Raw genomic sequence first — 226,373 nt, 5'->3', positions numbered from 1 at the left:
CGGCCGCCGGCACTACGACCTCGGCAACGACCTGTACCGCGCGATGCTCGGCAAGCGCCTGGTCTACAGCTGCGGCTACTGGCGCGAGGCAGACGACCTGGACGCCGCGCAGGAGGCCAAGCTCGACCTGGTCTGTCGCAAGCTGGGCCTGCGCCCGGGCATGCGCGTGCTCGACATCGGCTGCGGCTGGGGCGAAGCGCTGAAGTTCGCCTGCGAGCGCTACGGCGTCCGCGGCGTCGGCGTGACCATCTCCGCCGAACAGGCCGCGTTCGCCCGCGAGCTGTGCGCCGGACTGCCGGTGGAGATCCGTCTGCAGGACTACCGCGACGTCGACGAACGGTTCGACCGCATCTTCTCGATCGGCATGTTCGAGCACGTCGGCCACGCCAACTACGCCACCTTCATGGACGTCATGCGGCGCTGCCTGCCGGACGATGGACTGTGCCTGCTGCATACGATCGGTCGCAACGTGTCGCGGCGGATCACCGATCCGTGGATCGCGCGCTACATCTTCCCCAACTCGATGCTGCCCTCTGCCGTGCAGGTCAGCGAAGCCGTGGAAGGGCGCTTCGTCATCGAGGACTGGCACAACTTCGGCACCGACTACGACCGCACCCTGCAGGCGTGGCGGGACAACATCGAACAGGCCTGGGAGCGCCTGCCGGCGCTTTACGACGCCCGCTTCCGGCGCATGTGGCGCTTCTACCTGGCCGGCTCCATGGCGAGTTTCCGCACCCGCCGCGCGCAGCTGTGGCAATGGGTGCTCTCGCCCCATGGCGTGCCCGGCGGTTACGTCGCGCCCCGCTGAGCGACGACCGTCACGCGGTCACGCCGCCGTTGCGGCGCGGTAACGCGAGCGACATGCCGGCACCGGAAGCTGGCGGCGTCGGCGGAGGAGGGGCGCCGGCGCCACCCACGCCATTGGAGGCACCCATGACCCCGGACACCCCCGACGCCCCCCGCCGTCGCACGAACGCCCGCACGCGGCTTGCCTGCCTGTTGCTGGCAGGCTTCGGCATCCTGCACGCCCTGCCGGCGCCTGCCGCAAGCCCCCCGAAGGAGGGCTCCAGGGGGCCCGCGGCACCGTCGCACCTCCGCCCGCACGCCCCGCGCGACGGCCTCATCGTCATTGCCCACCGCGGGGCCAGCGGCTATCGTCCCGAGCACACCCTGGAGGCGTATCGGCTGGCGATACGACAGGGCGCGGACTTCATCGAGCCCGACCTGGTCGCCACGCGCGACGGCGTGCTCATCGCCCGCCACGAGAACGAGATTTCCGGCACCACCGACGTGGCCAGCCGTCCGGAGTTCGCCGATCGCCGCACGACCAAGCGCGTCGACGGCCGCCTGGTCACCGGCTGGTTCACCGAAGACTTCACGCTCGCCGAGATCCGCCGGTTGCGCGCCCGCGAGCGGATCCCCGGCGTGCGTCCGGACAATGCCCGCTTCGATGGCCTGTACACGATCCCCACGTTCGCCGAGATCCTGCGCCTGGCCGCGCGCGAGAGCCGCGGGCATCGACGCGTCGGGGTGTATCCGGAAACCAAGCACCCCACCTATTTCGCACGCGAGGGCCGCCGTCTGGACGGTACGCCGATCGGCATCTCGCTCGGGCGGGCCCTGGTCGAAACCCTCGTGGCGGAAGGCTTCACCGACCCGTCGCGGGTGTTCATCCAGAGCTTCGAGTTCGAGAACCTGATCGAGCTGCACCAGGCGATCATGCCGGCCGCCGGCGTCGACGTTCCGCTGGTCCAGCTCTACGACGACCTGGAGACCGCCGTGCCGTACGACGTGGCTTACAACGTCGCGCAAGGCCGCGACCTGGATGCCTTGTACGGCGGTCTCGCGGATCAGGTCGAGGGCGGCCTGCACGCCGGCACCCGGTACGGGGCGTTCGCGACCCCGGCGGTCCTGGGCTGGATGAAGGCGAACTATGCCCGTGGGGTCGGGCCGTGGAAAGGCAACCTGCTGCCGCGCGCGGCGCTGTCGCCGCCGGTCGATGGCGACGGCGACGGCGAGGCGGAGGTGGTCTCGCAAAGCACCGCGCGTGTCCATCCGATGCTCGGCGGCGCGCTTGCGCAGGGCCTGCTGGTGCATCCCTACACCTTGCGTGCCGAGGAGGGCTACCTGGCGCAGGCGCCGAACGGTACGGTCGCCACGGCGTTGGCTGAAGCGATCCAGTTGTATGGCCTGGGCGTCAACGGCTTTTTCATCGACCAGCCGGACGTGGGCGTCGCCGCCCGCGACATCTTCCGCGAGATCAACCGGCCCTTGCAGGGGCCGCGCTGACGTCCTTGGGTCCGGCGTCCGCGCGATCGTCCTGACCGGTCGACGCGGATGCCGGGCCCGCGGGGAGGCCCAGCGCCGCGGGCAGTACCTGCACGGCGTCGGCCGCCAGCTTCAGCGTCGCCAGCGCGTCGGCGCGGGTCACCCCGGCCGTGAGGATCGCCAGGGGCAGGCCCGCTTCGTGCGCGGCGCGCGCGAAACGGAAGCCCGAGTAGACCATCAGCGAGGAGCCGACCACGAGCATCGCATCGGCGCGGGCGAGGGCGGCCTGGGTCTCGGCGACGCGCGCGCGCGGCACGTTCTCGCCGAAGAACACCACGTCGGGCTTGAGCAGGCCGTCGCATGCGGGGCAGCAGGGCGGCTGGAACGTGCTGAAGTCCAGGCCCTCCAGGTCGGCGTCGCCGTCGGGTGCGGCGCCGGCATCCAGCCCCATCCAGCCGGGGTTGAGGCGATCGAGCATTGCCTGCACCTCCGCGCGCGGGACGCGGTGTCCGCAGTCCAGGCACACCGTCATGTCGATGCGGCCATGCAGGTCCACCACGCGATCGCTGCCCGCCCGCTGGTGCAGGCCATCGACGTTCTGGGTCACCAGGCATTCGACGCGCCCGCGGGCCTCCAGGGCTGCCAGGGCATGGTGTGCGGGGTTGGGCCGGGCCGCGGCAACGACCGGCCAGCCCACGTGGCTGCGCGCCCAGTAGCGGGCACGGGCGAGCGGGTCGCCGGTGAAGGCCTGCCAGGTGATCGGCTGCGACCGCTTCCAGGCGCCGCTGGCGTCGCGATAGTCGGGTATCCCCGAGCCGGTGCTGCAGCCGGCGCCCGTGAGGACCAGCACCCGTCGACGCGCATCCAGCCAGTCCGCCAGCGCGGCGGCTTCGCGGACGGGGGGCGGGGCATCGAGGTTCAGGCCTGGCATGCGCCGATCCTAGCAGCGGGTCATCGGCAGGATGGAAAAACGCCGCCCGGAATACTCCGGGCGGCGCTTCGGGGTTGCCTGCGGGCCTGTCTTACCGGGTCGCGGGCGGCTCGGCTTCCGTGCCCGGCGCCGCGCCGTCGTCGGCTTCCGGCTTCAGGCCGCGCTTGATCAGCAGGGGCTCGATCTGCGGGTCGTGGCCGGCGAAGTCGCGGAAGATCTTCATGGCGTCCTGGCTGCCGCCCTGAGAAAGCAGCGTGTCGCGGAAGTGGTCGCCGTTCGCGCGGGTCAGGCCCCCGTGCTGCTTGAACCACTGCACGCTGTTGGCGTCCAGCACCTCGGACCAGATGTAGGCGTAGTAGCCCGCCGAATAGCCGCCCATGATGTGGCTGAAGTAGGGCGTGCGGTAACGCGGCGGCACCGGCTTGTAGTCGATGCCGTCGGCGGCGAGCGCGTCGGCCTCGAACTTCATCACGCCCGACGCCGCGGGGACCTGGGCGGCGGTGACCTGGTGCCAGCGCTGGTCGAGCATGGCCGCGCCCAGGTACTCGGTCGTGGCGAAGCCCTGGTTGAACTTCGAGGAGGCCAGGACCTTGTCGAGCAGCGCCTGCGGCATGGCCTCGCCGGTCTGGTAGTGCTTGGCGTAATTGGCCAGGATTTCCGGCCAGTCGGCCCACATCTCGTTGACCTGCGAGGGATACTCGACGAAGTCGCGCGGCACGCTGGTGCCGCTGAAGTACGGGTACTTCACGTCCGAGAACATGCCGTGCAGCGCGTGGCCGAACTCATGGAAGGCGGTGGTGACCTCGTCCCAGGTCATCAGGGTCGGATCGCCTTCCCGCGGCTTCGGGATGTTGAGGTGGTTGGCGACCACCGGCTTGTCGCCGGTCAGGTCGGACTGCGACACGTAGGAGTTCATCCACGCGCCACCGCGCTTGGAATCGCGCGCGTAGGGGTCGAAGATGAAGATCGCCAGCTGGGTGCCGTCTTCGTTGAAGACGTCGTAGGTCCAGGTGTCGGGGTGGTACTTCGGCAGGTCGGTGCGCTCCTTGAAGTCCAGCCCGTAGAGCTTGTGGGCGGCGAAGAACACGCCGTTCTCCAGCACGTTCTTCATCTCGAAGTAGGGCTTGAGCTGCGACTCGTCGAAGTTGTACTTCTCCGCGCGCACCTTCTCGGTGTAGAACGCCCAGTCCCAGGGCTCGAGCTTGAAGCTGGGCTCGCCCTTGGCGGCCTGTTCCCGGTCGATCATCGCCTGCAGGTCCGCGCCTTCGCGCCGGGCGTTGGCGACCGCGGCGGGCGCGAGCTGGCCGAGCATCGCGTTCACCGCCTCCGGGGTCTTGGCGGTCTGGTCTTCCAGGCTGTAGGCGGCGTGGTTCGGGTAACCGAGCAGCTTGGCGCGCTCGGCGCGCAGCTTCATCACCCGGGAAATGATCTCGCGGTTGTCGTACTCGCCGCCGTGGCTGCCGCGGGCGATGGACGCCTCGTGGATGCGCTGGCGCAGGGCGCGGTTGGTCAGCTGCGATTCGGGCGGCTGGCCGGTGGTGTTGAGCAGGGTGATGACGTACTTGCCATCCTTGCCGCGCTCCTTGGCGATACGTGCCGCGGTGGCGATCTGCGCATCGGTCAGGCCATCGAGTTCGGCGACGTCGTCGACGACGACCGCGGACGCGTTGACGTCCTTGAGCACGTTGTCGCTGAACTTCGTGCCCAGTTCCGCCAGCTCGGCGTTCATCGCCTTGAGCTTGGCCTTGTCGGCGTCGTCGAGCTTGGCGCCCGAGCGCACGAAGCCGGTGTGGTAGCGCTCGATCAGGCGGATGGCCTCGGCATCCAGGCCCATGTCGTCGCGCTTGGCGTACAGCGTGTCGATGCGCTCGAACAGCTTGCCATTGAGGTTGATCGCGTCGCCGTGGGCGGCGAAGCGCGTCGCGTAGTCGCTGCGCAGCTTGTTGCGCGCGTCGTTGGTGTCGGTCCCGACGAGGTTGAAGAACACCGTGGTCGCGCGGTCCAGGACCTGGCCGCTCCTCTCCATCGCGATGATGGTGTTGTCGAAGGTCGGTGCCTCGGGATTGTTGGCGATCGCCTCGATTTCCTTCAGGTGCTGCGCCATGCCGTAGTCGAAGGCCGGGGCGAAGTCGCTGTCCTTGATCTTGTCGAACTGCGGGTAGTGCAGCGGCAAGGGACTTTCGGACATGAACGGGTTGGAGCTCTGGGGCGTCATCGCGGCACCGGTGTCGGCGGATTGGGCATGGGCGGGAATGGCGACGACGGCTACGGCCATCGCCAGGGCCAGCGCAAGGGGGTGCTTCATCGGGTGGAACCTCGTCATGAGTCAGCCCCCAGCCTAACGGATGAACACGAGACGATCCCATGACGAAAGCCATGCACGCACGGTGCGTAACCTGCCGGCATCCCGGCGCGAACCGGTCCACGGGACGATTGGTTCCCCGTTCGCGCGGGGAAGTGGCCCTTCATGAACGGGGCGAGGGCGCGCTTACATGGGCGTGTCCACGCCGGGAAGGCGGCGCAATGGGGCCTGTCGGATCAAGATCGGAGCATATGGCCGTGTTTTCGCAGGAATTGTCGACCCGATGAAGCATCCCAGCGCGACCGCCGTCGCGGTATTGACCGTCGCCTGCCTGCTCCAGGCCGGTACGTCGCCGGTCCGGGCGGCAACGGCCTGCGACGTCGCCAGCGGGCCGCCGGTCGTGCCCCTGGTGGAGCTCTACACCTCCGAAGGCTGCAACAGCTGCCCGCCCGCGGACGCCTGGCTTTCGCGGCTGGCCGCCCGCGAGGACGCCGCCGCGACCTCGATCCTGGCCTTCCACGTGGACTATTGGGACGACATCGGCTGGATCGACCGCTTCGGCGCGGCCGCGCACACGCGGCGCCAGCGCGCGCGGGTGAAGCTCGACAACGGGACGACGGTGTTCACGCCCCAGGTGATGATCGGCGCCGACACCCGGGTGGACTGGCGCGACGAAGGCGACGCCCGTCGCGCCCTGCGGACCGCGAAGGGGCAGCCGGCCCCGGTCTCGCTGGTGATGCGGGCGGTGCCGGCGGACGGCCGGGTCCGGGTCGGCATCAAGGCCGAGCCGGTGGCAGGGGTGCCTGCCGGTAGCGGGATGCTTTGGCTGGCGTTGTACCAGGATGGCCTCAGCACCGAGGTCCGGGCGGGCGAGAACCAGGGCCGCACCCTGCGCCATGACCGCGTGGTGCGCGTACTGGAAGGACCCTGGGCGGTGGGCAAGGCGCCCGTGGTCGGCGAGACCATGCTCGAATTCCCCAAGGGCGCAGACCCGGCGACGCTCGGCCTGGTCCTGTTCGCCGAGTCGATCGAGGACGGTCGCGGCTGGCAGTCGCTCAACCTGCCGCTGGCGGCCTGCGCGCCCCCGCCGCCGTAGCGTCGGACCGCTGGCCCGCCGCCGGGCCAGGTGCCATGCAGACGTGACCGGCAGCGGCGTGGCGGGGCAGGGGACCTGCCCGGCGCGCGGTCGCGCAGCGCCCCCCATGGCGCCCGGCACTCCCCCGAAGGGCCCTTGCCGGCGCCCCGGGCTTGTTGCATGTTGGGACGCACATGCCGCCCGGCCCCGCGGACCCTCCCGGGGACATCGAGATCGCCGCGAGCCCCGGGCCATCGCGGCGCACGTCGCCACAAGGAGATCCGCGATGCCGAGCCGTGCTGTTTCCACCTCCAGGGGGCTTTCCTCGATCGCGGCGGCGCTCTGCCTGGCCGCGCTCGCCACGCCGCTGCATGCCTCCGCCGCCGAGACGTTGCGCTATGTCGCCCTGGTCGATGGCGGCCGCCAGGCCGGCGAACAGGTCGTGACGCGTGCCGACGACGGCACCGTGGACGTCGACTTCGTGTTCAAGGACAACGGGCGCGGGCCCGAGCTCAAGGAACGTTTCACCCTGGCCGACGACGGCACTTTCGACAGCTACCGGGTCAAGGGGACCTCGACCTTCGGCGCGCCGGTGGACGAGCGCTTCACCCTGGCCGATGGCATCGCCCGCTGGAAATCGACCTCGGACGAGGGCCGGCAGACGGTCGAGGGCGCAGGGCAGTACTCGCCGCTTGCCGGCACACCGGCGACGCTGTCGGTGGCGATCCAGGCCCTGTCCCGGCGCCTGGACGGGCGCCTGCCGCTGATCCCCAGCGGGACGCTGACGATGCGGCCGGTCGAGACGGTCGATGTCGGGGCGGGCGCGAAACGGCGGAAGGTCCAGTTGCTGGCCCTGACCGGCGTCGGCCTGACGCCGACCTTCGCCTGGGCGACCACCGGCGAGTCGCCGCGACTGTTCGCTTTCATCGCGCCCGGCTGGGTCCAGCTCATCGAGGATGGCTGGCAGTCCAGTGCCGACGACCTCGAGGCCAGGCAGAAGAAGGCCGAGGGCACCGTGCTGGCGGAATTGCGCCGGCGCCTCGCGCACCCGGCCGGCGGCACCTTGCTGATCCGCAACGCGCGCGTGTTCGACAGCGAGCATGCGCGCCTGGGCGAAGCCAGCGACGTGCTGGTCCGGTCCGGGCGGATCGTCTCGGTCAGCGACGCGGGCAGCGAGCGCGCCCCTGCCGACCAGGTCGTCGACGCCGGCGGTCGCGTGCTGCTGCCCGGCCTGTTCGACAGCCACGCCCACGTCGGCCGCTGGGACGGCGGGCTCAACCTCGCGTCCGGCGTGACCAGCGTGCGTGACATGGGCAACGACAACGCCACCCTGCAGCAGGTCAAGCGCGACGCGGAGGCGGGCAGGCTGATCATGCCGCGCATCGTCGCCGCCGGCTTCCTCGAGGGCGAGAGCGACTTCTCCGCGCGCAACGGCTTCGTCGTCAGCGACCTGGCGGGGGCGCGCAAGGCCGTGGACTGGTACGCGGCCAACGGCTATCCGCAGATCAAGATCTACAACTCGTTCCCGAAGGCCATCCTCGCCGACACCGTCGCCTACGCACACGGCAAGGGCCTGCGGGTCAGCGGCCACGTACCGGCCTTCATGCGCGCGCAGGACGTCGTCGACGCCGGCTTCGACGAGATCCAGCACATCAACCAGCTGCTGCTGAACTTCTTCGTCACCGACACCACCGACACCCGCACGCTGGAGCGCTTCTACCTGGTCGCGGAAAAGACCGACGGCCTGGACCTGGACAGTGCGCCGGTGCGGGACTTCATCGCCAGCCTGGTCGAGCACGGGGTGGTGATCGACCCGACCCTGGCCACCTTCGAGTTCCTGCACCAGCGCGATGGCGAGATGTCGCCGATCGTCGCCGAGGTCGCCGACCACCTGCCGCCCGACATCCAGCGCAGTCGCCGCGCCGGCGAAATGAACATCCCCGACGACGCGACCGGGGCGCGCTACGACCGCAGCTTCGCCAAGCTGGTCGAGTTCGTCGGCCGCGCGCACGCGGCCGGTGTGCCGGTGGTCGCCGGCACCGACGAGATGGTCGGCTTCACCCTGCAGCGCGAGCTGGAGCTGTACGTGCAGGCCGGGATGACGCCGTCCGAAGCCTTGCAGACGGCGACCTGGAACGGTGCGCGCTACGCGCGCGTGCTCGACCAGCGCGGCTCGATCACGCCCGGCAAGCAGGCCGACCTGGTCCTGGTCGACGGCGATCCGACCCGCGACATCCGCGACATCCGCAAGCTGGCCTTCGTGCTGCAGGGCGACCGGGTCTACTACCCCGCGGAGATCCACGAGGCCATCGGCATCGAACCGTTCGCCCCGCCGGTCCGGTTCCAGCCCACGGCGCGCTGAGCCGTGGACCGGTCGCGGCGGGGCCGGCGGCCGGCCCCCCGGGCGGCCTGCATACGCCTTCGTACGCTTCCTTTAACGATGTTGTAACATCCGACTGCCACGCGACCTGCCGCGGCGCGCCGATGCGCGCCCGGGCCGTCAAGGGACGGTCCCCGAGAACCCGGTCCACCCGCGCCCATACGGGCATGCCCGCGCCGGACGCGGCGGACCGCAATGCCGACCCGCCCCGGCCCGGATTCCCGCGCCCGGGGCGCCCGCCCAGACAGTCCTCCCGACAAACCCTTGCCGAGACCCCTCATGACTGCCCATCGCACCCCGGTCCGCCCCGGACTTTCCCGCCATGCCCTGGCCGCCGCCGTCGCCGCCGCCCTCGTCCTGGCCCTGCCGACCGCCGCGCTGGCGCAGGACGCCGAGCCGGTCGATCCCGCGGCCGCGACCGATGCCAAGACCCTGGACACCCTGATGGTGACCGCCCAGCGCAAGATCGAGAACGCGCAGGACGTGCCGATCTCCATCACCACCGTCGACCCGCAGAAGCTCGACGTGCTCAACTCCGGCGGCGGCGACGTCCGCGTGCTGTCGGGCCGCGTGCCGAGCCTGAACGTCGAGTCGTCCTTCGGCCGTGCCTTCCCGCGCTTCTACATCCGCGGCTACGGCAACACCGATTTCCGTCTCAACACCTCGCAGCCGGTGTCGCTGGTCTACGACGACGTCGTTCAGGAAAACCCGATCCTCAAGGGCTTCCCGATGTTCGACCTCGAGCAGGTGGAGGTGCTGCGCGGCCCGCAGGGCTCGCTGTTCGGCCGCAACAGTCCGGCCGGCGTGGTGAAGTTCGACTCCGTGCGCCCCTCCCAGGACATGGACGGCTACGCCAAGCTCGGCGCCGGCAGCGACAACATGCTCAACTTCGAGGGCGCGGTCGGTGGCGGCGTCAGCGAACGCTGGTCCATGCGCGCCTCGGCGATGTTCCAGCGCCGCGACGACTGGGTGGAGAACACCTTCGACGGCCCCAACGACGGCTTCGAGGGCTACGACGAATCCGCCGCGCGCGTGCAGGCCCTGTACGAGGGCGACGACTTCCAGGCCCTGCTCAACGTGCACGCGCGCCATCTCAACGGCACCGCCCGCCTGTTCCGCGCCAATATCTTCAAGCCGGGCAGCAACGACCTGGTCGATGGCTTCGACGAGGACAAGGTGTCGCTGGACGGCTACAACCATTCCGAGCTCGACAGCGAAGGCGCCAGCGCGCGCGTGAGCTGGGACCTGGGCGGCTATACGCTGCATTCGATCACCGGCTACGAGTCGGTGGAGACGTACAGCCGCGGCGACGTCGACGGCGGCTACGGCGCCTCGTTCCTGCCCGACTCGGGTCCGGGCGTGATCCCCTTCGCCTCGGAAACCGCCGACGGCATCCCCGACCACTCGCAGTGGACGCAGGAAATCCGCCTGGAATCGGACAACGGCACCGCCTTCAACTGGCAGGCCGGCCTGTTCTATTTCGCCGAGGACTACGACGTCGAGAGCTTCAGCTACGACTCGCTCAACGGTGGCGCGCAGGACGGCTACCAGCGCGTGCGCCAGACCAACGACTCCTGGGCCCTGTTCGCCGCGGCGACGTGGGATGTCAGCCCCGCGTTCCAGTTGCGTGGCGGCCTGCGCTACACCTGGGACGAGAAGGAGCTGACGGTCGAGGAATACTGGAACACCGGCTTCGTGCCCTGCGTACTCGAGGGCAAGTGCACCCTGGACCAGCTGGCCGCGCTCGAGCCCGACGGCGACCTGTCGGCCTCGCCCGAGGACAAGAAGCTGAGCTGGGACCTGTCGGGTACCTACGCGCTGAGCGATGACGTCAAGCTCTACGGCCGCGTCGCCACGGGTTACCGCGGCAGCAGCATCCAGTCCGCGGGTGCGTTCAACGCCAAATCGGTGGCCGATCCGGAAACCTCCACCTCGTTCGAGGTCGGCGTCAAGGCCGACCTGTGGGAGCGCCGCGCGCGCCTCAACGCCGGCCTGTTCTACTACGAGGTCAAGGACCAGCAGCTGACCGCGGTGGGCGGCGCGTCGAATGCCAACATCCTGCTCAACGCCGAGCGCAGCACCGGCCAGGGCTTCGAGGTCGACTTCCAGGCCTACCTGACCGACGGTCTGCTGCTGACCGTGGGCAGCAGCTACAACGACACCGAGATCAAGGACGACGACCTCGCCGTGTCGGTATGCGCGGCCTGCACCGTGACCGACCCGCTCGACGGCACCGGCCGGGCCCTGATCGACGGCAACGCCCTCCCGCAGGCGCCCAAGTGGACGCACAACCTGACCCTGCGCTGGGGCGTGCCGATGGGCGAGACGGGCGAGTTCTACGCCTTCACCGACTGGTCGTACCGCAGCGAGGTGAACTACTTCCTGTACGACTCCAGGGAGTTCACCGGCAAGCCGCTGGTGGAAGGCGGCCTGCGCCTGGGCTACAACTGGGCCTACGGCAAGTACGACGTCGCCCTGTTCGGCCGCAACATCCTCGACGAAGTCCAGGCCGTCGGCGGCATCGACTTCAACAACCTCACCGGCTTCATCAACGAGCCGCGCGTGGTCGGCGTGGAGTTCAAGGCCGCGTTCTGACCGGGGGCACCCCGGACGGATGGTGCAGCGAACGCCGGGCACGTCCCGGCGTTCGCGTCCGCGGGGTCCGCGGGGTCCGCGAAGCCGGCCGGGGCGCTATGCTGTGGCCTTGTCCCGGACACAGGAAGCGCCCGCATGGCCACCGCCTTCGATTTCAATGCCGTCGACATCGACGGACAGGAGCAGTCGCTCGATGCCTACCGCGGCAAGGTGCTGCTGGTCGTCAACGTCGCGTCCAAGTGCGGTTTCACGCCCCAGTACGAGGGCCTGGAGAAGCTCTGGCGGGAGTTCGGGCCGCAGGGCCTGGTCGTCCTGGGCTTCCCGTGCGACCAGTTCGGCCACCAGGAACCGGGCAACGAGGCCGAGATCAAGGACTTCTGCTCGCTGACCTACGACGTGACGTTCCCGATGTACGCCAAGGTCGACGTCAATGGCGACGGCGCCCATCCGCTGTGGAAGTGGCTCAAGGACGAGAAGGGCGGCTTCCTCGGGATCGATGCGATCAAGTGGAACTTCAGCAAGTTCCTGGTCGGTCGCGACGGCCACGTCATCAAGCGCTACGCACCGACCGACAAGCCGGCCTCCCTGGCCGCCGACGTCCGCGCCGCGCTGGCCGCCTAGGGCGGCCGGCATGGGAGGCAGGGACTGCCCGTACACCATCGCCTACGACGCCGGGCGCGGGATGCTCCGCGCCCACGTCACCGGCACCAACGGCAGCTTCGAGACATCGCTCAGGTACTGGCTCGAGATCGCCGGCGAAGTGCGCCGGGTCGAGCCCGAAAGCCTGCTCGTCGTCGACGAGATGAGCGGCGAAGTGCCCCCGCCGGGGCAGCTCGCGCAACTGGTGGACGCGCTGATGCACCAGGGCTTCGAGGGCGTGCGGGTCGCCTACGTCGAATCCCATCCCGAGCAGATCCCCGAGGTCGAGGTGGCCGAGATCCACGCCCGCGAGCGCGGCTACGCGTTCCGCGTGTTCGGCGACGAAGCCGCCGCGCGCGTCTGGCTGCAGTACGGGGGCGCCTGAGCGCCGAACCCCGCGGCGGGCAGGCCTACTTCTCGACGAACGCGCGTTCGAACACGTACTGGCCGGGCGTGCCGATGCGGGGTGCGGCGCTGAAGCCGCGGCCGTCCAGCAGGGTGCGGAAGTCGGCCAGCATCTGCGGACTGCCGCAGACCATGGCGCGATCGTGTTCGGGGTCGAGCGCCTCGATGCCCAGGTGCTGCATCATCTGCCCACTGGCCATCAGGTCGGTCATGCGCCCGCGGTGGTCGTTGCCGCCGAAGACGAAGGGTTCGCGGGTGACGGCGGGGTAGTAGCGCAGCTGCCGGGCGATGGTCTCGCCGAGGAATTCGTGGTGCGGCAACTCGTTGACGATGTAGTCGCGATAGGCGAGGTCCTGCGCATTGCGCACGCCGTGGCATAGGATCACGCGCTCGAAGCGTTCGTAGGTGTCCGGGTCCTTGATGATCGACAGCCACGGTGCGAAACCGGTGCCGGTGCCCAGCAGGTACAGGTTGCGTCCCGGGTGCAGGTCGCTGATCAGCAAGGTACCGGTGGGCTTGCGGCCGATCAGGATGCCGTCGCCGGGCTTGACGTGCTGCAGGCGCGAGGTGAGCGGACCGTCGGGCACCTTGATGCTGAAGAACTCCAGCTGCTCTTCCCAGTTGGCGCTGGCGATCGAGTAGGCGCGCAGCAGGGGCTTGCTGCTGCCGTCGGCCTGCTCGACCGGCAGTCCGATCATCACGAACTGGCCGTTGTCGAAGCGGAAGCCGTCGTCGCGGGTGGTGGTGAAACTGAAGTAGTCGTCCGTCCAGTGACGGACGTCCAGCACGGTTTCAGTGCCGAAGGCTGAGGACATGTCGGGGTGGGGGCGTGGAGCGAAGCCGTTATTTTACGCGATTTGGGGATTCGTGATTGGTGATTCGTGGGGACCCACGCAACCCATTCCCCATTCCCCATTCCCCATTCCCCAATCCCCAATCCCCAATCCCCAATCCCCAATCCCCAATCCCCAATCCCCAATCCCCAATCCCCAATCCCCAATCCCCAATCCCCAATCCCCAATCACGAATCACCGATACCCCGCCGCTTGAAGCTCGAACAGCTCCGCGTAGCGGCCGCCGGCGGCCATCAGTTCGTCGTGGGTGCCGCTGGCCTCGAGTCGTCCCCCGGCCAGGACCAGGATGCGGTCGGCCATGCGCACGCTGCTGAAGCGGTGCGAGATCAGGACCGCGGTGCGGCGGTCCGACAGTTCCTTGAAACGCTGGAACACCTCGAACTCGGCGCGCGCGTCCAGCGCGGCGGTGGGTTCGTCGAGGATCATCACCTGCGCATCGCGCATGTAGGCGCGGGCGATGGCGATTTTCTGCCACTGCCCACCGGACAGGTCCACGCCGGTCTTGAAACGTCGGCCGATGACCTGGTCGTAGCCCTGGGGCAGGCCGGCGATCATCGCGTCGGCCATCGCGCGCGCGGCGGCGTCGCGGATGCGGCCCGCGTCGTCCATGGCTTCGATCCGGCCCACGCCGATGTTCTCGCCGGCGGTGAGGTGGTAGCGGACGAAATCCTGGAAGATCACGCCGATGTTGGCCCTCAACTGGTCCAGGTCGTATTCGCGCAGGTCGTGGCCGTCCAGCAGGATGCGGCCCTCGTCGGGGTCGTAGAGACGTGCCAGCAGCTTGACCAGGGTGGTCTTGCCCGCGCCGTTCTCGCCGACCAGCGCCAGCACCTCGCCGGCGCGAAGCTCGAAGTCGAGCCCGCGCAGCGCCCACGTGTCCGCGTCCGGGTAGCGGAAGCCGACGTTCTCGAACACGAAGCCTCGCCGGATGGGCTGCGGCACGTCGCGCGGCTGCGGCGGCGTGGCGATCTCCGGCCGGATCGCGAAGAACGAGAACAGGTCGTCCAGGTAGAGTGCCTGGCCGGCAACCTGCGAGAAGCCGACCAGCAGGCCTTCCAGCAGCTGCCGCAGGCGCAGGAAGCTGCCGGCCAGGAAGGTCAGGTCGCCGATGCTGAAGTCGCCGCTGACGGTGCGCCAGGCGATGTAGGCGTAGGCGACGTAGTAACCCAGCGTGCCGAGCGCGGCCAGCAGGGTGCCCCAGAACGCCCGGCGCCGCGCCAGCTTGCGGTTGGCGCGGAAGAAGCGACCGGCCAGCTCGCGGTAGCGTTCGATCAGGAAGGTATGGAGGTTGAAGATCTTCACCTCCTTCGCGGTCTCGACGCTGGCGCCCATCTGCCGGACGTACTCGAGCTGGCGGCGCTCGGGCGTCCAGGCGAAGTTGAGCGAATAGCCCAGTGCGTTGAAGTGCGACTCGCCGATGAACGCCGGGACGAGTGCCACCGCGAGAAGGGCGATCAGCCACGGCGCGTAGACGAGCAGGCCGGCGGCGAAGCTGGCCACGGTGATCATGTCCTGCACCTGGCCGAAGATCTGGCTCATCAGGTTGACCCGGCCCATGGTCTGGCGGCGGGCGCGGTCGAGTTTGTCCTGCAGGTCGGGGTCCTCGAAGTCCTCCAGGTCCAGCGTCGCGGCGTGTTCCATGAGGCGCACGCTGGTCGCGTTGGTGAACAGCTCCGAAAGCAGCGCATCGCCATAGCTGACCAGCCGGCCGATCAGGTCCGATGCGATCGCCAGGCCGAACTCGGCCGCCAGCAACGCGACCAGGGTGTCGAAGCGGTGGCTGGCGATCGCGTCGGCCAACGACCCGGTCGCGACGCCGCCACCGACCAGCGCGACCACCTCGTCGATGATCAGCTTTCCGACGTAAAGCATCAGCACCGGCAGGAAGGCGCGGACCAGGCGCAGGCCGAGGGTCATCAGGGTGAGCGAGGGACTGGTGGCCCAGATCATCCGCAGGAAGGGCGGCAGGTTGCGCAGCGCGTCGAAGCGCTCGCGCAGGCTGGGTTTGGAACCGCCTTGCGATGCGGGGGCGGGCATGGCGCCTTCCTGGACCGGGATGCCGGGAGTGTACGCGTTCGGCGGCGGCCGGCGACGGGCGCCGGCCGCGGTCCCGCCCGTGACGGGCCTCAGGCCGCCTCGGCGACGTAGGGCGTCTCCGGCAGTGGCCGGCGCAGGCCGACGTTGAGCATGTTCCAGGCCCGGATGGCCGCGACCGCGAAGCTCAGCTCACTGACCTCGCGCGCGTCGAACAGCGGCGATTCGCGCCACGCAGCCACGGTATCGAGCTTGCGTTGCGCGACGCCCGACCGGCGCAGCGCTTCGGCATGCATGTCCAGGCAGAAGACGCAGGCATTGAGCTGGGAGACCCGCAGCGAGACCAGTTCCAGCAGTTGCGGGCCCAGCGGCCCCTTGTGGAGCTGGGCGCTGAGCTGGGCCAGTTGCTGGAACGCGCGCGGAGCATGCGCGGCATAGTCGAGGGGGGCGGTATCCATGGGGTTGGTCCTCTTCGCGATGCGGCCGGAATGGCCGGTTCATGGCAAGGACGGGCGGCGGGGGGCGCGCGTGACAGGGGGCGCGGATCAGCCTGTTCGCCAGTGGCGCAGCTTGTCGGGATTGAGCACGGTCAGGATGCCGTCGATGCGGCCGTCGCGCAGGGTGATCGTGGTGACCGACTCCAGGCGGCCGTCGCGCGAGCGGATGATCGCCGGCTCGCCATTGACGGTGCCGATCGTCGCGTGGGCCCGGGGGGCGTCCCTGCGCGCGACGGCGGCATAGAGGCGGCCGATGCGCTCGGCCCCGCGCAGGGGCCGGATGGCCGCCGTGACCTTGCCGCCACCGTCGGATACCAAGCGCGCATTCGCGTCGAGCAGGCGCACGATCGCGGCCTCGTCGCCCGACTGGGAGGCCTGCATGAAGCGCTCGAGGAGCTGGCGATGGCGGTCGTGGTGGACTTCGAAACGCGGCCGTCCTTCCCGCAGGCGGCCCCGGGCCCGATGCACCATCTGCCGGCAATTGGCCACGCCATGGCCGAGCAGCTCGGCGATCCGTTCGTAGTCGTGGTCGAAGGCCTCCTTCAACAGGAAGGCCGCGCGCTCCTCCGGTCCCAGCCGTTCCAGCAGGGCCAGGAACGCCAGCGACACCTGGTCGGCGATCTCGGCGCCGGCCTCGGGCGTGGCGGAGGCGTCCACGTCCAGCGGCTCGGGCAACCAGGGGCCCGGGTAGGCCTCGCGTTCCTGCCGGACCCGGCGCAGGCGGTCGATGCCCAGCCGGGTGGTCGCGGTGACCAGCCAGGCCTCAGGGTCGCGGATCGCGTCCCACTCCGCCTGCGACCAGCGCAGCCAGGCATCCTGGACGACGTCCTCGGCGTCGCTGCGGCTGCCGAGCAGCCGGTAGGCCAGCGCGAACAGGCGCGGGCGGTGGTGCTGGAAAGTATCGAGCGTCATGTGGGGCAGGACGGGGCAGGGGGCTCGTGCGTGACAGCGCGGGACGGGATCAGGCGGCATCGTCCCCGGGCGGGGCCTGCAGGGCCTTGGGCAGGTGCCAGCCGTAGCGCAGGGCCGCCAGGCGCAGGAAGAAGCACAGCGCGGCGCCGGCCACGGTCACCGGCACGGGGGGCAGTTGCAGGACGCTTCCGATCGCCACCACGCTGGCCCCGGCCAGCGCGGCGATCGCATAGAGCTCGGCGTGCAGGACCAGGGGCACGCGGGCCAGCAGGACGTCGCGCAGCATGCCCCCGCCGATCCCGCTCAACATGCCCAGGCACGGCGCCATCAGCGGGCCGATCCCCGCGCCCAGCGCCTTGTCGGTACCGGCGACGGCGAACACCGCCAGGCCCAGGGCGTCGAACACGCGCACCGGCTGGTGCAGGCGTTCGATCCAGGGGCTCCAGGCGAATGCGATCAGGCCGGCGCTGATCCATATGGCCGGATAGCGCCAGTCGTGCAGGGCCGCGGGAGGGGTGGCGCCGATCAGCAGGTCGCGCAGGATGCCGCCGGCGCTCGCGGTCGCGAATGCCAGCACCAGCACGCCGAACAGGTCCAGGCGGTGGCGTACGCCGAGCATGGCGCCGCTGAGCGCGAACACGAAGGTGCCGATCAGGTCGAGATGGAGGATGAGGTTCTGCATTCGGGGGCGTCCGGGGCGACGGGGCCGTCCCGGTCCGGGCCGGGGGTGCACGGCGCACTATACCGGCCACCGCCGCTGCGCCTGCCCGGGCCGGGCAGTAGAATATGGCCCCCACCGCCAAGCCAGCCGATGCCGTGACCGCCAGCCAGCCCGCTTCCCGGACGCCTGTTTCGATCAGGCAGGACGACTTCATCCAGTCCGTCGCCGACGCCCTGCAGTACATCAGCTACTACCACCCGGTCGACTACATCCGCAACCTCGCCGCGGCCTACGAGCGCGAGGAATCGCCGGCGGCGAAGGACGCGATGGCGCAGATCCTGATCAACTCGCGCCTGTGCGCCGAGGGCCACCGGCCCATCTGCCAGGACACCGGCATCGTCACCGTCTTCCTCGAGATCGGCATGGACGTGCGCTGGGACGACGCCACCATGGGCGTGGAGGACATGGTCCACGAAGGCGTGCGCCGCGCCTACAACCATCCCGACAACAAGCTGCGCGCGAGCGTCCTGGCCGATCCGGCCGGCAAGCGCGCCAACACCCGCGACAACACGCCCGGCGTCGTCAACGTGAAGATCGTGCCCGGCAACACCGTCGACGTCATCGTCGCGGCCAAGGGCGGCGGCTCCGAGGCGAAGTCCAAGTTCGCCATGCTCAATCCCTCCGATTCGATCGTCGACTGGGTGCTGCGCACCGTGCCGACCATGGGGGCCGGCTGGTGCCCGCCGGGCATGCTCGGCATCGGCATCGGCGGCACCGCCGAGAAGGCGATGCTGCTGGCCAAGGAGTCGCTGATGGAGCCGATCGACATCACCGACCTGCAGGCGCGCGGCCCGTCCAACCGCGCCGAGGAACTTCGCCTTGAGCTCTACGAGAAGGTCAACGCCCTGGGCATCGGCGCGCAGGGCCTGGGGGGCCTGACCACGGTGCTCGACATCAAGGTCAAGGACTACCCGACGCATGCGGCGAACCTGCCGGTGGCGATGATCCCCAACTGCGCCGCCACCCGCCACGCCCATTTCACCCTCGACGGCAGCGGTCCGGTCATGCTCGATCCGCCGTCGCTGGAGGACTGGCCCGAGCTGACCTACGACGCCGGCAAGGGACGCCGGGTCGACCTCGACGCCATCACCCCGGAGGAGGTCGCCAGCTGGAAGCCCGGCGAGGTGCTGCTGCTCAACGGCAAGCTGTTGACCGGGCGCGACGCGGCGCACAAGCGCATCGTCTCGATGCTCGACAAGGGCGAGCCGCTGCCGGTCGACTTCAAGGGGCGCTTCATCTATTACGTGGGGCCCGTCGATCCCGTCCGCGACGAGGTCGTCGGTCCCGCCGGCCCGACCACCGCCACGCGCATGGACAAGTTCACCGAGCAGGTGCTCGACCAGACCGGCCTGCTGGGCATGGTCGGCAAGGCCGAGCGCGGCCCGGTCGCGATCGAGGCGATCCGCAAGCACCGGTCGGCCTACCTGATGGCCGTGGGCGGCGCCGCCTACCTGGTGTCGAAGGCGATCAAGGCCTCGCGCGTCGTCGCCTTCGAGGACCTGGGCATGGAGGCGATCTATGAATTCACCGTGCAGGACATGCCGGTGACGGTGGCGGTCGACAGCCAGGGCGAGTCGGTGCACCGCACCGGACCGCGCGAGTGGCAGGGGCGCATCGGCAAGATCCCGGTCGTGGTGGAGCCGGCATGAGCGTCGTCCTGTACGGCTCGCGCAGCACCGCTTCGCTGGTCGTCCACTGGCTGCTGCTCGAGCTGGGTGTCGAGCATGAACTGGTGCTGCTCGATTTCGACACGCGCGAGCACAAGACCGCCGAGTACCTCGCGCTCAATCCGCAGGGCCGCGTGCCCACCCTGGTCATCGACGGCCAGGTGCTGACCGAGTCGGTCGCCATCGCCATGCACCTGGCCGACCTGTATCCGGATGCCGGCCTGGCGCCGCGCCCGGGGACGCCCGGACGCGCGGACTACTACCGCTGGATGTGCTTCGCCGTCTACACCCTGATGCCGCCGTACCGGGCGTGGTTCTATGCCGACGAAGTGGCCGGGGCGGAGAACGCCGACGCGGCGCGCGAGCGCGCGCGGGCGGCGATCGAATCGGCGTGGGAACAGGTCGACGCGCACCTGCGTGCCCACGGCCCCTACCTGCTGGGCACGTCGATGAGCGCGGTCGATTTCGTGTTCACCATGTTGATGCGCTGGTCGCGCAACATGCCGCGACCGAGCGACGACTGGCCGGCACTGCATGCCCTGGCACGGCGGATGAAGGACCTGCCTTCCTTCCACGAGGTCTACCGGCGCGAAGGCCTGGACGACTGGACCTAGGGCCGGTCGCCCGGGTCGCGCTCAGAGTTGCTCGGCGATGCGTGCCAGCAGGCTGCGCGTCGCGGGTTGCAGCAGGTACTGCGTGGCCATCGCCTCGAGCGCGGCGATGTTGGTGTCGCTGACGTCGTCCAGGTCGTCCAGTCCCGGCGTCAGCTGCGACTGCAGGCGGAAATAGCCGTCGCCGACGATGTGGCGGGCGATGTAGTCGACCGAATCGGTGTTGCCGTCGAACAGCACGTCGATGATCGGTGTCGCCCACTCGAGCGCCCCCCATTCGCGCGCGGACTTCAGGTCGATCGGCCGGTTGCGCTCGCCCGTGCCGACCGAGACCACCCGCAGGTCGTGCGCGTCGTCCACGCGCTGGTCCTTGCGCAGGGCCTCGGCGATCGCGCAGGCGGTGGGGTTGTTGGCGACCACGCCACCGTCGATGAGCGCGCGCTTGCGGCCCTCGACCACCATGCCGTGGGCGGGAAAGTAGGTGGGCGCGGCACTGGAGGCGCGGCAGACTTCCCACATGGGCAATCCGGCATGCTCGGGCTTGAAGCTCTTGAAGACCACCGGCTTGCGCGAGATCGTGTCGTAGCTGGTGACCAGCAGCGGTACCTTCGCCTCGCCCAGCGTGGTGTTCCCGAATGCCTTTCGCAGCACTTTCTCCAGGCCCTTGGCGTCGTAGCGCGGTGCCGAGATGCCCTGGGTGAAGAGGCGCCCGGCCCGCGACCACAAGCGACCGGCCATGCCGGGGAAGATGACGTGCCGCTCCTTGCGGTACCAGTCCGCCAGTTGCGCCGGCGACAGGCCGATGGCCAGGCCGCAGGCCATCAGCGCGCCGGTGGAGCTGCCCGCGATCAGGTCGACGTGCCTGGCCAGGCCGGGCTTGCCGGCGCGGGCGAGGGCGTCCTCGATGCCCGAGAGCCAGATGCTGCCGACGAGGCCGCGGATTCCGCCTCCGTCGAGGGAAAGGATGCGTCGCATCTTCATGCCGGTTCCTCCTTGGTGGGCCAGGGGCGGTCGCATCCCCCCGTTTCCTGTCGCGCGGCCGGCCGTCCGGGCCGGGGCTGGCTCAGTACCACTCCAGCATGGACACGCCCAGTCCGATATAGGTCGCGCGATGGTTGTAGTCGATCATGCTTTCGCCGTAGCCGTCGAACACCTGCAGGTGCCCGCGCAGGTTGTTGTGGATGGGGAAGCCCCAGTCGAACTGCAACGAGCCATGCGAGCGGTCGCCGCTGCGCAGCGAGTGCCGCGCGGTCAGCGACAACTGGTGACCGCCGCGGACGTGGACCAGGGTCGCATCGCCGCGACCGATGTAATCCTCGATGTCGGCGTTGTTGTCGTCCGCCGCGTCCTCGTCCACGCGCCACCACGGTCGCAGGACCAGCGACCAGTTGTCGCGATCCAGCCCGACGGTGCCGATCACGCGGTTCCAGCTGCGCGAGATCGGATCGGCGCGCCCGTTGGACTGGTGGTTCAGGCTGATGCCCGCCATGCGCCCGTTCCAGCCCAGGAAGCTGTAGTTGTTGCGGAACATCAGCGTCACTTCGGGCTCGTAGTTGGTTTCCCGGAAGGGTCGCGAGATGTCGCTGTTGTAGACCTGCCAGCGCGAGCTCTGGGTGTAGCCCAGCCACAGGTCGCCGTTGTCGCCGAAGATGTTCTCCCAGGCCTTCATCTTGAAGCTCAGCTGGAACTTCGCTTCCAGCGCGTCCAGGCCTATCGGCTGGGTGACGGTGTTGTTGGGATTGGGCGAGCTGGGGGTGTCGTTGACGTCGCTGGTCCAGAATACCGGCAGCAGGTAGGTCGGCTTGTAGGCGCGGAAGTTGAAGATGCCCAGCTTGGAGTCGCGGGCCAGCTCCCAGCGGCTGTCGAGCAGGGACCCCTTCCCGGCGTTGGCGATCGCGCGATCGAGGGGGTCGTCGTTGGGATAGAGCTCGCCGCCCGCGCCCATGGCTGGCACGGCTTCGGGCGCGACGGCTTCGCTGACCTCGAGGTTGTCCTGGATGGCCCGCGCCTCGCGCGCGGCGATATCGGCATCCCGGGGCGCGCGTGCGCCCCGGCCCAGGCTGCGGTCGTAGCAGGCCAAGCGGTCCGCGTCCGCCTCGATCGACACGCAGGCTTCCGGCGACGCGGCACCCGACTGGGCCAGGGCCGGCAGCGGCAGGGCGAACACGATCAGGACGGGAGCAGCGGGCAGGGGCATGCGGGGCATGGGTATCTTCCGGATGGGGCGGGGAACGGGCGCGACGGTCGCCTCAGAAGAAGAGCGCGGCGACGAACAACCCGAGCATGGTAAAGGCGAGACCGAGCTTGAACACGGTGCCGACGATGATGCCGACCCAGGTGCCGATGCCCACGCGGGTGGACTGGCCCATCTTCCGGGTATGCAGGAATTCGCCGAGCACGGCACCCACGAAGGGCCCCACGAAGATGCCGATCAGCCCGAAGAACAGGCCCGCGAAGGTGCCGATCACCGCGCCCGCGATCGCGAGCCGGCTGGCGCCCACGCGCTTGGCGCCCATCGCGGTGGCGGCGAAGTCGACCACCAGCGACAGCACCGTCAGGATCGCCAGGCACAGCAGCGGCAGCCAGCCCACGTGGGCGAAGTCGCCCGCCCAGCCCGCCAGGAGCATGCCGGCGAATACCAGCGGAATGCCGGGGAGCGCCGGCAATACCGTGCCGGCGATGCCGACGAGGATCATGATCGCGGCGAGCGCGTAATACAGATTCTGGATATCCAAGGGCCGGCTGTCCTGTCGGGCGGGGTATTCGTGGGGCCGGGCGGGCCCGATTGCATTTTCACATTGTGCGGGGTAATTTGCCGATGCTGCGTTTGCTAGGGTCACCGTGAATCGTGGCCCGATGCGGTTGATCCAATGATCCGCTACATCGTTGCACCTCGCTTCCTCCTTGCAACCAGCACTTCGCAACCGCGATGTCCCCGTCAACGTTCCAAGGAGCAAGTCAAAATGTCCGACCGCGAAACCGGTACCGTCAAGTGGTTCAACGATGCCAAGGGCTTCGGCTTCATCAGCCGCGAGAACGGCGAAGACGTGTTCGTGCACTTCCGCGCCATCCAGACCCAGGGCTTCAAGAGCCTGCAGGAAGGCCAGAAGGTCTCTTTCACCGTCGTCCAGGGCCAGAAGGGCCTGCAGGCCGACGCCGTCGAGCCGCTGTAATCCATCTTGTCCGCTCGCGGCGGCGACGCCCGCGAAACAGGATGCAAGAGAAACCCGGCCATTGGCCGGGTTTCTTTTTGGGCCGGGAACCGGCCCGTTCAGGAAGTCGCCGCGATGGCTTTCCGCCCGTGCTGCATGGGGGCGTCGCGGCGACTCGCGTCAGCTGCCGATGATCCGGCCGTTGCTGACGCGGACCTGCTCGCCGACCTGCAGGCCGACCACGTTGTTCATCGTGATGCGGTTGGTGCGGCCGTCGCTCATGCGGACATAGACCTCGTACTTGGTCTGCACCGAGTTCTGCACGGCATTGCCGGCGACCGCGCCCGCGGCCGCACCGGCCACGGTGGCGGTGTTCTGGCGGCCCTTGCTTTCGTCGTCGGCCAGTTCGCGGCCGGCCACGGCGCCGACCAGGCCGCCGAGGATCGCGCCAGTGGCGTTGGGGGCGGTACCGGTCTTGATCGGATCGATCCGGGTGATCACGCCGCAGTCGGCGCAATTGGCCGGCTGCGCGCCGTAGCCGTAGCCCGGCGAGGTGCTGCCGTAGCCCGCGCCGGCCGAACCGTATCCGGATGTGGCGCAACCGGTCACGGCGAGCGCGCTCGCGGCCACCAGGCCGGCCATGCGAAGGTTCAATCGGTTCATCAGGGACTCTCCTGCGTGGGGTGGGGTGGTCGTCGTCGACCACGTGCAGCCCACGCTAGGAAAGCGATCATGAATGCGTCGTCAACGCCTCCGGGAAGCGTTCAGCGGGATGACGGCTCAGCGAAAATCCTGGTGGCAGGCCTTGCATGCGCCGCCCACGTCGGCGACCAGCTTCTCCACGCCCGGGCAGTTGAGGGGCGGGCTGCCGAGCGCGGTGTCCAGCGCGGCGCGCATGCCGCTGGCGGCCTTGACGAAGCGCTCGTCGTCGCGCAGGTCGGGGAAGGCCGGCTCCAGGTCGTTGGCCATCTCGCGCAGGGTCTTGATGTGCGGGATGGTGTCGGTCGCACTGCAACGGCTGTGCTCGACGTTGGAACGCAGCTGGGCCAGGTGCCACTGCTGCACCTGCATGACGCTGTCGGGGAAGTGGTCCTTGCGCGCCTGCAGCGCTCGCATCGCCATGACCGTCGCGATCGCGCCCAGCACCAGGCCGAGGATGAGCATGAAGAGGAATTTCTGCGCGTTGCCGGTCGGCTTCTTGGCCGCGGTGTCGTTGGGCTGGGGGTCGTTCATGGCCTGGCCTCCGGGGATGTCCTCGGCACGATATCACGCCGGCATGTGGTGGCCACGGGGACGCAATAGAATGATCCCCATGCCCAGCCACATGTCGACACCCGATCCCATCGCCACGCCACAAGCCGCCGCCACGAGTGCCGGGCTCGACACCGGCTGGCTCGAACGCTTCGCCGGCATCGACCGGCTGTACGGACAGGGCGCGGTCGCGCATTTCTCGCGTTGCCGGGTCGCCGTCATCGGCATGGGCGGCGTGGGTTCGTGGGTGGCCGAGGCGCTGGCGCGCACCGGTATCGGCCACCTCACGCTGGTGGACGCGGACGATGTATGCGTGTCCAACACCAACCGCCAGCTGCCGGCGCTCGCGGGCCAGTACGGCCGCAACAAGGTCGATGCCATGGCCGAGCGCTGCCGGGCGATCAATCCGTCGATCTTGGTGGATCCGGTGGCGCGCTTCCTGACCGCCGGCAACGTCGCCGAACTGCTGGAGCCGGGCTTCGACCTGGTGGTGGACGCCTGCGACAGCTTCCGGAGCAAGGTCGAACTGATCGCCTGGTGCCGGCGACGCAAGCTGCCCCTGGTGGTGGTGGGCTCGGCCGGCGGCCGGACCGACACGACGCTGGTGCGCGTGCGCGACCTGTCGCGCACCGAACACGATGCGATGCTGGCGCTGATCCGCAAGAAACTGCGCGCCGAGTTCAATTTCCCGCGCAGCCCCTCGCGGTACTTCAGCGTCGCCGCGGTGTACTCGCTCGAGAACGTCCAGTACCCCCAGCCCGACGGAAGCGTGTGCGGGGTGCGGCCGAAAGTGGACGGCGAGGCGGGTTTCAAGCTCGACTGCGGCGGCGGCCTGGGCGCGGCCACGCATGTCACCGGTGCGTTCGCGTTCGCGGCCGTGGGCAAGGCGATCGATCTGCTGCTCAGGTCGCGCCCGGTCGGCTGAACCCCGATCGCCGGGTCAGGCGGGCGGCAGGCCGAACAGGCGTTCGGCGTTGCGGGCGGTGGCGTCGGCCAGGGCCTCGGGCGCCATCCCGCGCAGGCGAGCGATCGCCTCGACCACGTAGGGCAGGCGCGCGGGTTCGTTGCGTTCGCCGCGGATGCCGGCATCGGGCTGGTCCGGTGCGTCGGTCTCGACCAGCAGGCTGTCGATGTCGACCTCGGCCGCGACTCGCCGGAGGCGCCGCGCGCGCTCGTGGGTGACCGGGCCGCCGAGGCCGATCAGGAAGCCCATGTCGTGCAGGCGCCGGGCCTGGTCCAGGCTCCCGGAAAAGCTGTGGACGACGCCGCGCAGCGGAGCGAAGCGGCGGATCGCCGCCATCGCCGCGTCCACCGCCTTGCGCGCGTGGATGATCAGCGGCAGATCCAGGTCGCGGGCCAGGCGCAACTGGCCGTCGAAGTAGAAGGACTGGGCGTCGGCGTCGAAGCCATCGACGAAGAAATCCAGGCCGCACTCGCCGACGGCGACCGCCTGCTCGGTCTGCAGCCATCGCGCGAGGCGTTCGAGATCGGCCGGCTCGTGGGCATCCATGAACATCGGATGCAGGCCGTAGGCCGGGTACAGGCCCGGCGCGCGCCGACAGGCGTCGCGCAGCCCGGACCAGGATGCGGCCGTCACCGCCGGCACCACCTGCCGCGTCACGCCGGCGGCGCGCGCCCGCGCGATCACCGCGTCGCGGTCGGCATCGAAACGCGGGGCATCGAGGTGACAGTGGCTGTCGACCAGCACCGCGTTGCCCTGCTCAGCCGCGGTCGGCGTCGAGGGTGACGCCGCGGTCCTTGCGCTTGCGCGACAGCAGCAGCGTGGCCAGGCCCAGCAGCAGTTCGTCGGCGAAGGGCACCATGTCGGGGACGAACAAGTCGACGACGAACACCGCCGCCGTCACCAGGAACAGCTTCGGGTAGCTGAGCTTCTCGACGAATCGGAAGAGCGGGGAGAGCAGGGAAGTCGCCATGGCCATGCCGGTGATATCGGATTCTGTGGACGCTATCACAAGGATTCGGGGGCAGCTTTTTGCCTGCGTTCACATTTGGCGCTCGTCGGGCAAAAAAATAGGTGCTTGTTCAGCTTGGAAGTGGTCGAATCACGGTCAAGACGAAGTGCGGGAATCATTCCCGTTCCTAATGGAGGCCCCTGATGAACAAGAGCATGTTGGCAGTTGCACTGGCGTCCCTGCTGGTAGGCGGCATCGCCGTCGCGGCGTACAACAGCTTCTCCGGCGACGACCGGGTGGAAGAGGTCTCGCTCGATGCCGAGGGCGCCGACACCGGCCTGTTCGGCGATCGTGAGGACAACGCCATCGGTGGCGTGGAGTACGCCGACGTGGTCGATGTCCAGCCCATCACCGAGAAGCAGCCGCTCTACGCCGCGGTCCTGAGCACGGACGCGGTCCGCGAGACCAGCTCCACCTCGACCCCGCGCGAAGTCTGCGAGGACGTCGTGGTCCAGGAGCGCATGCCCGAGCGCGACGGCAACGTCGGCGGGACCGTGGCCGGCGCCATCATCGGTGGCGTCATCGGCAACCAGGTCGGCGGCGGCAACGGCCGCAAGGTCGCCACCGCGGCGGGTGCCGCGGCCGGTGGCTACATCGGCAACCGCATCGACCGCAACCACGTCGGCGGGCAGGTGGTCGAGCGCACCGACCGGCAGTGCCGCACCGTGACCGACACGTCCAACACCAGCCGCGTGGTCGGCTATGACGTCACCTACAAGGCGCCCGATGGCAGCACCGGCACCAAGCGCCTGGGTAGCAAGCCGGGCGAGCGCATCCTGCTCGGCAACGAGGACACGGTCGTCGCCTACGACGTGACCTATCGCTACGACGGCCAGGAGAGCAAGATCCGCATGGACGAGCGCCCGGGCGACCGTCTTCCGGTCATCGATGGCAAGGTCGTGACCCAGACCGCCGACGCCAGCGATCCCGTCGCGCGCGGCTGATCCGTCGCCACTGCTGCAACTCGAGGGGCCGGCCCGTCCGGCCCCTTTTTCGTTGCGCCGGTCCCGGGCACGGGCGCGGCGCCACGTCCGGGCTGCGGCGCTCCGTACCGTGCCGTATCACCGCCCGTCCGGGGCATCGGCCCGGGGTGCCGCTCGCGCCGGGGCGCCGATACAATGCCGGTCCCTTTCCTTCGCGAGCGCACCATGGCCCTGCAGCCCTACGACCTGTTCGACGTCCGATCCCTGCTGACCGAGGAGGAGCGCGCGGTACAGGACACGGTGGCGCGCTTCACCGACGAACGGGTGCTGCCGATCATCGGCGACGCCTTCGACCAGGCGCGCTTTCCCCGGGAGCTCGTCGCCGAGATCGCCGAGCTGGGGCTGCTGGGCTCCTCGCTTCCGGAGGAATACGGTTGCGCCGGCCTCAATGCGGTCAGCTACGGCCTGATCTGCCAGGAGCTCGAGCGCGGCGACTCGGGCATCCGCAGCTTCGTCTCGGTGCAGTCCTCGCTGTGCATGTACCCCATCTACGCCTATGGCTCGGAGGAGCAGCGCAAGCGCTGGCTGCCCGACATGGCCGCGGGCAAGGTCATCGGCTGCTTCGGCCTGACCGAACCCCACGGCGGTTCCGACCCGGCCAACATGAAGACCCAGGCCCGGCGCGACGGCGACGACTGGATCCTCAACGGCTCCAAGATGTGGATCACGAACGGCAACCTGGCCGACATCGCCATCGTCTGGGCGCAGACGGAGGACGGCATCCAGGGCTTCATCGTCGAGAAGGGCATGGACGGCTTCGCCGCGCAGGAGATCAAGCACAAGATGAGCCTGCGCGCGTCGGTGACCAGCTCGCTGTTCTTCGACAACGTACGCGTGCCCGACGCCAACCGCCTGCCCAATGTCAAAGGCCTCAAGGGCCCGCTCGGCTGCCTGACGCAGGCGCGCTACGGCATCACCTGGGGCCCGATCGGCGCGGCCATCGCCTGCCTGGACGAGGCGCTCAACTACTCCAAGGAGCGGATCCTGTTCGACCGGCCGGTCGCGGCCACGCAGAGCGCGCAGATCAAGCTCGCCGAGATGGCGCGCCGCATCACCCTGGCGCAGTTGCTGGTGCTGCAGCTGGGACGGCTGAAGGACGCCGGCACCATGCAGCCGCAGCAGGTGTCGCTGGCGAAGTGGAACAACTGCCGCATGGCCATCGACATCGCGCGCGAATGCCGCGACCTGCTCGGCGGCGCCGGCATCACCACCGAGCATTCCGCGATCCGCCATGCCCTGAACCTGGAGTCGGTGATCACCTACGAGGGCACCGAAACCGTGCACCAGCTGGTCATCGGTCGCGAGCTCACCGGTATCAGCGCGTTCTGACGCAATGTCGACGGGCGGCACGTTTGGGATGGGAGGATTGAACGTGGCATTGGAGATTGGCGGCGCACCGGTCATCGAAACCGGGCGCCTGGTCCTGCGCTTGCCGCAGGCCGGGGATTTCGAGCGCTATGCGGAGCTGTTCGGGGACGAAAGCGCGCGCCACATCGGTGGACCCCTGTTGCGCGGCGACGCGTGGCGGCGCTTCCTGCAGATGCCCGGGGCGTGGATGCTCCAGGGGTTCGGGATGTTCTCGGTGGTCGAGAAGGCCAGCGGGCGCTGGGTGGGCCAGGCCGGGCCCTGGCAGCCCGATGGCTGGCCCGGCACCGAGGTCGGCTACGCCTTCCACCCCGACGCCCGGGGACGCGGCTACGCGACCGAAGCCTGCGAGGCGGCCATCGACTGGGCCTTCGACACGCTGGACTGGACCGAGGTGATCCACTGCATCGCCCCGGCGAACACCGCATCGCAGCAGGTCGCCGTGCGGCTGGGGTCGACCCGGCTGGGCAAGGCGGCGCTACCGCCGCCGCTGGACACGCACGAGGCCGACCTGTGGGGGCAGAGCCGCGAGGCCTGGCGCGAACGTCGCGCGAAGGCAGCGCCGTGATCACCGTCCACGGATTCTCGCCCTCCGGCAACTGCCACAAGCTGCGCCTGCTGCTCGCGCAGCTGGACCGTCCGTATCGATGGGTCGAGACCGACAGCGCGAACGGGGCAACCCGCACGCCCGCCTACCTGGTGAAGAACCCCAACGGCAAGGTGCCGATGCTCGAGCTCGAGGATGGCCGCGTCCTGGTCGAGTCCAACGCGATCCTGCACTGGCTGGCCGAGGGCAGCGTGTTCCTGCCCGACGACCCGTGGCAGCGCGCCCAGGCGCTGAGCTGGATGTTCTTCGAGCAGTACAGCCACGAGCCCTATGTCGCGGTGGCCCGCTTCATCTGCGGCTGGACCGAACTGGACTCGCCGCGGCGCGCCGAGCTTCCCGGCCTGCGCCGCCGCGCCCACGAGGCGCTGGCGGTGATGGAACGCCACCTGGGCGGGCAGGACTGGTTCACCGGTCCCGCGTACGGGATCGCCGACATCGCCTTGCATGCCTACACCCACGTGGCGGGCGAGGGCGGCATCGCGCTGTCGCCGTACCCGGCCATCGAAGCCTGGTGCGATCGCGTGCGCGCGACCCCCGGTTTCGTCCCGATGCCCGCGCCCGACGCGCGCGCCGCCGAGCGCATCGCACGCTCCCTGGCGGCCGGCTGACCCCTTCGAATCCAAGTGCCCCGCGACCGGCGGGGCGGAGCCCATCCATCCATGTTCGCCACCGTTCCCAACCCGATTCCCGCCCGCATGAAGGGCCTCAACCGCGCGGAGATCTGCGACGTCAACTTCAGCCAGTTCGTGAACGACTGGCAGGGCCGCCGCGATGCCGCCCCCGCACCGGGCGAGGCCATCCTGCCGGGCAGCGCACTCGATGCCCGCGGGTTTCGCGAACTGTTCGAGTCGCAGCTGGTCAGCCGCCACCTGGACCTGATGGCGCGCGTCCTGCGGGTGCAGAACAAGGTCTTCTACACCATCGGCTCGTCCGGGCACGAGGGCAACGCGATGGTCGCGCGGCTGACGCGACACACCGATCCGGCCTTCCTGCACTACCGCTCGGGCGGTTTCATGGCCGAGCGTTTCCGCAAGTTGCCGGGCATGGACCCGGTGATGGACTCGGCCCTGTCGTTCGCCGCAAGCAAGGACGACCCGGCCAGTGGCGGCCGCCACAAGGTCTGGGGCAGCAAGCCCCTGTGGGTATTGCCGCAGACCTCGACCATCGCCTCGCACCTGCCCAAGGCCCTGGGCACGGCGATCGCGATCGAGGCCGGCCGTCGCCTCGGCCACGCCCTCCCGGTGCCGGACGACAGCATCGCGATCTGCTCCTTCGGCGATGCCTCGGCCAACCATGCCACCGCGCAGACCGCGTTCAACGCCGCGGCGTGGACGGCTTACCAGAAGCTTCCGGCGCCGGTCCTGTTCGTCTGCGAGGACAACGGCATCGGTATCTCGGTCAAGACGCCGGGCGGCTGGATCGGCAACCGCTTCAACCGCATGGACGGCCTGGATTACTTCGCCGCCGATGGCCTCGACCTGGCTTCGGGCTACGGCGACGTCCAGCGCGCCGTCGATCATTGCCGGCAGACCCGCCGCCCGACGTTCCTGCACCTGCGCACCCAGCGCCTGATGGGCCACGCGGGCACCGACTTCGAGATCGAGTGGCGTTCGATCGACGAGCTGTGCCGGGTGGAGGCGGGCGACCCCCTGCTGCGCTCGGCCGCGATCGCGCTCGAGTCGGGCCTGATGTCGAAGGACGACGTGCTGGCCCTGTACGAAGCCACGCGCCGGCGTTGCTTCGCCGCGGCCGAAGAAGCCGACCGCCGGCCCAAGCTCGAGCGCCTGGACGAGGTGGTGGCCCCCCTGGCGCCGTATTCGCCCGGCGCGGTGATGGCCGAGGCGCGCCGGACCGGCGAGGCCGGACGCCGCGAGGCCGTGTTCGGGGGCGAGTCGCGCCTGCCCGAACGGCAGGCGCCACGCCACATGGCGATCCAGATCAACAACGCCCTGCACGACGTCTTCGCCAAGTATCCCGAGACCTTGCTGTTCGGCGAGGACGTGGCGCAGAAGGGCGGCGTCTACACCGTCACCAAGGGCCTGCAGAAGGCGTTCGGTCCCCGCCGGGTGTTCAACACGCTCCTCGACGAGACGATGATCCTGGGCATGGCGCAGGGCTTCGCCAACATGGGCATGCTGCCGATCCCGGAGATCCAGTACCTGGCGTACTTCCACAACGCCTGCGACCAGATCCGCGGCGAGGCCGCCAGCCTGCAGTTCTTCAGCAACAACCAGTACGCCAACCCGATGGTCGTGCGCGTGGCAGGCCTGGGCTACCAGCGCGGCTTCGGCGGCCATTTCCACAACGACAATTCGATCACCGCGCTGCGCGACATCCCCGGGCTGGTGGTCGGCTGCCCCTCGCGAGGCGACGACGCGGCGACCATGCTGCGCACCCTCGTGGCGCTGTCGAAGGTCGACGGGCGGGTGTCGATCTTCCTCGAGCCGATCGCGCTGTACATGACCAAGGACCTGCATGAGGCCGGCGATGGCGGTTGGCTGACCGCGTATCCGCCGCCCGGCGAGGCGATGGTGCTGGGCGAGGGCCGCGTGTACGGCGAAGGCCACGAGGACCTGGTGGTGTTCACCTACGGCAACGGCGTGCCGATGAGCCTGCGCGCGGCACGGGCGATCGAGGCCACGCACGGCTGGAAGTGCCGGGTCGTCGACCTGCGCTGGCTGGTGCCGCTGAACGTCGACTACATCCGCGAGCAGGCACGCAGCGCCAAACGCATACTGGTCGTCGACGAAGGGCGCCGCAGCGGCGGCGTCGGGGAGGGCATCGTCACCGCCATCATCGAGGGCGGCTTCGGCGGTCGTCCCTATGGGCGCGTGGCCGGTGCGGATACCTTCACCCCGCTCGCCGGCGCCGCCTTCGCTGTGATTCCTTCGGAAGAAGCGATCGTCGAAGCCGCCGCCGCGCTGGCCTGAGCCGGTCGCGGCGTCAGCGCCCGAGGCCGTCGCGCAGCGCGACCGGCTCGAGGTCGAGCGTGCCCGCGCGCAGGCGGGGCGCCGGGCCGCCCTCCAGCGGCACCACGGCAAGGCAGCCGTGGCCGTCGCTGGACACCGAGACCACGGTGCCGATCTCGCGTTCGCCATCGCCTATCGCGGCCCCCGTGGCCACCGCCGCGCCGGCGCGGTAGGCGGCGAGCCCCCGTTTGGCCTTGCCCAGGAAGTGGGTACGGGCGACGATCTCCTGGCCGGGGTAGCAGCCCTTCTTCACGCTGAAGGCGCGCAGGCGCTCGAGCGACAGCTGCTGCGGCGTCCACTGGCTCGCCTGCGAGGCGTCCAGGCGCGGCAGGCCATGGGCCAGGTCGGCGTCGCGCCAGGCCGCGGTGGCGTCTCCGGCCGACGCCGGGGCGGCGCCGATGCGCAGTGTCCTCGGCCCGCCATCGCCGCCCATGTCCAGCTCCAGGTCGCCGTCGGGCAGGCGGGCGGTGTGCGCGCCCCGTGCCGAGGCCGGTGCCTGGAAGCCGCCCGACACGCACAGCGCGTCCGCCATGTCCAGCGCCATCTTGGAACGGAAGACGAACCGGCGCAGCTGCTCGGAGAAGGCGTTCGGGTCCGCGTCGGGCAGCAGCAGCCACAGGGTCTGCGCATCCAGGCGCACGAGCGCGAACAGGGCGACGACGCGTCCCTTGGGCGTCAGCCAGCCGTTCCACTGCCACTGGCCGTCCGCGAGCGCGCCGACGTCGTTCATGAACTGGGCCTGGGCGAACGCCGTCGCGTCGGGCCCGGTGATGCGCAGGAGCCGGTGTCCGGGCAAAGCAAGAAACGCGCCAGAATGGGGTCGTGGGTTGTCAGACATGGGGCCGGGAATTAAGCTTGAAGGCTGTGATGATAGGCGAAACGACCCCCGAACCCCTCCCCGAAGCGCCCCAGGCGCCGGCCGGGGTGCCCGAAGAAGGGCACTCGCGGGCGACCGAGATCGGGGGGCGGGACGGTCCAGAGCCCACGCGCTACGGCGACTGGGAAAAGAACGGTCGCTGCATCGACTTCTGACCCGCCGCCGTACAGTCCTTACATCCGTCCGATGCTCCCTTCCGCCACGCGGCGCCGCCGCCCAGCCGAGATGCCATAACGCTCATGGCGAACCCCCAACGACCCTTGTCCCCCCATCTGCAGGTGTACCGCTGGCAGGTCCAGATGGTCTCCTCCATCCTGCACCGGGCCACCGGCATCATCCTCGCCGTCGGCGCACTGCTGTTCGCCTGGGCCCTGCTGGCCCTGGCCGCCGGTCCGGCACAATGGGCCTCGGTGGTCGCCTGCGCGACCTCGCCCCTGGGCTTCCTCGTGCTCTTCGGCTGGAGCTGGGCGTTCGCCTACCACCTGCTCAACGGCATTCGCCACCTGGTGCAGGACGCGGGCTATGGCTACCGGATCGCCAGCTTCGTGCGCAGCAGCTGGACCAGCGTGTTCGGCAGCCTGGCGCTGACCGCCCTGGTCTGGATCGTGGCCATGACCCTGCGGGGTGCGGCATGAACCGCCCCGACAACCTGCGCAACCCGCTCAAGACCGCCCGCGGCCTGGGCTCGGCGAAGGACGGCACGCACCACTTCATCGTCCAGCGCATCACCGCGGTGGCCCTGGTGCTGCTCGGCCTGTACGTGCTGGGCCTGCTGGTCGGCCTTGCCGGCCAGGGCGACTACGCCGCCGCGCGCGCCGCGGTCGCCAGCCCCTTCAACGCGGTCGTCCTGGTCGCTTTCCTGCTGGCGATGTTCTGGCATGCGCAGCTCGGCCTGCAGGTGGTGATCGAGGACTACGTGCACGGCGGCGTGGCCGTCGTCGCGCAACTCGCCGTCCGTTTCATCTGCGTTCTCGCGGCCATTGCCAGCGTGCTCGCCGTCATCCGCATCGCGCTGGGATAAGCACACATGCCTGCCTACAAGATCCATGAACACAGCTTCGACATGGTGGTCGTCGGCGCCGGCGGCGCCGGCCTGCGCGCCACCTTCGGCCTGGCCCAGAAGGGGCTGAAGACCGCCTGCATCACCAAAGTGTTCCCGACCCGCTCGCACACGGTCGCCGCCCAGGGTGGCGTCGCCGCGGCGCTGGCGAACATGGGCGAGGACGACTGGCGCTACCACTACTTCGACACCATCAAGGGCTCGGACTGGCTGGGCGACCAGGACGCCATCGAATACATGTGCAAGGAGGCGATCCCGGCGATCGTCGAGTTGGAGCACTACGGCGTGCCGTTCTCGCGCACCGACGACGGCCGCATCTACCAGCGACCGTTCGGCGGCATGACGACCCGCTACGGCGAGGGCCCGCCGGCGCAGCGCACCTGTGCCGCGGCCGACCGCACCGGCCATGCCATCCTGCACACCCTGTACCAGCAGTCGCTGGCGCACGACGCGCAGTTCTTCATCGAATACTTCGCGCTGGACCTGATCATGGACGCCGACGGCAGCTGCCGTGGCGTGCTCGCGCTCGACCTGTCCACCGGCGAGCTGCACCTGTTCAAGGCCCAGGGCACGGTGCTGGCGACCGGCGGCTACGGCCGCGCCTACTTCTCGGCGACCTCCGCCCACACCTGCACCGGCGATGGCGGCGGCATGGTGCTGCGCGCGGGCCTGTCGCTGCAGGACATGGAGTTCGTGCAGTTCCACCCGACCGGCATCTACGGTGCGGGCTGCCTGATCACCGAGGGCGTCCGTGGCGAAGGCGGCATCCTGCGCAACAGCAACGGCGAACGCTTCATGGAGCGCTACGCGCCCAGCGTCAAGGACCTGGCCCCGCGCGACATGGTCAGCCGCTCGATGACCATCGAGATCCGCGAGGGGCGCGGCGTCGGCGAGCACAAGGACCACATCCTGCTCGACCTCACCCACCTCGGGCCCGAGGTCATCCACGAGAAGCTGCCGGGCATCGCGGAATCCGCGCGCATCTTCGCCGGCGTCGACGTCGAGAAGGAGCCGATCCCGGTCATCCCGACGGTCCACTACAACATGGGCGGCATCCCGACCAACTACCACGGCGAAGTCGTTCAGTTGAAGAACGGCAACCCCGACGAAGTCGTGCCGGGCCTGTATGCGATCGGCGAGGCCGCCTGCGTCTCGGTCCACGGCGCCAACCGCCTGGGTTCCAACTCGCTGCTCGACCTGGTGGTCTTCGGCCGCGCGGTCGCCAATCGCGCCGCCGAGACGGTCAAGGCCGACGGCGCGCAGGCGCGCCTGGCCGGCGATGCCTGCGACGAGGCGATCGCACGCCTGGACAAGCTGCGCAACGCGAACGGCGACACGCCCACCGCGGTCATCCGCGACAAGATGCAGCGCACCATGCAGGCCGACGCCGCGGTGTTCCGCACCGGCGAGACCCTGGCCGATGGCGTTCGCAAGATCCGCGAGATCCATGCCTCGTTCGCCGACGTCAAGGTCAGCGACCGCTCGCTGGTCTGGAACTCCGACCTGGTGGAGACCTACGAACTGTCGAACCTGCTGGGGCAGGCGCTGGCGACCATCGTCTCGGCGGAGAACCGCACCGAGTCGCGCGGCGCCCACGCCCGCGAGGACTTCCCCGAGCGCGACGACGCCCAGTGGCAGAAGCACACCCTGTGCTCGGTGGCCGAGGACGGCACCACCCACATCGACTACCGCCCCGTGCACATGTACACGCTCACGGACGACGTGGAAGTGGTGCCGCCGAAGAAGCGCGTCTATTGATGCTTGTGAATAGAGAATCGAGAATCGGGAATCGCAAGCGCCGGAATGCCGGTTCGCGAGTGATGCCGGCTTCCTCCGATTCCCGATTCCCCTTTCCCTATTCCCGAACCTAGGCCATGGCTGAATTCACTCTCCCCAAGAACTCGCAGATCCAGAAGGGCCGGCATTTCGCGGCCGCGTCGGGCGCGGGCAACGTCCGCACGTTCAAGGTCTACCGCTGGAACCCCGACGACGGGATGAACCCACGGGTGGACACGTACGACGTGGACCTGTCGAGCTGCGGCCCGATGGTCCTGGACGCGTTGATCAAGATCAAGAACGAGATCGATCCGACGCTGACCTTCCGCCGCTCCTGCCGCGAGGGCATCTGCGGTTCGTGCGCGATGAACATCGACGGCACCAACACGCTGGCCTGCACGAAGGCCATCAGCGACTGCGGCAAGGCCGAGGTGCCGATCTACCCGCTGCCGCACATGGAAGTCGTCAAGGACCTGGTCCCGGACCTGACCCACTTCTACGCGCAATACGCGTCCATCAAGCCCTGGATCCGCACGCAGAGCCCGGCGCCGTCCGATCGCGAGCGCCTGCAGTCGCCGCAGGACCGCAAGAAGCTCGACGGCCTGTACGAGTGCATCCTGTGCGCCTGCTGCTCGACCAGTTGCCCGAGCTACTGGTGGAACGGCGACCGCTACCTGGGGCCGGCGATCCTGCTGCAGGCGTACCGCTGGATCGTCGACTCCCGCGACGAGGACACCGGCGCGCGCCTGGACGACCTGGAGGATCCGTTCAAGCTGTATCGCTGCCACACGATCATGAACTGCGCGCGTACCTGCCCCAAGGGCCTGAACCCGGCGCAGGCGATCGGCGAGATCAAGAAGCTGATGCTGGCCCGCCGCGTCTGACCGGCGTGGCATAACCGGGTGGGAGCGGGCGCAAACGCTCCCTGACCGCCCGCCGAGAGGGGAACGGGGATGGACGAGCGTTCGATCTGGCTGCCCGCGCTGGCGATGGCGGGACTCACCTTCCTGGTCTGGTGGCGCATGTTCTTCATGCGCGTCGGGCAGATGAAGCGCGAGCGCATCCACCCGCAGAAGGTCGCGACCTCCTCGCAGGCGCAGTCGCTGCTGACCGATAGCCGCGCCGCCGACAATTTCCGCAACCTGTTCGAGCTGCCGGTGCTGTTCTACCTGGCCCTGGTGGTGGCCGACCGCGTCGGGATGGTCGATGGCGTCGTGCTGGCACTGGCCTGGGCATTCGTCGCGCTGCGGGTCGCGCACAGCGCGATCCAGGTGAGCTACAACAAGGTCATGCACCGCTTCGCGGCCTACGTCGCCGGCGGCGCGGCGCTGTGGTTGCTGTGGGCCTACCTGGCCCTCGGCCTGCTGCGGGGCTGAAGCATGGCGGGTACCGGCGACGCGGCCGACGACGCCGAGCTGCGGCGGCTGCGCTGGCGCTGCCGGCGCGGCATGCGCGAACTCGACCGCCTGTTCGAGCGGTACCTGGACACGCAATGGCGCAAAAGTCCTACCGCCGAGCGCGCGGTTTTCCTGCGCCTGCTCGACACCGAGGACGATAAGCTCTGGCACTGGTTCATGGGCCACGAGACCGCTCCCGATGCCTCGCTCCAGGCGCTTGTCGACCGGATTCGCACCCTGCCGCCTTGAATGGCGGCCTTCGAGCTGGATGTGCGTTGCCCTGCTGGTGGCGACGACCCTGTCGGCACTGGCCTGCCTGGGATCGGGCCTGCCGCCGCGCGCGTCCTGGCCCATCGCCGTCGCCGCCCTGGCTTATGGGCTGCACCAGGCGCATCGCGAGTGGGGGCGACCGCCACTGGACATCGTCCTGGCCGCGGAGGGCGTACGCATCGACGGGGCGCCCGTGGACGGCTTCGAGGTCGTCTGGCGCGGCCCCCTGGTCGTGGCGAGCTGGCGCGGGGAGGGCGGACGTCCCCGGCGCCGCGCGTGGCTGCCCGACACCTTGCCCGCCGCCGACCGACGTGAACTCCGGCTGGCATTGATCCGGGTCGCACCTGCCCGGAATCCCGGATCGATGGCACCATAGGCCGCTATGTTCAAACCCATCCCCGTGGCCATTGGCCTGCGCTACCTTCGCGCGAAACGCCGGAACGGCTTCATCTCGTTCATCTCCTTCGCATCCCTGGCCGGCATCGCACTGGGCGTGATGACGCTGATCACCGCCCTGGCGGTCATGAGCGGCTTCCAGCGCGAGATCCGCGACCGCATGCTGCAGATGGTCGCCCACGCCACCGTCAGCGCCTATGGCGAGCCGCTCGAGGACTGGCCGCGCGCCGTCGACATGGCGCTCGCCGACCCGCGCGTGGCCGGCGCCGCGCCCTACGTCGAGAAAGAGGCGCTGGTCTCCGGCACGCGCAACCAGCCGGCGATGATCCGGGGCATCGTCCCCGAGCGCGAGGCGACCACGTCGGTGCTCGCCGAGAAGATGGTCATGGGAAGACTGGATTCGCTCGCGCCGGGCAAGTTCAACATCGTGCTGGGCAAGGAGCTCGCGCTCTGGCTGGGCGTGGGGGTGGGCGACAGCGTCATCGTGACCACTTCGAATTTCCGCAGCACGCCGATGGGCGCGGTGGCCCAGCAGAAGCGCTTCACCGTCAGCGGCCTGTTCGAGGCCGGATACCAGGAGTTCGACAAGGGCCTGGCGGTGGTGAACATGTCCGACCTGCAGCGGGTGCTGCGGATGGGCGATGGCGTCACCGGCGTGCGCCTGCGCCTGAACGACATGGACCAGTCCTGGGACGTCGCCCGCGACCTCGCGCTCGGCCTTGGCGGGCCATACCGGGTCAGCGACTGGGCGAGCGAGAACGCCAACATGTTCCATGCCCTGAAGATGGAGAAGACGCTGATCGGCATCCTGTTGTCGCTGATCATCGCGATGGGCGCCTTCAACCTGGTGTCCTCGCAGGTGATGCTGGTGACAGACAAGCAGGCCGACATCGCCATCCTGCGCACCCTGGGCCTGTCGCCGGGCGGCGTGATGCGGGTGTTCATGGTGCAGGGTTCGGTGATCGGCGTGGTCGGCACGGTCATCGGGGTCGTCGGCGGCATCGCGCTGACGCTGAGCCTGGAGCACATCCTGCGATTCATCGAGGAGGTCTTCGGGGTGAGCCTGCTGCCGTCCGCCGACGTGTACTACATCACCGGCCTGCCCACCGACCTGCAGGTGCACGACATCGTGATGATCGCCTGCACCGCGCTGGCGATGGCCTTCATCGCCACCCTGTACCCGGCCTGGCGCGCGTCGCGCACGGCGCCCGCGGAGGCCCTGCGCTATGAATGACATCCGGCCCACCCACGCCGCGGACGAGACACCGGTCATCGAGTGCCGGGCCCTGGGCAAGACCTATGCCGAGGGCGGCCTGCACACGCCGGTGTTCGACGGCCTCGACCTGACCGTGCGCCAGCGCGAGACGGTGGCGATCCTGGGCGCTTCGGGCGCGGGCAAGAGCACCTTGCTGCACCTGCTCGGCGGCCTGGACGTGCCCACGGCGGGCGAGGTGCTGGTCGCCGGCCACCGCATGAACGGCCTGTCGGATGCCGAGCGCGGCCGCCTGAGGAACCGGGCGCTGGGCTTCGTCTACCAGTTCCACCACCTGCTGCCGGAGTTCACCGCGCGCGAGAACGTGATGATGCCCGTCCTGCTGGGTGGCGCGGAGGTCGCCGAAGCCGACCGTCGGGCGACCGCGTTGCTGGAAGCGGTGGGCCTGGGCCACCGCCTGGGCCACAAGCCCGGTGAGCTGTCGGGCGGTGAACGCCAGCGCGCCGCGGTGGCGCGGGCGCTGGTCAACAACCCGGGTTGCGTGCTCGGCGACGAACCGACCGGCAACCTGGACGAAAAGACCGCCTCCACGGTGTTCGAGCTGATGCTGACGCTCAATCGCGAGCAGGGCACGAGCCTGGTGATGGTGACCCACGACCGGCGCCTCGCACGGCGCCTGGACCGCGTGCTGGAACTGCACGAAGGCAAGCTCAGGGAGCTTTCACCCGACGAGGTCTGAGGATGATCCCAGCGGCACGGACGCCGCCCGATGCGCCCACCCCATCCCATGCGGGGCCGCCCCTGGTCGGCCCGGCCGTCGCCACCTGCGTGCTCGCGGGGTGCCTGGCCGCGCTCTGGCTGCCGCGTTTCCCGCCCCTGTGGGTGGGCCTGCCGGCTTTGCTGGCTGGTGCGGGCCTACTGCTGGCGACGCCCCGCCTGCGGCTCCCCGCGGGCGTGTTGCTGGGCCTGGGCCTGGCCGCACTTCACGCCCAGCATGCCTTGTCACTGCAGTTGCCGCCGCGGCTCGAGAAGACGACGGCAAGCGTGACCGGACGCATCGCCGGGCTGCCGATCCACGAGGCCGGGCGGACCCGCTTCGAGTTCCGCGTCGACGATGCGCCGCCGGCGCCGGCGGTCCTGCGTGGGCGTCTGGTGCGCGCGAGCCTGCGCGATCCCGCGCTCGATGCGCGGATGCGCTACCGCGCCGGACAGCGCTGGCGGCTGGACCTGCGCCTGCGGGCGCCCCGCGGCCTGCGCAACCCCGGCGGCTTCGATGGCGAACGTTCGGCACTGGCCGCGCGCCTGGCCGCGCAGGGGCATGTCGTGGCACCGGCTGGCGCGCTCATGCTGTCGCCGGCGAGCGGCATCGATGCCTGGCGCGAGAGCATGTCCGCGCGGATCGGGGAGGGCGTGGAGGCGCCATCCTCGCGGTTCGTGCGCGCGCTTGCCCTGGGCGACACGCGGGGCCTGGACGACAGCGACTGGGCGCTGTTGCGCGCGGTCGGCCTGACCCACCTGGTCGCCATCTCCGGTTTTCATGTCGGCCTCGTGGCGGGCTTCGCCGCCCTGCTCGCGCAGGCCCTGTGGTGGTGCTTCCCGGGGCTCAGCCGGCGCCTGCCCAGGCCCCTGGCCGCCGCCCTGGCGGGCGTGATCGGGGCCGGCCTGTACGCCGCCGTCGCCGGGTTCGCCCTGCCGACGGTACGCACCGTACTGATGATCGCGGCGGTGGCCACGATGCGGCTGGGGCGGCGCCGGGTCGACATGCCGGGCGCCCTCGCGGTGGCCGCGCTGGTGATGCTGCTGCTCGATCCGCTGTCGGTCCTGTCGGCCGGCTTCTGGCTCAGTTTCATGGGAGTGGCCTGGCTGCTGTGGTGCCTGCCGGACCCCGAGCGACGCCCGCTGCGCGCCTTCCTGTCGGCGCAGGCGGTCGCCACCCTGGGCCTGCTCCCGCTCAGCGTGGCCCTGTTCGGCCAGGCCTCGCTGGCCGGTCCGGTCGCCAACCTGGTGGCCGTGCCCTGGTGGAGCCTGGTCGTGGTGCCGCTGGCGCTGGCCGGCACTGCGCTCGACAGCCTGTTCGCGGGCGCAGGGACCGGCCTGTGGCGGCTGTCGGCGCTCTGCTTCGACCTCGCCTGGCCGTTGTTCGAACGCCTGGGACATAGCCCGCTCGCCGTTCGCTGGATTCCCGAATCCGATGCCTGGGCGCTCCTGCTGGCCCTGTTGGGGGCCTTCTGGTTGCTGCTGCCGCGCGCCGTGCCGGGCCGGGCGCTTGCGCTGCTGCTGTGGCTGCCGCTGCTGTGGCCGGCACGGCAGCTGCCCGGCTACGGCGAGGCGGAGCTGCAGGTGCTCGACGTCGGCCAGGGCCTGGCGGTGCTGGTGCGGACCGCGCGCCACCAGATGCTCTACGACGCCGGGCCGGCCAGCCGGGACGGGGAGTACGACGCGGGCGCGCGCGTGGTGGTCCCGGCGCTGCGGGCGCTGGGGGTGGGGCGGCTCGACCGGATCATGCTCAGCCATGCCGACCGCGACCACGCCGGGGGCCTGGAGGCGGTCGTCGAGGCCTTCCCGGGCGCCGCGCTGGTCGCGCCGGACGGCGCGGGCGTCGGCGCGCAACGGCCGTGCGTCTCGGGAGACCGCTGGCAGTGGGACGGGGTCCGCTTCGAGGTCCTGCACCCGACGCCGTACTTTCCCTACCTGCGCAACGAATCCAGTTGCGTCCTGCGCATCGAGGCGGCAGGCGCCACGGCGCTGTTCACCGGGGACATCAGCGAGGTGGTCGAGACGCGCCTGCTGAACCTGCGCCGCACGGACCTCCGCGCCGACGTGGTGCTGGTGCCGCACCATGGCAGCGGTTCGTCGTCGAGCGCGTCGTTCATCGCCGCCACGGGCGCCCGCCACGCGCTGGTATCCAGCGGCCACGGCAACCGCTTCGGGCATCCCAGGCCGGCGGTGGTGTCGCGTTGGCGGGCGGCGGGCGCCGAGGTCCACGACACGGCCCGGGCCGGCAGCCTCGCGGTGCGCCTGGCACCGGGCGGCGCCACGGTGGAATCGAGACGCGTGGCACAGCCGCGGGGGTGGGATGCGGAGTCCCGCGGGCGCGCGGCTTCGGAGGCGCGGTGACTGGGCTATCCTATCGGCCGGATGTTCACGGCGCAGGCCGGAGGTTTCGCGTGCTCGAATTGGTCAAGGCCGGCGGTTGGCCGATGATCCCGCTGTTGTTGTTGTCGCTGGTGGCCCTGGCGATCATCGTCGAACGTGCCTGGACGCTGCGCCGCGCCGCGGTGCTCCCGCCCGGCCTGGGCAAGGAAGTGCGCGCCTGGGCCGGTCGCGGCAAGCTCGATCCGGCCCACATCGAATCGCTGCGCCGCACCTCGCCGCTGGGCGAATTGCTGGCCGCCGCGCTCGACGTGCGCAACCGCCCGCGCGACCAGGTCCGCGAACGCATCGAGGACGTCGGGCGCCACCTGGTGCACCGCATGGAGCGTTTCCTGAACACGCTGGGCACGATCGCCGCGGCGGGGCCCCTGCTGGGCCTGTTCGGCACCGTCGTGGGCATGATCCAGATGTTCCTGGTGATCGGCGACCAGGGCATCGGCGACGTCAACCAGCTCGCCGGCGGCATCGGCAAGGCCCTGGTCTGCACGGCGACGGGCATGATCGTGGCGATCCCCGCGCTGATGATGCACCGCTGGTTCCGCGGCCGGATCGGCGAATACATCGTGACCATGGAACACGAGGCGATCCAGTTGCTCGACACCCTGGAACCGGCCGGGCGCCCGGCGCCGGGCCCGGCGCCGGCCACGCGCAAGGCGCCGGCCAGGGCAGGGGCCTGACGCGCATGCGCATCCAGGACCATCGCGCCTTCGACGAGCCCGAGATCAACCTCGTGCCGTTGATCGACGTGATCCTCGTGCTGATCATCTTCTTCGTGGTCACCACGACCTTCGACGCGCGTTCGGTGCTCAAGCTGCAGTTGCCGCAGGCGACCGGCGAGGCCAACGATGCCAGCCAGTCGCTGAGCGTGCTGGTCAACGCCGATGGTCGTTACTTCGTCGACGACCGCGAGGTGCTGCGCGACGACCTCGAATCGTTGAAGTCGACGCTGGCCGAGGTCGCCGGCGACGATCGCGACCGTCCGGTGCTCCTGCGCGCCGACGCGCGCACGCCCCACCAGGCGGTCGTGACCGCCTACGACGCGCTGGGCCAGCTCGGCTTCAAACGGGTGATGATCGCCACCGCGCCGCAGGCCGCGACGCCGGCCACCGCCGCCGGGACGCCTCCATGACGAAGCCCGACAGGGCCTGGGACATCTACCGGCGGCTGCTCGCCTTCGCGAAGCCCTATCGGCCGCTCCTGCTGGTCGCCCTGGTCGGCATGGTGGTGGAAGCCGCCGCGGGCGGCGCCTTCACCAAGCTGATGGAACCAGTGGTCAACGAGACCTTCATTCGCGAGGACTCCGGCCTGCGCAGCTGGCTGCCGCTGATCATCGTCGGCCTGTTCGTGCTGCGCGGGATCGCCGGCTACGTCAGCGACATGGGCATGGCCCATGCCGGCCGCGGGATTTCCCGCGACCTGCGGGTGAAGGTGCTCGACAAATACCTGCGCCTGCCGGGGGCGCGCTTCGACAGCGAGCCGGTGCCCTCGATGCTCGTGCGCCTGGGCTCGGACAGCGACCAGGTCGCGCAGGCCGCGGTCGATGCCATGAAGGTCATGCTGCAGCAGTCCTTCCAGGTCATCGCCAGCCTGATCGTCATGCTGTGGACCAGCTGGCAGGTGACCATCGCCATCCTGATCATGGCGCCGCCGCTGGCCTGGGTGATGGACCGGGTCGGCAAGCGCTACCGCAAGATCAGCCATCGCATCCAGGAGAGCGGCAGCCAGCTGATGCAGTCCGCCGACCAGGCCCTGTCCAACCAGCAGGAAGTGAAGGTGTACGGTGCGCAGGAGGTCGAGATGCAGCGTTATGCCGCGCAGGCCGACCACCACCGCCGCCTCAGCGTCAAGGTCGAATCCACGCGCAGCCTCTCCTCGGCGATGGTGCAGCTGATGGGCTCGGTGGGGCTGGCCCTGCTGCTGTTCTTCGCCGGTCGCGAAGCCGCGGCAGGTCGCCTCAGTGCGGGTGGCTTCGTGGCCTTGATGATCGCGATGATGGCGATCATCCCGGCGCTGCGGCAGCTCACCAACGTGCAGAACATGCTGCAGCGCGGCGTCGCCTCGGCCGAGCGCCTGTTCAATGTGCTCGATGCCGAGGACGAGCCCGATTCCGGCACCCGGCCGCTCGACCGGGCCCGCGGCGTGATCGAGTTCGACGGCGTGACCGCCCGCTACCCCGGCCAGGAGACGCCGGCCCTGGCCGACGTCAGCTTCACCGCGAGACCCGGCACGGTCACCGCGATCGTCGGTCGCTCGGGCAGCGGCAAGACCAGCCTGATCAAGCTGATCCCCCGCTTCTACGAGCCCGAAGCCGGGCAGATCCGGCTCGATGGCCACCCGCTCGACGAGTACAGGCTGAGCGATCTGCGCCGCAACATCGCGCTGGTCGGCCAGCAGGTGATGCTGTTCGACGGCAGCGTCGCCGCCAACATCGCCTACGGCGAGCTGCGCGGACGCTCGCCGGAGGCCCTGGCGTCGGCGATCCGCGGCGCGAACGCGATGGAGTTCGTCGAGAAGCTGCCCGAGGGCGCGCAGACCGGCATCGGCAGCAAGGGCGGCAAGCTCTCCGGCGGCCAGCGGCAGCGCCTGGCGATCGCAAGGGCGATGCTCAAGGATGCGCCGATCCTGATCCTCGACGAGGCCACCGCGGCGCTGGATGCGGAATCCGAACGCCTGGTCCAGGACGCGCTCGAGCACCTGATGCCCAACCGCACGACCCTGGTGATCGCGCACCGCCTCGCCACCATCGAGCATGCCGACCAGGTATTGGTCATGGACGAAGGCCGCATCGTCGAGCGGGGCACTCACGCCGGGTTGATCGCCGCCGACGGACTGTATGCACACCTCCATCGAATGCAGTTCCGCGAGGCGACATGACCGGACGCACGCAGCGGGCGCGGGGACAGGCGCCGCGCTACTGGTACGACGGCGCGCCCGCGCCCCTGTTCGCCAAACTCGTCTCGGGCCTCTATGCCGGCGTCACCGGCGCGCGGCGCTGGCTGTACCGCAAGGGCTGGCTGCGTTCGCGCCATCCCGGCGTGCCGGTGGTGGTGGTCGGCAACATCACCGCGGGGGGATCGGGCAAGACCCCGCTGACGATCGCCATCGTCGAGCGCCTGCGCCAGCAGGGCTACACGCCGGGCGTCGCCAGTCGCGGCCATGGCCGCGAGGACGAGGCCACGCCGCTGTGGGTCGACGCGCGGACCGATCCGGCGCGCGCAGGCGACGAGCCGGTGCTGATCGCCGCCCACACCGGCGTGCGCCTTCGCGTCGACCGCGACCGCCATGCCGCCGCGCGGGCCCTGGCCGAGGCCGGCTGCGATGTCGTCGTCTGCGACGACGGACTCCAGCACTACGGCCTGGCCCGCGACATCGAGATCGAGGTCATCGACGGCCAGCGCCGCTACGGCAATGGTCGCCTGCTGCCGGCCGGCCCGCTGCGCGAGCCGGTCGAGCGCGGGCGCCGCTGCGATTTCCGCATCGCCAACGTGCCCGAGGGCAACGGCGAGGGCGCGCGTGCCGGCTTCGGCGAGTGGCCGATGCGCCTGATGGCCGACAAGGCGCTGCCCCTGGTCGGTGGCCGGCCCTGCGGCCTGGAGGCCTTCGCCGGTCACCGGGTCCACGCGGTCGCCGGCATCGGCAATCCCGAGCGCTTCTTCGCGATGCTGCGCCAGCGCGACATCGCCGTGGTCCCGCATGCCTTTCCGGACCACCACGACTACAGCGAAGCCGACCTGGAGTTCGGCAGTCCGTTGCCGGTCCTGATGACCGAGAAGGACGCGGTGAAATGCCGCGACTTCCTGGCGCCCAGCCATTTCAGCGTGCCGGTGCGCGCGGAACTGCCGGAGGCCTTCTGGGTCGCCTTCATCGCGCGCCTGCAGGCGCTGGGGAGCCCTGATGAGTCGAACTGAACCTGGTTTCGTCGTCGCCATACCCGCTCGCCACGATGCGTCCCGGCTGCCCGGCAAGCCCCTGCGCCTGCTCGGCGGGGAGCCGCTGGTGCTGCACGTGGCGCGCCGCGCGCTCGCCGCCGGCGCGCGCGAGGTCTGGGTCGCCGCCGACGATGAGCGCATCGCACGCGCGCTCGAGGGCGCCGGCGTGCGCGTGGCGATGACCTCGCGCGCGCATGCATCGGGCACCGACCGGCTGGCCGAATGCGCGGCCATCGCCGGCTGGGACGACGCCACGGTGGTGGTCAACCTGCAGGGCGACGAGCCCTTCGCGCCGGCGACGGGCATCCGCGCCGTCGCCGCCCTCGTCGGCGAGAGCGGGGCGGACATGGCGACCCTGGCCACCGCGGTGGAGGACGTCGACACGCTGTTCGACCCCAATGCGGTGAAGGTCGTGCGCGCCGCCAACGGCGATGCGCTGTACTTCAGCCGGGCGCCGATGCCCTGGCCCCGCGATGCGTTCCAGCGCGACCGCGACCGCTTGCCCGAAGGCGGCCACTGGCTCCGCCACATCGGCATCTACGGATACCGCGTCGGTTTCCTGAAGCGGTTCGCGGCGATGCCGCCCGGGCGCCTGGAGCAGATCGAGGCGCTGGAGCAGTTGCGCGTCCTGGAGGCGGGCTGCCGCATCGCCGTCGCCCTGGCGCCGGAGGCTTTCCCGCCCGGCGTCGACACCCCCGACGACCTCGCGCGCGCCGAGGCCCGGCTGGCCGCGTCGCATGGCTGAGCCGATCCGCCTGCTCGTCGTCTGCCTGGGCAACATCTGCCGCTCGCCGATGGCCGAGGGCGTGTTGCGTGCGCGCATCGAGGCCTCGCCGCTGGCGGGGCAGGTCGAGATCGACTCCGCCGGTACCGGCGACTGGCACGTCGGCCAGCCGCCCGATCGCCGCGCGGTGGCCAAGGCGCGCGAGCACGGCGTCGACATCGGCGACCTGCGGGCACGCCAGTTCGCCGTCGACGACCACCACGACTTCGACTGGTTGCTGTGCGCCGACCGCGCCAACCTGCGCGACGTGCGCCGGCTCGCGCCGGCCGACGGCGCGCGCGCCGGTAGCGGGCTGCTGCTGGAATGGGCGGGGCTGGCGGACGACCCCGAGATTCCCGATCCCTACACGGGCGGTGAAGCGCAGTTCGAGCATGTGTTCCGCCTGCTCGATGCCGCCGCCGCGGGCGTGCTGGCCCGCCTGCAGCGCGAATACCGCCGCTGAGGGCGTGACGTGGTGCCGGCGCCGCGCACGGGGGGCTTGCCCTTGGCGCTCGCGGACCCAATCCTTGGGCGGATGCCCGCCATGATCCGCCCCGTTCCACCTCGCACCGCGCCTGCGCCGATCGATGTCGGCGCGCGCGGGCAGGGGCATGGCCGATGAGCGCGCCGCCGCCCTTCGACGGCAAGGCCTTCGTCAGCGGCCTGAGTACCGCGCCCGGTGTCTACCGCATGATCGCCGCCGACGACAGCGTGCTGTACGTGGGCAAGGCCGGCGCCCTGCGCAAGCGGGTCGCCAGCTATTTCAACGCCTCGCCGAAGTCCGCGCGGATCATGTCCATGCTCTCGCAGGTCGCGCGCATGGAGGTCACGGTGACGCGCACCGAGGCCGAGGCGCTGATCCTCGAGAACCAGCTGATCAAGTCGCTCAAGCCGCGCTACAACGTGCTGCTGCGCGACGACAAGAGTTACCCCTACGTGCTGATGACCCAGGAGGCCTGGCCGCGCATCGCGATGCACCGGGGCCCGCGCACCCAGCCCGGCCGCTATTTCGGCCCGTACCCCAGCGTGGGCGCGGTGCGCGAGACGCTCAACCTGATGCACAAGCTGTTCCGCCTGCGCAGTTGCGAGGACAGCGTGTTCCGCAACCGTTCCCGGCCCTGTCTCCAGTACCAGATCGGTCGCTGCAGCGCCCCGTGCGTGGAGCGGGTGTCCGCCGGCGAATACCGGGAGAGCCTGCGCCGCGCGACGATGCTGCTGGAAGGGCGCAGCGACGAGCTGACCGGCGAGCTCGGGACGGCCATGGAGGCGGCCAGCGAGCGCCTGGACTTCGAGGAGGCCGCGCGCCTGCGCGACCTGATCGCGTCGATCCGCACCCTGCAGGCACGCCAGTACGTGGACGGCCGCGCCGCGGACCTCGACGTGTTGGCCGTGGCCATGCAGGGGGCCGCGGCCTGCGTGCTGCTGCTCGCCTTCCGCGACGGCCGCAACCTCGGTACGCGCGCGTTCTTCCCCCGCACCAACGGCAGCGAGAGCCCGGACGAGGTGTTGGCCGCGTTCGTGTCGCAGTACTACGGCGAGCAGCGGCCGCCGTCGGAGATCGTCCTCGACCGCGACATTCCCGACCGCGAGCTGATCGAGCAGGCGCTCTCCGCGGTGGATGCGCGCCGGGTGCAGATCCGCAGCCGCGTGCGCGGCGAGCGCGCGGGTTACCTCGACCTGGCGCGCCGCAACGCGGCCCTGGCGCTGGCGACCGAACGCACCAGCCACGCCGCCCAGAAGGCCCGGGCCGAGGCGCTGCAGGCGCTGCTCGGGCTTGAGGAGCCGGCATCGCGCATCGAGTGCTTCGACATCAGCCACACCATGGGCGAGGCCACGGTGGCCTCGTGCGTGGTCTTCGACGCGGAAGGCCCGGTGCGTGCCCAGTACCGGCGCTACAACATCGCCGGGATCGAGCCCGGCGACGATTACGCGGCCATGCACCAGGCCATCGAACGGCGCTTCCGCCGGGCCATGGACGAGGCGGGCGTGTTGCCCGAGGTGCTGCTGATCGATGGCGGCGCGGGGCAGGTGGCCCAGGCCCGCGAGGCCCTGGCCGAGCTCGGCGTCCAGGGCGTGCTGCTGGTCGGCGTGGCCAAGGGCCCGGCCCGGCGTCCCGGCGACGAGGAGCTGCTGCTGCCCGACGGCCGAAGCGTGCGCCCGGGCGCGGAGTCGCCGGCCCTGCAACTGGTCCAGCAGGTGCGCGACGAAGCACACCGCTTCGCGATCACCGGCCATCGCGGCAAGCGCCAGAAGGTGCGCAACACCAGTCGCCTGGAGGACATCCCCGGCATCGGACCGCGACGGCGCGCCAGCCTGCTCAGGCACTTCGGCGGCCTGGGCGGCCTGAAGGCCGCGGGGGTGGAGGAAATCGCCCGCGTGGAGGGCATCAATGTTTCACTCGCGGAGCGTATCTATGCCACCCTGCATGGGTTGGATGCCCCCGGCGCCCAGAACACCCCCACCTGACGCGGTCCACGCGGAGTAATCGATGAAGTTGACGGTGCCCACCATGCTCACCCTGCTGCGGATCCTGTTGATCCCGGTACTCGTGCTGGTGTTCTACCTGCCGTTCAAGTGGACCAATTTCGCCGCCGCGTTCATCTTTGCCATGGCCTCGATCACCGACTGGCTGGATGGCTGGATCGCGCGCGCCTACAACCAGCATTCAGCTTTCGGCGCCTTCCTGGACCCGGTGGCCGACAAGCTCATGGTGGCCATCGCGCTGATGCTCACCGTGCAGGCCCACCCGACGATCTGGATGACCTTGTGGGCGGCGGTGATCATCGGGCGCGAGATCGCGGTGTCCGCGCTGCGCGAGTGGATGGCCGAGGTCGGCGAGCGCTCCAAGGTCAAGGTCGCCACGGTCGGCAAGATCAAGACCATCGTGCAGATGGTCGCGCTGGTCTGCCTGCTGTACCAGGAGCCTTTCGTCGGGCTGCCGGTGTTCGTGATCGGCGAGTGGCTGTTGGCCGCGGCGGCCCTGCTGACGCTGTGGTCGGGCCTGGCGTACCTGCGTGCGGCATGGCCGACCCTGAGCGCGGATACGAAAATCTGAAAAAAGCAGTTGACACTTTCGTGGCGATGCCTAAAATGGCGGCTCCTCAGCGGGAATAGCTCAGTTGGTAGAGCACGACCTTGCCAAGGTCGGGGTCGCGAGTTCGAGTCTCGTTTCCCGCTCCAGTTTCAGGAAGGGGCAACCCTTTTGACAAAGCCCCCTCTGCGGGGTTTTGTTTTTTCCGGAAGACGAAAGCGCAATGCAGCGCGCAAACGCCCGCAAAGGCGTTAAGCTTCCGGACAGTCACCGGCCGGGTGGCAGAGTGGTTATGCAGCGGATTGCAAATCCGTGTACGCCGGTTCGATTCCGACCTCGGCCTCCAGACAGACGGGACGCTCCCATGGGCGTCCCGTTTTGTTTTCCGGCCCCGGCGCATCGCCACGGACATGTGGCGTAAGCTACGCGCCGACACGTCGTGCCGCCCGGATGGCGAAACAGGTAGACGCAGCGGACTTAAAATCCGCCGGGGGCAACCCCTTGCCGGTTCGAACCCGGCTCCGGGCACCAGGTCGGGCCTTCGCTTCCGGGCTGGCACCGCGCGCGGGTCGCGCGTTAGGCTGGTCGCATGCGCACTCCATCACGAAATTTCGCTGCAACCGCCTTCGCTGCCGCCCTCTCGTTCGGCGCGCCGGTCGCCGCCGCCGACTTCGACCGATGCGTCGACGGCCTGCGTGGCAAGGCCTTGTCCGAGGGCATCGATGCGAGCGTGTTCGACGCCAACGTCGCCACCGTGACGCCCGACCCAAGCCTGCTCGAACTGCTGGACCGGCAGCCGGAATTCAGCACGCCGATCTGGGACTACATGGCCGGCCTCGTCGACGAGGAGCGCGTGGAGGAGGGCAAGGCCATGCTCGCCACCCACGCCGCGACCCTGGCGCGCGTGGAGGACGTCTATGGCGTCGATCCGGCGACCGTGGTCGCGGTCTGGGGCGTGGAGAGCAACTACGGACAGGTGTTCGGCAAGCGCCCCTTGCTGACCTCGCTGACCACGCTGTCGTGCATGGGGCGTCGGCAGGCCTTCTTCCGCGGCGAACTGATCGAGACGCTGCGCATCGTGCAGTCCGGCGACGTCGCACCCGACAAGCTCGTCGGTTCCTGGGCCGGTGCGTTCGGCCACACCCAGTTCATGCCCTCGACGTACCGGCGCATCGCGGTGGACTTCGACGGCGACGGCCGTCGCGACCTGGTCGGCAGCGTGCCCGATGCACTGGCCTCGACGGCGAACTACCTCAAGCGTTCGGGCTGGCGCAGCGGCCAGCCGTGGGGGTTCGAGGTGCGCCTGCCGGAAGGCTTCGACGTCTCGGGCGCCGGGCGAAAGAACCGGCATCCGCTGGCATACTGGCAGGGACGCGGCGTGCGCCGTATCGACGGCGTGGAAATCGCCTTGCCGGCGCAGACACCGACCGCGCTGTTGCTCCCTGCGGGTGAGGCGGGACCGGCGTTCCTGGTGTTCAAGAACTTCGATGCGATCTATTCCTACAACGCGGCCGAAAGCTATGCGCTGGCGATCGCGCACCTGTCCGACCGCCTGCGCGGCCGGGGCGGGTTCACGACGCCCTGGCCGACGCCCGACCCGGGGCTTTCGCGCCGCGAGCGTCGCGAGCTGCAGGAACTGCTGCTCGCGAGGGGGCACGACATCGGCGAGGTCGACGGGATGATTGGTTCGGCCACCCGCGCGGCGATCAAGCTCGAGCAGGCGCGGTTGGGCCTGCCGGTCGACGGCCGTGGCGGCCTTCGCATCCTCGAGGCCCTGCGCGCCGACACCACGCCGACGCCTTCGCCGGCACAGTAGGCACACCCGCGATCCGATCCGCCCGCGCCCACCCGGAGCCCGCATGTCCCGCTATTCCGCCTATGCCCTCAGCCTGCTGTTGACCGCCCTGTCGATCGGCCTGCTCGCCGTGGACCCGAAGTGGGCCTGGGGCGTGGCGATCTTCGGCCTGGTCGCGGGCCTGGGCACCTGGGACCTGCTGCAGAAGACCAGCACGCTGCGCCGCAACTACCCGGTCCTCGCGCATTTCCGCTACGGGCTCGAATCGATCGGTCCGGAGATGCGCCAGTACTTCATCGAGGCCGACACCGCCGAGGTGCCATTCTCGCGCCAGCAGCGCGCGCTCGTGTACCAGCGCGCCAAGTCGGTCAGCGACGTGCGTCCCTTCGGCAGCCTGCAGGACATCTACGCGCTCGACTACGAATGGATCAACCATTCGATGAACCCGATCGAGCACGGCTCGCACGACTTCCGCGTGCTGGTGGGCGAGGGCACCGCGCACCCTTACTCGGCGAGTGTGTTCAACATCTCGGCGATGAGCTTCGGCTCGCTGTCGGCCAACGCCATCCGCGCCCTCAACGAGGGCGCGCGCTTGGGCGGCTTCTACCACGACACCGGCGAAGGCTCGATCTCACGCTACCACCGCGAACCGGGCGGCGACCTGGTGTGGGAAATCGGCTCGGGCTACTTCGGCTGCCGTAACCCGGACGGCAGCTTCAGCGAGGAGCGCTTCGTCGAGAACGCGCGCACCGACCAGGTCAAGATGATCGAGATCAAGCTGTCGCAGGGCGCCAAGCCCGGCCATGGCGGCATGCTGCCGGGCGCCAAGGTGACCGCCGAGATCGCCGCGGCACGGGGCGTGCAGGTCGGCGAGGACTGCATCTCGCCCGCCCGCCACAGTGCCTTCTCGACGCCCCGGGAGCTGCTGGACTTCGTCGCGCGCCTGCGCGAGCTGTCGGGCGGCAAGCCGACCGGGTTCAAGCTCGCGGTGGGCCATCCCTGGGAGTGGTTCGGCATCGCGAAGGCCATGCGCGAAACCGGGATCCTCCCGGACTTCATCGTGGTCGACGGCGCCGAGGGCGGCACCGGCGCGGCACCCGCCGAGTTCATCGATCATGTCGGCCTGCCGATGCACGAGGCCCTGATGCTGGTCCACAACACCCTGGTGGGCCTGGAGCTGCGCGACAAGGTCCGCGTCGCCGCCGCCGGGCGCATCACCAGTGCATTCGACCTGGCCAGGACCCTGGCCATGGGCGCGGACTGGTGCAACGCCGGGCGCGGCTTCATGTTCGCCCTGGGTTGCATCCAGGCGCAGAGCTGCCACAACGATCGCTGTCCCACCGGCGTCGCCACGCAGGATCCGTCGCGGTGGCGCCACCTGGACGTCGCCGACAAGGCGGTGCGCGTGGCGGGGTTCCAGCAGAACACGCTCAAGGCGCTGCGCGACCTGTTGTGCGCGGCGGGTCTTTCCGAACCCGGACAGGTCGGACCCGAACACATCCTGCGGCGCGTGTCGCCGACCGAAGTGCGCTCGCTCGCCGCGCTCCATCGTTTCCTGGCACCCGGCGAGCTCCTGCACGGCGTGCCCGACCATGCGGTGTTCCAGGATTTCTGGGCCGATGCCAGCAGCGAGGCCTTCACCGCGCCCGCCAAGGTCGAGGCGATGCGGCGCAGCAAGTCGCACTGAGGCCGGCGCGCCCGGCGCCCGCTCAGTCGAGCAGTTCGAGCACCCGCTCCGGCGGACGGCCGACCACGGCGCGCTGGCCACGCACGAAGATGGGCCGTTCGATCAGTTTCGGGTGCGAATGCATCGCCGCGAGCAGGCGCGCGTCGTCGACGCCAGGATCGTCCAGGCCGAGGGCCTTGTACGCCTCTTCGCCCGTGCGAAGCAGGTTGCGCGGCGCCATGCCGAGCGCCTGCAGCAGCGCCTGCAGTTCCTCGATGCTGGGCGGCGCATCGAGATAGGCGACGATCTCGGGTTCGATGCCGCGCGCCTGCAACAGGGCGAGCGCCGCGCGCGACTTCGAGCAGCGCGGGTTGTGGAAGTAGCGACACTCGTCCATGCAGGCTCCTGGGATGTGCGGGCCGATGCCAGGCCCTGGCCGGCGCAACAAAAAAGGCCGGCGATGGGCCGGCCTTTCGGGGTGTTGGTGGGCGGTGCAGGGATCGAACCTGCGACCCTTGCCGTGTGAAGGCAATGCTCTACCGCTGAGCTAACCGCCCGTGCCTGGCGCTATTGGAAGCCGCTGGCGTGGGCCGCGCAGTTTACTGGTCGCGCAAGCGGCAGGCAAGGGGTTTCGTGCGACGGATTCATGATCGGCGGGCCCGTGCGAAGCGCGGCCGGGTGCCGCTCAGCCCTGCTGCAGGCGCACGACCAGGTCGACGTAGCGCTGGCGGGCCTCGTTGCGCGGCGTGCCGGCCAGTTCGGCCCAGGCCTTGTATTTGGCGGTGCCGACGAAATCGAAGAAGCCCGGTTCGGGACCGCTGACGTCGCCTTCGCTGCCCTGTTTGTACAGCGCATAGAGCTGCAGCAGGGTGGAATTGTCGGGGCGAACGGGCAGCGCGTGGACATCGCGTGCCGCCTGCGCGAAAGCGCTTTCCAGATCCGTCATCGGGCGGGTGCCGCGGTTGGGTTCGGCCGAATCACACCACGCGGCCGGCGGGGGGTCAACACGCGCGTTGGGCGCGTTGGTGCCCCCTGGTCATGTCAGTACTGGTGGCACTGCATGAAGCGGACCGACTGCGTGCCGCCGTCCAGTGGCTGCAACTGCACCCGCGATGCCCGCAGGTCGGGATACTCGCCCAGGATGTCGCAGATGGGGCGGACGAACTCGGGACCGTCCACCGCGCCTTCGGCCATGCCGACGAGCAGGGTCGAGCGCGTGCTCCAAGCGGCCCGCTGGACATCGGGCAGGGCATTGATGCGCGAGACGATCTGCTCGCGCTGCGAGGCCTCGTCGCCCGCTGCCGGGCTCGCGGGCGGCGGTGGCGACGGCGAGGCCGCGTTGTCGGGTTCCGTTTGCTGCACAGGCGCGGGGGCGGGCGGCGTCTCCGCGTCGCCGCTCGCTGCAGTGGGAGCGGGCGGCGGCTGAACCGGCGCCTCGCCGGGCGCCAGCATGAACGCCGCGCCCACGCCCAGGAGCACGGCGAGCAGCCAGGCCAGGCCGATCTCCAGGAGTGTCCGGCGGCGTGCATGGTGGGCCACGGACTGGTGCAGGCCATTGGGCAGCAGGTGTTCGACCAGGGCCCAGACGGCCCTGCCGTCGAGCAGTTCCAGGCCATGGCTGTTGCGTCGTGCGTCGGCCTGGACGTGGCCCAGCGTGGCGATGATGCCGCCGCCGGCGCCATGGAAATTGACCGAGCCGGCCAGGCTGTCCACCTGCGCGGCGTCGATCCGGTATTTCACGCCCTGCTTGCACGACAGCAACCACGTCCTGCCGTCGCGGATCAGCCGCACGTCGGATTTCTGCCCGCTCTGCGGGCTGGTCTGCTGGGGATCGGTCTCGAATCCCTGCGCATGCAGCGCTTCGACCACGAAGTTGGAGAACTCGCGCCAGCGCATGCCCGCCAGCGTGACCAGGCCCTGGCGGGTTTCGTGCTGCTTGCGGCGGACATGCCAGCAATAGAGGGTCAGTGCAGCGCCAAGCGTGAGCGTCACGCCCAGTGTGATCATTAGCGATGAAGCCGTGAGCATCCTGTCCTCTAGCCTGCCGGAATCGTCTTGTGGTGCATGTGAGCGCGGCGACTATACGCGCTGGCGCAGGTGAAGTCAGTGCGCCGGTTCACGGGAGCTGAACGATCCGATCAGGTATGTGTACGAAGCCGAGTGCGGGCGCTCGCGGACGCGACGGAACGGGCGCGCCCGCGACTTCCGGATCAGGACGCGCGCGGTCGCTTGGCGACGCCGGCGCGGGGTGACTTGACCGCCTTGCGCACGGTCTTGCGCGGCGTGGCGGGTGGGGTGCGCTTGGCGGCGGCCGCCTTGACGGCGGGCGCGCGACGCGGGGCGGCCGGTGAACGCGCGGCCAGCGCGTCGAGCTTCGCGTTCAGTTCGGCGATATCGGCGCGGGTGGGCACGCCCAGGCGCCCCAGGGTCTCGGCGACGCGCGACTCGAACGCGGTCTCCAGGCGCTTCCATGTCTCGTTGGCGCGCTCGCGTGCCTGGCCGACCCTCGATTCCATTGCCTCGCGCATGGCTTCGGCCTGGTGGCCGGCCGCCTCGCGCGCGGTCTTCTCGAAGCCCATGCCCTCGCGCACCAGGCTCTCGAAGAGCTTGTTGCCTTCCGATTGCGCGCGGGCGAAGGCGCCGACGCCCGCCAACCAGATCTGTTGGGCCGATTCGCTCATGCCGCGGGCCATGGCCTCGGCCTGGGCCTGCGGATCGAGGGCGTCGTGGGTGTCCCGGCCCTTCTTGCCGGGCTTCTTCTGCTTGGCCATGCGCATGCTCCTCGTTGGGGAAAGTCGGCACGCCAAAAAGCGCACCTCACCCGGGAGGACACCACGGAGGGGGTGTATGCCACGTGTGCGCCGGGAGCGATCGCCCCGACGCGCGCCCCTCAAACGAAGCGTTCGGCCAGGACTCGACGGATCTCGGACTCGATCGGTCCCTTGAACGCCGACATCAGCAGGCCCAGCTGGGCGGTCACGTGCACCTGCCCGGGCTCCAGCGCGATCCGGCCCTGGACGCCCGATGTGTTGAAGTCCACGCGGTCGCCGCACCAGTCGCAGGCCACGCCGAAACGCTCGGAGAGCTTTCCGGCGACCTCCTCGACGGCCTGGCGGGCCTGGTCGGGGCTGAGCGAGTGGGCATGGCGGATGTCGATACTGGGCATGGGGCTCTCCTGCGGTTGGCCCCATTGTGCGGGCTGGCGCGGGCCGCCACCAGTCGTCCGCCGCGGGCGCGCGCGGGCCGCTGACCGCGACGGCAGGCGGCGTGCTAGATTGCGCTCGCGTGAATTCCATCAGACTGCAATTCTCCAATCGCGAACACGGTGACCTGGTGCTGTCCCCGGGTGTCCGGGGCGTGGGCCGCGACGAATCCGGCCGGCTGGTGCTGGTCGACGATCCGGCCCGGTCGCTGGTGCAGTTCAGCGTGGACCGGCGCGGTCTGTGGATGCAGGTGCGCGACGACGTCCGCGGCGTCCACATCAACGGCCGGCCCGTCCGCCACATGGCGATGCTGCGACTGGGCGACGCCATCCACGTCGATGGCCATCGGCTGACCCTCTGCGGCCCGCAACCGCCCGCCGCGCCGGCGGGCGACGAGGCCGAGGCGCCGCGGTCGGGCGCATCCATGGTCCTGCGCGGGGTGGGCGGACCGCACCACGGCCGCGCGTTGCCACTGGACAAGCCGAGGCTGGTGGGCGGCCTGCGCTCGTGCGACCTGCACATCGACGAGCCGGCCTTCGCCGAGCGCCACGCCCGGCTCGAACCCCATCCCGAAGGCGCGGTCCTGCGCGACCTCGGTTCGGAGCAGGGCAGCTGGGTCAATGGCTGGCCGGTACGCCACGCGCTGCTGCTGCCGGGCGCGCAGCTGATCTTCGGCAGCCAGCACCGCTTTGTCCTGGAAGCGCCCACGACGCCGCCGCTCGCGGCGCTTTCGGAGCCCTTCGGCGAGCCGGATCTCAACCCGGTGGATCGGAGGGCCGCGACGGCGCCGCCGCGCCGTCCGGCGCGACGGGTCCCGTGGTTGCTGTTGGCGGCCCTGTTGCTTTCCGGTGCCCTCAGCCTGCTGCTGCTCTACGGCGTGCGCTGAACACGCGCTTCCAGGCCCGCCAGCCCAGCAACAGGGCGAGGATGCCCGCGTAGAGGGCCGGCTCCCGGATATCGGACTTCACCAGCCACCAGAAATGCAGCACCGCCAGCACGGCGATCGCATAGACCAGTTTGTGCAGGCGGCCCCAGTTGCGTCCCAGCCAGCGGATCGCGGCCTGGGTGGACGTCGCCGCCAGCGGCACCAGCAGCAGCCAGGCGAGGAAGCCGACGGTGATGTAGGGCCGCTTTACGATCTCCTCGAAGATCTGGGTCCAGTAGCCGCGCAGGTCGAGCACGAGGTAGGCGAGAAGGTGCAGGGTCGCATAGGCGAACGCGTACAGCCCCAGCATGCGCCTGAAGCGCAGCAACACCGGCTTGCCGGTCAACTGGCGCAACGGCGTCACCGCCAGGGTGATCATCAGCAAGCGCAGGGCCCACAGGCCCAGGCGGTGCTCGATCTCGGCGACCGGGTCGGCGCCCAGGCCACCGCTGCCGGTGGCCCACTCCAGCCGGATCTGCCAGGCGAGGATCGCCGCCGGCGCCAGGGCCAGCAGGTGGACGAGCGCCTTGGCGACGATCACGCCGGCGGGCGTCCGCGGGGCCGCGCGGCGCCGTGCGGCGGCCGGCCGGGCCGCGTCGATGCTCGTCATCGGCTCAGAACCAGCGTTTGAGGTTCATGCCGGCGTACATCTCGCCCACCTGCTCGGCATAGCCGTTGAACAGGCGGGTGGGGATGCGCTCGGCGAACAGCTTGCTGCCCGATCCGGCGATCCGGCGCTCGGTCTTCTGGCTCCAGCGGGGGTGGTCGACGTCGGGGTTGACGTTGGAGAAGAAGCCGTACTCGCTGGGCTGCAGCTGGTTCCAGCTGCAATGCGGCGGATTGCGGGTGAAGGTGATCGCCACGATCGACTTGATGCTCTTGAACCCGTACTTCCAGGGCACGACCAGCCTCAGCGGCGCGCCGTTCTGCTGCGGCAGCGCCTTGCCGTACAGGCCGGTCGCCAGCAGGGTGAGCGGATTCATCGCCTCGTCGATGCGCAGGCCTTCCCGGTACGGCCAGTCGATCGAGCGATAGCGCAGGCCCGGCATCTGTTCGCGGTCGGCGAGGGTGGTGAAGGCAACATAGCGGGCGCGCGAATTCGGCGCGAAGCGCTTGAGCACGTCGGCCAGGGGCACGCCGAGCCACGGGATCACCATCGACCAGCCCTCCACGCAGCGCAGGCGGTAGATCCGCTCCTCGGGCGTGAGCCCCTTGAGCAGGTCGTCCAGCGAGAGGGTGCCGGGCTTGTCGCATTCGCCGCCCACCGCGACCGACCAGGGCGAGGTGCGCAGCGTGCGGGCCGCCTTGGACGGGTCGTCCTTGTTGGTGCCGAACTCGTAGAAGTTGTTGTACGAGGTCACGTCTTCGTAGCGGGTGAGCGGCTCGTCGGTCTTGAACCCGGCGCGGGCCTCGGCCTCGGTGACGGTGGCGCCCTCGGGCGGCGGCGGGACCGCGTCCGCGCAGCCGGGCAGGCCCAGGGCCGGCGCCACCGCGAGGGCGGCGACGAACTTCCGCCGTTGCAGGTAGACCGCCTCGTCGGTGACCTGGGAGGCGGGGATTCTCAAGGCATTACGCAAAGTCATGACCGGCTCCATCGCTTGGCATCACCATGGCATATACGGTACGAAGCCTCAAAAGGTTACGCCGGCAACGGACCGCGTCCACGGTGCTGCACTGCGGCATACTAGGTCTCCCGTGGCCCGACCCGCCGGGCGGGCCTTCCACCCCCTGATCGAAGATCGACGTCGAAGATCGCAACAGCCTTGGAGTCCCCGATGACGCGTGCGTACAACTTCAGTGCCGGCCCGGCCACCCTGCCCGAATCCGTGTTGCAGCAGGCCCAGGCGGAAATGCTCGAATGGCACGGAGCGGGCGCCTCGATCGTCGAACTCAGCCACCGCGGGCCCGAGTTCCTGCAGGTGGCCCAGGAGGCCGAGGCCGACCTGCGCCGGCTGATGTCGATCCCCGACGACTACGCCGTGCTGTTCCTGCAGGGCGGTGCGACCGGCCAGCAGGCCCTCATCCCGCTGAACATCACCAGCCCGGGGCAGAAGGCCGACTACGTGTTGACCGGCCATTGGGGCAAGACCGCAATCAAGCAGGCCAAGCCCTATGTCGACGTGAACATCGCCGCCAGCAGCGAAGCGGGCGGGTATCGCGACATCCCCGCGCGCGGCACGTGGCAACTGTCCGACGACGCGGCCTACGTGCACGTGACCGCCAACGAGACCATCCATGGCGTGGAGTTCCGCGACATCCCCGATGTCGGCGACGTGCCGCTGGTCGCGGACTTCAGTTCCAGCATCGTGTCCGAACCGCTGGACGTCTCCCGCTTCGGCGTGATCTACGCCGGCGCCCAGAAGAACCTGGGCCCGGTCGGCGTCAGCGTGGTGATCATCCGCCGCGACCTGCTCGAGCGCGCGGGCCAGCCCCGCGCCGACATCTTCACGTATGCCTCCCACGTGGCCAAGGAATCCATGCTCAATACTCCGCCCACCTGGAACTGGTACCTGGCGGGCCTGGTCTTCAAGTGGATGCTCGCCCAGGGCGGCGTGGAGGCCTTCGCCGAGCTCAACCGGCGCAAGTCGGGCCTGCTCTACGACGTGATCGACAACTCGGGCGGCTTCTACCGCAACGAGGTCGACCCCGCGGCGCGCTCGCGCATGAACGTACCGTTCTTCCTGAAGGACGAGTCGCTCGACAAGCCCTTCCTCGCCGAGGCCCGCGACGCCGGCCTGATCTCGCTCAAGGGCCATCGCGCCCTGGGCGGCATGCGCGCGTCGATCTACAACGCGATGCCGGAGGCGGGCGTCGAAGCGCTGGCGAACTTCATGCGCGACTTCCAGCAACGCAAGGGCTGAGCGGCTCGCGCCGCAGGTGCCCGGCCACGCGGCCACGCGGCCGGGCGGACCGGCCCGGGGTGCGCGTCCCGCCAGGGAGCGACGCGCCGGGCCCAGGAACGCAGTGGAATACCCATGACCAGGAAAACAACGAGCGCGGCGAAGGCCAAGAAGGCCGGCAAGGCCACGTCCGCCAGGACGGGGGGCGGCGACAAGGCCACCCGGAAGGGCGCGACGACCCGTAGCACCGCAGCGCCCAAGCCCGTTCGCGCGAAGGCCGCGCAGAAGCCGGCAGCCGGCAAACCCGACCTGGGCGAGCTGCGCGTGCGCATCGACGGCATCGACCGCAGCATCCAGGCGCTGATCGCCGAACGCGCGCAGTTCGCCGGCCAGGTCGGCCAGGCCAAGGGCAAGCTGGCGGCGGCCGTCGACTACTACCGGCCCGAACGCGAAGCCCAGGTGCTGCGCCGGGTGGTCGACCGCAACGACGGCCCGCTCAACGACGACGTCCTGGTGCGGGTGTTCCGCGAGATCATGTCGGCATGCCTTGCCCAGCAGGAGCCCCTGAAGATCGGCTTCCTCGGTCCGGAGGGCACGCATTCGCAGCAGGCGGTCTACAAGCACTTCGGCCACTCGATCCACGCGCTGCCGCTGGGAACGATCGAGGAGGTCTTCCAGGAGGTCGAATCCGGCGCGGCCGATTTCGGCGTGGTCCCGGTGGAGAACTCCACGCAGGGCACGATCCAGTCGACGCTGGACATGTTCCTGACCTCGGGGGTGAAGATATGCGGCGAGGTCGAGCTGCGCGTTCACCAGCACCTGCTCTCGCGGGTCGGCGCGATCGACGCCATCGAGCGCGTGTATTCCCACCCGCAGTCGTTCGCGCAGTGCAAGGCCTGGTTGCGCCAGTACCTGCCGCATGCCGAGAAGATCCCGGTCAGCAGCAACGCCGAGGCGGCGCGCCGCGCGCGCAACGCCGACGATGCCGCGGCGATCGCCGGCGTCAGCGCGGGCACCGTCTACGGGCTCAAGAGCATCGCCGGCCCGATCGAGGACCGGCCCGACAACACGACCCGCTTCCTGGTGCTGGGACGCGAACTGTTCCCGGCCTCGGGCAACGACCGCACCTCGCTGCTGGTGTTCATCAAGGACCAGCCGGGCGCGCTGTTCAACATCCTCGCGCCGCTTGCGCGGCACGGCCTGAGCATGAACCGCATCGAGTCGCGGCCGGGGCACACCGGCCTGTGGCAGTACGCGTTCTTCATCGACGTCGCCGGGCATGTCGAGGAGGAGAACATGCGCCTGTCGCTGGCGGAGATGGCGGACTTCGTGGAAGACGTGAAGATCCTCGGCTCGTATCCCGTCGCGATTTCATGAGCGCGCGCATCGACGGTGCGTCGCCTGCCGGCGAAGCCGCGCCGGGCCATGACGAAGCCTGGTTCGCCGCGCGCGCCAACCCGGGCATCCGGGGCCTGAAGGCGTACGACCCGGGGCACGACCTGGTCGCCTTCCGGCGCCGTTTCGGCGAAGGGACCCTGGTCGAACTGGGCTCGAACGAGAACCCCTACGGACCGTCGGCGGACGCCCGCGCGGCGATCCTCGACCAGTTGCATGCCCTGCATCGCTACCCGGACCCGCTGGGGGGCGACCTCAAGCGCGCGCTGGCCGCGGTCCATGGCGTCGCGGTCGAACGGCTGATGCTCGGCAACGGCTCCCACGAATTGCTGATGCAACTGGCGCAGGTGTTCGCGGGCCCGGGGCAGGAGGTGGTGTTCCCGCGCCACGGCTTCGCCGTGTTCGCGCTGGCGACCCAGGCCGCCGGGGCGACGATGCGGGTCGCCGCGCCGTTGCCGCGCGACGCGGCCATGCCCCTGGGGCACGACCTGGAGGCCGTGCTGGCGGCGATCACCCCGGCGACGCGACTGGTGTATCTCGCCAATCCGAACAATCCCACCGGCACCTGGTTCGGTCGGCAGGCGCTCGCGGGCTTCCTCGCGCGCGTGCCCGGCGAGGTGATCGTGGTGGTCGACGAAGCCTATGCGGAGATGGCCGACGCGCCCGACTACGCCAGCGCGCTGGACATGCTTGATGCGCACCCCAACGTGGTTGTCACCCGCACCTTCAGCAAGGCCTACGGGCTTGCCGGCCTGCGCGTGGGCTACCTGGTCGCGGCGCCGGGACTGGTCGCGGTGATGGAGCGTCTGCGCGAAAGCTTCAACGTCAATGGCCCGGCCCTGGCTGCCTGCGAAGCGGCGTTGGGCGACACCGCGCACCTGCGCTGGGCCTGCGAGCGCAATGCCGAACAGCGCGCGTCCCTGGCCGCGGCGCTGCAGGCGCGCGGACTGGAGGTGTTTCCTTCGCAGACCAATTTCCTCCTGGTCGGCTTCGGGCGCGATGCCGCGCAGTTCGAGGCCGCGCTGGCCGGGCGAGGCGTCGTGCTGCGACCGATGGGAGGCTATGGGCTGCCGGACTGCCTGCGCATCAGCGTCGGCAATGCCGACGAGAACCGGCGCCTGCTGGCAGTGCTCGACGAGGTGCTGGCATGAGCGGCGGCACCGCGTTCTGGACGGCCGGACCCGGCGACGCCCTTCGCGGCGCGCTGAAGGTGCCCGGCGACAAGTCGGTGTCGCATCGCGCGATCATGCTAGGCGCGCTCGCCGAAGGCACGACCCGGGTGACCGGCTTCCTGGAGGGCGAGGACACGCGCGCCACGGCGCGGGTGTTCGAGGCCCTCGGGGTGGCGATCGAGACCCCTTCGCCCAGCGAGCGCATCGTCCACGGCGTGGGCCTGCACGGGCTGCGCGCGCCCGCCGCGGCGCTCGATTGCGGCAATGCCGGCACCGGCATGCGCCTGCTCGCGGGCGTGCTGGCCGGGCAGGACTTCGACAGCGTCCTGGTCGGGGATGCTTCGCTCTCGCGCCGTCCGATGCGCCGGATCATCGAGCCGCTGGCGGCGATGGGCGCCCGGATCGATGCCGGCGAGGGGGGGCTGCCTCCCTTGAGAATTCACGGCAAAAAAACATTACAAGGCATTGATTATTCGACGCCTGTTGCCAGTGCACAGGTCAAGTCGGCCGTCCTGTTGGCGGGTCTGCATGCCCGTGGCGAGACGCTCGTGCGCGAGCCGCACCCGACCCGCGACTACACCGAACGCATGCTGGCCGCCTTCGGCTGGCCGATCGAGTTCTCGCCCGGGTTCGCGCGGCTGGCCGGCGGACACGCGCTGCGCGCAACCCGCGTCGAGGTCCCGGCCGACTTTTCCTCCGCGGCCTTTTTCCTGGTCGCGGCCACCATCGTGCCGGGCTCCGAAGTCCGCCTGCAGGCCGTCGGCATGAACCCGCGTCGCACCGGCCTGCTCGCCGCGCTGCGGCTGATGGGCGCCGACATCGTCGAGGATGCTCCGCGCGAACACGGCGGCGAAACGGTGGCCGACCTCGTCGTGCGCCATGCACCGCTGCACGGGATCGACGTGCCCGGGGCGCTGGTGCCGGACATGATCGATGAGTTCCCGGCGCTGTTCGTGGCCGCGGCGCTCGCCAAGGGCCGCACCCGCGTCACCGGTGCCGCCGAACTCCGGGTCAAGGAATCGGACCGCATCGCGACGATGGCGGCCGGCCTGCGTACCCTGGGCGTGGCGATCGAGGAGACCCCCGATGGCGCGGTGATCGAGGGCGGGCGGATCGGCGGCGGTAGCGTCGACAGCCATGGCGACCATCGCATCGCGATGAGTTTCGCGGTGGCCGCGCAACGTGCCGGGGACCGGGTCGAAATCAGGGACGTCGCCAACGTCGCGACCTCGTTCCCGGGCTTCGTCGAGCTCGCGCGCGGCATCGGCATGGGCGTGGACGGGACCTGAGCCGACCCCGCTACCTCAGCCGGCCGGTTCGAACTCCACCGGGATCTCGATGGTGTCGGCGACCGGCTTGCCGCCTTCCAGGGCGGGCTCGAACTGCCAGCGCTGGACCGCTTCCCGGGCCGCCTCGTCCAGCAGGGTCGAGGTGCTCGATTCCGCGATGCTGACCGCCGTGGCCTGGCCGCGCGGATCGACGACGACCGCCAGGACGACGCGACCGCTTTCGCCACGCTTGACCGCTTCGATCGGAAACGCGGGCGGGGTGGCCGTGCCCACGACGGGGCGGGCGCGCCGGTCGCCCGCGACGGCCTCGTGCGTCTCCGGGCCGGCGTCCCCGGCCTGCAGCGCCTGAGGCGATGCCGTCTCGCCGCCATCGGCGGTATCGGTACCATCGGCGCCCGCGCCGCCGCTGCGTGAAATCCAGACCAGCGCCACCACCATCACGAGCGAAGCGAGGGCGAGGCCTGTCAGCAGGCTGCGGGACGAGCGGGATTGGGCGTTCATGCGGGCGATCGTGTCCGGTCGAGGGAATGCCTGCGATCCTAGCGCAGGATCATCGCCCCGGTCGCGAGCCGGACCTGCATCGACGACCGCGCCATGCGCGGCTAGCGGGTGAACTCGATGGGGACGTTCACCGACGCTTCCACCGGCTGGCCATTGGCCTGCGCGGGCTGGAAGCGCCAGCGGCGCACCGCGTCCATCGCGGCCCGGTCCAGGCGCCGGTAACCGCTGCTGCGGGCGATATCGAGCTGGCGCGGTCGCCCGTCGACGCCGATCGTCGCGCGCACCAGCACCGTCCCGGTCTCCCCGCGACGCAGGGAGGTGGCCGGATAGCGCGGGGGTGGGGTCTGGCCCGGGATCGGCGTCGGTTCGCCGGTGGGCGAGACCGGTACGTCCACGGCGACCGGGTCGGGTAGCGGCATCTCCGGCTCGGCCGGTACCGGGGGCGGAGGCGGGGCTTCGACCAGGTGGGGACGCGAATCCTCGTCGCCGGCAAGGGCATCCGGGGCGTCGCCCATGCCACTGGCACCGTCGGCATCCGCCGGAAGGGGCGAGGGCAGGGCCGTATACGCCGGACCGTCGGCGGTCGGCGGCGCCGCGTCGGCGGGGTCGGGCACGCGCGCGTCGCGCCGGCCGGCGAGGAACACCAGCAGGAACAGGAGCAGGCCGATGGCGAATCCGCCCAGCAGCCAGATCCAGGTCCGTGGCATGGGGCGCCAGGCGCCGATGTCGAAGTCGAAGCCGCGTTGTCCATCAGCGCTGGAGGGGCGGACATGGGGGTGGCGGGAGGATCGGGCGTGCGAAGCAGGCATGGACCGGTGCGCGGATCGGGGCTTGCCCGCATTCTGGCACGTGCGGCGGTGAACCCGGCACGAACGCGGGCGACAGGCGCGCCCGGACCGGCGATAATCACCGGCCCGTTCCGCCAGCGACCCGATCCCATGCTCGATCCCAGCCTGTTGCGCCAGCAGCCCGCCGACCTTGCCGCCCGCCTGCGCGAAACGCGCGGCTATGCGCTCGACGCCGACGCGTTGGCCTCGCTGGAGGCCGAGCGCAAGCAGGTGCAGGTACGCACGCAGGAGCTGCAGAACCTGCGCAACACCCGTTCCAAGGCGATCGGCCAGGCCAAGGCGAAGGGCGAGGACGTCGCCCCGCTGCTGGCGGAAGTGGCCGGCTTGGGCGAGGAACTCAAGGCCTGCGAGGCCCGCCTGGACGCGATCAAGGCCCAGCTCGACGCGATCACCCTGGGCATCCCCAACCTGCCCGATGCCAGCGTGCCCCTGGGCGCCGACGAGTCGGGCAACGTCGAACTGCACCGCTGGGGCACGCCGCGCGGGTTCGATTTCGAGGCCAAGGACCACGTCGAGCTGGGTGCGCGCAACGGCTGGCTCGACGGCGATACCGCGGCCAAGCTGTCGGGCGCGCGCTTCACCGTGCTGCGCGGGCAGTTGGCCCGCCTGCACCGTGCGCTGGCGCAGTTCATGCTGGACCTGCATACCGGCGCGCACGGCTTCGAGGAAACCAACGTCCCGACGATCGTCAATGCCGAGAGCCTGTTCGGCACCGGCCAGTTGCCCAAGTTCGAGGAGGACATGTTCGCGACCGAACTGGGCGAGCAGAAGCGCTACCTGATCTCCACCTCCGAGATCTCGTTGACCAACATCGTCCGCGACGAAATCGTCGAGGCCGAGCGCCTGCCCATGCGCATGACCGCGCACTCGCTGTGCTTCCGTTCCGAGGCCGGCAGCCACGGCCGCGACACGCGCGGCATGATCCGCCAGCACCAGTTCGAGAAGGTCGAACTGGTCAGCATCGCCCGGCCCGCGGAGAGCGGGGCCGAGCACGAGTTCATGACCCGGGCCGCCGAGACGGTGCTCGAGAAGCTCGGCCTGCCCTACCGCCGGATGCTGCTGTGCAGTGGCGACATGGGCTTCTCGGCCAGCAAGACCTACGACCTGGAGGTCTGGCTGCCTTCGCAGGAGACCTATCGCGAGATCTCTTCGGTGTCCAACTGCGACGCGTTCCAGGCGCGGCGGATGCAGGCGCGCTGGCGCAACCCCGAGTCGGGCAAGCCCGAACCGGTGCATACCCTCAACGGGTCGGGCGTGGCGGTCGGCCGCTGCCTGATCGCGGTGATGGAGAACTACCAGAACGAGGACGGTTCGATCACCGTGCCCGAGGTCCTGCGCCCCTACATGGGAGGCGTCGACCGGATCGCATGATCCGCGCGTGCGCAAGCGGGCCGGCATCAGGTGCCGACCCGCCGTCGCCCATGTCCGCGACGGGCGATCCTCAGAACAGGTCGCCGGCCGGCCAGGCCGATACCCCCTCGACGATCTCCTTGAGCATCGCGTCGATGTCCGCCACGTCGCCGGCGCTTGAATTGGCGGTCGCCGCGTAGCCGAAACCATCGCTGCGGCGACGGTAGACCGCGTTGGTGCCGCTCATCGAACCGTAGTGCGCGTACGACGTGCTGAGCACGGTTTCGTGGCGCATGAAGCGCAGCAGGTCGGCGGGGGTGGCGATCCAGCCGCCATGCGAATCGAAGCGCCGGGGCTTGACGCTCGAGTAGGCGCCGCTGCCGTAGTACTTCACCTCGTTGGTCTTGCGGTCGGCTTCCTTGTCGCCGCCGATGACCATGCCCGACGCGCCGGCGGGCTTGAGGATCGTGTCGCGCACGTAGGCCTCGTAGGACTTGCCGCTGCGCGCCTCGATCACGCGGCCGAGCAGGCAGTAGCCGAAGTTGGAATACGTCTGGTCGCTCGGCAGCCCGGGGTTGGTGCCCGGGGCGTAGCCCAGGGGGTAGTTCGCCAGTGCCCAGTTGACCAGGCCCGCATGGGTGGTGCCGGTGTAGGCGAACATGGGGTCGCTGGCGTTGCCGTCCTTGTCGATGCGCCGGAAACCGGCGCGATGGCGGACCAGGTGGTCCACGGTGATGTCCTCGATGTCGGGGTTGTTGGACGGCGTGGCGAACTGGCCGCCGAGCACGCTGCGCGGTCCGAACACGCGCGAGCCCATGTCCAGCGAGGTGTCGTTGGCCAGGCGCGTGACCGCGACCACGGTGATCGGCTTGGACACGCTGGCGATGCGGAAGCGGTGGGCGGGCCCGACGGGCGTGCTGTCGTCGGCCTTGCCGAAGCCGGCCGCGTAGACCAGGCGCTTGTCCTTGCTGATCGCGATCGACATGCCCGGGATGCCGTTGGCCTGCATGTAGGCGCGTACCTTGTCGTCGATCAGCTTCAGGTCCTGCGCCTTGAAGGCCGTGTTCTCCCACAGCCCGTTGAAGCGCACCCCGCTGCCGCCGTTGAAGGCCTCGATGTACCGCGGTTCCCAGCTCTGGTAGCGATGGTTGTCGAAGACGTGCTGGTAGTGCGCCGCCGGGATGCCGTGGCGCGCGGCGGCGAGCGGTCCCCCGGTCTTGACCCAGATCGCGGCGTAGCGGTCGCCGTTGCCCTGGCGGTAGCCGCTGACGACCTTCAGGCGGTAGCCCTTGCCGGTGAACTCGTCGAAGGCCTGCTGGTAGGCGCTGCCGGTCAGGCCGTGGCGGGCGACCCAGGGCGGGCTGTCCTTCTCGAAGATCGCCGCGAAGCGCGGCGAGCCGCCCAGGCTGAACGCACTCAGGTGGGTGGGCGCGTAGCCCTGCCGGGCCATGTCGGTCACGGCCGCCTGGTACTGCTCGGCGGTCAGCCCGTGGCGTGCTTTCCACGCCGGGCCACCGCGCTTCTCCCAGATGGCCGCGTAATGGGGCTTGCCGCCGACCGCGTAGCCATTGACGTAGGTCAGGCGATAGCCCTTGCCGCTGAAGTCGTTGAAGGCGGCCTGGTACTGCTGCGGGTCGAGACCATGGCGCGCGGCCCAGGCCGGCCCGGACTGCTTTTTCCAGAGCCCGGCGTAGCGGGCGCCGCCGCCCTGTTCGTAGCCGGCGACCGATACCAGCCGGTAGCCCTGTCCACTGTAGGTCTGGAAGGCCTGCTGGTACTGGGCGCCGGTCAGGCCGTGGCGCGCGGCCCAGGGCGCGGCGACGGCGGCGTGGAGGCCGAGCACGAACAGCCCGGCGACTGCGATCGATCGCGCCAGGCCGCGCAGGCGGCGGCGCTGGATGGCGGGGGTGATGACACTGGGTTTCATCGTTCTCTCCTTGCTTGATGGGGATGGATCAGTGGTCGAGGCAGCCGCAGCTGACTTCGGCGGCATTGCAGCCCTTGTCGCCGCAGGCACAGACCTTCAGGCCGTTGCCGGACGTGCAGGTCGCCTTCAGCGCCGCCCCCGTCGCCGATAGTCCGCCGGGGCCCCGCTGCCCGGCCGGTTGCGCCGGCGGCGGGGGGACGCCGTAGCACGAACAACTGGTGGCCTTGGCCTGGCACTTGCCCCCCGGCGCGCTGCACGAGCAGGTGGCCTTGCCGTCGGTGCTGGTGCAGGTCGCGCCCTTACTGTCGGAGGGCAGGGCGAGGGCCTGGCGCGGCAGCGATGCGCGGGTCTGCGCCGAGGCCTGGAAGGCGGCCGGTTGCGCGGCAAGCAGCGCCACGACGGCGAGGGCCGCGAAGAGGCTTCCGAAGGGACGGCGGTGCGATGTCGCGGGGTCGATGGGGATGGACGGGGTGGTCATGGTGGGGTCCTCCGGTGGGCCCGGGACGCGGCGTCGTGCCGCGGCCCGGGCGGGCATGGCGCTACTTGCGCCATATCGCGGCGTAGCGGGCGCGGTTGCCGCTCGCGTAGCCGGTGACGTCGCGGGTGGCGTAGCCGGCCTGCGTCGTGGCCTGCCACTCGCTCTGGTACTGGCCGCTGTCCAGGCCGTGGCGCGCCTTGTACGGACCGGTCGCCTTCGAGCTCCAGATCGCGGAGAAATGCGCCTGCCCGGCGTGGACGTAGGCATTGAGGTAGACGAGCTGGCGACCCGCGCCCGCGTTGGCCTCGAAGGCCTGCTGGTACTGGTTCGCCGTCAGCTGCGACTTGGCCTGCCAGCTGCCGATGTCGGCCTTCTCGTAGAGCGCGGTGTAGCGGCGCTGCCCGCCCGCCGACACCACCGAGACGTTGCGCGGCCGGTAACCGGCCTGGGACAGCGCGTTCATCCGCGACTGGTGGGTCGCCGCGTCCAGTCCGTGGTAGGCCGAGTAGGCCGGGCCGCCCTGCTTGCGGAAGATCACCGCGTAACGGACGCCGCCACTGCCCGCGTAGCTCTCCACCTGCACCGGCCGGTAGCCCTGGCCGGTGTACTGGTCGAAGCGCTGCTGGTACTGCGCGGCCGACAGGCCATGGAAGGCGCTCCACGCACCGCTGCGTGGCCGGAACACCGCGTTGTAGTAGACCTTCCCGCCGACGTCGAAGCCGTCGATCCAGTCCAGTGCGTAGCCCGAGGCGACGGCCTGGTCGAACAGGCACTGGTAATCGCGCGCGGACACGCCATGACGCGCGACTTCCTTGGCCCCCGCCTGGATGGCGCCGGGCACCTTGCGCGCCTCGTAGGACTGGCCGCTGGCGAAGATGCCGCCATCGATCCCGCAGATGCGCGGGATGCGGTTGCGCTTGCTGCCGGCGTTGTCGGCCAGGAAGCCGCCGACGGTGGTGATGCCGTCGGTCGCGCGGGGCACGCCGACCTCGAAGTGCAGGTGGTCGCCGCTGGCGCAACCGACGTCGGATTCGTCGCCCAGGTAGGTCCCGGCCTTCACCGACTGGCCGACCTTCAGCCCGGCCTTGCCGGTCGAGGAGCCCTCCGCCATGTGCGTGTACTTGGTCCACTCGCCATTGGGGTGCTCGATCCAGACGTAGTTGTTCTTCTTCTCGCTGGCGGCCAGGTCGCCGCAGTCGTCGATGCGCTTGTCGAAGCCATCGACCACGCGGCGCACGATGCCATCGGCCGCGGCCACGATCCGGTAGGTGCCGCCGCCGCGCCCGCCCATGTCGATGCGTCCCGGCGGCGAATGCTTGAGGTGGTCGTTGGAGACGCGCACATCGGTGCCGTCGGCGTAGGGAATGCGGTAGACGCCCTTGGATTTCTCCAGGGCCAGGGCCTGGCCGGCCAGCAGCAGGGCGCAGGTGCCCAGGCAGAGGCCGGCGGCCGGGCGGCGGGAAGGGGTAAGGTGCATGTCGGGTCTCCGGTGCGGGTGGGGTGTTCGCACCGGGGGTTTCGATGCGCTCGACCGGGTAGTCGGCAACCGCGCACGGATCCCGCCACCCCGTCGCACGCAGTCGCCGCCGCTTGCACGGCGGGCGGGGCGACCGGAGCCGGGGCATGGCACCGGTGGCGGGTTTTTCCCGTGTTGTCCGATAGGACCCATGAAGCGCGGTGGAAGGCGCCGCGCATGGCCAAGACAGGAGAGGACACGATGTCCAGATCGACCCCGAACACGACGCGCCTGGCGCGCGCCGGCATGCTGGCGCTGGTGCTCTCGGGCCCGCTGGTGGCGCAGGAGCGCCCGCCCGAGACCCGCGAGCCCACCGTCGACCCGGTGGACGCGATGCCCGCGCAGGGCATGATCGCGGCGCCGAAGCCGGGTCCACAGCAGGACGGCGACCCGGGCGGGCCCGGCCAGGGCCGTCAGGCACAGTTCGCGCCGGTGGGCGCGGTCGACCTGCTGTTGGTGGATGCCTTCCAGCTCGGCAACAGCGCGATACCCTGGGGCACGGCCGCGACCGTGCCGGCAAGCGACGCGGTGCAGTTCAAGCGCGGTCGCTGCGTGTTCCGCTACAGGTTCACCGCCCGCAACGACGGCGCGGCCGGTGCCGGGGCGTTCACCAACCGGATCCATCGCGATGCCGTCGCCGGGCCGGTGCTGGCCACCGATCCGGTGACCGGCCTGGTGGCGGGCGCGATGGTCAACTCCGACGGGCACCTGCTGCTCGCGCCGGGCACCACCCTGCTGTACGTCGCGGTCGATGATGGCGCGACCGTGGCCGAGACCAACGAAGCCAACAACGTCCGGCGCGTCCGGGTGACCGTCAAGGGCGACTGTCGTCGAGCCCGCTGATCGCGCGTTGCGGCGCGTCGACCGTCAGCCGCGGATGAGGGCCCGTGCGCGACGCAGGGCCGCCGCGGCCTCGACGGTGCGCGCGTCCGTGTCGCCGAAGGCCGCCTGCCGCACCTGCCAGGCTTCTTCGAGCAGGGGCAGGGCCTCGCTCGCCTTGCCCTGGTCGAGCAACAACTCGCCCAGCGGGACGAGGACGAGGGCCAGGCGGGGCTGGCCCTCGGGCAGGCGCTTGCGGAAGATCGCCAGCGCCTGCCGCATGCGGGCTTCCGCTTCATCGAGTCGCCCCTGGCGGTGCAGCACGATGCCGATGCGGTTGAGGTCGATGCCGACGCGTTCGTGATCCTCGCCGTAGTCGGCGCGTTGTGCGGCCAGGGCCTCGCGGTAGAGCACCTCGGCGGCCGCGAACCGGTCGCGCTTTTCCTCCAGCATCCCCAGGTTGAACACCGTGGCCGCGCGCCAGGGGTGGTCGTCCGGATAGGCGGCCAGCGCCTGCCGGTAGTAGGTCGCGGCCGCATCGGGGTCGCCGCTCTCGGCCAGCGCCAGGCCGAGGTCGTTGAGGTTCATCGCGACCTCCGGGTGGCGCTCGCCCAGGGCCTCGCGTCGGATCGCCAGCGACTCGCGCAGCAGGCCCTCGGCCTCCTCGAAACGGCGTTGCGCCTGCATCAGCATGGCCAGGTTGTTCATGACCATCGCCACCGAGGGGTGGCGCTCGCCCCGCGCGCGCGCCATCGAGAGCCGGGCCTCGCGGTAGAGCGCCTCGGCCGAGTCGTACTCGCCGAGGTTGACGCGGGTCACCGCAAGGTTCGACAGGCTGCGCGCCAGATGCGGATGGGGCGCCGGCAACAGGCGGCGACGCAGCGCCAGGGCCTGGCTGAGCAGGGGCTCGGCGCCTGCGTAGTCCCCCTGGTGGCGAAGCACCGTGCCCAGGTGGTCCAGGCTGCTGGCGACGTCGACGTGCTCTTCGCCGAAAAGCCGCCGGCGCATGGCGAGCGCGTCGCGGTGGTGGCGCTCGGCGGCCGTCAGGTCGCTGGCCCGGAACCGCGCCTGGCCGAGGTCGGAGAGGGTGGTCGCGACCTCGGCACCGGTTTCGCCTTCCGCGGCGCGGTAGCGCGCCAGCGCGTCGTGCAGCGCGGCATCGGCCTGCTCGTAGTGCCCCTCATCGCTCAGCAGACGTCCCCGGCTGCGCAGCGCGCGGGCCAGCAGCAGCGGATGCGCGTCCGCCAGGGGGCGGGTGGCGGCGAGGCCATCGTCGAACAGCGGGCCGGCGCGCTCGTACAAGCCCAGCTGTCGATAGGCCTCGCCGACCGTGTCGAGCAGCTCGGCGCGAACGTCCGGTTGTGCGCCCAGTTCGCTCTCGATGCCCGCCCAGCCCCGGTCCAGGAGTTCGCGCGCGCTCATCTGCGCACCGCCGGAGCGCTCGGGATCGGCGCCTTCGAACAGTTGCAGCACCAGGGCCTGGACCTGCCGGGCCTTGGTCGCCTCGCTTTGCGCGCGGTCGCGCTCGCGCGCGATCACGCTCGCCTGGTGGGTCACCGTGACCGCGTAGGCGACGAGCATTGCCACCAGGGAGGCCGACGCGGCCACGCCCACGGGGTGGCGCCGGATGAACTTGCCACTGCGATACAGGATGCGTTCCGGGCGCGCATGGATGGGCTTGCGCTGGCGCCAGCGCGCGAGGTCCCGGACCAGGGCGTCCACCGATTCGTAGCGTCGGTCCGGCGACTTGCGCAGCGCCTTGAGCACGATCGTGTCGAGGTCGCCGCGCAATTGGCGGCGAAGCGCTGCCGGGGTACCGCGGCGGGCATCGGCGATGCCCGCATCGTCGCCGAGGGCTTGGCTGGGACGGAGCGGGGTGTCGTGGCAGATGCTGCGTTCCAGGGCCAGGGCCGAATCCAGGCGCGGCGCCTGCGCGCGACGGCCGCACAGGAGTTCGTACAGCAGCAGGCCAAGCTGGTAGACGTCGGTCGTGGTGGTCGCGGATTGCCCGGTGACCTGTTCCGGTGCGGCGTACTCGGGGGTGAACAGCCGGGCCATGGTGCGGGTGCGCGGCGCGCCCGGGGCATCGCCCGCGCCCAGGACCTTGGCGATGCCGAAGTCGAGCAGCTTCACCTCGCCATCCGCGGTCACGACGATGTTCGATGGCTTGATGTCGCGGTGGACGATGAGGTGCCGGTGGGCGTGGGCCACCGCATCGCAGACGTTCGCGAACAGCGCCAGTCGCCGCTCCACGTCGAGGCGGGCGCCGTCGCAATGACGGTCCAGCGCCTCGCCTTCGACATACTCCATCACCAGGAACGGGCCGCCTTCCGGGTCGCGGCCGCCGTCGAGCAGGCGCGCGATGCCCGGGTGGTTCAGCGAGGCGAGGATCTGCCGCTCCTGCGCGAAGCGGCGCAGGAACTCGTCCGAACCGGCGTCGAGCCGCAAGCGCTTGAGCGCGCCCAGCTGGCGGAACCCATCGCCGCTGCGTTCGGCCAGGTAGACCGTGCCCATCCCGCCGACGCCAAGGCGGCGCAGCAGCCGCCACGCGCCGATCTCGCGACCGCTGGCGTCCGCCTCCTCTTCGTGGACCGCGTCCTCGTCGCCCAGGGATGCATTGCGGCCCGCGGCCGACGCCGGCCCGGCGTGGAAGACGTGCCGCCAGGGCGCGCCGTCGTCCAGTAGCGGCGACTCGCTGGTGGCCAGCGCAAGCAGCAGGTCAAGCTCCTTGCGCAGGGCAGGCTCGCCCGCCGCGACCTCGTCCAGGAAGGCCGGGCGCGCGGACGCAGGCAGCTCGAGCGCCTGTTCGAACAGCGCGTCGATGCGTGCGCGGGGGTCGGGTCCGGCCATGCGCCCGTCACCCCTCGGCCAGGGCCTTGAGCAGCCAGGCCCGCGCACGCATCCAGTCGCGCTGGACCGTGCGCAGCGACGTATCCAGCGCCCGAGCGGTCTCTTCTTCGGTCATGCCGGCGAAGTAGCGGCATTCCACCACCCGCGCCAGGCGCGCGTTGAAGGCCTCCAGGCCGGTGAGGGCGTCGTTGATCGCCAGCACCTGGTCCGACGCGCTCTCGGCCGCCAGTACCTCGGCGTCCAGCGTCACCGGCACGGCGTCGCCCCCGCGCTTGGCGGCGTGGCGGCGGCGCGCGTCGTCGACCAGGATGCGGCGCATCGCCCGCGCGCAGATGGCGAAGAAATGGCCGCGGTCCTGCCAGTCGACGCCGTCGACCTCGACCAGTTGCAGGTAGGCCTCCTGCACCAGCGCGGTGGTGTCCAGGGTCGCCCCCCGGCGGCCGGCCCGGGCGATCTGGCCGCGCGCGATGCCGCGCATGCGCTCGTAGACCAGCGGCACCATGCGATCGAAGGCATCGCGATCGCCCTGGTGATGGCGTTGCAGGAGCCGGGTGATTTCCCGGGATGCGTCCATGTCCATGCCCCGTTTTGGGCGAGCATAGCGCGGACGCATCCGTACTGGGATGCGCGGCGACGCGGCGGCGCCGCGCGCCTGGCTCAGGCAGCCCTGCGCAGCAGCACCGGCTGGGCGATCGAACGGTGGGCCTGGGCGAGGGCTTCGCTGCGATGCTGGGGCGAATAGGCGACGCCTTCGGCCCGCACGAACTCGATGTCGTCGATCCCGAGGAAGCCCAGTACCTGGCGCAGGTAGGCCTCCTGGAAGTCGGTCGGGGCATCGGTGTGGATGCCGCCTCGACCGCTGGCGACGATCACCTTCTTGCCGCCGGCCAGGCCCTCGGGACCGTGCTCGGTGTAGCGGAAGGTCTTGCCGGCGACCGCGATGCGGTCGATCCAGGCCTTGAGCGTGGACGGCACGCTGAAGTTGTACATCGGCGCACCGATCACGATCACGTCGGCGGCCAGGAACTGGGCCATCGCCTTGTCGGCCTCGGCGTTGCCGGCGGCGTCGTCGCCCGACAGCGAGGCGCCGGTCAGGTGCGGCAGCGGCTGGGCGTCGAGGTCGCGGTACTCGACCTGCAGGGCCGGGAAGGCGTCGCGCCAGCGGGCGGTGACCGCGGCCGACAGTTCACGGGTGACGGACTGGGCGCCCAGGGCGCTGGAGTCGATATGGAGCAGTTTCATGGCGGGCCTCTCGTGGGGTGTCGGCGGCATGCCGGCGTGAGGCCAATCTAGGGTGTTGCGTATTCGGGATAAATATAGCTAAATGTCACGGATCGTTCTGAATATGGAAATGTCGCATGCACGACCTCAATGACCTCTACTACTTCGCGATGGTCGTGGAGCACTCGGGGTTCGCGGCCGCCGAGCGCGCCCTGGGCATTCCCAAGTCGCGCCTGAGCCGGCGCATCAGCCAGCTGGAGGCCGACATGGGCGTGCGCCTGTTGCAGCGCTCCACGCGACGCTTCGCGGTGACCGACGTCGGCACCAGTGTCTACCGCCACGCCCAGGCGATGCTGGCCGAGGCGCAGGCCGCGCGCGAGGCGGTCGACCGGCTCAGCGCCGAGCCACGCGGGCTGATCCGGGTCAGCGTGCCGGTGAGCATGGCCCAGCAACAGATGCCCAAGCTGTTGCCGGACTTCCTGGCGCTCTACCCGAAAGTGCGCGTGCAGCTGCACGTCAGCAATCGCCGGGTGGACATCATCAACGAAGGCATCGACGTCGCCCTGCGGGTGCGTGCCCGGCTGGACGACGACGGCAGCCTCATCATGCGCAGCTTCGGGCAGATCCAGGAGCTGCTGGTCGCCAGCCCGTCCTACCTGCGCAAGATGGGGCGGCCGGAGATCCCTGAATCGCTGTCCGAGCACGTCACCTTGAGCATGCACGAGGACGAATCGCGCCAGCGCTGGGAGCTCCATGGTCCCGACGGCGAAGTGCGGCGCGTCGACCTCAAGCCGCGCGTGGCCGGCTTCGATTTCCCGATGCTGATGGCGCTCGCCAAGCAGGGCGTGGGCATCACCATGCTGCCCGAGACGATCTGCGCCGAGGCGGTGCGCGCGGGGGAGCTGGAGGTCGTGCTCCCCGACTGGCGGCTCTCGCAGGGCATCTTCCATGCGGTGTTCGCATCGCGTCGCGGGCTGCTGCCGGCGGTTCGCGTCTTCATCGACTACCTGGCCGAGAAGGCCCCGTCCCTGGTCGAGACCGATCGCCTCCAGTGCGCCGACATCAAGGGCCGTCCCTGCGACGACGTCGAGCAGGCGCGCATGGCGGTCTGACCCGACCGGGAACGAAAACGCCGGCGGCACGCGCATCGCGGCCGCCGGCGCACGGCGCACGGTGTTACTGGCGGGGGGCGGCTTCGGCTTCCGCGGCCTCGTTCGCGGGCGACGCCGGATCGGCTCCGGCCACCGAGGTCTCGTCCATGCAGTCGTCGAAGTCGGAATCGTCCATGTCGGCGTAGGGCTCGAACTCCGGCATCGCGGCCACCAGCGCCTGCTGGGTCTCCATCAGCGCCGGCAACTGCGAGCACAGGCCGGCCACCGAACCGCGGATCTTCTTCTCGACGTCGGCTTCGATGCGGTCGCCCAGGTCCTCGGTGCTCTCGCCGCTGAAGATGCTGGCGATGGCCACGCCGACCGCCTGGGTCGCCACCGACGCGCTTTCCACGCCGATCTGCGCCCCGGAGGCGGCGATTTCGGTGATGTGCCTGCGGTACTTGACCAGCAGCGCGCGCTGTTCGGCGTTGACGGCGACCTGCTTGCCGTCGACCAGGAAGTCGCCCTCGGGCGTGATCTTGGCGTCGGGCACGCCGGCACGATCGCTGTCGATGCCGATGTCCTGGGTCGCCATCTTCTCGCGCACCTTGTCGCCGACTTCGTGGGACTTGCCTTCCAGTTCGGCACTGGCCTGCGCCGTGGCGCTCGATGCCTTGCCGGACGGGTTGTCGGTGCCGCCGCAGGCGCTGAGCCAGGGCAGGGTGCCCAGCAGCAGGACCAGGGTGGGCAGGGCCTTCCGGGAGGGGCGGTGGGAATGGAATGTCATGTCGAAACTCCTTGTTCGCGGCCCGCCGGGCCAGGGCCCGGCGGGCGGAGGGGTCAGCCTTCGTCGCGCCAGCGGCGCAGGCGGATGGCGGCGAAGATCATGGCGGCGCCGACGAGCGCACCGATCCACAGGTCGGGCATCTTCAGCGTCTCCACCAGGCCACCCATCGAGGCTTCGTGCAACAGCGCCTGCATGCCGCCATCGGTATCGAGTTCGCCGGCGCCGGCGCGGTAGAACATGTGGGCGCCCGGCATCGTGCCCAGCAGCAGTCGGCCGACGACATTGCTCCAGAACCACTCGCTCGACATGTCGAACAGCTTCATGACGTCGAACCAGGTGATGAAGACCCCCGCGAAGACCGGCACCATGATCGCCCAGAGGAATGGCTTGCTGCGGGCCCACACCGAGCAGAGCATCAGCCAGCCAACGGTCGGCAGCGCCCACAGCATGTACACCGGGATCCAGGTGAAGTGGCTCGAGATCAGGGTGAACATGTGCGCCGGACCCCACAGCAGGGTGAACGGGTTGCCGCCATGGACCAGGACCACGACGCTGATCATCAGCAGGAACCCGAACATCGTCGCCAATCCCACGATGCCGGCGATCAGCGGCGCCACGAACACCGCGCTGGCGACCTTGGACAACACCGTTTCGGCGTCAGAAAGCGGCAGCGACTTCCAGAACAGCACGCTGCGGTCCTTGCGTTCGTCGTACAGCGCGCCCAGGCAGTAGAAGAACACCACGAAGGCCAGCACCAGGTAGGGCCACATGCCGCTGAACAACAGCGAGATGTCGATGCCGTTGCTCAGTTTCTCCAGGTCTTCCGCGCTCAGCTTGCTGGTCAGCATGCCCAGGTCGAAGCCGTTGACGCTGACGCCGTCGAACTCCAGCTTGCCCGCGGCGGCGGCCCGGTAGCCGGCGGCGAGCGCCATGATGATGCCCATCAGCGTGAGCAGCAGGGAGATGCCGCCGGCGATCACCGGTGCCCACAGGAAGCCGCCGCGATGCTCCCAGTACTCGCGCTTGAGCAGCAGCTTGAACTTGTGGGTGGGGTGCGGTGGCGCGACCGGCGAGCGGGCCGGGGTGGCGCCTTCGTGTTCGGCAATGGCGTTCATGCGTAGGTCCCCTTCATGGTGGCGACGAACAGGTCGGCCAGGCCCGGCGTGCGTGTCTCGCCCAGCGACGCCAGGCGGCCGGCGTCGACGCCGTCGTAGAGCATCACCGTCTTGCCGAAGGGCAGGGCACGCTCGTCGATCGGCGCCAGGCCGCGCGCTTCCTCCGCGCGATCGGCGTTGACCAGCACTTCGACGAAGCGGTTACCGAGGGTATCCATTTCGCTTTCCAGTGCGATCTTGCCGTCGCGGATGAACATCACGTCGGTGAGGATGTGTTCGATCTCCTCGACCTGGTGGGTGGTGACGATGATCGTCTTGTCTTCGTCGAAGTAGTCTTCCAGCAGGCGCTGGTAGAACTGCTTGCGGTACAGGATGTCCAGGCCCAGGGTGGGCTCGTCGAGCACCAGCAGGCGCGCGTCGATCGCCATCACCAGGGCCAGGTGCAGCTGCACGATCATGCCCTTGGACATTTCGCGCACCCGCATGTCGGGCCGCAGCTGGGTGCCCTGGAGGAAGCGCTGGCAGCGTTCGCGGTCGAAGCGCGGGTGCACGCCGGAGACGAACTCGATCGCCTCCTTGACCTTCATCCAGCGAGGCAGCACCGCGACGTCGGCGATGAAGCACACGTCGCGCATGAGGTCGTCGCGACGGGTGCGCGGATCCATGCCCAGCACGTCGAGCTGCCCTTCGAAGGGAATCAGGCCGAGCATGGCCTTCAGCGCCGTGGTCTTGCCCGCGCCGTTGGGGCCGATCAGCCCGACGATGCGCCCGGCCGGGATCTCGAAGCGGGTGTCGTCGAGGGCAAGTTTGTTCTTGTAGGCCTTGCGCAGGCCACGGGCACTGACGATGTTGGCGGCGCTCACGAAGCACCTCCCTTGCCTTCGCCGGCAAGCAGGAGTTCCTGGGGGCTCAGGCCGAGACGGGTGATGCGCTCCAGCACCAGCGGCCATTCTTCGGTGAGGAAGCGCTCGCGCTCGTTGACGAGCAGTTTCCTTGCAGCCTCTTCGGTGACGTACATGCCTAGTCCCCTGCGCTTTTCAATGAGGGCCTCGTCCGCCAGTTCCTGGTAGGCGCGCGAGACGGTGATCGGATTGAGCTGATAGTCGGCCGCCACCTGGCGGACCGAGGGCAGGGCGTCGCCCGGCTTGAGCTCGCCGTCGAGCATCATGGCGATGACGCGCTCCTTCAGCTGGCGATAGATCGGAGCGCCGTCGCTCCATTGGATAGCGGTCATGTTCAACCCCGCGGTGCGAAAGAGAAGTAGGGCATCACCAGGGGCTGGCGACCGTTGCGCCGGACCTGCGATGCACCACGTGGCGCCGGTTCCCTGGCGGTGGATGGGGTACGGAGCGCGTTCGCCGAAACGGCGACGTCCTCGGCGATTCCGACTCCGGTGGCAACCATCTCCAGGGACGCGTCCATGTCCGCCTGTTCAGCCAGGGCGGACGGGACGTGCGTGGCCGGGAGCGAAGCGAAGCCCAACGCCAGGACAACGGCGCCGCCGGACAGGGCGAGGGCGGTGAGGCTGTTGTGGAGCTTGCGGTTCATGACGGCATCCTGCTCGGTTGGTTGATAGGTGTTGTATGTAACTATAACACCACAACACGGCCGTGCAAGTTTTTTCTGCCCAACTAACGGCAGGGGGGGGGCTCCGACCCTGTTCAGCTTGCCAGGCCAGGTAATGGCGTGCCCCGGCGGCCCTGTCTCGCCCCGGTGCCTGCCACCGGGGCGAACCGGCAGCGCAGTCGGTGCCGGACCGCGATTGCACTTTTCGTGCCGAGCACGGTCGATATTTGCCGGAATGCCGCGGCACCGCGACAATGGTCGCTTCGTGCGACGACTGGCGGCGCGCGCCGACCCCGCGGCATTCCTGCCGCCGGCCGGATGACCGTACATATATCGAGGAGCAGCTCTGCAATGAAGGCTTTGATTCGAGGCGCAGCCGCGCTGGTGGTGGCCGCCGTGGCCGTGGCCGGCATCGCGACGACCCACGTCGCGCGTGCCCAGGACGCCGCGGCGCTTTCGTCCGATCGCGACAAGGTCAGCTACATGATCGGCCAGGACGTCGGCGGTTCGATCGCGCCGATCGGCGAGGACCTCGACCTGGCCGCGTTCCAGCGTGCCCTGGAGAACGCGTTCAAGGGCGGCGAGCCGCTGATCACCGGCCCGGAGGCGTCCACGGTCGGGCAGGCGCTGATGTTGCGTTCGGCCTCGCGGGCCGGGCAGGCCCCGGCGGGCGTCGAGATCCCCGAGGTCGACAAGGAAAAGGTCGGCTATCTCGTCGGCAACGACGTCGGGCGCATGCTCAAGCCGATCCACGACGAGATCGAGTTGCCGGTCTTCCTGCAGTCCGTCCGCGACAAGACCAGCGGGGCGCCGTCGAAGCTCGATGAAGCGACGTTGGCAAGCATCCGCGAGTCGTTCTCCGCGCGCATGAAGACCAAGGCCGCCGAGCGGCTCGCGGCCACCAAGGCCGAAGGCGAGGCGTTCCTGGCCGCCAACAAGGGCCAGAAGGGCGTCATCACCACCGGGTCGGGCCTGCAGTACATGGTGCTGCGCCAGGGCTCGGGCCCGCGCCCGCGCTCGAGCGACACCGTGCGCGTGAACTACAAGGGCACCCTGCTCGACGGCACCGTGTTCGACAGCTCCTACGATCGTGGCGTACCGGCCGAGTTCGCGCTCGACCAGGTGATTGCCGGCTGGACCGAAGGCGTCGCCCTCATGCCGGTCGGCAGCAAGTACCGCTTCTGGGTGCCGAGCGCGCTGGCCTACGGCGCCCGCGGGATGCCGCAGGGCGGCATCGGCCCCGACACGATGCTGATCTTCGAAGTCGAGTTGCAGGCCATCCTCTGAAACCACGGGCCTGGACCGTCCCCCGGCGGTTCATCTCCCGGCGATACGCGCACCCGCATGATGGGGCGCATTCCCCATCCCCCTCCTGGAGTTCCATCCATGTCGACGTTCCTGCGCACCACCCGTACCGCCCTTGTCACGACCGCCCTGGCGATCGGCCTGGCCGCCTGCGACAAGCCGGCGACGGAGGGCGACGCCCCCGCCACGCCTGATGCGACCACCGATGCCGCGACCGCGAAGCCGGGCGAGGGCGGACTGGCGATACCCGGCCTGGAGGGCGAGAAGGCGCAGGCGGGCTACATGATCGGCCTGCAGATGGCGAAGTCGCTGGAGCCGGTCAAGGGTGAGATCGACCAGGACGCGCTGTTCGACGCGATCCGCACCACGCTGGCCGGCGACGAGCCGCTGATGACCGATGAGCAGGCCCAGGAGGTCGCGCAGGCCTTCGGCCAGCGCATGCAGGAGAAGATGGAAGCCGACCACGCCGCGCAGGCCACGGCCAATGCCGACGAGGGCAAGGCATTCCTGGAAGCCAACGCAAAGAAGGAGGGCGTCAAGACCACGGCCTCGGGACTCCAGTACCAGGTCATCACCGAGGGCAAGGGCGCCCAGCCCAAGGCCGAGGACACCGTACGCGTGCATTACACCGGCAAGCTGCTCGACGGCACCGTGTTCGACGATTCGACCGAGGCGGGCGAGCCGGTGGAGTTCCCCCTCAACCGCGTCGTGCCGGGTTGGAGCGAGGGCCTGCAGCTGATGACCGTCGGCAGCAAGTACCGCTTCTGGATCCCGGGCGAGCTCGGTTACGGCGAGATGGGCACCCCGGGCGGCCCCATCGGCCCGAACGCGACCCTCGTGTTCGAGGTCGAGCTGATCGAAATCGTCAAGGACCCGGGCACCCCCGCCGGCTGAACCCGGGGTCCGGCGACCGGCCGGATCCCTGCCACCTGGAGCAATACCCGCCTTATGCGCGTGACGATATTTGGAACCGGTTATGTTGGCCTGGTCACCGGCACCTGTCTGGCCGATGTCGGCCATGACGTGGTCTGCGTCGACATCGACGAGGTCAAGGTCGAGGGCCTGAACCGTGGCGTGGTGCCGATCTTCGAACCGGGCCTCGAGCCCATGGTCAAGGCCAACCACGCCGCGGGGCGGCTTCGCTTCACGACCGATGCCGAAGCCGCGATCGCCCATGGCGACATCCTCTTCATCGCCGTCGGCACGCCGCCGGACGAAGACGGCAGCGCCGACCTCCGCTACGTGCTGGAGGTCGCGCGTACCATCGGTCGCCACCTGTCGCGCCCGGCGGTCGTCGTCGACAAGTCCACCGTGCCGGTGGGGACGGCCGACAAGGTCCGCGCGACCATTGCCGCGGAACTTGAAGCGCGCGGCGTCGATGTCGACTTCTCGGTGGCATCCAACCCGGAGTTCCTCAAGGAGGGCGACGCGGTCAACGACTGCATGCGCCCCGACCGCATCGTCATCGGCGCGACCGACATGGCCGCGGTGGAGAAGCTCAAGCGCCTGTATGCGCCGTTCAACCGCAATCACGAGCGGATCGTGGTCATGGACGTACGCTCGGCTGAGCTGACCAAGTACGCGGCCAATGCGATGCTCGCGACCAAGATCAGCTTCATGAACGAGATCGCCAACATCGCCGAGCGCGTCGGCGCCGACGTGGAGATGGTCCGCCAGGGCATCGGCTCCGATCCCCGCATCGGCTGGCACTTCATCTATCCCGGCGCCGGTTATGGCGGTTCCTGCTTCCCCAAGGACGTCCAGGCGCTTGCGCGGACCGCCCAGCAGCATGGCATGGACCCGCGCCTGCTCAATGCAGTGGAGTCGGTCAACGAGCACCAGAAAAAGCACCTCTTCGAACTGATCGAACGGCACTACGGCGGCAAGCTGAAGGGCAAGACCTTTGCCGTGTGGGGCCTGGCCTTCAAGCCCAATACCGACGACATGCGCGAGGCCTCCAGCCGGCGCCTGCTGCAGCAGTTGTGGGACGCCGGTGCCCAGGTGCGCGCCTACGACCCGGAGGCCCGCCACGAAGCGCAGCGCATCTTCGGCGAGCGCGACGACCTGGTCCTGTGCGAATCGGCCAACGGCGCGCTGGTCGGGGCCGATGCGCTTGTCGTCGTCACCGAGTGGAAGCCGTTCCGCAGCCCGGACTTCCCCCGCATCCGGCAGGCCGTCGCCGATGCGGTGATCTTCGATGGTCGCAACCTGTACCATCCCGACGAAGTCGAGGCGGCCGGCATTGCGTACTACGGCATCGGGCGTGGCCGTTCGGTGGCACGTTGAAGCGGCACTCATGAACGAAGAGCTTGCAAGGCGCATGGTCGAACTGGAAACGCGGATGGCGTTCCAGGAGCACGCGCTCAACGAACTGAGCGACGCCCTGGCCGCCGCCCGGGACGAAGAGGCGCGCAACGCGCTGCTCCTGCACCGGGCGCTGGACGAGCTGAAGCAACTGCGCGCGACCCTGTCGACGGGGGGGCTTTCGGCCGACCCCTCGCAGGAACCGCCCCCGCCCCACTACTGATCCACGACAACGATGAGCGACACACTCCGCAACCAGCTGCTCGGCCTGGGCTTCAAGGCCCCGCCTGCCGAGAAGCCCAAACCGGCGCGCAAGCACGACGCGCACGGTGCGCGCGCTCGACCGGCGCCGGGCAAGGCGCCTGGCAAGGGCGGCCGAAAGGGCGCGCCCTCCGCGCGCAAGCCGCGCTCGCAGGAAGACATCGACCTGGCCAAGGCCTATGCGATCCGTGCCCAGCGCGAAAAGGACGAACGCATCGCCGCCGAAAAGGCCCGCCAGGAGGAAGCGCGCCTGCGTCGCGAGGCCCGTGCCCGCGTGGCCGAGCTGGTCAAGGGCCAGTCGCTCAACCGCGAGGACGCCGATATCGCCCGCCACTTCCCCTATGGCGGCAAGATCAAGCGCATCTACGTCAGCGCCGAGCAATTGAAGGCCCTCAATGCCGGCGAGCTGGGCGTGATCCAGCAGGATGGTCGCTACCTGCTCGTCACCGCCGAACTGCTCGCGCAGGCCGAGGCGATCTTCGCTCCCGCCATCGCGCTGAAGGTCGACCCCGATGCACCGGCCGCGGACGACCCCTACGCGGACCCGCAATACCAGGTGCCCGACGACCTGGTCTGGTGAACGCGCCGCGGCGCTCAGTCGCCGCGGTGGCCCGCGGTCACGCGACCGATGCCACGGGTTTCCAGCGCCTTGGCCACTCGCGCGAGGGTATCGGCGGGCAGGTCGTCGAGGCTGCGGCGGTCCAGTCCGATGCGGAAGTGGAGTTCTCCCTCGGGCGAGCGCGAGGAGTGGATGGATTCGATGTTCACCGCATGTTCTTCGAACACGTGCAGCAGCCGGCACAGCGACCCCGGCGCGTCCTCGGGCAGGAACACGCTGAGGAAATCGGGAGACTCCAGGTCGGCCAGCAGGTAACCCAGGCGATCGAAGTCGTGGCTGCCGGCGGCAAGCGCGGGTGCGCCGAAGAAGCTCGCCGACTCCTCCAGCAATCGCGTGCGCAATGCCTGCCTGGCCTCCGCATCACCGCGGCGCAACTGGTCGCGCAGGAATCCGACCGCTTCGGCCATCAGCTCCACGGCCGGCAGCACGTGCGGGTTGTCGAACTGGATGTCGGCGTAGATCCCCGGGTTGCCCGCCAGCATGCGGGCACTGACGATCCGGTCCAGTGCATGACCGACCGTGCGCAGCGGTCGCAGGGCTTCCAGGCCCCCGAGCGCGGGCGCCTGCCGCCGCAGGACGGCGGCCTGCGCCATGTGGCTGGCGTGGGTCAGGCCCTGGACCAGGGCCATCGCGCGGTCGTGGTGTCCGGGGGTCACCTCGATGCATTCGGCCCGGGTCGCGGCGAGGAAACCGTCGAGCCAGGTGCGCCAGCGATCGAGGCGGGCAGGGCATACCGCCATCACCCGCCCCTGCAGGGTCGGGATCAGGGGCGGCGCCGCCATCGGGTGCAGGCCCACGACCTCGGCCCGCGAGGCGAGCAGGGCCTCGACCGGACCTTGCTTGATGGAGGTGAGGTCCATCCACAGGCATCCCGCCTCGCGTCCGCGCGCGGCGCGGGCGTACTCGGCGATCAATGCCGGCGTGAGGCGGATCGGCGCGCTGAACACCAGCACGTCCGCCCGCGTGACCAGCTCTTCGATGGACAGGGCCTCGTCGCCGGCCGGGTCCCGGCCGATCACCCGCAGACCCATGCGCGTTTCGAGGAAGTGCTGCAGCCAGCGGCCATAGGCGCCGCGCCGGCCGACGATGCCGACCACCGGCGCCGTGCCCGAGGGACCGGGCAAGGGCGTCATTCGGGATCGTAGTCGAGGTTGGAGGCGAGCCAGCGCTCGGCCTGGGCCAATGTCGCGCCCTTGCGTCGCGCGTAGTCCTCCACCTGCTCCTTGCCGACGCGGCCGACGACGAAGTACTGGCTGCCGGGGTGGCTGAAGTAGTAGCCCGACACGGCGGCCGTGGGGTACATCGCGAAACTCTCGGTCAGGGTGATGCCGACCCGCTCCTGCGCGCCCAGCATCTCGAACAGGGTCTGCTTCTCGCTGTGCTCCGGACATGCGGGATAGCCGGGCGCGGGGCGGATGCCGACGTAGGCCTCGTCGATCAGCGCCTCGTTGTCGAGCGCTTCCCCGTGCGCATAGCCCCAGTAGTCGCGGCGCACGCGGGCATGCAGGCACTCGGCGAAGGCTTCGGCCAGGCGATCGGCCAGGGCCTTGAGCATGATCGCGTTGTAGTCGTCGTGGTCGGCCTCGAACCGCGCCACGTGCGCCTCGATCCCGATGCCGGCCGTGACCGCGAAGCAGCCGATCCAGTCCTGCCTGCCGCTGGAGGCAGGGGCGATGAAGTCGGCCAGGCAGAAGTCGGGGCGCTCGACCGGCTTGTCCACCTGCTGGCGCAGGAAGTGCAGGTCGAAGCGCTTGCCCTCGACATCGACGCGGACATCGTCGCCCTCGGCATTCGCCGGCCACAGGCCGAACACGCCGCGCGCGGTCAGCCATTTCCCGGCGACGATCCGGTCCAGCATCGCCCGCGCGTCGCGGTAAAGCTCGCTGGCCTGCTCGCCGACCACTTCGTCGGTCAGGATCGCAGGGTAGCGCCCGGCCAGTTCCCAGGCGTTGAAGAAGGGCGACCAGTCGAGGTATTCCAGCAGCTCCTCGAGCGGAAAGTCCTCCAGCACGTGCAGGCCCGGTTGTGCGGGCGCCGGCGGCACGTAGTCGTCCCAGCCGCCATCGAAGGCCTGCGCGCGCGCCTTCTCCAGCGACACCAGGCGCTTGCCGCTGCCGCGGTTGCGGTGGCGTTCGCGGATCTCGGCATAGTCGGCATCATTGGCGGCGACGAACGGCGCGCGCAGTTCCGGGCTGATCAGCGACTGCGCCACGCCGACCGCGCGCGAGGCGTCCTTCACCCACACCGTGGGCGAATCGTAGTGCGGGTGGATCTTCAACGCCGTGTGCGCGCGCGAAGTGGTCGCGCCACCGATCAGCAGCGGGGTCTGGAAGCCCTGCCGCGACATCTCGCGGGCGACGTGGCTCATTTCCTCCAGCGAGGGCGTGATCAGGCCCGAGAGACCGATCAGGTCGGCCTTCTCCTCTCGGGCGCGGTCGAGGATGGTCTGCGCCGGCACCATCACCCCCAGGTCGACGACCTCGAAGTTGTTGCAGGCCAGGACCACGCCGACGATGTTCTTGCCGATGTCGTGCACGTCGCCCTTGACGGTGGCCAGCACGATCTTGCCGTTGTTCCGGCCGACGTCGCCGGTACGCAGTTTCTCGGCCTCGATGTAGGGCAGCAGGTAGGCCACGGCCTTCTTCATCACCCGCGCGGACTTGACCACCTGGGGCAGGAACATCTTGCCTGCGCCGAACAGGTCGCCGACCACGTTCATGCCGTCCATCAACGGACCTTCGATCACGTCCAGCGGGCGCGCGGCCTGCGCACGCGCCTCCTCGGTGTCGAGCTCGATGTACTGGTCGATGCCGTGCACCAGCGAGTGCGACAGACGTTCGCGCACGGGCTTCTCGCGCCAGGCCTTGTCCTCGACCTTCTTCTCGCCCTTGCGGCCCTTGAACCGTTCGGCGATCTCCAGCAGGCGCTCGGTGCCGTCGGGCCGCCGGTTGAGCACGACGTCCTCGACGCGCTCGCGCAGCTCGGCGTCCAGCTCGTCGTACAGGGGCAGGGCGCCGGCATTGACGATGCCCATGTCCATGCCGGCGCGGATCGCGTGGTACAGGAACACCACGTGGATCGCCTGGCGCACGACCTCGTTGCCGCGGAACGAGAACGACACGTTCGACACGCCGCCGGAGACATGGCTGAGCGGGAAGCGGCGCTTCAGCTGGCGGGTGGCCTCGATGAAGTCGACCGCGTAGTTGTCGTGCTCCTCGATGCCGGTCGCGATCGCGAACACGTTGGGGTCGAAGATGATGTCCTCGGGCGGAAACCCCACGCGTCCGGTAAGCAGCGCGTGCGCACGCGAGCAGATCTCGACCTTGCGGTCGATCGTGTCGGCCTGGCCGACTTCGTCGAAGGCCATCACCACGACCGCCGCGCCGTAGCGCCGCACCAGTCGTGCCTGGCGCAGGAACTCCGCCTCGCCTTCCTTCATCGAGATGGAGTTGACGATCCCCTTGCCCTGCAGGCACTTGAGCCCGGCCTCGATCACGCTCCACTTGGAACTGTCGACCATCACCGGGATGCGCGCGATGTCGGGCTCGGCGGCGATCAGGTTGAGGTAGTCGACCATCGCCTTCTCGGAGTCGAGCAGGCCCTCGTCCATGTTGACGTCCAGGACCTGGGCGCCACTGTCCACCTGCTGGCGGGCGATCTCCACGGCCTCGTCGTAGCGGTCTTCCTTGATCAGCTTGCGGAACTTCGCGCTGCCGGTGACGTTGGTGCGCTCGCCGACGTTGACGAAGTTGGTAGACGGCGTGATCTGCAGCGGCTCCAGGCCGCTGAGCCGGGTATGACGGGGCAGGGTGCTCACGCGGCCTGCTCCAGGCGCGGGTGCACGCGCGGCGCATGGCCGCCGACGGCGGCGGCGATCGCGGCGATGTGCGCGGGCGTCGTGCCGCAGCAGCCGCCGACCAGGTTCAGCAACCCGGCGCGGGCGAAGTCGCCGAGCACCAGGGCCATGTCCTCCGGGGTCTCGTCGTAGCCGCCGAAGGCATTCGGCAGGCCGGCGTTGGGGTGCGTGCTGACATAGGCATCGGCGATCTGCGCCAGTACGTCGACATGCACGCGCAGGTCCCTGGCGCCCAGCGCACAGTTGAGCCCGATCGACAGCGGTTGCGCGTGGCGCAGCGAATACCAGAAGGCCTCGGCGGTCTGGCCCGAGAGGGTGCGGCCGGAAGCGTCGGTGATCGTGCCCGAGACCATCACCGGCAGTCGCGCCCCGCGCGCCTCGAAGGCCTCCTCGATCGCGAACAGCGCCGCCTTGGCATTGAGCGTGTCGAAGACCGTCTCGACCATGATCGCGTCGGCGCCGCCGTCGACCAGGCCGTCGGTGGCTTCGCGGTAGGCGACGCGCAGCTCGTCGAAGCTGATCGCCCGGAACCCGGGGCGGTTGACGTCAGGACTCAGCGAGGCGGTCCGGCTGGTCGGGCCGAGCACGCCGATCACGAAGCGCGGTCGAGCGGGGTGTTCGGACTCGGCGGCATCGCAGGCCTCGCGCGCCAGGCGCGCGCCGGTCTCGTTCAGCTCGCGCGCCAGGTGCTCGAGGCCGTAGTCGGCCAGCGAGATCGTCGTCGAGTTGAAGGTATTGGTCTCGACGAGATCGGCGCCCGCGGCGAGGTACTGGGCGTGGATGTCGCGGATGATGTCCGGCCGCGTGATGCTGAGCAGGTCGTTGTTGCCGCGCTGGTCGTGGGCGCAACCGCAGCCGGGACCGTGGGCGTGCCCGGCCTCCGGCAGGTACCCGGCGTCGAAGCCGCCGGCGAAACGCTCGCCGCGATAGTCGGCCTCCTCCAGCCCGTGCTGCTGGATCATCGTGCCCATCGCGCCGTCGATGACGAGGATGCGTTCGCGCAGGCAGCGTTCCAGCGACTCGGCACGTACGGGGTTCAGCCAGGGGAGGGTGTCCACGATCAGCTCTTCTTCTGGGCGGTCCGGGGCTCACGGACGCGGCCGGCGGGCTTGCGCGCGAGCAGGGCAATGACTTCGAAATGCGGGGGGCGGCGTTCGCGGGTCACGGTGTCGCAGCTCACGATGTCCAGCCCGGCCTTGTCGGCGAATCGCGAGAGCTCCTTCTCGGTGAATCCCAGGTTGACGTGGCCGAAGGCCTCGACCGTGCTCTGGTGTCCGTGCCGCGCCAGGCTGGTGAGCAGCAGGCGGCCCCCGGGGCGCAGCACGCGCGCCGCCTCGGCCACGGCCTGGGCGGGGTGCTCGGCATAGGTCAGCGCGTGCATGAGCACGACGAGGTCGAAGCTGGCCTCGGCGAAGGGGATGGCGTGCATGTCGCCCTCCTGCACCTCCACGTTGGCCAGGCGGCGCAGGCGCTCGGTGGCGGCGTTGACGACCTTGCTGCTGGCGTCCAGGCAGACGTAGCGGTTGGCATGCGGGGCCATGAGTTCGGCCAGCACGCCGTCGCCGGAGGCAATGTCGAGCACGTCGCCGGGTTCGAGCAGGGGCAGGGCGGAGCGCGCCATGGCCTCCCAGGTGCGTCCGGGCGAGTAGTGGCGCTCCATGTCGCCGGCGACCGAGTCGGCCCAGTTCTGGTCGGCGGCGCGCATGGCGAGCACGCCGGGGACGCGCTCGGCGTCCTGGCGCAGGAGGGGGTCGTCGCTGCCCGAGCGCAGGGTCTGCCAGAGCGCCCGCTGTGCCGGGTCCAGGGCCGAGTCCTCGAAGCGGTAGTAGGCCGAGACGCCCGAGCGGCGGTCGCGTACCAGGTTGGCCTCCTTGAGCTTGGCCAGGTGGGTCGAGACCCGGGGCTGGGCCAGCCGGGTGATTGCCGACAGCTCGGCGACGGTGAGCTCTTCGTGTTCGAGCAGGGCCAGCAGGCGGACCCGCGTCGCGTCGGCGAACACCTTCAGTCGGGATGACCAGCCTTCGAGGTCCATCGGGGGCTCCAGATCGGGGGTGGGGCGCCGTGTGGGTCGCGCTGGCGCCTGTTAATTCATCATATCATCGCGATATAGCGATAAGTTTGATTCGCGACGACGACGGGGTCAAGCCCGCACGGCCCGTGCACTGGGGTTCTCGGGCCGGGATCGCTACAATTCACGGATTGCCTGTCTAGAAGACAAAAGTCGAGGTGCAGACGTGGATTTCAGCTTTACCGAAGAACAGTTGATGATCCAGGACGTTGCCAAGCGCATCGCCCAGGAAAAGATCGCCCCCAGCGCGGAGCACCACGACCGGACGGGCGAGTTCCCCCTGGAGAACATCCGCACCCTCGGCGAGAACGGCCTGATGGGCATCGAGGTGCCGGCCGAGTACGGCGGCGCCGGCATGGACCCCATCAGCTACGTGCTGGCGATGGTCGAGATCGCCGCCGGCGACGCCGCGCACTCCACCATCGTGTCGGTGAACAACTCGCTGTTCTGCAACGGCATCCTGAAGTTCGGCACCGAGGAGCAGAAGCAGACCTACGTGCGCGCGATCGCCGAGGGCAAGGAGATCGGTGCGTTCGCGCTGACCGAGCCGCAGTCTGGTTCCGACGCCACCGCCATGCGCTGCAAGGCGGTGAAGCAGGCCGACGGCAGCTTCGTCATCAACGGCAAGAAGAGCTGGATCACCTCCGGTCCGGTGGCGCGCTACATCGTGCTGTTCGCGATGACCGACCCCGACAAGGGCGCCCGCGGCATCACCGCCTTCATGGTGGACACCCAGCGCGAGGGCTTCCACCGCGGCAAGACCGAACCCAAGCTCGGCATCCGGGCCTCGGCGACCTGCGAGATCGAATTCACCGATTACGTCGCCCGCGCCGAGGACGTGCTGGGCGACGAGGGCCACGGCTTCAAGATCGCCATGGGCGTGCTCGATGCCGGCCGCATCGGCATCGCCAGCCAGGCCATCGGCATCGCTCGCGCAGCCTACGAGGCCACCCTGGAGTACGTCCGCGAGCGCAAGGCCTTCGGCCAGCCGATCGGTGCCTTCCAGATGACCCAGGCCAAGATCGCCGACATGAAGTGCAAGCTGGACGCAGCGCTGCTCCTCACTCTGCGCGCGGCCTGGACCAAGGGCCAGACCGAGAAGAACGGTGGCCGCTTCAGCAACGAGGCCGCGATCGCCAAGCTCACCGCGTCCGAGGCGGCGATGTGGATCACCCACCAGGCCGTGCAGATCCATGGCGGCATGGGCTACTCCAAGGAAATGCCGCTGGAGCGTTACTTCCGCGACGCCAAGATCACCGAGATCTACGAGGGCACCAGCGAGATCCAGCGCCTGGTCATCGCCCGCAACGAGACCGGCCTGCGCTGAAGCCATGAACGCGTGCACGGGCATCGCCGCGTCGACAGCCGGGAACGGCCGTCGCGGCGAGTCCGTGCGCGTGCGTATTGATGTCGGCGGCGCCGGCATCAGTTCGTGTTCACGTCAGGTGGCGTGCAATAGCCACGCCCCCCACTCTAAACCCAATGGCCTGCGCGAAAGCGCGGGCCTCACTGCAATGGACACCCTGTTTCCATGAGCACCGCCGAAAAAGCGAAGAAGACCTCATCCCCCAAGGCGCCGGCCACCCCGCGCGCTGGCAAGCGCAACCCGTCCTCGACCGCGAAGGGGGCTGCCCGCGTCGCCGCGGGCGGCGAGCTGGTCGACAGCGTGTCGCTGGCACCGATCATCGCGCAGATGCGCAAGCGCCTGCCGAAGGCGCGCCACGACGAGGCCGAGGCCTTCGCGCGCGCCTTCTACCAGCGCATGGAGGACGACGAGCTGCCGATGCATTCGGCCGAGGGCTGGGCGGCGCTCGCCTGCGACTTCTTCGAGTTCGCCCGCTCGCGCAAGCCGCGCCAGGCCTCGATCCGCCTGTTCAACCCGACCCTGGCCAAGCAGGGCTGGGAGTCGCCGCACACGGTGCTGCAGATCGCCAACGACGACATGCCGTTCCTGGTCGACTCGGTGACCATGCGCCTGGCCGAGCTCGGCATCGGTGTCCACGTGCTCGGCCACCCGGTGGTCGAATTCAAGCGCGATCGCGGCGGCAAGCTGCTCGCGGTGGGCGAGGGTACCGGCGAATCGCTGATGCACCTGGAGATCGACCGCCAGGCGGCGGACGCGATCCCGATGGTCGAGCAGGCGATCGCCTCCGTGCTGGCCGACGTGCGCGCGATCGTCGACGACTGGCGCAAGATGCGCGACAAGATGGTCGAGATCGCCGACGGTTTCTCCGATCGCGTCGCGCCGATCGACGAGGCCGGCCGCCAGGAGGCCCAGGCCTTCCTGCACTGGGCCGCGAACAACCACTTCACCCTGCTCGGCTACCGCGAGTACGAGGTGGCCAAGCAGAAGGGCGTCGAGGTCCTGCGCGCGGTCAAGGAAAGCGGGATGGGCCTGCTGCGCGAGGCCGACGTCGGCAAGCCCCGCCTGCTGACCTCGCTCGCCGCGCACTACATGCCGCAGTCCGGCGCGGTCGATGCGCTGATCCTCACCAAGACCAACGCCCGCGCCACCGTCCACCGTCCCGGTTACATGGACTACATCGGCGTGCTGGGCTTCGATGGCGACGGCAAGCCGGTGAAGGAACAGCGCTTCCTCGGCCTGTACACCTCCAGCGCCTACACCAGCCGCCCCTGGGACATTCCCCTGGTGCGCGAGCGCCACGAGTACGTGATGGCGCACTCGGGCCTGGCGCCGGACAGCCACAACGGCAAGGCCCTGCGGCACATCCTGGAAACCCTGCCGCGCGACGAGCTGTTCCAGTCCAGCGGCCCCGAGCTGCTGCACACCGCCATGGCCATCCTGGGCCTGCAGGAGCGCGTGCGCAGCAAGCTGTTCCTGCGCCGCGACCGCTACGGGCGCTACTTCTCCGGCCTGGCCTACATCCCGCGCGACCGTTTCAACACCGAGGTGCGGCACCGGATCGAGGCCATGCTCAAGCGCATGCTGCACGGCGAGCACATCGACACCAATGTCATGCTCAGCGAATCGCCGCTGGCGCAGTTGCACATGATCGTGCGGCCCAAGTCCGGCGAGGCGATCCAGATCGACCACGCGGCGATCGAGGCGGAGCTCGCGCGCATCGTGCGCAACTGGCAGGACGACCTGCGCGACGCGCTCGTCCGCCGGCATGGCGAGAAGGAAGGCCTGCACCTGGGCAACAGCTACGGCCGCGCCCTGCCGGCGGGCTACATCGAGCATTCGGGCGTCGAGGCGGCGGTCAACGACGTCGAGCACCTGGCCGGGCTGCGCGGTCCCGAGGACCTGAGCCTGAGCCTGAGCCGCACGCACCCGGGGCAGGGGGGGCTGCGTTTCAAGTTCTATCGCCAGCTCGACGACATCCCGCTCTCCGATGCGCTGCCGATGATGGAGAACATGGGCCTGCGCGTGATCGCCGAGCACCCGTTCCGCATCGTTCCCGACGAGACCCCGCTGTACATCCAGGACTTCGAGGTCGAGACCACGGGTGGCGACATCGACGTCGGCCAGCTCGGTAGCGTCTTCGAAGAGGCCTTCGGGCAGATCTGGCGCGGCAACGCCGAGAACGACGGTTTCAATCGCCTCATCCTGGCCGCCGGCCTGTCCTGGCGCCAGGTCGCGATGCTCCGCGCCTACTGCAAGTACCTGCTGCAGGTCGGCGTGCCGTTCTCGCAGGCCTACGTCGAGCAGACGTTCGCCCGCTATCCGCTGCTCGCGCGCCTGATGGTGGAACTGTTCGAGGCCCGCTTCGACCCCAACACCGGCAACGAGAGCCGTGCCGAGATCAAGGCCGGCATGGCGCGCTTCAAGGCGCAGATCGAGGGCCTGGCCCAGGGCGACGCGTCGACCATCGCCGCGCTCGCGCCGGTGGTCGAGGCGCGCGAAGGCAAGCGCGACCGCCAGGTGGAGGCCACCCGCAAGGCGTTGCTCGCGCTGCTGGACCGCGTCTCCAGCCTCGACGAAGACCGCATCCTGCGCAGTTACATGGGCGTGATCGACGCGACCCTGCGCACCAGCTACTACCAGACCGGGGCCGGCGGCGCCGAGAAGGGCTACGTCAGCTACAAGTTCGACTCGGCCGAGGTTCCCGACCTGCCCAAGCCGCGGCCCTACCGCGAGATCTTCGTCTGCGGACCGCGCGTGGAGGGCATCCACCTGCGCTTCGGCCCGGTGGCGCGCGGCGGCCTGCGCTGGTCCGACCGTCGCGAGGACTTCCGCACCGAGGTACTGGGCCTGGTAAAGGCGCAGATGGTGAAGAACACGGTCATCGTCCCGGTGGGCTCCAAGGGCGGCTTCATCAGCAAGCGCCCGCCCGAGGGTGGCGACCGCGACGCGATCTGGGCCGAGGGCGTGGCGTGCTACCGCATGTTCATCAACGGCCTGCTCGACATTACCGACAACCTGGTCGAGGGCAAGGTCGTCCCGCCGGTCGACGTGGTCCGCCACGACCAGGACGACCCGTACCTGGTGGTCGCGGCCGACAAGGGCACCGCGACCTTCTCCGACATCGCCAACGGCATCGCCCGCGAGCATGGGTACTGGCTCGACGATGCCTTCGCCTCCGGCGGCTCGGTCGGTTACGACCACAAGGGCATGGGCATCACCGCCAAGGGCGCCTGGGAGTCGGTCAAGCGTCACTTCCGCGCCCTGGGCCGCAACAGCCAGAAGGAGGACTTCACCGCGGTCGGCATCGGTGACATGTCCGGCGACGTGTTCGGCAACGGCATGCTGCTGAGCCGTCACATCCGCCTCGTCGCCGCGTTCGACCACCGCCACATCTTCATCGACCCCAACCCCGACGCCGCGGCGACCTTCAAGGAGCGCAAGCGGATGTTCAAGCTGCCGCGCTCGAGCTGGGCGGACTACGACGCGTCGCTCATCAGCAAGGGCGGTGGCGTCTTCCCGCGCACGGCCAAGTCGATCGCCGTCTCCCGCGAGGCCCGGCAAGCGCTGGGCATCGACGAGTCGGTCGAGGCGATGAGCCCCAACGAGCTGATGAGCGCGATCCTGCGCGCGCCGGTCGACCTGCTGTGGAACGGCGGCATCGGCACCTACGTCAAGGCCGCAAGCGAGACCCATGCCGACGTCGGCGACCGTGCCAACAACGCGCTGCGGGTCAACGGCCGCGAACTGCGCTGCAAGGTGGTGGGCGAGGGCGGCAACCTGGGCCTGACCCAGCTGGGGCGCATCGAGGCGGCCCTGCACGGCGTGCTGCTCAACACCGACTTCATCGACAATTCGGCCGGCGTGGACACGTCCGACCACGAGGTCAACATCAAGATCCTGCTCAACGGCCAGGTCCAGGCCGGCAAGCTCACCGTGCCGGCGCGCAACAAGCTGCTGGCGGCGATGACCGACGAGGTCGAGGCGCTGGTACTGGTGGACAACTACCGCCAGAACCAGGCCATCAGCCTGATGGAGCGGATGAGCGTCCCGCGCCTGGGTTCCAAGCAGCACTTCATCCGCACGCTGGAATCGCAGGGCCTGCTGGACCGGCAGATCGAGTACCTGCCCAGCGACGCGGAGATCTCCGAGCGCAAGTCGCGCGGCCAGGGCCTCACCCGCCCCGAGCTCTCGGTGCTTCTGTCCTACGCCAAGCTGGTGATCTACCAGCAGTTGCTGGAGTCCGACATCCCCGAGGACCCGTACCTGTCCAAGGAGCTGGTGCGCTACTTCCCGCAGCCCTTGCAGGAGAAGTACGCCAAGGGCATGCAGCAGCACCGGCTGAAGCGCGAGATCATCGCCACGGCGGTCACCAACTCGATGGTCAACCGCATGGGCGCGACCTTTACCCTGCGCATGCAGGAGGACACCGGGCGCAGTGCCGCCGAGGTCGCCAAGGCCTACACCATCGCCCGCGAAGCGATCGACGCACGCGGTCTGTGGGCGCAGATCGACGCGGTCGACGGCAAGGTCGCCGAGTCGGTGCAGATCGACGCCCTCCAGGTGATCTGGCACCTGATGCGCAGCATGTCGCGCTGGCTGCTGTCGCGACCGGGCGCCATTCCCGAGATCACCGAGGCGATGGCCCGCTACGGCGATGGCCTGGAGGCGGTGCGCAAGGCGCTGCCGGAGTCGATGTCGGAGGTGCGCCGCGAAGGTTTCGAGCAGCGCCAGGCCGAATGGCGCCGCAAGGGCTTCCCGGCGGCGCTGGCCGAACAGCTGGCGGCCCTGCCGCTGCTCGAGTTCGCCTGCGACATCGTCGAGATCGCGCACGCGCGGCGCATGCCGCCGGCCGAGGTCGCGAGCGCCTACTTCAGCCTCGGCGCGGCGTTGCACATGCCCTGGCTGTACGAGCAGATCGACGCCCTGGAAGTCGACGGTCGCTGGCAGGCCCTGGCCCGCGGCGCCCTGCGCGACGAGCTGGGCATCCAGCAGCGCGCCCTGGTCGGGCAGATCCTGTCGACGGGCGGCAAGAAGCCGGCGCGCGACAAGGTCGAGGCCTGGCTCAAGCGCGACGATGCCTCCCTGCGTTTCACCCAGGCCATGCTCACGGAGCTGGTGAACCAGAAGTCGATCGACTACCCGACGGTGTCCGTCGCCGTGCGGCGCCTGGCCCAGGTCGCGGGGTCCGGCGCCTGACCGGCGCCGCGGTCACGGGGTCGCCGCGGGCGGACGGGACCGTTGTCCGTCCGCCGCCGCGCGCGGGCGGGGGCGGGGCTCGGGTTATGCTGGCGGCGCCCTCCAGGAGCCGACCATGACCGACTCGCCCCGCATCGCCTTCCTCGCCAGTCCGGCCGAGGATGCCCTCGAGGCACTGGAAGCGCTGACCGCGCGCCACGGCCAGCTCGACCCGGGCGAGGCCGACGTGCTGGTGGCGCTGGGCGGCGACGGCTTCATGCTGCAGACCCTCCACCGCTTCGGCTCGCTCGGCAAGCCGGTCTATGGCATGAAGCTCGGCTCGGTGGGGTTCATGATGAACCAGTACCGCGTCGACGGCCTGGTCGACCGCCTGCATGCGGCCGAGCCGTCCGTGCTGCGTCCGCTGGAGATGGTCGCCACGACCGAGTCGGGGGCAACGGTCGGTTCGCTGGCCTACAACGAGGTGTCGCTGCTGCGGCAGACGCGCCAGGCGGCCCACCTGGGCATCGAGCTCAACGGCCAGACGCGGCTGGAGGAGCTGATCAGCGACGGCGTCATGGTCGCGACCCCGGCCGGCAGCACCGCGTACAACTTCTCCGCGCATGGCCCCATCCTGCCCCTGGGCGGCAAGGTCATCGCGTTGACGCCGATCGCCCCGTTCCGGCCGCGCCGTTGGCGCGGCGCCGTGCTCAAGGCCGACACCGAGGTGCGTTTCCGCGTCCTCGACCCGTACAAGCGACCTGTCAGCGCCACGGCGGACTCGCACGAAGTCCGCGATGTACTCGAGGTGACGATCCGCGAGTCGCTCGACCGCACCGTCACCCTGTTGTTCGACCCCGAGCACAATCTCGAGGAGCGCATGCTCGCCGAGCAGTTCATCGGCGGCTGAACCCGCCCGCTCCGCGCACCCGCGGTCTCAACACCCGAGACCGCGGCAGGGCACAATAGCCCCATGCCTGACCGTGATGCCGACCCGCTGATCGTCGCGATTTCCTCGCGCACCCTGTTCAACCTCGAGGACAGCCACGCGCTGTTCGAGGCCCAGGGCATCGACGCCTATGCCGCGTTCCAGCGCGAGCACGAGGACGACCTCCTCGCGCCCGGCATCGCCTTCCCGCTGGTGCGGAAGCTGCTGGGCCTCAACGAAGGGGCGCCGCCCGAGGCACCGAGGGTGGAAGTGATCCTGATCTCGCGCAATTCCGCCGATACCGGCCTGCGCATCTTCAACTCGATCGCCCACCATGGCCTGTCGATCAAGCGCGCGGCCTTCAGCAACGGCGCGCCGCCGTTCCCCTACATCCGGCCGTTCGGCGCCGACCTGTTCCTGTCCACGCATGCCGAGGACGTGCGCAGCGCGCTGATGGCCGGAGTCGCGGCGGCGACCCTGCTGCCGGCACAGGCACCGCAGGACCGGCACGAGCACCAGTTGCGCATCGCCTTCGACGGCGACGCGGTGATCTTCGGCGACGAAAGCGAACGCGTGTCGCGCGAGGGCGGGCTGGCGGCCTTCACCGAACACGAGCGGGCGAAGGCCGGCGAGCCGCTCTCCGGCGGTCCGTTCCGCGGGTTCCTGGACGCGCTCCACCGCCTGCAGGCGGCGTTCCCGGTGGGCCAGGACTCGCCGATCCGCACCGCGCTGGTGACGGCGCGCTCGATCCCCGCGCACGAGCGGGTGATCCGGACCCTGAGGGAATGGGGCATCCGCCTCGACGAGGCGCTGTTCCTGGGCGGTCGCGCCAAGGGCCCGTTCCTGGAGGCGTTCGGCGCCGACATCTTCTTCGACGACTCCGCCCACAACATCGAGTCCGCGCGGGGCCTGGTCGCCGCCGGGCACGTGCCCCACGGCGTCGCCAACAGCGGTTGACGCCCGCCCGGTCGTGGCCGCCATGGCCGCCATGGCCGGCGGCGGGTGCGGGGCCGATCAGGGCGTGTCGTCGTCGCCCAGGCGCAGGTCGATGTCGCTGATCTTCCAGCGCAGCCCGTGCCGGGTCATGGTCACGTCGATCTCTTCGCCCTCGTCGTCCACCAGGGTCGCCTTGAAGCTCGAAAGCGACTCGAAGCGGTAACGTGCATCCTGGAAGGGATCGCGTGCCGGCACGTCCTTGTAGAGGTCGTTGCGGGCGACGCTGTCGCGACTGGTGCGATGCCACAGGCTGCGCCCCTGCAACAGCGCGCCCACGCCGACCGGCGTGGCCATGGTCTCGATGGCGGCGCCGCTGAGGTTGCTGGCGACCGACAGCGCGAACGCGCCCAGCATGCTTTCCCGGACTTTCTCGCCCGCGCGTCGGGCCATGTAGTCGTCGGCCTGGGCCTTGAGGCTGCTGCGCACCGCCGGGAAGTCGACATGGCGCGACAGCGCGGCGCTGTCGTTCTCCGCGATCGCCGTCCGGATGCCCCGGACCGCCCAGAAGGGGCCCGCGGCCCACAAGGCGGCCAGCAGGAGGACCAGGGCGATGCTTGCCGCGATGAGCTTCTTCATGTCGTTGCCGTCGTGGGTGCCTGGCCAGAGCTTACCCGCTGTCCCGCGCGGGTGGGCACGGGACAGCGGGGACCGTGACGGCGGCCCGCGAGGGGCCCCGGGCCGGCGTCAGAACTTCAACGCGTATTCGCGCGACTCGATCGGCGACATGCGGGTCTGGTCGTGGAGCTCCAGTTGGCGCAGCTCGAACGGCCGTCCGTAGCCCCTGGGCAGGTGCGAACGGTCGAAGGCGAGCGTCAGTTGCCGTTTGCCGGCTTCGAACCAGTTCGCGGCATGCGCCTGCGACACCGGGGCCATGGAGCCATCCGCGGCCGTGGCGTAGAGCGTGCCACGCACCTCGAACCGACCCGTCGAGGCCACCTCGACCGGCAGCGACACCCGCAGGCGGGCGGGATCGGCCTCGAACTCGCCGGCCAGGCGCGCCGTCGGCGCGGCCACCGCGAAGGCCGTGCGGGCATCGCGGGCGACCTCGCCGTCGTTGGCGAAGACCTGCAGTTCCCACAGGCCGCCGGCATTGCCGGTCGCCTCGGGCAGCCTGAAGCGGGCGACGTTGCGGCCATCGCGGCCGCCTCGCACGGCGACCGGCGTGCTGCTGCCGTCCGGCGCGACGAGCAGGGCCTGCGCCTTGCCCGGGACCGGGCGTCCAGCGCGCTCCATGTCGACCGCGACCTGCATGCGACCGCCGGCCAGCACCTGCTGGCGATCGGGACGGGCGCGCAGGACGACGTCGCTCTGCGGCTCGTATACGTGGACCACGTAGTCGCCGCGGGCATCCTGGGCCTGCAACCGGTAGCGACCGGCGCCGGCGTCGAGCTTGACGATGGACGTGCCCGCGCTGACGGGCATGCCGGCGGCCTGCAACTGCGTGGCGTCGGCAAGCGACTGCAGCTTCACGGCGCGGCCGCCCTGGCTGACGCGCAACTGCGCCGGCGCCATCGCGCGGGCGCCGCGCCCCGGGCTCACGCGGATCAGCGAGCCCGGCGCGGTCATGCTGACATCGACCCCCTGCTCGAGGGCGGCGCCATCGACCGTCATCCAGTACTCGCGGCTTTCCGCCTCGAAGGGCGTCGCGGCCTCGACGCGCGCGGTGGGATCCAGCTTCCAGGCGTAACTGACCGCCTGGTGTTCGTGGTCGCCGGACGGAGGTGGCAAGGCCACCAGTCGCCCGGGCACCTGGTCGTTGCCGGAGGCCGGCAGCAGCGGGGTCGCCGCGTAGGTCGCGGTCGTGGCCATCGCCAGCAGCAGGGGCAGGGTCGCGGCCGCGAGGGCACGGTGTTGGGTGCGCATGTTCATGTCGTGGTCCCTCACTGTTGCATGTCGCTGCGAAGAATGGTGTCGAGCCGGAAGCAGGCCCGGCGGCTCTGGTTGTGGCTCAGCGGCTCGCGGTCCCGCGTGCGGCTCTTGTCCACGAACCACACGCTGCCGGCGGCCGACTGGCTGCTGCATTCCAGGAAGCCGTCCGAACAGTCGTCGAGCCAGTTCTGCGTGGTCTCCAGGCCGACGTTCTCGGCGTAGCCGCCGCAATAGCTGTCGGAATCCCAGATCGCCGATTCGACGTCGCTGCCGACGACGCTGCGGAAGGTACGCGGCAGCCCCGGGCGGCCGGAGGTGCCGTACAGGTACTGGCCGTTGTAGACCGCCATCCAGCTTTCCTGCTGCATCCGCACGGCGTCCGACTTGTAGCCCAGCAGCCAACCCAGCGACTGCTCGAACACGTTGCCGTTCATGACCGCGTCGGCCAGCGGAGTGCCCGCCGAGGACGGGGCGAGGGCGTTGACGCGAACGACCTTGTCGATGATCGCCGGGTAGCGGCTGTCCCAGGTCGGGTTCGACATGATCCAGCGCATGACGTTGCCGCCATTGGAGTGGGTGACGACGATCAGGCGGGTGATCCCGCGCTGGTTGATGAAGCTGGTCAGCTGGCCGGCCAGGCAGCCAGCGGCGCGGCTGTCCCACATGTACTGCTCGAAATCGCAGTTGATGACGGTGTAGTTGGCCGGGTTGGAGAGGCCCTGGCGGACCGAGTCGACCATCTGCGGCTTCCAGTAGTCCTGATAGGCGTTGGTCTGTTGGCCGGTACCGTGGACGAAGGCGACGCCGGTGACGTCGGCGGCGTTCGCGGCTGGCGCGAGCATGGCCAGGAAGAGCGAGCCCAGGACGGGGCCGCAAGCGAGCTTGAGCATGTTCACATTCCCTTGTTCGATGCGGCCGACGCTGACGGCCGGGCCGCGGAGAGTCTGCTTTCCTGCGTTCCCCTCGACGCATCGCACTCGAAGATACCCGTACGTACGGGTATGTCATGCGGCGCTGCGACGATTCAGCGAACGTACATCACAGAAACGAGGCCGCGCAGCCCTGTCGCAACCGCCAGCTCAGAACTCCAGGTCGAGCGAGGCGCAGAGGTAGTCGACGAAGGGCGCCATGGCCTTGATGTCGGTTTCCAGGCGCTGGCGCAGGCGCGGCCCGGTCATGGTCGCGTCGGTGATGGCACGGCTGACCACGAAGTTCCTGCGTCGCAGGTCCTCTGCGTGCTCGAACTCAGGCGGGAATCCGCGCGGCATGCGCACCAGCATTTCGCTGTCGTCGAGCCGATAGCTGCGCTCGAAGGCCGGCGCATGCGCGGCGCGGCCCCAGCCGTCGGGGTTGTCGAGGATGAAGTGCCGGATGCGGCGCAGGCTGTCGGGCGACGGGTGCCAAAGCCCGGCGCCGACGAAGCAGCGGCCACGCTGCAGGTGGATGTAGAAGCCGGGGGCGTCGAGGTTCTTGCTGCGCTCGTGGAACAGCCGCGCGCCCTGCCATGACTTGTACGGCGACTTGTCCTTGCTGAAGCGGGTGTCGCGATGGATGCGGAACAGCGAGCCCGCGACGCCCTTGGGCACCGAGCGGTAGTGAAGGCTGACCTCGGCCAGGGCGGGCTGCAGGTCGGCCAGCAGGCGCCGGAACGGTTCGCGCACGTGTTCCTCGTAGCGGTCCTTGTGGGCCTGGAACCACTCGCGGCTGTTGTGACGCCCCAGCTGCTGGAGGAAGTCGAAGCTGGCGTCGCTGAAGTAACGGCTCATGGGGTCTCCGTGGAGGCGGGCATCAGGCCTTCGCCGATCCGCTGCCGCCAGGCATCGAGCTGGTCCAGCAGGGCGAGGCGATCGGCGTCGCCGGCGTGTTCGACGCGCAGCGCCGCGATCTCGGCGCATTGCCGGGCCACGCCGGTGACGGGATCGCCCCAGCGCGCCCGGCGGTAGTCGTCCCAGCGGGCCGACTCGCTCGCCGACAGGGTGTCGGGCCAGTTGCGCGCCCGGTAGCGGAACAGCAGTTCGGGGAGGCGGGCATCGCGGAACCCGAACGCCCGTTCCCCCAGCGCGGCCGGCGGCGTGCTGCGTACGTCGGCGAACAGGCGCTTGTCGCCGTCGGCGATGAAGCCGTCGTAGAGGGCACCATCGACGTCGGAGGGGGCGTGTTCGCGACCGTCGTCGAAGACGCGCCGGAGCTTGTCGGCCAGTGCCGGGCCCGCGTCGCGCAGGACCGCGGCGCGGCGCTCGACCCCGGCGCGATCGATGCGCAGGCGCTCGAAGTCGGCCGGGCGCAAGTGCTGCCACGCCACCAGCGCCGGGCAGCGGTTGAGGTGGATTTCCTTCAAGGCAATGCGCGCCTCGCCTTCGGGGAGGTCGGCGGCCGGCGTGTACAGGCGGTCGGCGATGTCGCCGGCGTCCAGTTCGAGCAGGCGCTCGGGCGGCTGGTCCAGGTCGAACACGATGATGCGGTTGTCGATGCGCGGATGGCGCGCGAGCGGGATCACCGGCGCCGCGCACAGGCGGCTGGCCGGGAAGCGCTGCGATACGTGCAGGACCGGCGCCATCGCGACCACGTCCAGCAGGCTGGCGGCGAAGCGCTTGTTGCGCAGCTGCAGCGCGTAGTCCCAAAGCCGCGGCTGCGCGGCACGGAACAGGCGTGCCAGTGCGATGAGCGCGCGCACGTCGGATAGCGCTTCGTGGGCGTCGCCCTCGCGGACCCCGTTGGCCTCGGCCAGGTGCTCGAGCTTGAACGAGGTCGCCCCGTCTTCGCGTCGCGGCCATTCCAGGCCCTCGGGGCGCAGCGCATGCCAGAGCCGGAACACGTCCAGCAGGTCCCAGCGCGAGTTGCCGCTGCGCCACTCGCGCTCGTAGGGGTCGTGGAAATTCCGGAACAGGCCGTGGCGGATGAATTCGTCGTCGAACTTGAGCGAGTTGTAGCCCAGCGAACATGTCTGGGGACGCGCCATCTCCTCGTGGATGCGCGAGAAGGCCTCGGCCTCGTCCACGCCCTCGCGCTCGGCCATTTGCGGCGTGATGCCGGTGACCAGGGTCGCGCCGGGCGAGGGCAGCAGGTCGTGCGCCGGCTTGACGAAGAAGCTGATCGGCGCCTCGACGGGGCGCAGCTCGAGGTCGGTGCGGATGGCCGCGAACTGCGCGATCCGGCTGGTGCGCGGGTCGGTACCGAAGGTTTCCAGGTCGTAGAACAGGAAACTGCCGGCCATCAGGCACCGCCCCGGTCGTGCGCGGGCAGGGGCGCGAGGCGCGCCAGCACGAGGGCGTCGGCCACGTCCCAGTCCAGGGTGTCGAGCGTGTCGTGGCCGCGGGTGAGTTCGACCAGCAGCTCGCGTTGCACCCGTCCGCGCTCGTAGGCCATCGCGTAGGGGAAACGATGGAAGCTGACCATCGAATAGCGCGGCATGAAACGGTCGGGATGGCGCAGCGCGAGGGCTTGCTCGAGCTCGCGCTGCAGCAGGTAGTCGTCGTCGTCGACGCGGTCGCGCATCTCCAGGTAGTTCTCCAGCGCCATGGCCTGGATGGCGCGCGCATTGGGCAGCCGCTCGGCCTGGAACGCGGCGAAGGCCGCGGCGCGATCGGCGGTGCCGTCGAGGTGTTCGGCCAGCGCGACGCAGTCCTCGAAGGCGCAGTTCATGCCCTGGCCGTGGAAGGGCACCATGGCGTGGGCGGCGTCGCCGAGCAGCACCGCGCGGTCGTCCAGTTGCCAGGTGTCGAGGTAGAGCGTGCCCAGCACGCCGGTGGGGTTGGCCTCGAAGTCGTGCTCCAGCGCGGGCACCAGCGGCAGCGCGTCGGGGAACTCGCGCGCGAACAGTTCGCGGGCCGCCGCGCCGTCGGCGACGCTGGCGAAGCTCGGTCCCCGCGGCGGGCCGCCGGCGACGTCGGCCACGTCATGGTTGGGCAGGAACAAGGTGACCGTGAACGTGCGCTCGTCGTTGGGCAGGGCGATGCACATGGAGCGGCCGCGCGGCCAGATGTGCAGCGCATTGGGCTCCATGCGGAAGCCCCCGTCCGCGTCCGGCGGGATCTCCAGCTCCTTGTAGGAATGGTCCAGGAACTCGCTGCGCTCGCCGAGCTCGATCTCGGCGGCCATCGCCGCGCGCAGGGACGAGCCGGCGCCGTCGGCACCGACGAGGGTCTCGAACTCCAGCTCGTGCAGCTCGCCGTTGCGCTCGTCGACGAAGCGCGCGCGCCGGCCTTCGAAGTCCACGCCCTGGAGGGTGCGGTGGAAATGGACGTTGACACCGGCGCGCTCGGCGATGTCGAGCAGCGATATGTTGAGTTCGCCGCGGTGCACCGACCAGATGACTTCGCTGTCGTCCTTGCCGTAGCGTTGCAGCGCGGCGTGGCCGTCGGCGAAATGGACCATGCGGCCGCGCATCATCACCGCGTGCGACATCACCGCCGGATCGGCGCCCGCCAGCCGCAGCGCATGGCGGCCGCGCTCGGCCAGCGCGAGGTTGATCGAACGCCCGCCCTCGTAGCCTTTCAGCCGCGGGTCGCCGCGCTTCTCATGGACGTCGACCTGCCAGCCGCGCCGCGCCAGCAGGGTCGCGAACAGCGCGCCCGCCAGGCCCGCGCCGACGACGGTGATGCGGCGCTCGACGTGGGCGAGGTCGTCAAGCGGCATCGCGCCAGGCCTCCACCGTGCGTGCGAACCGCAGCACGTCGGCATGGGTGTTGTAGAGTGGCGCGGGCGAGATGCGGATCACGTCGGGCTCGCGCCAGTCGCCGAGCACGCCGTGGGCGGCGAGGTAGTCGAACAGGGCGCGTCCCTGGTCGCGACCGCCGGCGACGCGCAGGGACAGCTGGCAGCCACGGCGTTCGGGCTCGGCCGGGGTCACCACCTGCAGCACGTCGTCCAGGCGCTCGCGTATCAGGGTTTCCAGGTAGCCGGTCAGGCGCAGCGACTTGGCCCGCAACGCCTCCATGCCGACCTCGTCGAACAGTTCGAGCGAGGCCCGCAGCGGCGCCAGCCCCAGGATCGGCGGATTGCTGAGCTGCCAGCCCTCGGCGCCGGGCGTGGGCCTGAATTCGGGCGCCATCAGGAAGCGCGTCGCCGGCTCGTGGCCCCACCATCCGGCGAAGCGCGGCAGGTCGGCGTCGGCATGCTTTTCGTGCACGAAGCAGCCGGCCACCGCGCCCGGGCCGCTGTTGAGGTACTTGTAGTGGCACCAGACGGCGAAGTCGACGCCGCTGTCGTGCAGGGCCAGTTCGCGGTTGCCGACGCCATGGGCGAGGTCGAAGCCGCAGCGGGCACCCTGGGCGTGTGCCAGCCGCACGATCGCCGGCAGGTCGAAGAACTGGCCGGTGCGGTACTGGATGCCCGGCCACAGAACGAGCGCGAGCCGGTGCCCATGCTCGCGGATGGCCGCTTCGATCGCCGCCATCGAGAGCGTGCCGTTGGGTTCGTCGGGCGCCACCTCGACCAGGTCGGTGGCCGGGTCGAAGCCATGGAAGCGGATCTGCGACTCGACCGCATGGCGGTCGGAGGGGAAGGCGCCGGCTTCGATCAGGATCGCCGGACGCTCCGCGGTGGGCCGGTAGAAGCTCACCATCATCAGGTGCAGGTTGGTGGTCAGGGTGTTCATCGCCACCACCTCCGAGGGTCGGGCGCCGACCAGGCGTCCCAGTTGCTCGCGTACCAGGGTGTGGTAGGTCATCCACTGCGCTTCGCCGGTGAAGTGGCCTTCCACCGCGAGGGTGGCCCAGGCATCGAGCACCTGTTCGACGTGCCCGCGCGCGCCGCGCGGCTGCAGGCCCAGCGAGTTGCCGACGAAGTACGCCTGCTCGCCGTCGCCGTGCCGCGGGATCAGGAACTGGTCGCGCCGGGTGGGCAGGGCATCGACCTCATCGAGGTGGGCGGCATGGCGGGGGTCGAACAGGTCGGTCATGGTGGGTCGTCTTCGGAAGGGGATCGGGGGCGCGGCGGTGGGCGCCCGGTGGATCAGCGGAAGCGGGCTTCGGGCAGGCCCAGCCACTCCAGCGCGGTGCCATGGTACAGGCGGGCCTGCTGGGCCTCGTCGAGATCGAGCGAGGCGATGCCGGCGCCCGGCGACTGTTCGCCAAGCGGGAACGGATAGTCGGTGCCGAGCATCACCTGCGACACGCCGCAGGTGTCGAGCAGGTACTGGAGGGCGCGCGCGTCGGCGACCCAGGAATCGAAGTAGAGCTGCGAGAGGTAGTCGCGAGGGTTGCGCGGATTGTCGGTGGCCACCAGGTCGGGGCGCATGTTGAAACCGTGTTCGATCCGACCGATGGTGTAGGGGAAGGCCCCACCACCATGCGCCAGGCAGACCTTGAGCGCCGGCAGGCGCTCGAGCACGCCGCCGAACACCAGGCAGCATGCCGCGCGCGACTGTTCGGCCGGCATGCCGACCAGCCAGGGCAGCCAGTACTTGGGCATGGAGGGCGTGCCCATCATGTCCCAGGGGTGGACCAGGATCGCCGCGCCGAGCTCGCTGGCGGCTTCGAAGAAGGGGAACAGCTCCGGCGCATCGAGGTTCCAGTCGCCGACGTGGCTGCCGATCTGCACGCCCTGGAGCCCGAGCTGGTCCATGCAGCGTTCGAGTTCCTGGATGGCCAGGCGGGGCGATTGCATCGGCACGGTGCCGATGCCTGCGTAGTGGCGCGGATGGTCGTGGCAGGTGCGCGCCATGTGGTCGTTGAGCGACTGGTGCAGTTCGAGCGCATGGTGGGGCTTGGCCCAGTAGCTGAACATCACCGGCACCGTGCTCAGGACCTGCACCTGCACGCCGAAGCGCGCGTAGTCGTCCATGCGTTCCTGCGCGTCCCAGGTCTTGGACCAGATCTCGCGGAAGAACTTGCCGTCCTTGTAGATCCGGTGCCGGCCGTCGTCGGTGTGGTGGATCACCGGGAAGCGGTTGTCGCCGTACTTGCGCACCAAGTCCGGCCAGTCGCGCGGCAGGTAGTGGGCATGGGTGTCGATCTTGAGCATGGCGATCAGGTGATGTCGGCCAGCGTGTCGGGCTCGTCGTAACGCGCCGGACGCGGGTTCACGTGGCCGCAGGCCTTGCAGCTGCGGTGCTCGAGCGAGCGGTAGAAGCGCTCGAACACCGGCGGGAAGTCCTGTTCGATGTCGCGCAGGTGGAAGTACTCCTCGAACAGCAGGTGGTTGCAGCGCTCGCAGTACCACAGCAGGCCGTCGTCCTCGTGCGGCAACCGGCGGCGCTCTACCACCAGGCCCACCGAGCCCGCCATGCGTTGCGGCGAATGCGGCACGCGCGGCGGCAGCAGGAAGATCTCGCCGGCGCGGATCGGGATGTCGCGCACCGCGCCGTCCTCCTGGATGCGCAGGACCATCTCGCCCTCCACCTGGTAGAACCACTCCGGGCCCTCGTCCCAGTGGTAGTCGGTGCGTTGGTTCGGGCCGCCGACGACCATGACGATGAACTCGCCGTCGTAGATGCACTTGTTGCCCACCGGGGGCTTGAGCAGCTCGCGGTTCGCCTCGATCCAGGCCTGGAAGTTGATCGGGTTGGGCAGCATCAGGCGTCTCCGTCGGCGGTGGCGCGGGCCACGCACTTGAGTTCGATGGCGATCGGCGTCGGCAATGCGTCGATGCCGAGCGTGGTGCGGCATGGCGCCGACGCCGGGTCGGGGAAATACTCCGCCCAGACGGCGTTGTAGGCCGTGAAGTCGCCGGCCATGTCGGTCAGGAAGACGGTGACGTCGACCAGGTCCTCCCAACGGGCCCCGGCGTCCTCGAGCACGGCGCGCACGTTCGCCATCACCGCATGCGTCTGCAGCACGATGTCATGGCCGACGAGGCGGCCGTCGGCATCGTGGCGGTTGCCCGGTACGCCATCGCTGGCCGGGTCGCGCGGACCGATCCCCGACAGGAACAGTAGCTCGCCGACACGGCGCGCATGCGGGTAGCGTCCGACGGGACGCGGTGCGCCGGGGGCCTGGATGCCCTCGCGGCTCATCGGGGCGAATCGCCGCCGGCGCGGTGCACGCGGTCGATCGCGGCGGCATGGGTATCGGCCAGGCCGTCGTAGGCATCAACGTCGACGCCGAGGTCGTTGACCCGGCCGTTCTTGAGGCTGTAGACCCAGCCGTGCACGGTCAGCGACTGGCCGCGCGACCAGGCGTCGCGGACGATGTTGGTCTGGCAGACGTTGCGCACCTGGTCGATGACGTTCAGCTCGCACAGGCGGTCGTGGCGCTCGTCCTCGGCGGCCCGGTGCAGGCAGTCGGCGTGCTTCTCGGCGACGTCGGCGACATGGCGGATCCAGTTGTCGGCCAGGCCGACCCGGTTGCCGTGCAGGGCGGCATGCACGCCACCGCAGCCGTAGTGGCCGACGACCAGCACGTGCCGGACCTTCAGCACGTCGACCGCGAACTGGATGACCGACAGGCAGTTGAGGTCGGTGTGGACGACCACGTTCGCGATGTTGCGGTGGACGAACACTTCGCCCGGCGCCAGGTCGACGATCTGGTTGGCCGGGACACGCGAATCCGAGCAACCGATCCAGAGGAACTGGGGCGCCTGCTGGGTGGACAGGCGCTCGAAGAAGCCGGGATCCTCGGCGTTGATGCGGTCGGACCATTCGCGGTTGCGATCGAGCAGGTCATGCAGGGTTTTCATGGGGCGTGGACTTCCAGTTGTAGGCCGATGTTGCGGGATTCGGTGAAGAAGCGCATGGCCTCGTGGCCGCCCTCGCGGCCGAGGCCGGAGGCGCCACTGCCGCCGAACGGCGTGCGCAGGTCGCGCATCATCCATGTGTTGATCCAGACCATGCCGGTCCGCAGGCCGGCGGCGAGGCGATGGGCACGGTCGAGGTCGCGGGTCCAGATCGAGGCCACCAGGCCGTACTCGCTGGCGTTGGCCAGCGCCAGAGCACCGGCTTCGTCGTCGAAGGGCTGGAGCGTGGCGACGGGACCGAAGATCTCCTCGCGGTTGGTGGCGCAGGCGGGACCGAGGCCATCGACGAGGGTGGGCGCGACGAACCAGCCGGGGCGGTCGAGCGGATGTCCGCCGCAAAGCACGCGGCCGCCTTCGTCCCTGGCGCGTTGCAGGGCCGCGACGACCTTGTCGAAATGGGCTTTCGACACCAGGGGGCCCATCTGCGTGTCGCGGTCGACCGGATCGCCGACCCGCAACGCCAGCGCGCGCTCGACCAGGGCGTCCCGGAAGCCGTGGTAGATGCTGCGTTCCACCAGTATCCGAGACCCGCACAGGCAGATCTGGCCGCTGTTCTGGAATACCGAGCGCGCCAGGGTATCGAGGTGGTCCTGCCAACGGCTGTCGGCGAACACAAGCGTGGGGTTCTTGCCGCCGAGCTCCAGCGACAGCTTCTTGAGCAGCGGGCCGGCGATACCGGCGATGCGGCGGCCGACCGCCGTGCTGCCGGTGAACGACACCGCACGCGTGCCGGCATGCGCGACCAGGGGTTCGCCGACCTCGCTGCCGGTGCCGTGGACGATGTTGAGCACGCCCGCGGGCAGGCCCACCTCGGCCGCCAGCTCGCCCAGCAGGGTGGCGGTGAGTGGGGTGACTTCGGAGGGCTTGGCGACCACGGTGTTGCCCGTCGCCAGGGCCGGCGCGATCTTCCAGGTCAACAGGTAGAGCGGCAGGTTCCACGGCGAGATCGTCGCCACCACGCCCAGCGGCGGGCGCAGGGTGTAGTTCAGGCCGGCCTCGCCGTGGTGCGATTCGCTGGCGAACTGGGTCGCGGCCTGCGCGAAGAAGCGCAGGTTCTGCACCGCGCGCGGGATCTCGACCTCGCGCGCCAGCCGGATGGGCTTGCCGGCATCTCGCGATTCCGCCCGGGCGAAGTCGTCGATCCGGGCCTCCAGGGCGGTGGCCAGGCGTTCGAGCCAGCGCGCACGTTCGCTGTTGGGCAGGCTGGACCAGTGCGGGTACGCAGCGCCGGCGGCCGCGACCGCGAGGTCGACGTCGCCCGGGCCGCCATCGGCGAGTTCGGCGAAGGCCTGCCCCGTGGCCGGGTCGAAGACCTCGCGCCAGCGGCCCGAGGCCGCCTCGCGGGGTTCGCCATTGATCCAGTGCTTCAGGCGCATGGACGGAGCTTACCGCGCCGGCACGGGGCGCGGTGCATCATGCGCGGCGCTTGGGCGGAACCGACTGCGGCTCGTGGTACTCGAAGCCGATGCGCGCATCGGTCACCCGTGCCACCCGCGCCGGGACGATCACCGCGGGCTTGTCCTCGGCCTCGTAGAAGAACAGCCGCACCACCTGCTCCTCCTCCAGCGCGCTGTCGGGCGGGACGGCGATGCCGCAACCGCCCTCGGACAGGTCCATCAGTTCGGCGTACCAGGCCTGTTCGGCCCGCACCACCATCACGCGGTCGTGGAAGGGCGTGCGGTCGCCGATCCTGCGCTCGTCGTCGTTGTGGGCGTCGTCCATCGGGGTCTCCACGGGTCAGAGCGATCGGGTGCGGCCGCCGTCCACCGGCAGGTTGACGCCGGTGATGTAGGCCGCGGCCGGCGAACACAGGAAGGCGACCGCGGCGGCCGTTTCCTCGGGCCGGGCGAAGCGGCGCATGGGGATCGCGGCGACCATGTCGGCATACACCTCGGCGCGGCTGCGGCCGGTCCTGGCGACGGTCGTATCGATGATCTGCTCGATGCGCGGCGTCTGCGTGGATCCGGGCAGCACGTTGTTGACGGTGATGCCCTTCGGCGCCAGTTCCGTGGCCAGGGTCTTGGCCCAGCTGGCGACCGCCCAGCGCGTCGCGTTGGACACGCCCAGTCCGGCAAGCGGCTCCTTCACCGACGTCGAGATGACGTTGACGATGCGTCCGTAGCCATCGCGCTCCATGCCCGGGATCACCGCTTCGGCCAGGACATGGTTGGCGATGAGGTGCTGGCGGTAGGCCGCTTCGAAGGCGGAGACGTCGGCGCCGTGCACCGGGCCGGGCGGCGGGCCACCGCTGTTGTTGACGAGGACGTGCACCGGACGGGCGGCGACGAGCGATCCGACCTTGTCGCGCAGGGTCGCGGTGTCGGCGGCGTCGACCGCGATCCAGGCGTGGGACTGCCCACCGGCGACGAGCGGGAGATCGTCGGCGAGTCCCTGCAGCACGTCCGCGCGCCGGGCGAGCAGGGTCACGTCCGCGCCCATCGCGGCCAGGGCCCGTGCGCTGGCCAGGCCGATGCCCTGGCTGGCGCCGCAGACCAGGGCGTGTTTGCCTGACAGTGCGTGATCCATGGTCAGTCTCCTTGCATCGGGGCGCTGCCCGAAGGCAGGGCGTGTTCGCGCATCAGGGCGGCGACCGCGCGTTCGCGCGGCCCGGGTCGCGCGTCCAGGTCGGCGACGACCGCGGCGATGTTGGCGACCGGGTGGTTCTGGCCGAGTTTGAGCTTGATCTCGATCGCGTCCACGTCGAGGTGGAAACCCACGATGCCGCGCAACTGGCGGCGATGGTCGTCGCGTTCGGGTTCGAACGTCCAGTCGCGGCCGATCCGCGTTTCCTGGGCCTGGCTGAGCGCCGCGACAAGCTCGCCCAGGCCGGCCTCGTCGTCGAAGGTACGCAGGCGGCCGCCCAGGTGGGCGACGGCATAGTTCCAGGTCGGCACCCGCGCCGCCGTCTCCTTGTCGGGATAGACGCCCGGGGACACATAGGCATGCGGCCCATGCACGATCGCCAATGCGCGTCCCTCGTGCCGGGCCTGCGGGTTCGCCCGTGCCCAGTGTCCGGACAGGCGGATCCGGTCGCCCTCGCGACGGTACAGCACCGGCAGGTGGCTGACGCACGGCGCGCCGTCGGCGACCGTCACCAGGGTGACGAAGGCATCCGCGTCGACCAGCCGGTCGAGGGCATCCAGGTCGTCGATCGCGAAGGCGCGCGGCGTGTACACGTGCAGGTCAGTGACGGGAGGGCAGCTGGCTGACCATCCGGGCGCGCAGGTGTTCGTCGTCCTCGGCCTGGGGCGGCTCCAGTTCATCGAGCAGGAAGCCTCGGGCTTGCGCATCGTCCTCGTTCAGCCCCTCGCGTTCGACGAACTCGGCGTCGAGCAGGGCGGCGCGGGCGCTGTCCTCGCTGTCGTAGGTGAGGGTATTGCCATCGCTGTCGAACACTTCCGCGGTACCGGCCTCGCGCACGCGCAGCCGCGCCCAGATCACGGTCCGGCCCAGGGTGGCCAGCCACCATTGCCCCTGGGTGGCGGGGGCGGGCACGCCACTCATGCGACCAGCTCCGAAAGCAGCCACAGCAGTCCGGCCATGGCCAGGCCGCCGAGGATGGTAAGCAGGGACCAGCGCGCGGGCGTCGCCAGTCCATCGAGGTTGCGGTCGCCGGCCGATGCGTAGCCGCGGCGCAGCAACCATCCCAGCGCCGCCGGCTTGAAGAAGGCGCCCGGCCCGAGCGTCTCCTGGAGCCGCGGATGGCGGTCGCGGATGTGCACCAGCGCCAGCGGCCAGAAGATCAGCAGCGCCGTGAAGCCGGCGATCGCGATGGCGACGAACAGCAGGGCGAGGAACAGGATCATCGTGTCGGGCGTGGCTGGGTGGGGTGGGGCATGTTCAGAACTCCGCCTGGCCGGGCGCGCGCGGGTAGGGGATGGCATCGCGGATGTTGGCCAGTCCGCAGACGTAGACCACCAGGCGCTCGAAACCGAGCCCGAAGCCCGCGTGCGGCACGCTGCCGTACCGCCGGAAATCGCGGTACCAGCCGTAGTGCTCGCCATCGAGGCCGAACTGAGCCATGCGCGCGTCGAGCACGTCCAGGCGTTCCTCGCGCTGGGCGCCGCCGATGATCTCGCCGATGCCCGGCGCCAGTACGTCCATCGCCGCGACGGTCTTGCCGTCGTCGTTCAGGCGCATGTAGAAGGCCTTGATGTGCTCGGGGTAATTGGTGACCACCACCGGGCGGCCGACGTGCTGCTCGGTCAGCCAGCGCTCGTGCTCGGTCTGCAGGTCCAGGCCCCATTCCACCGGGAACTCGAACTTGTGGCCCGACTTCTGCAGCAGGGCCACCGCGTCGGTGTAGTCGATGCGCTCGAACGGCGCGTTGACGAAGGCCTCAAGGCGGCTCACCGCGTCCTTCTGCACGCGTTCGGCGATGAAGGCCATGTCGTCGCCGCGCTCGTCGAGCACCGCACGGAACAGGTACTTCAGGAACTGCTCCGCGACGCGGGCGTTCTCCATCAGGTCGGCGAAGGCGATCTCCGGCTCGACCATCCAGAACTCGGCCAGGTGCCGGGTGGTGTGGCTGTTTTCGGCGCGGAAGGTCGGCCCGAAGGTGTAGACCTTGCTCAGGGCCAGGCAGTAGCCCTCGACGTTGAGCTGGCCGGAAACGGTGAGGAACGCTTCCTTGCCGAAGAAATCGCGGCTGAAGTCGACGTTGCCCGCCTTGTCGCGCGGCAGGTTAGCCATGTCCAGGGTGGAGACCCGGAACATCTGCCCGGCGCCTTCGGCGTCGGAGGTGGTCACGATCGGCGTGCTGATCCAGTAGTAGCCGTTCTCGTGGAAGAAACGGTGCACCGCCTGCGCCAGGCAGTGGCGGATGCGGGTGACCGCCCCGAAGAGGTTGGTGCGTGGGCGCAGGTGCGCGACTTCGCGCAGGAACTCCAGCGAGTGCGGCTTGGGCTGGATGGGGTAGGTTTCCGGGTCGTCGACCCAGCCAACCACTTCGATCGCGCTCGCCTGGATCTCGAAGCCCTGGCCCTTGCCCTGGGACTGCACGAGCTCGCCGGTGGCGATGACCGAGCAGCCCGCGGTGAGGTGCTTGACCTCGGATTCGTAGTTGTCGAGCGAGGCCGGCGCGACGACCTGGATCGGCGCGAAGCAGGAGCCGTCGCTGACGTTGACGAAGCTCAGGCCGGCCTTGGAATCGCGCCGGGTGCGCACCCAGCCGCGCACGGTGACTTCGCCGCCGACCGGCAGCTTGCCTGCGAGCGCGTGTTCAACGCTGATGATCGTCATGGGCTGAGCACCGCCATGCCTTGAATCCTTGCCGTTCCGGGCCGATATGTGAGCCGTCAAGTCTAACGGGTGTGCGGGCGTGCAGGCGAGGGTGCCGCGCCAGCCATCGCATGACTGCAACACAACGTGCGATCCCCGGTGCCCGACCCCGCGGCGCGCAGGGCCTATAATCGTCCCATCCCGATGGAGTCCCCCATGGCCGTCACGCTCGCCCCCGCCGCCCTTGCCCGAGTCCAGCGCTTCCTGGACGCCGATGCGTCGGCGCTGGGCCTGCGCTTCGGCGTGACCCGGACCGGCTGTTCGGGCTGGCAGCACGTCGCCGACCTGGCCCGCGAGGAAAAGCCCGGCGACACCGTCTTCGACCACGAGGGCGTGCGCATCTACGTCGACGCCACCAGCCTGCCGCTGGTCGATGGCACGCGCATCGACGTGGTCAACCAGCGCCTGGGCGAACAGTTCGTGTTCCACAACCCGAACGTGGCCGAGGCCTGCGGCTGCGGCGAGAGCTTCACCACCGAGGCCCTGCCCGAACTGGGCGCCTGACCGCGCCCGCCACGCGCCATCCGGCTAGACTCCGGGGAGGTTCGAACCCCGGAGGACCCACGTGTCCCGATCCCTGATCCTTGGGCTGGCGATCGCCGCCGGCCTGGCCGTCCCGTCGTTGCCCGTGCATGCCGCCGCGAGCGGTCAAGCCGCGACCGTTCGCGATGCGACCGTGGAAGCGCTGCACCAGCTTTATGAAGCCGAATGGGAACGCGGCCTGCGCGAGTCGCCCGAGTCGGCGAGCTACAACGGCGACGCGCGTTACAACGACCGCTGGACCGACGAGAGCCTGGAGGCCATCGCCGCGCGCGAAGCGCACGAGCGCGAGGTGCTCGCGCGCCTCCGTCGGGTCGACCGCGCGGCCCTGGACGAGGCCGAGCGGCTGAACTACGACGTCTTCCTGTGGCAGCAGGAGCGGGCGGTCGAACGCCAGGCGTTCCGGGAGTGGCAGCGACCGGTGAGCCAGCGCGGCGGCATCCAGAATGCCGAGGGCATCGCCGAGGTGCTGCCGTTCAAGAGCGAAAAGGACTACGAGGACTGGCTCGCGCGGCTGGCGGGCATCCCGACCCTGGTCGCACAGACCACGGCGCTCATGCGCGAAGGCCTGGCCGCCGGGAACACGCCGCCCCGGGTGCTGATGGAACGCGTGCCGTCGCAGATCGACGCGCAACTCGTCGACGACCCCGCCCGGAGCCCGTTCTACGGCCCGTTCGAGCGGATGCCCGATACCATTCCGGTCGCAACGCGAGCGGACCTCCAGGCCCGCGCGAGGCAGGTGATCGCGGACGCGGTGGTCCCGGCGTATCGGGCCTTCGACGCCTTCTTCAACGACGAATACCTCCCGGGTACCCGCAGCGGCATCGCCGCGGCCGACCTGCCCGACGGGCGCGCCTACTACGACTTCGTCGCCGGCTACTACACCACCACCGGCCTGTCGGCGGACGAGATCCATGGCATCGGCCTGCGCGAGGTGGCTCGGATCCGCGCCGAGATGGAACAGGTGCGCGAGGAGGTGGGTTTCAAGGGCAGCCTGGCCGACTTCTTCACCCTCCTGCGAACCGCGCCGGAGTTCTTCCACGACAGCCCGGAGGCCCTGCTGGCCGGGTATCGCGACGTCTCCAAGCGCATCGACCCGGAACTGGTGAAGGTGTTCCGGACCCTGCCGCGGCTACCCTACGGCGTTCGCCCCATCCCCGACAACGTCGCCCCCGACACCACCACGGCCTACTACCAGCCCGGCGCCGTCGACGGCAGCCGCGCGGGCTACTACTACGTCAACCTCTACCGCCCCGAGGTCCGACCGAAGTGGGAGATGATGGCCCTGAGCCTGCACGAGGCCGTGCCGGGGCATCATTTCCAGTTCGCCCTGGGCATGGAGATGCCCGACGTGCCGATGTTCCGCCGCGTCGCCTACTTCGTGGCCTACGGCGAGGGCTGGGGCCTGTACGCCGAGCGGCTGGGCTACGACATGGGCTTGTACGAGGACCCCTACGACCGCATGGGCCAGCTGGCCTACGACATGTGGCGCGCGGTCCGCCTGGTGGTCGACACCGGCATGCACAGCAAGGGCTGGAGCCGCCAACAGGCGATCGACTACTTCATGGCCAACTCGCCCAAGACCCTGCAGGACGTGACCAACGAGATCGACCGCTACATCGCCTGGCCGGGCCAGGCGCTGGCCTACAAGATCGGCCAGATGAAGATCTCGGCGCTGCGCGAGCGCGCCCGCGAGGCGCTGGGCGAGCGCTTCGACCTGCGCGACTTCAACGACGCCGTGCTGGAGACCGGCTCGGTGCCGCTGGATACCCTGGAACGCCACATCGACGCCTGGATCGACGCCCGGCGAACCACGGCCCCGCCCGCCTGAACGGGGCAGGGGCGCCCGTGGTTGCCCTCAAGTCATTGATGCTGCGATAATTGCCGGCTCCCTCGCCACCAAGGCGGGGGACCTTGCTCCACCGCGTCCATCCCGGGCGCCGGGGGGCTGATCCGGCCAGCCCCGCGCTGGCCATCATCCGAGAGGAAAAAACCGATGCGTCACTACGAAGTCGTGTTCCTGGTCCATCCCGACCAGAGCGAGCAGGTCCCGGCCATGATCGAGCGCTACAAGGGCCTGATCGAAGCCGGCGAAGGCAAGATCCACCGCCTGGAGGACTGGGGCCGCCGCCAGCTGGCCTATCCGATCCAGAACCTCGTCAAGGCCCACTACGTCCTGCTCAACATCGAGTGCGACCAGGCCGCGCTGAACGAGCTGGTCGACGGTTTCCGCTTCAACGACGCGGTGCTGCGCCACCTGGTCATGAAGCGCGACGAGGCCGACACCGAGCAGTCCCTGATCATGAAGTTCAAGGACGAGAAGAGCGACAAGCCGGAGCGTTCGGAGCGTCGTCGCCGTGACGACGACAACACCGACAGCAACGACAGCAACAACGACGGCGATTCCAACGACGCCGATTCCGACGACAACGCCGAAGCCGCCTGAGGATCGCCCACATGTCCAAGTTCTTCCGCCGCCGCAAGTTCTGCAAGTTCACCGCCGAGGGTGTCAAGGAGATCGACTACAAGGATCTCAACACCCTGCGCCAGTACCTCACCGAGACCGGCAAGATCGTGCCGAGCCGCGTGACCGGTACCAAGTCGAAGTACCAGCGCCAGCTGGCGACGGCCGTCAAGCGCGCCCGTTTCCTGGCCCTGATCCCGTACACCGACAACCACAACGCCTGATGCCGACCGCGGCGGCGCCCGAGGGCACCGCCACGCGTCCCACCATTCGGACAGCACCCGCTGCGGGGCCGCGCGCCCCGCTAACGAATACGGAGCAATACCATGCAACTGATCCTCCTGCAGAACGTGCAGAACCTCGGCAAGCTCGGCGACAAGGTCGACGTCAAGCCGGGCTACGGCCGCAACTTCCTGGTCCCGCAGGGCAAGGCCGTGCCGGCCACCGCCAGCAACCTGGAAGAGTTCGAGGCGCGCCGCGCCGAGTACGAAGCCAAGGCCCAGGCCATCCATGACGAGGCTGTGTCCCGCCAGGCCAAGCTGGAAGACGCCAGCGTCACCATCTACGCCAACGCCGCGACCGAAGGCAAGCTGTACGGTTCGGTGACCACGCGCGACATCGCCGAGGCCCTGACCAAGAACGGCCTGCCGGTCGAGAAGTCCGAGGTCATCATGGGCGAGGGCGCCATCCGCCACGTCGGCGAGTACGACGTCGTCGTGCACCTGCACGCCGACATCGACGTCACCGTCAAGGTCGTCGTGGAAGCCGAAGCCGCCTGATCCCGGCGCCAACGGCTCCACCCGGCGGGCGCCCCAGGGCGCCCGCCGTCGTTTCGGGCCCTCGCGGCGCAGTCCCGTCTCCCTTGGTGAGACGGGACTGCGCTAAAGCATGTCGAGCGTCCGCACGCACAGGCTGTCCACCGGTTGATACCGGCTTATCCACAGCTTGGTCACAGATCTGTCTGCAACCCTGCGCGTGCCCCCGGGGCTAGGATGCCCAACCCGCGTTCCGTCTTCGCCCCGGCGCCGCCGGGGCGGCATCCCGTCCAGGAGCTCCCAGCGTCCATGAATGCACGACCCGGCTTCCGTAACGAACCGCGCGGCGACAAACGTTTCGATACGCGGGCCGAACAGCGCCTGGACCAGTTGCGCCTGCCGCCGCAGTCCATCGAGGCCGAGCAGGCGGTGCTGGGCGGGCTGATGCTGGCCCCGGAGGCCTACGACCGCATCGTCGACCAGCTCAGCGAGTCCGACTTCTACCGCCGCGACCACCAGCTGATCTTCCGCGCGATCAACGAGCTCGCGCAGAAGGCCCGCCCCTACGACGCCGTGACCCTGGGCGAATGGTTCGAATCGATGGGCCTGGGCGAGCAGGTCGCCGGCGGTGCCTACCTGATCGAACTGGCCAGCACGACACCGTCGGCGGCGAATATCCGCGCCTACGCCGAGATCGTCCGCGACAAGGCCATCCTGCGCCAGCTGATCGACGTCGGCACCGACATCGTCAACGACGGCTACCAGCCCGACGGCCGCGACAGCAGCGAGATCCTGGACGAAGCCGAGCGACAGGTGCTGGCGATCGCCCAGGCCAGCAACAACGGCAAGAACGACTTCACCAGCGTCCACCAGGCCCTCACCACCGCATTCGACGAACTGCAGACGCGCTACGCCAATGGCGGCGCCATCACCGGACTGCCCACCGGCTACAACGAGTTCGACGAGCTGACCGCGGGCCTGCAGAAGACCGACCTGATCATCCTGGCCGCGCGCCCGGCCATGGGCAAGACCACGCTCGCGCTGAACATGGCCGAGTACGCCGCGTTCCGCAGCAAGCTGCCGGTGGCGGTGTTCTCGATGGAAATGTCGGCCAGCCAGCTGGCGATGCGACTGATCTCGTCGGTCGGGCGGGTCAATGCGCAGCGCCTGCGCACCGGCCAGCTCGAGGACGAGGACTGGAGCCGCGTCACCAGCGCCATCCGCCAGTTGCGCGAGGTCAAGATCTTCATCGACGACGAGCCCGGCCTGTCGCCGACCAAGCTCGCGGCCAAGGCGCGCCGCCTCAAGCGCGAACACGGCCTGGGCCTGATCGTCATCGATTACCTGCAGCTGATGTCGGTGCCGGGCAACAACGAGAACCGCGCGACCGAGATCTCGGAGATCTCGCGCTCGCTCAAGGGCCTGGCCAAGGAACTGGAGGTGCCGGTCATCGCGCTGTCGCAGCTCAACCGTTCGCTTGAAACCCGCACCGACAAGCGTCCGGTCATGGCCGACCTGCGCGAGTCGGGCGCCATCGAGCAGGACGCGGACATGATCGTCTTCATCTACCGCGACGACTACTACAACAAGGAAAACTCGCCCGACAAGGGCCTGGCCGAGGTCATCATCGGCAAGCAGCGAAGCGGTCCCACCGGCTCGGTGAAGCTGAAGTTCTTCGGCGAGTACACCCGCTTCGACAACCTCGCCCACGACTCGGCCGGCAGCTTCGAGTAACGCCGTCCACACGGCCCTGCATTAGCATGGGCGCCATGTCGACCCAGCCCCACGCCAGCCCCCGCCCGGACGACCGCGAGGCCGCCCGTCCCATCGACGAGCGGCCGACGCGGATCCGGGTCGACCTCGAACGCATCGCCGGCAACCTGCGCGCGATCCGCGCCCATGTCGGCGTGCCGGTGATGGGCATCGTCAAGGCCAATGCGTATGGCCATGGCCTGGTACCGGTCGCGCGCCACCTCCAGGCCGCCGGCGTCGAACAGTTGGGCGTCGCCTTCGTGGAGGAGGGCATCGCACTGCGCCGCGCCGGCATCCGCACCCCCATCCTGGTGCTGGGCGGGATCTTCGGGCACCAGGTCGGTCGCTTCATCGACCACGACCTCGAGATCACCGTCTCCTCGCTGGACAAGCTGCGCCAGGTCGAAGCCGCCGCCGAGGCCATGAGCCGGCGGGCAGTCGTGCACCTGAAGATCGACACCGGTATGGAGCGCATCGGCGTCCACAGCTATTCCGCCGGACCCTTCATCGAAGCCGCCGTGGCCTCGCGCTGGTGCCAGGTCAAGGGCGTCTACTCGCACCTGGCCTGCGCCGACGATCCGGCGTCGCCCGCGACCGCGGCCCAGGTCGCGCGCTTCGCCGAGGCCTGCGAACACTTCAAGCGCATCGGCGCGCCGATGCCGCTGCGCCACCTGGCCAACTCGGGCGGCGTGCTGCACTTCCCGGACACCTGGCTGGACATGGTGCGCCCCGGCATCCTCATGTACGGCGTCCTGCCCGACCCGGCGTCGCGACCGACGGTGTCGGTCCAGCCGGCGATGTCGCTGGTCTCCCAGGTGGTCTACTTCAAGGTGGTCAAGGCCGGGCATGCGGTCAGCTATGGCGGCACCTGGACGGCGACGCGCGACACGCGCGTGGTGACGGTGCCGATCGGCTACGGCGACGGTTATCCGCGGGCGCTCTCGTCGCGCGGCGAGGTCCTGGTGCGTGGTCGCCGCCACCCGATCGTGGGCCGCATCTGCATGGACCAGTTCATGGTCGACATCGGCGACGGCTCGGCCTGGAACGAAGACGAGGTGGTGCTGGTCGGTACCCAGGGCGGCGAGGCGATCGCCGTCGAATCCGTTGCGCAGCGGGCCGGCACGGTGCCCTACGAGATCCTCGTCGGCCTCAACGAGCGCATCCCCCGCGATTACCTCGGCGGGGCCTCGCTGGCCCCGGTTACCGCATGAGCGCCGCCCGCGCCTCCGGGGACGACGCGCCGGTCGCGATCCTGTGGTTCCGCAACGACCTTCGCCTGGACGACAACCCCGCGCTGGAGGCGGCGGTCGAAGGGGGTTACGCGATCCTGCCGGTCTACATCCATGCGCCGGGCGAGGGCGGTCGCTGGCATCCGGGCGCGGCCTCCGATGCCTGGCGCGCACGTTCGCTGCAGGCGCTCGCCCGTTCGCTGCAAGCGCGTGGCGCCGTCCTGCGCTGCTTCAAGGGCCCCAGCCTGGCCACCCTGCAGGCGATCGTCGCCGCGAGGGGGGCGCATGCCGTGTTCTGGAACCGCCGCTACGAGCCGGCGATCGAGAAACGCGACACCGGCATCAAGCAGGCGCTCAAGCGCGACGGCCTGCGTGCGGAAAGCTTCAACGGCGCCCTGATGGCCGAACCCTGGACGGTGGAGACCCGCGAAGGCGGCCCGTACCGGGTGTTCACGCCGTACTGGCGCACCGCGTTCGCGCAATGGCGCCGCCCGCCGACCTGGACGGCGCCCGAAGCGCTCAAGGGCACCGACGGCGGCCCCAGGGGCGTGGCGGTGGAGTCGCTCGGCCTGGCGCCGTCGCTGGACTGGGACGCCGGGTTCTGGGACGCCTGGACACCCGGCGAGGCCGGCGCGCGCGAGGCCCTGCAGGTCTTCGCCGACGGCGCCCTGCGCGGTTACGGCGACGGTCGCGACCGACCCGATCAGGTCGGCACTTCGCGGCTGTCGCCGCACCTGCATTTCGGCGAGATCGCGCCCTGGCGGATCGTCGAAACCCTGGAGACCGGCCGTACCGCGGCGCTTGGCGGCGACATCGACGCCTACGTCCGCGAACTGGGCTGGCGCGAGTTCGCCCACCACCTGCTGCACCACTTCCCGAAAAGCGTCGACGAGGACTTCAGCCCGAAGTTCGCCGGCTTCCAATGGGCCGATCCGTCCTCGCGCGAGCTCGACCGCGTCCGCGCCGGGCGCACCGGCGTGCCGATCGTCGATGCCGGCCTGCGCGAGCTGTGGCACACCGGCTGGATGCACAACCGCGTGCGGATGATCGTCGGCAGCTACCTGACCAAGCACCTTCGCTGGCACTGGCGCCACGGCGCGGAATGGTTCTGGGACACCCTGGTCGACGCCGACTTGGCCAACAACACCCTGGGCTGGCAATGGGTGGCCGGGACCGGTGCGGACGCCGCGCCTTACTTCCGCGTGTTCAATCCGGTGACCCAGGCCAAGCGCTTCGACCCCGACGGTCGTTACATCGCCCGCTGGGTGCCGGAGCTGTCCAGGCTTCCGTTGCCCGCGCGCTTCGCGCCCTGGGAGGCGAAGGGGCGAAGCGGCGCGCATGCGGGCGACTATCCGGCGCAGCCCATGGTCGGCATCGCCGAGGGCCGTCAGGCCGCACTCGACGCCTACGCGGCGCTCAAGGGCTGAGCGGGCGTTCCCGTCCCCAACCTGAACGGGGCGCGGCCCCGTCACTCACCACAGACGCCGATGTGATTACTTTGGCGGCGTCCATCTGGCCATCCATGAGGTTGAAAGCATGAAAACCCCGATCCGTCTCGCGATCACCGCGGCCATCTCCACTGCCATGCTCGCCGGTTGCGCGACCACCAGCGGCTACAACGATCCGTACGGCCAGCCTCGGCAGGGACAGCAGGGCTACAGCGAATCCAGCGGCATGAGCCGCACCCAGAAGGGCGCCCTGATCGGCGCGCTCGCCGGCGTTGCCGCGGGCCTGCTCAGCGGCGACGACGCCACCGAGCGTCGCCAGCGCGCCCTCGTGGGCCTCGGTGTCGGCGGCCTGGCCGGCGGTGCCATCGGCAATTACCAGGACCGCCAGGAACGCGCCCTGCGCGACAGCATGCAGGGGACCGGCGTCGATGTCGTCCGCCAAGGCGACAACATCACCCTGAACATGCCGAGCAACATCACGTTCGACTTCGACAAGTCCGATCTCAAGCCGGCGTTCTACCCGGTCCTCGACCAGGTCGCCAACACCCTGCGCGAGTACGACCAGACGATCGTCGAGGTCGCGGGCCACACCGACAGCGTCGGCGCCGATGCCTACAACCAGCAGCTGTCCGAGCGCCGTGCGTCGAGCGTGGGCAGCTACCTGATGGGCAAGGGCCTGGTGCGCGACCGCTTCATCCTGGTGGGTGCCGGCGAGACCCGGCCGATCGCCAGCAACGACACCGACGCCGGCCGCGCGCAGAACCGCCGCGTCGAGATCACCCTGGTGCCGATCCGCTCCTGAGCGGACGACGGCACTCGCACCGGCTCCCGGTAAGCGGGGGCGCGGTGGACGGAACGGGTCGCGGCAACGCGGCCCGTTTTCGTAGCGTCGATGCGGTCCCCGGTGGGATTGCACGCGCCGTCGCCGCGGCGCCCCGGCAGGCGGATCCGGGCCCCTGGTTTCGGGCCACGAGGGCAGGGGAGCATGTGCCGATGTTGGGCGGCCGCAGGGGCCGCCCGTCCGCCGGCCGAACGCTCAGCGTTCGGCCACGCGCAACAGGGTGAGCACCAGCAGGGTCAGCACCGTCGCCGCGACGGCCACCAGGTACAGCGCCAGCCCGGCCGCCACGCCGATCACCGCCACCATCAGCAGCGAGGCCGCGGTCGTGATCCCGGCGATGGCGCCGTCGCGCCGTCGCGCGAAGATCGTGCCGGCGCCGATGAACGCGACCCCGGCGACCACCGCCTCGATCAGGCGAAGCGGGTCGATCTGCAGCACGCCGGTGCCCGGCAGGGTATCGGGCAGCGCGAGCGCCAGCCTGCCCAGTCCGATGAGCAGGGCCGCGGCGCCGGCCACCAGCATGTGGGTCCGGAAACCGGCCGGTCGGTCCTTCAGTTCGCGTTCGTAGCCGACCGCGCCGCCCAGCAACATCGCCAGGCCGGCATGGGCGACGACCATCAGTTCATGCGTCCAGTCCATCGCGGGAGCATGCCGCAGGCCAGGTAGGGACCGGGTCAAGGCCGCGGGGCGGGGAAATGCGGGCAAGGAGGCTATGATGGACGCCCGGAGACCCGAAACCCGCAGGCAGTCCTTGATGCAATACGGCACGACCCCTTGCCCCCCTGTTTCCCGACCGGGCGCCACGCGCCTTCCCGCAGCGGTTCCCATGGCGATCGACGCGCCCGGGTCGTCGCGACGTCAACGGGCGGGGCGCGGGGCATGAGCCGGGGCGACACTCCGATGGCCGCGCCCACCGGCACCGCGCCGGCTGCGCTCTCGAGCCCGCTGATCGCCGCCGACGTCGGCGGCACGCATGCGCGCCTGGCCCTGGTCGACGCCTCCCGGGGCGCGTCCCAGGTCGAGCTGCACGGGTACCGCCGCTACAGCTGCGCCGACTATCCCGGCCTCGCCGCGATCCTTTCGGACTTCATCGCCGAACAGGGCCTGGAAACGCGTCCCGAGGCCGCCATCGCCATCGCCGGCCTGCTCGTGGGCGACACCCTGGTGCACGCGAACCTGCCGTGGTCGGTCTCGGTCAGTGGCACCGCCGCGGACGCGAACCTCGCCGGGTTGCGCCTGATCAACGACTTCGAAGCCATGGCCTGGGCCGTGCCCAGCATCAACCTGCGCCAGGCGCGGCGCATCTGCGGTCCCGAGATCGCCGTGCAGCCAGGGCCGGCGATGATGATCGGCCCCGGCACCGGTTTCGGCGCCGCCCTGCGCGTGCCGGGCGACCCGCCGGTCGTCGTGGCGACCGAGGCGGGCCACGCCGCGCTGTCGGTACGCGATCCGCGCGAACTGCAGGTGCTGTCGGTGCTGATGAAGCGCTGGAGCCACGTCGGCAACGAGCGCGTGCTCTCCGGCCCGGGCCTGGTGAATACCTACGAGGCCCTGTGCGAGATCGAGGGCATCGACCCGCGCCTGGACACGCCGGCGCGCATCACCCACGCCGCGCAGACCGGCGACGACCCGATCGCGGCCGAGGCCCTGTCGATGTTCTGCAGCATCCTCGCCAGCGTCGCCGGCGACCTGGCGCTGACCTTCGGCGCCAAGTCCGTCTACCTGGCCGGTGGCATCCCGGCCCAGATCGCCGACTTCCTGCTGGCCGGCGACTTCGCCAGCCGCTTCGTCGACAAGGGCGTGATGAGCGAAGTCCTCGCCCGCGTACCGGTCTACCTGGTCGAGCACGGCCAGCTCGGCCTGCTCGGCGCCGCCACCTGGTACCTGGAGCAGCGCCGCGCCGACGCCATGGCCTGAGCGGTCCCGTCGCCGGCCTCTTTGCCCGGCCAATGAAAAACGCCCCAGCCGATCGACTGGGGCGTTCTTGTGTTGGTGGAGGTGGGCGGAATCGAACCGCCGTCCGAAGGCACTCCATCCCCGGCACTACATGTTTAGTGCTCCGTTAGATCTCGTCCACCGACAGCACGGCGCACAAAGCGCATCGGCGGACCAGCCTGCTTTGGGTTAACCGAGGGCTGGCAGGCGGCCACTCCCGGCGATTCCGTGATAATGACCCTACATCGCGAGCACGGACACAAGCGGTTTCGGGGCTTAGGCCTTAAGCGGCCAGTGCGTAGTTGTCGTCGTTGGCAACTATGAGTTTTGCAGCTGGATTTACGAGGAAAGCTACCCCCTCGACATGCGCCAGGCGATTTCGCGACCCCCGTCGAAGCCAGTGCACCCCCGGGAAATCGTTCAACCACCAGCCCGACCAGTATAGGGGCGGTCGGGGGGAACACAATGGGCGGCGCGGTGGGCGTTCACCTGCCCGAAACCGGGGCCAGGCGGTATGCTGGCGCGGTGAGCGACGCGGCCCCTACACGAACCCCCACCCTGGGCCCCGTGCCCCATCGACGCGGCCTCGTGCTCGCGGTCGGCGTGCTCGTCTTTTCGCTGCTGCTGACCTTCATCGGCTGGCGATACGCCAGCGAACGCGAGACGGCCTCGGCGCAGGCGGAGTTCGTCACCCAGGCCGAGGAAATCACCTCGCTGCTGCGCGAACGCATGGGCAACCACGAGATCCTGCTCAAGGGCGGCGCGGCCCTGTTCGCCAGCATCCAGCGCCCCAGTCCGCTGCAGTGGCGTTTCTATGCCGAGGGCATGAACCTGCGCCGGCAGTTCCCCGCGATGGTCGGGCTGGGTTACGCCGCCTACGTGCCGCAGGCGCGGCTGGCCGACCTGCAACTGGAGTGGAAGGAAAGCCAGAACAGCCTGCTGGAGATCGTGCCGCACGGCGACCGGCGGCATTACGGCCCGATCCTGATGCTGGAGCCCAAGACGCCCGAAAACGTCGCCGCGCTGGGTTTCGACATGTACGCCGAACCGGTCCGGCACGCAGCCATGGAGGCGGCCATGGTGACCGGCCAGCCGCGGCTGTCGGGCACCGTGCAACTGGTCCAGGACGGCGGCGTGCCGACCACCTCGGCGCTGCTGTACGTGCCGGTCTACCGCAACGGCGCGCAACCGCTGACGGTCGCCGCGCGCGAGGACGCGATGCTCGGCTGGGTCTACATGCCGTTCCGCGTCGGCACCTTCGTGACCTCGACGCTGGACGGACGACGCAGCGACCTGCGCTTCACCATCACCGACGTCACCGATCGCGACCCGAAGGTGCTGTACATGTCCTCGCCGCGCGAGGCCGCGGCGGTCTACCGCCACGAGATCGAACTGCAGCAGTTCGGCCGCCGCTGGCTGTTCCAGTTCGAGACGCCGGCCAGCCGCAGCGCCATTCCCGCCGGCGTCATGCGCGGCTGGCTGCTGTTCGGCATCGTCGCCTCGCTGATGCTCGCCACCATCGTCTTCACGATGGCGCGCACCGAGCACAGGGCGATGAAGATGGCCTACCGGATGACCGAGGAGTACCGGCGCAGCGAGGAGCGCTTCCGCACGACCATGCTGCACTCGGCGATCGGCAAGGCGCTGCTCGACAGCGAGGGCTGCATCGTCGAGGTCAATCCGGCGATGGGCCAGATCGTCGGCCTGCGCCCGTCCGCGCTGGTCGGGGTGCAGTTCGAGTCGCTGTTCGAGGACCACGGCCTGGACGTGATCGAATGGTTGAACAAGGACGGCGACGAGACCGCGCCGGTGCTGCGGGCCACGCGTCGCCTGCACCGCGCGGGCGACCTGGCCCGGCACGCACAGCTCACCTATGCCCGCGTGCCCGGCGGGGTGGGGCAGGACGTCAAGGGCCTGGTGCAGGCCGAGGACGTGACCGAGCGCATCCTCGCCGAGGCCCGGGTGCACGCGCTCAACCGCACCCTGGAGGCGCGCGTGGCCGCGCGCACGCGCGAGCTGAGCCAGGCCAACCAGGAGCTGGAGTCGTTCGCCTACAGCATCTCCCACGACCTTCGTGCGCCGTTGCGGGCCATCGACGGCTTCAGCCGCATCCTGGTCGAGAAATTCCGCGACGCGCTGGACGAGACCGGCAAGGGCTACCTGGACCGCGTCCGCGCCGCCGCGGGCCGGATGGACGAGCTGATCGACGCGCTGCTGAAGATGTCGCGGGTGACGCGCACCGCGCTCAGCCCGAGCGAGGTCGACATGAGCCGGCTGGCCGAAGAGGTGCTCGAGGAGTTCGCCGCCGGCGATCCGGAGCACCGCCCCGAGCGGGTCGTCGAGCCCGGCCTGAAGGCCTGGGGCGATCCGACCCTGCTGCGCAACATGCTGTCCAACCTGCTCGGCAACGCCTGGAAGTTCACCCGCGGCAAGCCCGGTGCCCGCATCGAGTTCGGCGCGCGCGTGTTGCCCGGCGGTGGCCTCGAGTTCCATGTCAGCGACAACGGCGCGGGCTTCCCGCAGAAACATGTCGAGAAACTGTTCAGGCCCTTCCAGCGCCTGCACGGCCAGGACGAGTTCGCCGGCCACGGGATCGGGCTGGCCTCGGTCAAGCGCATCATCGAGCGCCATGGCGGCAGCATCCGCGCCGAGGGCCGGGTGGGCGAGGGCGCGACCTTCCATTTCGCCCTGCCGCCGGGCGAGGGCGCTTCGCACCCGGGGTCCTGAACCCCGCGGGCGCGCGAGCCCGGATCAGGCGTCGCGGTTGTGCTGGCGCATCACGCGCTGCTTGTCGCGCGCCCAGTCGCGGTCCTTGCTGGCGGCGCGCTTGTCGTGCTGCTGCTTGCCCTTGGCCAGGGCGAGCTCGGCCTTGACCTTGTTGCCCTTCCAATAAAGCGCGGTCGGGACCAGGGTATAGCCGTCGCGCTCGAGCTTGCCGATCAGGGTGTCGATCTCGTTGCGATGCAGGAGCAGCTTGCGCGTGCGGCGCTCGTCGGTGACGACGTGCGTCGAGGCGGAGATGAGCGGGGTGATCTGCGCGCCGAACAGGAACATCTCGCCGGCGCGCACGACCGCGTAGCTCTCGCCGATGTTGGCCCGGCCCGCGCGGATCGACTTGAGCTCCCAGCCCTGCAGGGACAGCCCGGCCTCGAAGCGCTGCTCCAGGTGGTACTCGTGGCGGGCGCGCTTGTTCAGGGCGATGGTGCCGCTGGCACCGCCCTTTCCTTTATCCTTGCCGCTCTTGTTGCCAGGTTTATTTGCCATCGCGACATTGTCCCTGAATCCAGCGCGTTAGTGCAGGGGCAGCGCGAACATCCATTCATGCCTACCGTCCGCCGTTCCGCCCTGGTCGAGCATTCCGCGCGCCGCATGTTCGCGCTGGTCAATGACGTCGCCGCCTATCCCCGCCGCTTCGCCTGGTGCGAGGCGGCCCAGGTCATCGCCGAGGACGAGTCGCGCATGGTCGCGCGGCTGGACCTCGGGCTCGGTGCCCTGCGGACCTGGTTCACCACCGAGAACACGCTCTCGCCGCCGCACCACATCGACCTGAAGCTGGTCGACGGTCCGTTCCGCAAGCTGGCCGGGCGCTGGGAGTTCCACGCCCTCGACGAGTCGGCCTGCAAAGTCAGCCTGAGCCTGGAGTTCGAGCCTTCGATGAAGCTGCTGGGGCCGGCCTTCACCCTGGGCTTCCAGAGCCTGGCCGATCGCATGGTCGATGATTTCGTGCGCGTCGCCGATCGCGGCGACGCGGCCTGAGGCGCCACGGGTGCGCGTCGAACTGCTGATGGCCTGGCCCCGGCGGCACGAACAGCGCTGGGTCGAGCTGCCGGAGGGCAGTCGCGTCGCCGATGCCCTGGCCGCGGCCGGATGGCAGGACGCGGCGGGGATCGCGGGGCTGGCGCTGAATGGGCGACGCGTCGATGCATCGACGCCGCTGGAGGCGGGCGACCGGGTCGAGTTGCTGCGGGCGCTCGAACTCGATCCCAAGGAAGCGCGCCGCCGGCGCGCCTCGTCGGGCGGCGGCGAGCGGACCGGTAAATCCTAGAGCAGGCCCCGCTCAGCGGCGGGGCTTCTTGTCCTTGTCCTTGGCCAGGTTGCGGCCGAACTGGCTGACCGAGCTGTTGGCGATCTCCTCGTCCTGCTCCGGGAAGTAGTCGCCGTCCCAGCGGGCGAGGGTGTCGCCTTCGAACCAGAGCGTGAAATTCTTCGTCTCGGTCCTGGCGCGCCGGCCGATGCGCTGGCTGCTGGTGTAGTCCCAGCGATCGGTCTGGTAGGGATCCATGATCGATGGCGTGCCCAGCAGCGCCAGGACCTGCTGCTTGTTCATGCCGGCCTGCAGCTGTTCCACGGCGGAGGCTTCGAGCAGGTTGCCCTGGTAGATCGGCTGGCGGTAGATGACGCCACAGCCGGTGGTGATCAGGGCGACGAGGAGAACGGGCAAAAGCTTGCGCATCGGGCATTCACGACTGGCGGATATCATCCCGATGATACACTGATGACCCCGCCGCGAGGCGGTGCCGGGCTGGCATTCATCTGCGGTTGCGGCCACCGGCGCCGCGCCATGCGGCCAGGCGAGGCGGGTGCCGGTCCACCGGGAAGCGCGCCCCCCTCCGCATGATGTACGACCATGAACCAGGAGCCACGATGGAATCCCAAGAGCTGCGCAACGCCGGCCTGAAAGTGACCCACCCCCGGATGCGTATCCTGGAGTTGCTCGAGCACGCCAAGCCCCGGCACATGACCGCCGAGGACATCTACCGGCACCTGCTCGACAAGGGCGAGGACATCGGCCTGGCCACGGTCTACCGGGTCCTGACCCAGTTCGAGGCGGCGGGCCTGGTGCTCAAGCACAACTTCGAGTCCGGGCAGTCGGTGTACGAACTCGACCGTGGCCAGCACCACGACCACATGGTCGACATCGAGAGCGGCAAGATCATCGAGTTCGAGAGCGACGAGATCGAGGCCCTGCAGCACAAGATCGCCGCCGAGCACGGCTACGAGATCGAAGAGCACTCGCTGGTGCTCTACGTGCGCAAGAAGCGTTGACGCGACGGGCCCGGCGGCCCCGTCCGTTCAACCCACGTCGGTGAGCAGGCGTCGCGCCGCGGCGCGGGCCTCGCGCGTGAGTTCGACGCCGCCGAGCATGCGCGCCAGCTCTTCCTCGCGCTGGTCGGCGTCCAGGCGCTGCACGGCGCTCTGGGTCAGCCCTTCGGCCGAGGCCTTGCTGACCCGGTAGTGGGCATGCCCCTGCGCGGCGACCTGGGGCAGGTGGGTCACGCACAGCACCTGCCGGCGTTCGCCAAGGGCGCGCAGCTTGCGGCCGACGATGTCGGCGACGGCGCCGCCGATGCCCGAGTCCACTTCGTCGAAGACCATGCTCGGCACCGCGTCCAGTCCCAGCGCGGCGACTTCGATCGCCAGGGAGATGCGCGACAGCTCGCCGCCCGAGGCGACCTTGCGCAGGGGGCGGGCCGGCTGGCCGGGGTTGGCGGCGACGAGGAACTCGACCCGCTCGGCGCCCTGCGGATCGGGGCGGTCGGCCGGGGTCGGCTCGAAGGCGATCTCGAAGCGTCCGCCGCCCATGCCCAATTCGCCGATCAGCGCGGTGGTGTCGTCGGCGAGGGTGGTCGCGGCCTCGCGGCGCTTGTTTCCCAGGATGTCGGCGGCACCGCGCCATGTCTGGCTGGCCTTGGCGATCTCGCCGTCCAGCGTCTTCAGACGCTCGCCCGCGCCCTGCAAGGCGTCCAGTTCGGCAGCGATGGCCTCGCGCTGGGCCAGCAGCTGGTCGGGGGCGACACGGTGCTTGCGGGCCAGTTCGTGCAGCCGGCCAAGGCGGCGCTCGATGGCCTCGAAGGCGTCGGGATCGATGTCGAGGTCGCTGCGGATGCGATCGAGCAGGCTGAGGGCCTCGTCGAGCTGGATCGCGGCGGCCTCGAGCATGCCGTCGACCTCGACCAGGCGCGGCTCGTGCTCGCTGACCCGCTGCAGGTCGCCGCGAATGCGCTGCAGGCTGCCCGACAGCGAGGGCTGCTCGTCGCCCGAAAGCTGCAGCAGGGCCGACTCGCAGGCGTCGATCAACGCGCTGGCATGGGCCTGGCGCCGGTGGTCGGCGTCGAGCTGCGCCAAGGCCCCGGGCTCCAGCGTTTCGCGCTCGAGTTCGGCGTGCTGGTGCTCCAGCCACTGGATGCGGTCGGAGACGTCGCCGCGCGCCGACAGCGCCTCGCGCTCGTCCAGCAGCGCGCTCCAGGCCCGCGCCGCCGCGGCCACGGCAAGGCGTTCGTCGTCGGTGCGGCCGAAGGCATCGAGCAGGGCCAGCTGGCTGGGGCGCGAGAGCAGCGCCTGGTGTTCATGCTGGCCATGGATCTCGACCAGTCGGCCGGAGAGCTCGGCCAGTTGGCCGACCGTGGCCGGCCGGCCGTTGATCCACGCGCGCGACCCGCCATCGGCCCGGATGACGCGGCGGATCTGGCAGGCCTCGTCCTCGTCGAGCTCGTTCAGGCGCAACCACTCCATCGCCGGCGCGACGCCATCGATGCGGAATTCGGCGACCAGCTCGGCGCGTTCGGCGCCATGGCGGACGGCGCCGCTGTCGGCGCGCATGCCCGAGATGAGCCCGAGCGCGTCCACCAGCAGGGACTTGCCCGCGCCGGTTTCGCCGGAAATCACCGTCATGCCGGGCCCGAACTCCAGTTCGGCGGACGCCACGACGGCAAACTGCTTGATGGAGAGGTGTGTGAGCATGGCGCGGGGAAGCTAGCATGAGGGTCGGGCCGCGCCAATACGCGGACACGGGCATCGGCAGTCCTTGTCCACGGCGCGGGTCGGTCATATCCACAGGGTAGGGCACGCCGGTCGCAGTGGATGAGCCGCCGCGGCCGGTCCGCCGAACGAGGAGGGCGCATGTCCAACAGGCAGGCGGGACGCAATACCGGGCGCCAGCCCGGCAAGGCCGAGGCGCTGGCGGAGGATCCGCGTGCGCGGCAGTTGCTGCGGACCCTGATCGGGCGCTACATCCGCGATGGCGAGCCCGTCGGCTCGCAGACCCTGGCGCGCCACGCGGGCCTGGACATCAGCGCGGCGACGATCCGCAACATCCTGGGCGACCTCGAGGACGCCGGCCTGCTCAGCGCGCCCCACACCTCCGCCGGCCGCATCCCCACCGCGCAGGGCTATCGCCTGTTCGTGGACTCGCTGCTGCAGGTCAAGCCGCTGCCGCAGGGCGAACTGGCGCGGCTGCGCGGGGAGTTGCCGCCCGGCAGCGGGACCCAGGCCCTGCTGGGCAGCACCTCCGAGCTGCTCTCGGCCATGACCCACTTCGTCGGGGTGGTCAGTCTGCCCCGGCGCGAGCAGTTCGCGTTCCGCCGGATCGACTTCGTGCCGCTGGACGCGCAGCGGGTGATGGCCATCCTGGTGTTCGCCGACAACGAGGTGCAGAACCGCATCATCCAGACCCGCCGGCCCTACGAGGCAGGCGAGCTCGAACGCCTGGCCAACTACCTGAACAGCCGCTTCGCCGGGCGTTCGATGGCCGACATCCGGCTGCTGCTGCTCGAGGAGCTGCGCTCGGACCGCAGCGAGATGGAAGGCCTGCTGGCGCGGTCCATGGAGCTGGCCGAGCAGGTGCTCGCCCCGGGACACGACGACATGGTCCTGGCCGGCCAGACGCGCTTGATGGGCGTGCAGGAGTTGTCCGACCTGGACCGGCTGCGCGAGCTGTTCGAGGCCTTCGCCCGCAAGCGCGAGATCCTGCAGTTGCTCGAACGCACCATCCAGGCGCCCGGGGTGCGCATCTTCATCGGCGAAGAGACCGGGCTCGCCCCGCTGGAGGGCATGTCGCTGGTGTCGGCGCCCTACGGCATGGGCGGGCAGGTGCTGGGCGTGCTGGGGGTGATCGGCCCCAGCCGCATGGCCTACGACCGGGTGATCCCGGTGGTCCAGGCGGCCGCCGACGTGCTCGGCGAAGCCTTCGCCGGCGACGCCGGCTGAGCCGGGCCGGGCGTCCCGGTCGTCCGAAGGGCCGGCCGACGGCTTGAAACCCGCGGGCGCGACCCCATTGCTGGGCCTGTCGCGGGGATTCGCCGCACGCCCACATCATCGAAACGCGCCCCGTGCGCACGGACCGAGCACACGCCACATGACCAACGACCCGATGCAGGACGAACACGTCCAGGACGCCGCCGACGCCGCTTCGCTGGAAGTCGAACTGGAAGCCACCAAGGCCGAACTGGCCGCACTGCGCGAAGAGTCGCTGCGCGAGCGCGCCGACCTCGACAACCAGCGCAAGCGCGCCGCGCGCGAGGTCGAGACCGCGCGGCGCTTCGCCAACGAACGCCTGCTGGGCGAGCTGCTGCCGGTGATCGACAGCCTGGAGGCCGGTCTCGGCGCGGCGTCCGGCGAGGCCGGCGCGCTCCGCGAAGGCATGGAGCTCACCCTGCGGCAGTTGCTCAAGGTCTGCGCCGACAACGGTCTGGTCGCCGTCGACCCGGTCGGTCAACCGTTCAACCCGGAGCACCACCAGGCCATGAGCATGGTCGACAGCGCCGAGCACGCGCCCAACCACGTGGTGCAGGTCTACCAGAAGGGCTGGCTGCTCAACGACCGCCTCCTGCGCCCGGCGCTGGTCGTGGTCCGCCAGGCCGACTGACCCGGTACTTGACAGCTGGCCGCGGGACTTGAACCGCCGCCGGCCACCCCCAGATAGCAGACATCGGCGGCATGGCCGCCCCGGGAGCGCCCCGGCGCACCGGCACCAGACAAGCAACGGCTCCAAGCATCAGAGAGGACACACCACCATGGGCAAGATCATCGGTATCGACCTGGGCACGACCAATTCGTGCGTGGCGATCATGGAAGGCGGCAGCGCCAAGGTCATCGAGAACGTGGAAGGCGATCGCACCACGCCGTCCATCGTCGCCTACACCAAGGACAACGAAGTGCTGGTCGGCGCCTCGGCCAAGCGCCAGGCGGTCACCAACCCCAAGAACACCTTCTACGCCGTCAAGCGCCTGATCGGCCGCAAGTTCCAGGACGCCGAAGTCCAGAAGGACATCGACCTGGTCCCCTACGGCATCGTCAAGCACGAGAACGGCGACGCCTGGGTGGAGACCGTCGGCGGCAACAAGATGGCGCCGCAGCAGATCTCCGCCGAAGTGCTGGCCAAGATGAAGAAGACTGCCGAGGCCTACCTGGGCGAGACCGTCACCGAGGCCGTCATCACCGTGCCGGCGTACTTCAACGACAGCCAGCGCCAGGCCACCAAGGACGCGGGCAAGATCGCCGGCCTCGAGGTCAAGCGCATCATCAACGAGCCCACCGCGGCCGCGCTGGCCTACGGCATGGACAAGAAGGGCGGCGACCGCAAGGTGGCCGTGTACGACCTGGGCGGCGGCACGTTCGACGTGTCGATCATCGAGATCGCCTCGGTCGACGGCGAGATGCAGGTCGAGGTGCTGGCCACCAACGGCGACACCTTCCTGGGCGGCGAGGACTTCGACAAGCGCGTCATCGACTACCTCGTCGAGGCGTTCCAGAAGGACCAGGGCATCGACCTGCGCAAGGACCCGCTGGCCCTGCAGCGCCTGAAGGACGCCGCCGAGCGCGCCAAGATCGAGCTGTCCAGCGCGCAGCAGACCGAGGTCAACCTGCCGTACGTGACCGCCGACGCCTCCGGCCCGAAGCACCTCAACATCAAGCTGACGCGCGCCAAGCTGGAGTCGCTGGTCGAGGACCTGGTCAAGAAGACCATCGAGCCGTGCCGCACCGCGCTCAACGACGCCGGCCTGCGTGCCAGCGACGTCTCCGAGGTGATCCTGGTCGGTGGCCAGACGCGCATGCCGAAGGTCCAGCAGGCCGTGGCCGACTTCTTCGGCAAGGAGCCGCGCAAGGACGTCAACCCCGACGAGGCCGTCGCGCTGGGCGCGGCGATCCAGGGCGGCGTGCTTGCCGGTGACGTCAAGGACGTGCTGCTGCTCGACGTGACCCCGCTGAGCCTGGGCATCGAGACCCTGGGCGGCGTGTTCACCAAGATCATCGAGAAGAACACCACCGTCCCGACCAAGGCCTCGCAGACCTTCTCCACCGCCGAGGACAACCAGTCCGCGGTGACCGTGCACGTCCTCCAGGGCGAGCGCGAGCAGGCCCGCTTCAACAAGTCGCTGGCCCGCTTCGACCTGACCGGCATCGAGCCGGCGCCGCGCGGCATGCCGCAGGTGGAGGTGTCTTTCGACATCGACGCCAACGGCATCGTCCACGTGACCGCCAAGGACAAGAAGACCGGCAAGGAACAGAAGGTCGAGATCAAGGCCGGCTCGGGCCTGTCCGAGGACGAGATCGCGAAGATGGTGGCCGACGCCGAGGCCAACCGCGAAGAGGACAAGAAGTTCCAGGAGCTGGTGCAGGCGCGCAACCAGGCCGACGGCCTGATCCACGCGACCCGCAGCACCATCAAGGAGCACGGCGAGAAGCTGCCGGGCGAGGCGATCGGCCAGGCCGAGTCGGCGATCGCCGAGCTTGAGACCGCGATGAAGGGCGACGACAAGGGCCAGATCGAGGCCAAGTCCAAGGCCCTCGAGACCGTCGCCCAGTCGTTGTTCGCCGCGGCCCAGGGCCAGCCCGGCGGCGCCGAGGCCGGTGCAGGCGGCAACCCGGCCGGCGACGACGTCGTCGACGCCGAGTTCACCGAGGTGAAGGACGACGAAAAGCCGTGATTCGGGATGGGTGATTCGTGATCCGGAGGAGCGGGGCCATGGCTCCGCTCCTTCGGTTCTCTGGATCCCGTTCCGTTGCGCTTCGACCCTTGCGAATCACACATAGCGAATCACGAATCACGGCCCCATGAGCAAACGCGATTACTACGAAGTCCTGGGCGTGGCCCGCAACGCCTCCGACGAGGAGCTGAAGAAGGCCTATCGCCGGTGCGCGATGAAGCACCACCCGGACCGCAACCCCGGCAACGCCGAGGCCGAGGTCGCGTTCAAGGAATGCAAGGAGGCCTACGAGGTCCTGTCCGACGGCAACAAGCGGCGCGCCTACGACCAGCACGGCCATGCCGCGTTCGAGCATGGCATGGGCGGTGGCGGCGGTCCCGGCTACGCCGACATGGGGGACATCTTCGGCGACATCTTCGGCAACATCTTCGGCGGGGGCGCCGGCGGTGCGCGCGGACCCCGGCGCGGCGCCGACGTCGGCTACGTGATGGAGCTCTCCCTCGAGGAGGCCGTCGGCGGCATCGACCGCCAGATCGAGATCCCGACCCTGGAGGCCTGCGACAGCTGCGACGGCAGCGGTTCGGCCGACGGCAAGGTCGAGACCTGCGAAACCTGCGGCGGACGCGGCCAGGTCCGCTTCCAGCGCGGCATCTTCTCGATGCAGCAGGCCTGCCCGCACTGCGGCGGCCGCGGCCAGACCATCTCCAACCCCTGCGGCGACTGCCACGGGCAGGGCCGCGTAGAGCGCAACAAGACCCTGCAGGTCAAGATCCCGGCGGGTGTCGACACCGGCGACCGCATCCGCCTGACGGGCGAGGGCGAGGCCGGTCCTCCCGGCGTGCCCCCCGGCGACTTGTACGTCGAGGTGCGGGTCAAGGAACACGAGATCTTCCAGCGCGACGGCGACGACCTGCACTGCGACGTGCCGATCCGGATCTCGCAGGCGGCCCTGGGCGACACCATCCGCGTGCCCACCCTGGGCGGCGAGGTCGAGCTGCGCATCCCCGCCGAAACCCAGACCAGCAAGGTCTTCCGCCTGCGCGACCAGGGCGTGAAGTCGGTCCGCAGCCGGCGCAAGGGCGACCTGTACTGCCGCGCGGTCGTGGAAACCCCAGTCAACCTGACCGCGGAACAGCGCGACCTGCTCGAGCAGTTCGAAGCCACCTTCGTCGGCGACGGCGCGCGCAAGCATTCGCCGCGTTCGTCGACTTTCATCGACGGCGTCAAGGGCTTCTGGGACCGCATGACGTCCTGACGCGCGACACGCGCGCCTTGTCGAAGCGGGGGCGGGCCCGTAGCCTTCCCCCCATGAACGCCAAGACCTCGCCCTGCCGACTCCTCATCCACGGTGCCTCCGGACGCATGGGGCAGGCGCTGTTGCGCCTGGCCGCCGACCGCGACGACCTGCAGGTGGTCGCGGCGGTGGGCAAGGGCGCGCCCGGCCAGCGGGTGGTCGACGGCGTGCCGCATTTCTCGACTGCCGAACTCGAGGCGGCGCCCGAGTTCGACGTCGCCATCGATTTCAGCCTGCCGGCGGGCCTGGACCACGTGCTCGCGCTGTGCGTACGGCGGGGCCGGCCGCTGGTGTCGGGTACGACCGGCATCGACGCGGCGCAGCGGTCGGCGCTGGAAGCCGCCGCCGGGACGATCGCCCTGGCCTGGGCCACCAACTTCAGCCTGGGCGTGGCCGTCCTCAACGAACTCGTCGAGCGGGCCGCGGAGGCCTTGCCGGGCTGGGACTGCGACATCGTCGAGTCCCACCACGTGCACAAGCTGGATGCCCCCTCGGGCACCGCGCTCACGCTGGGCGAATGCGCGGAGCAGGGTGGGGCGACCCCGCGATATGCCTCCCTGCGGGCGGGCGACATCATCGGTGAGCACAGCGTGCAGTTCACGGGACTGGGCGAGCGGGTCGAACTGGTGCACCGCGCCACCAACCGCGACATCTTCGCCCGCGGCGCGCTCCACTGCGCCCAGCGCCTGGCGGGACGGCCCGCGGGGGCCTACCGGGTCCGCGACCTGCTGGACTGAGGCACGCGCCGGGGCGCGACTCGACCGCCTGCGCCGGGCCCGCGAAGTCCCCTCGCCACCGCCCCGGGCACGGCCTAGATGAATGCAGGCAGCCCCGGGCATGCCGACGATGGTCGATGAGGCTGGCGCTGGTCGCCCCGGACCGCTAGAATTCTCGCTCGCCTGAACCTCCCCAACCGGACCGGCCCCTGCCGCGTCCGCGCTTTGCTGCAACCTGCGTTCGCAGGCCTGCGCGAAGGCGGGGCGGTCAGTATTCCCAAGGTATCCAAGGCGACCCCCGTGACCCAACCCGCAATCCTCGCGCTCGAAGACGGCACCCTCTTCGAGGGCGTTTCCGTAGGCGCGCCCGGCCTTTCGGTCGGCGAAGTGGTGTTCAACACCGCGATCACCGGCTACCAGGAAATCCTCACCGACCCGTCGTATGCGCGACAGCTGGTGACCCTGACCTATCCGCACGTCGGCAACACCGGCTGCACCGAGCAGGACGACGAAGCCCGCCAGACCTGGGCATCGGGCCTGATCGTGCGCGACGTGCCGCGCCGCCCAAGCAACTGGCGCAGCCAGGTGGCGCTGCCGGAGTGGCTGGCCGCGCGCGGCATCGTCGGCATCGCCGGCATCGACACCCGCAAGCTGACCCGCCTGCTGCGCGACACGGGCGCGCAGGGCGGGGCGCTGATGGCCGGTGAGGGCATCGATGCCGACAAGGCGCTGGAAGCGGCGCGCAAGTTCCCGGGCCTGAAGGGCATGGACCTTGCGAAGGAGGTCAGCACCGCCCAGCGCTACGCCTGGACCGACGGCCAGCTCGACCTCGATGCCAACGCTTTCGTGACCGCTGCGCCACGCTTCAAGGTCGTGGCCTACGATTTCGGCGTCAAGCACAACATCCTGCGCATGCTCGCCGAACGCGGCTGCGAGCTGACCGTGGTGCCCGCGCAGACGCCGGCCGCCGAGGTCCTGGCGCTCAAGCCCGACGGCGTCTTCCTGTCCAACGGCCCCGGCGACCCGGAACCCTGCGACTACGCGATCGCCGCGATCCGCGAGTTCGTCGCCGCCCGGCTGCCGACCTTCGGCATCTGCCTGGGCCACCAGCTGCTGGGCCTGGCCGCCGGCGCGCGCACGATGAAGATGAAGTTCGGCCACCACGGCGCCAACCACCCGGTCCAGGACCTCGACAGCCAGCGGGTGATGATCACCTCGCAGAACCACGGCTTCGCGATCGACGAGGCCAGCCTGCCGGCCAACGTCCGCGTGACCCATCGCTCCCTGTTCGACGGCTCCAACCAGGGCATCGAACTGACCGACGCGCCGGCCTTCAGCTTCCAGGGCCACCCGGAAGCCAGCCCGGGCCCGCACGACGTCTCACCCCTTTTCGACCGTTTCGTTGCGCTTATGCAAGACGAGCAAGCAGAGGCCAACTGACATGCCCAAGCGCACCGACATCAAGACCGTCATGATCATCGGCGCCGGTCCGATCGTCATCGGCCAGGCCTGCGAGTTCGATTACTCCGGCGCGCAGGCGTGCAAGGCGCTGCGCGACGAGGGCTATCGCGTGGTGCTGGTCAACAGCAACCCGGCGACGATCATGACCGACCCGGAGATGGCCGACGCCGTCTACATCGAGCCGATCAACTGGCAGACGGTCGAGAAGATCATCGCCAAGGAGAAACCCGACGCGCTGCTGCCGACCATGGGCGGGCAGACCGCGCTGAACTGTGCGCTGGACCTCGCCGACAACGGTGTGCTCGAAAGGCACGGCGTCGAGCTGATCGGCGCATCGCGCGAGGCCATCCGCATGGCCGAGGACCGCGAACTGTTCCGCGTGGCGATGGCCGAGATCGGCCTGGAATGCCCGCGCGCGGCGGTCGCCCGGACCTTCGAGCAGGCCGTGGAGATCCAGGCGACCGTCGGCTACCCGACCATCATCCGTCCCAGCTTCACCCTCGGTGGCAGCGGCGGCGGCATCGCCTACAACAAGGAGGAGTTCGAGGACATCGTCAAGCGCGGCCTCGAGCTGTCCCCGACCACCGAGGTGCTGATCGAGGAGTCGGTGCTGGGCTGGAAGGAGTTCGAGATGGAAGTGGTCCGCGACAAGGCGGACAACTGCATCATCGTCTGCTCGATCGAGAACTTCGACGCGATGGGCGTGCACACCGGCGACTCGATCACCGTCGCCCCGGCGCAGACCCTGACCGACAAGGAATACCAGCGGCTGCGCGACGCCTCGATCGCGGTGCTGCGCAAGATCGGCGTCGACACCGGCGGTTCGAACGTCCAGTTCGGCATCAACGCCTCCAACGGCCGCGTCGTCGTGATCGAGATGAACCCGCGCGTGTCGCGCTCCTCGGCGCTGGCGTCGAAGGCGACCGGCTTCCCGATCGCCAAGGTCGCCGCCAAGCTGGCCGTGGGCTACACGCTGGACGAACTGCGCAACGAGATCACCGGTGGCGCCACGCCGGCCTCGTTCGAGCCTACCATCGACTACGTCGTCACCAAGATCCCGCGCTTCGCCTTCGAGAAGTTCCCGCAGGCCGAGGCCCGCCTGACCACCCAGATGAAGTCGGTGGGCGAGGTCATGGCCATGGGCCGGACCTTCCAGGAATCGCTTCAGAAAGCCCTGCGTGGCCTGGAGACGGGCAAGGTCGGCCTCGACCCGACCGGTCTGGACCTGTCCAGCGAGACCGACCTGGCGACCCTGCGCCGCGAGGTGAAGGAGCCGGGCCCGGAGCGCATGTTCTACATCGGCGACGCCTTCCGCGCCGGCATGAGCGTGGAGGACGTGCACGCACTGTCCTTCGTCGATCCCTGGTTCCTCGACCAGATCGAAGAAATCATCGCCACCGAGGCCGAGGTGGCCGCCGCCGGCCTCTCCGCGCTCGACGTGGGCCGCATGCGCGCGCTCAAGCGCATGGGCTTTTCCGATGCCCGCCTGGCCGAACTGACCGGGACCGACGAGGCCGCCGTGCGCACCCTGCGCCATGCCTTCGGCGTGCGCCCGGTTTACAAGCGCGTGGATTCCTGCGCGGCCGAGTTCGCCACGACCACCGCCTACATGTACTCGACCTACGAGGACGAGTGCGAGGCCGCGCCGAGCGACCGCGACAAGATCATCGTCCTCGGCGGCGGCCCGAACCGCATCGGCCAGGGCATCGAGTTCGACTACTGCTGCGTCCATGCTGCCCTGGCCCTGCGCGAGGATGGCTACGAGACCATCATGGTCAACTGCAACCCGGAGACCGTCTCGACCGACTACGACACCTCCGACCGCCTGTACTTCGAGCCGCTCACGCTCGAGGACGTGCTGGAGATCGCCGAGCTGGAGAAGCCCAAGGGCGTGATCGTCCAGTACGGCGGGCAGACCCCGCTCAAGCTGGCGCGCGCGCTCGAAGCGGCTGGCGTGCCGATCATCGGCACCAGCCCGGACAGCATCGACCTGGCCGAGGACCGCGAGCGTTTCCAGCAACTGGTCGAACGCCTGCAGTTGGCGCAGCCGCTCAACCGCACCGCGCGCAATCCCGACGAGGCCCTGCTGCTGGCCTCGCAGATCGGCTATCCGCTGGTCGTGCGCCCCAGCTACGTGCTCGGTGGCCGTGCCATGGAGATCGTCTACGGCGACGCCGACCTGACCCGCTACATCCGCGACGCGGTCAAGGTGTCGAACGATTCGCCGGTGCTGCTGGACCGCTTCCTCGACAATGCCGTCGAGGTCGACGTCGACGTGATCGCCGACAAGGACGGCAACGTCCTCATCGGCGGCGTGATGGAGCACATCGAGGAGGCCGGCGTGCATTCGGGCGATTCGTCCTGCTCGCTGCCGCCGTACTCGCTGACCCCGGCCGTGCAGGAAAAGCTGCGCGAGCAGGTCAAGGCTCTGGCGAAGTCGCTCAACGTGGTCGGCCTGATGAACACGCAATTCGCGGTGACCTTCGACGCGCAGGGCGCCGACACCGTGTACTTGATCGAGGTCAACCCGCGCGCCTCGCGTACCGTGCCCTTCGTGTCCAAGGCCACCGGCCTGCCGCTGGCCAAGATCGCCGCACGCTGCATGGTCGGCCAGACCCTGGCCGAGCAGGGCGCGACGAAGGAGATCGTCCCCGACTATTACTCGGTCAAGGAAGCGATCTTCCCGTTCGCCAAGTTCCAGGGCGTCGACCCGATCCTCGGGCCGGAGATGCGCTCCACCGGCGAGGTGATGGGCGTGGGCCGCAGCTTCGGCGCCGCGATGGCGCGCGCGCAGGAAGCCGGCGGCATCCGCGCGCTCCCGGGCGAGGGCAAGGTGTTCATCTCGGTGCGCGACCCGGACAAGCAGCGCGTGCTGCCGGTGGCGCAGGACCTGGCCAAGCGGGGCTACGCGCTCGTCGCCACCTCCGGCACGCACGCGTTCCTCACCGGCCACGGCCTGGCCTGCGAGCCGGTCAACAAGGTGATCGAGGGCCGTCCGCACATCGTCGACCTGATCAAGAACGGCGAGATCGCCTACATCATCAACACGACCGAAGGTCGCCAGGCGATCAACGACTCGTTCTCGATCCGTCGCGAGGCCCTGCAGCAGCGGGTGACCTATTCGACGACGATCGCCGGCGCGCGTGCCCTGGTGAACTCCCTCGAGTTCCGCGGCACGGGCCCGGTCTGGTCGCTGCAGGAGCTGCACGCCGAAATCGGCGCCGGCGCCTGATCCACGGCTGAACGCGGGGGCGGGAAGCGATGCTTCCTGACCCCCGCGGATTCCTGATAGCCTTTGAAGGCATGGTCGCCAGCAGGTGGTGGGACGTTCGGGCTGGTCCCTGGCGTCCGCCGCCTTCGTTTGTTTCTGGCGGCCCTCACGAAACGAAGGATCTACCCATGAGAGCACCGATCACGGTGAAGGGCGCGCAACGCCTGCGCGCCGAGCTTGAAGAACTGAAGTCGGTCCAGCGACCGGCGGTCATCCATGCGATCGCCGAGGCACGTGCCCACGGCGACCTCAAGGAGAACGCCGAGTACCATGCCGCGCGCGAGCAGCAGGGCTTCATCGAAGGCCGCATCAAGCAGCTCGAAGCCGAGCTGTCGCACGCGCAGGTGATCGACGTCGCGTCCCTCAACGCCGGCGACCGCGTGGTGTTCGGCGCCACCGTCGAGCTGGCCGACGTCGACACCGACGCCAGCACCACCTACCAGATCGTCGGCGACCTGGAGGCGGACATCAAGAAGGGCCTGATCGCGATTTCGTCGCCTGTGGCGCGCGCCCTGATCGGCAAGAACGAGGGCGACAGCGTCACCATCGAGGCGCCGGGCGGCACCCGCGAGTACGAGATCGTCGCCGTCAGCTACAAGGCCTGAACGATGGCGCGCGCCAGGCTGCTGCTGCCGGCCGCCGCCCGTTTCGGGGGCCAGCGCCTGCAAGCCCCCTTGGCACGCGTGCTGGGTCGTGCGGACGCAGTGTCGCTGACCGGCCAGCAGCATGCGCGCTGCTTCGCGGTGTGGCCCGCGGGCTGGCCCGCTGCGGTGGTGAGCCGCCAGGCGGATCGCGGCGATGCCGCTGGCCATGCCTGGCTTCGCGCGGATCCGGTCCACGTCCGTCCCGACGTCACCGGTGCGCGGTTGCTGGCCCATGGTCGCGCGATGCAGGTCGATGCCGGCGATGCCGCGGCGATCCTGCCTGCCCTCAAACCCCTGTTCGGCGATGCCGGCTACCTGCTCGACGCGCCGGTGCCGGAGCGCTGGTACCTGCAACTGCCCGAGAGCACCGTCCTGCCGGCATTCAGCCCGCCGGACGCCGCGCTGGGCGCCGAGCTCATCGAACACCTGCCCGGCGGCGAGAGTCGCAGCCCGGAGGCGCGTCGATGGCGCTCGCTCCTGAGCGAGGTGCAGGTGGTCCTGCACAACCACCCGCGCAACCTGGAACGTATTGCCGCCGGCCGGCCTGCGATCAATTCGCTGTGGTTCTGGGGTGCTGGACGCCTGCCGGACGTGGTCTCGTGCGACTACCGGTGGGTCCTGAGCGAGGACGACACCCTGCTTGCGTTCGCGCGCCTGGCCGGGGCCGGCGCGGCCGCGCTGCCGGCGCGTTGCCCGGCGATCGGCGAGGACCTGCTGGTGGACCTGCGCGATGCGCGCGACCTGGCGCGGCTGCAGGCCGATTGGCTGGCGCCCCTGTTCGAGGCCTTGCGCGCTGGTGCGCTCCGCGAGCTCGCGCTCGATTGCGAGAGCGGGGAGGGCTATCTCCTGTTGGCCCGCCAACGCTGGCGTGTGTGGCGCAAGCCGCGCCACGGGTTCGGCGCATGACGCCACGCGTGTCGGTGCGTCGCCGCGTCGCCGCGAGAGCGGGCGAATGGTCGGCGGCGACACCCCCGCTGCTGCGCCGGGTGTACGCCGCGCGCGACGCGCTCGACGAGGCCCAGGCGCGCCCACGCCTGGCGCAGCTGTTGCCGCCCGACGGGATGCTCGGCCTGGATGCGGCCGCGTCCCTGCTGGCAGAGGCCATCGCCGCGAATCGCCATATCGTGGTGGTCGGCGACTTCGACTGCGATGGCGCGACCGCATGCGCGCTGGGCGTGCGCGGCCTCCGACTGCTGGGCGCCCGTCGCGTTTCGCACGCGGTCCCCAACCGCGTCACCCACGGCTACGGCCTCTCGCCCTCGCTGGTGGAGGAGCTGGCCGCGCTGGAACCCGATCTGCTGGTCACCGTCGACCATGGCATCGCCTGCAATGCCGGCGTCGCCGCCGCCCGCGAACGCGGCTGGCAGGTACTGGTCACCGACCACCACCTGCCCGGCGAGGTACTGCCGGACGCGGACGTCATCGTCGATCCGAACCAGCCCGGCGACCGTTTCCCCAGCAAGGTGCTCGCCGGCGTCGGGGTGATGTTCTACGTCCTGCTCGCGTTGCGCCGCCACCTGCGCGCGCAGGGCACGTTCGCCGACGACGTGCCCGACCTGGGCGCGCTGCTCGACCTGGTCGCGGTCGGTACCGTCGCCGACCTCGTCCCGCTGGACGCGAACAACCGGGCGCTGGTCGGCGCCGGCCTGCGTCGCCTGCGCGCCGGACAGGGCTGTGCCGGGCTGAATGCGCTGGCGGAGGTGTCGCGGCGTGCGCCAGGGCGCCTGACGGCCGCCGACATCGGTTATGCGATCGGCCCCCGGCTCAATGCGGCGGGTCGCCTGGAAGACATGGCGCTCGGCATCGAATGCCTGTTGACCGACGACGCCCGCCAGGCCCGCGAGATCGCCGCGACGCTGGACGAGATCAACAGCGAGCGGCGTGCCGTCCAGCAACAGATGACCGACGAGGCCGAGGCCGTCGTCGCGCGCGTATCGCTGGGCGAGGCCGTGCCGGTCGGGCTGTGCCTGCACGACGCGGATTGGCATCCCGGCGTGGTCGGCCTGGTCGCCTCCAAGCTCAAGGAGCGCCTGCACCGCCCGGTCATCGCCTTCGCGCCGTCCGAGCCGGGCAGCGACAGCCTGAGGGGCTCGGCCCGCTCCATCCCCGGTTTCCACATCCGCGACGCGCTCGCCGACGTCGCGGCCCGCCACCCGGGCCTGGTCGAGCGCTTTGGCGGCCATGCCATGGCGGCCGGCCTGTCGCTGCATGCGGATCGCTTCGACGCGTTCCGCGACGCCTTCCAGGCGGTGGTCGCCGCGACCCTGTCGCCTGAGCTGCTTGCCGCCGAGGTCCTGAGCGACGGGCCGCTTGAGGCCGACGACTTCGTCCGCGCCAACGCCGAAGCCCTGCGCGATGGCGGGCCCTGGGGGCAGGGCTTTCCCGAGCCGCAGTTCGACGGCGAGTTCGACGTGCTGGGCTGGCGCGTGGTGGGCGAGCGGCACCTCAAGCTCGAGCTCGGGGGCCACGACACGCGTCTGAACGCCATCCACTTCGGCGGCTGGGACGGGGCGGCGCCGCCGCCCCGGGTGCGGATTGCCTACCGCCTGGAGGCGGACGACTACCGCGGTGGCGATGCCATCCAGCTGGTCGTGGTCCATCTCGAACCGGCCTGAGTCAGCGGCCCGCCCCCGTCGCGGCCGCGGGCCCACCGTTGGCCCGCGGCGTTCCGCGCGGGACCGGGCGCCACTTCAGGCCGAAGACGGGGCGCAGTATCGGGATCCGGCGGACCAGCTCGTACCCGGCCAGGCATAGCGCGAACGTGCACGCCACCAGCAGCGGGCCTTCGATCCACGGATCCAGCGCCAGGCCCTGCGCGTTGTGGGCCAGGACCACGATCACCGTCTGGTGGAGGATGTAGACCGGATAGACGGCCGGCACCAGGTAGCGCAGGGCCGGGCTGTCGCCCTTGACCCAGTGCCTGGCGAAACCGAGGATCGCCGCGATGCTCAACCACTGGTTGGCGCCCCAGGCCAGGCGCTGGACCATGCGCACCCAGTCGGGCGGCGGGTTGGCGTCGTCGTAGTGGCCGAAATAGGCGACCAGCGCCAGGTAGCTGCACAGGGCCAGGGCCAGCGACCATCCGCGCCAGCGTTCGATCGAGGCCCAGGCCTGCGTGGCCCGGGCCAGCCAGAAGCCTAGCAGGAAGACCGGCAGGTACTGTGCGTGGTTGTACCAGTCGTCCACCAATGCGTGGGTGGATTCGAAGCGGCCGACCAGGAGCATGCGCACCAGGCCCAGGCCCAGCGCGGGGACCACCAGCACGGCCGGGCCGGTGAACCAGCGTCCCAGACGCTCGCCAATGCGTCGCATCGGACCGGCGGCGAGTTTCAGCGCCGCCCAGAGCAGCATGCTGTAGGCCCACAGGTAGGGCAGGAACCACAGGTGGTTCCAGGTGGGCAGGTCCAGGCAGTCCCCCTCGCGACAGAAGCTCCCGTCGGCGGCGAGGTAGCGCCCCCAGAAGGCCAGGTAGCCATCGTGGTAGCCGCCGGGGAGCTTTTCGACCACCTCGTAGTACGACTGGGGCGGCACCACGACCAGCATGCCGAACAGCAACGGCCACAGCAGGCGCCGCGAGCGCAGGCGGACGAAGCCCTTCGGGCCGTGCTCCAGCATCGAGGCGGTGGCGACGCCCGACACCAGGAACAGCAGCGACAGGCGCCAGGGCGAGCTGAGCAGCATCAGCGGTTCCAGCGCCGGGCCGGCCGCGGGACTTTTGACGTGCCAGTCCCAGGTCACGTAGTACATGCCCACGTGGTAGAGCACGAGCAGGCCGAAGGCGAGGGTGCGCACCCAGTCGAGGTCGTAGCGGCGTTCCATGGCGATGTCCCTTCTGCGATGGCCGCAGGGTCGCGCCCGCGGCCCCGGTGCGAAAGCACCAGGGGTCCGGCTGCGCGTCCCACGGGACGAACCGCGGGCCCACGGGGGCCAGCCGTGGCGGATCGCCGGCCGCCAACGCCTAGAATGCGCGCATGGATCTCCAACCCGTCCCACCGCGGCCCCCGGCCGTGCTCCGCCGCACCTTCGAGGTGGCGTTCTGGATCCTCGCGACCCTGCTCAACGGCATCGCCAACAGCCTCACGGTGCTGATCGACGTCGAACGGGCCGGCCTCGACTACGCCACCTGGAAACCCGTGCTGTGGGAGTTCTCCAGCGGCCTGGTGTTCCTGGCCCTGGTCCCGGGACTGGTGTGGTTCACCCGGCGCTTCCCGGTCCACCTCGACACCTGGCGCCGCCAGCTGCCCTGGCACGTGCTCGGCAGCGTGGTCTTCTCGGTGCTGCACGTCGTGGGCATGGTGGCGATCCGCAAGCTCGTCTACGCGACCCAGGGCGAGGTCTACGAATTCAGCCCGTGGCCGCGCGAGTTCATCTATGAGTACCTGAAGGATTGGCGCAGCTACGTGAGCATGGTGGCGACCATCGAGTCCTACCGGTTCATACGGCGCAGGCTCAAGGGCGAGGCGAGCCTGCTCGACCGGGCCGACGACGAACCCGCGCCTCCGCCGGGGCAGGTCGAGCGTCCCGAGCGTTTCCTGGTCCGGAAGCTCGGCCGCGAGTTCCTGGTGGCGGCCGACGACATCGACTGGCTGCAGGCGGCGGGCAACTACGTCAACCTGAACGTGCGTGGGCGCGAGTACCCGTTGCGCAGCACGATGGCCAACATCGAGGCGCAGCTCGACCCGGACCGCTTCGCCCGCGTGCACCGCAGCTACATCGTCAACCTCGACCGGCTCGAGCAGATCGAGCCGCTGGAGTCGGGCGACGCGCGCCTGCAACTGCACGACGGCACGCGCCTGCCCTGCAGCCGCAGCTACCGGGAGGCGCTGCGCAACCGGCTGGTCGCGGCCTGAGCGGCTCTCCGCGCGGGCCGGCGAGGCCGATTGCCTGCTAGAATCGGCGGTCTTTATCAGGTGGTGGTGAGTTCATGATCGAACTGAATCCCGTCCGCCAGCGCATCGCCGACCTGCAGGGTCGGCTGGATGCGCTGAGGGGGTATCTTTGACTTCGACAGCAAGGTCGAACGTCTCGAGGAAGTAAGCCGGGAGCTCGAGAACCCGGACATCTGGAACGATGCCGAGCGCGCACAGTCGCTGGGACGCGAGCGCGCGTCGCTGGAGAAGGTCGTGCTGGGCAGCCGCCGCCTGGACGAAGGCCTCGGCGGCGCGCTCGAACTGCTCGAGCTGGCCGAGATGGAAGACGACGAGGACACCGCCAATGCGGTCGTCGCCGACGTCGATGGCTATGCGCGCGACGTCGAGCAGCTGGAGTTCCAGCGCATGTTCGGCGGCCAGATGGACGGCGCGGCGGCCTTCGTCGACATCCAGGCCGGTGCCGGCGGCACCGAGGCCCAGGACTGGGCGGAGATGTTGCTGCGCATGTACCTGCGCTGGGCCGAATCCCGCGGCTGGAAGGCCGAACTGATGGAAGTGTCCGGCGGCGAAGTGGCGGGCATCAAGTCGGCGACCTTCCGGGTCGAGGGCGACTTCGCCTACGGCTGGCTGAAGACCGAGACCGGCGTCCACCGCCTGGTGCGCAAGTCGCCGTTCGATTCCGACAACCGTCGCCACACCAGCTTCACCTCGGTGTTCGTCTCGCCCGAGGTGGACGACAACATCGACATCGAGATCAACCCGGCCGACCTGAAGACCGACGTCTACCGGTCCTCCGGCGCCGGTGGCCAGCACGTCAACAAGACCGAGTCCGCGGTGCGCATCACCCACGTGCCCAGCGGCATCGTGGTGGCCTGCCAGAACGGTCGCAGCCAGCACCAGAACCGCGACACCGCGATGAAGATGCTGGCCGCCAAGCTGTACGAGCTCGAGATCCAGAAGCGCAACGCCGAGCGCGACGCGGTCGAGGCGACCAAGTCCGACATCGGCTGGGGCAGCCAGATCCGCAACTACGTGCTCGACCAGAGCCGCATCAAGGACCTGCGCACCGGCATCGAGCGCAGCGATACCCAGAAGGTACTCGACGGCGACCTCGACGAGTTCGTCGAGGCGAGCCTGAAGGCCGGCCTCGAAGTCGGCGCCAAACGGGCCGACGCCGTCTGAGCCCGTCGTGACGACCGCGCCGCGCCCGACCCGGGCGCGGCGGACTCCCCCCCGAACCGAACCCAGCCGACCATGACCGAAGCCACCCCCGCGCCCACGCCCGCCGACGAGAACTTCCTGATCGCCGAGCGTCGCGGCAAACTCGCCGCCCTCCGCGAGCAGGGCGGGGCGTTCCCGAACGACTTCCGCCGCGCCGACTTCGCCGGCGACCTGCAGGCCGAGTACGCCGACGCCGAGCGCTTCGACGCCGAGGCGCTCGAGGCCAGCGGCCGCCAGGTGGCGATGGCGGGACGGATCATGCTCAAGCGGGTGATGGGCAAGGCGAGCTTCGTCCAGATCCAGGACGAGTCGGGCCGCATCCAGCTGTTCCTGCAGGCCAATGCGCTGGGCGATACCTATGCCGCGTTCAAGGGCTGGGACGTGGGCGACATCGTCGCCGTCGAGGGCGGACTGACCCGCACCCGCACCGGCGAGCTTTCGGTCAAGGCCTCCGCGCTCCGCCTGCTCACCAAGTCGCTGCGCCCGCTGCCGGACAAGTTCCATGGCCTGGCAGACGTCGAGCAGCGCTACCGCCAGCGCTACGTCGACCTGATCGTTTCGCCCGAGGCGCGGGACGTGTTCATCAAGCGCTCGCAGATCATCCGCGCGATCCGCGAATGGCTCGACACGCGCCGCTTCCTGGAAGTCGAGACGCCGATGATGCATTACATCCCCGGCGGCGCGACGGCCAAGCCGTTCGTGACCCACCACAACGCGCTCGACCTGGAACTGTTCCTGCGCGTCGCGCCGGAACTCTACCTCAAGCGACTGGTCGTGGGTGGGCTTGAGCGCGTCTACGAGATCAACCGCAACTTCCGCAACGAGGGCGTGTCGACCCGGCACAATCCCGAGTTCACCATGCTCGAGCTGTACGAGGCCTACGCCAGCTACAACGAGATCATGGACCTGACCGAGAACCTGATCCGCGATGTCGCCGGCCGGGTGCTCGGCACGACCGTCATGGAATGGGACGGTGCGCGGATCGACGTCGGCCCGGCCTTCCGCCGTTGGCGCCTGGACGAATCGGTGCGCGAGAAGAACCCCGGGATCAGCGTCGAGGACTGCCGCGACCGCGAAGCCCTGGCCCGCCATTGCGCCCGCCTGCAGATCCCGGTCAAGCCCGGCCAGGGCTGGGGCAAGCTGCTGCTGGAGATCTTCGAGAAGACGGTCGAGGGCCAGCTGGAGCAGCCCACCTTCATCACCCATTACCCGGTCGAGGTCTCGCCGCTGGCCCGCGAGAGCGACAGCGAGCCGGGCATCACCGACCGCTTCGAGCTGTTCGTGAACGGCAAGGAGCTCGCCAACGGCTTCTCGGAGCTGAACGACCCCGAGGACCAGGCGGCGCGCTTCAAGGCACAGGTCGAGCAGAAGGAAGGGGGCGACGACGAGGCCATGCATTTCGACGCCGACTACATCCGCGCCCTGGAAGTGGGCCTGCCGCCGACCGGCGGACTGGGGATCGGCATCGACCGCCTGGTCATGCTGATGACCGGCTCGGCCTCGATCCGGGACGTCCTCCTGTTCCCCTATATGAGGCAGTCGCCGTCCGCCTGAGCCGGCGGACCGCGTTCACGTTCACAAGGACCCGCGCCGGGCGTTCAGGGGCGGGGGTGCCGGGGGTGCTGCGGTATGGGCGCCAGCGGGGTATCCTCAGGTCATTGCCGCGTCATGCGCGGCGTCGCATACGGGACTGTGCGTGAATGTAGTAATCGTCGACGACCAGACTTCGGCGCGCACGATGCTGCGCCACATCATCGAGGACATCGCACCGGAACTCACGGTGCATGACTTCGGCGAAGCCGAGGGTGGGCTGGCCTGGTGCGAATCCAACCACCCGGACCTGCTGCTGCTGGATTACCGGATGCCGGGGATCGACGGCCTGGAGTTCGCGCGCCGGTTCCGGCGGCAGCCCCTGCATCGCGACATCCCGATCATCCTGGTCACCGTGGTCGGCGACGAGCCGATCCGCCAGGCGGCGCTGGATGCCGGGGTCATCGACTTCCTGGTCAAGCCCGTGCGACCCCGCGAACTGCGCGCCCGCTGTCGCAACCTGCTGCAGCTGCGGCAGCAGTCCGAGACCGTCAAGCAGCGCGCCCTGTCGCTGGAACAGCGCCTGCTGGCGAGCATGCACGAGGTCGAGGAGCGCGAGCGCGAGACGCTGCAGCGGCTGGCCCGGGCGATCGAGTACCGCGATACCGGCACCAGCGTCTACCTCGAGCGCATGTCGCACATCGCCGGCCTGGTGGCCGAGCAACTGGGGATGTTCGAGGACGAGGTGCGGATGATCGAGATGGCCGCGCCGCTGCACGACATCGGCAAGATCGCCATCCCGGATTCGGTCCTGCTCAAGCCCGGTCCGCTGACGCCCGACGAGATGAAGATCATGCGCCGGCATCCCAAGATCGGCCATGAACTGCTGAGCGGCAGCCAGAACCGTTTCATCCAGATCGCCGCGACCATCGCCCTGCGCCACCACGAGCGCTTCGACGGCAGCGGTTATCCCGATGCGCTGGTGGGCGAGGAGATCCCGCTCGAGGCCCGCATCGTCGCCGTCGCCGACGTCTTCGACGCATTGATCTCGCCCCGGCCCTACAAGGAACCCTGGGACATCGACGCGACCCTGCAGTACCTGGTCGACCAGAGCGGTCGACTGTTCGACCCGCAGTGCGTGGACGCGCTGCTCAGGAGCCGTACCCGTCTGGATGACGTCTGCAAGCGTTATGCCGCCGGATCGGTCCGCCCGGGCACGAGCTGAGGCCGCCATGTTCGACCTGCTGAGACAGCGCCTGGCCAAGCGACCGGACTCCGAACATGCCCAGGCCATGGTGCGCCTGGTCATCGCCTGCCTGATCGTGGGCTACCTGCTGTTCCTGCAGAGCGCCTCCGACGACCGCGGGATCTACCGGACCATGCTGGTGGTGATGCTGGCCGAGGCCACCATCGGCTTCCTGCTGCTGGTCGCGATCGTGCTCCGGCCGGGCGTGTCCCACATCCGGCGGTGGATCGGCATGCTGGGCGACTACTCCACGCTCGCGATCCTGATGTCGCTGTCGGCGCCGACGCTCGCGCCGCTCTACGTGATCATCCTGTGGGTGACCATCGGCAACGGCCTGCGCTTCGGCACCACCTACCTCTACTCGGCGGCGGTCCTGGCCTGCGGCGCGTTCCTGACCGTGATCCTGGGCACCGACTACTGGCGCCAGCAACCCTACCTGGCGACCGGCCTGTTGCTGGGGGTCATCGCGATCCCGGCCTACCTTTCGTCCCTGCTGAGCAACCTGCATCGCGCCACCGCGGAAGCCAAGCGCGCGAACGAGGCCAAGACCCGCTTCCTCGCCAACATGAGCCACGAGCTGCGCTCGCCGCTCAACGGCATCATCGGCATGGCCGAACTGCTGCACGGCACCCGCCTGGCACCGGAACAGCGCGAGTACGCCGACGTCATCCATACCTCGGCCCAGTCGCTGCTGTTGCTGGTCAACGATGTGCTGGACATCTCGGCGATCGAGGCGGGCAAGCTGGAACGGCGCGACGCCGACTTCAACCTGCAGGAACTCGTCCACCGCATCCAGAAGATGCTGCAGCCCATGGCCGCCTCCAAGGGCCTGTCGCTGCGCATGGACATGGACGCGGACGTCCCGGTGCGCCTGCACGGCGACGCCGCCCACCTGACCCAGATCCTGCTGAACCTGCTGCACAACGCCATCAAGTTCACCGAGGAAGGCGGCGTCTCGCTCGGCATCTCCAAGCTGTCCGACCCGGTGCAGGACGACGTGCGCCTGCGGTTCGCCGTGACCGATACCGGCATCGGCATCGCCGGCGAGGATGCCCAGCGGATCTTCCTGGCCTTCGAGCAGGTCGACAGCGGGCCGACCCGTCGCTTCGGCGGCACCGGCCTGGGCACCACCATCGCCAAGACGCTGACCCAACTGCTCGGTGGCCAGATCGGGCTGGAGCCCAATCCGGAAGGCGGCAGCCGCTTCTGGGTCGACCTGCCCCTGCAACTGCAGGACGCCGACAACCACGAGGAGGCGGGCGAAGCGGTCGACGGCAACAAGATCATATCCTTCGACGATCCCTTCATCCGCCACCGGATGCGCGTGCGGAGCCTGCGCATCCTCATCGCCGACGACCAGGCCGCGAACCGCACGGTGCTGGCGCGGCTCCTCGAGCGCGCCGGCCATCGCGTGCACATGGTCAACGATGGCGAACAGGCCCTGGACGAGCTGGAGCAGGGCGGTTACGAACTGATCGTGCTGGACATGCACATGCCGCAGCTCAGCGGCCTCGACGTCATCCGCCAGTTGCGCTTCATGGAAGCGCGCAGCCAGAAGCGGACGCCCTCGATCATCCTCAGTGCCGACGCGACGCTGCAGGCCTCCGAAGCGGCGAGCGAGGCCGGCGCCAATGCCTTCCTGACCAAGCCGATCGTGGTCGACCGCCTGCTCAAGACCATCGCCGAGGTGATGGATTCGAGCACCTTGCCGAACGTACGGGCCATCAGCGACGTGAGCACCCCCGTCACCAACCCGGCCGTACTGGAAGAGCTTGCCGACATGGGCCTGGGCGAGGCCTTCCTACGCGACTTCGTCGAGCAGTGCCTCAAGGACGCGACGGGCTGCCAGGCCGAACTGGCCAAGGCCGGCACGGACCAGGACTGGGCCGCGTTCCGCGAGGTCGCGCACGCCTACAAGGGCATCGCCGAGAACCTGGGCGCGCATTCGATCGCCGAGCGCTGCTCGGGCATCATGCGCGCCAGCGACGACGTACTCCACCGCGAGCAGGGCAAGGTCGTCGCGGAGCTCGCCTCGCAGCTCGAATCGGTGGACCGCATCAGTCGGCAGGAAGTCGTTCGCCTGACCCGCGCGACCCGCAGCAAGGACACGCCCGATCTGACGTGACCGTTTCGTCCGGTCGTCGATATCCCCTGACCACTCGGGAGCCGCCCCCCTCGGCTCCGCTCACCCCAGATCCTCTTTCTCCCCTTGACGCCTGGTTGTCCTGGCGTCCTCAAGCATTCTGGACGCTGCGGGTCTGCGCTTCCTGGTCGGCGCGCCGCTGCTGGGCACGGATCAGTCGTTCCATCGTGCGAAGGGCACGGTCGTCCAGGCGCATCGCCGCGTCCACCCACTCGGTGGTGACGGCCAGCAGTTCGTCCAGCTTGACCGGGTTGCAGGCGTGCCGCACGGTGTTCATCGCCCGCAGGGCATTGCCCATGCGCCGCTGGCGACGGATGGTCTCCTGCACGGCCATGAGGCCTTCGCCGCGCGGTACGACGCGGTCGACCACGCCCATCTCGAGCAGTTCCTCGACCGGATAGACGCGGGCATCGAGCATCATCCGCTCCGCCTGGGCCGCGCTCACGCGCCGGGTCAGGAAGGTGTACGCGCCCATGCCGGGGAACAGGTCGAACAGCACCTCGGGGAACCCCATCCCGGTGCCTTCCTCGGCGATGATCGTGTGGCAGCACAAGGCCGCCTCGAAGCCGCCGCCCAGCGCGTCGCCCTGGATGAGCGCGATGCTGTGCACGCGGTCGTCGTACAGGCGATGGAAGTTGTAGGCCACCTCGACGCACAGCTTGGCGTAGTCGAGCAGGGCGCCGCGGTCGCCGGAGCGGATCAGGCGGGCGAACAGCGAAAGGTCGCCGCCGAGGTTGAAGACGTCGCTGTCGGACGCCAGCACCAGGTGGTGGATGCCGCCTGCGTCGCGCAGTGCGGCGGCGGTGGCGATCTCGCTGCGGATGTTTTCCTGGGTGCGCTTCAGGTCGCGCAACAGGCGCTGCGAGAAGCAGGGGTGGTAGACGCTGGGGGCGTCGGCATGCATGTAGCACCAGTGGGCGCCGCTGGTCGGTTCGACGACGTGGCGTGCCAGGGAGGGGATGGCTTCTGCATGGAGACGGACGGGCATGTTCATGGCTTGACTCCGGAGTCATAAGCAGGCAGTGGCGCCTGCATGGAGATCGTACACCCGGACAAATAAAGACCCCCTCCACCGGGAGGGGGTCCGGGTTGCCACTTGTGGCCCCATCCGGGCCCTCAGTGGGGACTCTCGTCCCTCAGTTCCCGGCGCAGGATCTTGCCCACGTTGGTCTTCGGCAGCTCGCTGCGGAACTCCACGATCCTCGGATGCTTGTATCCGGTCAGGTTTTCACGCGCATAGGCCTTCACCTGGTCTTCAGTCAGGGCGGGGTCCTTCTTCACGATGACCACCTTCACGACTTCGCCGGAATGCTCGTCCTGGACGCCCACGGCCGCCACCTCCAGCACCTCCGGCATCGAGGCGATCACGTCCTCGACCTCGTTGGGGTACACGTTGAAGCCCGAGACCAGGATCATGTCCTTCTTGCGGTCGACGATGTAGAAGTAGCCCTGCTCGTCCATACGGGCCATGTCGCCGGTGTGCAGCCAGCCTTCGGCGTCGAGCACGTTGGCCGTTTCCTCGGGGCGGTTCCAGTAGCCTTTCATGACCTGGGGTCCCTTGATGCACAGTTCCCCGACCTCGCCAACGGGCAGCTGCCTGCCGTCCTCGTCCTTGATGCAGGCGTCGGTGGACGGGATCGGCAGCCCGATGGCGCCGTTGTAGTCCTTCAGGTCCATGGGGTTGATGCAGGCCGCCGGCGAGGTCTCGGTTAGGCCGTAGGCCTCGACCAGGGTGACGCCGGTGACCTTCTTCCAGCGCTCGGCCACCGAGCGCTGGACCGCCATGCCGCCGCCCAGGGTGAGGTGGAGGCGGGAGAAGTCGACCTCGTCGAAGCCCGGCGTGTTCAACAGGCCGTTGAACAGGGTGTTGACGCCGGTGATGGCCGTGAACGGCACGCTCTTGAGCTCCTTGACGAAGCCCGGCATGTCGCGCGGATTGGTGATGAGGTGGTTGAGCCCGCCGAACTTCATGAACACCAGGCCGTTCGCCGTCAACGCGAAGATGTGGTACAGGGGCAGGGCGGTGATGATCACCTCCTCGCCGTAGCGCACGTTGGTTCCCACCCAGGCCGCGGCCTGCTGCATGTTCGCGACCAGGTTGCGGTGGGTGAGCATGGCGCCCTTGGCGACGCCGGTGGTCCCGCCGGTGTACTGCAGGAAGGCGATGTCGGACGGTGCGATCTCGACGTCGGGCAGGTCGTGGCGGCGCCCGGCCTCCAGGGTGGCGCGGAAACGCACGGCCCCGGGGATGTTGTACTGCGGCACCATCTTCTTGATGTACTTCAGCACGAAGTTGACGATGTTGCCCTTCGGGAAGCCGAGCATGTCGCCCAGCCCGGTCGTGACCACCTGCTTGACCGGGGTGTCGCGCACCACTTCCTGGACCGTGTCGCCGAAATTGTCGAGCACCAGCACCACGCTCGCGCCCGAGTCGACCAGCTGGTGGCGGAGCTCGCGCGCGGTGTACATCGGATTGGTGTTGACCACGGTCAGTCCGGCGCGGAGCACGCCGAAGGTCGCGATCGGATACTGCAGGCAGTTCGGCAGCATGATCGCCACCCGGTCGCCCTTCTTGAGCTTCAGCTCGCCCAGCAGGTAGGCCGCGAACTGACGGCTGAGCTCGTCGATCTCGGCATAGCTGAGCGTCTTGCCGAGGTTGGAGAAAGCCGGGCGCGCCCTGTAGTTGTCGATGGCGCTTTCCAGCACGGAGACGACCGATGGGAACTCGTCGACGTCGATTTCGTGTGGAATGCCCTCCGGGTACTGCTGAAACCAAGGACGATCTGAACTCATTGGCACTCCCCTATCCACAGTGTTTGCCGCTTGCGTGCTGCCGACCAGCGCGGATCACACAGGGATGCGCCAGCGTACGTTGGGCGTCGATTGGAGCATACGCCCCATGGGGTGGCAAGGTAGAGTGCAGCATCGCAAGCGCCGCCGCCGCGCGCGCGCGCGATGCCCTCCAACCCCCGCGAGACCCTTCATGACACAGCGTCCCACGTCCCCGCGCGCGCCTGCCCATTGGCTGTTGCCGAGCCTGCTCCTGTTGCTGGCGATCGCCCTTGGGGCATGCAGTCGCGAGACCCCCGAGGCCAGGCTCCGGCAGGCCGTCGGCGCACTGGGCGAGGCCATCGAAGCCCGCGACGCCGGGGCCATCGAGGACTGGCTCGCGGAGGACTTCATTGGCCCGGACGCGATGGACCGCGATGCGGCCCGGCGCATGGCGGCGCTCATGTTCCTGCGCTATCGCGACATCGGCGTCACCCTGGGCCCGGCCCGGACCGAGATGAGCGGATCGCATGCCACGGTCCGCTTCGAGGCCCTGTTGACCGGAGGCGGGGGACGATTGCTGCCCGACAGCGCCCGGGCCTACCAGGTCGAGAGCGGCTGGCGCCTCGAGGACGGCGAGTGGCGCCTGACCAGCGTGGACTGGTCGGGCAACCGCTGAGCGGAGGACCGGGACGGGCCCGGCCCTCCGGGCCGGCGTCAGGCCGCTTTCCTCGCGGCGAGCTGGCGCAGGACGTAGTGCAGGATGCCGCCGTGGCGAAAATACTCGACTTCCTTCGGTGTCAGCAGCAGCACGCGGACCTCGAAGCGGACCTCGCCGCCGTCGGCCTTGCGCGCGACGACCGTCGCGGTCTTCGCCGCGCCGTCGTCCAGGCCGCTGATGTCGAAGGTCTCGCTGCCGTCGAGGCCGAGCGAGGCGATGCTGTCGCCGTCCTTGAACTGCAGCGGTAGCACGCCCATCCCGACCAGGTTGGAACGGTGGATGCGCTCGAAGCTCTCGGCCACGACCGCCTTCACCCCGAGCAGGTTGGTGCCCTTGGCGGCCCAGTCCCGCGATGAGCCGGTGCCGTACTCCTTGCCCGCCAGCACGACCAGGGGCACGCCCTCGGCCTTGTACTTCATCGCGGCGTCGTAGATCGCCATCTTCTCGCCGCCGGGCTGGTAGAGGGTATTGCCGCCTTCCTCGCCGCCCAGCATCAGGTTCTTGATGCGGATGTTGGCGAAGGTGCCGCGCACCATCACGTCGTCGTTGCCGCGGCGCGAGCCGTAGCTGTTGAAGTCGGCCGGCTGCACGCCGCGCGCCTGCAGGAAGCGGCCCGCGGGCGAGTCCTTCTTGATGTTGCCCGCCGGCGAGATGTGGTCGGTGGTGATCGAATCGCCGAACAGGCCAAGCACGCGCGCGCCGTTGATGTCGGCGATCGTGCCCACGTCCATCGACATGCCGTCGAAGTAGGGCGGGTTCTTGATGTAGGTAGAAGCCTCGTCCCAGGCGAACGACTCGCCGTCCGGCGATGCGATGCGGTTCCAGCGGGTGTCGCCCTTGAACACGTCGGCATAGTTCTGCGCGAACAGCTCCGGGCCGACGGTCGCCGCGATCATGTCGCCGATCTCCTTGTTGCTCGGCCAGATATCGCGCAGGTAGACGTCGTTGCCGTCGCTGTCCTGGCCGATCGGGTCGTTGGTCAGGTCGATGTCGATGGTGCCGGCGATGGCGTAGGCGACCACCAGCGGTGGCGACGCCAGGTAGTTCATCTTGACCTCCGAGTGCACGCGGCCCTCGAAGTTGCGGTTGCCCGAGAGCACCGAGGCCACCACCAGGTCGTTCTCGGCGATCCCCTTGGACACCGGGTCGGGCAGGGGACCGGAATTGCCGATGCAGGTCGTGCAGCCATAGCCGACCACGTAGAAGCCCAGGCTCTCGAGGTCGTCGAGCAGGCCGGCCTTCTTCAGGTAATCGGTCACCACCAGCGAGCCCGGCCCGAGCGAGGTCTTGACCCAGGGCTTGGCCTTCAGGCCGAGTTTCGCCGCATTGCGCGCGACCAGCCCCGCGCCCAGCATCACCGCTGGGTTGGAGGTATTGGTGCAGGACGTGATCGCCGCGATCACGACCGAGCCGTCGCGCAGCTCCGCCTCCTGCTCCTGCACGGTGATGGTCGACACCGGCGGCGCCGCCAGGTGGTCGGCCTGGTGCTGGTGGCCGCCCTCGGCGTCCATCCGGTCCTTGCCGTTGCGCGGCGCGCGGTTGGCGATCAGGCCGGTCAGGTTCTCGCGGAAGTTGGACTGCATGTCGCTGAGCAGCACGCGGTCCTGCGGGCGCTTGGGGCCGGCCAGCGAGGGCTTCACCTCGCCCATGTCCAGTTCGAGGGTGGCGGAATACTCCGCTTCCGGCGCGCCCGGCTCGTGCCAAAGGCCCTGGGCCTTGGCATAGGCCTCCACCAGTGCGATCTGTTCATCGCTGCGGCCCGACAGGTGCAGGTAGCGCACGGCCTCGGCATCGATCGGGAAGATGCCGCAGGTGGCGCCGTACTCCGGCGCCATGTTCGCGATCGTCGCCCGGTCGGCCAGCGGCAGGTGCTGCAGGCCATCGCCGAAGAACTCGACGAACTTGCCCACCACGCCGAGCGAACGCAGCATCTGGGTGACGGTCAGGACCAGGTCCGTGGCCGTCGCGCCCTCGGGCAGCTTGCCGGTCAGCTTGAAGCCGACGACCTGCGGGATGAGCATGGAAGAGGGTTGCCCGAGCATGGCCGCCTCCGCCTCGATGCCGCCCACGCCCCAGCCCAGCACGCCGATGCCGTTGATCATGGTGGTGTGGCTGTCGGTGCCGAACACCGTGTCGGGGAAGGCCAGGCGCGTGCCGTCGACGTCGCGCTCGACGACCACGCGGGCCAGGTTCTCCAGGTTCACCTGGTGCACGATGCCGGTGTTGGGCGGGACCACCTTGAAGTTCTCGAAGGCCTTCTGGCCCCAGCGCAGGAAGCTGTAGCGCTCCATGTTGCGCTCGAATTCGATCTTGCCGTTGAGGTCCAGGGCGTCGGCGCGGCCGAATACGTCCACCTGCACCGAATGGTCGATGACCAGCTCGGAGGGGATGAGGGGATTGATCTGGCTGGCCTTGCCGCCGAGCTTGCTGACCGCGTCGCGCATGGCCGCGAAGTCGACCACGCAAGGCACGCCGGTGAAGTCCTGCAGGACCACGCGCGCCGGCATGAAGGCGATCTCGGTGTCCGGCTCCTTGCGCGCATCCCAGCGGGCGACGGCCTCGATATGCTCCTTGCCCACCGTCTGGCCGCCATCCTCGTGGCGGAGCAGGTTCTCGAGCAGGATCTTCATCGAATAGGGAAGCCGGGAGATGTCGAACTGCTTGCCCAGGCCCGGCAGGCTGAAGTAGGTGTAGGACTTGCCGTTGACGTCGAGTTTCGCTCGGGTGGCAAAGGAATCGCTCATGGGCAGGGGCTCCTTGTCTTTCTGATGACGGGTGCGGGGGTCGGGCGCGACCGCAGCCCGGCGCTCGCGGCGTCGGGCGTCGACCGGGCGGGGAGGGACCCCATGCAGGTTCTGGCTGCGGGGGATGATAGCGCCGTGGATGTGACGACACGTTGAGTATGCATCATCAAGTATGTATAATTTGTGCATACTTCAAGGAGGTCGCCATGGAAGCCACGGTTGCCGAACGCGGTCAGATCACCTTGCCCAAGCCCGTCCGGGACGCGCTGGGCTTGACCAAGGGGACGGTACTGAAGGTCGAGCTCGATGGCAGCCGCATCGTGCTGCGCAAGAGCGTCGACGATGCCATCTCACGGGCCCGCGGGCGCTTCCGCCTGGACGGCTTCGAGTCTACCGACGACGCCATGCGGACCATTCGCGGCCGCGCCCCGGGCGAACCCCTGGAAAACGGGGACTGATCCGATGATCGCGCTCGATTCCTCCGTGCTCGTCGACCTGCTGGCCGACGGCCCGCAGGCGGATGCCGCCGAGGCCTGCCTGCGGCAGTGCCTGAGCGCCGGGCCGGTGGTGATCAGCGAGGTCGCGCTGGCCGAGGTCTGCAGCGCGCTGCGCGACGGCTCCGAGGCACTGGCGGTGCTGGAGGAGATGAGCATCCGTTTCAGCCCCCTGGAAGCCAAGTCCGCGCTGCGAGCGGGCGAGATGCAACGGCGCTACCGGCAGCGCGGCGGCGCCGCGGGCGCCCGCGCGCGCACGGTGCCCGACTTCCTGATCGGCGCGCATGCGCTGCTGCAGTGCAATGGCCTGATCACCCGCGACGATGCCTTTTACCGCGATTACTTCAAGGGACTGAAGTTGATCGTGCCGACGACCGAGTAGACCGGCGTCCCCCGACCCGTTCTTTTTTCCCCGTACCACCATCCACGCCGGAGCCACCATGTTGGAAGCCTACCGCCACCACGTCGCCGAGCGCGCCGCACTGGGTATCCCCCCGCTGCCGCTGACCGCACAGCAGACCGCCGACGTCATCGAACTGCTGAAGAACCCGCCCGAGGGCGAGGGCGATTTCCTGCTGGAACTGATCGCCCACCGCGTGCCCGCGGGCGTCGACGACGCCGCCCAGGTCAAGGCCAGCTACCTGGCCGCGGTGGCCTTCGGCACCGAGGCCTGTCCGTTGATCGACCGCCGCCGCGCGACCGAACTGCTGGGCACCATGCTCGGCGGCTACAACATCCATCCCCTGGTGCAGCTGCTCGACGACGCCGAGCTGGGCGCGGTCGCGGCGGAGGCGCTCAAGCACACGCTGTTGATGTTCGACGCCTTCCACGACGTCAAGGAAAAGGCCGACAAGGGCAATGCCAACGCGCGTGCGGTACTGCAGAGCTGGGCCGACGGCGAATGGTTCACGAGCAAGCCGGAAGTCCCCGAAAGCCTGACCGTCACCGTCTTCAAGGTGCCCGGCGAGACCAACACCGACGACCTGTCGCCGGCGCCCGACGCAACGACCCGCCCGGACATCCCCATGCATGCGCTGGCGATGCTCAAGAACCGTCGCGACGGTGCGGCCTTCGAGCCCGAGGAAGACGGCAAGCGCGGCCCGATCGCGTTCATCCAGTCGCTCAAGGACAAGGGCCACCCCATCGCCTACGTCGGCGACGTGGTCGGCACCGGTTCGAGCCGCAAGTCGGCCACCAACTCGGTGCAGTGGTGGACCGGCGAGGACATCCCGTACATCCCCAACAAGCGCTTCGGTGGCGTCTGCCTGGGCAGCAAGATCGCACCGATCTTCTACAACACCATGGAGGACGGTGGCGCACTCCCGATCGAGCTCGACGTCGACGCGATGCAGATGGGCGACGTGATCGAGCTGCGACCCTACGAGGGCAAGGCGCTCAAGGACGGCGTGGTGATCGCCGGGTTCGAGGTCAAGTCGGAGGTCCTGTTCGACGAGGTGCGCGCCGGCGGCCGCATCCCGCTGATCATCGGCCGCGGCCTGACCGCCCGCGCCCGCGAGGCCCTGGGCCTGCCGGCGTCGACCCTGTTCCGCCTGCCGCAGCAGCCGGCCGACAGCGGCAAGGGCTTCAGCCTGGCGCAGAAGATGGTCGGCCGCGCCTGTGGGCTTCCCGAGGGTCGCGGCATGCGCCCGGGCACCTACTGCGAGCCGCGGATGACCTCGGTCGGCAGCCAGGACACCACCGGCCCGATGACGCGCGACGAGCTCAAGGACCTCGCCTGCCTGGGCTTCTCGGCCGACCTGGTGATGCAGTCGTTCTGCCACACCGCGGCCTATCCCAAGCCGGTCGACGTGAAGACCCACCATGAGCTGCCGGCCTTCATCAGCAAGCGCGGCGGCATCTCGCTGCGCCCGGGCGACGGCGTCATCCACAGCTGGCTCAACCGCATGCTGCTGCCCGACACCGTCGGCACCGGCGGCGACTCGCACACGCGCTTCCCGGTCGGCATTTCCTTCCCGGCCGGCTCCGGCCTGGTGGCCTTCGCGGCCGCCACCGGCGTGATGCCGCTGGACATGCCCGAGTCGGTGCTGGTGCGCTTCAAGGGCCGCATGCAGCCGGGCGTGACCCTGCGCGACCTGGTCAACGCGATCCCGCTGTACGCCATCAAGCAGGGCCTGCTGACCGTCGCCAAGCAGGGCAAGAAGAACATCTTCTCCGGCCGCATCCTCGAGATCGAGGGCCTGCCGGACCTCAAGGTCGAGCAGGCGTTCGAGCTGTCCGATGCCTCGGCCGAGCGCTCCGCCGCCGGCTGCACGGTGCACCTGAACAAGGAGCCGATCATCGAGTACATCAACTCGAACATCACCCTGCTCAAGTGGATGATCGCCGAGGGTTACCAGGATGCCCGCAGCCTGCAGCGCCGCATCAAGGCGATGGAAGCCTGGCTGGCCGACCCGCAACTGCTCGAGGCCGACGCCGATGCCGAGTACGCGGCGGTGATCGAGATCGACCTGGCGGACGTGCACGAGCCCATCGTGGCCTGCCCCAACGACCCGGACGACGTGAAGACGCTGTCGGAGGTCGCCGGCGCCACCATCGACGAGGTGTTCATCGGTTCGTGCATGACCAACATCGGCCACTTCCGCGCGGCGTCGAAGCTGCTGGAAGGCAAGCGCGACATCCCGACCAAGCTCTGGGTGGCACCGCCAACCAAGATGGACGCCGCCGAACTCACCAAGGAGGGCCACTACGGCACGTTCGGCAGCGCGGGCGCACGCATGGAAATGCCCGGCTGCAGCCTGTGCATGGGCAACCAGGCGCAGGTGAAGGAGGGCGCCACGGTGTTCTCCACCAGCACGCGCAACTTCCCGAACCGCCTGGGCCGCAACTCCAACGTCTACCTGGGTTCGGCGGAGATGGCCGCGATCTGCTCGCGCCTGGGGCGCATCCCGACCAAGGCCGAGTACATGGCCGACATCGGGGTGATCAACGCCAACGGCGAGGAAATCTACCGCTACATGAACTTCGACCAGATCCAGGACTACAAGGACGTCGCCGACACCGTGACCGCCTGAGTCCGGTCGGACCGGCAAGACCAGGAAGCCCGGCATCGCCGGGCTTCCTTTTTTCCGGGCCTGCGCACCGCCCGTTCGCGCGCGTCACCGGGATCAGCGCAGGGCGACGTGGACCGCCTCGCGCATGCGGCCCTTGGCCAGCAGGAAGTCGAGGAGGCTGCCGCCCATCTGGCGCCACAGCACCGCCGAGCGGACCGCGGCGAGCAGGGCCGCGCGCACTTCCGCCACCACCGAGGCCTGCCCCAGGTAGTGCGGGTTGCCCTGGACCAGCACGCGCGGCCGCAGGTGGCTCAGGGTCTCGGCATACAGCGTGCCAAGGGCGGCCATGACGTCGGGATGGGTGCTGCCGTCGGCGCGCGCCCGGTCGCCCAGCGCCAGGATGTCCCGGTGCACGCGCGAGGCCATGTCCTCGTCGCGGACGAAGCGACGCTCGAGCTGCATCACCGCCATCGCCAGGCGCGGCAGTTGCGGATCCGCAATGCGCCCCTCGAAGTAATCCTTCAACAGGGTCAGGCCGGGCATCAGCGCATGGCGGCCGCCGTAGACCTCGGCCGGCGAGCCGGCGTCGATGCGGAACACCGAGTCGAGCACGGTGGCCAGGGCGGCGGTGTTGGCCTGGCCGGTGTCGGCGATGCGGCGTACCTGCGACAGGGCCTGGACCAGGCCCGCCAGCGCCAGGACGCGGTCGGTCATGGGATTGTCGGGGCTTTCACTCATGTGGCGGGGGTGCTCGTTCGTGGTTCGAGGGGGGCATCGGTGGACGCGATCACCGCGCCTCCCAGGCAGATGTCGCCGTCGTACAGCACCAGCGACTGCCCGGGCGTCACCGCGCGTTGCGGCCGTGCGAAACGCACCGACAGCTGGCCATTGTCCAGCACCTGGACCTCGCAGTCCTGGTCGGCCTGCCGGTATCGCGTCTGTGCGGTACAACGGAAGCCCGCGGCGGGCGGGGCGCCGTCGATCCAGTGCGCGGCCTCGCTGTGCAGCGTGGAGGAGAGCAGCCAGGGCGAATCGTGGCCCTGGTCGACGTACAGGACGTTGCGCGCCACGTCCTTGCCGACGACGTACCACGGCGCCTGTTCGAAGCCGCGGACACCGCCGATGTTGAGGCCTTCGCGTTGGCCGAGGGTGAAGTAGAACACCCCCGGATGCTCGCCGACCCGGCGTCCGTCGGGCGTGAGCATGTCGCCTGGCTGCGCGGGCAGGTACTGCGACAGGAAGCCGCGGAAGTCGCGCTCGCCGATGAAGCAGATGCCGGTGGAATCCTTCTTCGCCGCCGTCGGCAAGCCCGCTTCGGCCGCCAGGCGCCGGACCTCGCTTTTGGGAAGCTCCCCCAGCGGGAACAGCGTCGAGGCCAGCTGGGCCTGGCCCAGCTGGTGCAGGAAGTAGCTCTGGTCCTTGCCCCGGTCGACGCCGCGCAGCAGGCGTTGGCGGCCGTCGACCCGGGCGACGCGGGCATAGTGGCCGGTGGCGATACGCTCGGCCCCCAGATCGCGGGCGGCGTCGAGGAAGTGCTTGAACTTGATCTCGCGGTTGCACAGCACGTCCGGATTGGGCGTGCGCCCGGCGGCGTACTCGGCCAGGAAGTGCTCGAACACGCCGGCCCAGTATTCGGACGAGAAATCGCGGAAATGGATGGGGATGCCCAGACGCCCGCAGACCGCCACCGCGTCGCGCCGGTCCTCCTCGGCGCGGCAGTTGCCGGCGGGGGCTCCGTCGCCTTCCCGGGGGTCCTCCTCGGCCCAGTTCTGCATGAAGAGCCCGGCGATCGACTCGCCCGACTGCTGCAGCCTGAGCGCGGTCACCGAGGAGTCGACGCCGCCGGACATGCCGACGATGACCCGCGCCCGGCTCACGACAGGGCCTGCAGCAGCTCCAGCGGGTGGCGCCGCCCGGCCAGGAAATCGGCGGCGGCCTGCCAGACCAGGGGGCTGCGGTGCTCGCCGGCACGCGCCTGCAGCTCGGCCGGGGTCATCCAGCAAGCGCGGACGATGCCGTCGTCGAGCGGGCGGTCGGGATCATGCGCGACCGGCTCGGCGGCGAACGCGAAACGCAGGAAATGGCGCCCTTCGTGGCCGTCCGGACCGGCGGGCGCGGTCCACTGGTAGGCGCCGACGAAGGCCGTCAGGCGTACGTCCCAGCCGGTTTCCTCCAACGTCTCCCGCCGGGCCGCCTCGAGCAGGCTCTCGTCCGGCTCGAGGTGCCCGGCGGGCTGGTTGAGGACGAGCCTGCCGCCGACCGTTTCCTCCACCACCAGCAGGCGGCCGCCGTCGGCGACCACCGTGGCGACGGTGACGTCGGGTTGCCAGAAGCGGCCTTCGCGGTAGCTCATCCCGGTGCCGGCCTCAGAACTCGTCGTCGCCGTCGGTCAGCACGATTTCCATCTGGTCGGCCACCTTGACGGCGTATTCGATCGCGTCGTCGAGCTCGTCGTTGGACGCCTCGGCGTCGATCTTGACCACGTAGATGGCCATGTCGCCCTGCTTGACCCAGGCGCCGAGCTTGTTCTCCTCGGAGTCCTCCAGCAGCTTGTTGGCGACCACGGACGGGAAGTCGTCGCCGGGCGCCTGGTAGGCGGGGGCCCAGATCTCGCGGACCTTGTGCGCACCGTAGCGCTCGACGTTGGAGATGACGAAGACCAGCTGCGAGCGGCCGCCTTCGGTCTCGAAGACCATCTTGTAGTCGCCGTCGTCGTCGACCTCGTAGTCGTGGCCGATGGCATCGAGCTGCTGCTTGATCCTGGCATCCTGGGCGAAGGCCGGGGCGTTGACGAGGCCAATGGCCAGCAGGACGAGCAATGAAATCGATCGCACGGTGGTTCCCCCTGTTGTTGCATTGATGGAGGTCACATTGTGCCGGGCGATCCGGCATGCGTCCATGCGCCCCGCAGCCCGGTGGCCGCCCGCCATGGCCCGCTATAATCGCCCCATGCCCAACCCCACAGACCACGAGCACCAGCATGGCGCCCTGGTGGAAACCGACCGTCCCGAGGTCGCCCGCCCGCCCATGTATTCGGTGCTGCTGCTCAACGACGACTACACCCCGATGGACTTCGTGGTGGAGGTGCTCATGCGCTTCTTCCCCATGAACATCGAGAAGGCGACCCAGATCATGCTGCATGTCCATACCCGGGGGCGCGGCGTCTGCGGCGTGTTCACCCGGGAAGTGGCAGAGTCGAAAGTGGCCCAGGTGAACGAATACTCAAGGCTCAACCAGCACCCCTTGCTGTGCACGATGGAAAAGGCCTAAAACTGTCGGGGAAGACGTGGTAAACAAGGGAGGCAAGTCGTAGACAGGGGTTCCTTTCCGGCGGAGGAGGAGAGGTCCAACGAGCTGAACCCCGGGCGGTCCCAGGCCACGCGTGGGGGCATGGAAAAGCACCCGCCCGTCCCCATCTAGGATGGCAGTAGTCTTCAGGAGGTCACCTCCCATGTTCAGCAAGGATCTCGAGTTCAGCATCGGCCAGTGTTACAAGCGCGCCCGCGAGGCGCGCCACGAGTACATGACCGTCGAACACCTGCTGCTGGCGTTGCTCGACAACCCCTCGGCGGAAGTCGTGCTCAAGGCCTGCGGCGCTGATTTCCACCGCCTGCGCTCCGACCTGGAGCAGGCCATCGCCACCTCCGTGTCGGTGCTGCCGGAGGACGTCGACCGCGATACCCAGCCGACGCTGGGCTTCCAGCGCGTCCTGCAACGGGCCGTCTACCACGTGCAGTCCTCCGGCAAGAAGGAGGTCACCGGCGCCAACGTGCTGGTCGCGATCTTCGGCGAGAAGGACTCCCACGCCGTCTACTACCTGGGCCAGCAGGACATCGCCCGGCTGGACGTCGTCAACTACATTTCCCACGGCATCGCGCGGCACGGCGCGGACGAGGAGGGGGCCTCGCAAGGCGGCGAGGAGATCACCCCCGCCGAGGGCACGGAGGGCGAGGGCCGCAACGAGCCGCTGGACGAGTTCGCCGTCAACCTCAACAAGATGGCCGCCGAAGGCCGGATCGACACCCTGGTCGGTCGCGCCGACGAGATCGAGCGGACCATCCAGGTCCTGTGCCGCCGTCGCAAGAACAATCCGCTCTACGTCGGCGAGGCCGGCGTGGGCAAGACCGCCATCGCCGAAGGCCTGGCGCTGCGCATCGTCAATGGCGAGGTGCCGGACGTGCTCAAGGGCGCGACCGTCTATTCCCTGGACCTGGGCGCCCTGGTCGCGGGCACCAAGTACCGGGGCGACTTCGAGAAGCGCCTGAAGGCGGTCCTCAAGCAGATCCGCAACGAGGACGATGCCATCCTCTTCATCGACGAGATCCACACCATCATCGGTGCGGGCTCGGCGAGCGGGGGCACCATGGACGCGAGCAACCTGATCAAGCCGGCCCTGGCATCGGGCGAGTTGCGCTGCATCGGTTCGACCACGTTCCAGGAATACCGCGGGATCTTCGAGAAGGACCGCGCCCTGGCGCGCCGCTTCCAGAAGATCGACATCGTCGAGCCGACCGTGGCCGAGGCGGTGGAGATCCTCAAGGGCCTGCGCCCGCGTTACCAGGAACACCACGACGTGCTCTACACCGACGACGCGCTGCAGGCCGCAGTGGACCTGTCGGTCAAGCACATCGGCGACCGCCTGCTGCCGGACAAGGCCATCGACGTGATCGACGAGGCCGGGGCCCGCCAGCAGCTGTTGCCGGACCGGGAGCCGCAGGCGCTCATCGACGTGGACACGATCGAGCTGATCGTGGCCAAGATGGCGCGCATCCCGGCCAAGCAGGTGAGCGCCACCGACAAGGACGTGCTGCGCAACCTCGAGCGCAACCTGAAGATGGTGATCTTCGGGCAGGACCCGGCGATCGAGACCCTGACCTCGGCGATCAAGCTCGCGCGCTCGGGCCTGGCCAACCCGGACAAGCCGATCGGCAACTTCCTGTTCGCCGGCCCGACGGGCGTGGGCAAGACCGAGGTCACCAAGCAGCTCGCCCTGCAGCTGGGGATCGAACTGGTCCGCTTCGACATGTCCGAATACATGGAGTCGCACTCGGTCAGCCGCCTGATCGGCGCGCCCCCGGGCTACGTCGGCTTCGACCAGGGCGGCCTGTTGACCGAGAAGATCGTCAAGACGCCGCATTGCGTCCTGCTGCTCGACGAGATCGAGAAGGCCCATCCGGACATCTTCAACATCCTGCTGCAGGTCATGGACCGCGGCGTGCTGACCGACACCAACGGCCGCGAGGCGAACTTCCGCAACGTGATCGTGGTGATGACCACCAATGCCGGTGCCGCGCAGGCCTCGCGGCGCTCGATCGGCTTCACCCGCCAGGACCATTCGACCGACGCCATGGAAGCCATCCGCAAGGGCTTCAGCCCGGAGTTCCGCAACCGCCTCGACGCGGTGGTGCAGTTCCAGCCGCTGGAGATGGCGCACATCCTGCGCGTCGTGGACAAGTTCCTGATCGAACTCGAGAGCCAGCTGCACGAGAAGCAGGTCACCCTGACCGCCACCCCGAGCGCGCGCGACTGGCTGGCGCAGCATGGCTTCGACCCGCTGATGGGCGCCCGCCCGATGACCCGCGTCATCCAGGACAAGATCAAGCGACCGCTCGCCGACGAACTCCTGTTCGGCAAGCTCGCCGGGGGCGGACGGGTGACCATCGACGTGAAGGACGACACCCTGGTCATCGACGCCCAGCCCGAACCGGAGAAGCTGTTGCCGGCGACGGTCGAGTAGGCCCCCGACCTGGGGACGGAAACGGAAAAAGGCGGCCCCGGGGCCGCCTTTTTCATGGCCAACCTGGAATATGCTTCCAGATCAGCTATTTGAGCGCATTACTTCATGCGATAGGTGATGCGACCCTTGGTCAGGTCGTAGGGCGTCATCTCTACCTTCACGCGGTCGCCGGTCAGGATGCGGATGTAGTGCTTGCGCATGCGACCGGAGATGTGGGCAATGATCTCGTGCCCGTTTTCGAGGCGCACGCGGAACATGGTGTTCGGAAGGGTTTCCGATACCGTGCCCTCGAACTCGATCACGTCGTCTTTGGCCATGTGGTTCCTGGAATCTCGTGGTGGGACTTGGGTGGTGGCGGGGTTTGCCGTCGCGGGCGAACCGCAGGCAAGCGCCAAGCCGGGCATTGTGCCACGCAAGTACCGGTCACGCAAAGAAAAGGTTGACAGTCGCCGGCCGAGGACCTAGACGGGCCCCGCCAGCGCGCGTGCCTGCAGGGCGCCGAACGCCTCGCGCCACGGTCCGGGCCTCCCGGGACCTGCCGCTGCCGTCGCGACGATCCGCAGGAAGTCATCGCGGGGTCGCGTCACCGCGCCCATCCGGAGCAGGTGGGGATTGGCGACCTGGGCATCGAGCCAGGGCCAGTCCCATTCGCCCAGTCGCCGTGCCAGCGCGGCCAGCGCGACCTTGGAGCCGCCCGTGTTCGCACTGAACATGCTCTCGCCGAAGAACATGCGGCCGACCGCGACGCCATAGAGGCCACCCACCAGCTGTTCGCCCTGCATCACCTCGATCGAGTGCGCATGGCCCAGGCGATGCAGCTCGCCATAGGCACGCCGCATATCGGCGGTGATCCAGGTACCGTCCTGCCCTGAGCGGGGCAGGGTCGCGCAGGCATCGATCACCTCGCCGAAGCGATGGTCGGCGCGCACCACCCAGTCCGAGTCGCGCAGGCTGCGACGGAAGCGCCGGGACAGGTGCACGCCGCCAGGGGCGGTCGAGAACAGGACCCGTGGGTCGGGTGACCACCACAGGATCGGCTGGCCGGCCGAGTACCAGGGAAAGATGCCATGGCGATAGGCATTGAGCAGGCGTGGCACGGACAAATCGCCGCCCACCGCCAACAGGCCGTTCGGTTCACGGAGCGCCCGACCGGCCGGCGGAAAGGGCGCCAGCGGATCGGCGTCGAGCAGGACCGGGAGGCGGTTCATGCGCGCCTCCCGCACGATGCCCGCACGACAGGCTCAGGCCGGCACATCGCCCACCTTGAACGGCAGCCGCCGGGCGAGCATCGCGGCGTGTTGTTCGACCAGGGCACTTTCCTCGCGGCACCAGCCTGCCAGCGCTTCGCGGAACACGGGGTGGGCGACCCAGTGCCGGCTATGCACCAGGCGCGGACGGAAGCCGCGTGCAAGCTTGTGTTCGCCCTGTGCGCCCGGCTCGAAGCGGTGCAGCCCCTCGCGCAGGCAGTACTCGATGCCCTGGTAGTAGCAGGTTTCGAAATGCAGGCCGGGCAGCTGGGCGTGGCAGCCCCAGTAGCGGCCATAGAGGGTGTCGCCCCCGCGCAGGCACAGGGCCCCGGCCACGGTCTCCCCGTCCAGGTCGGCCAGGACGAGCACCAGCTGGCGCGGCATGGCCCGGGCCAGGTGGTGGAAGAAAGCCAGGCTGAGCGCCGGGTGGTTGCCGTACTCGGCGAAGGTCTGCAGGTACAGCGCATGCATCGCGGCCAGGTCCGCCTCGCTCGCCTCGTCGCCGTGCACGACGCGGAAGGTCACGCCCGAGGCGGCCACGCGGGCCCGCTCGCGCCGGATGTTCTTGCGGTGCTTGCTGTCCATCGCCGCGAGGAAGTCGTCGAAGTCGCGCCAGCCGTCGCGGTTCTCCCAGTGGTACTGGATGTCGCGGCGGGCCAGCCAGTCCCGGCCGAAGCTGTCGGCCTCGGATCCGGGATGGAAGTTGACGTGGGCCGAGGACAGGCCCTCCCGCTCGCAGAGCGCGATCATCGCCGCGAGCAGGGCCGGTCGATGCGAAGGATCCGGGGCGAGCAGGCGCGGGCCGGCGACCGGTGAGTAGGGCACCGCGCACAGGTACTTGGGGAAATAGTCCAGGCCGGCCTGCGCGTGCGCATGGGCCCAGGCATGGTCGAAGACGAACTCGCCGTGCGAGTTGTCCTTCAGGTAGCCGGGCGCGGCGGCGACGAGCCGATCGCCACGCCACAGCGTCAGGTGCCTGGGCGTCCAGCCCCAGCCCGCGCGGATGCAGCCCGTGGCCTCCAGTCCCGACAGGAAGGCATGGCCGACGAAGGGATTGCCGCCATCATGCAGCGCGTCCCAGCGTTCGCTTTCGACGCTGGAGAGGGCGTCGAGCCAGCGGACCTCGAGCGTCATGCCGGCTTGCGGGCCTGGGCGGGCAGGACGTCGCCGACCAGGCGTGGCCGGCTCGCCTCGAGTACGGCCGCGCGGTCGGGTTCGAAATCCATCGCCGCCAGCGCCCGTTGGCAGGCGGCGGAGGCCTGCTCGCGGATCGGGTCCTCGAAATGGACGAAGCCCAGGTCGTCGAGCGCGGCGAAGGCCTTCTGCAGGCGGATGCCGATCTCGCGCATGCCCGCGCCGTCGCGCGCGATGGCCGGGAACACATCCTCGAACATGTCCGCCTCGCGCAATGCCGGGACGAACACGCGCGAGTGGCTCACCTCGACCTCGTCCTCCTTGCTGGCACGACCGCGCGCCCATCCCGTCAGCAGGCGCACGACGGTGCCGATGACGTCGATCGCCGTGCCCGGATCGTTCACCGCCGGCGACAGCGCGCGCACGGCGATCTCGGTGAGCACCACCAGGCCGTAGCGGGGATCGTTCTCGAAGGTGCGCGAGTCGCCGACGACGAAGGCCTTGCGGAAGGCCTCGGCGTCCGGGTCGTCGAGGTCGGCGGAGATCCGCGCGAGTGGTCGCCCGGGAACCGCGAAGGAGCCCGGCAACACGTCGAGGTGGATGTCGACGTCGTGTTCGTCGCTGAACTGCCCCAGCTGCGCCATGTCGATGTACTCGATGTAGCCCACCTGCGTGGACTCCACTGCGACCGCGTCCTCGGGGGGCGCCTGCCAGGGCGCGCCGCCCAGCCAGGGTTTGCGGGCGCGGTGCTGCATGGCGCGGCGCGTCGCCGTTTCGACCAGGTTGATGGTTTCCGCGACCCGGCCGAAGCGCGACAGTTGTTCGATCCAGCGCAACAGGGTCACGGTGATGAGCACGATCACCGCGATGGTCGCGGCCAGCAGCAGGACCCGCCCGCTGTCGCCGTAGATGCCCGCGCTGAGCGCGATCAGGCCGACGATCGAGAACAGGAAGGCACCGATGAAGGTCGCCAGCGCACCCTGCGCGGTGGTGTCCTCGATCAGCAGCTTGGCCGCGCGCGGGGTCGCCGTGCTCGACGCGGCGCCGTAGGCCGAGACCATCGTCGCCAGGGAGAACGTGGTGACCGCGAGCATGGACGTGGCGAGGATGCCCAGGATGTTGCCCACCGATCCGGCGCCGATCGAACCGGCCAGGCCCGGGGGGATGAGCGGCTTGGCGGCGACGCCAAGCAAGGCGGTCACGATGCCCAGCAGGCCGTACAGCGACGCCCGGAACCACATCCGCCGCGAATAGCGCGACAGCACGAACAGCCATTTGTCGGTCAGGGCCACGGCATGCCTCTCGGGGGTCGGACGCACAGTATGCGCATCGCGCGGTGATCGCCGTCTTCAGGTGCGGTCGCCATCGACGCGCGCGGCCGTGGCCGGGCTAGGGCCGAAGGTGCAGCACGTCGATCGTGGGCGGGTTGAACAGGCGCATCGGCAGGCCGACTTCGCCGACGCCCGCAGTCACGAACACGCGGACCGGCCCCTGCGGCGTGGCCAACCGGCTCTCGCCCCGGTCGAAGCCCATCGTGCTGGGAATCACCTTCCGGTACAGCAGGGGGATGCGGATCTGCCCGCCGTGGGTATGCCCGGCCAGCACCAGGCGCACGTCGGCCGGCGAAAGGCCGATCGCGCTGTCGGGGTTGTGGGCCAGCACGACGGTCGGTCGCGCCGGATCCGCGCTGCCGGACAGGAAACCCGGATCGTCCTTGCCGGCCCAGCGATCGCCGAGCCCGGCCCAGCGGATGCCCGCCATCTCGTCCGCGAAGCGTCCCTCGATCACCTGCACGCCGAGTCCGGCCAGTGCCGCCCTGAGCTCGGCGTCGATGTCCGGTCCGGGCGCCTGCTCGTCGTGGTTGCCCAGTACCGCGTAGACGGGCACGCGGACGCGGGCCAGCGGCGCGAACAGGGTCGCAAGCGATGCATCGCCCGGCTCGTAGGTCAGGTCGCCGGCCAGCAGCACGGCATCCACCGGAAGCGTGTCGAGGCGGTCGACCAGGCGCTCGAGGTAGCCGGTGCCCTTGTAGACGCCCAGGTGGATGTCGCTGACCAGCGCGATCGAGGCGCGCGCGCCGGTGCCCTCGAGCGGCGTTTCCTCGACCCGGATCATCTGCGGCTCGACGAATCGCGCCCACGCGAACAGCAGCAACGCCGCGAGCGCCAGGCCAGCCGGCAGGCGCCGACCCGGGCGGCGGAGGCGCCAAGCGAGCCACGCGATCAGCGGCAGGACCAGGTAGCTGCCGTGGAACAGCAGCTGCTTGGCGAGCAGTTTGTCCACGCGGCGGACCGCCGGCGCCCCTTACTTCTCCAGGAAGCGTTCGGCGTCCAGCGCGGCCATGCAGCCGAAGCCGGCCGAAGTGATCGCCTGGCGATAGACCTGGTCGGCCACGTCGCCCGCGGCGAAGACGCCTGGGACGCTGGTCGCGGTGGCATCGCCGGCCAGGCCGGTCTTGATGGTGATGTAGCCGTTGCGCATGTCCAGCTGGCCCTCGAACAGGCCGGTGTTCGGGGTATGGCCGATGGCGACGAAGAAGCCGTGCACGTCGATGTCGCGGGTGGCGTCGTCCAGCACCGAGCGCACGCGCATGCCGGTGACGCCGGCGTCGTTGCCCAGGACCTCGTCGACGACGTGGTGCCAGACCGGCTCGATCTTGCCGGCCTCGATCCGCGCGAACAGCTTGTCCTGCATGATCTTCTCCGCGCGAAGCGTGTCGCGGCGGTGCACCAGGTAGACCTTGCGGGCGATGTTGGACAGGTAAAGCGCCTCCTCGACGGCGGTGTTGCCGCCGCCGATCACCGCCACGTCCTGGTCCTTGTAGAAGAAGCCGTCGCAAGTCGCGCATGCGGAGACGCCGCGGCCCTTGAATGCTTCTTCCGAGGGCAGTCCCAGGTACTTGGCGGTTGCGCCGGTGGAGACGATCAGGGCGTCGCAGGTGTATTGGCCGTTGTCGCCGACCAGCTTGAAGGGGCGCTGGGACAGGTCGGCGGTGTGGATATGGTCGAACACGGTCTCGGTGTCGAAGCGCTCCGCGTGGGCCTGCATGCGCGCCATCAGGTCCGGGCCCATCAGGCCATGGGCATCGCCGGGCCAGTTGTCGACCTCGGTGGTGGTCATGAGCTGGCCGCCCATCTGCAGGCCGGTGATGACGACCGGCTTGAGGTTGGCACGGGCGGCATAGACGGCGGATGTCCAGCCGGCCGGACCGGAACCGAGGATGACGAGGCGGGCATGCTTGGAAGGGCTCATGGGTATAATGAAGGCCTGTTGGGGCGCGCTCTGGCGCATGGGTCTCACTCACGGGGCCGGGCCACGCCGGATGGGCGGGACGACCGTGATCGAGCCCATAGCTTGGAGGCGGCGTCCGGGCAAAACAAGGCAGGTCCCGGGAAGCAGTGTTCCGGGCCCGCGCGCGGGTTGCGTCCCGCGTGCCCATGCACCCGGCCGGACAGCCGCACCCGCGGCTTTTTTTCTGGCCGCAGGAGGAGACCCCCATGCGCATCGGCATCCCCAGGGAAACCAAGACGCTCGAAGGCCGCGTCGCGCTGGTGCCGGCGGCGGCCGGCGACCTGGTCAGGCGCGGGCACGAGGTGTGGGTCGAACGCGGCGCGGGCGTGGCCAGCGGCTTCGGCGATGCGCAGTACGAGGCGCTCGGTGTCCGGATGGCGGCCGATGCCGGCACCCTCTATGCCCGCGGCCAATTGATCGTCAAGGTCAAGGAACCCATCGAAGGCGACCTGGCCCACCTGCGCAGCGACCACCTGCTGTTCTGCTACCTGCATCTTGCCGCGGAGCCCGCCTTGACCCGACGACTGCTCGAGATCAGCCTCACCGCGGTCGCCTTCGAGACGGTCGAGCTCGCGGGCGGCGACCTGCCCCTGCTGGCGCCGATGTCGGTCATCGCCGGTCGCATCGCGGTCCAGGTCGGCACGACCCTGCTGCACCAGCCCGGGGGTGGGAAGGGCCGCCTGCTGGGCGGCGTGGCCTCGACCGGGCGCGGCAAGGTCGTCGTCTTCGGCGCCGGCCAGGCGGGCGGTGCCGCGGCCGCGCTGGCGGCGGCCGGTGGCGCCAACGTCGTCGTGTTCGAAATGCGCCAGGAGCGCCTGGAGCGGATGATGCGACTCGCGCCCAACGTGACCGCGCTGTATCCCTACCACGACGTGGTCTCGCGTGAGCTCGCCGACGCCGACCTCGTGGTGGGTGCCGTCCTGGTCACCGGCGCCCGCGCGCCGCACGTGCTGACCCGCGAGATGCTGCGCGGCATGGAGCCCGGCAGCGTGGTGGCCGACATCTCGATCGACCAGGGCGGCTGTTTCGAGACCTCGCGCCCCACCAGCTGGCGGGAACCGACCTACGTGGAGGAGGGGGTGACCCATTTCTGCGTCACCAACATGCCCGGTGCGGTGCCCCAGACGAGTTCGCAGGCGATCTGTGCGGCGATCCTGCCCTGGGTCGATACCCTGGCCTCGGGCGATTGGCGGCACAATGACGCCCTGGTGCGCGGCATCAACGTCGAAGCCGGCGAACTCGTGCACCCGGCGCTGCAGGTGATGGCAGCCTAGGATGACGGTCGGGCGCTTCCGTGCCGGTCCGTGACCGGGCTTCCGGGGCGGCGCCCGGGCGGTATCAATCGGGCGCTTTTGCCTGTATCTTCAAAGACTAACAGAATCTAGCTAAGGCAGAACTTCACGGTGGCGTCAGCAGCAGGTCGCAAGAAAACCCAGCCCGTCGACAGCAAGCGCGCGCCTTCGCCGCGCCGGCAACGCCTGATGCGCGACATCGCGCTGATCCTGATCGCGCCGTTCCTGCTGTACCTGCTGGTCAGCCTGTTCACCTATTCGCCGAGCGACCCGAGCTGGTCGCAGTCGGGCAGCATCACCGCGCCACTGCACAATGCCGGTGGCCGGGTCGGCGCGTGGATCGCGGACGTGCTGCTGTACCTGACCGGCTATGTCGCCTTCCTGCTGCCGCTGGTGCTGGGGATGGTCGCCTGGATCGCCCTGTTCGGCATGGACAGCGACGGCGATGGCGATGCCGACCTGGGCCCGGCCCTGCGCCTGGTGGGCATCGTCGGCTTCCTGGTCTCGGCCACCGGCTTCCTGCACCTGCGCCTGGGCGTGGCGGAGAATTTCTCCGCCGGCAGCGGCGGCATCCTCGGCCAGCTGGTCGGCAAGTCGCTTTACAGCGGCTTCGGTCCGGTCGGCGGCAACCTGTTCCTGCTGGCCCTGCTGCTGGTGTCGATCACGCTGGCGACCGGCATCTCCTGGCTGGCGGTGATGGACCGCATCGGCCAGTGGGTGCTGGCGTTGGGGCCTGCGCTGGGCAAGCTGTTCAAGCGCGGCAGCAAGCAGGCCACCCAATGGCAGCAGACCCGCGCCATGCGCGAGGAGCGCGAGGAAGTGCGCAAGGCCGATACCGAGCTGCGCGCCAAGCGTGCGCCGGTCAGGATCGAGCCGCCGGCGCCGCCGGTGGTCGAGAAGAGCGAACGCGCCAAGCGCGAGACCCAGATCCCGCTGTTCCACGGCGGCGACGGCTCCGGCATCCCGCCGCTGGCGCTGCTCGACGATCCCAAGCCGCAGCCCAAGGGCTACAGCGAGGAGACCCTGGAGACCCTGTCGCGGCAGATCGAGTTCAAGCTCAAGGACTTCCGCATCGAAACCCAGGTGGTGGGCGCCTACCCGGGCCCGGTGATCACCCGTTTCGAGGTCGAACCCGCGCCGGGCGTCAAGGTCAGCCAGATCAGCTCGCTCGACAAGGACATCGCCCGCGGGCTGTCGGTGAAGTCGGTGCGCGTGGTCGACGTGATCCCGGGCAAGACCGTCATCGGCCTGGAGATCCCCAACACGACGCGGGAGATGATCTTCCTCTCGGAGCTGCTGCGGTCCAAGGAGTACGACAAGGCCAACAGTCCATTGACGCTGGCGCTGGGCAAGGACATCGCCGGGCGCCCGACGGTGGCCGACCTGGCACGCATGCCGCACCTGCTGGTGGCGGGCACGACCGGGTCGGGCAAGTCGGTCGCGGTCAACGCGATGGTCCTGAGCCTGCTCTACAAGGCATCGTCGAAGGACCTGAAGATGCTCATGATCGACCCGAAGATGCTCGAGCTGAGCGTCTATGAGGGCATCCCGCACCTGCTGGCGCCCGTGGTCACCGACATGAAGGAGGCCGCCAACGGCCTGCGCTGGTGCGTGGCGGAGATGGAGCGGCGCTACAAGCTGATGTCGGCCGTGGGCGTTCGCAACCTGGCCGGCTTCAACAAGAAGGTCCGCGATGCGCAGGAGGCCGGCCAGCCGATGGTCGACCCGCTGTTCAAGCCCAATCCGGACATCGAGGAAGCGCCGCCGACGCTGGAACCCTTGCCGTTCATCGTCGTCTTCATCGACGAGTTCGCCGACATGATGATGATCGTCGGCAAGAAGGTCGAGGAGCTCATCGCGCGGCTCGCTCAGAAGGCGCGCGCGGCCGGCATCCACCTGATCCTGGCCACCCAGCGCCCGTCGGTGGACGTCATCACCGGCCTGATCAAGGCGAACATCCCCACCCGGATCGCATTCCAGGTCTCGAGCAAGATCGACTCGCGCACCATCCTCGACCAGGGTGGCGCCGAGACCCTGCTCGGCAATGGCGACATGCTGTACCTGCCGCCCGGCACCGCGATGCCCGAACGCGTCCATGGCGCCTTCGTGTCCGACGAGGAGGTCCACCGGGTGGTCGAACACCTCAAGGCGGCCGGGGGCGGTCCGGACTACATCGACGGCGTGCTCGACGAAGTGCAGACGATGGGCGATGGCACCGTCGTTGGCGCCACCGGGCTGCCCGAGTCGGGTGGCGGGGCAGGGGACGAGTCCGATCCGCTCTACGACGAAGCCGTCCGCATCGTCACCGAGACCCGCCGGGCGTCCATCTCCGGCGTGCAGCGACGGCTGAAGATCGGTTACAACCGCGCCGCGCGCCTGGTCGAGGCGATGGAGGCGGCCGGGGTGGTGAGCCCGCAGGAGAGCAATGGCGACCGCAGCGTGCTCGCGCCGCCCCCGCCGAAAGGCTGACCGCCCGATACCCGGCCTCTGCGTTGGCCGCCCATTTCCGCCGGCACGCGTCGGCATGTACCGGTTCGCCGAAGGATCCGAATGTCACGCATTGCCATGGATGGAGTCAGCGCCGGCGCCTCGGCCCGCATATGGTCGTGCGTCCTGGCGCTCTTGGGCGTGGGGTTCTCGGGATGGTCGCTGTATCCCGACCCGCACGCACCGGGCATCGCCTGGCATGCGCTGTGCGTCGGCCTGGGCTTCCTCTGCCTGGCCCGGCAGGCCTGGCGCACCCCACTGGGCCTGCGCGGCCTCCTGCGCCCCGGCGTTCGCGTCGACTACCCGCCGACGCGGGCGGACCTGGCGGGGCTGGCAGGCCTGCTGCTGTTGAGCGCGGGCCTGATCCTGGGCCTGGTGCGCTGAAGTCTCAGCGGCCGGCCTGCCGACAGCTGAACAGGCGAAGCGCATTGCACGTGCGATTCATCTGTTTTTCGCGACACTTGCATCCATACGCCACGTTGGAGTGACGCCATGACCTTGCTTCCCCTCCGCCCGCGCTTGCTGGCCACTGCCGGCATCGCCTTGCTGGGCCTGGCCACGAGCTTCGCCGCCCTGGCCGGCGCCCGCGACGACCTCAACCGCTTCACGCAGGGCCTGCAGGGCCTGGACGCCGAGTTCACCCAGAAAGTGTTCGACGCCAATGGCAAACTGAAGGAAGCCTCCAGCGGCAGCCTTGCGGTACAGGCCCCGCAGCATTTCCGCTGGGAATACGTGAAGCCCTACCCGCAGGTCATCGTCGCCGACGGCGAGACCGTCTGGATCTACGAGCCCGACCTGGACCAGGTGACCCGCAAGCCGCAAGGCGAGGAAGAGAAGAACAGCCCGCTTGGTGCGCTGATCGACCCCAGCCGCCTGGATCGCCAGTTCAAGGTCAGCGAGACCGGCCAGGCCGACGGCCTGGCGTGGCTGACGCTCGCCCCCAAGGACGCCAACATCGCCAGTTTCGACTCCGCGCAGCTCGGCTTCCGCGAAGGCGCATTGATGAAGATGAAGGTCGTCGACTCGCTGGGCCAGCGCACCGAGATCGACTTCAGCCAGTGGAAGCGCAACCCCGCCTTCGAACGCGACACCTTCCGCTTCACCCCGCCGCCTGGGGTGGACGTGATCGGCGAGGGCTGATCGAGCGGCATACGGGACGGAGGCTTGCTATCGTGGCAAGCCCGTTCCTCCGCCGAACACCGCCTTGCCTCGACGCAGTGCCCCCACGACCGCCGACACGCCGGACCTGCTGAGCGTGGACCGCTCGGCCCTGCAGCCGCTCGCCGAGCGGATGCGTCCGCTCGAACTCGACGACATGGTCGGCCAGCGCCGCCTGCTGGCCGAGGGCAGCGCGCTGCGGCGCGCGATCGAGTCGGGCCATGTCCACTCGATGATCCTCTGGGGTCCCCCGGGCTGCGGCAAGACGACCCTGGCCCTGTTGCTGGCGCGCTATTCCGACGCCGAGTTCAGGGCGATCTCCGCCGTGCTGTCGGGCTTGCCCGAGGTACGCAAGGTGCTCGCCGAGGCCGAGCACCGGTTCGCGGACGGGCGGCGCACCGTCCTGTTCGTCGACGAGGTGCACCGGTTCAACAAGGTCCAGCAGGATGCGTTCCTCCCGCACATCGAACGCGGCACCATCCTCTTCGTCGGCGCCACCACCGAGAACCCGTCCTTCGAACTCAATTCGGCGCTGCTCTCGCGCTGTCGCGTGCACGTGCTGGAGGCCGTGTCGCCGGACGACATCGAACACGCGCTCCGCCTGGCCCTGTCCGATGCCACCCGTGGCCTGGGCGACCGCGAGGTCCGCGCCAGCGACGCCTGCCTCTCGCAGATCGCGCGCGCCGCAGACGGCGACGTGCGCCGAGCGTTGACCCTGCTCGAGATCGCGGCCGAACTGGCGGCCGGGGAGGGCGGCGAGATCACCGAGGCGACCCTGCTGCAGGTGCTGGCCGACCGCACGCGCCGCTTCGACAAGGGCGGCGAACAGTTCTACGACCAGATATCGGCCCTGCACAAGTCCGTCCGCAGCTCCAACCCCGATGCCGCGCTCTACTGGCTGGCGCGGATGCTCGACGGCGGTTGCGACCCCATCTACCTGGCGCGACGCCTGACGCGGATGGCCGTCGAGGACATCGGCCTGGCCGATCCCCGGGCCCTGCAGATGGCCACCGACGCATGGGATGCCTACGATCGCCTCGGCAGTCCGGAGGGCGAGCTCGCCCTGGCCCAGCTGACGCTCTACCTCGCCAGCACCGCCAAGTCCAACGCCGCGTACATGGCCTACAAGAGGGCCCAACGCGACGTCGCCGAGCACGGCACCCAGGACGTCCCGCTGCACCTGCGCAACGCGCCGACGCGACTGATGAAATCGCTGGGTTACGGCAAGGACTACCAGTACGACCATGATGCCGAGGACGGCGTGGCGCTGGGCCAGACCGGCTTCCCCGACGCGATGGGCGAGCGCGAGTACTACCAGCCCGTGCCGCGCGGCCTTGAGATCAAGCTGAAGGAAAAACTGGACCGCCTGCGCGGCGCCCGGGCACGTGCGCAGGGTCGCCAGGCGGCGGGCGAGCCGGCCGACGAGGCCTGAGCGCGGCTCAGGCCGGCAGGCCGACGCCGTGTTCGACCGGCACCTGCCACCAGGGCAGCGCAAGGCCGGCATCGTCGATCCGCCGCAGGATCCGCTCGACCTGCGCGGCGTCGCCGATCAGCTCGACCACGACGGGCTCCTCGCCGGCCAGCTCGAAGAAGCGCTGTTCGTGCATGCGTCCGTCGCGCCCGAAGCCGGCCATCGCCCGGAAGGCGAGCCCGCCGGAAAACCCCAACTCACGCCCCTGCTCGAGCAGCCACTGGTGGATCGGCCGGCCGGCATGGTGGCGGTTGTCGTAGGTGCGCAAGCGCAGCAGCACGTCGCTCACGACACGGCCCCGGCCGGCAGGCCCGCGGCCCAGCGCACCAGCATGATGCCCACGAAGGTCGCCGCCAGCGATGCCATCAGGTGGGACGCGATGGTCAGGCAGGCCCAGCCCGGCTCGCCCCGCATGAACTGGTCGACGGTCTCGGCCGAGAACGTCGAGAAGGTGGTCAGTCCCCCAAGGAAGCCCGTGGTGACTGCCAGGCGGATCGCCGGCGACAGGGTCTCGAAGTGCGCGAACAAGGCCATGGCCACGCCCATCAGCAGGCCACCGAGCACATTGGCCGCCAGGGTGCCCAATGGGAGGCTGGGGAATACCGGGTTGAGCGCCAGTCCCAGGCCCCAGCGCGACAACGCGCCCAGGCCCGCACCCAGGAAGATGGCCACCGCCGACACCATGTCCAATCAACCGTCTCCTCTCGGGAAAGGATCGCTACACCGCACGACGATGGTAGCGCAGCGCCCACAGGCGGGGAGACCGCGCCGGGCGCGTAAGCGGGCGGGGACGACCGCTTGTAAGACGACCCGTGCGTGGTCCCGGTTCAGCCGACAAGCGGCTGACAATAAATGGAAATTTAACTTCCATGCCCATCGAAGCCTAACAAACGAAATGCAAACGTGACCCGCGTCACTTTTTAACGCCATCCCCTGGGCGTTGAAGCGACACACAAGGAGAGCAGATCATGTGCATTCGAAAGACTCTGATCGCATCTGCGGTCTTGGTGGGGCTGGGACTCACGGGACAGGCATTTGCACAAGCCACCAACACCGAGAATGGCCCTGGCGAGAACATCCAGGTCGCCATCGACGTCGATCTCAACGACAACTCGGACAACAGCGACAACAGCGCGGGCAGCAACCGCGACAACCGCGGCCGGGCCCGCGCCGACGGCATCGGGACGGCGGCCGCCAACAACGGCGGAACCGCGTCCACCAGCCTCAACAACTCCTTCAACACCAGCACGGCCGTGGCGGAAACCACGCTCAATGGCAGCGTGTCCGGCGTCAGCGTGCAGGACATCGGCAACGCGGCACGCAACTGGGGCAACGCCAACGGTGGTGGCGGCGGCGCCGGTGGCAGCGGCAGCGGCGGTCGCGGCAATGGCGGCGACGGCAACGGCGCGCGCGGCGCGGATGGCGGCGGCTCGATCGCCCTGGGCGGTGGCGGCGGTGACGCCGGCAGCTCGAGCGGCGACGCGGGCGCGGCGAACCTCGCCGGTGGCGGCGACGGTTGGGGCCTGGGTGCCGGCGGCAGCGGCGATGGTGCCGGTGGCGGCGACGGCGGCGATGGCGCGGCAGGCCTCGGCCTCGGACTGGGCCTTGGCCTGGCGGGCAACAACGGCGGCAACGGCAGCGGGTCGGGCACCGGCACCGCGGGCGATGGTGGCGATGGTGGCGACGGCGGCTCGACCGGCGACGCGATGGGCAGCGGCTCGGGTGCCGGCGGTGCCGGCTCGACCGGCGCGGCCACCGCGAACAGCGGCGACAGCAGCGCCACCGGCGGCAATGCCGGCAACGTCGCGTCCACCGCCGGCGACGGCGGCGATGGCGGCGATGGCATGGGTGGCGACGGCATGGGCGGTGCGGGCGCCGGCGGCGCAGGCGCGTCGGGCGGTGCCGGCGGCTCGGTCGCCAACAGCGCCGGTACGTTCAATGCGTCGAACTACATGACGAGCGTGGGCCAGAACGCAGCCGGCATCACGATCGCGGCGCAGAGCAGCGGCCACGCCTCGCTGATCCAGCAGGGCATCACCGTGCAGGCCAACCTGACGGTCGGCCCGTAAGCGGGGCTCCGGGGGCATGCCGGAGTGGCCCGGCATGTCCCCAGCGACGCCTGGGAGACGTCCCGCTGCCTCCGGGCAGCGGGCACAGGGGGGCGACGCCCGGGCCGGCATGGAACCGCTCGCTTGAGGAGCAATGCAGATGTTCGCACCCAAACCGATCGAATCGTCGGCACTGGTACTGGCCGTGTGCCTGGCGTGGGCGGGCAGCGCCCATTCGGCACCCCCGCCAGTGGCCCTCGTCCCACTTGCCGACCCTGCTGGAACGCCCACGGTCGACGCCGCGACGGCGCCTCCGGCGTCCACCACCGATGCCTGGCAACACCCGCTGGGCGCGGACGCGCTCGAGGGGCTGCGCGGCGGCGACGGCGCCGAGAGCAACGTGTTGATCGACGGGCTCGTCGACGGCAACACCGCCGACCACGTGGTCACCGGCGACAACCTGCTCGATGGCGGCGCCTTCGGCCATGCCAGTGGCATCAACACCGTCATACAGAATAGCGGCAGCAATGTCCTGATCCAGTCGGGCACCGCCGTGAGCGTTCAGTTCACGAGCCCGACGCCATGACCCGGCGCGGGCTCGCATGTTGCGCACTGGTCGCGATGCTGGCCGGCGCCAGCGGCCTCGCCATGGCCTCCACCACCGAGGTCCGCGTCCCCGGCGCGGGCGCCTACACCGTGCGCGTGACCAGCCTGAAGGAAGCGCGCTTCCAGACGACCGTGCCCCAGCAGTTCGACTTCAGTTGCGGTTCCGCGGCGACCGCGACGCTGCTCACCTTCCAGTACGGACACCCGGTGTCGGAAGAAGACGTGTTCGTGCGCATGTATACCCACGGCGACCAGCAGAAGATCAGGGCCGAGGGCTTCTCGCTTCTCGACATGCGTCGCTACCTGGCGACCATGGGATACGAGGCCGACGGCTTCGAGCTGCCGCTCGAGAAACTGGAGGAGGAGGGGATCCCGGCCATCGTGCTGTTGAACGATCGCGGCTACCGGCATTTCGTCGTGGTCAAGGGGCTGCGCAACGGCCGCGTGCTGCTGGGCGATCCCGCGCGCGGCACGCGCGCGATGCCGCGCTCGCGATTCGAAGCGCTTTGGGACAACCGCGTGCTGTTCGTCGTGCACAGCCACCGGTCGCTGGCGCGCTTCAACCAGGTCGCCGACTGGCGCACCGCGCCGCCCGCGCCCCTGGCCACCGGCGTGCAGCGCGATGGCCTGCGCAACGTGACCGTGCCGCGTCGCGGTCCCGGGGACATCTAGGCCATGCGCGCGCGCCTGCATGTCGTCCTCGTGGCCGCCGCCCTGATGGCGATCCTGCACGCGGCCGCGGTGGAGGCCGCGCCACCCGGGCCCAACGGCCTGGGCACGGAATGGGCGCCCATCGAGGTCGATCGACTGGCCGACATCCGCGGCGGCTTCCAGTTGCCCGGCGGGCCGGTGCTGTCGTTCGGGATCGAGCGCGTGGTACGGGTCAACGGCCTGCTCGTCGCCCAGGCGAGCGTGCGCATTCCCGACATCGCCCACATCACCGCCGAACAGGCGCAGGCGCTGGCCGAGTTCAACCGCGGGCTCCTGGTCCAGGTGGGCGAGGGCAACCGGGTCGTCGCGGGCACGGCGACCGGCGCGCTGGTCGTGCAGAACAGCCTCGACGACGAGAGCATCAGCGCGGTGACGCGCCTGGAGGTCGGCGTCGACACGCTGGGCATCTACAAGGCGATCAACTTCAACGACGCCCTCGTCGACGCGCAACTGGGTGCGCTGGGACGCTGAGGGCAGGCCAGGCGACCATACCGGGAGTTCGCATGAAAGCCAGATCGCACTCGAACCTGCACCCGCTCGCCGCGACGATCGCGTGCCTGATCCTTCCGGCCATCCCCGGCATGTGCTGGGCGCAGCAGGCGGACGACGGCGACGCGCGCCTGCAAGCCCTGCAGGCGCAGATCAACGACGAGCGGCGGGCGCTGAACGACATGCGCGCGGCCCTGCAGCAACGCCAGCAGAACCTCGATGCCCTGCAGCGCGCTCTGGACGACGAGATCCTCGGCAATGCGCGCGGCCGCGGGGGCGCCGCGATCGCGACGACCGGCGCGTTCGACATCCAGGCACAGGGCACGGCGGCGCCCACCGAACCGCTGGCATCCACGCAACCGCAGGTCGTCGGCCAGGCACCCGAAGCCGATACCCGGCCGCCGGAGGTGGCGCAGATATTCGACCAGCCGGGCGTGCTGACCCCGGCCCGCAGCTTCATCCTCGAGCCTTCGGTCCAGTATGGCTACTACGCCAACGACCGCGTGGCCCTGGTCGGCTATACGGTGATCCCGGCGATCCTGATCGGCCTGATCGACGTGCGCCAGGTCAAGACCACCACCACGGTCGCCACGCTCACCGGCCGCTACGGGATCACCAACCGCATGGAGATCGAGGCCAAGGTGCCCTATGTCTATGCGCACAGCGACACGGTCAGCCGCGAGATCTTCACCGGCTCGGCGCAGGACAACGTGTTCAACGCGCAGGGCAAGGGCATGGGCGACATCGAAGCGACCCTGCGCTACCAGATCAACCAGGGCGCGGCCGACAAGCCGTTCTACATCGGCTGGCTGCGCTACAAGAGCCGTACCGGGCGCGACCCGTTCGACGTGGTGACCGATTGCGTCACCCGCTGCGTCGCCAATGCGACGGGCACCGGCCTGCCGCTGGACCTGCCCACCGGTAGCGGCTTCGAAGCGATCCAGCCGGGCGTCACCTGGCTGTTCCCGTCCGACCCGGTGGTGTTCTTCGGCACCCTGAGCTACCTGCACAACCTCAAGCGGGACAACGTTTCGCGCACGGTGCTGGGCGGCCAGACCGAGTTCCTGGGCGAAATCGACGCGGGCGACATCATCGGCCTCAACCTGGGCATGGGCCTGGCCCTCAACGAGAAGGCCTCGATCAGCATCGGCTACGACCACAACGTCGTCGACCGCACCCAGCAGAACGGCGAGGACCTGCCGGGCTCGGTGCGGCTCAACCTGGGCACCCTCCTGCTGGGCGGCACCTACCGCTACAACGAACACGTGTCGCTGAACGTCGTCGTCGGCGCCGGCCTCACCCGCGACACCCCCGACCTCAGCCTGACCGCGCGCATCCCGATCACGTTCTGAGCCCGGCGCCTTCTTCGCTATGATGACCGGGCCACGAGCGGCGGCGGGTGGGGCGTGCCGCGGGCGATCATCTTCCTTGGGGACGGGCGAACGGCAGTGGGGACATCCAGCAGTACCGCGCGCGGGGCGAAGCGCCGTCGGCACTGGGCGGCGTTCGCCGCGCTCTTGATCGGGTTGGCGTCAACGGCAGGCGCCTTCGCCGCCGGACCCGCCACCCCGCAGGCAACGCAGGCAACGCAGGCCCGCGAACGTCCGCGTACCTGCCTGGTGCTGGGCGGGGGCGGAGCACGGGGCGCGGCGCACATCGGCCTGCTGAAGGTCATCGAGCGCGAACGCATTCCGGTCGACTGCATCGTGGGGACCTCCATGGGCGCGGTGGTCGGTGGCCTGTACGCGGCGGGCTATGGCGCCGACGAGATCGAGTCGATCCTCACCCGCATCGACTGGAACCAGGTCCTGCGCGACCGGCCGCCACGCGACGAACGCAGCATGCGTCGCAAGCACGAGGACCTGCGCCTGCTCGGCGGGGTCGAACTGGGCGTGCACGACGGCAGGATCGCCATTCCGCGCGGCATCATCCAGGGACAGCAGCTGGAGCTGCTGCTGCGCCGGCTGCTGGTGTCGACCTGGCGCGCCAGGGACTTCGACGCGCTGCCGATCCCGTTCCGCGCCGTCGCCACCGACATCGTCAACGGCGAGAAGGTCGTCTTCGACCGCGGCGACCTGGCCACCGCCATCCGCGCCAGCATGTCGGTACCGGCCGCGTTCGCACCGATCAACGTCGACGGCCGCCTGCTGGTCGATGGCGGCGTGATCGACAACGTGCCCATCGACGAGGCCCGCAAGCTCGGGGCTGAACGCATGATCGTGTCGCAGGTCGGCGCGCCGCTGATGCGCGAGGAGCAGCTCGATTCACCGCTCGCGGTCAGCCACCAGATGGCCAGCATCCTGATGAAGAAGGCGGTGGACCAGCAGATCGCGACGTTGACGGCGCGGGACGTGCTCGTCAAACCCGAGCTCGGCGACCTGGGCAGCGAGGACTTCCATCGATCGACCATGGCCGTCGGCGCGGGCGAGGCCGCGGCCGAAACCGTGCTGCCCGCGCTCCGGCACTTCAGCGTGGACGCGACGGCCTACGCCCGGTTCCAGCAACGCCACCGGCTCATGGAGTACGACGCGCCAGTGCTGGATTTCGTACGCGTGCCCAACGACGACACGCGTTCGGGCGACTACATCGAGGAGCGCCTGGCACCCATGGTCGATGCGCCGATCGACATCGATGCGGTCGAGAGCGACATCGCCACCGTCTACGGCGAGAACCGCTACGAGAAGGTGCAATGGCACCTGGAGGAGGAGGACGGGCGCGCGGGCCTGGTGGTCGTTCCGCGTGACAAGCGCTGGGGGCCCGGCTTCCTGCACTTCGGCCTGCGCCTTTCCGACGACTTCGACGGCGACAGCAACTACCAGCTGCTGTCGCAGTACACCCGCACCGGACTGGGCCGGGATGGCGACGCGGAACTCGTCCTGGGGGCTGCCCTGGGGCAGGTCGAGAACCTGTTCGCCGAGTACGTCGACCCGTTCGGCGACGGAGGCCGCCAGTCCCTGCTGGCCGGCGTCGAATATCGCGCCACGAACCTGCCGCTTCGCCTCCTCGACAACCGCACCTTCGCCGAGCTCCGCTACAGCCAGTGGCTGGCCTCGCTGGGCTGGGCATGGTCGCCGACGCGGAACTGGGAACTCAGCGTGGAGGCCAGCCGCGGCCAGGAGCGCATCGGCCTGCAGGTGGGCGATCCCTTCCTGTTCTCGGGCTATGCGCGCGGCCTCGCCAGCGTCGGCATCGGGCTGCACCACGACACCCTCGACAGCTCGGTCTTCCCCACCCGCGGACAGCGCCTGGGCATCATGCACGACGAGTACCTCGACACGCTCGGTGGCGAGGACGACGCCAGTTCGACGCGCCTGAGATGGGATGCCGCGTGGTCGCGCGGCAAGGACAACCTGCTCTTCGGCGCACGCCTGACTTCGTCCACGGGCGGCGAGAACCTGCTGGCCACCTATGGCTTCCTCGGCGGCCTGGGCAACCTCTCCGGCTACCCCGAACAGGCCATCTTCGCGCCGCAGATCGCGCTGGGTCGGGTCGTCTACTATCGCAAGCTCTCGCGCGACGACACGCTGTTCGCGCTCCCGCTGTATGCCGGCGGCTCACTGGAGTGGGGCGGCTACTGGGAAAACCGCGACGCGGTCTCCATCGACGACATGATCGGCGCCGGCAGCCTCTTCGTCGGCATGGATTCCTTCCTGGGTCCGATCTTCCTCGGTTACGGGCACGCCGAGAGCGGGCACAGCGCCTTCTACCTGACCTTCGGCTCGTTGCTGCGCGGACGCGATCCGTTCTGACCGCGCACGATGGCCGTCGCTACGAATCGAAGTCGGGCAGGGCTTGCTGCAGGCGACCCATGCCGGCCCAGGGATCGTCCTTGAGCGCGGCCGCGCGACGCCGCGCCCGGTCCAGGTCGTAGGCACCCGGGCCCACGACGCGCCCCAGTTCCTCCCAGCGCAGCGGCACCGCGACCGGCGCCCCGGGCCGCGCGCGAAGCGACCACGAGGCCACGCTCGTCGCGCCGCGCGCATTGCGCAACCAGTCGATGAAGATGCGCCCCTTGCGCTTGGCCTTGGCCATGCTGGCAAGGTAGCGGTCGGGGGACTGCGTGGCCATGGCGACCGCGAATCCCTCGCAGAACGCGCGCGCATGGTCCCAGCCGATGCCGTCGCGAATGGGGACCACGACGTGAAGGCCCTTGCCGCCGGAGAGGCGCACGAAGCTCTCCAGGCCGACTTCGCCGAGGCGGTCGCGGACATCGCGGGCGGCAGCGACGACGGCCGTCCACGGGACACCGTCGCCTGGATCCAGGTCGAAGACCAGCCGGTCGGGCGTCTCCGGCGAGCCGGTGGTCGCGCCCCAGGGATGGAACTCCAAGGCGTTCATCTGGACCAGTTCCAATACCCCGTCGATGCCATCGACGTACAGGTAGTCTTCGCGGCCGCTCTTCTGTTCCAGGGCAATGGCTTCAACGTGCGGCCCCAGGCTGTCGGCATGATGCTTCTGGAAGAAGCAGGGCGACTGGCTGCCCGCCGGGCAGCGGAGCAGGGAAAGCGGACGCCGTACCAGCTCGGGCAACAGATAATCGGCCACGGCACGGTAGTAGTCGGCCACGTCCTGCTTGGTATACGGACTGTCGGCGAACATGCGCCGGTCGGGATGCGTGATCTGCATGGGGCCTCCTTCGGGCCGTTGCAGGGCAGTGGCAGAACGTGTTCCTCCCAGGTCCCCGACGACCTTGTCGTGTCGGACCCGCTGGAAGCTGGACTGGCGCAACAAGCCTTCCTTGCCCAGACCGCGAAACGCCAGTTCCACCACAACTTCAGGCTTTACCCAGGTCACGCTGGAGCGGGAGAAGGGTACGTGGGCCGGAAGCTCGACGGGCGCGGCGCTCTGTTCAAGAGCAATGAGTCTTTCGTGCAAGGCCGCGAGCGTGCGATCGTCGAAGCCGGTACCGGCACGGCCCATGTAGCGCCAGGAGGTACCGGCGGGAGAGGCCACCAGCAGCGAACCGAACCCCAACCTCGCGCCCTTGGGTTCGGTGAATCCCACGACGGCGAATTCGTCGGTCGTGGCGTGCTTGGACTTGACCCAGTCACCGCTGCGCCCGGAGCGGTATGCACTGTCCACGCGCTTGCTCACGACCCCTTCGATCCCGGCCTTGGCGGTCTCTTCGAACATCTTCGCGCCGTGGCCGACGATGTGGTCGCTGTACGCCACCACGCCCGGTTTCTGGCCCACCAGCGCCTGCAGGAGGCGCTTGCGTTCGACCAGCTGCGAGTCCCGCAAGTCGACCCCGGCCAAGCCGGGCAAGTCGAACACCAGGTAGCGGAGGCGCGCGCGCGACGTGCCTTCCAGTACCCGCTGAAGTTCTGCGAAATCACTCCTGCCATCCGCCTCGAGGACCACGAGTTCGCCATCCAGGCAGGCCTCCGTCACGGGCAGCGCTTCGATGGCGCGGGTCACCTCCAACAAGGTATCGGTCCAGTCCACGCCGTTGCGCGAGCGAAGAACGGCCTTGCCCTGGACGAGATCGGCGAGCACGCGGTAGCCGTCCCACTTGATCTCGTGCAACCAATGTTCCCCGGCCGGCGGCGCGTCCCGTGTCGTCGCCAACGCAGGCTCGAATCCGATCGGGGTGCCTTTGGCGCGCGCGCCCTCGAGGTCGGCGGCCTTGCGTCTCCAGCGGCCTGAGTTGGCGCTGGCTTTCGTCGACGTGCGTCGCCTGGATGGGGCGCGGGCGTGCCGCGGCTTGGACTTCGCTTCGTCACCAAGCAGGTCGTCTGCGTCCTGATCCAAGGCATGCGCGTCGTCGCGCTTGATCAACAGCCATTGCGGCTGCTTGCCTTGCATCCCGGTCCTGACGAGCTTCCAGCCCCCGGAAAGCTTCTCGCCGGCGAGAGTGAAATCCAGTTTCCCCCGGGCGAGGGCGGGCAGGGGATCGCCTTCCATGGCCCAGTGCCCGTGATCGAACACATCGACATGGCCGGCGCCGTAGTGGCCCTCGGGGATATCGCCTTCAAACCCGGCGTAGTCGAGCGGATGGTCTTCCACCTGGACGGCCAGCCGCTTCTCGCCGGCCCGCAGGGACGGCCCCTTGGGTACGGCCCAGCTCTTGAGGACGCCGTCCATCTCCAGCCGGAAGTCGTAATGCCGGCTGCTGGCATGGTGGAGCTGGACCACGAAGATCGGGCGATGGCCGGGACTGGCGACACCCGCCAGTGGTTCGGGCGTGCCCGATCGTCGTTTTCGCGAATATTCGTGCAGCGCCACCGGTCACCCGGCCTTTCGAGTGTCCTTCGCGGACGAGGTGGAGCCCTTGGCCGCCTTCTTGCGCGTCGACTTCGACCTGCTCTTTTTCGCAGCAGGCTTCTTGGCTGCCGACTTCTTTGCAGCGGGTTCCGGCTTCTTCGATGCGGCCTGCTTCGCGGGCGTGCGCTTCTGGCTGTCGATGCTCTTCTTGAGCAGGGCCATGAAGTCGACCACATTGGTCGTCGCGTCCTCGTCCAGTTCGTGCTCGGATTCCTCGATCTTCGCCTTGGCGCCCTTGGACTTCATCTTCCTGCGGATGACGTCCTGCAATTGCTCCCGGAACTCGTCGTGGTAGTCGTCCGGCGCCCACTTGCCCGACATGGACTTGATCAGCTGGCGAGCCATGTCGAATTCCTTGTCGCTGATCCGGTAATCGCCCGTCTTGCCGACCGGCAGCCGATAATCCGCCGGATCGACCAGCTCCTGCGGATAGCGCAGCAGCAGCAAAAGCAGGGCATCGTCCTGCGGCACGACCGCGCACAGGTACCCACGGGTACGGATGACAACCCGGGCGACACCCACCTGGCCGGTTTCCTTCAGCGTCTCGCGCAGCAGTACGTAGCCTTTCTCGGCCTTCTTCGCGGGCACCAGCACATAGGGCTTCTCGAAGTACTGCAGCGGGATGTCGCCGGCATCGACGAAGGCCTCGACCTCGACCGTTTCGTGACTGTCGGGCGCTGCGGAGGCGATGTCCTCCTTCTCGATCACGACGTAGTTGCCCTTGTCGTACTCGAACGCCTTGACGATGTCCTTCCAGGGCACCTCCTCGCCGGTTTCAGCGTTCACCCGTTCATACCGGATCGGGGTCTTGCTACGGGCATCAAGCATGCGGAACTGCAGGTCGGTTCGCCGCTCGCCCGACATCAGCGAAACAGGGATGTTGAGCAGACCGAAGGACAGGGTCCCGGTCCAGATCGGGCGCGCCATCGCTTGACCTCATACCGACCGCGGGAACGGGAATCCTCGCACGCAGGCGTGAAGCCGGTGTCGGGACGGCGACTGCTCAGCAGCGGTCTTCCTCCACCCAGGCGTTGCCCTGCTTGCGGTACAGCACGCCGCCGATGCAGCGCCCGCCGGCCTGGCGTCGCGCCTCGCGGTCGCGGTCGGCCTCCATCCGGGCTTCCTGTTCCAGTCTCGCCGCCTCGATGCGCTTCTCGCGGATTTCGGCCAGCCGCGCCTCGCGAACCTCGGTGGTCAGCGCCGGTGGCGATGCGACCTGCACCGGCGCGGGCACCGCTGCCGGCGCCACGACATCGGCCTCGCCCGAACATCCGGCCATCGTCAGCACGGCCGCCAAGCCGGCGAGTCGTCGCGACCATGCCGCGAGGCGATCCCCACGCGCCGTTCTGCCCGCATGCGCGATGCCCTTGATGTCCATCTTGACTCCTTGCCTGTCGATCGCCGGATTATCCGACATGATGGTAGGGCGGAACGGTCGATGCCGCGCGCCGCCCGCACTAGCCGACGGGTCCACCCGTCCGATGGGTCGGCGCACTGGCTCGGATCAAGAAGATGTACGACTACGAGAATTGGCGGTTCCCCAAGCAGTACGTCAAGTGCTACGAGTCGGCCGAAGTGCACACGGTCAAATACCGAATGCCGGCGCTCGTAGAGAAGCGCTAATGGTCGCCCCGGTCGCTCTCCTGCTAGGCGGATTGGCGTTCTTCGGAGTGTTCCGCGATTCAATGTTCGCAAGGGCGGATGAGCCGGAAGAAGCCGCCGTCTCTGACGGCGGCGCCTCCGGCGCATCGCCCGCCGCACAGGGTCCGCGGACAACGATAAGCACGCCACAGGCCTACGCCGAGCGATTCACCGCCATGGTCGAACCTGCTCCATGGACGGCGCCTGCGTATGTCGATCGACCGGTGGTCGCTGAGCCCGTCATCGCGTGCATGAGTTCCGGGGCAGGGGAGAGTGCCACCGGCTACCGTGAGGCCAGCGTCACGTGCGTGACGGAGCAGGGCACCCGCTACCAGATGGACGCCAACGCTGCGCGCGATCTTGCGCGCTACGGGCCCGCCTACAACCCGTTTGCTCGACCAGTTCGTGAGGAACGGCAGCAGGCGGCCCACAGCGAGGACGAGCGCGCAGCCGCGCCGGCGCCCCGGTCAATCCGTGGCTCGATCCTCAACGGCCCGCAGATGAGCCACTACGGCGATATCGGCGTCGAACCGAAGCCGGGCACGTGAGCCTCGACCACGTGCTCATCCTTCTGGTATCCCACTTCACGCCGAAGTGGGTTGTCCTGGGCGCAGTATTGGCAGGGGTCGCCATTGGGCGGGTGTGGGCGCAGCCCACGGATAACCGAAAAGGATCTGCAAAGGATCGCTGAAAGCCATGCGGCGTAAGGCTTTCAGAGGATTACCGATCGACAACGGACCCTGATGACCGGCTTTCGAGGTTCTGCTACGCTCGTCACAAATCAGGGGGTGACAGCAATGAGACGGATCTTTGGGCTGCTGGTTCTGCTTTCCATGTCGGGCGCTGCGGGCGCCCAGACCCAAACGCTCTACCGGTGCGTCCCGAAGGGTGGGGGACCCGTCAGCTTCCAGTCGGAGCCTTGCGACGCCAATTCCCGCACCGCCTCCGCCACCCCCTACACGCCAGAGCGTGAGCCGACACGTGCGGAAAAGGCTGCTCGCGAAGCCGCTGGGCGCCGAGAGTCCGCCTACCTCTCAAGTCTCGCAGGCACCGGCAATTATCGTCGGCCCCAAGCCCAAGGGGCATCGATTCCCGTACACGGTGGCAGTAGATGCGAAGACGCAAAGCGCACACGGGATCAAGCATTGGAACGCGCTGGCTTGAATCGAACGCTTGATGGGTTACGAGCTTGGGACAATTATGTCATGGAGCGCTGCAAGTAGACGATAAATTTCAGGCTTAGAATTGTTTTAATTAATTCTATAGGTTAATTAATTTGAGGTCACACCATGTTTGAAGTGGTTAAATCAGATAGCAAGGCCTACAGAGTCGATCATTTCCCCGACGTTTGCCCGCAGTGCCATCATGCAATCGAACCGAAGTATGAAATGACGCGTGAATTAGGGTTCTTGCAGTCTCATGTAGAGAAGCGGATCGATGTTTTCTTTTCATGCCCTCGGCAATCTTGCAGAGCATCTTTCATTGCATTTTACACAGTGCCTCCAGGTGTATCTAGCCAACTGGCCATTTACGATCTCGACTCGGTCGCTCCGCAGATGTCCAAGATCCCCACCTTACCTGACAGGGTGAGTTCGCTTTCGCCATCTTTTGTAGAAATTTATAGTCAGGCAGACGTGGCGGAACAGAGTAACCTTGATCAAATTTGTGGCTGCGGGTACCGAAAAGCACTTGAATTCTTGATCAAGGATTTCGCATGTCATTATCACCCGGCCCAGATCGAGACAATAAGAGGGGCCACGTTAGCAACCGTTATTAGGAATCACATTGACGAGCGATCAATAAAGACTCGCGCAGAGCTCGCTTCTTGGCTCGGAAATGACGAAACACACTATGTGAGAAAGTGGAGCGACAAAGACCTGAACGACCTCAAGGCGTTACTGGAGTTGACCGTCGCAGCAGTGAATCATCACCTGTTAGCAGATCACTACCAGTCTGAGATGAAGCCTGTCTGACTGGAGAACGGCGCTCAACTCTGTCAGAGACATATGCAAATAGCCGATCGTGTCTATACATGACGCGATCTAGCACATTGGGTGCGATCCACTCACGATGAGGGTTGATCAACCTGGCACCGGCCAAGCGCCAGCCCGACTGTTCACGGTAGATAACTCCGTGCAGGCCAAGTCATTGATCTAACGAGGCATTTTTCTACGTCCCTAGTTGCAGTCTCCCGCGGGCAGGGCAGAAAAAGTTGTGCGGAGGCTGTCCATTGTAGAAATTGCTGGCACATGGTTGATTCGTTGCAGAAATTTTTACGCAGAGTAGACGCGTAGAGGACACCTGAATCGGATTATGTCTCAGGGAGTGTCATGATTGACCTTCTCCCGCATCCACATGAACCGAAGAAAGGTCTTTTCACGCTTGTATCGGACGATCACGGCAGGTGTCCAGAGTCTTCTGCTTGGAGTCGGGTTCGCCCTGCTTACGACCCGCGTTAAGGAAATGTTGGCTGCTTCAGCGTAAGCACGGCATACGATTCGTTCAAGAGCCACCAGTAGCCCGTACTTGCGCTCAGGTTCACAGTCTTCGCGGCAGATGGCGACGCTTAGATCACGGATGATCATCTGCGCTTTCATCGAAAGAATTCTGCCGTCAAAGAAGGCTCGCGTGGTCACGGTAAAAGCGGGCAGGAGTACAATTGACATACGAGCACGCTCAGTGGCCGCACCAGAATGTTGCTCGAGGCCCAGTAACACACGTTCACGTGCTGAAAACGCATTCTCGGGGAACCGGCTAGCAACAGCTGAAGAGACGCTTCTCATAGATTTTGCAATAGACGCGGGGAGCTCGATGAAGAACTCTTTGGTGTCACGTATGTCCCGTGCTATGCGTGTCAACTCCCCGTCAACGGCAGGGGGCTGGAAACGGGCAACAGTGCGTCTGACCAAAAGATCATCGGCTGGGGCGCCAGGTTTCCACCACGGTTTACGATCCTTGCAGGATGTGTCCGTGTGGTACCAAAGGAATGGCGAACCATCGAATCCAAACGCATCTCGGCTTGCACGACTCATCTCCGCCCACTTCAAGTAACGCCGGATCATTGCAACACGTTGAGCGATCTGATCCGGAGACTCGTTCAAGATTGCTTTCAAATCAACGGGATCGAATCCGCACGAGCAAAGCAGAATTGGAGAGTCGCGAACCACGCTTCTCCAAAGGGGGATAGAGCAACTTTCGCATGTGCTTGCAAGTGGGCATCTATGCCATGGGCATTGGTTCACCCAGGGCATCTGGAAAAGGTTTGAATGGAACCCACTGCGCATGCACTCGCGACACGTCGTGAGGGTCGGGTTGGCAAAACCAGGCCCGGAGCCGAACGCTTGCCAAGGACCCGAATCCCAAAGTGTGGCCAGAGGTTCGGCAGTGGGCATTTTCTTCACGATGGAAGCGCGCAACTTTTCTGATTTTCTTAGACGCAGACTCCAATCTTCGCTGTAGTTGAGGCGCACACCCAGTGCGGAAAACGCGTGAGTTGGAGTCAAGCAGTTCAATCTCAGGATTTGGGTAAGCAGGCCAAAAGCAGAAACACCTAATAGATCGTCGTTCGATCGGTGGGCCATTCTCCAATCAGCGTCAGTCATCTTCGTCACTGAAGTCCACTTCACCGGACTCCCCGTCATAGGCAGCCAAATCGGAAAACTGGACCGCAAGCTCAACGTCCGGTGCAGTAATCGTCGAAAACATCGGTTTGCAAATTGTGCGTGTCGCTAGGAAGTTGGCGATCAGGCTGAAAGCCTTCAGAGGCCACTCGCCGTCAACGTGCTTACCTGCTGCAGCGCGATACTGCTGACCAGTTTCCCAGATCAGTTGCGCTGATTCGCACATCCGCCATCCGGAATCGTAGAGCGATGGCGCCATGCGTCTAGGAAGGGTTACTCCTGATCCGGACGCCGTCTCAACTTCATCCTCAAAACGTTGAAGATAGGTGTGTAGATCCTCGATACCACGGAGTCCGTGCAAGGCGTGATACCTAGTCAAGAACCTACTGCGAACCTGCGGAGTCACGATTAGCTTATTGATCTTTTCCCTGCGTCCCACGGTGTGATTGTCCTGAAACAGGGACAGTAAAAAGAATCGCTGCCCTCCTTCTTCTAGAGCGTTGTCTATATCGATGAAGTACTGAAAACTTTCAGCATCAAGCAAGTTCGCATCGTCCATAATGAACAGGAAGAGTTTTGCTTTTGATGCCCGGGTCTTTAACGTGACGGTGTTAACTATCCTAAGCAGCTTTTGCTCTGGTGCCTGCTGGGAGATAGGTTGCAGACCGAGTCGTGCCGTGAACCAGTCATAAAAGGCGCCCTGACCGGACTTGAGTTCACGGAGACGGGCAATTGTCGCGACATAAGGAGTGTCGAGCCAGCCGTGGCTGGCCTCGATGTACTCAGCCAGAGTGGTTTTCCCGAAGCGTGATAAGGAATGCAACCCCATTCCCGCATACTCAGCTTCTATCGCCGACGAGAGGTGAGTGAGGCCACTCTCCATGCCTCTGGTGGGCACAATTGGGGTGCCGCTGGCCTTAAATACGGTCACTTCAGGCGCCCTTTCTTGCCCAATGTGACCGGGCCGCTGAGAGGCACAAACACTTTTCGAGCCTTAATTGCTTTGGATGGCTCGGCAGGTGGCTTCGATGTTTCGTTTGAGTCTTGAATTGCATCGAGGGCATCTCTATGTTGCGCCATCATCGTGGCGGCATCTGAGCTGGATGCGAATAGGCTGCGCAGGAAGTTGCGATAGACCTCCACAGCGTCGTTGGCGCCCCTTATCTCGAAATTTCCATTCTTTGAGTTGCGGTATATCAATCGACGCAGCGCCAAGCTATGTGCCGTACGACTCCACGGGCGAATGGCACGCAAAACCACAAAAAGCTCGCCACTTTCGTCGTAGAGCCTGATGAATCTCGCATCATGAATATCGATGCGTGCAATGAATCGTTGTCCAATCAAGTCCCAACGATTCTTTACTGCCGCTGATCGATACTTGGCGTACTGGAATCGGACGTAGGGTTGTTTCTTGTTCTTCTTCGAGCCCCGAAACACCCCAGAGAACTGTAGCTGAGATAGTTCGCGCGCTTGATCATCAAGGGTGGTTGTTGAGAAAATCCACCCGCCTGAGGCATAAAATGTTTGCAGAACTTGTGTCGGGGAGCGCATTTGCAAAGAATTCCGTTCGCCGACATTTGAAGCGCTGATCGTGACATCCATCAGGTCCTCAAGCGAATCAGGTGAGGATGGATAGTTTGCCGAGTTGTAGTTGGTCGTGTTTTCTTTCTCCGAAACGTCGCCGGCGGGTCGGTAACCGCCAGGAAGCTTTCTGATGGTTGTCTCTTCTAACCGCTTGTTCCATGCCTCGAGATGTCCGCGGGCTTCCGGTACGCCACTTTTTCCGAAGTGAATAACACCTCGAAGTTGGCTCGCGAGCTTTTGGCGGTTGACATTAAGTCGGTGCGCCATGGCGTTGTCCATGCTCGTGATAGCCCCGCAGGCTACGAAGCCGATGGCTTCCGACGTTCCAATCCCACTTCCGGCGACGTAGGCCATTGAGGGCGACACAAGCGCCCGTGGCGTCCATGAGCGCAAACCGTTGGCACAAGCCTCGTTGAAATCTGTGCCGTTATAGTTCCTGCCGAAGCACAGCTTCCAACTGCAGCACATGCGCAGGAGAGCGAGATAGCCCACCAACAGCCAAGTGCAGGTGATGCGTTGCAGAGCCGACTGGCCATCGCCGTCTTCTCCCTCCACGCAGATGTCACAGTCAAGTTTGTGACCATCGTATTGAGTCCAGTCACACAGCTGCAGCGCAAACACATCTGGAAACTGAGCAGCCGCGACGTTGTCTTCGATCTCGAAGGCCTCGTCGACAAACGGCCTACCTAGCCGTTGTTTGCGGATGTAGCCAATCACGCTGCGCCGGGCGCATTTGGGATCATTGGCAGGGTATCGATCTCTTGGAATCAGCTCTTTGACCTTTGACCGATACTTGTTAAAGAACGATTCGAACTGCTTGCTTGGAAAGTTGCGCTCTGGAAGGCGGCCAGAGTAAGTCTCCAGGAACTCGCAGATGCTGGGCGCCAGTGTTAGAAACGTCCTAAATGCGCCTGGTCCGGCATTCTTCGGATACTCGACCGGAGTCTTTTTGCTAGGGGTCCTTACTTTGTAGGGGAGGGCAGCTCGCCACCCGTTCATTCTTCCATCCGAAGCCACGCTGACGGCCTTACCGATCGTTTCTGACAGCGTCTTGGCATTAACGCCATACTTCTTTGCCGCTGATGCCATGGACATGCCCCTCGCGACGGCGATGATGGCGTTCTTCCGTGCGTTGAAAGCAGCTTGTTCCTTTTCCTTAAGGTGGTCCGTGGTGAACTCATCCCATTCGGACAAGATCTGTGGCGACAGGTCACGCATTGTCCTTCTCCATAAGATGGACAGCGGTTGCAGTCGTCAAGCGTTGTGCGGGATCAATGCGCAGTCGGCCTTGATGGATAAGCGCGCATGTCGCGCTACGTACATCGCGCCAATCGAAAGGTGGTAGAGATCTTTCCAGCCCATAGAAGGAGCTCGTGCGGTAAATTTGCATGTGCTGCATGATTGCAGGCACGAGGACGTCGATTGAGTGCAGTGTTGTTGCTGCCTGCACGTAAGGCAGCATTTCCAAGCGCGTTGCATTCGCTACTCGATCTGTTGCGATGGAAGCGGCCTTTCTTATTGAGAGGCTGATTCCGGACTTCTTGCAGGCTGCGAGCACGCTCGCACACAGCCTTTCTTCTTTTCTTACAGCCTGAACGGTTGGCTTGTTTTGCCGTCGAAACAAGAGATATTGCTCACTGTTATCTGACCTTCGAATCCAGAAGCAGAGCTCAACATTCTGATCATCAGCGACAATGAATCGAGGGCGCTCCACAAACGCAGTGACATCCGGATCGAACTCGAGCGCCAGCGCGATCGCTAGGCGGCAAGGCTCAACGACCGTGACCAATCGACCATTGGCCTTGGGAGAGTGATAGAGATAGATGTCGAGGCGTTTTTCCTCTGCCTGCGTCAGGACGCGAGCGTTATGGGGCAGGGGCGCCGTCGCCTCTTTCGTGTCGTGCATGGCATTGATTCCGACAAAAGCTGCCCGTCACCAAGGCAAAAAAGCCGGCGAGAGCTTGACGAGAGGGATGCGGCCATGCATAGTGCTGTGGACGACCAAGTCCGTTGCACCTCAAGGCCCTCTAGCGCACCAACGCTGAGGGCCTTTCGCATTCCGCGCTTTGGGGCACAACTAGCTCACGTAGCACCTCCTTTATGCGTTGGGTAGCGATCTGGCCAGATCGCTTCAGGCGTCGTGCCCAACGTGAGGGCGATGGCGGCCTCGATTCGCCTGGAGCGGCGCTTGCCCAACGACGTGGCTGAGACCGTCGTGGGTTGGATGTTCAGGTTTCGCGCAATGATTGCGAAGGAAGACCCGGCAATGCGCAGCCGAGCCTTAAGCGCTTCGTGTTGTGCCATCGAGGATCCCATGTGCTAGCTTATAGCGCATAATTGCGCTTCATGATAGTGCACAAATGGGTATCATTTGAATGGGTTCTTCCACTAGTCCAATCGACAAGGCCCTCATCGGAAGGCGCTTGGCTACGGTCAGGACAGGTCTCAAACTGAGCCAAGGGGCCTTCGCTGAAGCCGTCGGCGTTTCGAAGAGGTCGTACGTTCATTACGAGCGCGGCGAGCGAGAAGCGCCCGCGGGTCTGATTAAAGCCATCTATGACCAGTATGGGATCGACCCGGTCTGGCTGATGTCAGGCGACGAGATCGAGCCGAAAGTCGCGGGATCTCCGGAAATTGACTTCGCACTGATCAATGGAGTGGTCGGCGCACTGGACGACGAACTTGGCCGGCTTGGCCGGCAGATGCGTCCTGAGCACCGGACCCGGGTGATCCGCGCCCTCTACCAGGTTGCCCTGGAACAAGGCCGCATCAGTCAAGAACTCGTCACAGATGTCGTAGCGTTGGCGGTGGCACGTGGCCGATGAAGACAAGGAGAATCAGTGCGATAACGTGGTGCCGCTCTTGCGCGCGGTTCAGATGGAGTGCGCCGATTTACCGCAGACAGGTAAGAATGAAGCAGTTGAGAGCATGATCGAACTTGTCCGTGACGCCGTGCGGGAATCCGAGATCTCGCCAGAAGGACGTGACACGGCGGCTGAATACGATGAAGTCGTGTTCAAGAAGCGGTTCGGATTTTCTGTCAACGCCGCACAACGGAGATCCATCTTCGCCCTCAAGCGTGAGGCGGACCTCACCGACGATGAGATCTGTCTGCTCAAACGATCGGGAAGCCTGCGCTACGACCACAACCCAGCCACCATTGATGCACCGCGCAGCCTGCTGATACTTGGCCTACTCATGATGGCTGCTACAACTGTTTTTGCGGTCTCGATCCTGCTAAAGACCGGGTTCGGTGAACTGAAGAGCCTAGCTCTCATTCCAATTCCCATCGCGATGGTAATTGGCTTGGTCTATCTCATCGTTCTTATAGATAAGCAATACGTTCGGCCATACAGAATCGCTCGAAGGATCAAGGAATCCGCGCGCCGTAGCTTCCCAGATTGGCGAAATCCGCCGGGTTGCTGAGATTGGTTGCGGCCCTTGTTGCTTCAATGAGGCGGCTCATTCGACAAGGCCATATGATCATGGGCTCCCGCCACATCTAGGCTGTCGTGCGGCCAAGCAGTACCTCAGAGCTCGGCCATCCCGTCCAGTACCGGAGACCCAAGCGAGTCTAAGAACGAGATCTCTTCGGTGAGTGTCATCGAATGCTGCCTCTGTTCGAATCGAACATGATGATCCAAGAACGAGTTGATCTGCGGTTGATCAGGCAGCCGATCCCTTTTCTGTATCAGGCGCTTCCCTGATTCGGCTTGCGTAGGTCTCCAGGAACATTGCCGTATGGAATCGATACTTGCGCGCTTCAACTGGAAGCGGAATTCCCATTTGCTTAGCGATCAGCGTCGCATAGCTAAGCTGTGCGTCAGTGGGCTGCTTGATGTCCCAGTCGATGCTTTCGGCTAGCAAGCGATCCAGTTGCTTTTCGAGCTTGCGAACGAACGTATCACGCACATTTCGATCTTTGATGCGTTCGTACTGAATTGTGAGCGCCTCTTCCAGACGATCAGAGACGTAGAGTTCAAGCGACATGTCGACGGCTGGATTAACAAGGTAAAGAGCCATCAGTTCTGCGCAAAGGCATTCGGCCGGGATTGGGGCCGATCATCCTCTCGATCCTACATGATTTTCATGTAATCGGTAGTCGTGCCATAGATTCCTTGGTCGCCCATCCCCGGTGCGACCATGTCAAAAAAAACCATCTACTCGGCCGAGTACCGTCGGCTTGTCAAGGCCCTCAGGGACCTCCGTGAAGGGGCAGGGGTCAGCCAAACAGCTTTAAGCGTCATGCTGGGATGGCCTCAGCAGCGGCTTTCCGCCGTAGAGGCCGGTGCACGCCGGCTCGACGTGATGGAGTTCCTGCAACTAGTCGGTGCGTTGGGGCTGACTCCAGAGGCCGGCATCCAACTGGCTGTGGCGGCCGCAGGCGCGAAGAACAGGGCGGCTCGCTCAAGCAAACGGTAACCGTTATTTCTTGACGCCGTGATGGGCGCCGGGCAAGTTTCCCGCGGGAAACGGGTGACGGCCGAACACAATCCTTAGTGGATCGGGCATTCGGCGATCTTTGTCGCGGATTCAGTTCGCGTGGCAACGTATTTCAACTAAAGTGGTTATCAGCGAAGTTCGCACGAACCGATCGCTTGAGATTGATCAAGTTATCGAACTTGAAAGAGGTGGAGGTGCCCGATGCGTCACGGATCGCTGCTTACCCTGGTCGAGCTGTACGAGGTAGCGAACAACGCCCTCGTGGCACAGCGTCGACGGGTGTGGAATGCCATCGAAGCGGTGGAGCCTGGATTGGCAGAAGAACTGCTGCAGCTGTTCTCCACGTCAGATGCCGCGTCGCTTTGGCTGCTGAAGGCTTCTGGGGCTAACCAGCCATGCCCGGCCAAGGCGATTGCAGAGGGCAGTGCAGCGGAGCTGCGTGAGCGGGTGCTGCGAACGCTTCACGGGAGTGCGGCCTAAGTAGTTGAAGTGCTAAGCCATTGATTTTGAAGGCCATAAAATTATGGTCGCGAACATAAATACACTATAAAAACCTGGCACTGATGAGCCCAGACCCTGATCGATGGGGCGACCACTGGAATAGTGTTGCGCTAGCGATTAGGGGCCGTTATCGGGGTTCAGCCGAGATACGTGTAAAAGTGCCCCACAGGACTTGATATCGCAATTCCTTTCAACGACTTAGCCGACATTTTTTTGCTCGGCCGGTTGCGCCAGTAGATCGAGCGTCGGGCACGGTGCGCCTGTCACCACGTGGCGACATTCCTCTACCAAATGCTCAAGGTCGACTTCCAATTGGCGTAGCTCGTCCAAACGCTTCCGTACCTCGGCCAATTTCTGTTCGGTCAGCCGCCGCGTCTGCTCGCAAGCACGTTGGCCTTTGATCTCCAACAACCCTGCTATCTCGTCGAGACTGAATCCCATCGCCTGTGCTCGGCGAATGAACTGAAGTCGGCCGACTTCGTTGAGCCCGTACCGGCGGACGCTGCCCATTGGGCGCTCAGGCTCCGGCAGCAGGCCTCGCCGCTGGTAGTAACGGACCGTTTCGACATGCACGCCAGCGGCCGCGGCCAGCCGGCTGATCGTCATTACGTTGGTGGCCATCGGCTTGACTCCGTACTTAGGTACGGAGATTACCATGCGGGTATGGCCCAACGTCCCGAACAGTCCTCCTTGCCTGCCCTCTTGGGCGCCGCCGTCGCGGCCATTGGCGCGTCCGTGTGTTGTGTCGTGCCCCTGGTGCTGGTCCTGATGGGCATCAGCGGTGCCTGGATCGCCAATCTCACTGCCCTGGACGCGTGGCGCCCGTGGTTCAGCGCGGCCACGTTGGTGTTCTTGGGCTGGGCATTCTGGATGCTCTACAGCCCGGCCTCGCGCTGCCGTATCGACGGCATCTGCGTCGATCCCGCGCGATTGCGACGCCGACGGCGCTGGCTGTGGTTCGCCACCGGCCTGATCGCTCTGCTGCTGCTCTTCCCTTACTACATCGGCTGGTTCCTGTAGGAGTCCCACATGCGCAAGATCCTTCTCGGTTTGGTATTCACGGCATGGATGGGCCTGGCTTGGTCGGCTACGCCAAAGAAGGTTGTCCTGCAGGTGGAAAACATGACCTGCCCGGCGTGCAGCATCACGATCGAAAAGGCGTTGGACACAGTCCCGGGCGTAACGGCGAAGCGTGTTGACACCCAAGCTGCCACCGTGACGGTGGCGTTCGATGCCGAGCGCACCAACGCGGCCGCCATCGCGAAGGTCATCACAGATGCCGGTTTTCCAGCCACTACCAAAGTGAGCGCGAACGGTGGCTGAGATGCAGTTGCAAAGCACGCTCACGTGCCCGGCATGTGGACATCAGGCCACTGAAACCATGCCCACCACGGCGTGCCAGTTCTTCTACGAGTGCTCCGCCTGCCACACGCTCCTGCGGCCGAAAACAGGCGATTGCTGCGTGTTCTGTTCCTACGGTACGGTGCCGTGCCCGCCCATCCAGCAACACAGTCCCTGCTGCGGCAGTGCAGATTGACCCACGCTATGCCGCCAGGGCCAGCTCGATTTCGTACGGTTCTGGAAGAGCGTCCACGTCGATCAGGTAGTCGCCGAAGCGCTTCACGTGGCTGGTCACGTAGGGACTGAGTGCCGCCACGTCCTCCGGGGTGATCTTCCAACCTGCTCGCATCAGCATCTTAATGATGCGGGTCTGTTCGACCACGTTGTGAAAGATGACGGCGTTGGCGACCAGGTCGTTGTACTTGACCGCCTTCTCCTGCTCGAGCGGATCGTTATCGGCGATCACGCCCTCTCCGCCGAAGAAGAAATACTTGGAGAATCCGTTATAGGCCTCGACCTTGTTGGTGGAGGCGGTGATCTGCTCGCGCAGCTCGCGGTCGGAAATGTATTGCAGCAGGAACAACGTGCGTACCGCGGCCCCCAGAGCCCGAAAGGTCTGGTACAGCCGATTCTTGCGGCTGTAGTTGCCAAGCTTGCGCAGCAGTGTCGACGCCGCGATCTTGCCGGACTTGATCGACAGCACCACTTGCATCAGATCCTTCCAGTGGGTCTCGATCAAATCCCAGTCCACGTCTTCCCGGAACAGCGCGTCGATGTGCTCGTAGCGGCTGTCCTCCTCCGGACGGAAGAACCGGTAGTCGCGCCAATTGCGGATACGCGGCATCAGCTGGATGCCCAGTAGATGCGACAGCCCAAACACCGGCAACGATTGGCCCTGAGTATCGGCGTGGACGGTGTCAGGTTGGATATCAGAGGTGTTCTTCAACAGCCCGTCGATGATGTACACCGCTTCCCACACACCGCAAGGGATGAAATGACTGAAGAGCGCCACGTAGGTATCAGATACGTGGTGATAGGCAATGCCGCCGTAGCCGCCATAACGGATGTGGTATGACGCGAGCAGATTCTGGTCGTACAGGTCGTACTTGGTGCCGTCGGCCGCGGCACGCTTCCCGTCACTCCAGAGTTTTGGGAGTTGCAGGCCGGCATAGCTGTTGATGATGTCGCGACAGGCCGCTGCCAGCTTGTTCGCATCCACGTGCCGGCGATTGACGAACGACAGCATGTGCGCGGAAGCGGCGCCACGCAGGTGCCGTGCGGCTTGGGCCGGGCCAAGGTTGCAGCCATAGGTGAACGCCGTCAGCACGTAGCGCTCGGTCGGCTGGTCGATCTTGGTGTCGGATCCGGACAGCGGTCCGAAATGCCGCGGCCAGCCGGTCCAGTGGGCCACGTCGCACAGGATCTCGATGACGCTGCGCTCGCGCAGGCGGTCGAGGATCGCGGTTTCCAAGGCGCGAGCACCGCGGCTCATGTCCTTGGCCTTGTGGCGTTTGAGCACCGGCAACCCGTCGTCGTCGATGATCACCTGGCCGTTCTCCAGATAACCCTGGTCGGTCAGGTCTGCAACCTGCATCAGCTTGCTCTGCAGCGCATTGACGAATCCCACCGCAGAGGCCGGCAAGCCTACTTGGCGACAGTAGTCGTCCAGCAGCGGCTCGCACTGCTCCCAAGGCAGCAACTGCTGGCGGTAGTCGGCGTAGGTTTCCGAGCCGCGTACAGCCACGTCGCCGGATTTCAGTTCGTTGGCCAGCGAGGAGAACACGCACACCTCGAACAGGCGGCGATGGATGCGTTCCTCTCCCTGTTCGGTGCGGCGGGTAATGGTCTTTCGCCAGAGATGGGTCGTGAACGCCAGATCGACCGGTTCATCGAGCCAATCGCCGCGGGCACGCTCCTGCGACAGGATCAGCTCGATAGCATCCATCAACGAACGGTCTTCGGTGGTGGATTCCAAGTCTAGCCTGCGCACCATGCGCAGGATGGTGGCGCGGTGGCTCTTATAGAATGGCCACAGCAACGGCAGATGGTTGTCACCGCTGTGGGCGGCGATGGCCTCGCAATCGGCCTGCAGGGTCTGGGCGCCCCCGCGCGTGTGGACCAAGCGGCGGATTTCCCGTCCCGCGTCGGTGTCGCCAGGATGGCGATCGAGCACCTGGATCACATCCGACATCGTGGCCACGATGGCCTCGGTCTTCTCGCGGTAGCGCGCATGCAGCCGCTCCAGTTCCTCTTTACCGCGGTTGTGGATGTTGCCCATGCGTTTGATGAACATTTCCGCCAAGTCATCGCGGGTTTGCACGCGGGCGCGGTGGATCAGGCACAGTAGTAGCGCGTGTCGCTTGGCCGGGCCGAAATCGCGCAGTTCGGCGGCGTCCAGCGCCCGGGCCTCGGCAGCAAAGTGCTTGCGTTTGAGTTCTGGCACCTCGGCCAGATGTTGCTCGTCACCTACCAGCTCGCCTAACTGGGCGATATGATCGATCAGTTCCTGGAAGTGCTGCAGCGACGAGCGCTTGGGCAAGCGCTTGATGGCCTGCAGCTGGCTCTTGGTGCGAACGTCGGTGACGACCAGAAGATCGTCCAGCCGTTGCTTCTCGTCCACCGTCAGACGGGCGTCGATGAGGGCGAAGTAACGACTGTTGACCAGGGTCCGAATCCGTCGCGCCAAACGATCCAGCGCAGAGAACGCGGGGAGCTCGATGCGGTCGCGCACGAGCTGCTCGATCGCCACGTTGATCAGATCGGCCGGATTGTCCATGACGGCCGCGGCTTCGTGGATGGCGCGTGCCGCCACGTCCAGGCCACCATCGGCATAGGCGCGAACCTGCAGATAGGTCCGGATGCGCTGGAAATAGCGGTAGCGCTTGTTCGGCGCGATGTCGGCGGGCTTGACCTGGACCCGGTACCGCAAGGCATTGCGAAGGTGCCGGACGACCGCGGCGGGCACTTCATCAATTGCCGGGAAGTAGCCCAGTCGCTGGAAGGATTTGAGCAGGACGGCCAAGGTCAACCGATGGCCGGGTTGCCGGGCGCTATCGGTGATGAAAGCCAATTCGGCGTCGGTCGGCGTGTAGGCCGTGACCAGTTCCCGGACGACCGGGTTGCGCTTGAATTGTGGGTACGCGGTCCGCTCGATCGACGCCATGCGGGTCCTTAGTCGGTCACGGGGGTGGAAGTGTCGGCGCTGGCAGGCCAGCCTCGATGCGCTGGCGGGCGAATGGGTCGCCGCCATCGAGGTAGCGCATGGCCGAGTGCACATCGCGCCAGCCGACGTACTCCATCAGCGCCTTGACATCCCACCCGTTGGCGTTGGCCCATCCAGCGAAACCGCGACGCAGGGAATGGCTGCTGTAGTCCTCAGCATCGGGAAGGCCGGCGGCCATGAACAGGCGGCGCAGCAGCGGAATCAAACTGTTCGGATGCAGCGGCGTCTCGCTCACGTGGCCCCAGCGATCGACACCGCGGAACACCGGCCCCTGTATCAAATCTGCCGCGGCAATCCATTCAGCAGTCGCAGTCACCGGACACAAGCGCGACAACGCCGGCACCTTGTACGTATTGCCCATGGCTTGGCGATCCCCCTTGCTGCGCGACAGGAAACAGGTCATGCCTTCACCAGGCACCAGGCGCAGGTGTTCGACCTGCACGCGGATCAGTTCGTCGCCGCGGAAGCCCCGCCAGAAGCCCAGGAGGATCAGGGCGCGATCACGCTGAAGGCGGAGTGCATCTGCGCAATCATCGCGTTCCTGCGCAGCTGCAATCGCGGTACCAAGCCAATCATCCACCTGGGCCAGTCGGGTCAACTGCAGCGGTTCGGCCTGCTTTTCGACCGAGGGGTGGAGGGTTTGAATGCCCTTGAGCACCTTGCGCACCAAGGGCGCCTTGGTCGGATCGACGAAGCCCTGTTCGGTATGCCACTGCGCCAACGCCGCCAGACGTTGCTTGAGTGTGTTGGTAGCCAGTTGGCCGGCGTACTCGGCCAGGTAACGGGCGACGTTGTCAGCGGTCGCCGGCAAATGACCACCCCACTCAACCTCGAAATGCCGCACCGCTGAGGCATAGCTCCGTCGCGTATTCTCGCGCGTGGCGGCTTCGAGGTACCGGTCCAGCGTCATACGCGACGCCGGGCGACGTCGCGCTTTGAGACGATTCCCGTGTCCCGCAGCGCATGGAGGATGGTGCAGCACTCGCGCTCGCCGCCGGCGCACTGGGCGATCACACGTTCCAGTTCCATGACCATGCGCTGGAGTTCGTCGATCCGCTGGCGGATGTCAGCCAAGTGCGTGCGAGCGATCGCATCGACATCGCCGCACGACATTTTGGGATCATCATCCAACCGCAGCAGGCTGCGGATTTCCTCCAGACTGAAGCCCAGTTCGCGCCCGCGGCTGATGAAGCGTAGCCGCTCCACCTCGGCCGGACGGTAGGCGCGGTAGCCACTTGCGGTTCGTGCCGGTGGCGGCATCAGCCCGACACGCTCGTAATAGCGGATGGTTTCCAGGTGGCAGCCGCTGGCAGCGGCGGCGTCACTGATTTTCATTCGCATTCCTTGACTCTGTAGCTACTACGGACTTTACGCTGCGCCCCTTCCGGTGCCAACTCAGAGACCGGCACCTTCTTTCGTGACCGCCCATGTCCCTGCTTGCCGCTCTGATCCGCAACCTCCTGATCGCCGCTTTGGTGGCCTGGGTGGCCACATCCCTTCCTGCGAGCGCCGCTGAACCGAGCCAAGCCAATCCGCGCCAAGCTTGGCAAATGCTCGATTACATCGCAGTGGACTACGCCGGCGCGATCCAGCACGGGCGCGTGGTGGTCCCGGGCGAATACGCCGAAATGCAGGAGTTCGCCAACACAGTGCGAACGCAGTTGGCAGCCCTGCCTGCCGCGCCGAAGCAGCCGGCATTGGTCGCGCAGGCCGATCGGCTGGTGGCGGCGGTGGCGGCCAAGGCCGAGCCCGCACAAGTGGCGATGCTCGCCCGTGGACTGGCTGACGATGTGCTGGCCAGCTACCCGATTGGGGCGGTGCCGGCTGCACCGCCCGAACCGGCCCGTGCGGCCGCGCTCTACGCCCAACAGTGCGCGGTCTGCCACGGCCCCACCGGACATGGTGACGGTCCGGCTGCGGCGGGTCTGGATCCCCCGCCAATTGCCTTCACCGACGCCGCCCGCGCTGCCCAGCGCACACCGTTCGCCCTGTACGAGGTGATTTCGCAGGGCGTACCGGGTACCGGGATGGCCAGCTTTGCCGCGTTGCCCGAAGACGACCGCTGGGCGCTGGCGTTCTACGTGGGCAGCTTGGCGTATTCGCCGCAGGCCCGCACTGACGGCGAGGCGTTGTGGCGAAAGGATGCCGAACTGCGCGGGCGCATTCCCACGCTCGAAGCTTTGACGCGCACCAGCGAGGTCGGACTTGCCGCTTCGGTAGACGCCGAGCAGGCCTCGGCGATCATCGCCTACCTGCGCTCGCGACCGCAGGCGGTGAACGAATCGGTTGCCGACAACCCCGGACCGTTCGCGCTGGCGCGGCAGCGACTGGCCGACAGCCAGCGTGCCTATGCCGCCGGCGACGCTGCACAGGCCCGGTCATTTGCCTTGTCGGCCTATCTGGATGGTGTGGAGCCGGTCGAGCCGACGCTGGCCACGCGCGATGCCGCCTTGATGCGGGACATCGAAACTGCCATGGCCCGGTTCCGCACCCAAATCGGCCAAGGCACCGCACCGGCGGAGGTATCGGCGCAGGCGGTGCAGATCACCGAGTTGTTCGATCGCGCCGAGACGGCGCTGCAGGACACGTACACGGACACGACTACGGCCTTCCTCGGCAGCTTCACCATTCTGGTGCGCGAGGGCCTGGAAGCGCTGCTGATCGTGATCGGCATGATCGCGTTTCTGCGCAAGGCCGAGCGCCGCGAGGTGCTGCCCTACGTGCATGCCGGCTGGATCGGCGCGCTACTGGCCGGCGGGATAACCTGGATGGTGGCGACCTATCTGGTGGGCATCAGTGGCGCCAATCGCGAGGTCACCGAAGGCGTGTCGGCGCTGTTCGCTGCGGTGGTGTTGCTGAGTGTGGGCATCTGGATGCACCAGAAGAGTCTGGCCGGGCGCTGGCAGCAGTATCTGCACGCGAAGATGTCGGCGGCATTGACGCGGCGTTCGGCGATCTTCCTGTTCCTGCTGGCCTTCGTCGCGGTCTATCGCGAGGTGTTCGAGACGATCCTGTTCTACATCGCGATGTGGAGCGAACAGGCTTCCAGCGCAATTATCGCGGGCCTCGTGGCCGGAAGCGTGGTTCTCGCCGCGGTGGCGTACTGGATGCTGCGCATGAGCAAGCGCCTGCCGATCGGCCGGTTTTTCTCGATCAGTTCGATCCTGATCGCGGTACTGGCGGTCATTCTGGTCGGCAAAGGCGTCGCCGCCTTGCAGGAGGCTGGCTGGGTGTCGCAGGTGCTGGTCACCGCGCCTCGCATCGAATGGCTCGGCGTCTACCCGTCCTGGCAGTCGCTGTTGGCGCAGCTGACCGTCGCAATCGCCGCGGCAATCGGCTTCTTCGTCAATACCCGCACTTCACGCGCCTTGGCACGGGAGGCCAAATCATGAGATGGATGCCATGAGCCAATGTGATTGCCACGACACGGCGGCGGCGCTGAGCGCCAATACTGACCACGCCCGCCGACGTGTGTTGTGGATCGTGCTGGCGATCAACTTGTTGCTGTTCGCCGGCGAGTTCGGTGCCGGCTGGTGGGGCGATTCGAGCGCGCTGCAGGCTGATTCGCTGGACAGCCTGGGCGATGCGCTGGTCTACGGGCTGAGTCTGTGGGTGATCGGCGGCACGCTGCGTCAACGCAGCAAGGCCGTGTTCCTCAAGGGTGGGATCCAGGCGTTGTTCGGTGTTGCGGTGCTGGTGGAGGTCGGTCGCCGCGCCTGGTTCGGCACCGAACCACTGGCTCCAGTCATGGCTATCGCGGCCACCGTGGCTTTGGTCGGTAACCTGGCCTGTTTTGCGCTGCTCACCCGGTTCCGCAGCGACGACATGAACATGCGCTCGGTCTGGCTGTGCTCGCGCAATGATCTGGTCAACAATCTCGGCGTGATCGCGGCCGCCGGCCTGGTCGCCTGGCTCGATGTGGCTTGGCCGGATCTGGTCATCGGCGCGCTGGTCGCGGCGCTGTTCCTGCACACGGCCGCGCACGTGTTGTCAGGTGCGTGGAAGGACTGGCAGCAAAGTGATGGTCTTGCTTCGCAAGATTCCCGATCCACGTCTTGCGCTTCGCGACGTTGAAGAACAAGGATCCAGGCCATGAGTGATTGCGGCTGCCATCACGAAGCCAAGAATGTTGCTGAGCGTCGGGTGTTGTGGATTGCCCTGGTACTGAATGCGGCCATGGCGGTCATTGGCGGTGTGACCGGCTGGATCGCACAGTCCGCCGGCCTGCTGGCCGATGCGCTGGACATGCTCTCCGACGCCACAGCCTATGCGATCGGATTGATTGCCATTGGGCGGACCGCTCGTTTCAAGGCCAATGCGGCCTGGCTGAGCGGCAGCGTGCTGCTGGTGCTCGGTGTGGGAGTATTGATCGAAGTGGGGCGTCGCGTGCTGCATGGCGCCGAGCCGCTGAGTGGTTGGATGATCGGCACCGCGTTGTTGTCGCTTGCGGTGAACGTCTACGTGCTGCGCTTGCTGGCGCCGCTGAAGTCCGGTGAGGTGCATTTGCGAGCAACCTGGCTATTCACCCGCGCGGACGTGGTGGCCAACATAGGCGTGATTCTCGCCGGCGTGCTGGTGCTATGGCTAGGCTCGCCCTATCCGGACTTCATCATCGGCACCCTGATCGGCCTGTACGTCATCAAGGAGGCTGTGGAAATCCTCGGTGACGCACGGCGGGCGCGTCAGAAGGCGCGGAATCGCGGCAGTGCAACCGAGTAAGGCCATGCTGCCCTGGCCCCGCCGCTCGCCCGCAGACGCCTTCCGAGAAGGCGCTGCCTGATGCAATTTCATAACACCCCCGCCGGCCGGTATCATGCGCCGATGCTTGCGACCGCTCCCAGCACCATGCTTGGCCGCCTACGCGCTTCGGCGCGGCTGGCGGCGCTGGTGCTACTGGTATTCGCGATGAAGATCGGCGTAGTCGCCGCCTGCGCCCAGCACGACTTTGCCCTTTTGGGGCTGGGGACTGATTCCACCCACCAGTTGATCGTGAATTCTGTGTCGGACACGGATGGCGCAGACCCGGCCCAAGGCACGTTGCCGCAGGGTAGCGCCTGCACGCACTGTAGCTGCCCCCATGCAGTGGCCGTCCCGGTGACGCCCCACACCATGGCAACAGCCCTGCCACACGCACGGTTTGGCTATGCCGTGTCGGCCAACCGCAGTGCACCGGTGCTCCTGGAGCTTCGACCTCCCATCGTCTGATCGACATTCCATCATCCCCCCACTCGCCATGCGTGGGAGGTCCCGTCGATTCAGAGGATTGATTCATGCCTGTTTTCCATTCGTCACGGCGACGTTTCGTCGTGCGTGCGGCCGTCGCTCTGCTGGCGATCGGCTCTTGGCTCACCCCTGCCTGGGCCGCTGACGCCAGCACCGCTCCGCCCGCCATCCGTCAAGCGCTGCAAGCCGCTTGGCAGCAGCACCCGTCTTACCGGGCGACCGAGGCGCAGTTGGCCGCCGCCCGTGCCCGCCTGACCGCCGCGGGACAGCCGCTGTACAACCCGGAGCTGGAGCTGTCCAGCGACGATGAAGGCACCGAGCGTACGAACAGTGCCGGCCTGAACCTGACCTTGGATCTGAGCGGCAAACGTCGGGTCCGGCGCGATGCCGCCAGCGCCCGTGTCGATCAGGTCACGGCCGAAGCGCGGGTGCGCCGACGCGATTTCGCCCGGCAGTGGTTCGCCGGTTGGGCTGACCTGCAGACGGCGCAGCAGCGCGTGCGTACCGGCGAACGCCGGTTGGCGTTGGTGACCCGGTTTGCCGAACTGGCCGAGAAGCAATTCACGGCCGACGACATCTCCGGCCTGGAGCGCGATCTGGCGCTGCTCGCCCGGGATGAGGCGGAGGCGGAACAGGCGCAGTTGCTGGCCGACCAGGCCGATGCCGAAGCCCGCTTCCGCACGGTCGGCGGAACGTCCGAGTGGATCGCCGGCACGGCGCTGCCGACCGATCTGCTGCCGGCCCCGGAAACCGCCGTTGATGGTGTCGAGTCTCTGCCGGACTGGCAGGCCGCGCAGGCCGCGGCCACCGCCGCCGAACGCGAGGTCACGGTGGCGCGCCGCAACCGTATCGCAGACCCGACCGTAGGCGCCTATGGCGGGCGCAAGGAATACGACGTTGGCGGCCTGACCGACAATGTCGTCGGGGTCACCCTCACCATCCCGCTGTTCGTACGCAATTCGTACCGCGCCGAAGTCGTTGCCGCCCAGGCCGATGCGGACGTGGCGCAGGCCGATCTGCAGCGGGTGCAACTGGAACTGGAAGCCGACCGCCGCCGCACGATTGACAGCTATGCCGCGGCGTTCGCGGCTTGGAAGCGATGGAAGAATAGCCGCGGTACCGATGTGGACCGGCGCGCCAACCTGTTGGAAAAACTCTGGCGCGAGGGCGAGCTGTCCACCGCCGACTACCTGCTGCAGCTCAAGCAGACCCTCGACACGCAACTGGCCGGTGCCGAACTCGAAGCGCGCCTTTGGCGCCACTACGCTGATTACCTTGCCGCCACCGGCCAGCTCGAACGCTGGGCCGGCCTGGAGGGCACCCCATGAGAACCCTACTGATGACCCCGTCCCGACTGATCATGCTGCCGCTTGCTGCGGCATTGCTGCTGGCGATTTCCGCCTGCTCGAAAACGCCCGAAACTGAATCGGCCCAGGCGCCTACCGCCGAACATGCCGAGTCGAGTGAAGCCGATCATGCCGAAGGTGCGGAAGCGCACGCTGAAGCAGGCGAAGAAGGCGAAGCCGCCGAGCCAGTGAAGATGGACGAGGCCGCGCTCAAAGCCGCCGGTATCAAACTGCAGACGCTGCAACCGTCCTCGCTCAGCGAGGAACTGCGTGCACCGGGCGAAGTGGTCGACAGCGCCTATGGCACGACCTTGATCACGCCCCGCGTCGAATCGCTCGTCGTCCGCCGGCACGCCAAGCTCGGTGACGAAGTGCGCGCCGGCGCGCCGTTGGTGACGCTGGCCAGCGTTGAGGTGTCCGACGCGCAGGCCGATCTGCGCATTGCCGAACAGGAGTGGCGGCGTGTCTCGGCCTTGGGGCGCGAGGCCGTTGCCGGCCGCCGCATCAACGAAGCCAAGGTGGCAGTCGAGCGTGCCCGCGCCAAGGCGCAGGCCTACGGATTGCCCGGCACATCGAGTGGGAGCGTCAATGGTCAATTCACCCTGACCGCGCCGCATGCCGGCCGCCTCACCGAGGACGATTTTGTCGTCGGCGAGCGCATTGAGCCGGGCAAGGCGCTGTTCCGACTGGTGGACGAGTCGACCGTCTGGGTGGATGCCAAATTGCCGTCCGGCACGGCCTCCCGCATTGAGGCCGGAAGCGCGGCAACCATCGTGGTGGGTGGGGAGCATCTTGTCGGCAAGGTGCTACGTAGCGCCCATCGCACGTCCGAAGCCACCCGCAATGCTTCAGTCCGGGTCGAGGTGCCGAACGAGGGCGACCGTCTGCATGGCGGCGATTTCGTCGAAGTGTATTTCGAGGCCGCTCCTGCGGCTAACACGGACAACAAATCCGCCACGCAGCTAGCCGTCCCAACCGATGCATTGGTGCAACTTGAAGGTGAAACCGTGGTGTTCCGTCGCAACCGCGCTGGGGCACTCGAACCCGTGCCGGTGCGCGTGGGTGAAGTGATCGGCGATCGCACCGTCATCCGCGAAGGGTTGAAGGCAGGCGACAACGTCGTGGTCGCCGGTGCGTTTGCGGTCAAGTCGCAGATTCTCAAGGCGCAACTGGGAGAGGGTCATGGTCATTGATCTCTCCCTCGTGATACGCGGAGGTGCGCCATGCTGAATCGCCTGGTCGAACTTTCCCTGCGCTACAAGTTTCTGGTGCTGATCGCCTTCGCGGTGGTGGCCTTCCTCGGCATCAGCGCAGTGCGCAACGTGCCCATCGACGCCTTCCCGGACGTCACGCCCGTCCAGGTCAACGTCTACACCGAGTCCCCCGGCCTGGCCGCGGAGGACATCGAACTTCTGTTGACGACCCCGATCGAATCGGCGCTCGCCGGTCTGCCGAAAGTGCAGGAAATCCGATCGGTCAGCCTGTTTGGCCTGTCCTATGTCGCCGTCTATTTCGAGGACGACATGGACATCTATTTCGCGCGGCAGCTGGTCAACGAGCGACTGCAGGAGATTGGCGATCGACTGCCCGAAGGCTATGGCAAGCCGAGCATGGGGCCCAATACCTCCGGTCTGGGTCAGGTGTTCTGGTACACGGTCGAGCGTGCTCCGGGCGTCAGCAAGGATCAGGTCACCGACATGGACCTGCGCACCTGGCAGGAATGGACGGTGCGCCTGATCCTGCGCACCGCGCCTGGTGTGGACGATGTCTCCTCCTGGGGCGGCGGCGAGCGCGAGTATCAGGTCCAGATCGATCCGCAACGGCTCTATGCGCGTGGACTGGGGTTTGGCGACGTGATCAACGCGATTCCGGCCAACAACGGCCAGGTCGGCGGCAACGTCATGGACGTGGGGCGCGAACAGTTCCTTGTTCGTGGCCTGGGCCTGTTGCGATCTACCAAGGATATCGGTGAGATCGTGCTCAAGGCCGAGGATGGCGTGCCGGTGTATTTGCGCGATGTGGCCACCGTGGTGGAAGCCCCGGCGCCGCGCTTTGGTGCGGTGACCCGCGACGGCGAGGAAGTCGTGCTGGGCATGGCCCTGGCGCGCATCGGCGAGAACGCCAAGGACGTGGTCGAAGCGGTCAAGGGCAAACTCGATGTCGTACGCGATGCGTTGCCCAAGACGATGGTGCTCAAGCCGATCTACGAGCGCACCGACCTGGTCAACAAGGCGGTGGGGACGGCGACTCGCGCGTTGATCGAAGGCTCGATCCTGGTGGCGATCATCCTGTTCCTGTTCCTGGGCGAACTGCGCTCGGCGCTGGTTGTGATCGTGACGTTGCCACTGGCGATGCTGATTGCCTTCATCGGGATGGGCCAGGTTGGCCTGTCGGCCAACCTGATGTCGCTGGCTGGATTAGCGATCGGCATCGGCATGATGGTCGACGGCGCGGTGGTGATGGTCGAGAACGCCTTCCGGATCATGGCCGAGCGTCTCGAGCACGGCGAGAAGGTCGACAGGACCTCCGCGGTGCTGGCGGCGGCGAAGGAAGTGGCCAACCCGATTACGTTTGCGATCGGCATCATCATCGTCGTGTTCCTGCCGCTGTTCGCGCTGGAAGGACTCGAAGGCAAGATGTTCAAGCCGATGGCTTTCAATATTGCCTTCGCAATGGCCGGTTCGCTGATCCTGAGCCTGACCCTGATCCCGGTGCTGGCCTCGATGATCCTCAAGCCCAAGCCGGAGCGCGATACGTGGCTGGTCGCCAAAATCAAACGCGGCTACCGGCCGCTGTTGGACAAGGCGCTGGCACGCAAGCGGGTGGTCGTGGTCAGCGCCGTCGTCGCACTGTTGGCGAGCCTGGCGCTGTTCCCGTTCCTGGGCAAGGAGTTCATGCCGCAGTTGCAAGAAGGCTCGATCATGTGGCGCGTCACGGGCATCCCGTCGACTTCGCTGAACGAATCGATCAAGACCAGCAACACCATTGCCAAGGCATTCGAGCAGTTTCCGGAGGTCGAGACCACGCTGGCGATGATCGGCCGCGCCGAGAAAGGCGAAACTGCCGACGTCAACTACATGGAAATCTACACCGCCCTCAAACCCGAGGACGAGTGGAAGTCCGGCCGAAACATCAAGCAACTCGAAGAAGCCATGCAGGAGACGCTGGAGAAGGTCGTGCCCAACGTGGTGCCGGGCTACACCCAACCGATCCAGATGCGCGTGGAGGAATTGATCTCGGGCGTGCGTGCGACCTTGGCGCTGAAACTCTATGGCGAAGACCTGGAGGAACTCGACCGCATCAGCGGCCAGCTCAAGACTGTCCTCGGCAAGGTGCAAGGGGTGGCCGATCTGTCGCTGGAGGCCAATGTCGGCAAGCCGCAGATTCGCATCCAGGTCGATCGGGATGAACTGGCCCGTCACGGCATGAATGCCGAGGAAGTGCTCACCATCGTCCGCAATGGCCTGGGCGGTGAGCCGGTGAGTGTGCTGCTCGATGGCGTGAAGCGGTTCGACATCGCGGTGCGGTTGAGCGATGCGACTCGCGATTCGGTCGAGGCTTTGCGGAAGATCCCGTTGCGCACGGCCACCGGTGCCTTGGTGCCGTTGTCGGAGGTTGCTGACGTGAGCGTGGCCGAAGGCTACTCGTTCGTCCGCCGCGAGCAACTGCAGCGCTATGCCGTGATCCAGATGGACGTGCGCGGCCGAGACGTCGACGGTTTCGTCAAGGAGGCTGAGGCCGCGATCAAGCAGCAGGTGACACTGCCCGCAGGTTACTGGATCGAGTGGGGCGGCGCATTCGAGAACCAGCAACGCGCCTTGGCGAAGTTGGCGTTGATCGTGCCGATCACGATCTTCTTCATCTTCGTGCTGCTCTACACCGCGTTCAACTCGATCAAGTACGCTGCGCTGATCCTGGCCAACGTGCCGTTCGCCACCATCGGCGGCTTGCTCGCACTGTTTGTCACTGGCCAGTATCTGTCAGTGCCCTCCGCGATCGGCTTCATCGCGGTGTTCGGCGTGGCCATGCTCAACGGCATCGTGCTGGTGAGCTTCCTCAACGAGTTGCGCGACAAGGGCCGATCGGTGCGTGAGGCTGTGATCCAGGGCACAGCCTTGCGGTTGCGGCCGGTGCTGATGACCGCCAGCGTCGCGATCCTGGGCCTGGTGCCGATGCTGCTGTCCAGCGGCGTCGGCGCCGAGACCCAGCGTCCGTTGGCGACGGTGGTCGTGGGCGGATTGATCAGCTCAACGTTTCTGACGCTGATCCTGTTGCCCGTCTTGTACGAATGGCTGGAAAACCGCGCTGAGCGCAAAGCACAGGAGACCGCTCCATGAAACAGATCAAGGCGTTCGTGCACCGCAACCGGGTCTCTGATCTGATCCACGCACTGGAGGCTGCCGGTTTCCAGCGACTGAGCCTGTTCGACGTGAAAGGCCTGCTGCGCGCACTCAGTGCGCGCGAGCAGCAGTACTCGGTCGAGTTGGGCGACAAGGTCATCAATGAAATACAGATGGAGTTGTTCTGTGAAGACGATGACGTTGCCAAGGCGGTCGAAATCTTCCGGACAGTAGGGCGTACCGGCCACGCAGACGCGGGCTGGATCTACGTCAGTACGATCGAACAATCGATGCCGATCAACGACACGCCATGAGCGTGTGGGCACATGAGGGATACCACCATGAAACTGATCGTCGCATTCGTCCATTCCTCCCACGCCGGGCCGGTTGTGCGTGCGCTTGAGCAGGCGGACCTGTACCACCTTTCGCTCAGCCGGGTGCACGGCGTCGTGCAACCAGACGCGGCCATCGTACGAGCGGACATGGGCTCGGAGGGTGAGTTGGAGGTTCGACTGGAGGCCTACTGCGAAGACGCGCATTTTGAGCAGGTCGTCGGACTGATTCGGGAAAAAGGACATGTTGGCGGCCTCCCCTCGGGGGCCGTCTTCGTCCACCCGGTGGACCACGCCTGGCCGGTGAGTCAAGCAGCCGCAGGAGAACGGTGATGGGCGCAGGGCACGATCACGGCACCAGCGAGATCAAGCACGAGAAGCCACTCTGGTGGGCCTTCGGTTTGACCGCATCGTTCCTGATCGCCGAAGTCGTCGGTGGCTTGCTGACCAATAGCCTCGCATTGCTGTCCGACGCGGCGCACATGATGACCGACGTCATCGCGCTGGCGATCTCGCTGTTCGCGGTACGGCTGAGCCGACGTCCACCGGATGCCAAGCGTACCTACGGGTATGCCCGCATGGAGGCCATCGGCGCGATGATCAACGGCGGGCTGCTGTTCGTCGTGGCCGGCTACATCCTGTGGGAGGCAGCGGGTCGCTTTCGGCAGCCGCCGGAAGTGGCCTCCGGAGGCATGCTGGTGATTGCGACCATCGGGCTGGTGGTGAACCTGATTTCGATGCGCCTGCTCAAGGCTGGCAGCGGCACCAGCTTGAACGTGCGTGGCGCCTACCTGGAAGTCTGGAGCGACATGCTAGGGTCGGTGGGCGTCATCATAGGTGCGCTGATCATCCGCTTCACCGGCTGGACCTTGGCTGATCCGATCATCGCCGCGCTGATCGGCCTGTGGGTGCTGCCGCGCACGTGGACGTTGCTGCGTCAGGCCGGCCATGTGTTGATGCAAGGCGTGCCGGCGGGGATGGAACTGGAGTCGCTCCGATCCATGCTGGTGTCTCATCCCGGCGTGCGCGAGATCCACGATCTGCATGTGTGGGCACTGGGATCGCAGCAGCCGGTCCTGACCGCCCATGTAGTGTTACAGGACGCCGGCGTGGATGCCGAGCAGATGCGAGGTGCGCTGGCCGAGGCGCTGAAGGAGCAGTTCAACGTCCATCACGCCACGCTGCAGGTGGAATTGACGCCATGCGGGGAGGCGCATGGTCATGCGTGAAGCGCGGGATGCGCGTCGGACCGAGTGGTTGAGAGTGGATGGGATGGCTGACGGCATGATGGAGGCCCGCCGTCCGCGGTGGCTCCCGTGGACCGGTCGGCGCCCCGAACTGAGCTCAGAAGGTCTGGCGCTGTTGGCGAGCGCGTACTTCGCCGTCACTGCCAATGGCGCGTTTTGGCGTGCCGCGTCCGCCGCCGGCGACCTGTCCGGACCGACAGGCTGGCTGACCGCCGCGTCGCTGTTCGTGGCCATCTTTGCCGTGCACGCAGCGCTGCTGTGCCTGCTTCTGACGCGCTGGACGGCTAAGCCGGTGCTGACGATGCTGCTGCTGACCACGGCGGCAGCAAGCTACTTTGCCAGCGCCTACGCGGTGCATCTTGACCCGGGTATGGTGCGCAACGTGTTGGGCACCGACAGCCGCGAGTCCGCAGAGCTGTTGACGCCGGCGCTGATCGGCATGATGTTAGCCTACGGTTTGTTGCCCGCGGCGTTGCTGTGGACGGTGCGGATCCGACGCACGTCTTGGTGGCGAGCGCTGATCCAGCGCGTCCTCACGGTCGTCGCCCTGACCGCGTTGGCGGTAGTGGCCTTGCTGGTGGCGTTCCAGGATGTGTCGTCGTTGATGCGCAACCACAAGCCCCTGCGCTATCTGATCGCACCGGGCAATTACCTGTCCTCGTTGGGGCGGGTGTTGCTGGGCGATATGGGCGAGCCGAAGGGCCCGCGCCAAGTGGTAGCGGCGGACGCGCGACTGGCCGGCCACACCCCGACGACCAAGCCGCACTTGCTCGTGATCGTGATCGGCGAAACGGTGCGCGCCCAGAACTGGGGCCTCAACGGCTACGCACGCCAGACTACACCGCAACTCGCAAAACGGGACGTAATCAACTTCCGTGATGTCACCGCCTGTGGCTCGAACACCGAAGTGTCGGTGCCGTGCATGTTCTCGGTGATCGGACGCCGCGGTTACGACCGGTCCCTGATCCGCCAGTCCGAGTCGCTACTGCACGTGCTGGAACGCGCCGGCATCAAGACCCTGTGGCGGGACAATCAGACCGGCTGCAAGGGCGTCTGCGACGGCTTGGCGTTCGAGTCGTACCGGCAGCTGCGCAACAATCCGCTGTGCGACGATCGGACCTGCCGCGACGTCATCATGCTGGAAGGGCTGCACGAGGCCATCGACACCAACCCCGGCGATGTGGTGGTCGTGCTGCACCAACTGGGCAACCACGGTCCCAGCTATTTCCGACGCTATCCGCCGGCCTTGCGTGTGTACCGGCCCGACTGCACCAGTCCCGACCTAGGGGCATGTACGCAGCAGGAGATCGTCAATGCCTACGACAATGCGATCCTGGCGACCGACGATTTCCTGGCGCGCACGGTCGATCTGCTGGCCCAGGACGCCAATCACGACACCGCGCTGGTCTACGTGTCCGATCATGGCGAATCCCTGGGCGAACGCAATCTTTACCTGCATGGACTGCCGTACGCCTTGGCGCCAGAAACCCAGGTCAAGGTGCCGATGGTGATGTGGCTGTCGCCAGGAATGGCGGCAGATCGCGGCGTGGATGCCAGATGCCTGAAGCAACAGGCCACCCAGCCGGTCAGCCACGACTACTTGTTCCACTCGGTACTCGGGCTGCTGCAAGTGTCAACTCGCGAATATGACCCTGCGTTCGACATCTTCGCACCTTGCACAGTGCGCACGGCGGCTGCGCAGATTGTGAACGATGATTTCAATGCCGTTGCCGCACCCTGACGGCGGTAACCCTCCCACTGACGCTATGCGCGCATAGCGCCGCCTTATGTTCGAGATGGGGGGTTGGATTCGGGGCGATTGCTGTTCGATATTAATTCTATTATTCTAGAATAATGAAAACGAATCAGGCAATCACCGCGTTGACGGCGCTGGGCCACGCCACCCGGCTTGCAATCTTCCGATTGCTGGTCGAAGCCGGACCGGACGGCCGCATGGCAGGCGAAATCGGCGAGGCGTTGGCCGTACCCGGCGCCACCCTGTCCTTCCACCTGAAGGAACTCGTGCATGCCGGCCTGATCGGCAGCGAGAGCCGGGGCCGCAACGTCTGCTACAGCGCCAACTTCGATGCCATGAATGCGCTGGTCGCCTACCTGACCAACAACTGCTGCGCAGGCTCCCAGGATGCAAGCTGCAGCCCCGGCGCGGCGACCATCTGCGCTGCTGACCGCAACCCCAGACCGCCCCCAATCAAGGAACCCACCCCGTGAAGCGTCGCGTCCTATTCCTCTGCACCGGCAACTCCGCCCGCAGCGTTCTTGCCGAGGCCACGCTCCGCGCCTGGGCCGGCCATCGCTTCGAAGTGTTCAGCGCCGGCAGCCAGCCGACCGGCACGGTCAATCCCTTCGCCCTGGGCCAACTGGCGGCCGAGGGCATCGCCACGGCCGGCCTGCGCAGCAAGTCCTGGGACGAGTTCGCGACGGTGGATGCGGCGCCGATGGACCTGGTGGTGACGGTCTGCGACTCGGCCGCGGCCGAAACCTGCCCCATCGTGTTCGGCGACTTCCTGCGCGCGCACTGGGGGCTTCCCGACCCGGCCGTGGTGGAGGGCAATGACGAGGACAAGCGAGAGGCGTTCCGCCAGGCTCACCGCATCGTCAAGGCGCGCCTGCAGGCGCTGCTGGCGTTGCCGGCCGAGGCCTGGGACGACCATGCAACTCTGAAGGAGTCGCTCGATCGTATCGGCTTCGTGCAGCCTGACGACGAGGGGTCCGTCGATGGCTGAGGCAGCGCCCCGCATGGGGTTGTTCGAACGTTACCTGACCCTTTGGGTCGGGCTGTGCATCGTGATCGGCACCGGTCTGGGGCACTTCCTGCCCGACACCTTCGCAAGCCTTGGCCGCATGGAGGTTGCCAAGGTCAATCTGCCAGTAGCTGCCCTGATCTGGCTGATGATCATCCCGATGCTGCTGAAGGTCGACTTCGGCGCCATGCGGGAGGTAGGCAAACACTGGCGCGGGATCGGCGTCACCCTGTTCGTCAACTGGGCGGTCAAGCCGTTCTCGATGACCCTGTTGGGGTGGTTCTTCCTCCGATATGTGTTCGCCGACTGGCTGCCACCCGACCAGGTCGACTCCTACATGGCCGGCCTGATCCTGCTGGCGGCCGCGCCGTGCACCGCGATGGTGTTCGTGTGGAGCAACCTGTGCCGCGGCGATGCGAACTTCACCCTGAGTCAGGTCGCGCTCAATGACGCCATCATGGTGGTAGTCTTCGCGCCGCTGGTGGCGCTGCTGCTGGGGCTGTCGTCGATCACCGTGCCCTGGGACACGCTGGCGCTGTCGGTCGGCCTGTATATCCTCGTGCCGGTCGCGGTTGCCGTGCTGCTGCGCCGCTGGCTGCTGGCCAATGGCGGGCAGGCGAGGCTCGATGCGGTGCTCGCGCGGCTAGGGCCGGTGTCGCTGGTCGCGCTGCTGGCAACGCTCCTGCTGCTGTTCGGATTCCAGGGTAGGCAGATCATCGAGCAGCCGCTGATCATCGCGATCCTGGCCGTGCCGATCCTGATCCAGGTGTATTTCAACTCCGGTCTGGCCTACCTGCTCAACCGCAGGCTCGGCGTCGCTCATTGCGTGGCTGGACCTTCGGCGCTGATCGGCGCAAGCAACTTCTTCGAACTGGCAGTCGCCACGGCAGTGGCCCTGTTCGGCGTGCAATCGGGCGCGGCGCTGGCCACGGTGGTGGGCGTGCTGATCGAGGTGCCGGTAATGCTGTCGGTGGTCAGGATCGTCAATCAATCCCAGCCCTGGTACGAGCGCCGACTTCGGTCGTCATAGTCCGAGCGGGCGAGTCTCAGGATGCCATTTGGCATACTGCCTAACGGATCGTTAGCCATCACACCAAATATGACTAGACACTCCAACTATTTGAGCATCAGGCATCGAGCCAAGCCCATACCATACGGCGGTGACGGAGTACTGCGAGAGGATGGCGACGCCAACTATGGCTTTAAGTACGTCAAAGGCGATGAGGCCGCGCTCCGCGCCATACCTGAGCTAGCTAAGGACTCGGCCTTGCTTGATCTGGCGCTTGCAATCAATTCTCATCAGACAGGCTTGTTCTCGGTAGGCTGCGTAAGTGGGCCTGTCGACGACGATCAAGGACATCGAGACTCCGGATATATTGAGTTCGCAATAAACTCTAAGTCCGCTATTGCCGACGCAAAGAACTACTTTCCAATATTCTTCCACTTCGATCGCTTCTTGCACACTTCTAATTTTTCCGCACCAACTTCGTTCAATTGGGAGCTGGAAGGCGCAACATTCACGGAATATGGTAATTCGTCTGGTTTTACTTGCACAATTTTTATCAACACGGGCTACTCCGCTACACGCGAAGAGGCCACACACATCTGGGCTAAGTCGCTAGGAGCGCTCGCTCACTTTTTGCAGAGCGTGCCTTCTGAGAGCAGTGACTTCATCTACCCGCAGTGATGGCTAACAGTTCATGTATGGACTCCTCCGTCAAGCAGGGCTGCCTTAGCTGATCTTCGATCGTCGGGAAGTGGTGCGGTTGCAGTCGTGTATTCGGCCTTGGGGTGGACGTTGATCGTCCGGGCCATCATGGAATCCGCGGCGCAGGGGCCTATCGTTCAAGCGGCCTGATGGGCCGGAATTGTTATCGGCGTTGCCTGCACCGGGACCGAACCCTTCGCCATGATCGAGA

Annotated in this window: 211 protein-coding genes, 4 tRNA genes, 1 other RNA gene and 3 pseudogenes (1 of these 219 running past the window's edge); 127 read left to right on the top strand and 92 right to left on the bottom strand. The window is 68.3% G+C overall.

Going from position 1 to position 226,373, the window contains the following annotated elements:
* Together cfa and H4F98_RS02600 are read left to right on the top strand one after the other, a co-directional pair.
* Positions 1-808: the 3' portion of a cyclopropane fatty acyl phospholipid synthase gene (gene cfa, locus H4F98_RS02605; protein ID WP_182685096.1), read on the top strand. 362 nt of this gene lie to the left of the window's left edge; only the last 808 of its 1,170 coding nucleotides appear in the window; its start codon lies off the left edge, out of view; its stop codon occupies positions 806-808.
* Between the two features lie 125 nt (positions 809-933).
* Complete coding sequence (locus H4F98_RS02600) at positions 934-2,289, top strand: glycerophosphodiester phosphodiesterase family protein (RefSeq protein WP_182685095.1); 1,356 nt, start codon at positions 934-936, stop codon at positions 2,287-2,289.
* Here the strand turns inward: H4F98_RS02600 and H4F98_RS02595 are convergent.
* The gene (locus tag H4F98_RS02595) at positions 2,261-3,199 is read right to left on the bottom strand and encodes an NAD-dependent protein deacetylase (RefSeq protein ID WP_182685094.1); all 939 of its coding nucleotides are present in this window, start codon (positions 3,197-3,199) and stop codon (positions 2,261-2,263) included. The two genes, H4F98_RS02600 and H4F98_RS02595, sit on opposite strands and share 29 nt — an antisense overlap.
* A 91-nt stretch (positions 3,200-3,290) precedes the next feature.
* Positions 3,291-5,414 carry a M3 family metallopeptidase gene (locus H4F98_RS02590; protein WP_425487563.1) on the bottom strand — a complete coding sequence of 708 codons (2,124 nt, stop codon included), beginning with the start codon at positions 5,412-5,414 and terminating at the stop codon, positions 3,291-3,293.
* 370 nt (positions 5,415-5,784) lie between these two features.
* Between H4F98_RS02590 and H4F98_RS02585 the strand changes: the two genes are divergently transcribed.
* From H4F98_RS02585 to H4F98_RS02565, 5 genes are all read left to right on the top strand, one after another.
* On the top strand, positions 5,785-6,597 hold the full coding sequence (locus H4F98_RS02585) for a DUF1223 domain-containing protein (RefSeq protein ID WP_182685092.1): 813 nt from the start codon (positions 5,785-5,787) through the stop codon (positions 6,595-6,597).
* 265 nt (positions 6,598-6,862) lie between these two features.
* Positions 6,863-8,938: an amidohydrolase family protein gene (locus H4F98_RS02580; RefSeq protein WP_182685091.1), complete on the top strand. Its 2,076-nt coding sequence runs from the start codon at positions 6,863-6,865 to the stop codon at positions 8,936-8,938.
* 297 nt (positions 8,939-9,235) lie between these two features.
* Positions 9,236-11,551, top strand: coding sequence for a TonB-dependent receptor (locus H4F98_RS02575; protein WP_182685090.1), 2,316 nt, complete (start codon positions 9,236-9,238; stop codon positions 11,549-11,551).
* Between the two features lie 135 nt (positions 11,552-11,686).
* Positions 11,687-12,172: a glutathione peroxidase gene (locus H4F98_RS02570; protein WP_182685089.1), complete on the top strand. Its 486-nt coding sequence runs from the start codon at positions 11,687-11,689 to the stop codon at positions 12,170-12,172.
* A 10-nt stretch (positions 12,173-12,182) separates the two neighbouring features.
* The gene (locus H4F98_RS02565; protein WP_182685088.1) at positions 12,183-12,575 is read left to right on the top strand and encodes a hypothetical protein; all 393 of its coding nucleotides are present in this window, start codon (positions 12,183-12,185) and stop codon (positions 12,573-12,575) included.
* A gap of 25 nt (positions 12,576-12,600) precedes the next feature.
* Here the strand turns inward: H4F98_RS02565 and H4F98_RS02560 are convergent, their stop codons facing one another.
* The 5 genes from H4F98_RS02560 to H4F98_RS02540 all read right to left on the bottom strand — a co-directional run bounded on the left by H4F98_RS02560 (position 12,601) and on the right by H4F98_RS02540 (position 17,574).
* Positions 12,601-13,410, bottom strand: coding sequence for a ferredoxin--NADP reductase (locus H4F98_RS02560; RefSeq protein ID WP_182685087.1), 810 nt, complete (start codon positions 13,408-13,410; stop codon positions 12,601-12,603).
* Positions 13,411-13,623: 213 nt separating this feature from the next.
* Positions 13,624-15,486 (bottom strand): ABC transporter ATP-binding protein, encoded by a 1,863-nt coding sequence (locus tag H4F98_RS02555; RefSeq protein ID WP_182685086.1) that lies wholly within the window; start codon positions 15,484-15,486, stop codon positions 13,624-13,626.
* Between the two features lie 89 nt (positions 15,487-15,575).
* A complete protein-coding gene (locus H4F98_RS02550) occupies positions 15,576-15,941 on the bottom strand; it encodes a carboxymuconolactone decarboxylase family protein (RefSeq protein ID WP_182685085.1) in 366 nt (121 codons plus the stop codon).
* 87 nt (positions 15,942-16,028) lie between these two features.
* Positions 16,029-16,892 (bottom strand): RNA polymerase sigma-70 factor, encoded by an 864-nt coding sequence (locus H4F98_RS02545; protein ID WP_182685084.1) that lies wholly within the window; start codon positions 16,890-16,892, stop codon positions 16,029-16,031.
* A gap of 49 nt (positions 16,893-16,941) precedes the next feature.
* Positions 16,942-17,574 carry a trimeric intracellular cation channel family protein gene (locus H4F98_RS02540; RefSeq protein ID WP_182685083.1) on the bottom strand — a complete coding sequence of 211 codons (633 nt, stop codon included), beginning with the start codon at positions 17,572-17,574 and terminating at the stop codon, positions 16,942-16,944.
* A 104-nt stretch (positions 17,575-17,678) separates the two neighbouring features.
* Between H4F98_RS02540 and H4F98_RS02535 the strand changes: the two genes are divergently transcribed.
* Positions 17,679-19,262, top strand: a complete 1,584-nt coding sequence (locus H4F98_RS02535) for a fumarate hydratase (protein WP_246372764.1) — start codon at positions 17,679-17,681, stop codon at positions 19,260-19,262.
* Positions 19,259-19,894 (top strand): glutathione S-transferase family protein, encoded by a 636-nt coding sequence (locus H4F98_RS02530; RefSeq protein WP_182685082.1) that lies wholly within the window; start codon positions 19,259-19,261, stop codon positions 19,892-19,894. The genes H4F98_RS02535 and H4F98_RS02530 overlap by 4 nt, the downstream gene beginning before the upstream one ends.
* Positions 19,895-19,915: 21 nt before the next feature.
* Here the strand turns inward: H4F98_RS02530 and H4F98_RS02525 are convergent, their stop codons facing one another.
* The 3 genes from H4F98_RS02525 to H4F98_RS02515 all read right to left on the bottom strand — a co-directional run bounded on the left by H4F98_RS02525 (position 19,916) and on the right by H4F98_RS02515 (position 22,626).
* Positions 19,916-20,872, bottom strand: a complete 957-nt coding sequence (locus H4F98_RS02525; protein WP_182685081.1) for a patatin-like phospholipase family protein — start codon at positions 20,870-20,872, stop codon at positions 19,916-19,918.
* A gap of 82 nt (positions 20,873-20,954) precedes the next feature.
* A complete protein-coding gene (locus tag H4F98_RS02520; RefSeq protein ID WP_425487562.1) occupies positions 20,955-22,088 on the bottom strand; it encodes a phospholipase A in 1,134 nt (377 codons plus the stop codon).
* Positions 22,089-22,140: 52 nt separating this feature from the next.
* On the bottom strand, positions 22,141-22,626 hold the full coding sequence (locus tag H4F98_RS02515; RefSeq protein WP_182685079.1) for a DUF456 domain-containing protein: 486 nt from the start codon (positions 22,624-22,626) through the stop codon (positions 22,141-22,143).
* A gap of 228 nt (positions 22,627-22,854) precedes the next feature.
* Here H4F98_RS02515 and H4F98_RS02510 point away from each other — a divergent pair, with 228 nt between their 5' ends.
* A complete protein-coding gene (locus H4F98_RS02510) occupies positions 22,855-23,064 on the top strand; it encodes a cold-shock protein (protein ID WP_141518587.1) in 210 nt (69 codons plus the stop codon).
* A gap of 159 nt (positions 23,065-23,223) precedes the next feature.
* On the opposite strand, the gene H4F98_RS02505 is transcribed toward H4F98_RS02510, so the two are convergent.
* Together H4F98_RS02505 and H4F98_RS02500 are read right to left on the bottom strand one after the other, a co-directional pair.
* Positions 23,224-23,706, bottom strand: a complete 483-nt coding sequence (locus tag H4F98_RS02505) for a glycine zipper 2TM domain-containing protein (RefSeq protein WP_246372762.1) — start codon at positions 23,704-23,706, stop codon at positions 23,224-23,226.
* Between the two features lie 117 nt (positions 23,707-23,823).
* The gene (locus H4F98_RS02500) at positions 23,824-24,276 is read right to left on the bottom strand and encodes a hypothetical protein (RefSeq protein ID WP_182685078.1); all 453 of its coding nucleotides are present in this window, start codon (positions 24,274-24,276) and stop codon (positions 23,824-23,826) included.
* A 79-nt stretch (positions 24,277-24,355) separates the two neighbouring features.
* Here H4F98_RS02500 and H4F98_RS02495 point away from each other — a divergent pair, with 79 nt between their 5' ends.
* Positions 24,356-25,219 (top strand): tRNA threonylcarbamoyladenosine dehydratase, encoded by an 864-nt coding sequence (locus tag H4F98_RS02495; protein ID WP_425487560.1) that lies wholly within the window; start codon positions 24,356-24,358, stop codon positions 25,217-25,219.
* 15 nt (positions 25,220-25,234) lie between these two features.
* On the opposite strand, the gene H4F98_RS02490 is transcribed toward H4F98_RS02495, so the two are convergent.
* Entirely contained in the window at positions 25,235-25,999 is a 765-nt protein-coding gene (locus H4F98_RS02490; protein WP_182685217.1) for a TatD family hydrolase, read from the bottom strand.
* 16 nt (positions 26,000-26,015) lie between these two features.
* Complete coding sequence (locus H4F98_RS02485; RefSeq protein WP_182685077.1) at positions 26,016-26,228, bottom strand: DUF6116 family protein; 213 nt, start codon at positions 26,226-26,228, stop codon at positions 26,016-26,018.
* Positions 26,229-26,410: 182 nt separating this feature from the next.
* On the opposite strand from H4F98_RS02485, the gene H4F98_RS02480 reads away from it, so the two are divergent.
* The 5 genes from H4F98_RS02480 to H4F98_RS02460 all read left to right on the top strand — a co-directional run bounded on the left by H4F98_RS02480 (position 26,411) and on the right by H4F98_RS02460 (position 32,152).
* Complete coding sequence (locus H4F98_RS02480) at positions 26,411-27,211, top strand: glycine zipper 2TM domain-containing protein (protein ID WP_182685076.1); 801 nt, start codon at positions 26,411-26,413, stop codon at positions 27,209-27,211.
* A gap of 204 nt (positions 27,212-27,415) precedes the next feature.
* The gene (locus tag H4F98_RS02475) at positions 27,416-28,579 is read left to right on the top strand and encodes an acyl-CoA dehydrogenase family protein (protein WP_182685075.1); all 1,164 of its coding nucleotides are present in this window, start codon (positions 27,416-27,418) and stop codon (positions 28,577-28,579) included.
* Between the two features lie 43 nt (positions 28,580-28,622).
* Complete coding sequence (locus tag H4F98_RS02470) at positions 28,623-29,183, top strand: GNAT family N-acetyltransferase (RefSeq protein WP_343064713.1); 561 nt, start codon at positions 28,623-28,625, stop codon at positions 29,181-29,183.
* Positions 29,183-29,830 carry a glutathione S-transferase N-terminal domain-containing protein gene (locus tag H4F98_RS02465; RefSeq protein ID WP_182685216.1) on the top strand — a complete coding sequence of 216 codons (648 nt, stop codon included), beginning with the start codon at positions 29,183-29,185 and terminating at the stop codon, positions 29,828-29,830. Before H4F98_RS02470 ends, H4F98_RS02465 begins: the two co-directional genes overlap by 1 nt.
* 51 nt (positions 29,831-29,881) lie before the next feature.
* Entirely contained in the window at positions 29,882-32,152 is a 2,271-nt protein-coding gene (locus tag H4F98_RS02460; RefSeq protein ID WP_182685073.1) for a thiamine pyrophosphate-dependent enzyme, read from the top strand.
* Between the two features lie 13 nt (positions 32,153-32,165).
* Here H4F98_RS02460 and ygfZ read toward each other — a convergent pair whose 3' ends face one another.
* Complete coding sequence (ygfZ, locus tag H4F98_RS02455) at positions 32,166-33,029, bottom strand: CAF17-like 4Fe-4S cluster assembly/insertion protein YgfZ (protein WP_182685072.1); 864 nt, start codon at positions 33,027-33,029, stop codon at positions 32,166-32,168.
* Positions 33,030-33,058: 29 nt separating this feature from the next.
* On the opposite strand from ygfZ, the gene H4F98_RS02450 reads away from it, so the two are divergent.
* From H4F98_RS02450 to H4F98_RS02335, 24 genes and pseudogenes are all read left to right on the top strand, one after another.
* Positions 33,059-33,223, top strand: coding sequence for a DUF1674 domain-containing protein (locus tag H4F98_RS02450; protein ID WP_182685071.1), 165 nt, complete (start codon positions 33,059-33,061; stop codon positions 33,221-33,223).
* Between the two features lie 84 nt (positions 33,224-33,307).
* The gene (sdhC, locus tag H4F98_RS02445; protein ID WP_182685070.1) at positions 33,308-33,703 is read left to right on the top strand and encodes a succinate dehydrogenase, cytochrome b556 subunit; all 396 of its coding nucleotides are present in this window, start codon (positions 33,308-33,310) and stop codon (positions 33,701-33,703) included.
* A complete protein-coding gene (gene sdhD, locus H4F98_RS02440) occupies positions 33,700-34,089 on the top strand; it encodes a succinate dehydrogenase, hydrophobic membrane anchor protein (RefSeq protein WP_141517916.1) in 390 nt (129 codons plus the stop codon). Before sdhC ends, sdhD begins: the two co-directional genes overlap by 4 nt.
* A 6-nt stretch (positions 34,090-34,095) precedes the next feature.
* On the top strand, positions 34,096-35,886 hold the full coding sequence (sdhA, locus tag H4F98_RS02435) for a succinate dehydrogenase flavoprotein subunit (RefSeq protein WP_182685069.1): 1,791 nt from the start codon (positions 34,096-34,098) through the stop codon (positions 35,884-35,886).
* 116 nt (positions 35,887-36,002) lie between these two features.
* A complete protein-coding gene (locus tag H4F98_RS02430; protein ID WP_182685068.1) occupies positions 36,003-36,788 on the top strand; it encodes a succinate dehydrogenase iron-sulfur subunit in 786 nt (261 codons plus the stop codon).
* Positions 36,789-36,857: 69 nt separating this feature from the next.
* Positions 36,858-37,280 carry an MAPEG family protein gene (locus H4F98_RS02425; RefSeq protein WP_182685067.1) on the top strand — a complete coding sequence of 141 codons (423 nt, stop codon included), beginning with the start codon at positions 36,858-36,860 and terminating at the stop codon, positions 37,278-37,280.
* 3 nt (positions 37,281-37,283) lie between these two features.
* Positions 37,284-37,550 (top strand): FAD assembly factor SdhE, encoded by a 267-nt coding sequence (locus H4F98_RS02420; RefSeq protein ID WP_182685066.1) that lies wholly within the window; start codon positions 37,284-37,286, stop codon positions 37,548-37,550.
* Between the two features lie 19 nt (positions 37,551-37,569).
* The gene (locus H4F98_RS02415) at positions 37,570-37,947 is read left to right on the top strand and encodes a hypothetical protein (protein ID WP_246372758.1); all 378 of its coding nucleotides are present in this window, start codon (positions 37,570-37,572) and stop codon (positions 37,945-37,947) included.
* 6 nt (positions 37,948-37,953) lie between these two features.
* Positions 37,954-39,201 (top strand): lipoprotein-releasing ABC transporter permease subunit, encoded by a 1,248-nt coding sequence (locus tag H4F98_RS02410; protein WP_182685064.1) that lies wholly within the window; start codon positions 37,954-37,956, stop codon positions 39,199-39,201.
* The gene (gene lolD, locus H4F98_RS02405; RefSeq protein ID WP_182685063.1) at positions 39,194-39,919 is read left to right on the top strand and encodes a lipoprotein-releasing ABC transporter ATP-binding protein LolD; all 726 of its coding nucleotides are present in this window, start codon (positions 39,194-39,196) and stop codon (positions 39,917-39,919) included. The genes H4F98_RS02410 and lolD overlap by 8 nt, the downstream gene beginning before the upstream one ends.
* Positions 39,920-39,921: 2 nt before the next feature.
* Positions 39,922-42,454 (top strand): annotated as a pseudogene (locus tag H4F98_RS02400) (DNA internalization-related competence protein ComEC/Rec2); the annotation flags it as partial.
* Positions 42,348-43,010: a MotA/TolQ/ExbB proton channel family protein gene (locus H4F98_RS02395; protein WP_182685061.1), complete on the top strand. Its 663-nt coding sequence runs from the start codon at positions 42,348-42,350 to the stop codon at positions 43,008-43,010. The pseudogene H4F98_RS02400 and the gene H4F98_RS02395, both read left to right, overlap by 107 nt.
* Positions 43,011-43,015: 5 nt before the next feature.
* Complete coding sequence (locus H4F98_RS02390) at positions 43,016-43,462, top strand: ExbD/TolR family protein (protein WP_182685060.1); 447 nt, start codon at positions 43,016-43,018, stop codon at positions 43,460-43,462.
* Positions 43,459-45,207 carry a lipid A export permease/ATP-binding protein MsbA gene (gene msbA / locus H4F98_RS02385; RefSeq protein ID WP_182685059.1) on the top strand — a complete coding sequence of 583 codons (1,749 nt, stop codon included), beginning with the start codon at positions 43,459-43,461 and terminating at the stop codon, positions 45,205-45,207. The genes H4F98_RS02390 and msbA overlap by 4 nt, the downstream gene beginning before the upstream one ends.
* Positions 45,204-46,241 carry a tetraacyldisaccharide 4'-kinase gene (gene lpxK, locus H4F98_RS02380; protein WP_182685058.1) on the top strand — a complete coding sequence of 346 codons (1,038 nt, stop codon included), beginning with the start codon at positions 45,204-45,206 and terminating at the stop codon, positions 46,239-46,241. Before msbA ends, lpxK begins: the two co-directional genes overlap by 4 nt.
* Positions 46,228-47,007, top strand: coding sequence for a 3-deoxy-manno-octulosonate cytidylyltransferase (kdsB, locus tag H4F98_RS02375; protein ID WP_182685057.1), 780 nt, complete (start codon positions 46,228-46,230; stop codon positions 47,005-47,007). The genes lpxK and kdsB overlap by 14 nt, the downstream gene beginning before the upstream one ends.
* A gap of 4 nt (positions 47,008-47,011) precedes the next feature.
* Positions 47,012-47,488, top strand: a complete 477-nt coding sequence (locus H4F98_RS02370) for an arsenate reductase/protein-tyrosine-phosphatase family protein (RefSeq protein ID WP_182685215.1) — start codon at positions 47,012-47,014, stop codon at positions 47,486-47,488.
* Positions 47,489-47,643: 155 nt separating this feature from the next.
* Complete coding sequence (gene uvrC, locus H4F98_RS02365; RefSeq protein ID WP_182685056.1) at positions 47,644-49,491, top strand: excinuclease ABC subunit UvrC; 1,848 nt, start codon at positions 47,644-47,646, stop codon at positions 49,489-49,491.
* Between the two features lie 22 nt (positions 49,492-49,513).
* Positions 49,514-50,080 (top strand): CDP-diacylglycerol--glycerol-3-phosphate 3-phosphatidyltransferase, encoded by a 567-nt coding sequence (pgsA, locus tag H4F98_RS02360; protein WP_182685055.1) that lies wholly within the window; start codon positions 49,514-49,516, stop codon positions 50,078-50,080.
* 49 nt (positions 50,081-50,129) lie between these two features.
* Positions 50,130-50,205 (top strand) — tRNA-Gly (locus tag H4F98_RS02355).
* Positions 50,206-50,328: 123 nt separating this feature from the next.
* A tRNA-Cys gene (locus tag H4F98_RS02350) sits at positions 50,329-50,402 on the top strand.
* Positions 50,403-50,500: 98 nt separating this feature from the next.
* Positions 50,501-50,587 (top strand) — tRNA-Leu (locus tag H4F98_RS02345).
* Positions 50,588-50,645: 58 nt separating this feature from the next.
* Positions 50,646-51,866, top strand: a pseudogene (locus H4F98_RS02340) (lytic murein transglycosylase); the annotation flags it as partial.
* Between the two features lie 49 nt (positions 51,867-51,915).
* On the top strand, positions 51,916-53,538 hold the full coding sequence (locus H4F98_RS02335) for an FMN-binding glutamate synthase family protein (protein WP_182685053.1): 1,623 nt from the start codon (positions 51,916-51,918) through the stop codon (positions 53,536-53,538).
* A 22-nt stretch (positions 53,539-53,560) separates the two neighbouring features.
* On the opposite strand, the gene arsC is transcribed toward H4F98_RS02335, so the two are convergent.
* From arsC to H4F98_RS02305, 6 genes are all read right to left on the bottom strand, one after another.
* Positions 53,561-53,914 (bottom strand): arsenate reductase (glutaredoxin), encoded by a 354-nt coding sequence (gene arsC / locus H4F98_RS02330; protein WP_182685052.1) that lies wholly within the window; start codon positions 53,912-53,914, stop codon positions 53,561-53,563.
* 85 nt (positions 53,915-53,999) lie between these two features.
* A tRNA-Val gene (locus tag H4F98_RS02325) sits at positions 54,000-54,074 on the bottom strand.
* Positions 54,075-54,202: 128 nt separating this feature from the next.
* A complete protein-coding gene (locus H4F98_RS02320) occupies positions 54,203-54,463 on the bottom strand; it encodes an acyl-CoA-binding protein (RefSeq protein WP_182685051.1) in 261 nt (86 codons plus the stop codon).
* Positions 54,464-54,558: 95 nt separating this feature from the next.
* On the bottom strand, positions 54,559-55,509 hold the full coding sequence (locus H4F98_RS02315; protein ID WP_182685050.1) for a restriction endonuclease: 951 nt from the start codon (positions 55,507-55,509) through the stop codon (positions 54,559-54,561).
* 218 nt (positions 55,510-55,727) lie between these two features.
* Positions 55,728-56,288 carry a phasin family protein gene (locus H4F98_RS02310; protein ID WP_182685049.1) on the bottom strand — a complete coding sequence of 187 codons (561 nt, stop codon included), beginning with the start codon at positions 56,286-56,288 and terminating at the stop codon, positions 55,728-55,730.
* A gap of 119 nt (positions 56,289-56,407) precedes the next feature.
* The gene (locus tag H4F98_RS02305; RefSeq protein ID WP_182685048.1) at positions 56,408-56,683 is read right to left on the bottom strand and encodes a polyhydroxyalkanoic acid system family protein; all 276 of its coding nucleotides are present in this window, start codon (positions 56,681-56,683) and stop codon (positions 56,408-56,410) included.
* Between the two features lie 119 nt (positions 56,684-56,802).
* On the opposite strand from H4F98_RS02305, the gene H4F98_RS02300 reads away from it, so the two are divergent.
* Entirely contained in the window at positions 56,803-57,606 is an 804-nt protein-coding gene (locus H4F98_RS02300; protein ID WP_182685047.1) for an FHA domain-containing protein, read from the top strand.
* On the opposite strand, the gene msrQ is transcribed toward H4F98_RS02300, so the two are convergent.
* A complete protein-coding gene (gene msrQ / locus H4F98_RS02295; protein WP_343064716.1) occupies positions 57,575-58,186 on the bottom strand; it encodes a protein-methionine-sulfoxide reductase heme-binding subunit MsrQ in 612 nt (203 codons plus the stop codon). The genes H4F98_RS02300 and msrQ overlap by 32 nt on opposite strands.
* A gap of 73 nt (positions 58,187-58,259) precedes the next feature.
* Complete coding sequence (gene msrP / locus H4F98_RS02290) at positions 58,260-59,228, bottom strand: protein-methionine-sulfoxide reductase catalytic subunit MsrP (RefSeq protein ID WP_182685045.1); 969 nt, start codon at positions 59,226-59,228, stop codon at positions 58,260-58,262.
* A gap of 192 nt (positions 59,229-59,420) precedes the next feature.
* Here msrP and serC point away from each other — a divergent pair, with 192 nt between their 5' ends.
* The 4 genes from serC to aroA all read left to right on the top strand — a co-directional run bounded on the left by serC (position 59,421) and on the right by aroA (position 64,341).
* Entirely contained in the window at positions 59,421-60,506 is a 1,086-nt protein-coding gene (serC, locus tag H4F98_RS02285; RefSeq protein ID WP_182685044.1) for a 3-phosphoserine/phosphohydroxythreonine transaminase, read from the top strand.
* Positions 60,507-60,620: 114 nt separating this feature from the next.
* A complete protein-coding gene (gene pheA, locus H4F98_RS02280) occupies positions 60,621-61,862 on the top strand; it encodes a prephenate dehydratase (protein ID WP_182685043.1) in 1,242 nt (413 codons plus the stop codon).
* Positions 61,859-63,031 (top strand): histidinol-phosphate transaminase, encoded by a 1,173-nt coding sequence (gene hisC / locus H4F98_RS02275; RefSeq protein WP_182685042.1) that lies wholly within the window; start codon positions 61,859-61,861, stop codon positions 63,029-63,031. Before pheA ends, hisC begins: the two co-directional genes overlap by 4 nt.
* Complete coding sequence (gene aroA / locus H4F98_RS02270; protein ID WP_182685041.1) at positions 63,028-64,341, top strand: 3-phosphoshikimate 1-carboxyvinyltransferase; 1,314 nt, start codon at positions 63,028-63,030, stop codon at positions 64,339-64,341. Before hisC ends, aroA begins: the two co-directional genes overlap by 4 nt.
* A 15-nt stretch (positions 64,342-64,356) precedes the next feature.
* Here the strand turns inward: aroA and H4F98_RS02265 are convergent, their stop codons facing one another.
* Together H4F98_RS02265 and H4F98_RS02260 are read right to left on the bottom strand one after the other, a co-directional pair.
* Positions 64,357-64,842, bottom strand: a complete 486-nt coding sequence (locus tag H4F98_RS02265) for an energy transducer TonB (protein ID WP_182685040.1) — start codon at positions 64,840-64,842, stop codon at positions 64,357-64,359.
* A gap of 101 nt (positions 64,843-64,943) precedes the next feature.
* Positions 64,944-65,549 carry an energy transducer TonB gene (locus H4F98_RS02260; protein ID WP_182685039.1) on the bottom strand — a complete coding sequence of 202 codons (606 nt, stop codon included), beginning with the start codon at positions 65,547-65,549 and terminating at the stop codon, positions 64,944-64,946.
* A gap of 231 nt (positions 65,550-65,780) precedes the next feature.
* Here H4F98_RS02260 and serS point away from each other — a divergent pair, with 231 nt between their 5' ends.
* Positions 65,781-67,061: a serine--tRNA ligase gene (gene serS, locus H4F98_RS02255; RefSeq protein ID WP_182685038.1), complete on the top strand. Its 1,281-nt coding sequence runs from the start codon at positions 65,781-65,783 to the stop codon at positions 67,059-67,061.
* Between the two features lie 70 nt (positions 67,062-67,131).
* Here serS and H4F98_RS02250 read toward each other — a convergent pair whose 3' ends face one another.
* From H4F98_RS02250 to H4F98_RS02240, 3 genes are all read right to left on the bottom strand, one after another.
* Entirely contained in the window at positions 67,132-68,967 is a 1,836-nt protein-coding gene (locus H4F98_RS02250; RefSeq protein ID WP_182685037.1) for a serine hydrolase, read from the bottom strand.
* A gap of 28 nt (positions 68,968-68,995) precedes the next feature.
* Positions 68,996-69,445 carry a hypothetical protein gene (locus H4F98_RS02245; protein ID WP_182685036.1) on the bottom strand — a complete coding sequence of 150 codons (450 nt, stop codon included), beginning with the start codon at positions 69,443-69,445 and terminating at the stop codon, positions 68,996-68,998.
* 61 nt (positions 69,446-69,506) lie between these two features.
* Positions 69,507-70,922, bottom strand: coding sequence for a peptidoglycan DD-metalloendopeptidase family protein (locus H4F98_RS02240; protein WP_182685035.1), 1,416 nt, complete (start codon positions 70,920-70,922; stop codon positions 69,507-69,509).
* A gap of 240 nt (positions 70,923-71,162) precedes the next feature.
* Here H4F98_RS02240 and H4F98_RS02235 point away from each other — a divergent pair, with 240 nt between their 5' ends.
* Positions 71,163-71,804, top strand: coding sequence for a CARDB domain-containing protein (locus H4F98_RS02235; protein ID WP_182685034.1), 642 nt, complete (start codon positions 71,163-71,165; stop codon positions 71,802-71,804).
* A 24-nt stretch (positions 71,805-71,828) separates the two neighbouring features.
* Here the strand turns inward: H4F98_RS02235 and H4F98_RS02230 are convergent, their stop codons facing one another.
* The 3 genes from H4F98_RS02230 to H4F98_RS02220 all read right to left on the bottom strand — a co-directional run bounded on the left by H4F98_RS02230 (position 71,829) and on the right by H4F98_RS02220 (position 75,872).
* Positions 71,829-74,630: a serine/threonine-protein kinase gene (locus tag H4F98_RS02230; RefSeq protein ID WP_182685033.1), complete on the bottom strand. Its 2,802-nt coding sequence runs from the start codon at positions 74,628-74,630 to the stop codon at positions 71,829-71,831.
* 7 nt (positions 74,631-74,637) lie between these two features.
* Entirely contained in the window at positions 74,638-75,204 is a 567-nt protein-coding gene (locus H4F98_RS02225) for an ECF-type sigma factor (RefSeq protein ID WP_182685032.1), read from the bottom strand.
* Between the two features lie 83 nt (positions 75,205-75,287).
* Positions 75,288-75,872, bottom strand: coding sequence for an FMN-dependent NADH-azoreductase (locus H4F98_RS02220; protein WP_182685031.1), 585 nt, complete (start codon positions 75,870-75,872; stop codon positions 75,288-75,290).
* A 116-nt stretch (positions 75,873-75,988) separates the two neighbouring features.
* Between H4F98_RS02220 and H4F98_RS02215 the strand changes: the two genes are divergently transcribed.
* Positions 75,989-76,963: a LysR substrate-binding domain-containing protein gene (locus tag H4F98_RS02215; protein ID WP_220479053.1), complete on the top strand. Its 975-nt coding sequence runs from the start codon at positions 75,989-75,991 to the stop codon at positions 76,961-76,963.
* Between the two features lie 64 nt (positions 76,964-77,027).
* Here the strand turns inward: H4F98_RS02215 and H4F98_RS02210 are convergent, their stop codons facing one another.
* The 5 genes from H4F98_RS02210 to H4F98_RS02190 are packed head-to-tail and all read right to left on the bottom strand — an operon-like array spanning position 77,028 to position 80,392.
* Entirely contained in the window at positions 77,028-77,729 is a 702-nt protein-coding gene (locus H4F98_RS02210) for a YggN family protein (protein WP_182685030.1), read from the bottom strand.
* 53 nt (positions 77,730-77,782) lie between these two features.
* Positions 77,783-78,844, bottom strand: coding sequence for a hypothetical protein (locus H4F98_RS02205; protein ID WP_246372756.1), 1,062 nt, complete (start codon positions 78,842-78,844; stop codon positions 77,783-77,785).
* Positions 78,841-79,707, bottom strand: coding sequence for an ABC transporter ATP-binding protein (locus tag H4F98_RS02200; protein WP_343064712.1), 867 nt, complete (start codon positions 79,705-79,707; stop codon positions 78,841-78,843). The genes H4F98_RS02205 and H4F98_RS02200 overlap by 4 nt, the downstream gene beginning before the upstream one ends.
* Positions 79,704-80,078 carry a GntR family transcriptional regulator gene (locus H4F98_RS02195; RefSeq protein ID WP_182685028.1) on the bottom strand — a complete coding sequence of 125 codons (375 nt, stop codon included), beginning with the start codon at positions 80,076-80,078 and terminating at the stop codon, positions 79,704-79,706. The genes H4F98_RS02200 and H4F98_RS02195 overlap by 4 nt, the downstream gene beginning before the upstream one ends.
* Before the next feature lie 2 nt (positions 80,079-80,080).
* On the bottom strand, positions 80,081-80,392 hold the full coding sequence (locus H4F98_RS02190; RefSeq protein WP_182685027.1) for a hypothetical protein: 312 nt from the start codon (positions 80,390-80,392) through the stop codon (positions 80,081-80,083).
* Positions 80,393-80,761: 369 nt separating this feature from the next.
* Here H4F98_RS02190 and H4F98_RS02185 point away from each other — a divergent pair, with 369 nt between their 5' ends.
* From H4F98_RS02185 to H4F98_RS02165, 5 genes are all read left to right on the top strand, one after another.
* On the top strand, positions 80,762-81,697 hold the full coding sequence (locus tag H4F98_RS02185) for an FKBP-type peptidyl-prolyl cis-trans isomerase N-terminal domain-containing protein (protein ID WP_182685026.1): 936 nt from the start codon (positions 80,762-80,764) through the stop codon (positions 81,695-81,697).
* Between the two features lie 99 nt (positions 81,698-81,796).
* Positions 81,797-82,609: a BamJ family beta-barrel-assembly machinery protein gene (gene bamJ, locus H4F98_RS02180; protein ID WP_182685025.1), complete on the top strand. Its 813-nt coding sequence runs from the start codon at positions 81,797-81,799 to the stop codon at positions 82,607-82,609.
* A gap of 54 nt (positions 82,610-82,663) precedes the next feature.
* The gene (locus H4F98_RS02175) at positions 82,664-84,001 is read left to right on the top strand and encodes a UDP-glucose dehydrogenase family protein (RefSeq protein ID WP_182685024.1); all 1,338 of its coding nucleotides are present in this window, start codon (positions 82,664-82,666) and stop codon (positions 83,999-84,001) included.
* A gap of 10 nt (positions 84,002-84,011) precedes the next feature.
* Complete coding sequence (locus tag H4F98_RS02170) at positions 84,012-84,242, top strand: SlyX family protein (RefSeq protein ID WP_182685023.1); 231 nt, start codon at positions 84,012-84,014, stop codon at positions 84,240-84,242.
* Between the two features lie 12 nt (positions 84,243-84,254).
* Positions 84,255-84,860 carry a DUF2058 family protein gene (locus H4F98_RS02165; protein ID WP_182685022.1) on the top strand — a complete coding sequence of 202 codons (606 nt, stop codon included), beginning with the start codon at positions 84,255-84,257 and terminating at the stop codon, positions 84,858-84,860.
* A 14-nt stretch (positions 84,861-84,874) separates the two neighbouring features.
* On the opposite strand, the gene H4F98_RS02160 is transcribed toward H4F98_RS02165, so the two are convergent.
* The 4 genes from H4F98_RS02160 to H4F98_RS02145 are packed head-to-tail and all read right to left on the bottom strand — an operon-like array spanning position 84,875 to position 90,787.
* Positions 84,875-86,032 (bottom strand): prephenate dehydrogenase, encoded by a 1,158-nt coding sequence (locus H4F98_RS02160; RefSeq protein ID WP_182685021.1) that lies wholly within the window; start codon positions 86,030-86,032, stop codon positions 84,875-84,877.
* Positions 86,029-88,716: a methionine synthase gene (gene metH / locus H4F98_RS02155; RefSeq protein ID WP_182685020.1), complete on the bottom strand. Its 2,688-nt coding sequence runs from the start codon at positions 88,714-88,716 to the stop codon at positions 86,029-86,031. Before metH ends, H4F98_RS02160 begins: the two co-directional genes overlap by 4 nt.
* Positions 88,713-89,813 (bottom strand): homocysteine S-methyltransferase family protein, encoded by a 1,101-nt coding sequence (locus tag H4F98_RS02150; protein WP_182685019.1) that lies wholly within the window; start codon positions 89,811-89,813, stop codon positions 88,713-88,715. The genes metH and H4F98_RS02150 overlap by 4 nt, the downstream gene beginning before the upstream one ends.
* Positions 89,814-89,815: 2 nt before the next feature.
* A complete protein-coding gene (locus H4F98_RS02145) occupies positions 89,816-90,787 on the bottom strand; it encodes an ArsR/SmtB family transcription factor (protein WP_182685018.1) in 972 nt (323 codons plus the stop codon).
* A gap of 166 nt (positions 90,788-90,953) precedes the next feature.
* Between H4F98_RS02145 and H4F98_RS02140 the strand changes: the two genes are divergently transcribed.
* The 4 genes from H4F98_RS02140 (at position 90,954) to H4F98_RS02125 (ending at position 99,249) form a co-directional block, all read left to right on the top strand.
* Positions 90,954-92,150, top strand: a complete 1,197-nt coding sequence (locus H4F98_RS02140; protein WP_343064715.1) for an acyl-CoA dehydrogenase family protein — start codon at positions 90,954-90,956, stop codon at positions 92,148-92,150.
* Positions 92,151-92,354: 204 nt separating this feature from the next.
* The gene (locus tag H4F98_RS02135) at positions 92,355-97,385 is read left to right on the top strand and encodes an NAD-glutamate dehydrogenase (protein WP_182685016.1); all 5,031 of its coding nucleotides are present in this window, start codon (positions 92,355-92,357) and stop codon (positions 97,383-97,385) included.
* 115 nt (positions 97,386-97,500) lie between these two features.
* The gene (locus H4F98_RS02130; RefSeq protein ID WP_182685015.1) at positions 97,501-98,274 is read left to right on the top strand and encodes an NAD kinase; all 774 of its coding nucleotides are present in this window, start codon (positions 97,501-97,503) and stop codon (positions 98,272-98,274) included.
* 63 nt (positions 98,275-98,337) lie between these two features.
* A complete protein-coding gene (locus H4F98_RS02125; RefSeq protein WP_182685014.1) occupies positions 98,338-99,249 on the top strand; it encodes a 5'-nucleotidase in 912 nt (303 codons plus the stop codon).
* A 57-nt stretch (positions 99,250-99,306) separates the two neighbouring features.
* Here H4F98_RS02125 and H4F98_RS02120 read toward each other — a convergent pair whose 3' ends face one another.
* The 18 genes from H4F98_RS02120 to asnS form a co-directional block, all read right to left on the bottom strand.
* On the bottom strand, positions 99,307-99,864 hold the full coding sequence (locus H4F98_RS02120; RefSeq protein ID WP_182685013.1) for a DUF2939 domain-containing protein: 558 nt from the start codon (positions 99,862-99,864) through the stop codon (positions 99,307-99,309).
* 108 nt (positions 99,865-99,972) lie between these two features.
* Positions 99,973-101,151: a DUF4785 family protein gene (locus tag H4F98_RS02115; RefSeq protein ID WP_220479051.1), complete on the bottom strand. Its 1,179-nt coding sequence runs from the start codon at positions 101,149-101,151 to the stop codon at positions 99,973-99,975.
* A 17-nt stretch (positions 101,152-101,168) separates the two neighbouring features.
* Complete coding sequence (locus H4F98_RS02110) at positions 101,169-101,999, bottom strand: Fes1 domain-containing protein (RefSeq protein WP_220479062.1); 831 nt, start codon at positions 101,997-101,999, stop codon at positions 101,169-101,171.
* A 237-nt stretch (positions 102,000-102,236) separates the two neighbouring features.
* Complete coding sequence (locus H4F98_RS02105) at positions 102,237-102,923, bottom strand: DUF2461 domain-containing protein (RefSeq protein ID WP_182685010.1); 687 nt, start codon at positions 102,921-102,923, stop codon at positions 102,237-102,239.
* On the bottom strand, positions 102,920-104,371 hold the full coding sequence (gene sbcB / locus H4F98_RS02100; protein ID WP_182685009.1) for an exodeoxyribonuclease I: 1,452 nt from the start codon (positions 104,369-104,371) through the stop codon (positions 102,920-102,922). The genes H4F98_RS02105 and sbcB overlap by 4 nt, the downstream gene beginning before the upstream one ends.
* Positions 104,371-105,792 (bottom strand): FAD-dependent oxidoreductase, encoded by a 1,422-nt coding sequence (locus H4F98_RS02095; RefSeq protein ID WP_182685008.1) that lies wholly within the window; start codon positions 105,790-105,792, stop codon positions 104,371-104,373. The genes sbcB and H4F98_RS02095 overlap by 1 nt, the downstream gene beginning before the upstream one ends.
* The gene (kynU, locus tag H4F98_RS02090) at positions 105,782-107,056 is read right to left on the bottom strand and encodes a kynureninase (protein WP_182685007.1); all 1,275 of its coding nucleotides are present in this window, start codon (positions 107,054-107,056) and stop codon (positions 105,782-105,784) included. Before kynU ends, H4F98_RS02095 begins: the two co-directional genes overlap by 11 nt.
* A gap of 53 nt (positions 107,057-107,109) precedes the next feature.
* Positions 107,110-108,120, bottom strand: a complete 1,011-nt coding sequence (locus H4F98_RS02085) for an amidohydrolase family protein (RefSeq protein ID WP_182685006.1) — start codon at positions 108,118-108,120, stop codon at positions 107,110-107,112.
* 5 nt (positions 108,121-108,125) lie between these two features.
* Positions 108,126-108,671, bottom strand: a complete 546-nt coding sequence (locus tag H4F98_RS02080) for a 3-hydroxyanthranilate 3,4-dioxygenase (protein WP_182685005.1) — start codon at positions 108,669-108,671, stop codon at positions 108,126-108,128.
* A complete protein-coding gene (locus H4F98_RS02075) occupies positions 108,671-109,111 on the bottom strand; it encodes a RidA family protein (protein ID WP_182685004.1) in 441 nt (146 codons plus the stop codon). The genes H4F98_RS02080 and H4F98_RS02075 overlap by 1 nt, the downstream gene beginning before the upstream one ends.
* A complete protein-coding gene (gene can, locus H4F98_RS02070) occupies positions 109,108-109,773 on the bottom strand; it encodes a carbonate dehydratase (RefSeq protein ID WP_182685003.1) in 666 nt (221 codons plus the stop codon). The genes H4F98_RS02075 and can overlap by 4 nt, the downstream gene beginning before the upstream one ends.
* Entirely contained in the window at positions 109,770-111,206 is a 1,437-nt protein-coding gene (locus tag H4F98_RS02065; RefSeq protein WP_182685002.1) for an aldehyde dehydrogenase, read from the bottom strand. Before H4F98_RS02065 ends, can begins: the two co-directional genes overlap by 4 nt.
* A gap of 37 nt (positions 111,207-111,243) precedes the next feature.
* Positions 111,244-111,552, bottom strand: a complete 309-nt coding sequence (locus tag H4F98_RS02060) for a PilZ domain-containing protein (protein ID WP_182685001.1) — start codon at positions 111,550-111,552, stop codon at positions 111,244-111,246.
* A gap of 15 nt (positions 111,553-111,567) precedes the next feature.
* The gene (locus H4F98_RS02055) at positions 111,568-112,356 is read right to left on the bottom strand and encodes an SDR family oxidoreductase (protein WP_182685000.1); all 789 of its coding nucleotides are present in this window, start codon (positions 112,354-112,356) and stop codon (positions 111,568-111,570) included.
* 2 nt (positions 112,357-112,358) lie between these two features.
* Positions 112,359-113,006 (bottom strand): FMN-binding negative transcriptional regulator, encoded by a 648-nt coding sequence (locus H4F98_RS02050; RefSeq protein ID WP_182684999.1) that lies wholly within the window; start codon positions 113,004-113,006, stop codon positions 112,359-112,361.
* 7 nt (positions 113,007-113,013) lie between these two features.
* On the bottom strand, positions 113,014-113,334 hold the full coding sequence (locus H4F98_RS02045) for a hypothetical protein (RefSeq protein ID WP_182684998.1): 321 nt from the start codon (positions 113,332-113,334) through the stop codon (positions 113,014-113,016).
* Positions 113,331-113,636: a hypothetical protein gene (locus H4F98_RS02040; protein ID WP_182684997.1), complete on the bottom strand. Its 306-nt coding sequence runs from the start codon at positions 113,634-113,636 to the stop codon at positions 113,331-113,333. The genes H4F98_RS02045 and H4F98_RS02040 overlap by 4 nt, the downstream gene beginning before the upstream one ends.
* Before the next feature lie 34 nt (positions 113,637-113,670).
* Entirely contained in the window at positions 113,671-115,071 is a 1,401-nt protein-coding gene (asnS, locus tag H4F98_RS02035) for an asparagine--tRNA ligase (RefSeq protein ID WP_182684996.1), read from the bottom strand.
* Between the two features lie 195 nt (positions 115,072-115,266).
* On the opposite strand from asnS, the gene H4F98_RS02030 reads away from it, so the two are divergent.
* The 9 genes from H4F98_RS02030 to H4F98_RS01990 all read left to right on the top strand — a co-directional run bounded on the left by H4F98_RS02030 (position 115,267) and on the right by H4F98_RS01990 (position 124,100).
* Positions 115,267-115,614 (top strand): HesB/IscA family protein, encoded by a 348-nt coding sequence (locus H4F98_RS02030; RefSeq protein ID WP_182684995.1) that lies wholly within the window; start codon positions 115,267-115,269, stop codon positions 115,612-115,614.
* A 61-nt stretch (positions 115,615-115,675) separates the two neighbouring features.
* Entirely contained in the window at positions 115,676-117,481 is a 1,806-nt protein-coding gene (locus H4F98_RS02025) for a DUF885 domain-containing protein (protein WP_220479049.1), read from the top strand.
* Between the two features lie 165 nt (positions 117,482-117,646).
* The gene (gene rpsF, locus H4F98_RS02020; protein WP_182684994.1) at positions 117,647-118,096 is read left to right on the top strand and encodes a 30S ribosomal protein S6; all 450 of its coding nucleotides are present in this window, start codon (positions 117,647-117,649) and stop codon (positions 118,094-118,096) included.
* Positions 118,097-118,107: 11 nt separating this feature from the next.
* A complete protein-coding gene (gene rpsR / locus H4F98_RS02015) occupies positions 118,108-118,338 on the top strand; it encodes a 30S ribosomal protein S18 (RefSeq protein WP_031372470.1) in 231 nt (76 codons plus the stop codon).
* 102 nt (positions 118,339-118,440) lie between these two features.
* The gene (rplI, locus tag H4F98_RS02010; protein WP_182684993.1) at positions 118,441-118,893 is read left to right on the top strand and encodes a 50S ribosomal protein L9; all 453 of its coding nucleotides are present in this window, start codon (positions 118,441-118,443) and stop codon (positions 118,891-118,893) included.
* A 285-nt stretch (positions 118,894-119,178) separates the two neighbouring features.
* Positions 119,179-120,603 (top strand): replicative DNA helicase, encoded by a 1,425-nt coding sequence (locus H4F98_RS02005; protein WP_141518907.1) that lies wholly within the window; start codon positions 119,179-119,181, stop codon positions 120,601-120,603.
* Positions 120,604-120,638: 35 nt separating this feature from the next.
* Positions 120,639-121,832, top strand: a complete 1,194-nt coding sequence (gene alr / locus H4F98_RS02000) for an alanine racemase (RefSeq protein ID WP_182684992.1) — start codon at positions 120,639-120,641, stop codon at positions 121,830-121,832.
* Positions 121,829-123,277, top strand: a complete 1,449-nt coding sequence (locus tag H4F98_RS01995) for a cryptochrome/photolyase family protein (protein WP_182684991.1) — start codon at positions 121,829-121,831, stop codon at positions 123,275-123,277. Before alr ends, H4F98_RS01995 begins: the two co-directional genes overlap by 4 nt.
* Before the next feature lie 109 nt (positions 123,278-123,386).
* Positions 123,387-124,100, top strand: a complete 714-nt coding sequence (locus H4F98_RS01990) for a YiaD family glycine zipper/OmpA-like lipoprotein (protein WP_182684990.1) — start codon at positions 123,387-123,389, stop codon at positions 124,098-124,100.
* A gap of 234 nt (positions 124,101-124,334) precedes the next feature.
* Here H4F98_RS01990 and H4F98_RS01985 read toward each other — a convergent pair whose 3' ends face one another.
* Positions 124,335-124,778: an MgtC/SapB family protein gene (locus tag H4F98_RS01985; protein ID WP_182684989.1), complete on the bottom strand. Its 444-nt coding sequence runs from the start codon at positions 124,776-124,778 to the stop codon at positions 124,335-124,337.
* Positions 124,779-125,018: 240 nt separating this feature from the next.
* Between H4F98_RS01985 and H4F98_RS01980 the strand changes: the two genes are divergently transcribed.
* Positions 125,019-126,056 carry a glucokinase gene (locus tag H4F98_RS01980; RefSeq protein WP_246372754.1) on the top strand — a complete coding sequence of 346 codons (1,038 nt, stop codon included), beginning with the start codon at positions 125,019-125,021 and terminating at the stop codon, positions 126,054-126,056.
* A 73-nt stretch (positions 126,057-126,129) separates the two neighbouring features.
* Here H4F98_RS01980 and ssrA read toward each other — a convergent pair.
* Positions 126,130-126,484: a transfer-messenger RNA gene (ssrA, locus tag H4F98_RS01975) on the bottom strand.
* Positions 126,485-126,641: 157 nt separating this feature from the next.
* On the opposite strand from ssrA, the gene H4F98_RS01970 reads away from it, so the two are divergent.
* Complete coding sequence (locus H4F98_RS01970; protein WP_182684988.1) at positions 126,642-128,801, top strand: CHASE domain-containing protein; 2,160 nt, start codon at positions 126,642-126,644, stop codon at positions 128,799-128,801.
* Between the two features lie 24 nt (positions 128,802-128,825).
* Here the strand turns inward: H4F98_RS01970 and smpB are convergent, their stop codons facing one another.
* Positions 128,826-129,338, bottom strand: a complete 513-nt coding sequence (smpB, locus tag H4F98_RS01965; RefSeq protein WP_182684987.1) for an SsrA-binding protein SmpB — start codon at positions 129,336-129,338, stop codon at positions 128,826-128,828.
* Positions 129,339-129,395: 57 nt separating this feature from the next.
* Between smpB and H4F98_RS01960 the strand changes: the two genes are divergently transcribed.
* Positions 129,396-129,830 (top strand): type II toxin-antitoxin system RatA family toxin, encoded by a 435-nt coding sequence (locus tag H4F98_RS01960; protein WP_182684986.1) that lies wholly within the window; start codon positions 129,396-129,398, stop codon positions 129,828-129,830.
* 10 nt (positions 129,831-129,840) lie between these two features.
* Complete coding sequence (locus H4F98_RS01955; RefSeq protein WP_182684985.1) at positions 129,841-130,119, top strand: RnfH family protein; 279 nt, start codon at positions 129,841-129,843, stop codon at positions 130,117-130,119.
* Between the two features lie 12 nt (positions 130,120-130,131).
* Here the strand turns inward: H4F98_RS01955 and H4F98_RS01950 are convergent, their stop codons facing one another.
* Complete coding sequence (locus H4F98_RS01950) at positions 130,132-130,527, bottom strand: outer membrane protein assembly factor BamE (RefSeq protein ID WP_182684984.1); 396 nt, start codon at positions 130,525-130,527, stop codon at positions 130,132-130,134.
* Between the two features lie 191 nt (positions 130,528-130,718).
* On the opposite strand from H4F98_RS01950, the gene fur reads away from it, so the two are divergent.
* Entirely contained in the window at positions 130,719-131,120 is a 402-nt protein-coding gene (gene fur / locus H4F98_RS01945; protein ID WP_141518917.1) for a ferric iron uptake transcriptional regulator, read from the top strand.
* A 27-nt stretch (positions 131,121-131,147) separates the two neighbouring features.
* Here the strand turns inward: fur and recN are convergent, their stop codons facing one another.
* A complete protein-coding gene (gene recN, locus H4F98_RS01940; RefSeq protein ID WP_182684983.1) occupies positions 131,148-132,815 on the bottom strand; it encodes a DNA repair protein RecN in 1,668 nt (555 codons plus the stop codon).
* Between the two features lie 159 nt (positions 132,816-132,974).
* On the opposite strand from recN, the gene hrcA reads away from it, so the two are divergent.
* The 10 genes from hrcA (at position 132,975) to recJ (ending at position 146,781) form a co-directional block, all read left to right on the top strand.
* Positions 132,975-134,060, top strand: a complete 1,086-nt coding sequence (gene hrcA / locus H4F98_RS01935; RefSeq protein WP_182684982.1) for a heat-inducible transcriptional repressor HrcA — start codon at positions 132,975-132,977, stop codon at positions 134,058-134,060.
* Positions 134,061-134,208: 148 nt separating this feature from the next.
* Complete coding sequence (grpE, locus tag H4F98_RS01930) at positions 134,209-134,718, top strand: nucleotide exchange factor GrpE (protein ID WP_182684981.1); 510 nt, start codon at positions 134,209-134,211, stop codon at positions 134,716-134,718.
* Between the two features lie 148 nt (positions 134,719-134,866).
* Entirely contained in the window at positions 134,867-136,780 is a 1,914-nt protein-coding gene (gene dnaK, locus H4F98_RS01925; protein WP_182684980.1) for a molecular chaperone DnaK, read from the top strand.
* A 127-nt stretch (positions 136,781-136,907) separates the two neighbouring features.
* Entirely contained in the window at positions 136,908-138,035 is a 1,128-nt protein-coding gene (dnaJ, locus tag H4F98_RS01920; RefSeq protein WP_182684979.1) for a molecular chaperone DnaJ, read from the top strand.
* 53 nt (positions 138,036-138,088) lie between these two features.
* Entirely contained in the window at positions 138,089-138,811 is a 723-nt protein-coding gene (gene dapB, locus H4F98_RS01915; protein ID WP_182684978.1) for a 4-hydroxy-tetrahydrodipicolinate reductase, read from the top strand.
* A gap of 279 nt (positions 138,812-139,090) precedes the next feature.
* Positions 139,091-140,230, top strand: coding sequence for a glutamine-hydrolyzing carbamoyl-phosphate synthase small subunit (carA, locus tag H4F98_RS01910; protein WP_182684977.1), 1,140 nt, complete (start codon positions 139,091-139,093; stop codon positions 140,228-140,230).
* A 1-nt stretch (position 140,231) separates the two neighbouring features.
* Positions 140,232-143,483 (top strand): carbamoyl-phosphate synthase large subunit, encoded by a 3,252-nt coding sequence (gene carB / locus H4F98_RS01905; RefSeq protein ID WP_182684976.1) that lies wholly within the window; start codon positions 140,232-140,234, stop codon positions 143,481-143,483.
* A 167-nt stretch (positions 143,484-143,650) separates the two neighbouring features.
* Complete coding sequence (greA, locus tag H4F98_RS01900; RefSeq protein WP_182684975.1) at positions 143,651-144,127, top strand: transcription elongation factor GreA; 477 nt, start codon at positions 143,651-143,653, stop codon at positions 144,125-144,127.
* Between the two features lie 3 nt (positions 144,128-144,130).
* Entirely contained in the window at positions 144,131-145,072 is a 942-nt protein-coding gene (locus tag H4F98_RS01895; protein ID WP_182684974.1) for a phosphoglycerate mutase, read from the top strand.
* Positions 145,069-146,781, top strand: coding sequence for a single-stranded-DNA-specific exonuclease RecJ (gene recJ / locus H4F98_RS01890; RefSeq protein ID WP_182684973.1), 1,713 nt, complete (start codon positions 145,069-145,071; stop codon positions 146,779-146,781). The genes H4F98_RS01895 and recJ overlap by 4 nt, the downstream gene beginning before the upstream one ends.
* A 1-nt stretch (position 146,782) precedes the next feature.
* On the opposite strand, the gene H4F98_RS01885 is transcribed toward recJ, so the two are convergent.
* Positions 146,783-147,985 (bottom strand): acyltransferase family protein, encoded by a 1,203-nt coding sequence (locus tag H4F98_RS01885; protein WP_182684972.1) that lies wholly within the window; start codon positions 147,983-147,985, stop codon positions 146,783-146,785.
* A 152-nt stretch (positions 147,986-148,137) separates the two neighbouring features.
* Between H4F98_RS01885 and H4F98_RS01880 the strand changes: the two genes are divergently transcribed.
* The 5 genes from H4F98_RS01880 (at position 148,138) to H4F98_RS01860 (ending at position 155,159) form a co-directional block, all read left to right on the top strand.
* Positions 148,138-149,016 carry a LytTR family DNA-binding domain-containing protein gene (locus H4F98_RS01880; protein ID WP_182684971.1) on the top strand — a complete coding sequence of 293 codons (879 nt, stop codon included), beginning with the start codon at positions 148,138-148,140 and terminating at the stop codon, positions 149,014-149,016.
* 74 nt (positions 149,017-149,090) lie between these two features.
* Positions 149,091-150,219 (top strand): peptide chain release factor 2 gene (gene prfB / locus H4F98_RS01875; RefSeq protein WP_182684970.1). Its coding sequence is split into 2 segments (ribosomal slippage): positions 149,091-149,165 and positions 149,167-150,219, totalling 1,128 coding nucleotides; the frame shifts between segments, so codons are not numbered across the junction.
* Between the two features lie 72 nt (positions 150,220-150,291).
* Positions 150,292-151,812 (top strand): lysine--tRNA ligase, encoded by a 1,521-nt coding sequence (lysS, locus tag H4F98_RS01870; RefSeq protein ID WP_182684969.1) that lies wholly within the window; start codon positions 150,292-150,294, stop codon positions 151,810-151,812.
* 103 nt (positions 151,813-151,915) lie between these two features.
* The gene (locus H4F98_RS01865; RefSeq protein WP_343064714.1) at positions 151,916-153,013 is read left to right on the top strand and encodes an HD domain-containing phosphohydrolase; all 1,098 of its coding nucleotides are present in this window, start codon (positions 151,916-151,918) and stop codon (positions 153,011-153,013) included.
* A 7-nt stretch (positions 153,014-153,020) separates the two neighbouring features.
* Positions 153,021-155,159 (top strand): hybrid sensor histidine kinase/response regulator, encoded by a 2,139-nt coding sequence (locus H4F98_RS01860; protein WP_182684967.1) that lies wholly within the window; start codon positions 153,021-153,023, stop codon positions 155,157-155,159.
* 109 nt (positions 155,160-155,268) lie between these two features.
* Here the strand turns inward: H4F98_RS01860 and H4F98_RS01855 are convergent, their stop codons facing one another.
* Both H4F98_RS01855 and H4F98_RS01850 read right to left on the bottom strand, forming a co-directional pair.
* Positions 155,269-156,171, bottom strand: coding sequence for a crotonase/enoyl-CoA hydratase family protein (locus tag H4F98_RS01855; RefSeq protein ID WP_182684966.1), 903 nt, complete (start codon positions 156,169-156,171; stop codon positions 155,269-155,271).
* A 122-nt stretch (positions 156,172-156,293) separates the two neighbouring features.
* Positions 156,294-157,970: a long-chain fatty acid--CoA ligase gene (locus H4F98_RS01850; RefSeq protein ID WP_182684965.1), complete on the bottom strand. Its 1,677-nt coding sequence runs from the start codon at positions 157,968-157,970 to the stop codon at positions 156,294-156,296.
* Between the two features lie 190 nt (positions 157,971-158,160).
* Between H4F98_RS01850 and H4F98_RS01845 the strand changes: the two genes are divergently transcribed.
* The gene (locus tag H4F98_RS01845; RefSeq protein WP_182684964.1) at positions 158,161-158,625 is read left to right on the top strand and encodes a DUF4440 domain-containing protein; all 465 of its coding nucleotides are present in this window, start codon (positions 158,161-158,163) and stop codon (positions 158,623-158,625) included.
* 38 nt (positions 158,626-158,663) lie between these two features.
* Here the strand turns inward: H4F98_RS01845 and acnA are convergent, their stop codons facing one another.
* Complete coding sequence (acnA, locus tag H4F98_RS01840; protein ID WP_182684963.1) at positions 158,664-161,411, bottom strand: aconitate hydratase AcnA; 2,748 nt, start codon at positions 161,409-161,411, stop codon at positions 158,664-158,666.
* Positions 161,412-161,617: 206 nt separating this feature from the next.
* Here acnA and H4F98_RS01835 point away from each other — a divergent pair, with 206 nt between their 5' ends.
* The 3 genes from H4F98_RS01835 to acnB are packed head-to-tail and all read left to right on the top strand — an operon-like array spanning position 161,618 to position 164,937.
* Positions 161,618-161,869 (top strand): AbrB/MazE/SpoVT family DNA-binding domain-containing protein, encoded by a 252-nt coding sequence (locus tag H4F98_RS01835; protein ID WP_182684962.1) that lies wholly within the window; start codon positions 161,618-161,620, stop codon positions 161,867-161,869.
* A 4-nt stretch (positions 161,870-161,873) separates the two neighbouring features.
* Positions 161,874-162,287, top strand: coding sequence for a type II toxin-antitoxin system VapC family toxin (locus H4F98_RS01830; RefSeq protein WP_141518940.1), 414 nt, complete (start codon positions 161,874-161,876; stop codon positions 162,285-162,287).
* A gap of 58 nt (positions 162,288-162,345) precedes the next feature.
* Complete coding sequence (gene acnB / locus H4F98_RS01825) at positions 162,346-164,937, top strand: bifunctional aconitate hydratase 2/2-methylisocitrate dehydratase (RefSeq protein ID WP_182684961.1); 2,592 nt, start codon at positions 162,346-162,348, stop codon at positions 164,935-164,937.
* Between the two features lie 93 nt (positions 164,938-165,030).
* On the opposite strand, the gene H4F98_RS01820 is transcribed toward acnB, so the two are convergent.
* From H4F98_RS01820 to H4F98_RS01805, 4 genes are read right to left on the bottom strand one after another with little or no spacing between them, the layout of a single operon-like run.
* Positions 165,031-165,630 carry a lysogenization protein HflD gene (locus H4F98_RS01820; protein WP_425487561.1) on the bottom strand — a complete coding sequence of 200 codons (600 nt, stop codon included), beginning with the start codon at positions 165,628-165,630 and terminating at the stop codon, positions 165,031-165,033.
* Between the two features lie 20 nt (positions 165,631-165,650).
* Entirely contained in the window at positions 165,651-166,793 is a 1,143-nt protein-coding gene (gene mnmA / locus H4F98_RS01815; protein WP_343064711.1) for a tRNA 2-thiouridine(34) synthase MnmA, read from the bottom strand.
* A complete protein-coding gene (locus H4F98_RS01810) occupies positions 166,790-167,269 on the bottom strand; it encodes an NUDIX hydrolase (protein WP_182684959.1) in 480 nt (159 codons plus the stop codon). Before H4F98_RS01810 ends, mnmA begins: the two co-directional genes overlap by 4 nt.
* 13 nt (positions 167,270-167,282) lie before the next feature.
* Positions 167,283-167,750: a hypothetical protein gene (locus H4F98_RS01805; RefSeq protein WP_182684958.1), complete on the bottom strand. Its 468-nt coding sequence runs from the start codon at positions 167,748-167,750 to the stop codon at positions 167,283-167,285.
* Positions 167,751-167,865: 115 nt separating this feature from the next.
* On the opposite strand from H4F98_RS01805, the gene clpS reads away from it, so the two are divergent.
* Entirely contained in the window at positions 167,866-168,186 is a 321-nt protein-coding gene (clpS, locus tag H4F98_RS01800; RefSeq protein WP_141518945.1) for an ATP-dependent Clp protease adapter ClpS, read from the top strand.
* 181 nt (positions 168,187-168,367) lie between these two features.
* Positions 168,368-170,653: an ATP-dependent Clp protease ATP-binding subunit ClpA gene (gene clpA / locus H4F98_RS01795; RefSeq protein ID WP_182684957.1), complete on the top strand. Its 2,286-nt coding sequence runs from the start codon at positions 168,368-168,370 to the stop codon at positions 170,651-170,653.
* 98 nt (positions 170,654-170,751) lie between these two features.
* On the opposite strand, the gene infA is transcribed toward clpA, so the two are convergent.
* The 6 genes from infA to trxB form a co-directional block, all read right to left on the bottom strand.
* Positions 170,752-170,970, bottom strand: coding sequence for a translation initiation factor IF-1 (infA, locus tag H4F98_RS01790; RefSeq protein WP_027068842.1), 219 nt, complete (start codon positions 170,968-170,970; stop codon positions 170,752-170,754).
* 144 nt (positions 170,971-171,114) lie between these two features.
* Positions 171,115-171,861 carry a leucyl/phenylalanyl-tRNA--protein transferase gene (gene aat / locus H4F98_RS01785; protein ID WP_182684956.1) on the bottom strand — a complete coding sequence of 249 codons (747 nt, stop codon included), beginning with the start codon at positions 171,859-171,861 and terminating at the stop codon, positions 171,115-171,117.
* A 33-nt stretch (positions 171,862-171,894) separates the two neighbouring features.
* Positions 171,895-173,034, bottom strand: a complete 1,140-nt coding sequence (locus tag H4F98_RS01780; protein ID WP_182684955.1) for a GNAT family N-acetyltransferase — start codon at positions 173,032-173,034, stop codon at positions 171,895-171,897.
* Complete coding sequence (locus H4F98_RS01775) at positions 173,031-174,326, bottom strand: DUF2254 domain-containing protein (protein WP_343064710.1); 1,296 nt, start codon at positions 174,324-174,326, stop codon at positions 173,031-173,033. The genes H4F98_RS01780 and H4F98_RS01775 overlap by 4 nt, the downstream gene beginning before the upstream one ends.
* 97 nt (positions 174,327-174,423) lie before the next feature.
* A complete protein-coding gene (locus H4F98_RS01770) occupies positions 174,424-175,317 on the bottom strand; it encodes a metallophosphoesterase (RefSeq protein WP_182684954.1) in 894 nt (297 codons plus the stop codon).
* 21 nt (positions 175,318-175,338) lie between these two features.
* Positions 175,339-176,286: a thioredoxin-disulfide reductase gene (trxB, locus tag H4F98_RS01765; RefSeq protein WP_182684953.1), complete on the bottom strand. Its 948-nt coding sequence runs from the start codon at positions 176,284-176,286 to the stop codon at positions 175,339-175,341.
* 245 nt (positions 176,287-176,531) lie between these two features.
* Between trxB and H4F98_RS01760 the strand changes: the two genes are divergently transcribed.
* From H4F98_RS01760 to H4F98_RS01740, 5 genes are all read left to right on the top strand, one after another.
* Complete coding sequence (locus H4F98_RS01760; RefSeq protein WP_182684952.1) at positions 176,532-177,599, top strand: alanine dehydrogenase; 1,068 nt, start codon at positions 176,532-176,534, stop codon at positions 177,597-177,599.
* A gap of 129 nt (positions 177,600-177,728) precedes the next feature.
* Positions 177,729-180,086, top strand: a complete 2,358-nt coding sequence (locus H4F98_RS01755) for a DNA translocase FtsK (RefSeq protein WP_343064709.1) — start codon at positions 177,729-177,731, stop codon at positions 180,084-180,086.
* An 81-nt stretch (positions 180,087-180,167) separates the two neighbouring features.
* Positions 180,168-180,488: a hypothetical protein gene (locus H4F98_RS01750; RefSeq protein ID WP_182684951.1), complete on the top strand. Its 321-nt coding sequence runs from the start codon at positions 180,168-180,170 to the stop codon at positions 180,486-180,488.
* 108 nt (positions 180,489-180,596) lie between these two features.
* Positions 180,597-181,244, top strand: coding sequence for an outer membrane lipoprotein periplasmic chaperone LolA (lolA, locus tag H4F98_RS01745; protein ID WP_182684950.1), 648 nt, complete (start codon positions 180,597-180,599; stop codon positions 181,242-181,244).
* A 64-nt stretch (positions 181,245-181,308) separates the two neighbouring features.
* Positions 181,309-182,694 (top strand): replication-associated recombination protein A, encoded by a 1,386-nt coding sequence (locus H4F98_RS01740; RefSeq protein ID WP_281368114.1) that lies wholly within the window; start codon positions 181,309-181,311, stop codon positions 182,692-182,694.
* 7 nt (positions 182,695-182,701) lie between these two features.
* Here H4F98_RS01740 and H4F98_RS01735 read toward each other — a convergent pair whose 3' ends face one another.
* Together H4F98_RS01735 and crcB are read right to left on the bottom strand one after the other, a co-directional pair.
* A complete protein-coding gene (locus H4F98_RS01735; RefSeq protein ID WP_220479047.1) occupies positions 182,702-183,022 on the bottom strand; it encodes a DUF190 domain-containing protein in 321 nt (106 codons plus the stop codon).
* Positions 183,019-183,417, bottom strand: a complete 399-nt coding sequence (gene crcB, locus H4F98_RS01730; RefSeq protein ID WP_182685205.1) for a fluoride efflux transporter CrcB — start codon at positions 183,415-183,417, stop codon at positions 183,019-183,021. Before crcB ends, H4F98_RS01735 begins: the two co-directional genes overlap by 4 nt.
* Positions 183,418-183,740: 323 nt before the next feature.
* On the opposite strand from crcB, the gene H4F98_RS01725 reads away from it, so the two are divergent.
* The 6 genes from H4F98_RS01725 to H4F98_RS01700 all read left to right on the top strand — a co-directional run bounded on the left by H4F98_RS01725 (position 183,741) and on the right by H4F98_RS01700 (position 190,336).
* Positions 183,741-184,802 carry a hypothetical protein gene (locus tag H4F98_RS01725; RefSeq protein WP_220479046.1) on the top strand — a complete coding sequence of 354 codons (1,062 nt, stop codon included), beginning with the start codon at positions 183,741-183,743 and terminating at the stop codon, positions 184,800-184,802.
* 139 nt (positions 184,803-184,941) lie between these two features.
* Positions 184,942-185,367, top strand: coding sequence for a hypothetical protein (locus H4F98_RS01720; protein ID WP_182684949.1), 426 nt, complete (start codon positions 184,942-184,944; stop codon positions 185,365-185,367).
* Positions 185,364-186,059 (top strand): C39 family peptidase, encoded by a 696-nt coding sequence (locus tag H4F98_RS01715; protein WP_182684948.1) that lies wholly within the window; start codon positions 185,364-185,366, stop codon positions 186,057-186,059. The genes H4F98_RS01720 and H4F98_RS01715 overlap by 4 nt, the downstream gene beginning before the upstream one ends.
* Positions 186,060-186,062: 3 nt before the next feature.
* The gene (locus H4F98_RS01710; protein ID WP_182684947.1) at positions 186,063-186,569 is read left to right on the top strand and encodes a hypothetical protein; all 507 of its coding nucleotides are present in this window, start codon (positions 186,063-186,065) and stop codon (positions 186,567-186,569) included.
* 32 nt (positions 186,570-186,601) lie between these two features.
* A complete protein-coding gene (locus tag H4F98_RS01705) occupies positions 186,602-187,939 on the top strand; it encodes a DNA-binding protein (protein ID WP_182684946.1) in 1,338 nt (445 codons plus the stop codon).
* A gap of 174 nt (positions 187,940-188,113) precedes the next feature.
* Positions 188,114-190,336, top strand: a complete 2,223-nt coding sequence (locus tag H4F98_RS01700; protein ID WP_182684945.1) for a patatin-like phospholipase family protein — start codon at positions 188,114-188,116, stop codon at positions 190,334-190,336.
* A 19-nt stretch (positions 190,337-190,355) separates the two neighbouring features.
* Here the strand turns inward: H4F98_RS01700 and ligD are convergent, their stop codons facing one another.
* From ligD to H4F98_RS01685, 3 genes are all read right to left on the bottom strand, one after another.
* The gene (gene ligD / locus H4F98_RS01695) at positions 190,356-192,812 is read right to left on the bottom strand and encodes a DNA ligase D (protein WP_182684944.1); all 2,457 of its coding nucleotides are present in this window, start codon (positions 192,810-192,812) and stop codon (positions 190,356-190,358) included.
* Between the two features lie 3 nt (positions 192,813-192,815).
* On the bottom strand, positions 192,816-193,778 hold the full coding sequence (gene ku, locus H4F98_RS01690) for a non-homologous end joining protein Ku (RefSeq protein WP_182684943.1): 963 nt from the start codon (positions 193,776-193,778) through the stop codon (positions 192,816-192,818).
* 76 nt (positions 193,779-193,854) lie between these two features.
* The gene (locus H4F98_RS01685) at positions 193,855-194,229 is read right to left on the bottom strand and encodes a hypothetical protein (protein ID WP_182684942.1); all 375 of its coding nucleotides are present in this window, start codon (positions 194,227-194,229) and stop codon (positions 193,855-193,857) included.
* A 244-nt stretch (positions 194,230-194,473) separates the two neighbouring features.
* Here H4F98_RS01685 and H4F98_RS01680 point away from each other — a divergent pair, with 244 nt between their 5' ends.
* The gene (locus H4F98_RS01680) at positions 194,474-195,040 is read left to right on the top strand and encodes a hypothetical protein (RefSeq protein ID WP_182684941.1); all 567 of its coding nucleotides are present in this window, start codon (positions 194,474-194,476) and stop codon (positions 195,038-195,040) included.
* A gap of 741 nt (positions 195,041-195,781) precedes the next feature.
* A complete protein-coding gene (locus H4F98_RS01675; RefSeq protein WP_182684940.1) occupies positions 195,782-196,465 on the top strand; it encodes a DUF4145 domain-containing protein in 684 nt (227 codons plus the stop codon).
* A 345-nt stretch (positions 196,466-196,810) separates the two neighbouring features.
* Here H4F98_RS01675 and H4F98_RS01670 read toward each other — a convergent pair whose 3' ends face one another.
* The 5 genes from H4F98_RS01670 to H4F98_RS17005 form a co-directional block, all read right to left on the bottom strand.
* Complete coding sequence (locus tag H4F98_RS01670) at positions 196,811-197,593, bottom strand: hypothetical protein (protein ID WP_182684939.1); 783 nt, start codon at positions 197,591-197,593, stop codon at positions 196,811-196,813.
* 493 nt (positions 197,594-198,086) lie between these two features.
* A complete protein-coding gene (locus tag H4F98_RS01665) occupies positions 198,087-199,043 on the bottom strand; it encodes a hypothetical protein (protein WP_182684938.1) in 957 nt (318 codons plus the stop codon).
* Entirely contained in the window at positions 199,040-200,914 is a 1,875-nt protein-coding gene (locus tag H4F98_RS01660) for a helix-turn-helix domain-containing protein (protein WP_182684937.1), read from the bottom strand. The genes H4F98_RS01665 and H4F98_RS01660 overlap by 4 nt, the downstream gene beginning before the upstream one ends.
* Positions 200,907-201,602 carry a hypothetical protein gene (locus H4F98_RS01655; RefSeq protein ID WP_182684936.1) on the bottom strand — a complete coding sequence of 232 codons (696 nt, stop codon included), beginning with the start codon at positions 201,600-201,602 and terminating at the stop codon, positions 200,907-200,909. The genes H4F98_RS01660 and H4F98_RS01655 overlap by 8 nt, the downstream gene beginning before the upstream one ends.
* Positions 201,603-201,778: 176 nt before the next feature.
* A complete protein-coding gene (locus H4F98_RS17005) occupies positions 201,779-202,000 on the bottom strand; it encodes a helix-turn-helix domain-containing protein (protein ID WP_182684935.1) in 222 nt (73 codons plus the stop codon).
* A 71-nt stretch (positions 202,001-202,071) separates the two neighbouring features.
* On the opposite strand from H4F98_RS17005, the gene H4F98_RS01645 reads away from it, so the two are divergent.
* Together H4F98_RS01645 and H4F98_RS01640 are read left to right on the top strand one after the other, a co-directional pair.
* Entirely contained in the window at positions 202,072-202,521 is a 450-nt protein-coding gene (locus tag H4F98_RS01645) for a helix-turn-helix domain-containing protein (RefSeq protein WP_182684934.1), read from the top strand.
* Positions 202,511-203,122, top strand: coding sequence for a hypothetical protein (locus H4F98_RS01640; protein WP_182684933.1), 612 nt, complete (start codon positions 202,511-202,513; stop codon positions 203,120-203,122). Before H4F98_RS01645 ends, H4F98_RS01640 begins: the two co-directional genes overlap by 11 nt.
* Positions 203,123-203,362: 240 nt before the next feature.
* Here H4F98_RS01640 and H4F98_RS01635 read toward each other — a convergent pair whose 3' ends face one another.
* Entirely contained in the window at positions 203,363-203,719 is a 357-nt protein-coding gene (locus H4F98_RS01635; protein ID WP_182684932.1) for a hypothetical protein, read from the bottom strand.
* A gap of 120 nt (positions 203,720-203,839) precedes the next feature.
* Here H4F98_RS01635 and H4F98_RS01630 point away from each other — a divergent pair, with 120 nt between their 5' ends.
* Positions 203,840-204,118: a helix-turn-helix domain-containing protein gene (locus H4F98_RS01630; protein WP_182684931.1), complete on the top strand. Its 279-nt coding sequence runs from the start codon at positions 203,840-203,842 to the stop codon at positions 204,116-204,118.
* Positions 204,119-204,340: 222 nt separating this feature from the next.
* The gene (locus H4F98_RS01625) at positions 204,341-204,619 is read left to right on the top strand and encodes a hypothetical protein (protein ID WP_182684930.1); all 279 of its coding nucleotides are present in this window, start codon (positions 204,341-204,343) and stop codon (positions 204,617-204,619) included.
* A gap of 219 nt (positions 204,620-204,838) precedes the next feature.
* Here H4F98_RS01625 and H4F98_RS01620 read toward each other — a convergent pair whose 3' ends face one another.
* Entirely contained in the window at positions 204,839-205,261 is a 423-nt protein-coding gene (locus tag H4F98_RS01620) for a MerR family transcriptional regulator (RefSeq protein ID WP_182684929.1), read from the bottom strand.
* Between the two features lie 69 nt (positions 205,262-205,330).
* On the opposite strand from H4F98_RS01620, the gene H4F98_RS01615 reads away from it, so the two are divergent.
* The 3 genes from H4F98_RS01615 to H4F98_RS16775 are packed head-to-tail and all read left to right on the top strand — an operon-like array spanning position 205,331 to position 206,177.
* Entirely contained in the window at positions 205,331-205,660 is a 330-nt protein-coding gene (locus tag H4F98_RS01615; protein WP_246372752.1) for a mercuric transporter MerT family protein, read from the top strand.
* Positions 205,661-205,669: 9 nt separating this feature from the next.
* Positions 205,670-205,963, top strand: a complete 294-nt coding sequence (locus H4F98_RS01610) for a heavy-metal-associated domain-containing protein (protein ID WP_182684927.1) — start codon at positions 205,670-205,672, stop codon at positions 205,961-205,963.
* 1 nt (position 205,964) lies between these two features.
* A complete protein-coding gene (locus tag H4F98_RS16775) occupies positions 205,965-206,177 on the top strand; it encodes a GDCCVxC domain-containing (seleno)protein (protein ID WP_246372750.1) in 213 nt (70 codons plus the stop codon).
* Between the two features lie 6 nt (positions 206,178-206,183).
* Here the strand turns inward: H4F98_RS16775 and H4F98_RS01605 are convergent, their stop codons facing one another.
* From H4F98_RS01605 to H4F98_RS01595, 3 genes and pseudogenes are all read right to left on the bottom strand, one after another.
* A complete protein-coding gene (locus tag H4F98_RS01605) occupies positions 206,184-209,144 on the bottom strand; it encodes a Tn3 family transposase (protein ID WP_182684926.1) in 2,961 nt (986 codons plus the stop codon).
* A 19-nt stretch (positions 209,145-209,163) separates the two neighbouring features.
* Positions 209,164-210,114, bottom strand: a pseudogene (locus tag H4F98_RS01600) (site-specific integrase); the annotation flags it as partial.
* Positions 210,111-210,539 carry a MerR family transcriptional regulator gene (locus H4F98_RS01595; RefSeq protein WP_182684925.1) on the bottom strand — a complete coding sequence of 143 codons (429 nt, stop codon included), beginning with the start codon at positions 210,537-210,539 and terminating at the stop codon, positions 210,111-210,113. The pseudogene H4F98_RS01600 and the gene H4F98_RS01595, both read right to left, overlap by 4 nt.
* Positions 210,540-210,631: 92 nt before the next feature.
* On the opposite strand from H4F98_RS01595, the gene H4F98_RS01590 reads away from it, so the two are divergent.
* The 15 genes from H4F98_RS01590 to H4F98_RS01520 all read left to right on the top strand — a co-directional run bounded on the left by H4F98_RS01590 (position 210,632) and on the right by H4F98_RS01520 (position 226,141).
* On the top strand, positions 210,632-212,596 hold the full coding sequence (locus H4F98_RS01590) for a cytochrome c/FTR1 family iron permease (protein ID WP_182684924.1): 1,965 nt from the start codon (positions 210,632-210,634) through the stop codon (positions 212,594-212,596).
* A gap of 10 nt (positions 212,597-212,606) precedes the next feature.
* Positions 212,607-213,278 (top strand): cation efflux transmembrane domain-containing protein, encoded by a 672-nt coding sequence (locus H4F98_RS01585; RefSeq protein ID WP_182684923.1) that lies wholly within the window; start codon positions 212,607-212,609, stop codon positions 213,276-213,278.
* An 18-nt stretch (positions 213,279-213,296) separates the two neighbouring features.
* Complete coding sequence (locus tag H4F98_RS01580; protein ID WP_182684922.1) at positions 213,297-213,923, top strand: cation efflux transmembrane domain-containing protein; 627 nt, start codon at positions 213,297-213,299, stop codon at positions 213,921-213,923.
* A 60-nt stretch (positions 213,924-213,983) separates the two neighbouring features.
* The gene (locus tag H4F98_RS01575) at positions 213,984-214,409 is read left to right on the top strand and encodes a hypothetical protein (RefSeq protein ID WP_182684921.1); all 426 of its coding nucleotides are present in this window, start codon (positions 213,984-213,986) and stop codon (positions 214,407-214,409) included.
* 65 nt (positions 214,410-214,474) lie between these two features.
* A complete protein-coding gene (locus H4F98_RS01570; protein ID WP_182684920.1) occupies positions 214,475-215,755 on the top strand; it encodes a TolC family protein in 1,281 nt (426 codons plus the stop codon).
* The gene (locus H4F98_RS01565) at positions 215,752-216,966 is read left to right on the top strand and encodes an efflux RND transporter periplasmic adaptor subunit (RefSeq protein WP_182684919.1); all 1,215 of its coding nucleotides are present in this window, start codon (positions 215,752-215,754) and stop codon (positions 216,964-216,966) included. Before H4F98_RS01570 ends, H4F98_RS01565 begins: the two co-directional genes overlap by 4 nt.
* Positions 216,967-216,996: 30 nt before the next feature.
* Entirely contained in the window at positions 216,997-220,110 is a 3,114-nt protein-coding gene (locus H4F98_RS01560) for an efflux RND transporter permease subunit (RefSeq protein ID WP_182684918.1), read from the top strand.
* A complete protein-coding gene (locus H4F98_RS01555) occupies positions 220,107-220,427 on the top strand; it encodes a P-II family nitrogen regulator (RefSeq protein ID WP_182684917.1) in 321 nt (106 codons plus the stop codon). The genes H4F98_RS01560 and H4F98_RS01555 overlap by 4 nt, the downstream gene beginning before the upstream one ends.
* A 27-nt stretch (positions 220,428-220,454) precedes the next feature.
* The gene (locus H4F98_RS01550; protein ID WP_182684916.1) at positions 220,455-220,778 is read left to right on the top strand and encodes a P-II family nitrogen regulator; all 324 of its coding nucleotides are present in this window, start codon (positions 220,455-220,457) and stop codon (positions 220,776-220,778) included.
* On the top strand, positions 220,778-221,674 hold the full coding sequence (locus H4F98_RS01545; RefSeq protein ID WP_182684915.1) for a cation diffusion facilitator family transporter: 897 nt from the start codon (positions 220,778-220,780) through the stop codon (positions 221,672-221,674). Before H4F98_RS01550 ends, H4F98_RS01545 begins: the two co-directional genes overlap by 1 nt.
* Positions 221,675-221,717: 43 nt before the next feature.
* The gene (locus H4F98_RS01540) at positions 221,718-223,433 is read left to right on the top strand and encodes a phosphoethanolamine transferase (RefSeq protein WP_182684914.1); all 1,716 of its coding nucleotides are present in this window, start codon (positions 221,718-221,720) and stop codon (positions 223,431-223,433) included.
* 113 nt (positions 223,434-223,546) lie between these two features.
* On the top strand, positions 223,547-223,921 hold the full coding sequence (locus tag H4F98_RS01535; protein ID WP_246372748.1) for an ArsR/SmtB family transcription factor: 375 nt from the start codon (positions 223,547-223,549) through the stop codon (positions 223,919-223,921).
* Positions 223,918-224,436 (top strand): arsenate reductase/protein-tyrosine-phosphatase family protein, encoded by a 519-nt coding sequence (locus tag H4F98_RS01530; RefSeq protein ID WP_182684913.1) that lies wholly within the window; start codon positions 223,918-223,920, stop codon positions 224,434-224,436. The genes H4F98_RS01535 and H4F98_RS01530 overlap by 4 nt, the downstream gene beginning before the upstream one ends.
* A 13-nt stretch (positions 224,437-224,449) precedes the next feature.
* Positions 224,450-225,484, top strand: a complete 1,035-nt coding sequence (gene arsB / locus H4F98_RS01525) for an ACR3 family arsenite efflux transporter (protein ID WP_182685203.1) — start codon at positions 224,450-224,452, stop codon at positions 225,482-225,484.
* 90 nt (positions 225,485-225,574) lie between these two features.
* Positions 225,575-226,141 (top strand): hypothetical protein, encoded by a 567-nt coding sequence (locus H4F98_RS01520; protein WP_182684912.1) that lies wholly within the window; start codon positions 225,575-225,577, stop codon positions 226,139-226,141.
* The last annotated feature ends 232 nt before the right edge of the window (positions 226,142-226,373 follow it).

This window comes from Marilutibacter spongiae (genome assembly GCF_014145325.1).
Classification (GTDB): Bacteria; Pseudomonadota; Gammaproteobacteria; order Xanthomonadales; family Xanthomonadaceae; genus Marilutibacter; species Marilutibacter spongiae.
Note: the sequence above shows the minus strand (reverse complement) of the source record. Positions and strands in the feature narration are given on the sequence as shown.

Excerpts from the sequence above, each read along its gene's own strand:
- H4F98_RS01950 (WP_182684984.1), bottom strand. The coding sequence starts at position 130,527 with ATGCGCAAGCTTTTGCCCGTTCTCCTCGTCGCCCTGATCACCACCGGC.
- H4F98_RS02160 (WP_182685021.1), bottom strand. The coding sequence starts at position 86,032 with ATGACGCCCTTGCCCGGTCCCTCGGGCACGGCGCCGGTGGTCGGCATC.
- aat (WP_182684956.1), bottom strand. The coding sequence starts at position 171,861 with ATGAACCGCCTCCCGGTCCTGCTCGACGCCGATCCGCTGGCGCCCTTT.
- H4F98_RS02110 (WP_220479062.1), bottom strand. The coding sequence starts at position 101,999 with ATGCTCGCGCCAGCCGCGAACGCCGCCGACGTCACCGGCGTCGCCTTC.
- greA (WP_182684975.1), top strand. The coding sequence starts at position 143,651 with ATGAGAGCACCGATCACGGTGAAGGGCGCGCAACGCCTGCGCGCCGAG.
- lpxK (WP_182685058.1), top strand. The coding sequence starts at position 45,204 with ATGACCGGACGCACGCAGCGGGCGCGGGGACAGGCGCCGCGCTACTGG.
- H4F98_RS01830 (WP_141518940.1), top strand. The coding sequence starts at position 161,874 with ATGATCGCGCTCGATTCCTCCGTGCTCGTCGACCTGCTGGCCGACGGC.
- H4F98_RS02550 (WP_182685085.1), bottom strand. The coding sequence starts at position 15,941 with ATGGATACCGCCCCCCTCGACTATGCCGCGCATGCTCCGCGCGCGTTC.
- acnB (WP_182684961.1), top strand. The coding sequence starts at position 162,346 with ATGTTGGAAGCCTACCGCCACCACGTCGCCGAGCGCGCCGCACTGGGT.
- H4F98_RS02535 (WP_246372764.1), top strand. The coding sequence starts at position 17,679 with ATGGCCCCCACCGCCAAGCCAGCCGATGCCGTGACCGCCAGCCAGCCC.
- H4F98_RS02555 (WP_182685086.1), bottom strand. The coding sequence starts at position 15,486 with ATGCCCGCCCCCGCATCGCAAGGCGGTTCCAAACCCAGCCTGCGCGAG.
- trxB (WP_182684953.1), bottom strand. The coding sequence starts at position 176,286 with ATGAGCCCTTCCAAGCATGCCCGCCTCGTCATCCTCGGTTCCGGTCCG.
- H4F98_RS02305 (WP_182685048.1), bottom strand. The coding sequence starts at position 56,683 with ATGCCCAGTATCGACATCCGCCATGCCCACTCGCTCAGCCCCGACCAG.
- H4F98_RS01675 (WP_182684940.1), top strand. The coding sequence starts at position 195,782 with ATGTTTGAAGTGGTTAAATCAGATAGCAAGGCCTACAGAGTCGATCAT.
- H4F98_RS02580 (WP_182685091.1), top strand. The coding sequence starts at position 6,863 with ATGCCGAGCCGTGCTGTTTCCACCTCCAGGGGGCTTTCCTCGATCGCG.
- H4F98_RS02165 (WP_182685022.1), top strand. The coding sequence starts at position 84,255 with ATGAGCGACACACTCCGCAACCAGCTGCTCGGCCTGGGCTTCAAGGCC.
- H4F98_RS01560 (WP_182684918.1), top strand. The coding sequence starts at position 216,997 with ATGCTGAATCGCCTGGTCGAACTTTCCCTGCGCTACAAGTTTCTGGTG.
- pgsA (WP_182685055.1), top strand. The coding sequence starts at position 49,514 with ATGAAGTTGACGGTGCCCACCATGCTCACCCTGCTGCGGATCCTGTTG.
- H4F98_RS01685 (WP_182684942.1), bottom strand. The coding sequence starts at position 194,229 with ATGGACATCAAGGGCATCGCGCATGCGGGCAGAACGGCGCGTGGGGAT.
- H4F98_RS02570 (WP_182685089.1), top strand. The coding sequence starts at position 11,687 with ATGGCCACCGCCTTCGATTTCAATGCCGTCGACATCGACGGACAGGAG.
- recN (WP_182684983.1), bottom strand. The coding sequence starts at position 132,815 with ATGCTCACACACCTCTCCATCAAGCAGTTTGCCGTCGTGGCGTCCGCC.
- H4F98_RS02390 (WP_182685060.1), top strand. The coding sequence starts at position 43,016 with ATGCGCATCCAGGACCATCGCGCCTTCGACGAGCCCGAGATCAACCTC.
- dapB (WP_182684978.1), top strand. The coding sequence starts at position 138,089 with ATGAACGCCAAGACCTCGCCCTGCCGACTCCTCATCCACGGTGCCTCC.
- msbA (WP_182685059.1), top strand. The coding sequence starts at position 43,459 with ATGACGAAGCCCGACAGGGCCTGGGACATCTACCGGCGGCTGCTCGCC.
- asnS (WP_182684996.1), bottom strand. The coding sequence starts at position 115,071 with ATGACGATCATCAGCGTTGAACACGCGCTCGCAGGCAAGCTGCCGGTC.
- H4F98_RS01750 (WP_182684951.1), top strand. The coding sequence starts at position 180,168 with ATGTCACGCATTGCCATGGATGGAGTCAGCGCCGGCGCCTCGGCCCGC.
- kdsB (WP_182685057.1), top strand. The coding sequence starts at position 46,228 with ATGAGTCGAACTGAACCTGGTTTCGTCGTCGCCATACCCGCTCGCCAC.
- H4F98_RS02495 (WP_425487560.1), top strand. The coding sequence starts at position 24,356 with ATGCCCAGCCACATGTCGACACCCGATCCCATCGCCACGCCACAAGCC.
- H4F98_RS01710 (WP_182684947.1), top strand. The coding sequence starts at position 186,063 with ATGCGCGCGCGCCTGCATGTCGTCCTCGTGGCCGCCGCCCTGATGGCG.
- H4F98_RS01655 (WP_182684936.1), bottom strand. The coding sequence starts at position 201,602 with ATGCACGACACGAAAGAGGCGACGGCGCCCCTGCCCCATAACGCTCGC.
- H4F98_RS01820 (WP_425487561.1), bottom strand. The coding sequence starts at position 165,630 with ATGACCGACCGCGTCCTGGCGCTGGCGGGCCTGGTCCAGGCCCTGTCG.
- H4F98_RS02450 (WP_182685071.1), top strand. The coding sequence starts at position 33,059 with ATGATAGGCGAAACGACCCCCGAACCCCTCCCCGAAGCGCCCCAGGCG.
- H4F98_RS02540 (WP_182685083.1), bottom strand. The coding sequence starts at position 17,574 with ATGCAGAACCTCATCCTCCATCTCGACCTGATCGGCACCTTCGTGTTC.
- H4F98_RS02595 (WP_182685094.1), bottom strand. The coding sequence starts at position 3,199 with ATGCCAGGCCTGAACCTCGATGCCCCGCCCCCCGTCCGCGAAGCCGCC.
- sbcB (WP_182685009.1), bottom strand. The coding sequence starts at position 104,371 with ATGGCCGGCAGTTTCCTGTTCTACGACCTGGAAACCTTCGGTACCGAC.
- H4F98_RS01540 (WP_182684914.1), top strand. The coding sequence starts at position 221,718 with ATGGCTGACGGCATGATGGAGGCCCGCCGTCCGCGGTGGCTCCCGTGG.
- H4F98_RS01580 (WP_182684922.1), top strand. The coding sequence starts at position 213,297 with ATGAGTGATTGCGGCTGCCATCACGAAGCCAAGAATGTTGCTGAGCGT.
- uvrC (WP_182685056.1), top strand. The coding sequence starts at position 47,644 with ATGAGCGCGCCGCCGCCCTTCGACGGCAAGGCCTTCGTCAGCGGCCTG.
- H4F98_RS01985 (WP_182684989.1), bottom strand. The coding sequence starts at position 124,778 with ATGGACTGGACGCATGAACTGATGGTCGTCGCCCATGCCGGCCTGGCG.
- H4F98_RS01570 (WP_182684920.1), top strand. The coding sequence starts at position 214,475 with ATGCCTGTTTTCCATTCGTCACGGCGACGTTTCGTCGTGCGTGCGGCC.
- H4F98_RS02485 (WP_182685077.1), bottom strand. The coding sequence starts at position 26,228 with ATGGCGACTTCCCTGCTCTCCCCGCTCTTCCGATTCGTCGAGAAGCTC.
- H4F98_RS02075 (WP_182685004.1), bottom strand. The coding sequence starts at position 109,111 with ATGAGCCGCGAGGGCATCCAGGCCCCCGGCGCACCGCGTCCCGTCGGA.
- H4F98_RS02560 (WP_182685087.1), bottom strand. The coding sequence starts at position 13,410 with ATGTCCTCAGCCTTCGGCACTGAAACCGTGCTGGACGTCCGTCACTGG.
- hisC (WP_182685042.1), top strand. The coding sequence starts at position 61,859 with ATGAGCGCGCGCATCGACGGTGCGTCGCCTGCCGGCGAAGCCGCGCCG.
- H4F98_RS01620 (WP_182684929.1), bottom strand. The coding sequence starts at position 205,261 with ATGGCCACCAACGTAATGACGATCAGCCGGCTGGCCGCGGCCGCTGGC.
- H4F98_RS01835 (WP_182684962.1), top strand. The coding sequence starts at position 161,618 with ATGGAAGCCACGGTTGCCGAACGCGGTCAGATCACCTTGCCCAAGCCC.
- H4F98_RS02460 (WP_182685073.1), top strand. The coding sequence starts at position 29,882 with ATGTTCGCCACCGTTCCCAACCCGATTCCCGCCCGCATGAAGGGCCTC.
- dnaK (WP_182684980.1), top strand. The coding sequence starts at position 134,867 with ATGGGCAAGATCATCGGTATCGACCTGGGCACGACCAATTCGTGCGTG.
- H4F98_RS02145 (WP_182685018.1), bottom strand. The coding sequence starts at position 90,787 with ATGGACCTCGAAGGCTGGTCATCCCGACTGAAGGTGTTCGCCGACGCG.
- H4F98_RS02425 (WP_182685067.1), top strand. The coding sequence starts at position 36,858 with ATGGACGAGCGTTCGATCTGGCTGCCCGCGCTGGCGATGGCGGGACTC.
- H4F98_RS01565 (WP_182684919.1), top strand. The coding sequence starts at position 215,752 with ATGAGAACCCTACTGATGACCCCGTCCCGACTGATCATGCTGCCGCTT.
- H4F98_RS01660 (WP_182684937.1), bottom strand. The coding sequence starts at position 200,914 with ATGCGTGACCTGTCGCCACAGATCTTGTCCGAATGGGATGAGTTCACC.
- H4F98_RS01880 (WP_182684971.1), top strand. The coding sequence starts at position 148,138 with ATGGATCTCCAACCCGTCCCACCGCGGCCCCCGGCCGTGCTCCGCCGC.
- H4F98_RS02055 (WP_182685000.1), bottom strand. The coding sequence starts at position 112,356 with ATGGATCACGCACTGTCAGGCAAACACGCCCTGGTCTGCGGCGCCAGC.
- H4F98_RS02135 (WP_182685016.1), top strand. The coding sequence starts at position 92,355 with ATGAGCACCGCCGAAAAAGCGAAGAAGACCTCATCCCCCAAGGCGCCG.
- H4F98_RS02590 (WP_425487563.1), bottom strand. The coding sequence starts at position 5,414 with ATGACGCCCCAGAGCTCCAACCCGTTCATGTCCGAAAGTCCCTTGCCG.
- H4F98_RS02475 (WP_182685075.1), top strand. The coding sequence starts at position 27,416 with ATGGCCCTGCAGCCCTACGACCTGTTCGACGTCCGATCCCTGCTGACC.
- msrP (WP_182685045.1), bottom strand. The coding sequence starts at position 59,228 with ATGACTTTGCGTAATGCCTTGAGAATCCCCGCCTCCCAGGTCACCGAC.
- H4F98_RS01680 (WP_182684941.1), top strand. The coding sequence starts at position 194,474 with ATGGTCGCCCCGGTCGCTCTCCTGCTAGGCGGATTGGCGTTCTTCGGA.
- infA (WP_027068842.1), bottom strand. The coding sequence starts at position 170,970 with ATGGCCAAAGACGACGTGATCGAGTTCGAGGGCACGGTATCGGAAACC.
- H4F98_RS02505 (WP_246372762.1), bottom strand. The coding sequence starts at position 23,706 with ATGAACCGATTGAACCTTCGCATGGCCGGCCTGGTGGCCGCGAGCGCG.
- H4F98_RS01635 (WP_182684932.1), bottom strand. The coding sequence starts at position 203,719 with ATGGCTCTTTACCTTGTTAATCCAGCCGTCGACATGTCGCTTGAACTC.
- H4F98_RS01545 (WP_182684915.1), top strand. The coding sequence starts at position 220,778 with ATGGGCGCAGGGCACGATCACGGCACCAGCGAGATCAAGCACGAGAAG.
- H4F98_RS02530 (WP_182685082.1), top strand. The coding sequence starts at position 19,259 with ATGAGCGTCGTCCTGTACGGCTCGCGCAGCACCGCTTCGCTGGTCGTC.
- clpS (WP_141518945.1), top strand. The coding sequence starts at position 167,866 with ATGCCCAACCCCACAGACCACGAGCACCAGCATGGCGCCCTGGTGGAA.
- grpE (WP_182684981.1), top strand. The coding sequence starts at position 134,209 with ATGACCAACGACCCGATGCAGGACGAACACGTCCAGGACGCCGCCGAC.
- H4F98_RS02545 (WP_182685084.1), bottom strand. The coding sequence starts at position 16,892 with ATGACGCTCGATACTTTCCAGCACCACCGCCCGCGCCTGTTCGCGCTG.
- bamJ (WP_182685025.1), top strand. The coding sequence starts at position 81,797 with ATGTCGACGTTCCTGCGCACCACCCGTACCGCCCTTGTCACGACCGCC.
- ku (WP_182684943.1), bottom strand. The coding sequence starts at position 193,778 with ATGGCGCGCCCGATCTGGACCGGGACCCTGTCCTTCGGTCTGCTCAAC.
- H4F98_RS01720 (WP_182684949.1), top strand. The coding sequence starts at position 184,942 with ATGTTCGCACCCAAACCGATCGAATCGTCGGCACTGGTACTGGCCGTG.
- H4F98_RS02005 (WP_141518907.1), top strand. The coding sequence starts at position 119,179 with ATGAATGCACGACCCGGCTTCCGTAACGAACCGCGCGGCGACAAACGT.
- lolD (WP_182685063.1), top strand. The coding sequence starts at position 39,194 with ATGAATGACATCCGGCCCACCCACGCCGCGGACGAGACACCGGTCATC.
- H4F98_RS02520 (WP_425487562.1), bottom strand. The coding sequence starts at position 22,088 with ATGCCCCTGCCCGCTGCTCCCGTCCTGATCGTGTTCGCCCTGCCGCTG.
- H4F98_RS02260 (WP_182685039.1), bottom strand. The coding sequence starts at position 65,549 with ATGCCACGGACCTGGATCTGGCTGCTGGGCGGATTCGCCATCGGCCTG.
- H4F98_RS01610 (WP_182684927.1), top strand. The coding sequence starts at position 205,670 with ATGCGCAAGATCCTTCTCGGTTTGGTATTCACGGCATGGATGGGCCTG.
- H4F98_RS02040 (WP_182684997.1), bottom strand. The coding sequence starts at position 113,636 with ATGATCCTGTTCCTCGCCCTGCTGTTCGTCGCCATCGCGATCGCCGGC.
- H4F98_RS01625 (WP_182684930.1), top strand. The coding sequence starts at position 204,341 with ATGCGTCACGGATCGCTGCTTACCCTGGTCGAGCTGTACGAGGTAGCG.
- H4F98_RS17005 (WP_182684935.1), bottom strand. The coding sequence starts at position 202,000 with ATGGCACAACACGAAGCGCTTAAGGCTCGGCTGCGCATTGCCGGGTCT.
- ygfZ (WP_182685072.1), bottom strand. The coding sequence starts at position 33,029 with ATGTCTGACAACCCACGACCCCATTCTGGCGCGTTTCTTGCTTTGCCC.
- H4F98_RS01845 (WP_182684964.1), top strand. The coding sequence starts at position 158,161 with ATGACACAGCGTCCCACGTCCCCGCGCGCGCCTGCCCATTGGCTGTTG.
- H4F98_RS02205 (WP_246372756.1), bottom strand. The coding sequence starts at position 78,844 with ATGAACGCCATTGCCGAACACGAAGGCGCCACCCCGGCCCGCTCGCCG.
- H4F98_RS02265 (WP_182685040.1), bottom strand. The coding sequence starts at position 64,842 with ATGAACGCCCAATCCCGCTCGTCCCGCAGCCTGCTGACAGGCCTCGCC.
- H4F98_RS02510 (WP_141518587.1), top strand. The coding sequence starts at position 22,855 with ATGTCCGACCGCGAAACCGGTACCGTCAAGTGGTTCAACGATGCCAAG.
- H4F98_RS02120 (WP_182685013.1), bottom strand. The coding sequence starts at position 99,864 with ATGAAGAAGCTCATCGCGGCAAGCATCGCCCTGGTCCTCCTGCTGGCC.
- H4F98_RS02045 (WP_182684998.1), bottom strand. The coding sequence starts at position 113,334 with ATGAGTGGCGTGCCCGCCCCCGCCACCCAGGGGCAATGGTGGCTGGCC.
- H4F98_RS01885 (WP_182684972.1), bottom strand. The coding sequence starts at position 147,985 with ATGGAACGCCGCTACGACCTCGACTGGGTGCGCACCCTCGCCTTCGGC.
- H4F98_RS01575 (WP_182684921.1), top strand. The coding sequence starts at position 213,984 with ATGCAATTTCATAACACCCCCGCCGGCCGGTATCATGCGCCGATGCTT.
- H4F98_RS02245 (WP_182685036.1), bottom strand. The coding sequence starts at position 69,445 with ATGACCACCCCGTCCATCCCCATCGACCCCGCGACATCGCACCGCCGT.
- H4F98_RS01850 (WP_182684965.1), bottom strand. The coding sequence starts at position 157,970 with ATGAGTTCAGATCGTCCTTGGTTTCAGCAGTACCCGGAGGGCATTCCA.
- H4F98_RS02585 (WP_182685092.1), top strand. The coding sequence starts at position 5,785 with ATGAAGCATCCCAGCGCGACCGCCGTCGCGGTATTGACCGTCGCCTGC.
- H4F98_RS02095 (WP_182685008.1), bottom strand. The coding sequence starts at position 105,792 with ATGCCGCTTGACGACCTCGCCCACGTCGAGCGCCGCATCACCGTCGTC.
- crcB (WP_182685205.1), bottom strand. The coding sequence starts at position 183,417 with ATGGTGTCGGCGGTGGCCATCTTCCTGGGTGCGGGCCTGGGCGCGTTG.
- clpA (WP_182684957.1), top strand. The coding sequence starts at position 168,368 with ATGTTCAGCAAGGATCTCGAGTTCAGCATCGGCCAGTGTTACAAGCGC.
- H4F98_RS02565 (WP_182685088.1), top strand. The coding sequence starts at position 12,183 with ATGGGAGGCAGGGACTGCCCGTACACCATCGCCTACGACGCCGGGCGC.
- H4F98_RS02310 (WP_182685049.1), bottom strand. The coding sequence starts at position 56,288 with ATGGCCAAGCAGAAGAAGCCCGGCAAGAAGGGCCGGGACACCCACGAC.
- H4F98_RS01645 (WP_182684934.1), top strand. The coding sequence starts at position 202,072 with ATGGGTTCTTCCACTAGTCCAATCGACAAGGCCCTCATCGGAAGGCGC.
- H4F98_RS02430 (WP_182685068.1), top strand. The coding sequence starts at position 36,003 with ATGGCTGAATTCACTCTCCCCAAGAACTCGCAGATCCAGAAGGGCCGG.
- sdhA (WP_182685069.1), top strand. The coding sequence starts at position 34,096 with ATGCCTGCCTACAAGATCCATGAACACAGCTTCGACATGGTGGTCGTC.
- rplI (WP_182684993.1), top strand. The coding sequence starts at position 118,441 with ATGCAACTGATCCTCCTGCAGAACGTGCAGAACCTCGGCAAGCTCGGC.
- H4F98_RS02500 (WP_182685078.1), bottom strand. The coding sequence starts at position 24,276 with ATGAACGACCCCCAGCCCAACGACACCGCGGCCAAGAAGCCGACCGGC.
- H4F98_RS02215 (WP_220479053.1), top strand. The coding sequence starts at position 75,989 with ATGCACGACCTCAATGACCTCTACTACTTCGCGATGGTCGTGGAGCAC.
- H4F98_RS02210 (WP_182685030.1), bottom strand. The coding sequence starts at position 77,729 with ATGACATTCCATTCCCACCGCCCCTCCCGGAAGGCCCTGCCCACCCTG.
- smpB (WP_182684987.1), bottom strand. The coding sequence starts at position 129,338 with ATGGCAAATAAACCTGGCAACAAGAGCGGCAAGGATAAAGGAAAGGGC.
- H4F98_RS02525 (WP_182685081.1), bottom strand. The coding sequence starts at position 20,872 with ATGAAGATGCGACGCATCCTTTCCCTCGACGGAGGCGGAATCCGCGGC.
- rpsF (WP_182684994.1), top strand. The coding sequence starts at position 117,647 with ATGCGTCACTACGAAGTCGTGTTCCTGGTCCATCCCGACCAGAGCGAG.
- carB (WP_182684976.1), top strand. The coding sequence starts at position 140,232 with ATGCCCAAGCGCACCGACATCAAGACCGTCATGATCATCGGCGCCGGT.
- H4F98_RS02105 (WP_182685010.1), bottom strand. The coding sequence starts at position 102,923 with ATGAGCCGTTACTTCAGCGACGCCAGCTTCGACTTCCTCCAGCAGCTG.
- can (WP_182685003.1), bottom strand. The coding sequence starts at position 109,773 with ATGAAAACCCTGCATGACCTGCTCGATCGCAACCGCGAATGGTCCGAC.
- lolA (WP_182684950.1), top strand. The coding sequence starts at position 180,597 with ATGACCTTGCTTCCCCTCCGCCCGCGCTTGCTGGCCACTGCCGGCATC.
- H4F98_RS01550 (WP_182684916.1), top strand. The coding sequence starts at position 220,455 with ATGAAACTGATCGTCGCATTCGTCCATTCCTCCCACGCCGGGCCGGTT.
- H4F98_RS01780 (WP_182684955.1), bottom strand. The coding sequence starts at position 173,034 with ATGACGCTCGAGGTCCGCTGGCTCGACGCCCTCTCCAGCGTCGAAAGC.
- H4F98_RS02115 (WP_220479051.1), bottom strand. The coding sequence starts at position 101,151 with ATGCGCACCCAACACCGTGCCCTCGCGGCCGCGACCCTGCCCCTGCTG.
- H4F98_RS01980 (WP_246372754.1), top strand. The coding sequence starts at position 125,019 with ATGAGCCGGGGCGACACTCCGATGGCCGCGCCCACCGGCACCGCGCCG.
- hrcA (WP_182684982.1), top strand. The coding sequence starts at position 132,975 with ATGTCCAACAGGCAGGCGGGACGCAATACCGGGCGCCAGCCCGGCAAG.
- H4F98_RS02065 (WP_182685002.1), bottom strand. The coding sequence starts at position 111,206 with ATGCGCCTGAAGCACTGGATCAATGGCGAACCCCGCGAGGCGGCCTCG.
- H4F98_RS02240 (WP_182685035.1), bottom strand. The coding sequence starts at position 70,922 with ATGCACCTTACCCCTTCCCGCCGCCCGGCCGCCGGCCTCTGCCTGGGC.
- H4F98_RS02085 (WP_182685006.1), bottom strand. The coding sequence starts at position 108,120 with ATGCTCAAGATCGACACCCATGCCCACTACCTGCCGCGCGACTGGCCG.
- sdhD (WP_141517916.1), top strand. The coding sequence starts at position 33,700 with ATGAACCGCCCCGACAACCTGCGCAACCCGCTCAAGACCGCCCGCGGC.
- H4F98_RS02030 (WP_182684995.1), top strand. The coding sequence starts at position 115,267 with ATGGCCGTCACGCTCGCCCCCGCCGCCCTTGCCCGAGTCCAGCGCTTC.
- H4F98_RS02600 (WP_182685095.1), top strand. The coding sequence starts at position 934 with ATGACCCCGGACACCCCCGACGCCCCCCGCCGTCGCACGAACGCCCGC.
- H4F98_RS02185 (WP_182685026.1), top strand. The coding sequence starts at position 80,762 with ATGAAGGCTTTGATTCGAGGCGCAGCCGCGCTGGTGGTGGCCGCCGTG.
- H4F98_RS01855 (WP_182684966.1), bottom strand. The coding sequence starts at position 156,171 with ATGAACATGCCCGTCCGTCTCCATGCAGAAGCCATCCCCTCCCTGGCA.
- H4F98_RS02575 (WP_182685090.1), top strand. The coding sequence starts at position 9,236 with ATGACTGCCCATCGCACCCCGGTCCGCCCCGGACTTTCCCGCCATGCC.
- H4F98_RS02235 (WP_182685034.1), top strand. The coding sequence starts at position 71,163 with ATGTCCAGATCGACCCCGAACACGACGCGCCTGGCGCGCGCCGGCATG.
- H4F98_RS02060 (WP_182685001.1), bottom strand. The coding sequence starts at position 111,552 with ATGGACGACGCCCACAACGACGACGAGCGCAGGATCGGCGACCGCACG.
- H4F98_RS16775 (WP_246372750.1), top strand. The coding sequence starts at position 205,965 with ATGCAGTTGCAAAGCACGCTCACGTGCCCGGCATGTGGACATCAGGCC.
- H4F98_RS02225 (WP_182685032.1), bottom strand. The coding sequence starts at position 75,204 with ATGGACGCATCCCGGGAAATCACCCGGCTCCTGCAACGCCATCACCAG.
- H4F98_RS01860 (WP_182684967.1), top strand. The coding sequence starts at position 153,021 with ATGTTCGACCTGCTGAGACAGCGCCTGGCCAAGCGACCGGACTCCGAA.
- H4F98_RS02230 (WP_182685033.1), bottom strand. The coding sequence starts at position 74,630 with ATGGCCGGACCCGACCCCCGCGCACGCATCGACGCGCTGTTCGAACAG.
- H4F98_RS01895 (WP_182684974.1), top strand. The coding sequence starts at position 144,131 with ATGGCGCGCGCCAGGCTGCTGCTGCCGGCCGCCGCCCGTTTCGGGGGC.
- H4F98_RS02480 (WP_182685076.1), top strand. The coding sequence starts at position 26,411 with ATGAACAAGAGCATGTTGGCAGTTGCACTGGCGTCCCTGCTGGTAGGC.
- H4F98_RS02250 (WP_182685037.1), bottom strand. The coding sequence starts at position 68,967 with ATGAAACCCAGTGTCATCACCCCCGCCATCCAGCGCCGCCGCCTGCGC.
- H4F98_RS01535 (WP_246372748.1), top strand. The coding sequence starts at position 223,547 with ATGAAAACGAATCAGGCAATCACCGCGTTGACGGCGCTGGGCCACGCC.
- H4F98_RS01605 (WP_182684926.1), bottom strand. The coding sequence starts at position 209,144 with ATGGCGTCGATCGAGCGGACCGCGTACCCACAATTCAAGCGCAACCCG.
- H4F98_RS02195 (WP_182685028.1), bottom strand. The coding sequence starts at position 80,078 with ATGACCGCTATCCAATGGAGCGACGGCGCTCCGATCTATCGCCAGCTG.
- acnA (WP_182684963.1), bottom strand. The coding sequence starts at position 161,411 with ATGAGCGATTCCTTTGCCACCCGAGCGAAACTCGACGTCAACGGCAAG.
- arsC (WP_182685052.1), bottom strand. The coding sequence starts at position 53,914 with ATGGACGAGTGTCGCTACTTCCACAACCCGCGCTGCTCGAAGTCGCGC.
- aroA (WP_182685041.1), top strand. The coding sequence starts at position 63,028 with ATGAGCGGCGGCACCGCGTTCTGGACGGCCGGACCCGGCGACGCCCTT.
- H4F98_RS02080 (WP_182685005.1), bottom strand. The coding sequence starts at position 108,671 with ATGCTGCCCAACCCGATCAACTTCCAGGCCTGGATCGAGGCGAACCGC.
- H4F98_RS01705 (WP_182684946.1), top strand. The coding sequence starts at position 186,602 with ATGAAAGCCAGATCGCACTCGAACCTGCACCCGCTCGCCGCGACGATC.
- H4F98_RS02130 (WP_182685015.1), top strand. The coding sequence starts at position 97,501 with ATGACCGACTCGCCCCGCATCGCCTTCCTCGCCAGTCCGGCCGAGGAT.
- H4F98_RS01810 (WP_182684959.1), bottom strand. The coding sequence starts at position 167,269 with ATGAGCTACCGCGAAGGCCGCTTCTGGCAACCCGACGTCACCGTCGCC.
- H4F98_RS02335 (WP_182685053.1), top strand. The coding sequence starts at position 51,916 with ATGTCCCGCTATTCCGCCTATGCCCTCAGCCTGCTGTTGACCGCCCTG.
- H4F98_RS02175 (WP_182685024.1), top strand. The coding sequence starts at position 82,664 with ATGCGCGTGACGATATTTGGAACCGGTTATGTTGGCCTGGTCACCGGC.
- H4F98_RS02410 (WP_182685064.1), top strand. The coding sequence starts at position 37,954 with ATGTTCAAACCCATCCCCGTGGCCATTGGCCTGCGCTACCTTCGCGCG.
- alr (WP_182684992.1), top strand. The coding sequence starts at position 120,639 with ATGTCGACCCAGCCCCACGCCAGCCCCCGCCCGGACGACCGCGAGGCC.
- H4F98_RS01555 (WP_182684917.1), top strand. The coding sequence starts at position 220,107 with ATGAAACAGATCAAGGCGTTCGTGCACCGCAACCGGGTCTCTGATCTG.
- rpsR (WP_031372470.1), top strand. The coding sequence starts at position 118,108 with ATGTCCAAGTTCTTCCGCCGCCGCAAGTTCTGCAAGTTCACCGCCGAG.
- H4F98_RS02415 (WP_246372758.1), top strand. The coding sequence starts at position 37,570 with ATGTGCGTTGCCCTGCTGGTGGCGACGACCCTGTCGGCACTGGCCTGC.
- sdhC (WP_182685070.1), top strand. The coding sequence starts at position 33,308 with ATGGCGAACCCCCAACGACCCTTGTCCCCCCATCTGCAGGTGTACCGC.
- serS (WP_182685038.1), top strand. The coding sequence starts at position 65,781 with ATGCTCGATCCCAGCCTGTTGCGCCAGCAGCCCGCCGACCTTGCCGCC.
- H4F98_RS02190 (WP_182685027.1), bottom strand. The coding sequence starts at position 80,392 with ATGAACCGCAAGCTCCACAACAGCCTCACCGCCCTCGCCCTGTCCGGC.
- dnaJ (WP_182684979.1), top strand. The coding sequence starts at position 136,908 with ATGAGCAAACGCGATTACTACGAAGTCCTGGGCGTGGCCCGCAACGCC.
- fur (WP_141518917.1), top strand. The coding sequence starts at position 130,719 with ATGGAATCCCAAGAGCTGCGCAACGCCGGCCTGAAAGTGACCCACCCC.
- H4F98_RS02170 (WP_182685023.1), top strand. The coding sequence starts at position 84,012 with ATGAACGAAGAGCTTGCAAGGCGCATGGTCGAACTGGAAACGCGGATG.
- H4F98_RS02220 (WP_182685031.1), bottom strand. The coding sequence starts at position 75,872 with ATGAAACTGCTCCATATCGACTCCAGCGCCCTGGGCGCCCAGTCCGTC.
- H4F98_RS01995 (WP_182684991.1), top strand. The coding sequence starts at position 121,829 with ATGAGCGCCGCCCGCGCCTCCGGGGACGACGCGCCGGTCGCGATCCTG.
- H4F98_RS02320 (WP_182685051.1), bottom strand. The coding sequence starts at position 54,463 with ATGACGGATCTGGAAAGCGCTTTCGCGCAGGCGGCACGCGATGTCCAC.
- H4F98_RS01760 (WP_182684952.1), top strand. The coding sequence starts at position 176,532 with ATGCGCATCGGCATCCCCAGGGAAACCAAGACGCTCGAAGGCCGCGTC.
- serC (WP_182685044.1), top strand. The coding sequence starts at position 59,421 with ATGACGCGTGCGTACAACTTCAGTGCCGGCCCGGCCACCCTGCCCGAA.
- H4F98_RS01715 (WP_182684948.1), top strand. The coding sequence starts at position 185,364 with ATGACCCGGCGCGGGCTCGCATGTTGCGCACTGGTCGCGATGCTGGCC.
- H4F98_RS01990 (WP_182684990.1), top strand. The coding sequence starts at position 123,387 with ATGAAAACCCCGATCCGTCTCGCGATCACCGCGGCCATCTCCACTGCC.
- H4F98_RS01590 (WP_182684924.1), top strand. The coding sequence starts at position 210,632 with ATGTCCCTGCTTGCCGCTCTGATCCGCAACCTCCTGATCGCCGCTTTG.
- arsB (WP_182685203.1), top strand. The coding sequence starts at position 224,450 with ATGGGGTTGTTCGAACGTTACCTGACCCTTTGGGTCGGGCTGTGCATC.
- kynU (WP_182685007.1), bottom strand. The coding sequence starts at position 107,056 with ATGACCGACCTGTTCGACCCCCGCCATGCCGCCCACCTCGATGAGGTC.
- H4F98_RS02125 (WP_182685014.1), top strand. The coding sequence starts at position 98,338 with ATGCCTGACCGTGATGCCGACCCGCTGATCGTCGCGATTTCCTCGCGC.
- H4F98_RS01960 (WP_182684986.1), top strand. The coding sequence starts at position 129,396 with ATGCCTACCGTCCGCCGTTCCGCCCTGGTCGAGCATTCCGCGCGCCGC.
- H4F98_RS02420 (WP_182685066.1), top strand. The coding sequence starts at position 37,284 with ATGGCGGGTACCGGCGACGCGGCCGACGACGCCGAGCTGCGGCGGCTG.
- H4F98_RS01585 (WP_182684923.1), top strand. The coding sequence starts at position 212,607 with ATGAGCCAATGTGATTGCCACGACACGGCGGCGGCGCTGAGCGCCAAT.
- H4F98_RS01630 (WP_182684931.1), top strand. The coding sequence starts at position 203,840 with ATGTCAAAAAAAACCATCTACTCGGCCGAGTACCGTCGGCTTGTCAAG.
- lysS (WP_182684969.1), top strand. The coding sequence starts at position 150,292 with ATGACCGAAGCCACCCCCGCGCCCACGCCCGCCGACGAGAACTTCCTG.
- pheA (WP_182685043.1), top strand. The coding sequence starts at position 60,621 with ATGACCAGGAAAACAACGAGCGCGGCGAAGGCCAAGAAGGCCGGCAAG.
- H4F98_RS01595 (WP_182684925.1), bottom strand. The coding sequence starts at position 210,539 with ATGAAAATCAGTGACGCCGCCGCTGCCAGCGGCTGCCACCTGGAAACC.
- recJ (WP_182684973.1), top strand. The coding sequence starts at position 145,069 with ATGACGCCACGCGTGTCGGTGCGTCGCCGCGTCGCCGCGAGAGCGGGC.